At 64.9% G+C, this 224,823-nt stretch carries 214 protein-coding genes, 8 tRNA genes, 2 pseudogenes and 1 riboswitch (2 of these 225 only partly in view); of the genes and pseudogenes, 123 read left to right on the top strand and 101 right to left on the bottom strand.

Annotated features, from left to right (window positions below; translation table 11 throughout):
- The 7 genes from EPD81_RS02205 to EPD81_RS02175 all read right to left on the bottom strand — a co-directional run.
- Positions 1–816, bottom strand: partial view of a prenyltransferase gene (locus EPD81_RS02205; protein WP_142803786.1) — the 5' portion only. It extends 126 nt beyond the left edge of the window; the window shows 816 of its 942 coding nt (coding positions 1–816); its start codon is at positions 814–816; the stop codon falls past the left edge of the window.
- Positions 817–826: 10 nt separating this feature from the next.
- Complete coding sequence (gene rng / locus EPD81_RS02200; RefSeq protein ID WP_142803785.1) at positions 827–2,284, bottom strand: ribonuclease G; 1,458 nt, start codon at positions 2,282–2,284, stop codon at positions 827–829.
- Complete coding sequence (locus EPD81_RS02195) at positions 2,281–2,880, bottom strand: nucleoside triphosphate pyrophosphatase (RefSeq protein WP_185955322.1); 600 nt, start codon at positions 2,878–2,880, stop codon at positions 2,281–2,283. The genes rng and EPD81_RS02195 overlap by 4 nt, the downstream gene beginning before the upstream one ends.
- A gap of 2 nt (positions 2,881–2,882) precedes the next feature.
- Entirely contained in the window at positions 2,883–4,778 is a 1,896-nt protein-coding gene (locus tag EPD81_RS02190) for a gamma-glutamyltransferase family protein (RefSeq protein ID WP_370456495.1), read from the bottom strand.
- Positions 4,779–4,939: 161 nt separating this feature from the next.
- Complete coding sequence (locus EPD81_RS02185) at positions 4,940–6,061, bottom strand: ABC transporter permease (protein ID WP_142803783.1); 1,122 nt, start codon at positions 6,059–6,061, stop codon at positions 4,940–4,942.
- Between the two features lie 3 nt (positions 6,062–6,064).
- Positions 6,065–8,833, bottom strand: coding sequence for a ribosome-associated ATPase/putative transporter RbbA (gene rbbA / locus EPD81_RS02180; protein WP_142803782.1), 2,769 nt, complete (start codon positions 8,831–8,833; stop codon positions 6,065–6,067).
- Positions 8,833–9,903 carry an HlyD family secretion protein gene (locus EPD81_RS02175; protein ID WP_142803781.1) on the bottom strand — a complete coding sequence of 357 codons (1,071 nt, stop codon included), beginning with the start codon at positions 9,901–9,903 and terminating at the stop codon, positions 8,833–8,835. The genes rbbA and EPD81_RS02175 overlap by 1 nt, the downstream gene beginning before the upstream one ends.
- Positions 9,904–10,089: 186 nt before the next feature.
- Between EPD81_RS02175 and EPD81_RS02170 the strand changes: the two genes are divergently transcribed.
- The 46 genes from EPD81_RS02170 (at position 10,090) to rplQ (ending at position 41,957) form a co-directional block, all read left to right on the top strand.
- Positions 10,090–10,171 (top strand) — tRNA-Tyr (locus EPD81_RS02170).
- A 30-nt stretch (positions 10,172–10,201) separates the two neighbouring features.
- Positions 10,202–10,275 (top strand) — tRNA-Gly (locus EPD81_RS02165).
- A gap of 38 nt (positions 10,276–10,313) precedes the next feature.
- A tRNA-Thr gene (locus tag EPD81_RS02160) sits at positions 10,314–10,388 on the top strand.
- Positions 10,389–10,450: 62 nt separating this feature from the next.
- Complete coding sequence (gene tuf, locus EPD81_RS02155; protein ID WP_142803780.1) at positions 10,451–11,641, top strand: elongation factor Tu; 1,191 nt, start codon at positions 10,451–10,453, stop codon at positions 11,639–11,641.
- Between the two features lie 35 nt (positions 11,642–11,676).
- Positions 11,677–11,752: transfer RNA gene (locus tag EPD81_RS02150), tRNA-Trp, on the top strand.
- A gap of 26 nt (positions 11,753–11,778) precedes the next feature.
- Positions 11,779–12,126, top strand: a complete 348-nt coding sequence (gene secE / locus EPD81_RS02145) for a preprotein translocase subunit SecE (protein ID WP_142803779.1) — start codon at positions 11,779–11,781, stop codon at positions 12,124–12,126.
- Complete coding sequence (nusG, locus tag EPD81_RS02140; RefSeq protein WP_142803778.1) at positions 12,126–12,659, top strand: transcription termination/antitermination protein NusG; 534 nt, start codon at positions 12,126–12,128, stop codon at positions 12,657–12,659. The genes secE and nusG overlap by 1 nt, the downstream gene beginning before the upstream one ends.
- 77 nt (positions 12,660–12,736) lie before the next feature.
- Positions 12,737–13,168 (top strand): 50S ribosomal protein L11, encoded by a 432-nt coding sequence (gene rplK / locus EPD81_RS02135; RefSeq protein ID WP_142803777.1) that lies wholly within the window; start codon positions 12,737–12,739, stop codon positions 13,166–13,168.
- Position 13,169: 1 nt separating this feature from the next.
- Positions 13,170–13,868 carry a 50S ribosomal protein L1 gene (rplA, locus tag EPD81_RS02130; protein ID WP_142803776.1) on the top strand — a complete coding sequence of 233 codons (699 nt, stop codon included), beginning with the start codon at positions 13,170–13,172 and terminating at the stop codon, positions 13,866–13,868.
- Positions 13,869–14,075: 207 nt separating this feature from the next.
- Positions 14,076–14,600 (top strand): 50S ribosomal protein L10, encoded by a 525-nt coding sequence (rplJ, locus tag EPD81_RS02125; RefSeq protein WP_142803775.1) that lies wholly within the window; start codon positions 14,076–14,078, stop codon positions 14,598–14,600.
- 51 nt (positions 14,601–14,651) lie between these two features.
- On the top strand, positions 14,652–15,038 hold the full coding sequence (gene rplL, locus EPD81_RS02120; protein ID WP_142803774.1) for a 50S ribosomal protein L7/L12: 387 nt from the start codon (positions 14,652–14,654) through the stop codon (positions 15,036–15,038).
- Positions 15,039–15,180: 142 nt separating this feature from the next.
- Positions 15,181–19,320, top strand: a complete 4,140-nt coding sequence (gene rpoB, locus EPD81_RS02115; protein WP_142803773.1) for a DNA-directed RNA polymerase subunit beta — start codon at positions 15,181–15,183, stop codon at positions 19,318–19,320.
- 34 nt (positions 19,321–19,354) lie between these two features.
- Entirely contained in the window at positions 19,355–23,557 is a 4,203-nt protein-coding gene (rpoC, locus tag EPD81_RS02110) for a DNA-directed RNA polymerase subunit beta' (RefSeq protein WP_142803772.1), read from the top strand.
- 110 nt (positions 23,558–23,667) lie between these two features.
- Positions 23,668–24,045: a 30S ribosomal protein S12 gene (rpsL, locus tag EPD81_RS02105; protein WP_142803771.1), complete on the top strand. Its 378-nt coding sequence runs from the start codon at positions 23,668–23,670 to the stop codon at positions 24,043–24,045.
- A gap of 39 nt (positions 24,046–24,084) precedes the next feature.
- Positions 24,085–24,555 carry a 30S ribosomal protein S7 gene (gene rpsG, locus EPD81_RS02100; protein WP_142803770.1) on the top strand — a complete coding sequence of 157 codons (471 nt, stop codon included), beginning with the start codon at positions 24,085–24,087 and terminating at the stop codon, positions 24,553–24,555.
- A gap of 92 nt (positions 24,556–24,647) precedes the next feature.
- Positions 24,648–26,744 (top strand): elongation factor G, encoded by a 2,097-nt coding sequence (fusA, locus tag EPD81_RS02095; protein WP_142803769.1) that lies wholly within the window; start codon positions 24,648–24,650, stop codon positions 26,742–26,744.
- A 37-nt stretch (positions 26,745–26,781) separates the two neighbouring features.
- Complete coding sequence (gene tuf, locus EPD81_RS02090; protein WP_142803768.1) at positions 26,782–27,972, top strand: elongation factor Tu; 1,191 nt, start codon at positions 26,782–26,784, stop codon at positions 27,970–27,972.
- 72 nt (positions 27,973–28,044) lie between these two features.
- Positions 28,045–28,356 (top strand): 30S ribosomal protein S10, encoded by a 312-nt coding sequence (gene rpsJ, locus EPD81_RS02085; RefSeq protein WP_028874999.1) that lies wholly within the window; start codon positions 28,045–28,047, stop codon positions 28,354–28,356.
- A gap of 111 nt (positions 28,357–28,467) precedes the next feature.
- The gene (gene rplC, locus EPD81_RS02080; protein ID WP_142803767.1) at positions 28,468–29,106 is read left to right on the top strand and encodes a 50S ribosomal protein L3; all 639 of its coding nucleotides are present in this window, start codon (positions 28,468–28,470) and stop codon (positions 29,104–29,106) included.
- Positions 29,107–29,118: 12 nt separating this feature from the next.
- Positions 29,119–29,745 (top strand): 50S ribosomal protein L4, encoded by a 627-nt coding sequence (rplD, locus tag EPD81_RS02075; RefSeq protein ID WP_142803766.1) that lies wholly within the window; start codon positions 29,119–29,121, stop codon positions 29,743–29,745.
- A complete protein-coding gene (gene rplW, locus EPD81_RS02070) occupies positions 29,742–30,044 on the top strand; it encodes a 50S ribosomal protein L23 (RefSeq protein WP_142803765.1) in 303 nt (100 codons plus the stop codon). Before rplD ends, rplW begins: the two co-directional genes overlap by 4 nt.
- 6 nt (positions 30,045–30,050) lie before the next feature.
- Complete coding sequence (gene rplB / locus EPD81_RS02065; protein ID WP_142803764.1) at positions 30,051–30,878, top strand: 50S ribosomal protein L2; 828 nt, start codon at positions 30,051–30,053, stop codon at positions 30,876–30,878.
- Between the two features lie 10 nt (positions 30,879–30,888).
- Positions 30,889–31,164, top strand: a complete 276-nt coding sequence (rpsS, locus tag EPD81_RS02060; RefSeq protein ID WP_142803763.1) for a 30S ribosomal protein S19 — start codon at positions 30,889–30,891, stop codon at positions 31,162–31,164.
- An 18-nt stretch (positions 31,165–31,182) separates the two neighbouring features.
- Positions 31,183–31,512, top strand: a complete 330-nt coding sequence (rplV, locus tag EPD81_RS02055; protein WP_028874993.1) for a 50S ribosomal protein L22 — start codon at positions 31,183–31,185, stop codon at positions 31,510–31,512.
- A gap of 9 nt (positions 31,513–31,521) precedes the next feature.
- A complete protein-coding gene (gene rpsC / locus EPD81_RS02050; protein ID WP_142803762.1) occupies positions 31,522–32,307 on the top strand; it encodes a 30S ribosomal protein S3 in 786 nt (261 codons plus the stop codon).
- The gene (rplP, locus tag EPD81_RS02045) at positions 32,285–32,704 is read left to right on the top strand and encodes a 50S ribosomal protein L16 (protein ID WP_142803761.1); all 420 of its coding nucleotides are present in this window, start codon (positions 32,285–32,287) and stop codon (positions 32,702–32,704) included. Before rpsC ends, rplP begins: the two co-directional genes overlap by 23 nt.
- Positions 32,704–32,898 carry a 50S ribosomal protein L29 gene (gene rpmC, locus EPD81_RS02040; protein WP_142804237.1) on the top strand — a complete coding sequence of 65 codons (195 nt, stop codon included), beginning with the start codon at positions 32,704–32,706 and terminating at the stop codon, positions 32,896–32,898. The genes rplP and rpmC overlap by 1 nt, the downstream gene beginning before the upstream one ends.
- Positions 32,895–33,167: a 30S ribosomal protein S17 gene (gene rpsQ / locus EPD81_RS02035; protein ID WP_142803760.1), complete on the top strand. Its 273-nt coding sequence runs from the start codon at positions 32,895–32,897 to the stop codon at positions 33,165–33,167. The genes rpmC and rpsQ overlap by 4 nt, the downstream gene beginning before the upstream one ends.
- Positions 33,168–33,326: 159 nt before the next feature.
- Entirely contained in the window at positions 33,327–33,695 is a 369-nt protein-coding gene (gene rplN, locus EPD81_RS02030) for a 50S ribosomal protein L14 (protein WP_142803759.1), read from the top strand.
- A 9-nt stretch (positions 33,696–33,704) separates the two neighbouring features.
- The gene (gene rplX / locus EPD81_RS02025; protein WP_142803758.1) at positions 33,705–34,022 is read left to right on the top strand and encodes a 50S ribosomal protein L24; all 318 of its coding nucleotides are present in this window, start codon (positions 33,705–33,707) and stop codon (positions 34,020–34,022) included.
- Positions 34,023–34,031: 9 nt separating this feature from the next.
- On the top strand, positions 34,032–34,571 hold the full coding sequence (gene rplE, locus EPD81_RS02020; RefSeq protein ID WP_142803757.1) for a 50S ribosomal protein L5: 540 nt from the start codon (positions 34,032–34,034) through the stop codon (positions 34,569–34,571).
- A gap of 7 nt (positions 34,572–34,578) precedes the next feature.
- Complete coding sequence (gene rpsN, locus EPD81_RS02015; RefSeq protein WP_142803756.1) at positions 34,579–34,884, top strand: 30S ribosomal protein S14; 306 nt, start codon at positions 34,579–34,581, stop codon at positions 34,882–34,884.
- Positions 34,885–34,896: 12 nt separating this feature from the next.
- Positions 34,897–35,292 (top strand): 30S ribosomal protein S8, encoded by a 396-nt coding sequence (gene rpsH, locus EPD81_RS02010; RefSeq protein WP_142803755.1) that lies wholly within the window; start codon positions 34,897–34,899, stop codon positions 35,290–35,292.
- Between the two features lie 11 nt (positions 35,293–35,303).
- Positions 35,304–35,837 carry a 50S ribosomal protein L6 gene (gene rplF, locus EPD81_RS02005; RefSeq protein WP_142803754.1) on the top strand — a complete coding sequence of 178 codons (534 nt, stop codon included), beginning with the start codon at positions 35,304–35,306 and terminating at the stop codon, positions 35,835–35,837.
- A 12-nt stretch (positions 35,838–35,849) separates the two neighbouring features.
- The gene (rplR, locus tag EPD81_RS02000) at positions 35,850–36,203 is read left to right on the top strand and encodes a 50S ribosomal protein L18 (RefSeq protein ID WP_142803753.1); all 354 of its coding nucleotides are present in this window, start codon (positions 35,850–35,852) and stop codon (positions 36,201–36,203) included.
- A 13-nt stretch (positions 36,204–36,216) separates the two neighbouring features.
- On the top strand, positions 36,217–36,741 hold the full coding sequence (gene rpsE, locus EPD81_RS01995) for a 30S ribosomal protein S5 (RefSeq protein WP_142803752.1): 525 nt from the start codon (positions 36,217–36,219) through the stop codon (positions 36,739–36,741).
- 3 nt (positions 36,742–36,744) lie between these two features.
- Positions 36,745–36,927 (top strand): 50S ribosomal protein L30, encoded by a 183-nt coding sequence (rpmD, locus tag EPD81_RS01990; protein WP_142803751.1) that lies wholly within the window; start codon positions 36,745–36,747, stop codon positions 36,925–36,927.
- 3 nt (positions 36,928–36,930) lie between these two features.
- The gene (gene rplO, locus EPD81_RS01985; protein WP_142803750.1) at positions 36,931–37,368 is read left to right on the top strand and encodes a 50S ribosomal protein L15; all 438 of its coding nucleotides are present in this window, start codon (positions 36,931–36,933) and stop codon (positions 37,366–37,368) included.
- A 13-nt stretch (positions 37,369–37,381) separates the two neighbouring features.
- Positions 37,382–38,704, top strand: coding sequence for a preprotein translocase subunit SecY (gene secY, locus EPD81_RS01980; protein ID WP_142803749.1), 1,323 nt, complete (start codon positions 37,382–37,384; stop codon positions 38,702–38,704).
- Positions 38,705–38,707: 3 nt separating this feature from the next.
- On the top strand, positions 38,708–38,926 hold the full coding sequence (gene infA / locus EPD81_RS01975; protein ID WP_028874977.1) for a translation initiation factor IF-1: 219 nt from the start codon (positions 38,708–38,710) through the stop codon (positions 38,924–38,926).
- 19 nt (positions 38,927–38,945) lie between these two features.
- Positions 38,946–39,059, top strand: a complete 114-nt coding sequence (rpmJ, locus tag EPD81_RS01970; RefSeq protein WP_028874976.1) for a 50S ribosomal protein L36 — start codon at positions 38,946–38,948, stop codon at positions 39,057–39,059.
- A 54-nt stretch (positions 39,060–39,113) separates the two neighbouring features.
- Positions 39,114–39,479, top strand: coding sequence for a 30S ribosomal protein S13 (rpsM, locus tag EPD81_RS01965; RefSeq protein WP_142803748.1), 366 nt, complete (start codon positions 39,114–39,116; stop codon positions 39,477–39,479).
- Between the two features lie 12 nt (positions 39,480–39,491).
- Positions 39,492–39,881: a 30S ribosomal protein S11 gene (rpsK, locus tag EPD81_RS01960; protein WP_142803747.1), complete on the top strand. Its 390-nt coding sequence runs from the start codon at positions 39,492–39,494 to the stop codon at positions 39,879–39,881.
- Between the two features lie 12 nt (positions 39,882–39,893).
- Entirely contained in the window at positions 39,894–40,523 is a 630-nt protein-coding gene (gene rpsD / locus EPD81_RS01955; protein ID WP_142803746.1) for a 30S ribosomal protein S4, read from the top strand.
- 36 nt (positions 40,524–40,559) lie between these two features.
- Positions 40,560–41,537: a DNA-directed RNA polymerase subunit alpha gene (gene rpoA / locus EPD81_RS01950; protein ID WP_142803745.1), complete on the top strand. Its 978-nt coding sequence runs from the start codon at positions 40,560–40,562 to the stop codon at positions 41,535–41,537.
- 24 nt (positions 41,538–41,561) lie between these two features.
- On the top strand, positions 41,562–41,957 hold the full coding sequence (gene rplQ, locus EPD81_RS01945) for a 50S ribosomal protein L17 (RefSeq protein WP_142803744.1): 396 nt from the start codon (positions 41,562–41,564) through the stop codon (positions 41,955–41,957).
- A 64-nt stretch (positions 41,958–42,021) separates the two neighbouring features.
- Here the strand turns inward: rplQ and uvrA are convergent, their stop codons facing one another.
- The 10 genes from uvrA to EPD81_RS01895 all read right to left on the bottom strand — a co-directional run bounded on the left by uvrA (position 42,022) and on the right by EPD81_RS01895 (position 52,795).
- Positions 42,022–44,829: an excinuclease ABC subunit UvrA gene (gene uvrA, locus EPD81_RS01940; protein ID WP_142803743.1), complete on the bottom strand. Its 2,808-nt coding sequence runs from the start codon at positions 44,827–44,829 to the stop codon at positions 42,022–42,024.
- A 53-nt stretch (positions 44,830–44,882) separates the two neighbouring features.
- Positions 44,883–44,955 (bottom strand) — tRNA-Lys (locus tag EPD81_RS01935).
- Between the two features lie 188 nt (positions 44,956–45,143).
- Positions 45,144–46,568 carry an exonuclease domain-containing protein gene (locus EPD81_RS01930; RefSeq protein ID WP_142803742.1) on the bottom strand — a complete coding sequence of 475 codons (1,425 nt, stop codon included), beginning with the start codon at positions 46,566–46,568 and terminating at the stop codon, positions 45,144–45,146.
- A gap of 4 nt (positions 46,569–46,572) precedes the next feature.
- Entirely contained in the window at positions 46,573–46,767 is a 195-nt protein-coding gene (locus tag EPD81_RS01925) for a DUF3460 family protein (RefSeq protein WP_142803741.1), read from the bottom strand.
- A gap of 31 nt (positions 46,768–46,798) precedes the next feature.
- Positions 46,799–48,259 (bottom strand): cysteine--tRNA ligase, encoded by a 1,461-nt coding sequence (gene cysS, locus EPD81_RS01920; protein WP_142803740.1) that lies wholly within the window; start codon positions 48,257–48,259, stop codon positions 46,799–46,801.
- A 42-nt stretch (positions 48,260–48,301) separates the two neighbouring features.
- On the bottom strand, positions 48,302–48,754 hold the full coding sequence (gene dksA / locus EPD81_RS01915) for an RNA polymerase-binding protein DksA (RefSeq protein ID WP_142803739.1): 453 nt from the start codon (positions 48,752–48,754) through the stop codon (positions 48,302–48,304).
- A 107-nt stretch (positions 48,755–48,861) separates the two neighbouring features.
- Positions 48,862–51,090, bottom strand: a complete 2,229-nt coding sequence (locus EPD81_RS01910; protein ID WP_142803738.1) for a bifunctional (p)ppGpp synthetase/guanosine-3',5'-bis(diphosphate) 3'-pyrophosphohydrolase — start codon at positions 51,088–51,090, stop codon at positions 48,862–48,864.
- Between the two features lie 7 nt (positions 51,091–51,097).
- Complete coding sequence (rpoZ, locus tag EPD81_RS01905; RefSeq protein ID WP_055422427.1) at positions 51,098–51,316, bottom strand: DNA-directed RNA polymerase subunit omega; 219 nt, start codon at positions 51,314–51,316, stop codon at positions 51,098–51,100.
- A gap of 4 nt (positions 51,317–51,320) precedes the next feature.
- A complete protein-coding gene (gmk, locus tag EPD81_RS01900; protein ID WP_142803737.1) occupies positions 51,321–51,947 on the bottom strand; it encodes a guanylate kinase in 627 nt (208 codons plus the stop codon).
- Positions 51,944–52,795 carry a YicC/YloC family endoribonuclease gene (locus tag EPD81_RS01895; protein ID WP_221929165.1) on the bottom strand — a complete coding sequence of 284 codons (852 nt, stop codon included), beginning with the start codon at positions 52,793–52,795 and terminating at the stop codon, positions 51,944–51,946. Before EPD81_RS01895 ends, gmk begins: the two co-directional genes overlap by 4 nt.
- Positions 52,796–52,857: 62 nt before the next feature.
- Between EPD81_RS01895 and EPD81_RS01890 the strand changes: the two genes are divergently transcribed.
- The 6 genes from EPD81_RS01890 to metH all read left to right on the top strand — a co-directional run bounded on the left by EPD81_RS01890 (position 52,858) and on the right by metH (position 60,995).
- On the top strand, positions 52,858–53,796 hold the full coding sequence (locus EPD81_RS01890) for a serine/threonine-protein kinase (RefSeq protein ID WP_142803735.1): 939 nt from the start codon (positions 52,858–52,860) through the stop codon (positions 53,794–53,796).
- Complete coding sequence (locus tag EPD81_RS01885) at positions 53,796–54,716, top strand: PP2C family serine/threonine-protein phosphatase (RefSeq protein WP_221929164.1); 921 nt, start codon at positions 53,796–53,798, stop codon at positions 54,714–54,716. Before EPD81_RS01890 ends, EPD81_RS01885 begins: the two co-directional genes overlap by 1 nt.
- 3 nt (positions 54,717–54,719) lie before the next feature.
- A complete protein-coding gene (rph, locus tag EPD81_RS01880; protein WP_142803733.1) occupies positions 54,720–55,433 on the top strand; it encodes a ribonuclease PH in 714 nt (237 codons plus the stop codon).
- The gene (rdgB, locus tag EPD81_RS01875) at positions 55,430–56,041 is read left to right on the top strand and encodes an RdgB/HAM1 family non-canonical purine NTP pyrophosphatase (RefSeq protein WP_142803732.1); all 612 of its coding nucleotides are present in this window, start codon (positions 55,430–55,432) and stop codon (positions 56,039–56,041) included. Before rph ends, rdgB begins: the two co-directional genes overlap by 4 nt.
- Positions 56,038–57,183 carry a radical SAM family heme chaperone HemW gene (gene hemW, locus EPD81_RS01870; protein ID WP_221928832.1) on the top strand — a complete coding sequence of 382 codons (1,146 nt, stop codon included), beginning with the start codon at positions 56,038–56,040 and terminating at the stop codon, positions 57,181–57,183. Before rdgB ends, hemW begins: the two co-directional genes overlap by 4 nt.
- Positions 57,184–57,192: 9 nt before the next feature.
- Positions 57,193–57,259: riboswitch (S-adenosyl-L-homocysteine riboswitch) on the top strand.
- Positions 57,260–57,311: 52 nt separating this feature from the next.
- The gene (gene metH, locus EPD81_RS01865; RefSeq protein ID WP_142803730.1) at positions 57,312–60,995 is read left to right on the top strand and encodes a methionine synthase; all 3,684 of its coding nucleotides are present in this window, start codon (positions 57,312–57,314) and stop codon (positions 60,993–60,995) included.
- Positions 60,996–61,019: 24 nt separating this feature from the next.
- On the opposite strand, the gene EPD81_RS01860 is transcribed toward metH, so the two are convergent.
- The 5 genes from EPD81_RS01860 to EPD81_RS01840 form a co-directional block, all read right to left on the bottom strand.
- Positions 61,020–63,962 (bottom strand): EAL domain-containing protein, encoded by a 2,943-nt coding sequence (locus EPD81_RS01860; protein ID WP_142803729.1) that lies wholly within the window; start codon positions 63,960–63,962, stop codon positions 61,020–61,022.
- 245 nt (positions 63,963–64,207) lie between these two features.
- Positions 64,208–65,680, bottom strand: coding sequence for an efflux transporter outer membrane subunit (locus tag EPD81_RS01855; protein WP_142803728.1), 1,473 nt, complete (start codon positions 65,678–65,680; stop codon positions 64,208–64,210).
- Entirely contained in the window at positions 65,673–68,795 is a 3,123-nt protein-coding gene (locus EPD81_RS01850) for an efflux RND transporter permease subunit (protein WP_142803727.1), read from the bottom strand. Before EPD81_RS01850 ends, EPD81_RS01855 begins: the two co-directional genes overlap by 8 nt.
- A gap of 11 nt (positions 68,796–68,806) precedes the next feature.
- On the bottom strand, positions 68,807–69,934 hold the full coding sequence (locus EPD81_RS01845) for an efflux RND transporter periplasmic adaptor subunit (protein WP_142803726.1): 1,128 nt from the start codon (positions 69,932–69,934) through the stop codon (positions 68,807–68,809).
- Entirely contained in the window at positions 69,931–70,563 is a 633-nt protein-coding gene (locus EPD81_RS01840; protein WP_142803725.1) for a TetR/AcrR family transcriptional regulator, read from the bottom strand. Before EPD81_RS01840 ends, EPD81_RS01845 begins: the two co-directional genes overlap by 4 nt.
- Before the next feature lie 111 nt (positions 70,564–70,674).
- Between EPD81_RS01840 and EPD81_RS01835 the strand changes: the two genes are divergently transcribed.
- Positions 70,675–71,331, top strand: a complete 657-nt coding sequence (locus EPD81_RS01835) for a hypothetical protein (protein WP_142803724.1) — start codon at positions 70,675–70,677, stop codon at positions 71,329–71,331.
- Here EPD81_RS01835 and EPD81_RS01830 read toward each other — a convergent pair.
- From EPD81_RS01830 to EPD81_RS01815, 4 genes are all read right to left on the bottom strand, one after another.
- On the bottom strand, positions 71,322–73,784 hold the full coding sequence (locus tag EPD81_RS01830) for a bifunctional diguanylate cyclase/phosphodiesterase (protein ID WP_142803723.1): 2,463 nt from the start codon (positions 73,782–73,784) through the stop codon (positions 71,322–71,324). The genes EPD81_RS01835 and EPD81_RS01830 overlap by 10 nt on opposite strands.
- Before the next feature lie 15 nt (positions 73,785–73,799).
- On the bottom strand, positions 73,800–74,771 hold the full coding sequence (locus tag EPD81_RS01825; RefSeq protein WP_142803722.1) for an ABC transporter substrate-binding protein: 972 nt from the start codon (positions 74,769–74,771) through the stop codon (positions 73,800–73,802).
- Positions 74,768–76,828, bottom strand: coding sequence for a diguanylate cyclase (locus EPD81_RS01820; RefSeq protein ID WP_185955321.1), 2,061 nt, complete (start codon positions 76,826–76,828; stop codon positions 74,768–74,770). Before EPD81_RS01820 ends, EPD81_RS01825 begins: the two co-directional genes overlap by 4 nt.
- A gap of 72 nt (positions 76,829–76,900) precedes the next feature.
- Entirely contained in the window at positions 76,901–78,106 is a 1,206-nt protein-coding gene (locus EPD81_RS01815; protein WP_142803720.1) for an exo-beta-N-acetylmuramidase NamZ domain-containing protein, read from the bottom strand.
- A 50-nt stretch (positions 78,107–78,156) separates the two neighbouring features.
- On the opposite strand from EPD81_RS01815, the gene EPD81_RS01810 reads away from it, so the two are divergent.
- Entirely contained in the window at positions 78,157–79,761 is a 1,605-nt protein-coding gene (locus EPD81_RS01810; protein WP_142803719.1) for a peptide chain release factor 3, read from the top strand.
- A 40-nt stretch (positions 79,762–79,801) separates the two neighbouring features.
- Here the strand turns inward: EPD81_RS01810 and EPD81_RS01805 are convergent, their stop codons facing one another.
- The 5 genes from EPD81_RS01805 to EPD81_RS01785 form a co-directional block, all read right to left on the bottom strand.
- The gene (locus EPD81_RS01805; protein ID WP_142803718.1) at positions 79,802–81,004 is read right to left on the bottom strand and encodes an ABC transporter substrate-binding protein; all 1,203 of its coding nucleotides are present in this window, start codon (positions 81,002–81,004) and stop codon (positions 79,802–79,804) included.
- A gap of 115 nt (positions 81,005–81,119) precedes the next feature.
- Positions 81,120–82,079 (bottom strand): branched-chain amino acid ABC transporter permease, encoded by a 960-nt coding sequence (locus EPD81_RS01800; protein WP_142803717.1) that lies wholly within the window; start codon positions 82,077–82,079, stop codon positions 81,120–81,122.
- A gap of 11 nt (positions 82,080–82,090) precedes the next feature.
- Positions 82,091–82,957, bottom strand: a complete 867-nt coding sequence (locus tag EPD81_RS01795) for a branched-chain amino acid ABC transporter permease (protein WP_142803716.1) — start codon at positions 82,955–82,957, stop codon at positions 82,091–82,093.
- 10 nt (positions 82,958–82,967) lie between these two features.
- A complete protein-coding gene (locus tag EPD81_RS01790; RefSeq protein WP_142803715.1) occupies positions 82,968–83,702 on the bottom strand; it encodes an ABC transporter ATP-binding protein in 735 nt (244 codons plus the stop codon).
- On the bottom strand, positions 83,699–84,472 hold the full coding sequence (locus tag EPD81_RS01785; protein WP_142803714.1) for an ABC transporter ATP-binding protein: 774 nt from the start codon (positions 84,470–84,472) through the stop codon (positions 83,699–83,701). Before EPD81_RS01785 ends, EPD81_RS01790 begins: the two co-directional genes overlap by 4 nt.
- Before the next feature lie 257 nt (positions 84,473–84,729).
- Between EPD81_RS01785 and EPD81_RS01780 the strand changes: the two genes are divergently transcribed.
- The gene (locus tag EPD81_RS01780; RefSeq protein ID WP_142803713.1) at positions 84,730–85,215 is read left to right on the top strand and encodes a PACE efflux transporter; all 486 of its coding nucleotides are present in this window, start codon (positions 84,730–84,732) and stop codon (positions 85,213–85,215) included.
- Positions 85,200–86,246: a UDP-N-acetylmuramate dehydrogenase gene (murB, locus tag EPD81_RS01775; protein WP_142803712.1), complete on the top strand. Its 1,047-nt coding sequence runs from the start codon at positions 85,200–85,202 to the stop codon at positions 86,244–86,246. Before EPD81_RS01780 ends, murB begins: the two co-directional genes overlap by 16 nt.
- Positions 86,247–86,250: 4 nt before the next feature.
- On the opposite strand, the gene EPD81_RS01770 is transcribed toward murB, so the two are convergent.
- From EPD81_RS01770 to EPD81_RS01760, 3 genes are read right to left on the bottom strand one after another with little or no spacing between them, the layout of a single operon-like run.
- Positions 86,251–86,571 carry a DUF1840 domain-containing protein gene (locus tag EPD81_RS01770; protein WP_142803711.1) on the bottom strand — a complete coding sequence of 107 codons (321 nt, stop codon included), beginning with the start codon at positions 86,569–86,571 and terminating at the stop codon, positions 86,251–86,253.
- A 12-nt stretch (positions 86,572–86,583) separates the two neighbouring features.
- The gene (locus tag EPD81_RS01765) at positions 86,584–87,141 is read right to left on the bottom strand and encodes a hypoxanthine-guanine phosphoribosyltransferase (RefSeq protein WP_142803710.1); all 558 of its coding nucleotides are present in this window, start codon (positions 87,139–87,141) and stop codon (positions 86,584–86,586) included.
- Between the two features lie 27 nt (positions 87,142–87,168).
- On the bottom strand, positions 87,169–87,969 hold the full coding sequence (locus tag EPD81_RS01760) for an exodeoxyribonuclease III (RefSeq protein WP_142803709.1): 801 nt from the start codon (positions 87,967–87,969) through the stop codon (positions 87,169–87,171).
- Positions 87,970–88,053: 84 nt separating this feature from the next.
- Here EPD81_RS01760 and pyrE point away from each other — a divergent pair, with 84 nt between their 5' ends.
- On the top strand, positions 88,054–88,713 hold the full coding sequence (gene pyrE / locus EPD81_RS01755; RefSeq protein ID WP_142803708.1) for an orotate phosphoribosyltransferase: 660 nt from the start codon (positions 88,054–88,056) through the stop codon (positions 88,711–88,713).
- A 153-nt stretch (positions 88,714–88,866) separates the two neighbouring features.
- Positions 88,867–89,349 (top strand): hypothetical protein, encoded by a 483-nt coding sequence (locus EPD81_RS01750; RefSeq protein WP_142803707.1) that lies wholly within the window; start codon positions 88,867–88,869, stop codon positions 89,347–89,349.
- 40 nt (positions 89,350–89,389) lie between these two features.
- Here the strand turns inward: EPD81_RS01750 and EPD81_RS01745 are convergent, their stop codons facing one another.
- A complete protein-coding gene (locus EPD81_RS01745) occupies positions 89,390–93,286 on the bottom strand; it encodes an FAD/FMN-binding oxidoreductase (protein ID WP_142804236.1) in 3,897 nt (1,298 codons plus the stop codon).
- Between the two features lie 267 nt (positions 93,287–93,553).
- Here EPD81_RS01745 and ahpC point away from each other — a divergent pair, with 267 nt between their 5' ends.
- Together ahpC and ahpF are read left to right on the top strand one after the other, a co-directional pair.
- Positions 93,554–94,117 (top strand): alkyl hydroperoxide reductase subunit C, encoded by a 564-nt coding sequence (gene ahpC, locus EPD81_RS01740; protein ID WP_116491858.1) that lies wholly within the window; start codon positions 93,554–93,556, stop codon positions 94,115–94,117.
- Between the two features lie 157 nt (positions 94,118–94,274).
- Entirely contained in the window at positions 94,275–95,855 is a 1,581-nt protein-coding gene (gene ahpF / locus EPD81_RS01735) for an alkyl hydroperoxide reductase subunit F (protein WP_142804235.1), read from the top strand.
- A 58-nt stretch (positions 95,856–95,913) separates the two neighbouring features.
- On the opposite strand, the gene EPD81_RS01730 is transcribed toward ahpF, so the two are convergent.
- Positions 95,914–97,803, bottom strand: a complete 1,890-nt coding sequence (locus tag EPD81_RS01730; RefSeq protein WP_142803706.1) for a potassium transporter Kup — start codon at positions 97,801–97,803, stop codon at positions 95,914–95,916.
- Positions 97,804–98,091: 288 nt separating this feature from the next.
- Here EPD81_RS01730 and EPD81_RS01725 point away from each other — a divergent pair, with 288 nt between their 5' ends.
- Both EPD81_RS01725 and cfa read left to right on the top strand, forming a co-directional pair.
- A complete protein-coding gene (locus tag EPD81_RS01725) occupies positions 98,092–99,558 on the top strand; it encodes a catalase (RefSeq protein WP_142803705.1) in 1,467 nt (488 codons plus the stop codon).
- 54 nt (positions 99,559–99,612) lie between these two features.
- Positions 99,613–100,806, top strand: a complete 1,194-nt coding sequence (gene cfa, locus EPD81_RS01720) for a cyclopropane fatty acyl phospholipid synthase (RefSeq protein WP_142803704.1) — start codon at positions 99,613–99,615, stop codon at positions 100,804–100,806.
- Here cfa and EPD81_RS01715 read toward each other — a convergent pair.
- The 3 genes from EPD81_RS01715 to EPD81_RS01705 all read right to left on the bottom strand — a co-directional run bounded on the left by EPD81_RS01715 (position 100,799) and on the right by EPD81_RS01705 (position 102,442).
- Complete coding sequence (locus EPD81_RS01715) at positions 100,799–101,308, bottom strand: Crp/Fnr family transcriptional regulator (protein ID WP_142803703.1); 510 nt, start codon at positions 101,306–101,308, stop codon at positions 100,799–100,801. The genes cfa and EPD81_RS01715 overlap by 8 nt on opposite strands.
- Positions 101,298–101,780, bottom strand: coding sequence for a copper chaperone PCu(A)C (locus tag EPD81_RS01710; protein WP_255446468.1), 483 nt, complete (start codon positions 101,778–101,780; stop codon positions 101,298–101,300). The genes EPD81_RS01715 and EPD81_RS01710 overlap by 11 nt, the downstream gene beginning before the upstream one ends.
- Before the next feature lie 62 nt (positions 101,781–101,842).
- Positions 101,843–102,442, bottom strand: a complete 600-nt coding sequence (locus EPD81_RS01705) for an SCO family protein (protein ID WP_142803702.1) — start codon at positions 102,440–102,442, stop codon at positions 101,843–101,845.
- 374 nt (positions 102,443–102,816) lie between these two features.
- Here EPD81_RS01705 and EPD81_RS01700 point away from each other — a divergent pair, with 374 nt between their 5' ends.
- Entirely contained in the window at positions 102,817–105,123 is a 2,307-nt protein-coding gene (locus EPD81_RS01700) for a TonB-dependent receptor (protein WP_142803701.1), read from the top strand.
- Here the strand turns inward: EPD81_RS01700 and ttcA are convergent.
- From ttcA to EPD81_RS01635, 13 genes are all read right to left on the bottom strand, one after another.
- Positions 105,113–105,994 carry a tRNA 2-thiocytidine(32) synthetase TtcA gene (gene ttcA / locus EPD81_RS01695; RefSeq protein ID WP_142804233.1) on the bottom strand — a complete coding sequence of 294 codons (882 nt, stop codon included), beginning with the start codon at positions 105,992–105,994 and terminating at the stop codon, positions 105,113–105,115. The genes EPD81_RS01700 and ttcA overlap by 11 nt on opposite strands.
- Before the next feature lie 56 nt (positions 105,995–106,050).
- Positions 106,051–106,479 carry a pyrimidine dimer DNA glycosylase/endonuclease V gene (locus EPD81_RS01690; protein ID WP_142803700.1) on the bottom strand — a complete coding sequence of 143 codons (429 nt, stop codon included), beginning with the start codon at positions 106,477–106,479 and terminating at the stop codon, positions 106,051–106,053.
- Between the two features lie 117 nt (positions 106,480–106,596).
- A complete protein-coding gene (locus EPD81_RS01685) occupies positions 106,597–107,388 on the bottom strand; it encodes a slipin family protein (protein ID WP_142803699.1) in 792 nt (263 codons plus the stop codon).
- Between the two features lie 101 nt (positions 107,389–107,489).
- The gene (locus tag EPD81_RS01680) at positions 107,490–108,902 is read right to left on the bottom strand and encodes a nodulation protein NfeD (protein WP_142803698.1); all 1,413 of its coding nucleotides are present in this window, start codon (positions 108,900–108,902) and stop codon (positions 107,490–107,492) included.
- Between the two features lie 104 nt (positions 108,903–109,006).
- On the bottom strand, positions 109,007–109,384 hold the full coding sequence (locus EPD81_RS01675) for a MerR family transcriptional regulator (protein WP_142803697.1): 378 nt from the start codon (positions 109,382–109,384) through the stop codon (positions 109,007–109,009).
- Positions 109,365–109,676 carry an integration host factor subunit alpha gene (locus EPD81_RS01670; RefSeq protein WP_142803696.1) on the bottom strand — a complete coding sequence of 104 codons (312 nt, stop codon included), beginning with the start codon at positions 109,674–109,676 and terminating at the stop codon, positions 109,365–109,367. The genes EPD81_RS01675 and EPD81_RS01670 overlap by 20 nt, the downstream gene beginning before the upstream one ends.
- 18 nt (positions 109,677–109,694) lie before the next feature.
- Positions 109,695–112,079 (bottom strand): phenylalanine--tRNA ligase subunit beta, encoded by a 2,385-nt coding sequence (gene pheT / locus EPD81_RS01665; RefSeq protein WP_142803695.1) that lies wholly within the window; start codon positions 112,077–112,079, stop codon positions 109,695–109,697.
- Between the two features lie 11 nt (positions 112,080–112,090).
- Positions 112,091–113,122 (bottom strand): phenylalanine--tRNA ligase subunit alpha, encoded by a 1,032-nt coding sequence (gene pheS, locus EPD81_RS01660; RefSeq protein ID WP_142803694.1) that lies wholly within the window; start codon positions 113,120–113,122, stop codon positions 112,091–112,093.
- 67 nt (positions 113,123–113,189) lie between these two features.
- Positions 113,190–113,549 carry a 50S ribosomal protein L20 gene (gene rplT / locus EPD81_RS01655; protein WP_055424109.1) on the bottom strand — a complete coding sequence of 120 codons (360 nt, stop codon included), beginning with the start codon at positions 113,547–113,549 and terminating at the stop codon, positions 113,190–113,192.
- Between the two features lie 12 nt (positions 113,550–113,561).
- Entirely contained in the window at positions 113,562–113,759 is a 198-nt protein-coding gene (gene rpmI / locus EPD81_RS01650; RefSeq protein ID WP_142803693.1) for a 50S ribosomal protein L35, read from the bottom strand.
- Positions 113,760–113,921: 162 nt separating this feature from the next.
- The gene (gene infC, locus EPD81_RS01645) at positions 113,922–114,443 is read right to left on the bottom strand and encodes a translation initiation factor IF-3 (protein ID WP_142803692.1); all 522 of its coding nucleotides are present in this window, start codon (positions 114,441–114,443) and stop codon (positions 113,922–113,924) included.
- A gap of 12 nt (positions 114,444–114,455) precedes the next feature.
- Positions 114,456–116,390, bottom strand: a complete 1,935-nt coding sequence (thrS, locus tag EPD81_RS01640; RefSeq protein ID WP_142803691.1) for a threonine--tRNA ligase — start codon at positions 116,388–116,390, stop codon at positions 114,456–114,458.
- Between the two features lie 124 nt (positions 116,391–116,514).
- Positions 116,515–116,591, bottom strand: a tRNA-Val gene (locus EPD81_RS01635).
- Positions 116,592–116,711: 120 nt separating this feature from the next.
- Between EPD81_RS01635 and EPD81_RS01630 the strand changes: the two genes are divergently transcribed.
- From EPD81_RS01630 to coq7, 3 genes are all read left to right on the top strand, one after another.
- Positions 116,712–116,787, top strand: a tRNA-Asn gene (locus EPD81_RS01630).
- Between the two features lie 663 nt (positions 116,788–117,450).
- Positions 117,451–118,020: an RNA pyrophosphohydrolase gene (locus EPD81_RS01625; RefSeq protein ID WP_142803690.1), complete on the top strand. Its 570-nt coding sequence runs from the start codon at positions 117,451–117,453 to the stop codon at positions 118,018–118,020.
- The gene (gene coq7, locus EPD81_RS01620; RefSeq protein ID WP_142803689.1) at positions 118,010–118,651 is read left to right on the top strand and encodes a 2-polyprenyl-3-methyl-6-methoxy-1,4-benzoquinone monooxygenase; all 642 of its coding nucleotides are present in this window, start codon (positions 118,010–118,012) and stop codon (positions 118,649–118,651) included. The genes EPD81_RS01625 and coq7 overlap by 11 nt, the downstream gene beginning before the upstream one ends.
- A gap of 19 nt (positions 118,652–118,670) precedes the next feature.
- On the opposite strand, the gene EPD81_RS01615 is transcribed toward coq7, so the two are convergent.
- Positions 118,671–119,090 (bottom strand): OsmC family protein, encoded by a 420-nt coding sequence (locus tag EPD81_RS01615; protein ID WP_142803688.1) that lies wholly within the window; start codon positions 119,088–119,090, stop codon positions 118,671–118,673.
- Positions 119,091–119,421: 331 nt separating this feature from the next.
- Here EPD81_RS01615 and rplM point away from each other — a divergent pair, with 331 nt between their 5' ends.
- From rplM to EPD81_RS01545, 14 genes are all read left to right on the top strand, one after another.
- Positions 119,422–119,850: a 50S ribosomal protein L13 gene (gene rplM, locus EPD81_RS01610; protein ID WP_142803687.1), complete on the top strand. Its 429-nt coding sequence runs from the start codon at positions 119,422–119,424 to the stop codon at positions 119,848–119,850.
- 10 nt (positions 119,851–119,860) lie between these two features.
- Entirely contained in the window at positions 119,861–120,253 is a 393-nt protein-coding gene (gene rpsI / locus EPD81_RS01605; RefSeq protein WP_142803686.1) for a 30S ribosomal protein S9, read from the top strand.
- A 123-nt stretch (positions 120,254–120,376) separates the two neighbouring features.
- On the top strand, positions 120,377–121,411 hold the full coding sequence (gene argC / locus EPD81_RS01600) for an N-acetyl-gamma-glutamyl-phosphate reductase (protein ID WP_142803685.1): 1,035 nt from the start codon (positions 120,377–120,379) through the stop codon (positions 121,409–121,411).
- Positions 121,412–121,489: 78 nt separating this feature from the next.
- Positions 121,490–121,840, top strand: coding sequence for an iron-sulfur cluster insertion protein ErpA (gene erpA, locus EPD81_RS01595; RefSeq protein ID WP_142803684.1), 351 nt, complete (start codon positions 121,490–121,492; stop codon positions 121,838–121,840).
- Between the two features lie 39 nt (positions 121,841–121,879).
- Positions 121,880–122,647, top strand: a complete 768-nt coding sequence (locus tag EPD81_RS01590) for a 3-hydroxyacyl-CoA dehydrogenase (protein ID WP_142803683.1) — start codon at positions 121,880–121,882, stop codon at positions 122,645–122,647.
- A 28-nt stretch (positions 122,648–122,675) separates the two neighbouring features.
- Positions 122,676–125,141 carry a heavy metal translocating P-type ATPase gene (locus EPD81_RS01585; protein WP_142803682.1) on the top strand — a complete coding sequence of 822 codons (2,466 nt, stop codon included), beginning with the start codon at positions 122,676–122,678 and terminating at the stop codon, positions 125,139–125,141.
- Positions 125,142–125,152: 11 nt separating this feature from the next.
- Entirely contained in the window at positions 125,153–125,368 is a 216-nt protein-coding gene (ccoS, locus tag EPD81_RS01580; protein ID WP_142803681.1) for a cbb3-type cytochrome oxidase assembly protein CcoS, read from the top strand.
- Positions 125,369–125,659: 291 nt separating this feature from the next.
- Positions 125,660–127,102, top strand: a complete 1,443-nt coding sequence (gene ccoN, locus EPD81_RS01575) for a cytochrome-c oxidase, cbb3-type subunit I (RefSeq protein WP_142803680.1) — start codon at positions 125,660–125,662, stop codon at positions 127,100–127,102.
- Positions 127,103–127,115: 13 nt separating this feature from the next.
- Positions 127,116–127,757, top strand: a complete 642-nt coding sequence (ccoO, locus tag EPD81_RS01570) for a cytochrome-c oxidase, cbb3-type subunit II (RefSeq protein WP_142803679.1) — start codon at positions 127,116–127,118, stop codon at positions 127,755–127,757.
- A 16-nt stretch (positions 127,758–127,773) separates the two neighbouring features.
- Complete coding sequence (locus tag EPD81_RS01565) at positions 127,774–127,950, top strand: CcoQ/FixQ family Cbb3-type cytochrome c oxidase assembly chaperone (protein WP_142803678.1); 177 nt, start codon at positions 127,774–127,776, stop codon at positions 127,948–127,950.
- A 1-nt stretch (position 127,951) separates the two neighbouring features.
- A complete protein-coding gene (ccoP, locus tag EPD81_RS01560; protein ID WP_142803677.1) occupies positions 127,952–128,851 on the top strand; it encodes a cytochrome-c oxidase, cbb3-type subunit III in 900 nt (299 codons plus the stop codon).
- Between the two features lie 115 nt (positions 128,852–128,966).
- The gene (gene ccoG, locus EPD81_RS01555) at positions 128,967–130,406 is read left to right on the top strand and encodes a cytochrome c oxidase accessory protein CcoG (RefSeq protein WP_142803676.1); all 1,440 of its coding nucleotides are present in this window, start codon (positions 128,967–128,969) and stop codon (positions 130,404–130,406) included.
- A 6-nt stretch (positions 130,407–130,412) separates the two neighbouring features.
- The gene (locus EPD81_RS01550; protein WP_142803675.1) at positions 130,413–130,943 is read left to right on the top strand and encodes a FixH family protein; all 531 of its coding nucleotides are present in this window, start codon (positions 130,413–130,415) and stop codon (positions 130,941–130,943) included.
- A gap of 12 nt (positions 130,944–130,955) precedes the next feature.
- The gene (locus tag EPD81_RS01545; protein ID WP_142803674.1) at positions 130,956–131,135 is read left to right on the top strand and encodes a DUF3149 domain-containing protein; all 180 of its coding nucleotides are present in this window, start codon (positions 130,956–130,958) and stop codon (positions 131,133–131,135) included.
- Between the two features lie 94 nt (positions 131,136–131,229).
- Here EPD81_RS01545 and EPD81_RS01540 read toward each other — a convergent pair whose 3' ends face one another.
- Positions 131,230–131,673, bottom strand: coding sequence for a universal stress protein (locus EPD81_RS01540; RefSeq protein ID WP_142803673.1), 444 nt, complete (start codon positions 131,671–131,673; stop codon positions 131,230–131,232).
- Between the two features lie 187 nt (positions 131,674–131,860).
- Here EPD81_RS01540 and EPD81_RS01535 point away from each other — a divergent pair, with 187 nt between their 5' ends.
- Positions 131,861–133,261 carry an MBL fold metallo-hydrolase RNA specificity domain-containing protein gene (locus EPD81_RS01535; RefSeq protein ID WP_221929162.1) on the top strand — a complete coding sequence of 467 codons (1,401 nt, stop codon included), beginning with the start codon at positions 131,861–131,863 and terminating at the stop codon, positions 133,259–133,261.
- A gap of 115 nt (positions 133,262–133,376) precedes the next feature.
- A complete protein-coding gene (locus EPD81_RS01530) occupies positions 133,377–135,050 on the top strand; it encodes an alpha/beta hydrolase (RefSeq protein ID WP_221928946.1) in 1,674 nt (557 codons plus the stop codon).
- 18 nt (positions 135,051–135,068) lie between these two features.
- On the opposite strand, the gene EPD81_RS01525 is transcribed toward EPD81_RS01530, so the two are convergent.
- The gene (locus tag EPD81_RS01525) at positions 135,069–135,806 is read right to left on the bottom strand and encodes a helix-turn-helix domain-containing protein (protein ID WP_142803670.1); all 738 of its coding nucleotides are present in this window, start codon (positions 135,804–135,806) and stop codon (positions 135,069–135,071) included.
- Between the two features lie 115 nt (positions 135,807–135,921).
- On the opposite strand from EPD81_RS01525, the gene hemN reads away from it, so the two are divergent.
- The 5 genes from hemN to EPD81_RS01500 all read left to right on the top strand — a co-directional run bounded on the left by hemN (position 135,922) and on the right by EPD81_RS01500 (position 140,640).
- Entirely contained in the window at positions 135,922–137,325 is a 1,404-nt protein-coding gene (gene hemN, locus EPD81_RS01520; protein WP_221929161.1) for an oxygen-independent coproporphyrinogen III oxidase, read from the top strand.
- Between the two features lie 9 nt (positions 137,326–137,334).
- Positions 137,335–138,036: a sulfite exporter TauE/SafE family protein gene (locus EPD81_RS01515; RefSeq protein WP_142803668.1), complete on the top strand. Its 702-nt coding sequence runs from the start codon at positions 137,335–137,337 to the stop codon at positions 138,034–138,036.
- Positions 138,037–138,118: 82 nt separating this feature from the next.
- Positions 138,119–138,652 carry an inorganic diphosphatase gene (gene ppa / locus EPD81_RS01510; protein WP_142803667.1) on the top strand — a complete coding sequence of 178 codons (534 nt, stop codon included), beginning with the start codon at positions 138,119–138,121 and terminating at the stop codon, positions 138,650–138,652.
- A 15-nt stretch (positions 138,653–138,667) separates the two neighbouring features.
- On the top strand, positions 138,668–140,305 hold the full coding sequence (locus EPD81_RS01505; protein WP_142803666.1) for an NAD+ synthase: 1,638 nt from the start codon (positions 138,668–138,670) through the stop codon (positions 140,303–140,305).
- A complete protein-coding gene (locus tag EPD81_RS01500; protein ID WP_028874947.1) occupies positions 140,302–140,640 on the top strand; it encodes a P-II family nitrogen regulator in 339 nt (112 codons plus the stop codon). The genes EPD81_RS01505 and EPD81_RS01500 overlap by 4 nt, the downstream gene beginning before the upstream one ends.
- A gap of 6 nt (positions 140,641–140,646) precedes the next feature.
- Here the strand turns inward: EPD81_RS01500 and EPD81_RS01495 are convergent, their stop codons facing one another.
- The 3 genes from EPD81_RS01495 to EPD81_RS01485 all read right to left on the bottom strand — a co-directional run bounded on the left by EPD81_RS01495 (position 140,647) and on the right by EPD81_RS01485 (position 144,596).
- The gene (locus tag EPD81_RS01495) at positions 140,647–141,261 is read right to left on the bottom strand and encodes a Smr/MutS family protein (RefSeq protein ID WP_142803665.1); all 615 of its coding nucleotides are present in this window, start codon (positions 141,259–141,261) and stop codon (positions 140,647–140,649) included.
- 5 nt (positions 141,262–141,266) lie between these two features.
- Positions 141,267–142,220 (bottom strand): thioredoxin-disulfide reductase, encoded by a 954-nt coding sequence (trxB, locus tag EPD81_RS01490; protein WP_142803664.1) that lies wholly within the window; start codon positions 142,218–142,220, stop codon positions 141,267–141,269.
- Between the two features lie 270 nt (positions 142,221–142,490).
- Complete coding sequence (locus EPD81_RS01485) at positions 142,491–144,596, bottom strand: LTA synthase family protein (RefSeq protein WP_142803663.1); 2,106 nt, start codon at positions 144,594–144,596, stop codon at positions 142,491–142,493.
- Between the two features lie 274 nt (positions 144,597–144,870).
- Between EPD81_RS01485 and cysK the strand changes: the two genes are divergently transcribed.
- Entirely contained in the window at positions 144,871–145,851 is a 981-nt protein-coding gene (gene cysK / locus EPD81_RS01480; protein ID WP_142803662.1) for a cysteine synthase A, read from the top strand.
- 19 nt (positions 145,852–145,870) lie between these two features.
- Entirely contained in the window at positions 145,871–146,743 is an 873-nt protein-coding gene (locus tag EPD81_RS01475; RefSeq protein ID WP_142803661.1) for a 23S rRNA (adenine(2030)-N(6))-methyltransferase RlmJ, read from the top strand.
- A gap of 3 nt (positions 146,744–146,746) precedes the next feature.
- Here EPD81_RS01475 and EPD81_RS01470 read toward each other — a convergent pair whose 3' ends face one another.
- Positions 146,747–147,313 (bottom strand): hypothetical protein, encoded by a 567-nt coding sequence (locus EPD81_RS01470; protein ID WP_142803660.1) that lies wholly within the window; start codon positions 147,311–147,313, stop codon positions 146,747–146,749.
- 116 nt (positions 147,314–147,429) lie between these two features.
- On the opposite strand from EPD81_RS01470, the gene EPD81_RS01465 reads away from it, so the two are divergent.
- The gene (locus tag EPD81_RS01465; protein ID WP_185955320.1) at positions 147,430–148,314 is read left to right on the top strand and encodes an energy transducer TonB; all 885 of its coding nucleotides are present in this window, start codon (positions 147,430–147,432) and stop codon (positions 148,312–148,314) included.
- Here the strand turns inward: EPD81_RS01465 and ylqF are convergent.
- Positions 148,296–149,204, bottom strand: a complete 909-nt coding sequence (ylqF, locus tag EPD81_RS01460; protein WP_142803658.1) for a ribosome biogenesis GTPase YlqF — start codon at positions 149,202–149,204, stop codon at positions 148,296–148,298. The genes EPD81_RS01465 and ylqF overlap by 19 nt on opposite strands.
- A gap of 157 nt (positions 149,205–149,361) precedes the next feature.
- Entirely contained in the window at positions 149,362–149,991 is a 630-nt protein-coding gene (locus EPD81_RS01455; RefSeq protein WP_142803657.1) for a glutathione S-transferase family protein, read from the bottom strand.
- Between the two features lie 215 nt (positions 149,992–150,206).
- Here EPD81_RS01455 and EPD81_RS01450 point away from each other — a divergent pair, with 215 nt between their 5' ends.
- Entirely contained in the window at positions 150,207–150,668 is a 462-nt protein-coding gene (locus tag EPD81_RS01450; protein ID WP_142803656.1) for an NUDIX hydrolase, read from the top strand.
- Between the two features lie 9 nt (positions 150,669–150,677).
- On the top strand, positions 150,678–151,850 hold the full coding sequence (gene mnmA, locus EPD81_RS01445) for a tRNA 2-thiouridine(34) synthase MnmA (protein ID WP_142803655.1): 1,173 nt from the start codon (positions 150,678–150,680) through the stop codon (positions 151,848–151,850).
- Here the strand turns inward: mnmA and EPD81_RS01440 are convergent.
- The 5 genes from EPD81_RS01440 to glnE all read right to left on the bottom strand — a co-directional run bounded on the left by EPD81_RS01440 (position 151,810) and on the right by glnE (position 158,418).
- Positions 151,810–152,460: a DUF2238 domain-containing protein gene (locus EPD81_RS01440; RefSeq protein WP_142803654.1), complete on the bottom strand. Its 651-nt coding sequence runs from the start codon at positions 152,458–152,460 to the stop codon at positions 151,810–151,812. The two genes, mnmA and EPD81_RS01440, sit on opposite strands and share 41 nt — an antisense overlap.
- 167 nt (positions 152,461–152,627) lie before the next feature.
- Positions 152,628–153,566, bottom strand: a complete 939-nt coding sequence (locus tag EPD81_RS01435) for a hypothetical protein (RefSeq protein WP_142803653.1) — start codon at positions 153,564–153,566, stop codon at positions 152,628–152,630.
- A 205-nt stretch (positions 153,567–153,771) separates the two neighbouring features.
- Complete coding sequence (locus tag EPD81_RS01430; RefSeq protein ID WP_221929160.1) at positions 153,772–154,236, bottom strand: histidine phosphatase family protein; 465 nt, start codon at positions 154,234–154,236, stop codon at positions 153,772–153,774.
- Entirely contained in the window at positions 154,233–155,726 is a 1,494-nt protein-coding gene (locus EPD81_RS01425; protein WP_142803652.1) for a CHAD domain-containing protein, read from the bottom strand. The genes EPD81_RS01430 and EPD81_RS01425 overlap by 4 nt, the downstream gene beginning before the upstream one ends.
- A 16-nt stretch (positions 155,727–155,742) precedes the next feature.
- Entirely contained in the window at positions 155,743–158,418 is a 2,676-nt protein-coding gene (glnE, locus tag EPD81_RS01420) for a bifunctional [glutamate--ammonia ligase]-adenylyl-L-tyrosine phosphorylase/[glutamate--ammonia-ligase] adenylyltransferase (protein WP_142803651.1), read from the bottom strand.
- 79 nt (positions 158,419–158,497) lie between these two features.
- On the opposite strand from glnE, the gene EPD81_RS01415 reads away from it, so the two are divergent.
- The 3 genes from EPD81_RS01415 to tldD are packed head-to-tail and all read left to right on the top strand — an operon-like array spanning position 158,498 to position 164,111.
- Positions 158,498–161,800: a YhdP family protein gene (locus EPD81_RS01415; protein ID WP_142803650.1), complete on the top strand. Its 3,303-nt coding sequence runs from the start codon at positions 158,498–158,500 to the stop codon at positions 161,798–161,800.
- A complete protein-coding gene (locus EPD81_RS01410) occupies positions 161,797–162,645 on the top strand; it encodes a carbon-nitrogen hydrolase family protein (protein WP_221929159.1) in 849 nt (282 codons plus the stop codon). The genes EPD81_RS01415 and EPD81_RS01410 overlap by 4 nt, the downstream gene beginning before the upstream one ends.
- 5 nt (positions 162,646–162,650) lie before the next feature.
- Positions 162,651–164,111 carry a metalloprotease TldD gene (gene tldD, locus EPD81_RS01405; protein WP_142804230.1) on the top strand — a complete coding sequence of 487 codons (1,461 nt, stop codon included), beginning with the start codon at positions 162,651–162,653 and terminating at the stop codon, positions 164,109–164,111.
- Here tldD and EPD81_RS01400 read toward each other — a convergent pair.
- The 4 genes from EPD81_RS01400 to EPD81_RS01385 form a co-directional block, all read right to left on the bottom strand.
- The gene (locus tag EPD81_RS01400) at positions 164,086–164,745 is read right to left on the bottom strand and encodes a lytic transglycosylase domain-containing protein (RefSeq protein WP_221929157.1); all 660 of its coding nucleotides are present in this window, start codon (positions 164,743–164,745) and stop codon (positions 164,086–164,088) included. The genes tldD and EPD81_RS01400 overlap by 26 nt on opposite strands.
- Before the next feature lie 100 nt (positions 164,746–164,845).
- A complete protein-coding gene (locus tag EPD81_RS01395; RefSeq protein ID WP_142803649.1) occupies positions 164,846–166,573 on the bottom strand; it encodes a proline--tRNA ligase in 1,728 nt (575 codons plus the stop codon).
- The gene (locus EPD81_RS01390; RefSeq protein WP_142803648.1) at positions 166,570–167,829 is read right to left on the bottom strand and encodes an acetate/propionate family kinase; all 1,260 of its coding nucleotides are present in this window, start codon (positions 167,827–167,829) and stop codon (positions 166,570–166,572) included. The genes EPD81_RS01395 and EPD81_RS01390 overlap by 4 nt, the downstream gene beginning before the upstream one ends.
- A gap of 18 nt (positions 167,830–167,847) precedes the next feature.
- Positions 167,848–169,263, bottom strand: a complete 1,416-nt coding sequence (locus EPD81_RS01385; RefSeq protein ID WP_142803647.1) for a bifunctional enoyl-CoA hydratase/phosphate acetyltransferase — start codon at positions 169,261–169,263, stop codon at positions 167,848–167,850.
- Between the two features lie 148 nt (positions 169,264–169,411).
- Here EPD81_RS01385 and glmU point away from each other — a divergent pair, with 148 nt between their 5' ends.
- The 5 genes and pseudogenes from glmU to EPD81_RS01360 all read left to right on the top strand — a co-directional run bounded on the left by glmU (position 169,412) and on the right by EPD81_RS01360 (position 175,703).
- On the top strand, positions 169,412–170,779 hold the full coding sequence (gene glmU, locus EPD81_RS01380; protein WP_142803646.1) for a bifunctional UDP-N-acetylglucosamine diphosphorylase/glucosamine-1-phosphate N-acetyltransferase GlmU: 1,368 nt from the start codon (positions 169,412–169,414) through the stop codon (positions 170,777–170,779).
- Positions 170,780–170,783: 4 nt separating this feature from the next.
- Positions 170,784–172,616 carry a glutamine--fructose-6-phosphate transaminase (isomerizing) gene (glmS, locus tag EPD81_RS01375; RefSeq protein WP_142803645.1) on the top strand — a complete coding sequence of 611 codons (1,833 nt, stop codon included), beginning with the start codon at positions 170,784–170,786 and terminating at the stop codon, positions 172,614–172,616.
- 138 nt (positions 172,617–172,754) lie between these two features.
- Positions 172,755–173,727: pseudogene (locus tag EPD81_RS01370) on the top strand (IS5 family transposase).
- 271 nt (positions 173,728–173,998) lie between these two features.
- Positions 173,999–174,652 carry a cytochrome c gene (locus EPD81_RS01365; protein ID WP_142803644.1) on the top strand — a complete coding sequence of 218 codons (654 nt, stop codon included), beginning with the start codon at positions 173,999–174,001 and terminating at the stop codon, positions 174,650–174,652.
- 13 nt (positions 174,653–174,665) lie between these two features.
- Positions 174,666–175,703 (top strand): c-type cytochrome, encoded by a 1,038-nt coding sequence (locus tag EPD81_RS01360; RefSeq protein WP_142803643.1) that lies wholly within the window; start codon positions 174,666–174,668, stop codon positions 175,701–175,703.
- A 181-nt stretch (positions 175,704–175,884) separates the two neighbouring features.
- On the opposite strand, the gene EPD81_RS01355 is transcribed toward EPD81_RS01360, so the two are convergent.
- Positions 175,885–176,982 (bottom strand): NADH:flavin oxidoreductase/NADH oxidase, encoded by a 1,098-nt coding sequence (locus EPD81_RS01355; protein ID WP_142803642.1) that lies wholly within the window; start codon positions 176,980–176,982, stop codon positions 175,885–175,887.
- 238 nt (positions 176,983–177,220) lie between these two features.
- On the opposite strand from EPD81_RS01355, the pseudogene EPD81_RS01350 reads away from it, so the two are divergent.
- Positions 177,221–177,838: pseudogene (locus tag EPD81_RS01350) on the top strand (IS481 family transposase); the annotation flags it as partial.
- 311 nt (positions 177,839–178,149) lie between these two features.
- On the opposite strand, the gene EPD81_RS01345 reads toward EPD81_RS01350, so the two are convergent.
- Positions 178,150–178,225, bottom strand: a tRNA-Thr gene (locus tag EPD81_RS01345).
- Between the two features lie 77 nt (positions 178,226–178,302).
- The gene (locus EPD81_RS01340) at positions 178,303–179,832 is read right to left on the bottom strand and encodes a fumarate hydratase (protein ID WP_142803640.1); all 1,530 of its coding nucleotides are present in this window, start codon (positions 179,830–179,832) and stop codon (positions 178,303–178,305) included.
- Between the two features lie 178 nt (positions 179,833–180,010).
- Here EPD81_RS01340 and acs point away from each other — a divergent pair, with 178 nt between their 5' ends.
- Positions 180,011–181,963: an acetate--CoA ligase gene (gene acs / locus EPD81_RS01335; protein WP_142803639.1), complete on the top strand. Its 1,953-nt coding sequence runs from the start codon at positions 180,011–180,013 to the stop codon at positions 181,961–181,963.
- 165 nt (positions 181,964–182,128) lie between these two features.
- Here the strand turns inward: acs and rpmG are convergent, their stop codons facing one another.
- From rpmG to EPD81_RS01310, 5 genes are all read right to left on the bottom strand, one after another.
- A complete protein-coding gene (gene rpmG / locus EPD81_RS01330) occupies positions 182,129–182,296 on the bottom strand; it encodes a 50S ribosomal protein L33 (RefSeq protein WP_028874582.1) in 168 nt (55 codons plus the stop codon).
- 20 nt (positions 182,297–182,316) lie between these two features.
- A complete protein-coding gene (gene rpmB / locus EPD81_RS01325) occupies positions 182,317–182,553 on the bottom strand; it encodes a 50S ribosomal protein L28 (RefSeq protein ID WP_142803638.1) in 237 nt (78 codons plus the stop codon).
- A gap of 93 nt (positions 182,554–182,646) precedes the next feature.
- Positions 182,647–183,042 (bottom strand): GtrA family protein, encoded by a 396-nt coding sequence (locus EPD81_RS01320; RefSeq protein WP_221928750.1) that lies wholly within the window; start codon positions 183,040–183,042, stop codon positions 182,647–182,649.
- Positions 183,039–184,616 (bottom strand): glycosyltransferase family 39 protein, encoded by a 1,578-nt coding sequence (locus EPD81_RS01315; protein WP_142803637.1) that lies wholly within the window; start codon positions 184,614–184,616, stop codon positions 183,039–183,041. The genes EPD81_RS01320 and EPD81_RS01315 overlap by 4 nt, the downstream gene beginning before the upstream one ends.
- 56 nt (positions 184,617–184,672) lie before the next feature.
- Positions 184,673–185,662: a glycosyltransferase family 2 protein gene (locus EPD81_RS01310; RefSeq protein ID WP_206673364.1), complete on the bottom strand. Its 990-nt coding sequence runs from the start codon at positions 185,660–185,662 to the stop codon at positions 184,673–184,675.
- 54 nt (positions 185,663–185,716) lie between these two features.
- Between EPD81_RS01310 and EPD81_RS01305 the strand changes: the two genes are divergently transcribed.
- The 10 genes from EPD81_RS01305 to ccmI are packed head-to-tail and all read left to right on the top strand — an operon-like array spanning position 185,717 to position 193,554.
- Positions 185,717–186,709 (top strand): ChbG/HpnK family deacetylase, encoded by a 993-nt coding sequence (locus tag EPD81_RS01305; RefSeq protein WP_142803636.1) that lies wholly within the window; start codon positions 185,717–185,719, stop codon positions 186,707–186,709.
- Between the two features lie 60 nt (positions 186,710–186,769).
- Positions 186,770–187,411, top strand: a complete 642-nt coding sequence (gene ccmA / locus EPD81_RS01300) for a cytochrome c biogenesis heme-transporting ATPase CcmA (RefSeq protein ID WP_142803635.1) — start codon at positions 186,770–186,772, stop codon at positions 187,409–187,411.
- Positions 187,411–188,079 carry a heme exporter protein CcmB gene (gene ccmB / locus EPD81_RS01295; RefSeq protein ID WP_142803634.1) on the top strand — a complete coding sequence of 223 codons (669 nt, stop codon included), beginning with the start codon at positions 187,411–187,413 and terminating at the stop codon, positions 188,077–188,079. Before ccmA ends, ccmB begins: the two co-directional genes overlap by 1 nt.
- A gap of 17 nt (positions 188,080–188,096) precedes the next feature.
- A complete protein-coding gene (gene ccmC, locus EPD81_RS01290) occupies positions 188,097–188,912 on the top strand; it encodes a heme ABC transporter permease CcmC (RefSeq protein ID WP_178086761.1) in 816 nt (271 codons plus the stop codon).
- 4 nt (positions 188,913–188,916) lie between these two features.
- Positions 188,917–189,108, top strand: coding sequence for a heme exporter protein CcmD (gene ccmD / locus EPD81_RS01285; protein WP_142803633.1), 192 nt, complete (start codon positions 188,917–188,919; stop codon positions 189,106–189,108).
- Positions 189,105–189,551 (top strand): cytochrome c maturation protein CcmE, encoded by a 447-nt coding sequence (gene ccmE, locus EPD81_RS01280; RefSeq protein WP_142803632.1) that lies wholly within the window; start codon positions 189,105–189,107, stop codon positions 189,549–189,551. The genes ccmD and ccmE overlap by 4 nt, the downstream gene beginning before the upstream one ends.
- A 10-nt stretch (positions 189,552–189,561) precedes the next feature.
- Positions 189,562–191,559 (top strand): heme lyase CcmF/NrfE family subunit, encoded by a 1,998-nt coding sequence (locus EPD81_RS01275; RefSeq protein WP_142803631.1) that lies wholly within the window; start codon positions 189,562–189,564, stop codon positions 191,557–191,559.
- Positions 191,556–192,152: a DsbE family thiol:disulfide interchange protein gene (locus tag EPD81_RS01270; RefSeq protein WP_142803630.1), complete on the top strand. Its 597-nt coding sequence runs from the start codon at positions 191,556–191,558 to the stop codon at positions 192,150–192,152. The genes EPD81_RS01275 and EPD81_RS01270 overlap by 4 nt, the downstream gene beginning before the upstream one ends.
- A complete protein-coding gene (locus EPD81_RS01265) occupies positions 192,149–192,673 on the top strand; it encodes a cytochrome c-type biogenesis protein (RefSeq protein WP_142803629.1) in 525 nt (174 codons plus the stop codon). Before EPD81_RS01270 ends, EPD81_RS01265 begins: the two co-directional genes overlap by 4 nt.
- Positions 192,670–193,554: a c-type cytochrome biogenesis protein CcmI gene (ccmI, locus tag EPD81_RS01260; RefSeq protein WP_142803628.1), complete on the top strand. Its 885-nt coding sequence runs from the start codon at positions 192,670–192,672 to the stop codon at positions 193,552–193,554. The genes EPD81_RS01265 and ccmI overlap by 4 nt, the downstream gene beginning before the upstream one ends.
- A 19-nt stretch (positions 193,555–193,573) precedes the next feature.
- Here the strand turns inward: ccmI and EPD81_RS01255 are convergent, their stop codons facing one another.
- Positions 193,574–194,419, bottom strand: coding sequence for an HDOD domain-containing protein (locus EPD81_RS01255; protein WP_185955319.1), 846 nt, complete (start codon positions 194,417–194,419; stop codon positions 193,574–193,576).
- Positions 194,420–194,596: 177 nt separating this feature from the next.
- Between EPD81_RS01255 and EPD81_RS01250 the strand changes: the two genes are divergently transcribed.
- Complete coding sequence (locus EPD81_RS01250; RefSeq protein WP_142803626.1) at positions 194,597–196,618, top strand: methyl-accepting chemotaxis protein; 2,022 nt, start codon at positions 194,597–194,599, stop codon at positions 196,616–196,618.
- On the opposite strand, the gene alr is transcribed toward EPD81_RS01250, so the two are convergent.
- The 7 genes from alr to EPD81_RS01215 form a co-directional block, all read right to left on the bottom strand.
- Complete coding sequence (gene alr / locus EPD81_RS01245; RefSeq protein WP_142804225.1) at positions 196,608–197,699, bottom strand: alanine racemase; 1,092 nt, start codon at positions 197,697–197,699, stop codon at positions 196,608–196,610. The genes EPD81_RS01250 and alr overlap by 11 nt on opposite strands.
- 106 nt (positions 197,700–197,805) lie before the next feature.
- Entirely contained in the window at positions 197,806–198,831 is a 1,026-nt protein-coding gene (locus tag EPD81_RS01240; RefSeq protein WP_142803625.1) for a cytochrome-c peroxidase, read from the bottom strand.
- Positions 198,832–198,974: 143 nt separating this feature from the next.
- A complete protein-coding gene (locus EPD81_RS01235) occupies positions 198,975–199,403 on the bottom strand; it encodes an SCP2 domain-containing protein (protein WP_221929156.1) in 429 nt (142 codons plus the stop codon).
- Entirely contained in the window at positions 199,400–200,323 is a 924-nt protein-coding gene (locus EPD81_RS01230) for a U32 family peptidase (protein ID WP_142803624.1), read from the bottom strand. Before EPD81_RS01230 ends, EPD81_RS01235 begins: the two co-directional genes overlap by 4 nt.
- 5 nt (positions 200,324–200,328) lie before the next feature.
- Positions 200,329–201,360: a peptidase U32 family protein gene (locus tag EPD81_RS01225; RefSeq protein ID WP_142803623.1), complete on the bottom strand. Its 1,032-nt coding sequence runs from the start codon at positions 201,358–201,360 to the stop codon at positions 200,329–200,331.
- An 87-nt stretch (positions 201,361–201,447) separates the two neighbouring features.
- Positions 201,448–202,917, bottom strand: a complete 1,470-nt coding sequence (locus tag EPD81_RS01220) for a sodium:solute symporter family protein (protein WP_142803622.1) — start codon at positions 202,915–202,917, stop codon at positions 201,448–201,450.
- A gap of 93 nt (positions 202,918–203,010) precedes the next feature.
- A complete protein-coding gene (locus tag EPD81_RS01215; RefSeq protein ID WP_142803621.1) occupies positions 203,011–204,300 on the bottom strand; it encodes an NCS2 family permease in 1,290 nt (429 codons plus the stop codon).
- A gap of 105 nt (positions 204,301–204,405) precedes the next feature.
- Here EPD81_RS01215 and EPD81_RS01210 point away from each other — a divergent pair, with 105 nt between their 5' ends.
- Complete coding sequence (locus EPD81_RS01210) at positions 204,406–205,293, top strand: DNA/RNA non-specific endonuclease (protein WP_169116261.1); 888 nt, start codon at positions 204,406–204,408, stop codon at positions 205,291–205,293.
- A gap of 153 nt (positions 205,294–205,446) precedes the next feature.
- On the opposite strand, the gene EPD81_RS01205 is transcribed toward EPD81_RS01210, so the two are convergent.
- The 7 genes from EPD81_RS01205 to EPD81_RS10620 form a co-directional block, all read right to left on the bottom strand.
- On the bottom strand, positions 205,447–206,082 hold the full coding sequence (locus EPD81_RS01205; RefSeq protein ID WP_142803619.1) for an MBL fold metallo-hydrolase: 636 nt from the start codon (positions 206,080–206,082) through the stop codon (positions 205,447–205,449).
- Between the two features lie 50 nt (positions 206,083–206,132).
- Entirely contained in the window at positions 206,133–207,407 is a 1,275-nt protein-coding gene (locus tag EPD81_RS10885) for a nucleoside recognition domain-containing protein (RefSeq protein WP_142803618.1), read from the bottom strand.
- A gap of 15 nt (positions 207,408–207,422) precedes the next feature.
- Positions 207,423–208,538 (bottom strand): S1C family serine protease, encoded by a 1,116-nt coding sequence (locus EPD81_RS01195; RefSeq protein WP_142803617.1) that lies wholly within the window; start codon positions 208,536–208,538, stop codon positions 207,423–207,425.
- Between the two features lie 119 nt (positions 208,539–208,657).
- Complete coding sequence (locus tag EPD81_RS01190) at positions 208,658–209,164, bottom strand: Hsp20/alpha crystallin family protein (protein WP_055424354.1); 507 nt, start codon at positions 209,162–209,164, stop codon at positions 208,658–208,660.
- An 82-nt stretch (positions 209,165–209,246) separates the two neighbouring features.
- Positions 209,247–209,639 (bottom strand): Hsp20/alpha crystallin family protein, encoded by a 393-nt coding sequence (locus EPD81_RS01185; protein WP_142803616.1) that lies wholly within the window; start codon positions 209,637–209,639, stop codon positions 209,247–209,249.
- 20 nt (positions 209,640–209,659) lie between these two features.
- Positions 209,660–210,100, bottom strand: a complete 441-nt coding sequence (locus EPD81_RS01180; RefSeq protein WP_141055258.1) for an Hsp20/alpha crystallin family protein — start codon at positions 210,098–210,100, stop codon at positions 209,660–209,662.
- Positions 210,101–210,149: 49 nt separating this feature from the next.
- Positions 210,150–210,329: a hypothetical protein gene (locus EPD81_RS10620; protein WP_185955318.1), complete on the bottom strand. Its 180-nt coding sequence runs from the start codon at positions 210,327–210,329 to the stop codon at positions 210,150–210,152.
- Positions 210,330–210,352: 23 nt separating this feature from the next.
- Between EPD81_RS10620 and EPD81_RS01175 the strand changes: the two genes are divergently transcribed.
- The 4 genes from EPD81_RS01175 to EPD81_RS01160 are packed head-to-tail and all read left to right on the top strand — an operon-like array spanning position 210,353 to position 214,441.
- Positions 210,353–211,312, top strand: coding sequence for a DnaJ C-terminal domain-containing protein (locus EPD81_RS01175; RefSeq protein WP_142803615.1), 960 nt, complete (start codon positions 210,353–210,355; stop codon positions 211,310–211,312).
- A gap of 12 nt (positions 211,313–211,324) precedes the next feature.
- Positions 211,325–211,651, top strand: a complete 327-nt coding sequence (locus EPD81_RS01170; protein WP_142803614.1) for a chaperone modulator CbpM — start codon at positions 211,325–211,327, stop codon at positions 211,649–211,651.
- A gap of 11 nt (positions 211,652–211,662) precedes the next feature.
- Complete coding sequence (gene ftsH / locus EPD81_RS01165; RefSeq protein ID WP_142803613.1) at positions 211,663–213,627, top strand: ATP-dependent zinc metalloprotease FtsH; 1,965 nt, start codon at positions 211,663–211,665, stop codon at positions 213,625–213,627.
- Positions 213,620–214,441, top strand: coding sequence for a helical backbone metal receptor (locus tag EPD81_RS01160; RefSeq protein WP_142803612.1), 822 nt, complete (start codon positions 213,620–213,622; stop codon positions 214,439–214,441). The genes ftsH and EPD81_RS01160 overlap by 8 nt, the downstream gene beginning before the upstream one ends.
- Positions 214,442–214,699: 258 nt before the next feature.
- On the opposite strand, the gene EPD81_RS01155 is transcribed toward EPD81_RS01160, so the two are convergent.
- From EPD81_RS01155 to radC, 8 genes are all read right to left on the bottom strand, one after another.
- A complete protein-coding gene (locus EPD81_RS01155) occupies positions 214,700–215,194 on the bottom strand; it encodes a hypothetical protein (RefSeq protein WP_142803611.1) in 495 nt (164 codons plus the stop codon).
- A 307-nt stretch (positions 215,195–215,501) separates the two neighbouring features.
- Entirely contained in the window at positions 215,502–215,795 is a 294-nt protein-coding gene (locus EPD81_RS01150) for a multidrug effflux MFS transporter (protein WP_142803610.1), read from the bottom strand.
- Between the two features lie 162 nt (positions 215,796–215,957).
- On the bottom strand, positions 215,958–217,109 hold the full coding sequence (locus EPD81_RS01140) for a porin (RefSeq protein ID WP_142803609.1): 1,152 nt from the start codon (positions 217,107–217,109) through the stop codon (positions 215,958–215,960).
- Positions 217,110–217,193: 84 nt separating this feature from the next.
- Entirely contained in the window at positions 217,194–217,439 is a 246-nt protein-coding gene (locus EPD81_RS01135) for a FeoC-like transcriptional regulator (protein WP_142803608.1), read from the bottom strand.
- A complete protein-coding gene (gene feoB, locus EPD81_RS01130; protein WP_142803607.1) occupies positions 217,436–219,751 on the bottom strand; it encodes a Fe(2+) transporter permease subunit FeoB in 2,316 nt (771 codons plus the stop codon). The genes EPD81_RS01135 and feoB overlap by 4 nt, the downstream gene beginning before the upstream one ends.
- Positions 219,748–219,978 carry a FeoA family protein gene (locus EPD81_RS01125; protein WP_142804224.1) on the bottom strand — a complete coding sequence of 77 codons (231 nt, stop codon included), beginning with the start codon at positions 219,976–219,978 and terminating at the stop codon, positions 219,748–219,750. Before EPD81_RS01125 ends, feoB begins: the two co-directional genes overlap by 4 nt.
- Positions 219,965–220,243, bottom strand: coding sequence for a FeoA family protein (locus EPD81_RS01120; protein ID WP_142803606.1), 279 nt, complete (start codon positions 220,241–220,243; stop codon positions 219,965–219,967). Before EPD81_RS01120 ends, EPD81_RS01125 begins: the two co-directional genes overlap by 14 nt.
- Before the next feature lie 151 nt (positions 220,244–220,394).
- Positions 220,395–221,069: a DNA repair protein RadC gene (radC, locus tag EPD81_RS01115; protein WP_142803605.1), complete on the bottom strand. Its 675-nt coding sequence runs from the start codon at positions 221,067–221,069 to the stop codon at positions 220,395–220,397.
- Positions 221,070–221,148: 79 nt separating this feature from the next.
- Between radC and coaBC the strand changes: the two genes are divergently transcribed.
- The 5 genes in view from coaBC to glyS are tightly spaced (at most 47 nt apart) and all read left to right on the top strand, a layout consistent with a single transcriptional unit that may run on beyond the window.
- Positions 221,149–222,390, top strand: coding sequence for a bifunctional phosphopantothenoylcysteine decarboxylase/phosphopantothenate--cysteine ligase CoaBC (gene coaBC, locus EPD81_RS01110; RefSeq protein WP_142803604.1), 1,242 nt, complete (start codon positions 221,149–221,151; stop codon positions 222,388–222,390).
- Positions 222,387–222,863: a dUTP diphosphatase gene (gene dut, locus EPD81_RS01105; RefSeq protein WP_142803603.1), complete on the top strand. Its 477-nt coding sequence runs from the start codon at positions 222,387–222,389 to the stop codon at positions 222,861–222,863. The genes coaBC and dut overlap by 4 nt, the downstream gene beginning before the upstream one ends.
- Positions 222,864–222,868: 5 nt before the next feature.
- Positions 222,869–223,348 (top strand): NUDIX domain-containing protein, encoded by a 480-nt coding sequence (locus EPD81_RS01100; protein WP_142804223.1) that lies wholly within the window; start codon positions 222,869–222,871, stop codon positions 223,346–223,348.
- Positions 223,349–223,395: 47 nt separating this feature from the next.
- Positions 223,396–224,313 (top strand): glycine--tRNA ligase subunit alpha, encoded by a 918-nt coding sequence (gene glyQ / locus EPD81_RS01095; protein ID WP_142803602.1) that lies wholly within the window; start codon positions 223,396–223,398, stop codon positions 224,311–224,313.
- A gap of 3 nt (positions 224,314–224,316) precedes the next feature.
- Positions 224,317–224,823 carry the 5' portion of a glycine--tRNA ligase subunit beta gene (gene glyS / locus EPD81_RS01090; protein ID WP_142803601.1) on the top strand. Its footprint extends 1,608 nt past the window's final position, so 507 of the gene's 2,115 nt are visible here — the first part of the coding sequence; the start codon lies at positions 224,317–224,319; the stop codon falls past the right edge of the window.

The raw sequence follows: 224,823 nt of genomic DNA, 5'->3' as shown, positions 1-224,823 counted from the left end.
TGGCACGAGGGCGAGCAGCGGCAACAATGCGCCGAGCGCGAGGGGGGGCAATCCTCCGGCCCCGATGAGGCCGAGGTGCCAGCCGCCGGCGTACAGACCCAGCAGGGACAGGCCGCGGGAGGCACGCTCGGGACCGAGTCGCACGACCAGCGTGCGTTTGCCGGCAGCCGCATCCGCCTTGGCGTCGGGGAACTGATTGACGTAGAGGATGGCCGCGACCAGGATCGCATACGGCAGACCCACAAAGGCGGGCACGGCGGAAAGATGGCCGACCTGGACGTAGTGCGTGCCGACGATCACCAGCAGCCAGGCCGCGGTGATGACGACTTCTCCCAGCCCCCGGCCGGCAAGCCGCAAAGGGGGCGCGGAATAAGCCCAGCCGAGGAATAGCCCTGCAAGACCGATGGGGACGAGCAGCGGTCCGCTGGTGAGGGCGAGCGCGAGCCCTGCCGGCACCACCAGGGCGAGCGCTCCGTAACCGAGCCAGGCGGTTTCGCGCGCCGTGAGCACCTCGTTCTGGATGAAACGCGAGCCGCCGGTGAAGGGATAGAGCCGGTCGTGATTGAGTCCGTCGGTGTCGCGATCGTGATAATCGTTGATCACGTTGGCCCCGGCGTGGGCCATCAGGGCGAAGACGAGCGTGGCCAGTGCCGCCCAGGGTCGCAGCGCCGCGCCTTCGTAAGCTGTGAGCGCGAGCCCAAGCAGCACCGCGACGAGGGTGACCACCAGAAAGGCCGGGCGCGTGGCGAGCAGCCAGACGATGGGGCGAGCACGCAGACGGGCATCGGGTTCGAGAGAGAGGGAACGGATGGGCATGGACGACCCCTCACAAAAGCACGATGTCGTATTGCTCCTGCGTGTAGCAGGTGTCGCTGCGCAGCGAGATCTCCTTGCCGATGAAATCGGACAGCATCGCCAGCGCCTGCGACTGCTCTTCCAGGAAGAGGTCGACCACGGCGGGCGAGGCGAGGATGCGAAACTCCTTGGCATCGGCGAATTGTCTTGCCTCGCGCAGGATCTCGCGCAGGATGGCGAAACACACCGTCTCGGCACTCTTGACGAAACCGCGTCCCTCGCACATGGGGCAGGGCTCGCACAGTTGCTGCATGAGGGATTCGCGTGTGCGCTTGCGCGTCATCTCCACCAGACCGAGCTGGGTGAATCCGCTCACCGTGATCTTGGTGTGATCGAGCGAGAGGGCTTTCTTGAACTCTTCGAGCACGCGCTCGCGGTGCTCGGGGTTGGTCATGTCGATGAAATCGACGAGGATGATGCCGCCGAGATTGCGCAGCCGCAATTGGCGTGCGATTGCCTGTGCCGCCTCGAGATTGGTCTTGAGGATGGTCTCGTCGAAATTGCGTGCGCCCACGAACGCGCCGGTGTTGACGTCGATGGTGGTGAGCGCTTCGGTCTGGTCGAAGATGAGATAGCCCCCCGACTTCAGTTCGACCCGGCGCGACAGGGCTTTCTCTATTTCGTCATCAACGTTGTAGAGCTCGAAGAGCGGCCGGTCTCCGCGGTAATGCTCGATGAGGGGGGCGACCTGGGGGGTGTAAGTCTCGGCGAAGGCGAGGAGCCGCTGGGCGTTTTCGCGCGAATCGATGCGGATGAGGGCGGTGTCGCGATCGACGAAGTCGCGCAGCACGCGCAGCGCCAGATCGAGGTCTTCGTGAATCAGCGCGGGGGCGCGCCGGCGCAAGGCTTCGCCCTGGATGTCGGCCCAGAGCCGGCGTAGATAGGCGATGTCGGCGGCCAGTTGCTCGTCGGTGGCATTCTCGGCATTGGTACGCACGATGTAGCCGCCGTTCTCCTCAGGCGGCAATAGCGCCGTGAGCCGCCCGCGCAGGAGCTCGCGCTCGCTCTCGCCCTCGATCTTCTGCGAGATGCCGATGTGGTTCTCCTGCGGAAGATAGACGAGATAACGCCCCGCCAGACTGATCTGGGTGGTGAGCCGGGCGCCTTTGCTGCCGATCGGGTCTTTGAGGACCTGGACGGTGATCTCCTCGCCTTCGGCGAGCAGCCGCTCGATGCGGTGGGGCGACTCCGGGTGGCGCTCGGCCTGCCACAGGTCGGTGATGTGAAGAAAAGCGGTGCGCTCCAGACCCACGTCGACGAAGGCCGATTGCATCCCCGGCAAGACGCGGACGATGCGCCCGCGGTAGATGTTGCCGACCAACCCGCGGTGCGCCAGGCGTTCGACGTGCAGTTCCTGCACCACGCCCTGTTCGACCACGGCCACCCGGGTTTCCTGCGGCGTGCAGTTGACGAGGAATTCTTTGCTCATGGGAACGGAGGATAGCCGAAAACGGACAACAGACGCGCGGTCTCGAAGAGCGGCAGGCCGATGATACCCGAGGCGCTGCCGTCGATGCGTTCGATGAAGGCCGCTGCGCGCCCTTGGTACGCATAGGCACCGGCTTTGTCCCAAGGTTCCTCGGTGGCGAGATAACGTTCGACGTCCTCGTCTGCGAGCGCGGCGAACCAGACCCGGCTCGTCGAGCAGAGCGCGTGCGTGCGCGTGCCGTCGGTGAGCGCCACGCCCGTGTGCACCTCGTGCATGCGGCCCGAGAGGCGGCGCAGCATGTGCCGGGCCTCGTCGGCATCCCGCGGTTTGCCCAGAAGCGCTTCACCCAGCGCCACGGTGGTGTCGGCACCCAACACCAGGCCGGGCGGAAGCGCCATCGACTCGCGCCGCCGCCAGCCGGTTTCGGCCTTGGCTCGGGCGAGCCGCAGGACGTAGTCGGTCGGTGATTCATCCGGACGTGGGGTTTCGTCTACCCATTCGCCTTCCAACGGAAGGACCTGAGCTTCCCAGCCGAGCTGAGCGAGCAACGCACGTCGGCGGGGGCTTTGCGAAGCGAGATAGAGCGGCGCCAGCATGGTCAGAATCCCAGGGCACGCCCTTCGCGGCGCGGATCGGCGGCCCCTTCCAGTTTCCCGTCGGGAGTGCGGGAGATAGTGGCGATGCCGCTGGGCTGGGGACGACGCACGACATCGTGCCCTCGTGTCCGTAAACCTTCGACGAGCGCCGCCGCGGGAGTGGGGTGCCCGTCTTCGACCCAGGTTTCGGGGCGGTTGAAGGCCCCGACGCGGATCTGCGCCGCCGCCGCGTAGGGGTCGAGGCCCCAATCGAGCTGAGCTACCAGCGCTTGGGCTACGTAGGTGAGAATGGCCGAACCGCCTGGCGAGCCAGTCACAAGCAGCCATTCGCCCAGCCCGCCATCGGCCGCGCGACTGAAGACGAGCGTCGGCGCCATGGAGCTGCGCGGGCGCTTGCCTGGCTCCAGCCGGTTGGCTACGGGAACCCCCTCCGAGAAGGGTTCCCGAGCAAAGTCGGTGAGCTCGTTGTTGAGAAAAAACCCACCGACCATGTGGAACGAGCCGAAGGCCGATTCGATGGAGGCGGTGAAGGCGACCACGTTCCCCTCGGCGTCGACCACGCCGAGGTGGGTGGTGCCGTGCTCCTCGATTTCCGGGCCCGCAGCGTACTGCGACGCTGCGGCGAGCGGCGTTCCGGCCGGTGCCGTGCCGAGGCTTCGTTGGTCTTGGATGAGCCGGGATCGCCCGGCGAGATAGTCCGGATCAAGCAGGGCATCGGGCGAGCCGCCAGGCAAAGGCACGAAGGCGGGGTCGGCCACGTAGCGGTCTCGGTCGGCGAAGGCGAGCCGTTCAGCCTCGGTGAGCCAGTGCACTGCCTGGGCGTCTGGCAAACCACCCTCCGCACCGACCGTCGGGGGATGCTGCGCCAAGGGAAAACGTTCGAGGATGCCTAAGATTTGGCCCACGGCGATGCCGCCCGAAGAGGGAGGACCCATGCCGCACACCCACCAGGCGCGATAGGGGGCGCATACGGGAGGACGCTCGATCGCCCGATAGCGAGCCAGATCCTCGTCGGCGAGTTTCGACGGGGTGAGTGGTGTGCCGTCGGCGCCGTGCTCCGCGCGGGCCCGAGCCACCACCGCCTGCGCGAGCGGCCCCGTGTAGAAGGCATCCGGCCCGGCGCTCGCCAGTTCTTTCAGCGTGCGGGCGTAGGCTGGATTGGTGAGGATCGTGCCCACGGGTTTTACCTTGCCCTCGGGGGTGAGGAGCCAAGCACTGGCCTCGGCATCGAGCCGCAACCAGCGGGTGAGCGGTGTGGCTACTGCCGCCAGGCGTGGCGAAAGAGGAAAGCCTTGCTCGGCGAGGCGGATCGCCGGCGCGAAGAGTTCGGCCCAGGGGCGACGCCCGTGCTCGGCATGCGCGTGCTCGAGCAAGCGGACTAGGCCCGGCGTGCCGATCGAGCGGCCGCTCGCGCGCAGCGCGTCGAACCGTTCGTTGGCCGGAGTCTGGGGCGTGAGCGGCAGGGGTGGGGCGGGATCTTCGGGGGCGATGCGCAGCAGGTCGTAGGGGTCGGCGGCCAGTGGCGCCGTCTCGCGACCATCGTAGCTCGTCAGGCGCCGCGTTTTGGCGTCCCAAGCGAGCAGGAATCCGCCGCCGCCGAGTCCGGCCGATTGCGGTTCGACCAAGCCCAAGACCGCGATGGTCGCCACCGCCGCATCCACGGCACTGCCGCCGCGCCGCAGCACCTCGCAGCCGGCCGCCGCGGCCAGGGGATTGGCGGCCACCACCATGGCTCGAGACGCCCGCACGAGGGTCTTGGGTGTATAGCCGCTCGCAGCCTCGGGCGCGCCGGTCGCCTGGCGTGGTGATACGAGCGCAGACGTATCCGGCGGTGGTGGCGCGACACAGGGGAGCGCTGTGTCGGCGCGCGCCACCGCCGCCCCTGCGACGAGCAGCATGCTCGAGGCGATCAGGGACAAGAGCGTGCCGAGACGCACTGCCAAGCGGGGAGTGGCGTGCGTCCGGGCTGAGGACGAGACTGCCCTGTCCACGTGCCCTAGGCCGTTCGTGGCGCCTCTCATTGCGGGGCTTCGATCCGAGGGAAGTCGGGGATCGACCGTCACTGCTGCGTCTCCAGCATCTTGCGGAAGTAGATCAGAGAGGAGAGGAAAAGCACCGTGCCGATCACCGCGAGCGCCGCAAACTGCGGCCAGACCACGTCGAACCCCGCACCGCGGTAGAGGATGCCCTGGGCGAGCATCACGAAATGCGTGTTCGGTGCGAGCAGCATGATGTCCTGGACGAATTGAGGCATGCTCTCGCGTGGCGTCGTCGCTCCGGAGAGCATCTGCAAGGGGAGCAGGATGAGCATGAGCAGCAGGCCGAGCTGTGGCATGGAGCGTGCCATCGTGCCCAAGAATATGCCCATCGCCGTGGTGGCGTACAGATGGACAGCGGTTCCCGCCACGAAGAGTGGTACCGAACCCTGCAGCGGCGCGCCGATCCAGTAATGCACCACGAAGATGAGCGAAAGCGTCGCGGCGACCAGGACGACCAGCCCCATCGACCAGATTTTGCTCAACATGATCTCGAGTGCGGTGACCGGCATGACCAAGAGGTGCTCGATCGTGCCATGTTCGCGCTCGCGGATGAGCGCTGCGCCGGTGAGCACGATGGAGAGCATCGTCACTTCGTTGATGATGCCCATGATGCCGCCGAACCAGGATTTGTTCAATTCCTGGTTGAAGCGGATACGCAAGCTGAGCTCCACGGGCTGGCGTTCCTGCGCCTTGTGGCGAGCGACGTAGGCCGCGATCTCTTCATTGACGATGGTCTGCACGTAGCCGCTGCCGGTGAACGCCTGGCTCATCCGGGTGGCGTCGACGTTGAGCTGGATCGTCGGTTTCTTGCCGGCCATCACGTCGCGCTCGAAATCCGGCGGGATGTCGAGCGCGAACGTATCCAGCCCTCGGTCCATGCGCGCGTCCATCGTGGCGGTGTCGATGCGCTCCGGCGGCAGAAAATACGGCGGATAGAGGGCATGGAGGATGCGTTCGGAGAGCTGCGAACGATCCTCGTCCACCACGGCGATCGGCGCCTTGTTGAGCGTTTCGGGAATCGACGTGGCCTGCGAATGGATGGAGAAAGTGAAGACATAGAGGATCAGCACCAGCAGCACCGGGTCGCGTCCCAGACTGTAGAACTCTTTGATGCCGAGATGCCAGACGTGGGACCAGCGCACGGTTCAACGCTCCTGTTTGCGCAGCAGTGCCGCCGACAAGCCAAAGAGGATGGGCCAGGCGAGCGCGAGCGGTACGAAGGCGTCGGTGAGATCGCGGAAGTGCAGCGCTTTCGAGAACGTACCGCGGGAGATGACCACGAAGTGGGTGGTCGGATAGATTTCGCCGATCAGCCGACCTCCGCCCTCGAGCGAGGAGACCGGATCGATGAGGCCCGAGAATTGCGTCGCCGGCAGCAGTGTGAGCACCGCCGTGGCGAAGAGCGCCGCGATCTGGCTGCGCATGAAACTCGAGATCAATATACCCAAGGCGGTCGAGGCCATGACATACAAGATTGCACCCAGGAACAGCGCCAGGTAGCTTCCCTTGACGGGCACGCGAAAGACGAATTCGGCCAGCGCGAGCAGCAGCACGAAGCTGAGGAGGGAGAGAATCACGTAGGGGATTTGCTTGCCGAGGAGGAATTCCATCCTCGTCGTCGGGGTGACATAGAAGTTGGTGATCGACCCCAGTTCCTTTTCGCGTACGATCGCCAAGGCGGCGAGCATCGCCGGAATGAGCATCAGTAGCAGCGGGATGACTGCGGGTACTATCGAGACGATGCTCTTCACGTCCGGGTTGTAGCGGAAACGGATCTCGATCGTGGCCAGCGTCGGGTCGGGCAAGTGACGTTCGCGCGCTTGTGTCTGGAGCCACTGCGCGTGAATGCCCTGGACATAGGCACGGATCGTTTCCGCGCGCGAAGGCATCGCCCCGTCGATCCACGCTCCGACCTCCACCGGTTTGCCGTGCGCGAGGTCGCGTGCAAAGCCCGGCGGGATCTCGACCGCCAGACCCAGTTTGCCCGAGCGCATTCGCCGGTCCATTTCTTCGTAGTCGGCGATCGGAGGCTGCTCGCTGAAATAGCGCGAACCGGCCAGATTGAGGGCGTACGACTGGCTCAGCGTGGTCTGGTCGCGATCGAGGACGGCGAAGGTCAGATCCTCCACGTCCATGGTGATGCCAAAGCCCATCACCAGCATCAAGATGGCGTTGCCCACCAGCGCCAGCGACAGGCGGATCGGGTCGCGACGCAGTTCCAGAGCTTCGCGCACCAGGTAGCTCAGCATCCGGCGCAGGCTGAAAAAGGAGGTGGTGTGCGTCGTTCCCCGCACCGGCGTTTTTTCGGTCAGACCCGCCGTGCGTTTGCGTTCTTCGCCGCTCATGGCGGTCGGCTCTTGGGCGGCGTCGGCTTGCCGCCCTTCTTGCGAAGCCCGTTCCAGATGGTCGATGAAGGCCGCTTCGAGCGACTCGTGACCGCCCTCGCGCACGATCTCGGCCGGCGCTCCCGTGACGAGCACTTTCCCGGCATGCATCAGCGAGATGCGGTCGCAGCGCTCCGCCTCGTTCATGAAATGGGTGGAGATGAAGATCGTCACGCCGTCGCGGCGCGACAGCTCGAGCAAGAGGTTCCAGAACCCGTCGCGCGCCACCGGGTCGACCCCCGAGGTCGGCTCGTCGAGGATCAATATTTTCGGTCGATGGATGACGGCGGCCGCGAGCGACAGCCGCTGCCGATGTCCCAGGGGCAGTGAAGGGGGAAGGGCGTCGATGATTCGCGAGAGTCTGAAGCGCTGCACCACTTCCTGGACGTAATCGGCGATCTTCTCCTTGGGGATGCCGTAGAGCCGCGCGTGCAGCTCGAGGTTCTGCCGCACCGTGAGCTCGTCGTAGAGCGAAAAGGACTGCGACATGTAGCCCACTTGGCGGCGCGTATCGATGTCGCGCGGGTCGACTTCCTTGCCGAAGAGCCAGGCCTTGCCCTCGGAGGGCGTGAGTAGCCCGGCGAGCATCTTCATCGTCGTCGTCTTGCCGCAACCGTTCGAGCCAAGAAAGCCGAAGATCTCGCCACGGCGGATGCGAAAGCTGACGTGGTCGACGGCAACGAAATTGCCAAAACGCATCGTCAGATCTTTCGCCTCGATGGCGATCTCTTCGTCGCCCCGCTCGGGTAGCGATCCGATTTCGACGGGTCGATATCCCCGGCGCTTCTCTTCCGGTAGCAGCGCGATGAAGGCCTGTTCCAGGTTGTCGCTACCGGTCTGCTCGAGCAATTCCTGCGGCGAGCCGGTGGCGAGTACTTTTCCCTCGTCCATGGCCACGAGCCAGTCGAAACGCGCCGCTTCCTCCATGTAGGCGGTGGCCACGAGCACGCTCATGCCTTCGCGCGTGGCGCGAATCTCATCGATGAGGGCCCAGAACTGGCGCCGCGACAGGGGATCGACGCCGGTCGTGGGCTCGTCGAGGATCAAGAGCTCGGGATCGTGGATGAGGGCGCAGCACAGGCCGAGCTTCTGCTTCATGCCGCCCGAGAGCTTGCCGGCGGGACGGTCGAGAAAAGGGAAGAGTCCCGTGGCGCGGGTGAGCTGCTCGATGCGCCGTTTGCGCTCGGCCGCGTCGTGGCCGAAAAGGCGGCCGAAGAAGTCGATGTTCTCGGCCACGGAAAGCGTCGGATAGAGGTTCTTGCCCAGACCTTGGGGCATGTAGGCGATGTCGGGGCAGACCTGCAGCCGGTGGCGGGGGTCGGTCATGTCGCCCCCCAGCACCCACACCTTGCCTTGCTGGATGGCGCGTGCCCCGGAGATGAGCGAGAGAAGGCTGGATTTTCCCACCCCGTCGGGGCCGATGAATCCGACGCGGCAGCCGGAAGGGATGTCGAGGTCTACCCCGTCGAGGGCGCGAGTCTTGCCGTAGACCAGACTCACCCCCTGCAGCCGTGCGACCGGCTCACGCATCAGGGCACCTTCACTTGGAGGTGGGCGGGCCAGTCACGCTGGGGATCGAGCTTGAGATAGGCCATGCCCGGCAAGCCCGTCTTGACCTGAGGCAGGTGCTGGCGCAGCAGATCCGGGTCGATGCTCGCCTTGACCCGGAACATCAGTTTCTGCCGCTCTTCGGCCGTTTCCACCGTTTTGGGCGTGAATTGCGCCACGTCGGAGACGAAAGTCGCCGTAGCCGGGATCACGTACTGGGGGAAAGCATCGAGCACGAGGCGAACCTCCGAGCCGATCGCCACTTTGCCGGCGACTTGCGTCGGCAGGAAGAAGGTCATGTAGACGTCGGAGAGGTCGACCACATTGAGCACGGCACCGCCGGCGGCCACCACCTCGCCGGGCTGGGCGATGCGGTACTGGACGCGACCGTCACGGGGAGCGCGTAAAAGGCTGTCGTCGATATCGGCCTGGATGCGTTCGATGCTCGCGCTCGTTGCCGCCACTTGCGCTTCGGCGGCCGCGATGGCCGCTCGGGATTGGATGATCGCCGCCTCGGCGGCCCGCACCTGGGCCCGGGCGGCCACGACGGCGGCCTGCGTGGCATCGACCGCGGCCGAATCCTCGTCGAGTCTGGACTGGGTGGCCATGTCTTGCCTCGCCAACTCCCGAGTGCGGGCGAGCCGCTTGCGCAACATGTCGAGGTCGGCCAGACGTTGCACCACGAGCGCCTCGGTGGCGGCCTTGTCGGCCTCGCGCTGGGCAAGTAGGCTGCGAGCGGATTCGAGGTCCATCCGCGCCCGATCGTGCTGGGCCCGTGCTTCACGGAGCTGGGCTTCCAGCACGCTGGTGTCGAGTTTGGCCACCACCTGCCCTCTGGCGACGAGATCGCCCTCGTCGGCGAAGATATCCTCGATGCGCCCAGGCAGCTTGGCCGAGATGTTGACGTCGATCGCCTCGATGCGCCCGTTGCTCGATACGATGCCGTCGTCGCTACGCGATTGCTCGATACGCTGCCAAAGCCACAGGGCGCCGCCAGCGAGCAGGGCGACGAGGATGGCACGGGTCAACAGGGTATTGAGACGGGGGGGCATGGAGGATCCTGATGAGGTAAGAGGGCAAACATGCAGCCGGATCACGGGGCTTTCATGCCGCAGCGGCACGGGTACGCCATTCGTTTATATAGTGGAATGCGGGGTATCGTCAACCCCGCGTTTCGTGCGATCAGGCTTTGAGGCGTTGACTTTTCCTCGAGTGTCCTCCATAATGCCGATTCTCGCGGAGGGGTACCCAAGCGGTCAACGGGAGCAGACTGTAAATCTGCCGGCTCAGCCTTCGTAGGTTCGAATCCTACCCCCTCCAAACGAACATGGCAGCGGTTTTGGGTATCGAGCGGGTGTAGCTCAATGGTAGAGCAGAAGCCTTCCAAGCTTAAGACGAGGGTTCGATTCCCTTCACCCGCTCCAGTCGAGCCTTAGGTCGTACGTACGCTCTCGTTGCGCACGCCCATGTAGCTCAGTGGTAGAGCACTCCCTTGGTAAGGGAGAGGTCACGTGTTCGATCCACGTCATGGGCACCACGAAACGGTACGTAACCAGTCATTCTTCTTCAGAGCGGGTCTCGGAAAAATAGGGGTCTTTCATGGCAAAAGCGAAGTTCGAGCGCACCAAGCCGCACGTGAATGTGGGCACGATCGGTCACGTGGACCATGGGAAGACGACGCTGACGGCGGCGCTGACGACGGTGCTGTCGAAGTACTACGGCGGCGAGGCGAAGAAGTACGACGACATCGACGCGGCGCCGGAAGAAAAGGCCCGTGGGATCACGATCAACACCGCGCACGTCGAATACGAGACGGAGAAGCGCCACTACGCGCACGTCGACTGCCCGGGCCACGCCGACTACGTCAAGAACATGATCACCGGTGCGGCGCAGATGGACGGCGCCATTCTGGTGGTGTCGGCCGCCGACGGTCCGATGCCGCAGACGCGCGAGCACATCCTGCTGGCGCGCCAAGTGGGCGTGCCCTACATCGTCGTCTACATGAACAAGTGCGACATGGTCGACGACCCCGAGCTCCTCGAGCTCGTCGAGATGGAAGTGCGCGAGCTGCTCTCCAAGTACGACTTCCCCGGTGACGAAGTGCCGGTGATCAAGGGCTCCGCGCTCAAGGCGCTCGAAGGCGACCAGAGCGAGATCGGCGAACCCTCGATCCTCAAGCTCGCCGAAGCGCTCGACACCTACATTCCCACGCCCGAGCGCGCCATCGACAAGCCCTTCCTGCTGCCGATCGAAGACGTGTTCTCCATCTCCGGTCGTGGCACGGTGGTCACGGGCCGGGTCGAGCGCGGCATCGTCAAGGTGGGCGACGAAGTCGAGATCGTCGGTCTGCGTCCGACGCAGAAGACCACGGTCACGGGCGTGGAGATGTTCCGCAAGCTGCTCGATCAAGGGCAAGCGGGCGACAACGTCGGGGTGCTGCTGCGCGGCACCAAGCGCGAAGACGTCGAGCGCGGACAAGTGCTCGCCAAGCCCGGGACGATCACGCCGCACACGCACTTCGAGTGCGAAGTGTACGTGCTCTCCAAGGAAGAGGGCGGGCGTCACACGCCGTTTTTCAGCAACTACCGGCCGCAGTTCTACTTCCGCACCACCGACGTCACGGGCGCCATCAAGCTACCCGAAGGGGTGGAGATGGTGATGCCCGGTGACAACGTGAAGTTGGAGGTGAAGCTGATCGCCCCGATCGCGATGGAAGAAGGCTTGCGCTTCGCCATCCGTGAAGGCGGCCGTACCGTCGGCGCCGGCGTCGTCTCCAAGATCATCGAGTAAGCCGGTTTTTTGCCGGAGTCGTTTCCGGCAGTCGCAGGGGCATAGCTCAATTGGCAGAGCGTCGGTCTCCAAAACCGAAGGTTGGGGGTTCGATTCCCTCTGCCCCTGCCATTTCTCATTAGCGGACGGTCGTATCCATGGATCGCCTCAAATTTATCGCTGCACTGGTGCTGCTGGCTGCCGGCATCGCCGGTTTTTATGTTTTTGCCGATTTGCCGTCCGTGGCCAGGGGGGCACTGGTCGTGGTCGGCGTTCTCGCTGCGGGCGGGATCTCGTTGTTTGCCACCGAGGCGGGAGCGAAGTTTCGTGAGTTTGCGCGCGGGACCGTGGCCGAGGTGCGCAAAGTCGTTTGGCCCTCTCGCAAAGAGACGATCCAGTCGACGTTGATCGTCTTCGCCTTCGTGACCGCGATGGCGATTTTCTTGTGGTTGGTCGACAAGACCCTCGAGTGGGGTTTGTACGACCTGATCCTTGGGTGGAAGTGATGGCCAAGCGCTGGTATGTCGTACAGGCCCATTCGGGCTACGAGAAGCAGGTGCAAAAGGCGCTGCAGGAGCGCATCAAACGTGCCGGCATGGAAGACCTCTTCGGTCGCATTCTCGTGCCCGTGGAGAAAGTCATCGAAATGCGTGCGGGGCAGAAGACCGAGACCGAGCGCAAATTCTATCCCGGATACGTGCTCGTCGAGATGGAGATGAACGACGACACGTGGCATCTGGTCAAATCTTTGCCCAAGGTGTCCGGGTTCATCGGCGGCACGCCCACCAAGCCGGCCCCCATTCCCGAGCGCGACGTCGAGAAGATCCTGCAGCAGATGCAGGAAGGCGGCGAGAAGCCGCGTCCGCGCATCGTCTTCGAGCCGGGCGAGGTGGTTCGGATCAAGGAAGGGCCGTTCGCTGATTTCATGGGCACGGTGGAAGAGGTCGACTACGAGCGCAGCCGCCTCACCGTGGCCGTGACCATCTTCGGTCGCGCCACCCCGGTTCAACTGGAATTTTCCCAAGTCGAGAAGACCTGAGAAACCGCGGCACTGCCGCACCCCGAGGAGCCGCCCAAATGGGCGGCGTTTGCACTCACATTTAGGAGTCATCATTCATGGCGAAGAAAATCGTCGGCTATATCAAGTTGCAAGTGCCGGCGGGCAAGGCCAACCCCAGCCCCCCGATCGGCCCCGCGCTCGGCCAGCGCGGTCTCAACATCATGGAATTTTGTAAGGCTTTCAATGCCAAGACCCAGGGGATGGAGCCCGGCCTGCCGATCCCGGTGATCATCACCGCTTATTCGGACAAGTCGTTCACCTTCGTGATGAAGACGCCGCCGGCCACCATTCTCATCAAGAAGGCCATCGGCGTCCAGAAGGGCTCGTCCAAGCCGCACGTCGACAAGGTGGGCACCATCACACGAGCCCAGCTCGAGGAGATCGCCAAGACCAAGATGCCCGATCTCACTGCGGCGGACCTGGATGCGGCCGTGCGTACCATCGCTGGTTCGGCGCGCAGCATGGGCGTGACCGTGGAGGGGGTGTGACATGGCCAAACTCAGCAAACGCATGCGTGCCCTGAAGGAAAAGGTCGATCGCAACCGCGCTTATGCCTTGAGCGAGGCGCTCTCGCTCGCCAAGGAAACGGCGTTGGCCAAGTTCGACGAATCGATCGACATCGCCGTCAACCTGGGCGTCGATCCGCGCAAATCCGACCAGGTCGTGCGGGGCGCCGTGGTGCTGCCCGCCGGAACCGGCAAGTCGGTGCGTGTGGCCGTTTTCGCTCAAGGACCCAAGGCCGAAGAGGCCAAGGCTGCCGGAGCCGATCTGGTCGGCATGGATGACCTCGCCGAGCAGATCAAGGCGGGCAAGATCGATTTCGACGTCTGCATCGCCTCGCCCGACGCCATGCGCGTGGTCGGCCAGCTCGGTCAGATCCTCGGCCCCCGTGGCCTTATGCCGAACCCGAAAGTCGGCACGGTCACGCCCGACGTCGCCACCGCGGTGAAGAACGCCAAAGCGGGTCAGGTGCAGTTCCGTACCGATAAAAACGGCATCGTGCACGCCCCGATCGGCCGTGCCTCCTTCCCCGTGGAGGCGCTCGAGCAAAACGCCAAAGCGCTCATCGACGCGCTGATGAAAGCCAAGCCGGCAGCGGCGAAAGGCTCCTATCTGCGCAAGGTTGCGGTCTCGAGCACGATGGGCGTGGGCATCAAGGTCGATCCGGCCTCGGCCGTGCAGGCATAAAACAGAACTTTGGGCCGTCGCGATGGCATGCCGTCGCGGCGGGTTGTCAAAGACCGCTGGGGGTTCGCCTCAAACGCATCGTTGCGATGCGCCCAGCGTAGATGGCGTCACCCGAAGCAGGAACCTTCCGGTTCGCCGGAGCCGCTCCTGATGAAGGTCGCCGTGGCGCACCCCGGAAACGGGGTGCAGTAACCGTAGGAGTAGACCGTGGGACTCAATCTCGACGAGAAAAAGGCGATAGTCGCCGAAGTCGCGGCCCAGGTGGCCGGGGCGGGGGCGATCGTCGTTGCCGAGTACCGTGGTCTCGATGTCGCGCAAATCACCGAGCTGCGCAAGAGGGCCCGCCAATCGGGCGTCTATCTGCGCGTGCTGAAAAATACCCTGGTGCGTCGGGCGATTGCCGGGACTCCCTTCGAGTGCCTGGCCGATCGCCTCGTCGGCCCCCTGATCTACTGCATCGCTCCAGATCCGGTGGCCTGTGCCAAGGTGTTGCACGACTTTGCGAAGGATGCCGACAAGCTCGTGATCAAGGGCGGCGCCATGCCCAACTATCCGCTCGACGTGGCGGGAGTGAAAGCCCTGGCGTCCATGCCGAGCCGCGAAGAGCTGCTCGCGACCTTGGTTGGCACGCTGCAGGCGCCGATCGCGAAGTTCGTGCGCACGCTCAACGAGGTGCCCGGCAAGTTCGTGCGCACGCTCGCCGCGGTGCGCGACGCGAAAGAGACCGCTTGACCCTTCATTACCCCTTTTTGCCATTCAGGCCAAATCCATCAGGAGTGAATCATGGCTTTGACGAAAGAAGAAATCCTTGACGCGATCGCCAGCATGTCGGTGCTCGAACTCTCCGAGCTCATCAAGGCGATGGAAGAGAAATTCGGCGTCTCCGCCGCTGCGGCCGTGGCCGTGGCCGCAGCGCCTGCCGCTGGCGGGGCCGCTGCCGCGCCGGCTGCCGAAGAGAAGACCGAATTCGACGTGATCCTGCAAGAAGCCGGTGCGAAGAAAGTCGAAGTCATCAAGATCGTGCGTGCGGCCACGGGCCTCGGCCTCAAGGAAGCCAAGGACCTCGTCGACGGCGCGCCCAAGCCCGTCAAGGAAGGCGTTTCCAAGGACGAAGCCGAGAAACTCAAGAAAGAGCTCGAAGCCGCCGGTGCCAAGGTCGAGGTCAAGTAATCGCCCCGAAGCCGTGCTGGAGGCTGGCGCCCACAGGGCGTCAGCCTTTTCGCGCTTGTGTCGTGAGAAGGCAGCACCGAGCCCGTCTCCGGCGGGCTGAGTCCTGTTTCCTCCCCCACGTCTGACATTGCCTGGAGCACTCATGGCGTACTCTTACACCGAAAAGAAACGCATCCGCAAGAGCTTTGCCAAGCAAAAGCCCGTCTTGGATGTGCCGTTTTTGCTGTCCACCCAGGTCGATTCCTACGCCGAATTCCTCCAGCTCGGAGTGCCGCCCGAGCAGCGTGAGAACAAAGGACTGCAGGCAGCCTTCAACTCCATCTTCCCCATCGTCAGCGTCACCGGCAATGCCCGGCTCGAATTCGTGCAGTATTTTCTCGGTGAACCGGTGTTCGACGTCAAGGAATGCCAGCTGCGCGGGCTCACTTACTGTGCCGCCTTGCGCGCGCGCGTGCGCCTGGTGTTGCTCGACAAGGCCACCAACTACGAGACGGTCAAGGAAGTGAAGGAGCAGGAAGTGTTCATGGGCGAGATTCCGCTCATGACCGAGAACGGCTCCTTCATCATCAACGGAACCGAGCGTGTCATCGTTTCGCAGCTGCACCGCTCGCCCGGCGTCTTCTTCGAGCACGACAAGGGCAAGACCCACTCTTCCGGCAAGCTACTCTTCTCGGCGCGCATCATTCCCTATCGTGGCTCCTGGATCGACTTCGAGTTCGATCCCAAGGATTGCCTCTACTTCCGGATCGACCGTCGCCGCAAGATGCCGGTCACGGTGCTGCTGCGCGCCATCGGCATGACGACCGAGCAGATCCTCGAGACCTTCCACGATTTCGAAGACTTCCGGATCGAGAACGGGCGTTTCTACTACAAGATCGTGCCGGAGCGCCTGCGTGGTGAGATCGCCCGCTTCGAGATTCGCGACGCCGACGGCAACGTCATCATCGCCAAAGACAAGCGCATCAATGCCAAGAACGTGCGCGACCTCAAGCGTGCGGGCATCGAGGAAGTGCCGGTCGACGACGAATTCCTCCTGGGGCGCATCGTTGCCCGTGACCTGGTCGACCCCGAAACCGGCGAGATCATCGCGCGCGCCAACGACGAGATCACCGAAGAGGTGGTCGAGCGCCTGCGTCAATCCTCGCTCAAGGGATTCCAGACCCTGCTCGTCAACGACCTCGACCGCGGGCCCTATATCTCGCAGACCCTGAGGCTGGACGATACCACCGACGCCTGGTCGGCCAAGGTCGCGATCTACCGCATGATGCGTCCCGGCGAGCCGCCCACCGAGGAAGCGGTCGAAAACCTCTTCCAGGGTCTCTTCTATTCGCCCGATCGCTACGACCTCTCGGCGGTGGGGCGCATGAAGTTCAACAGCCGCGCCTATCCGCCGCTCGAGCAGCTCGACCCGAATTCGCCCGACTGGATCAAGCGTTTCTTCGAGCGCGTCGGCCCGAAAGGTGCCGAAGGCAAAGGGACGTTGGACGACGAAGACCTCATCGCCGTGATCGCGCTCCTCGTCGAGCTGCGCAATGGCCATGGTGAAGTCGACGACATCGACCACTTGGGCAACCGTCGCGTGCGCTGCGTCGGGGAACTCGCGGAGAACCAGTTCCGTACCGGGCTCGCCCGGGTCGAGCGGGCCGTCAAGGAGCGTCTGGTGCAGGCCGAGGCGGAAAACCTCATGCCGCACGACCTCATCAACGCCAAACCGATCTCGGCGGCGATCAAGGAGTTCTTCGGCTCGAGCCAGCTCTCCCAGTTCATGGACCAGACGAACCCGCTCTCCGAGATCACGCACAAGCGACGGGTCTCGGCGCTCGGCCCTGGTGGCTTGACGCGCGAGCGTGCCGGGTTCGAAGTGCGCGACGTGCACCCGACGCACTACGGACGCCTGTGCCCGATCGAGACCCCTGAAGGCCCCAACATCGGCCTCATCAACTCGTTGGCGGTCTATGCCCGCACCAACAAGTACGGCTTCATCGAGACGCCGTACCGCAAGGTGGTCGATGGCCGGGTCACCGACGAGGTGGTCTATATGTCGGCCATCGAGGAAGGTTCCTATGTCATCGCCCAGGCGAACTCGGAAGTCGATGCCGAAGGCCGGCTCACCGGCGCGCTCGTCTCCTGCCGGCAGAAGGGCGAATTCGTCATGGTGCCGCCGGAGCAGGTGCAGTTGATGGACGTGGCGCCGCAGCAGATCGTTTCGGTGGCCGCCTCCCTCATTCCCTTCCTCGAACACGACGACGCCAACCGTGCGCTCATGGGCGCGAACATGCAGCGTCAGGCCGTGCCCTGCCTGCGCCCCGAAAAACCGCTGGTGGGTACCGGCATGGAGCGCATCGCCGCAGCCGACTCCGGCACGGTCGTGCGCGCACGCCGCGGCGGGGTGGTCGACTACGTCGACGCCAAGCGCATCGTCGTGCGCGTGCACGACGACGAAACCTCTCCGGGCGAAGTCGGGGTCGATATCTACAACCTCACCAAGTTCACGCGCTCCAACCAGAACACCAACATCAGCCAGCGCCCCATCGTGCGCAAGGGTGATGTGATTACTGCCGGCGACATCATCGCCGACGGGGCCTCGACCGACCTCGGCGAGCTCGCTCTGGGGCAGAACGTGCTCGTGGCCTTCATGCCGTGGAACGGCTACAACTTCGAGGATTCCATCCTCATCTCCGAGCGCGTGGTGGCCGAGGATCGTTTCACCTCGATCCACATCGAGGAGCTCACGGTGGTGGCGCGCGACACCAAGCTCGGTCCCGAGGAGATCACGCGCGACATCGCCTCCTTGGGCGAAGCGCAGCTCACGCGTCTGGACGAATCCGGCATCATCCACATCGGCGCCGAAGTCAAGGCGGGCGACGTGTTGGTGGGTAAGGTCACGCCCAAGGGCGAAGCCCAGCTCACGCCGGAAGAAAAACTGCTGCGGGCGATCTTCGGCGAGAAAGCCTCCGACGTGAAAGACTCCTCGCTGCGCGTGCCCACCGGCATGAGCGGCACCGTCATCGACGTGCTCGTCTTCACCCGTGAGGGCATCGAGCGCGACAAGCGGGCGCAGTCCATCATCGACGACCAGCTACGGGCCTATCGCAAGGACCTCAACGACCAGATGCGCATCTTCGAGCGCGACGCTTTCCAGCGTGTGCGCCGTCTGCTCGTCGGCCAGAAGGCCAACGGCGGTCCCAAGCGTCTGGCCAAAGGCAGCGTGATCGACGAGGCCTATCTCGATTCCCTCGAACCGTATCAGTGGTTCGACATCCGCGTCGAGGACGAAACGCTCGCCGCGCAGCTCGAAGCCGTGCGCGACGGCCTCGAGAAGATGCGCAAGGCCTTCGACGAAGCGTTCGAGCACAAGCGCCGCAAGCTCACCCAAGGGGACGAATTGCCCCCGGGTGTGCTCAAGATGGTGAAGGTCTATCTCGCCGTCAAGCGGCGGCTGCAGCCCGGTGACAAGATGGCCGGCCGCCACGGTAACAAGGGGGTGGTCTCCAAGATCGTGCCGGTGGAGGACATGCCCTTCATGGCCGACGGCCGCCCGGTAGACATCGTCCTGAACCCCTTGGGCGTGCCCTCGCGCATGAACATCGGCCAGATCCTCGAGACCCACCTCGGCCGCGCAGCACGGGCGCTGGGCGAGCGCATCGGTGAGATGCTGCGTCGCCAGGCCACGGTGCAGGAAGTGCGCGAATTCCTCGAGCGGATCTACAACGAACGCGGTCACCGCGAGGCGCTCGGCGAGCTCAGCGACGAGGAACTCCTCGAGATGGCGCGCAACCTCGAAAAAGGCGTGCCTTTCGCTTCGCCCGTCTTCGAGGGGGCCACGGAAGAGGACATCGCCGCCATTTTCCGGCTCGCCGGCATCGAAGGGACCGAACAGGTCACGCTCTACGACGGTCAGACGGGCGAGCCCTTCGAGCGTCCGGTCACGGTGGGCTACAAGCACATGCTGAAGCTGCACCACCTGGTCGACGACAAGATGCACGCGCGCTCCACCGGTCCGTACTCGCTGGTGACGCAGCAGCCGCTCGGCGGCAAGGCGCAGTTCGGCGGCCAGCGCTTCGGCGAGATGGAAGTCTGGGCACTGGAAGCCTACGGCGCGGCCTACACCCTGCAAGAGATGCTCACCGTCAAGTCCGACGACGTGGTCGGCCGCACCAAGGTCTACGAGAGCATCGTCAAGGGAGAGCACCGCATCATCGCCGGCATGCCCGAGTCCTTCAACGTGCTGTTGAAGGAAATCCGCTCGCTTGCGCTCGACATCGATCTGGAACGCTATTGATCAGGCGGAATGATCCCGCCAGGAGAACTCATCCATGACTAGCACTAGCTTGCTCGCCGACCTGTTCAAACAGTCGCTGCCTCAGGAAAACGAGTTCGATGCGATCACCATCCGGCTCGCCTCGCCGGAGAAGATCCGCTCGTGGTCCTACGGCGAAGTCAAGAAGCCCGAGACCATCAACTACCGCACCTTCAAGCCCGAGCGCGACGGCCTTTTCTGCGCCAAGATCTTCGGCCCGATCAAGGACTACGAGTGCCTGTGCGGCAAGTACAAGCGGCTCAAGTACCGCGGCGTGATCTGCGAGAAGTGCGGCGTCGAAGTGACCGTGGCGCGCGTGCGCCGCGAGCGCATGGGCCACATCGAACTGGCCTCGCCCGTGTCGCACATTTGGTTCCTGAAGAGCCTGCCGAGCCGCCTCGGCCTGGTGCTCGACATGACGCTGCGCGACATCGAGCGCGTCCTCTACTTCGAAGCCTATGTCGTCATCGAGCCGGGACTCACGCCGCTCAACCGCGGCCAGCTCATGACCGAAGAGCAGTACCACGCCGCCTTCGAGGAATACGGCGACGATTTCGTCGCCATGATGGGGGCCGAGGCCATCCGCGAACTCCTGCGCACGCTCGACATCAAGCGCGAGATCGAGAAGCTGCGCGGCGAGCTCGAGACCACGGGGTCGGATGCCAAGATCAAGAAGCTCAGCAAACGGCTCAAGGTGTTGGAGGCCTTCAACAAGACCGGAATGCGCCCCGAATGGATGGTCCTCGAGGTGCTGCCGGTGCTGCCGCCCGACCTGCGCCCGCTCGTGCCGCTCGACGGCGGGCGCTTCGCCACCTCGGACCTCAACGACCTCTATCGCCGCGTCATCAACCGCAACAACCGCCTCAAGCGCCTGCTCGAGCTCAAGGCGCCCGACATCATCGTGTGCAACGAGAAGCGCATGCTGCAGGAGGCGGTCGATTCGCTGCTGGACAACGGCCGTCGCGGCAAGGTGATGACCGGGCCCAACAAACGGCCGCTCAAATCGCTCGCCGACATGATCAAGGGCAAGGGCGGGCGCTTCCGTCAGAACCTGCTCGGTAAGCGCGTCGACTACTCCGGCCGCTCGGTCATCGTCGTCGGTCCGCAGTTGAAGCTGCACCAGTGCGGTCTGCCCAAGCTCATGGCGCTCGAACTCTTCAAGCCCTTCATCTTCAACCGGCTGGAGAAACTCGGCTACGCCACCACCATCAAGCAGGCCAAGAAGATGGTGGAGAACCAGGAGCCGGTGGTCTGGGACATCCTCGAAGAGGTGATCTACGAGCACCCGGTGCTGCTCAACCGCGCCCCGACCCTGCACCGCCTGGGCATCCAGGCCTTCGAACCGGTGTTGATCGAGGGCAAGGCGATCCAGCTGCACCCGCTGGTGTGTACGGCGTTCAACGCTGACTTCGACGGCGACCAGATGGCCGTGCACGTGCCGTTGTCGCTCGAAGCCCAGCTCGAGGCGCGCACCCTGATGCTCGCCTCGAACAACGTCTTGTCGCCTGCCAACGGTGAACCCATCATCGTCCCCTCGCAGGACATCGTGCTGGGTCTTTACTATGCCACGCGCGAATCGGCCGTGGCCAAGGGCAGCGGCATGATGTTCGCCGACGTCGCCGAAGTCAAGCGTGCCTTCGAGACGGGGGTGGTATCGCTGCACGCTCGCATCACCGTGCGCATCAAGGAGTACGACCTCGGCCCCGACGGTGAGCCGATCGAGCGCACCACCCGGCGAGAGACGACCGTCGGCCGGGCGATCCTCTCCTCGATTCTTCCTCCCGGCTTGCCGTTCGAGCTCATCGACCAGCCGCTCAAGAAAAAGACCATCTCCAAGCTCATCAACCATGCGTACCGCAATTGCGGGCTCAAGGCCACGGTGATCTTCGCCGACAAGCTGATGACTACCGGCTATCAGCTCGCCACCCGCGGCGGCATTTCCATTGCCATCAAGGACATGCTCGTTCCGCCGCAGAAAGAGGAGATCATCCGCAAGGCCGAGGAAGAGGTCAAGGAAATCGCCCAACAATACGCTTCGGGTCTGGTGACGGCGGCCGAGCGCTACAACAAAGTGGTCGACATCTGGGGTACGGCGGTCGATCAAGTGGCCAAAGCGATGATGGAGCAACTGGCCAAGGAGAAGATCGTCACCGAAGATGGCAAGGAAATCGAGCAGGAATCCTTCAACTCCATCTACATGATGGCCGACTCCGGCGCGCGCGGCTCTGCTGCCCAGATCCGTCAGCTCGCCGGCATGCGCGGCCTCATGGCCAAGCCCGACGGCTCGATCATCGAAACCCCCATCACCACCAATTTCCGCGAGGGGCTCAACGTCCTGCAGTACTTCATCTCGACGCACGGCGCGCGTAAAGGTCTGGCCGACACGGCACTCAAAACCGCCAACTCCGGTTACCTCACGCGGCGCCTGGTCGACGTCACCCAGGATCTGGTCGTCACCGAAGAAGATTGCGGCACGCATGAAGGCTTCGCGATGAAGGCCCTCATCGAAGGGGGCGAGGTCATCGAGCCGCTGCGCGACCGTATCCTCGGGCGTGTGGCTGCCGACGACATCATCGATCCCGATACGCAGGCCACCCTCATCGAGGCGGGTACGCTGCTCGACGAGAAACTCGTGGCGCTCATCGACGAGAAAGGGATCGACGAGGTCAAGGTGCGTAGCCCGCTTTCCTGCGAGACCCACTTCGGCGTGTGCGCCAAGTGCTACGGGCGCGATCTGGGGCGTGGTGGTCTGGTCAACGTCGGAGAGGCGATCGGTGTCATCGCCGCACAGTCGATCGGCGAGCCGGGTACCCAGCTCACCATGCGGACCTTCCACGTCGGTGGTGCCGCCTCACGAGCGGCCGCGGTCTCGGGAGTGGAGGCCAAGTCCGGCGGGACGGTGCGTTTCTCCTCGAACATGCGCTACGTGGTCAACGAGCGCGGAGAAAAGATCGTCATCGCCCGCTCGGCCGAAGTGCTGATCCTGGACGATGCCGGCCGTGAGCGCGAGCGCCACAAGGTACCTTATGGCGCTACCTTGTACATCGATGATGGCCAGGTGGTCAAGGCGGGGGTCAAACTCGCCGCTTGGGATCCGCACACCCGGCCGATCATCAGCGAATACGCTGGCACGGTGCGGTTCGACAACGTCGAAGAAGGCATCACGGTCGCCAAGCAGGTCGACGAGGTCACCGGTTTGTCGACCCTGGTGGTCATCGATGCCAAGCAGCGCGGATCGAGCGCCAAGATCGGACGGCCGCAGATTCGCCTACAGGACGAGGCGGGCAACGATGTGCGCATTCCCGGGACCGATCATCCCTTCATGCTCACTTTCCCGGTGGGCGCCATCATCACGGTGCGTGAAGGGCAGTATGTCGGCGTGGGCGAGGTGCTCGCCCGTATTCCTCAAGAATCGGCCAAGACCCGGGACATCACCGGGGGTCTGCCGCGCGTGGCCGAGCTCTTCGAAGCCCGTTCGCCCAAGGATGCCGGCATGCTCGCCGAAGTCACCGGCACGGTCTCGTTCGGCAAAGAGACCAAGGGCAAACAGCGCCTCATCCTCACCGAGCCGGACGGCACCACCCACGAGTTTCTCATCCCGAAGGAAAAGCGTCTCTTGGTGCACGATGGCCAGGTCGTCAACCGGGGTGAGCTGATCGTCGATGGACCGGTCGATCCGCACGACATCCTGCGTCTGCAAGGCGTCGAGGCGCTCGCGCGCTACGTCATCGACGAGGTGCAGGACGTCTATCGCCTGCAGGGGGTGAAGATCAACGACAAGCACATCGAGGTGATCGTGCGGCAGATGCTGCGTCGCGTCGTCATCACCGATCCCGGTGACAGCCGTTTCCTGCGTGAGGAGCAGGTCGAGCGCTCGGACGTGCTGATCGAAAACGCTCGTCTGGAGAAAGAGGGCAAGATCCCGGCGCGATTCGAGAACGTGCTGCTCGGTATCACCAAGGCGTCTTTGTCCACCGACTCCTTCATCTCGGCGGCCTCCTTCCAGGAAACCACGCGGGTGCTCACCGAAGCCGCGATCATGGGCAAGCGCGACGAGCTGCGCGGGCTCAAAGAGAACGTCATCGTCGGGCGGCTCATTCCCGCGGGTACGGGCTTGGCGCATCACCGGGCGCGTCGTCAGCGCACCCAGGCGCAGTCGGCCGAGAGCGCCTGGGCGCAGATCACGACCGGGGCCGCCTCGAGTCAGGCCGAAGGATGAGAACGATGGGGTGTGCTTGACGCACACCCCTTTTCAAGATAACATCGCGCGTTTATCGAACCGGCCAATCGTAGTCGGGTCGCCGAATCGCCAACGAAGGAAAAGAAACTATGCCGACGATCAACCAGCTCGTGCGCAAACCGCGTACCCGCGTCCGGGAGAAGAGCGCCGCTCCGGCGCTGGAATCCTGCCCGCAGCGGCGTGGAGTGTGCACCCGCGTCTATACCACGACGCCGAAAAAACCCAACTCGGCCTTGCGTAAGGTCGCCAAGGTTCGACTCACCAACGGCTACGAGGTCATCGCCTACATTGGAGGTGAGGGGCATAACCTGCAAGAACACTCGGTGGTGCTGATCCGTGGCGGCCGGGTGAAAGACCTGCCGGGGGTGCGCTACCACATCGTCCGCGGCTCGCTCGATCTTCAAGGCGTCAAGGACCGCAAACAGGCCCGTTCGAAGTACGGTGCCAAGCGTCCCAAGAAAGCCTGATCGGTTCGAAACGTCATCTAGAAATCGCGAGAGGTCGAAATGCCCCGTCGTCGTGAAGTTCCCAAGCGTGAGATTCTGCCGGATCCGAAGTTCGGCAACCAGAACGTCTCAAAATTCATCAACGTGATCATGGTCTCGGGCAAGAAGTCCGTGGCCGAACGTATCGTCTACGGCGCCTTCGAGGCGATCGCCGCCAAGGGGGGGAAAGATCCTCTGCAGGTTTTCAGTGCGGCGATCGAAAACGTCAAGCCGGTGGTCGAAGTCAAGAGTCGTCGTGTCGGTGGTGCCAATTATCAAGTGCCGGTGGAAGTGCGGCCGTCGCGGCGCCTCGCCTTGTCGATGCGTTGGCTGCGTGATGCGGCGCGCAAGCGCTCCGAAAAATCCATGGCGCAGCGCTTGGCCAATGAACTGCTGGAGGCCGCCGAAGGGCGTGGTGCCGCCATGAAGAAGCGTGACGAGGTTCACCGCATGGCCGAGGCGAACAAGGCCTTTGCGCATTACCGTTATTGATCGCAAATCCATGGCGCGGCGGGCCCCATCGAGGCTGGCCCGCTTTTGCGTTTTCGACGAACGATATTTTGGAACTCTTGGCGGGAAACGACGTGGCACGCAAAACACCCATCGAACGCTACCGTAACATCGGTATCTCGGCGCACATCGACGCCGGTAAAACCACGACCACCGAACGCATCCTGTTCTACACCGGGGTCAACCACAAGATCGGGGAGGTGCACGAAGGCGCCGCCACCATGGACTGGATGGAACAGGAGCAGGAGCGGGGCATCACCATCACTTCCGCCGCCACCACCTGTTTCTGGCGCGGCATGGACATGCAGTTCCCCGAGCACCGGTTCAACATCATCGACACCCCGGGGCACGTCGACTTCACCATCGAAGTCGAACGCTCGATGCGCGTGCTCGACGGGGCCTGCATGGTCTACTGTGCCGTGGGCGGCGTGCAGCCCCAGTCCGAGACCGTGTGGCGTCAGGCCAACAAGTACAAGGTGCCGCGTCTGGCTTTCGTCAACAAGATGGACCGTCAGGGGGCCAATTTCTTCAAGGTCTACGAGCAGATGCGCGCCCGCCTCAAGGCGAACCCCGTGCCGATCGTCATCCCCATCGGCGCCGAGGATTCGTTCGCCGGCGTGGTCGACCTCATCAAGATGAAAGCGATCATCTGGGACGAGGCTTCCCAGGGCACCAAATTCGAATACCGCGACATTCCCGCCGAACTGAAGGATCAGGCGCAGGAGTGGCGTGAAAAGATGCTCGAGGCTGCCGCCGAGGCGAGCGAGGAGCTCATGAACGAGTACCTCGAAAACGGCGACCTGCCCGAGGCCAAGATCGTCCAGGGGCTGCGGCTGCGCACCATCGCCACCGAGATCCAGCCCATGCTGTGCGGCTCGGCCTTCAAGAACAAGGGCGTGCAGCGCATGCTCGACGCCGTGATCGAATTCCTGCCCTCTCCGGTCGACATCCCGCCGGTGCAGGGAACCGATTTCGACGGCAACGTCGTCGAGCGCCGTGCGGCCGACGACGAGAAATTCTGCGCCTTGGCGTTCAAGCTGATGACCGACCCCTTCGTCGGTCAGCTCACCTTCCTGCGCGTCTATTCCGGTACGCTCAACTCCGGTGACACCGTGCTCAACGCCAACAAGAACAAAAAAGAGCGCATTGGCCGCCTGCTGCAGATGCACGCCAACGAGCGCAACGAAATCAAAGAAGTGCTCGCAGGCGACATCGCTGCCGCCGTGGGCTTGAAGGAAGTCACCACGGGCGAGACCTTGTGCGATCCGGGCGCGCCGATCAAGCTCGAATCCATGGTCTTCCCCGAGCCGGTGATCCACGTCGCCGTGGAGCCCAAGACCAAGGGCGACCAGGAGAAGATGGGCATTGCGCTGCAGCGCCTGGCGATGGAAGATCCATCTTTCCGCGTGCGTACCGACGAGGAATCCGGTCAGACCATCATCTCCGGTATGGGCGAGCTGCATCTCGAGATCATCGTCGATCGTATGCGCCGCGAGTTCAACGTCGATTGTAACGTCGGTGCGCCGCAGGTGGCCTACCGCGAAACCATTCGCAAATCGGTCGAACAGGAAGGCAAGTTCGTCAAGCAAACCGGCGGCCGTGGTCAGTACGGTCACGTCTGGTTGCGCATCGAACCGAACGAAGCGGGCAAGGGTTATGAATTCATCGACGCCATCAAGGGCGGCGTCGTACCCCGTGAATACATCCCGGCGGTGGACAAGGGCGTGCAGGAAGCGCTGCAAAGCGGCGTGCTCGCTGGATTCCCGGTGGTCGATGTCAAGGTCACTCTCTTCGACGGTTCGTATCACGAAGTCGACTCCAACGAGAATGCCTTCAAGATGGCTGGTTCCATCGCCTTCAAGGAAGGGATGAAGAAGGCCAATCCGGTGTTGCTCGAACCCATCATGGCGGTGGAAGTCGAGACCCCCGAAGAGTTCATGGGCAACGTCATGGGCGATCTTTCCGGGCGCCGCGGCGTCATCCAGGGTATGGACGACCTTCCCGGTGGCATCAAGTCCATTCGTGCCGAGGTGCCGCTCGCCGAGATGTTCGGTTATGCCACCCAGCTGCGTTCGCTCACCCAGGGGCGTGCCACCTACTCGATGGAATTCAAGCACTACGCCGAAGCGCCCAAGTCCGTTGCCGAGGCGGTGATCAACAGCCGGAAGTGAGCGGTTTTTCTTTATCACGTTTGCAAGGGGAAATACGATGGCAAAAGCGAAGTTCGAGCGCACCAAGCCGCACGTGAATGTGGGCACGATCGGTCACGTGGACCATGGGAAGACGACGCTGACGGCGGCGCTGACGACGGTGCTGTCGAAGTACTACGGCGGCGAGGCGAAGAAGTACGACGACATCGACGCGGCGCCGGAAGAAAAGGCCCGTGGGATCACGATCAATACCGCGCACGTCGAATACGAGACGGAGAAGCGCCACTACGCGCACGTCGACTGCCCGGGCCACGCCGACTACGTCAAGAACATGATCACCGGGGCGGCGCAGATGGACGGTGCCATTTTGGTGGTGTCGGCCGCCGACGGTCCGATGCCGCAGACGCGCGAGCACATCCTGCTGGCGCGCCAAGTGGGCGTGCCCTACATCGTCGTCTACATGAACAAGTGCGACATGGTCGACGACCCCGAGCTGCTCGAGCTCGTCGAGATGGAAGTGCGCGAGCTGCTCTCCAAGTATGATTTCCCGGGCGATGACGTGCCGGTGATCAAGGGCTCGGCGCTCAAGGCGCTCGAAGGCGACCAGAGCGAGATCGGCGAACCCTCGATCCTCAAGCTCGCCGAAGCGCTCGACACCTACATTCCCACGCCCGAGCGCGCCATCGACAAGCCCTTCCTGCTGCCGATCGAAGACGTGTTCTCCATCTCCGGTCGTGGCACGGTGGTCACGGGCCGGGTCGAGCGCGGCATCGTCAAGGTGGGCGACGAAGTCGAGATCGTCGGTCTGCGCCCGACGCAGAAGACCACGGTCACGGGCGTGGAGATGTTCCGCAAACTCCTCGATCAAGGGCAAGCGGGCGACAACGTCGGGGTGCTGCTGCGCGGCACCAAGCGCGAAGACGTCGAACGCGGGCAAGTGCTCGCCAAGCCCGGGACGATCACGCCGCACACGCACTTCGAGTGTGAAGTGTACGTGCTCTCCAAGGAAGAAGGCGGGCGTCACACGCCGTTTTTCAGCAACTACCGGCCGCAGTTCTACTTCCGCACCACTGACGTCACCGGTGCCATCAAGCTGCCCGAAGGGGTGGAGATGGTGATGCCCGGTGACAACGTGAAGCTGGAAGTGAAGCTGATCGCCCCGATCGCGATGGAAGAAGGCTTGCGCTTCGCCATCCGTGAAGGCGGCCGTACCGTCGGCGCCGGCGTCGTCACCAAGATCATCGAGTAATCGTTTTGCTGCTCTGACCCGGCGGGACATTCCCCGCCGGGTTTTTCTACCTTTCGCTCTTTGGAATGAATCATGAACAATCAGAAGATCCGCATCCGCCTCAAGGCATTCGACTATCGGTTGATCGACCAGTCCGCGCACGAGATCGTCGAGGCGGCCAAGCGCACTGGGGCCGTCGTCCACGGCCCGATTCCTTTGCCGACCAAAATCGAACGCTATAACGTATTGCGCTCGCCGCACGTGAATAAAACCTCGCGTGACCAGTTCGAGATCCGTACCCATCGGCGGCTCATGGACATCGTCGAGCCCACGGACAAGACCGTCGATGCCTTGATGAAGCTCGACCTCCCTGCCGGGGTGGACGTCGACATCAAGCTGATGTAAGCCTTGCCTTGCATTAGAGATCGATCCGGCCTATAATTGCGCGTTTACCCACTTCGGCGGGTCTTATTTCGTACACGTCCGGTCAATCGTAACCGGTTCGAGGAGAACAACATGAGTCTAGGCCTTGTCGCTCGCAAGGTGGGCATGACTCGGATTTTCACCGACGATGGTCAGTCCATTCCGGTGACCGTGCTCGAAGCCTCCGCCAACCGCGTGACGCAACTCAAAACGCCAGAGACCGATGGCTATGCAGCCGTCCAGGTCGGTTTTGGCGCGCGAAAGCCTTCGCGCACCACCAAGCCGCTCGCCGGGCATTTCGCCAAGGCGGGCGTCACTGCGGCGCGTGTCTTGCGTGAATTCCGCGTCGCCCCCTCCGATCTCGCCTCGTTGCAGCTCGGCCAGGAGCTTTCCGTGACGATGTTCCAGCCGGGACAGAAAGTCGACGTCACCGGTCGCTCCATCGGTAAAGGGTTCGCCGGCGCGATCAAGCGCCACAACTTCAGCTCCAACCGTGCCTCGCACGGGAACTCGATCACTACGCGCGCGCCCGGCTCCATCGGTATGGCGCAGGATCCCGGTCGCGTCTTCCCCGGTAAGCGCATGGCGGGGCATTTGGGCGACGAGACCGTCACGGTGCAGAATCTCGAGATCGTGCGCGTCGATGCCGAGCGCAACCTCCTGCTCGTCAAGGGGGCGGTTCCTGGTGCCAAGGGCGGCGACGTGATCGTGCGCCCGGCGGTCAAAGGCTAAGGCGAGGTGGATATGGAACTCAAGCTATTGAATGCGCAGGGTCAGCCTGCCGGAACCACTCAGGTCTCCGACGCGCTCTTCGCCCGCCCTTACAACGAAGCGCTGGTGCATCAGGTCGTCGTCGCTTATCAGGCCAATGCCCGTCAAGGTACGCGCGCTCAGAAAGATCGTTCCCAGGTGCATCACTCCACCCGTAAGCCCTGGCGGCAGAAGGGGACGGGGCGTGCGCGCGCAGGGATGACTTCCAGCCCCCTGTGGCGGCATGGCGGAAAGATTTTCCCCAGTTCGCCGGACGAGAATTTCAAGCAGAAGGTCAACCGTAAGATGTACCGCGCGGCAATGGCCACCATCCTGTCGCAGCTCGCCCGCGAAGAGCGCCTGGCGGTGATCGACGATTTCCGCGTCGATGCGCCCAAGACCAAACTCGTGGCACAAAAGCTCAAGGAAATGGGGCTTGCGGGGACGCGCGTGCTGCTGATCACCGACGAGCTCGATGAGAATCTGCTGCTCGGCAGCCGCAACCTCAAAGATGCGCTGGTGCTGGCGGCGCACGAGACCGATCCGGTGGCTTTGGTGCACTTCCCGAAAGTGCTCCTCACCAAGGGCGCCGTGGCCAAATTCGAGGAGATGTGGCAATGACGATCAGCGAAGAACGCCTCTATCAGGTTCTGCTCGGCCCGCAGATTTCGGAAAAAGCCACGATGCTCGGGGAGCGTCTCAATCAAGTGGTATTCCGCGTCGCGCGCGATGCCACCAAGCCCGAAATCAAGGCCGCCGTCGAGAAGCTCTTCGATGTCGAAGTCGAGGGCGTGCGAGTGCTCAATGTCAAAGGCAAGGAAAAACGGACGGGGCGAATCACGGGCCGCCGTGCCGGTTGGAAGAAAGCCTTCGTCTCGCTCAAGCCGGGCCAAGAGCTCAGCTTCATGGCCGGGGAGTAAACCATCATGGCAGTGATCAAGATGAAACCGACTTCGCCCGGCCGTCGCGCCATGGTGCGGGTCGTCAACAAGGAACTCTACAAGGGTCGGCCGTATCCTTCACTCGTCGAAGCGATGACGCGTCTCGCGGGTCGCAACAACGCCGGACGCATCACTACCCGGCACAAGGGCGGCGGGCACAAGAAGCACTATCGCATCGTCGACTTTCGGCGTAACAAGGACAACATCCCGGCCAGGGTCGAGCGGATCGAGTACGATCCCAACCGCTCAGCGCACATCGCACTGTTGTGCTACGCCGACGGGGAGCGCCGTTACATCCTCGCGCCAAAAGGGCTGACGGTCGGCCAGACCATCATGAGCGGTCCGCAAGCGCCGATCAAGCCCGGCAATGCGCTGCCGATCCGTGCCATCCCGGTGGGAACGACGCTGCACAACGTCGAGCTCGTGCCGGGCAAGGGCGGGCAGCTCGCTCGCGCTGCAGGAACTTCGGTCCAGCTCGTCGCGCGTGAAGGTGCCTATGCCCAGGTGCGTCTGCGCTCGGGCGAAGTGCGCAAGGTGCACGTCGAATGTCGCGCCACTATCGGGGAAGTGGGCAATGGTGAGCATTCCCTGGAAAAACTCGGCAAGGCGGGGGCTTCCCGCTGGCGTGGCGTTCGTCCTACCGTACGCGGTGTGGCGATGAACCCGATCGACCACCCGCATGGTGGTGGTGAAGGGCGCACGGGCGAGGGCGGCGTGCCGCGCAGCCCATGGGGTCAGCCGACGAAAGGGTATCGCACTCGCCGCAACAAGCGCACGGACAACATGATCGTCCAGCGTCGGCACAAGCGTTAAGGGGTAAGTCATGGCACGTTCCGTCAAAAAAGGGCCGTTCGTCGATGCCCATCTGCTCAAGAAGGTCGAGCAAAGCCGCGCGACCAACGACAAGCGTCCGATCAAGACCTGGTCTCGCCGCTCCACGATCCTGCCCGAGTTCATCGGGTTGACGTTCGCGGTGCACAATGGCCGGCAGCACGTGCCGGTATTCGTTACCGAGGCCATGGTTGGACACAAACTCGGCGAATTCTCCTTCACCCGCACCTTCAAAGGGCACGCCGCGGGCAAGAAGTCTAAACGCTAAAGGTCGAGGAAACGAGATATGGAAACCAAGGCTATCGTGCGCGGCGTGCGCCTTTCTCCCCAGAAAGGTCGTCTCGTCGCCGATCTCATCCGCGGCAAACCGGTGGCGCAGGCGCTCGACATCCTCGCCTTCTGTCCGCAAAAAGGTGCGCATTTGATTCGTAAAGCGCTGCTTTCGGCCATCGCCAATGCGGAACACAACGACGGTGCCGACGTCGATGAGCTCAAGGTCAAACGCATCATGGTCGAGAAGGGCGTGGTGCTCAAGCGCTTCCGGGCGCGGGCCAAAGGGCGTGGGGCGAAGATCCTCAAGCCTACGTCGCACATCATCGTCGCGGTCGGAGAATAAGGAGCGAACATGGGACAGAAAATCCATCCGACCGGCTTTCGCCTCGTCGTCACGCGTGACTGGTCCTCGCGCTGGTTTGCTTCGAGCAAGGACTTCCCGCGCCTGCTGCAGCAGGACGCCCAGGTTCGTGGGTACTTGAAGAACAAGCTCAAGCATGCGGCCGTCAGTCGTATCGTGATCGAACGCCCGGCCAAGAGTGCAAAGATCACGATCCACTCGGGGCGTCCCGGTGTGGTCATCGGGAAGAAAGGTGAGGACATCGAGCTTCTCAGGGCGGATCTCAACCGTCGCATGGGCGTGCCGGTGCACCTCACGATCGAGGAAATCCGCAAACCCGAGCTCGATGCACAGCTCATCGCCGAATCGGTCGCGACTCAGCTCGAGAAACGCATCCAGTTCCGTCGCGCCATGAAACGTGCGATGCAAAACGCGATGCGGCTCGGGGCGAAAGGGATCAAGATCATGACCTCCGGCCGTCTGGGCGGGGCCGAGATCGCACGCTCCGAATGGTACCGTGAGGGTCGGGTTCCCCTGCAAACCCTGCGCGCCGACATCGATTATGGTTTTGCCGAGGCACAGACCACCTACGGGATCATCGGCGTCAAGGTCTGGCTCTACAAGGGCGACATCCTGGCGCGTAATCAGGCACCGCAGGAGCCTGTCGAGCGGGAAGCTCGGCGTCCCGCGCGGGGTCGTCGTGACGAAGGGGAAGGCGCGCGCCGTGGTCGTCGCACCCGCGCCGCCAAAGCGAACGTAACTTCGGGAGTGGGCGATGCTGCAGCCGAAACGAACTAAATTCCGCAAGGTCCAGAAGGGCCGCAACAAGGGACTGGCAACGCGCGGGACCTCCGTTTCCTTCGGCGAGTTCGGTCTCAAGGCGATCGGCCGCGGACGGCTTACGGCTCGCCAAATCGAAGCAGCGCGGCGCGCCATGACCCGTCACATCAAGCGCGGCGGGCGGATCTGGATCCGAGTGTTTCCCGATAAGCCCATCTCCCGGAAACCTGCCGAGGTCCGTATGGGAAGCGGGAAAGGAAACCCCGAATACTGGGTCGCCGAAATCCAGCCGGGCAAAGTCTTGTATGAAATGGACGGTGTGAGCGAAGCGCTGGCCCGTGAGGCGTTCGAACTCGCCGCTGCGAAGCTGCCGTTCAAGACCGTCTTCGTCACCCGCAAGTTGGGAGCGGCATGATGAAAGCAAAAGACATGCGTGAAAAGAGCGTCGACGAGCTCGAGAAAGAATTGCTCGAGTTGCGCAAGGCGCAATTCTCGCTTCGTATGCAACAAGCGACGCAGCAACTGACCAATACCGCGGCGATGCGTGCTACCCGGCGCGATATCGCGCGGATCAAAACCCTCCTGCGGGAAAAAGGGGTGCGTAAATGACCGAAGAAATGCAAAACAAGACCCGGCAGCGCATGGTTGGACGCGTCGTGAGTACCGCTCGGGCCAAGACGGTCGCGATATTGGTCGAACGTCGCGTGGCGCATCCCCTCTATGGGAAGATCGTCACCAAATCGCGCAAATTCCATGCGCACTGCGAAGATCCGGAAGTGGCGCTCAACGATGTCGTCGAGATCGAAGAGTGCCGTCCGATTTCCAAGACAAAAACCTGGAAGGTCGTCCGGCTCGTGTCCAAGGCACGTCTTGCCTGATTCGCCCTTGCAATTTTCTGCCGCATCGGTTATAGTGCTGGACTCTTGCCCCGTCGCAAGGCGGGGCACTTCGTTTTCCTTCGTCGCTTGAGCCGTGTGCGCGCCGAAGGTGTTTGAGTCCAAAACTGTCCGCTCTAGCGGTATAAGTTGGAGATTTTCATGATCCAGATGCAGACCCTCTTGCAGGTCGCCGACAATAGCGGCGCGCGCAAGGTCATGTGTATCAAAGTGCTTGGGGGCTCCAAGCGCCGCTATGCCAACGTCGGCGACATCATCAAGGTGTCGGTCAAGGAAGCGGCCCCGCGCGGGCGCGTCAAGAAAGGCGACGTCTATAACGCCGTCGTCGTTCGCACCGCCAAAGGGGTGCGCCGTCCCGACGGTTCGCTCATCAAGTTCGATGGCAACGCCGCCGTGCTGCTCAACAACAAGCTCGAGCCGATCGGTACGCGTATTTTTGGCCCTGTTACGCGTGAATTGCGTACCGAGCGATTCATGAAGATCGTCTCGCTCGCCCCCGAAGTCATCTGAGGTGTCGCAATGAAGAAGATCCGTAAGGGCGATCAGGTGATCGTGATCGCCGGCAAAGACAAAGGGCGCCGGGGGGTAGTGACGCGCCGCGTCAGCGACGAAAAAGTCATCGTCGAGGGGATCAATCGCGTCAAGAAACACGTGCGCCCCAATCCCTTGCGCGGAATCGCAGGTGGGATCATCGAAAAAGAGATGCCTATCCACATCTCCAACGTCGCGCTATTCAATCCGCAGACCCAGAAAGCCGACCGGGTCGGGATTCGGGTGCTCGAAGATGGCCGTAAAGTGCGCTTCTTCAAGAGCACCGGCGAAGTGGTGGACGTCTAAGGAGCGAACATGGCCCGGTTGCTACAACAGTACAAAGAAAAGGTCGTGCCCGAACTCGTCAGCAAGTTCGGCTACAAGTCGATCATGGAAGTGCCGCGCATCACCAAGATTACGCTCAACATGGGCGTAGGTGAGGCCGTGGCCGACAAGAAAGTCCTGGAGAATGCCGTCAAGGATCTGGCGGCGATTTCGGGGCAAAAGCCCGTGATCACCAAGGCGCGCAAATCGATCGCCGGTTTCAAGATCCGCGAGGGGTACCCGATCGGATGCAAGGTGACGCTGCGCGGCGCTCGGGCATACGAATTCCTCGATCGGCTCATTTCGATCGCTCTGCCCCGCGTGCGGGATTTCCGCGGCGTTGGCGGCAAGGGGTTCGATGGTCGTGGCAACTTCAACCTGGGTGTGCGTGAGCAGATCATCTTTCCGGAGATCGAGTACGACAAGGTCGATGCGCTGCGCGGCATGAACATCACCATCACGACCACGGCGAAAACCGACGAAGAGGCCAAGGCGCTGCTGGCCGCGTTCAAGTTTCCCTTCCGGAATTGAGGCTGACATGGCAAAGAAATCGATAATCAATCGCGAGGAAAAACGTCGCAAGCTGGTGGCCAAGTACGCGGCCAAGCGCGACGCTCTGCTCGCCAAAATACGGGACATGAGTCTGTCCGAAGAAGAGCGCATGCAGGCGCGCCTCGAGCTGCAGCAACTGCCGCGCAACGCCAGCCCTACTCGGTTGCGGAATCGTTGCGCGATCACTGGCCGTCCGCGCGGAACTTTCCGTAAATTCGGTCTGAGCCGAAACAAGTTGCGTGAAATGGCTTTCCGCGGCGAAGTCCCCGGCATGACCAAGGCGAGCTGGTAAGGGAGTCCGAAGATGAGCATGTCTGATCCGATCGCCGATATGTTGACGCGCATTCGCAATGCGCAAAAGGCGGAAAAGCCTACCGTCGAGGTTCCTGGCTCCAAGCTCAAGTCCGCGATCGCTCGCGTATTGCACGAAGAGGGCTACATCGATGGGTTCGAGGTGCGGCAGGATGGGCCGAAATCGACCCTGGTATTGAAGCTCAAGTACTACGCTGGTCGTCCCGTGATCGAGCGCATCGAGCGGGTGTCGCGTCCTGGTTTGCGCATCTACCGTTCCGTCGCCGACTTGCCCAAGGTCATGAACGGTCTGGGAGTGGCCATCGTGTCTACGCCCAAGGGGGTGATGACCGATCGTGCCGCTCGCAAGGCGCAAGTCGGTGGCGAAGTGCTCTGTTACGTCGCCTGAGGGAGATCGAGATGTCGAGAATCGCAAAACAACCGATCGAGGTTCCGGGTGGCGTCGACGTCACGATCGACGGCAGCCGTGTCGCGGTCAAAGGTCCGCTCGGCGCGCTCGAGTTCTCGTTCAATCCCGCCGTGCGCATCGTCCGGGATGGTAACGTGCTACGCTGCCAGGGCGACGAGAAGATTCCCGGCAGCGTTGCTCAAGCCGGTACTGCGCGGGCCATCCTCGCCAACATGGTGCATGGGGTCGCGAAAGGGTTCGAGCGGCGCCTTACTTTGGTCGGAGTGGGTTACCGCGCACAGCTGCAGGGTAACAAGCTGAATCTCTCGCTGGGCTACTCGCACCCGATCGAGCACGAGCTTCCTGCGAGTATCAAGGCCGAAGTACCCCAGCCGACCGAGATCGTGCTCAAAGGGGCCGACAAGCAACAACTCGGCCAGCAAGCCGCCAAGATCCGCGGTTACCGTCCGCCGGAGCCTTACAAGGGCAAGGGTGTACGCTATGCGGATGAAATCGTGGTCTTGAAAGAGACCAAGAAGAAATAAGGGCATTCGATCATGAACAAGAAACTTGCACGTCTGCGCCGTGCCCGCAAAACCCGGGCGAAGATCGCGCAGCTGAAAGTGCCGAGCCTCACGGTTTACCGTTCCAACTCGCACGTCTACGCGCAGATCATCTCCCCGTGCCGTTCACGCGTGCTCGCTGCCGCGTCTACGCTCGACAAGGAGCTGCGCGACAAGGTGAGCAACGGGGGTAACAAGGCCGCTGCGGCGCTCGTGGGTCGTGCCATCGCCGAGAAAGCCAAGGCGATCGGCATCGAGACGGTCGCGTTCGACCGCTCGGGATATCTCTATCATGGTCGCGTGCAAGCCTTGGCTGAGGCCGCGCGCGAAGCCGGGCTCAAATTCTGATACGGGAAAAGCGATGGCCAGGAATCAGCAAGACAAGCGCCGACCTGCGGAAGAGCGGCAGGACGAGCTCAATGAAAAGATGGTGTCGATCAACCGCGTCAGCAAGACCGTCAAGGGTGGGCGCATCCTGAGCTTTGCGGCGCTGACGGTCGTCGGCGACGGTGACGGTGGCATCGGCATGGGTAAGGGTAAGGCCCGTGAGGTACCGGTCGCGGTGCAAAAGGCCATGCAGTCGGCCCGTCGTGACATGGTCAAGGTGCCTTTGAAAAACGGCACCATCCAGCATACCGTGATCGCCAAGCACGGTGCTTCCACGGTGATGATGAAGTCGGCTCCTCCGGGTACCGGAATCATCGCCGGCGGTGCCATGCGCGCGGTGTTCGAGGTGATGGGCGTCAAGGACGTCATCTGCAAGATCATCGGCTCGACCAACCCGTACAACGTGGTGCGCGCCACGATCAAGGGATTGACGGCCACACGCCGTCCTTCCGAGCTTGCCGCCAAGCGCGGCAAGTCCATCGAAGAGATCACGGAGTGAGCCATGGCGAACGACAAAGTCAAGGTGACGCTGATCAAGTCTTTGATCGGCACGCGTAAGGATCATCGTGCCACCGTGCGCGGGCTCGGCTTGCGTCGGCTCAACCACACGGTCGAGCTCGCCGACACCCCTCAGGTGCGTGGCATGATCGCCAAGGTGTCTTATCTCCTGAAGGTCGAGGGCTGACAAATGCAACTCAACACCATCAAACCGGCCGATGGGGCCAAGAAAGCGAAGAAGCGGGTCGGCCGCGGCATCGGTTCCGGTCTGGGCAAGACCTGCGGCCGGGGGCACAAGGGCCAGAAATCTCGCTCCGGAGGTTTTCACAAAGTCGGTTTCGAAGGCGGTCAGATGCCGCTTCAACGCCGTCTGCCCAAGCGTGGATTCGTCTCGCCTACGGCCAATGACGTGGCCGAGGTGCGCCTCTCCGACCTGGAGCAGATCCCGGTCGAGGAGATCGATCTGCTCGTGCTCAAGCAAGCGGGGGTCGTTCCGCGAACCGCCAAAGCGGCAAAGGTCATCCTTGCGGGTACCCTTTCGCGCAAGCTCATCCTGCGGGGAATCGCGGCCACCAAGGGGGCCAAGAGCGCCATCGAGGCGGCCGGCGGCACCCTCGTCGAATCCTGAGTAGGGAAACGTCGTGGCCAAAGCGACCCAACACGCGACGGTAGGGAAATTTGCCGACCTGAAACGGCGTCTCTGGTTCTTGCTGGGGGCGCTCGTCGTTTATCGGATCGGGGCGCACATCCCTGTTCCGGGCATCGATCCGGCCAAACTTGCCCAGCTCTTCCAGACGCAAGGTGGCGGGATCCTGGGGGTGTTCAACCTCTTCTCCGGCGGGGCGTTGTCGCGCTTCACGATCTTCGCGCTCGGGATCATGCCGTACATCTCGGCATCGATCATCGTGCAGCTCATGTCCTACGCCTTCCCTGCGCTCGAGGCGCTGAAAAAAGAAGGCGAGGCGGGTCGGCGCAAGCTGACGCAGTACACGCGCTATGGTACCTTGGTGCTCGCGCTCGCGCAGGGCTTGGGAATCGCGGTCGCCCTCGAATCCCAACCCGGCTTGGTGCTCGAACCAGGATTGATGTTCCGCTTCGTCACCGTGGTGACGCTGGTGACCGGCACGATGTTCCTGATGTGGCTCGGTGAGCAGATCACCGAACGGGGTATTGGGAACGGCATTTCTCTCATCATCTTCGCCGGGATCGTCGCGGGGCTGCCCCAGGCGCTGGGCGGACTCTTCGAGCTCGTCTCGAGCGGGGCGATGCATCCTTTCTCCGCCCTCTTCGTCTGCATGCTGGTGTTGCTGGTGACGGCCTTCGTCGTCTTCGTCGAAAAAGGTCAGCGGAAAATCCTGGTCAATTACGCCAAGCGACAGGTGGGCAACAAGATCTATGGGGGTCAGAGTTCGCATCTGCCCTTGAAGCTCAACATGGCCGGTGTGATCCCGCCGATTTTCGCCTCGTCCATCATTCTTTTCCCCGCCACGCTGGCGCAGTGGTTCGGGTCGGGCGATCGCTTCATCTGGTTGAGAGACCTGGCTGGAGCGCTGTCGCCCGGGCAGCCGGTCTATATCCTGCTCTATGCCTTGGCGATCGTCTTTTTCTGTTTCTTCTACACCGCCCTCGTCTTCAATGCCAAGGAGACGGCGGAGAACCTGAAGAAGAGCGGTGCGTTCGTGCCGGGCATCCGGCCGGGCGAGCAGACGGCGAAGTATCTCGACCGCGTGTTGATGCGACTCACGCTCGCCGGGGCGATCTACATCACGCTCGTGTGCTTGATCCCCGAGTTTCTCATCCTCGAGTGGAACGTGCCCTTCTACTTCGGGGGGACGTCGCTCCTCATCATCGTGGTCGTGACGATGGATTTCATGACGCAACTGCAATCCTATGTGATGTCGCACCAATACGAGAGTTTGCTCAAGAAGGCGAATTTCACGTCTGGCGCGTTGCGGAGGAAGTAAGGAATGGCCAAGGAAGACGTCATCGAAATGCAGGGTGAGGTGATCGAGACGCTGCCCAACGCCACCTTCCGCGTGCGTCTGGAAAATGGTCACGTCATTCTCGGTTATATCTCGGGCAAGATGAGAATGCACTACATCCGCATCCTGCCCGGAGACAAGGTCACGGTGCAGCTCACTCCGTACGACCTGACGCGCGGGCGCATCGTATTCCGTTCCAAGTGAAGAATCCAGGGAGATCTCCATGAAAGTCCAAGCCTCAGTGAAGCGGATCTGCCGCAATTGCCGCATCGTGCGGCGCAAGGGCGTGGTGCGGGTCATTTGTAAAGAAGCGCGCCACAAGCAGCGTCAAGGTTGAACCTTGGGCGCGAATCTTTTATACTTGAGAATTTCGTTTTTGGGGTGATTGCAGATGGCCCGTATCGCAGGGGTGAATATCCCCAACCACAAACACACCGAGATCGCGCTCACGGCGATCTACGGCATCGGTCGTTCCCGTGCCCGCAAGATTTGCGAGGCCGCAGGCATCCAGCCATCGGCCAAGGTCAAAGATCTGACGGACGCCGAGCTCGAGCGCTTGCGCGAGGAAGTCGCCAAATACAAGGTCGAGGGCGACTTGCGGCGTGAGATCACCATGAACATCAAACGCTTGATGGACTTGGGTTGCTATCGCGGCATGCGCCATCGCCGGGGGTTGCCCGTGCGTGGACAGCGTACTCGCACGAACGCGCGTACCCGCAAGGGGCCGCCCAAGACCATCGCTGGCAAGAAGAAATGATGAGGTCACTCCATGGCTAAAACTACGACGAAGGCCCGACGTAAAGTCAAAAAGAATGTTGCGGAGGGCATCGCGCACATCCACGCGAGTTTCAACAACACGATCATCACGATCACCGATCGGCAAGGCAACGCGCTTTCCTGGGCCTCGTCCGGTTCGGCGGGTTTCAAGGGCTCGCGCAAGAGTACCCCGTTTGCCGCCCAGGTGGCGGCCGATGCGGCAGGCAAGGCAGCCCAGGAATGTGGCATCAAGAGCCTTGAAGTGCGTGTGCAAGGTCCTGGCCCAGGGCGTGAATCGTCGGTGCGGGCGCTTGCCGCGCTCGGCATCCGCATCGCCAGCATACAGGATGTAACGCCGATTCCGCACAACGGCTGCCGTCCGCCCAAGAAACGTCGGATCTAACAGGAGTCGAACGTGGCACGTAATCTCGATCCCAAGTGCCGGCAGTGCCGGCGGGAAGGCGAAAAGCTCTTCCTCAAAGGGGAAAAATGCTTCACGGACAAGTGCGCGATCGAGCGTCGCAGCTATGCACCCGGTCAGCACGGTCAAACCTCGGGGCAGCGCTTGTCCGAATACGGAAAACAGCTGCGTGAGAAGCAAAAGATCCGTCGGCTCTATGGCGTTTTGGAGATGCAGTTCCGTCGTGTCTACGCCGAAGCGGCTCGCCGTCGCGGCCAGACGGGTGAGAACCTTCTGCAACTCCTCGAAGGCAGGCTCGACAACGTCGCTTATCGCATGGGTTTCGGCGCCTCACGCGCCGAGGCGCGCCAAGTCGTGCGCCACAATGGCGTGATGGTCAACGGTCGCCGGGTCAACATTCCTTCTTACCTCGTTCGTCCGGGCGACGTGGTCGAGCTCACCGAAAAGGCCCGCGCCCAGCTCCGCGTGAAGGCTGCGTTGGAAGCGGCGGCGCAACGTGGTTTCCCCGAGTGGATCGAAGTCGACGTGCAGGCGGGCAAGGGGGTGTTCAAGGCCTATCCGCAGCGCGCCGAGCTTTCGCCCACGCTCAACGAAAACCTCGTGGTCGAACTCTACTCGCGATAAGCCCCTCGCAGCGGCGAGAAACAGAGGATAGCATCGATGTCTTTGGAAAGCCTGCTGAAACCGCGCAGCATCGACGTGGAAAATCTGTCGCCGGTGTTGGCGCGCGTCACGATGGAACCGTTCGAGCGCGGCTTCGGCCATACGTTGGGCAACGCGCTGCGGCGCGTGCTCCTGGCTGCGCTTCCCGGTAGCGCTCCTACCGAGGTGCGGATCACTGGCCTGTTGCACGAGTATTCGACGATCGAAGGGGTGCGCGAAGACGCCGTCGATTTGCTGCTCAATCTGAAAGGCGTCGTGTTTCGACTGCACGAACGTGAAGATGCGACCGTGCGCCTCGAAGCCGTGGGGCCGAAAGTGGTTCGCGCGGCCGACATCCAGTTGGGCCATGGCGTCGAAGTCATCAACGGGGATCACGTCATCGCCCACGTCGAAGAAGGCGGGCGCCTCGAGATGGAAATCCGTGTCCAACGAGGCCGAGGTTACGTTCCGGCCTCCGCGCGCAAAACCGAGGGCGATCGTGCGATCGGTCATATCCTGATGGACGCCTCCTTCAGCCCGGTGCGTCGGGTCGCCTATACCGTCGAGAGCGCCCGGGTCGAGCAGCGTACCGACCTCGATCGTCTGGTCCTCGAACTCGAGACGAACGGCTCGATCGATCCCGAAGAGGCGATTCGCTATGCCGCACGCGTGCTGGTGGACCAACTCGCCGTCTTTGCCGATCTCGAAGGACGCCAGCCCAGTGCACGCTCCGAGAGCGGCGCAGCGATCGATCCGCTGCTGTTGCGCCCCGTCGACGATCTCGAACTCACGGTCCGCTCGGCCAATTGCCTCAAGGCCGAGAACATCTACTACATCGGTGATCTGATCCAGCGCACCGAACAGGAACTCCTGAAAACCCCCAACCTCGGTCGCAAGTCGCTCAACGAGATCAAGGAAGTGCTCGCAGCGCACGGGCTGACGCTGGGGATGAAACTGGAAAACTGGCCTCCGCCCGGTTTGGAAAAACTCGGCTGACGGATAACGCACGAGGAAAGAAAAATGCGTCACGGAAACGGATATCGCAAGCTCAACCGCACGACGAGCCATCGTCAGGCGCTGATGCGCAATCTCGCCAACGCCCTGCTGCGCGAGGAAGTCATCAAGACGACTCTGCCCAAAGCCAAGGAACTGCGCCGCTTCGTCGAGCCGCTCATCACGCTGGCGAAGAAACCGACGCTGGCCAATCACCGGCTCGCCTTCGCTCGCCTGCGCGATCGTGAGATCGTGCTCAAACTCTTCAACGAGATCGGCCCGCGCGTGCAAAATCGTCCAGGTGGGTACACCCGCGTGCTGAAGTTCGGCTACCGCGATGGTGACAACGCGCCGATGGCGATCATCGAGCTCGTCGATCGGGCGGGTAGCGAAACGCAAGCCGCACCGCAAAACGCAGGCTGATCGCCCTTTCCTTTCAGGGAAGAACGATGGACGCCGCATCCATTCGAGGGTGCGGCGTCCGTTTTTATCCCGCCGAGCCGATCCGCTCGGCGAGGTAGCGTCCGGTCACGGAATCGGGATGGGCGGCGATCGCCGCGGGGGTGCCGCAAGCGACGATTCGGCCGCCTGCTTCGCCCGCTCCTGGTCCCAGGTCGATCACCCAGTCGGCATGGGCGATTACGTCGAGGTGATGTTCAATCACCACCAGGGTGTTTCCGCGATCGCGCAGCGCGAACAGCGCGGTGAGGAGCTGTTCGACGTCGACCCAGTGCAGCCCCGTGGTTGGCTCGTCGAGCACGTACAGCGTTCGTCCCGTGTCGCGGCGCATCAACTCCGCAGCCAATTTCAAGCGCTGCGCTTCTCCCCCCGAAAGCGTCGTGGCCGGTTGGTTCAAGGGTAAGTAGCCCAGCCCCAGCGACTGCAGAATCTCGAGCTTGCGCCGCAGCGTGGGGTGCGAGCCGAAGGGATGTAGCGCTTCCTCCACGGTAAGGGAGAGGGATTCGTGGATGTTCAGCCCGCGGTAGCGGATCTCCAGCGTCTCACGGTTGTACCGCTTTCCGCTGCAGGCTTCGCAGGGTAGATAGACGTCGGGCAGAAACTGCAAGTCGATGCGCCGATATCCTTCACCTTCGCATACCTCGCAGCGCCCCCCTCTCAGGTTGAAGGAAAAGCGGGCGGCGCGGTAGCCGCGCATGCGTGCTTCGGGTGTGGCGGCAAAGAGTTCGCGCAACCCATCCATGATGCCAGTATAGGTTGCCGGGTTCGAGCGCGGCGTACGGCCGATCGGCGATTGATCGACGACGATCAGCTTGTCGATCGCCTCTAGACCCGAGGCTCCCGTACACGGGGCGCGGCAGGGGCGCCCCGAGAGGTGATCGCGCAGGATGGGAACCAGCGTGTCCTCTACGAGCGAGGATTTTCCCGAACCGGAGACCCCGGTGACGACCACGAGGCATCCCAGGGGGATCTCGACGTCGATTCCCTGCAGATTGTGGGCGTGGCAGCCTTGCAGCCGTAGCGTGGGCCTGTCTTCTTCGCAAGGGAGAGAACGATGCGGCACGTGCAAGGGGCGTTGCAGATAAGGGGCGGTTCGCGAGCGCGGCGAAGCGAGCAGCGCTGACAGCGACCCGGAGACGAGAATCTCACCTCCCTCACGTCCAGCACCCGGGCCGACTTCCACTACGTGATCGGCACGGCGAATCGTCGCTTCGTCGTGTTCGACCACGACGACGGTGTTGCCCAGATCGCGCATCTCTTCGAGCGTACGCAGCAAATCGTCCTGATTGCGCGGATGTAGCCCGATGGAAGGTTCGTCGAGTACGTAGAGCACGCCGGTGAGTCCCGAGCCAACCTGACTGGCGAGCCGGATGCGCTGCGCCTCTCCGCCGGAGAGCGTGTGCGATGCGCGATCGAGACTCAGGTAGGAGAGCCCGACTTGCAGCAGGAAGCGGAGACGCGAGCGGATCGCCCCGATCGTCATCTCGGCCACGGGATGCGTTCCGCACACGGTGGCGATGCGTTCGATCGCACTCGCACAGTCCGACAAGGGAAGTGCCGTGAGCTCCGGCAGACTCATGCCCGCCACGCGTACCGCCCGGGCAAAAGGTTGCAAGCGGCTACCACCACAGGTGGGGCAGGGGCGTTCCTGCCAAGGGAGATCCAGAGCCTTCTCTCTGCGTCCCCTTTCCTCTTCGGGGTGGTGGCGCCGTTGCAGGTAGGAGACCCAGCCTTCGAAAGGATGAGACTTGAGCACCATGCGGCTGCGATCGAGCGGGTAGCGGAAAGGGATGGGTTCCTCGCCCGAACCGAAGAGTAAAACCCGTCGCACCGGTTCCGGCAGCCCGGACCACGGGGTGTCGAGGGAGAAACCATAATATGCCGCCAAATCCTCCAGAAGCCGGGCCGAGAAGGCGTTGCCGAGGTCGAGACCGGGCAATGCACCCTCGCGCAGGCTGCGCTCGGATGCTGGTAAGCGCTCCGCGTCCAGCTCCCATCGCCGCCCCGTCCCCTCGCACGTGGGGCAGGCGCCTGCCGGATGGTTGAAAGAGAAGAGCTGCGGCTCGAGCGCCGGGGCCGTGAAACCGCAGCGGGGGCACGAAGGGGTGACGACGAAAGTCAGTTCTTCCCCTTCGTCGAGATCGCGCACGAAGCAGCGTCCATGCCCCATCTTGAGCGCCAGTTCGAGCGAATCGGCGAGCCGCGCCCGCGCCTCTTCCCGTACCCTCAAGCGGTCGATCACCAGTCGAGGCGCGTCGGAGGGGGCATCTTGCAAACCATCGAGCTCGACGAATTCGCCACCGGTTTCGATGCGGGTGAACCCTTGTGCCTTCAGGGAGGCGAGCGCGGCCCGCGGTTCGGTATCGAGCACGAGGGGCGAGAGGAGGGCGATGCGTCGCTGCGGCAGAGTGTGCAATAAAGACTCGATGAAATCGCTCATCGAGCGGTGCGTCAGAGCCTCCTCGGGATGTTCGGGGCAATACGGCGTGCCCAGCCGAGCGAAGAGTACGCGCAGATAGTCGTGGATTTCGGTGAGCGTGCCCACCGTCGATCGTGGGCTGGGCGAAAGCGTCTTCTGCTCGATGGCGATCGCCGGCGAAAGCCCTTCGATCGCGTCGACTTCGGGCCTCGGCAGCTGATCGAGAAACTTGCGCGCCTGGGCGGAGAGCGATTCGACGTAGCGCCTTTGGCCTTCGGCGTAGAGCGTGTCGAAGGCGAGCGAAGATTTACCGGAGCCCGATACGCCCGTGATGACGATCAGTTTTCCTCGAGGCAGGTCGAGATCGACGTTTTTGAGGTTGTGGGTGCGCGCACCGCGAATGCGGATCAAAGCCATGGGTCGACGGCTGCGATGCGATGAAAGTGCGCACGGGAATCGCGCGTTGGAGATGGGTCGTGCAGGATTCGAACCTGCGACCAACGGATTAAAAGTCCGCTGCTCTACCGGCTGAGCTAACGACCCGTCGAAGAAGTAGCAATTATAGAAAATCTATGGGGCGGCTGTCAAGTTTTCCTCGTCACGTTCCTCTGAAGACGCAGATCGCCGTCCCTTTCGGGGAAATCGCGCTTGCCCTATACCGGGATGGCTCGAATAACCTACTGCGCGGTTGCATGGCGGTGTTGCGGTAGGGGTAGAGCCGAAAGGATCGCCTAGCTGAGCGGCTGCGGGGCCGTGGTGGCGAAGGCGTGCGCCAGGATGCGGTAGAGGTCGGGGTCGAACCGGCGGGGGCGTTCGAGCGCGGCGGTGAGTTCTTCGGGCGTGGGGTCATGGTCGAAGCGCGCGAGCAGGCACCAGCGGTCGGCGATGAGGGTCATGCGGCGCTCGCGCTCGGGGTCGTGTTCGGTGAGCCGTACCGGGCCGGCATAGGGCCAGGGGGCCGGCGGGAGGGGGGCGAGCGCGGCGCGCAGGCGCGCGTCGTGCACTTCGGGGGATTCCTTGCCGGCGCAGGCGCCGAGGCATTGCTTCATTTGGTGGGCGAGGCAGGGGCCACGGCGCAGGGGTTCCAGCCCCAGGCGCTGGGGGCAGAGGGCGTGGGCGCGGGCGATCTGGCGCAGGGCTTTTTCGGCCTGCTTGCGCTCGGGAAAAAGGCCGTGGGTATGGCCGAGCCAGTCGGCCGGATCGGTGCCAGCCAGGCTGCGATAGCCGACCACGGGGCCGCGCGGCTTGGGTTCGGGGAGCGGCTCGATCGCCCAGGCGCCGCGTTCGCGCAGTTGCCGGTTGTAGAGGGGTTTCAGCCGTTTGATGAGCTCGGCTTCGAGGAGTAGCGCTTCGAGCTCGCCGGCGGTCTCGAGCCAGTCGAGACGGCGGATCTGGCGGGCGATCTCGGCTTCCGTGCCGTGATGTTGCGCTTGGGAGAAGTGGTCGAGCACGCGGCTGCGCAGGCGTTTGCTCTTGCCGAGGTAGAGCGGCAGGTCGTTTTCCCCGTACATGAGGTAGACGCCGGGCACGTCCGGCAGGGATTCGAGCACGCCATCGGCGAGCCCCGGCGGGCGGCTGGGCCATTGCATGGCCTTGCGTTTGGCAAGCAGCAGGGTTTCCGGAGGAAACTCGCGCTGCACGAGGTCGAGGAATTGGGCGAGCACTTCGGCGTCGCCCATGGCGCGGTGGCGGGCGCTGCAGCTGAGGCCGTGGCGCTCGATCAGGCTGTCGAGACCGTGTTTGTGGTATTGGGGGTAGAGGGCGCGCGAGAGCTTGACGGTGCACAGCACCGGGGATTCGAAGGCGAACCCACAACGGCGGAAGGCTTGGCGCAGGAAGCCATAGTCGAAGCGGGCGTTGTGGGCGACGAGCACGGCGTCCGCGAGCCGCTGCAGGAGTTCGGGGGCGAGCGCCTCGAAGGGGGGGGCGTCGGCGACCATGGCGTTGGTGATGCCGACGAGCCGCTCGATGAGCGGGGGGATGGGGACGTCGGGGCGCACGAGGCTTTGCCAGCGCTCGACGAGGTGGCCGCCCTCGAAGCGCAGCAGCGCGATCTCGGTGATGCGGTCGCGCTCGGGGTGCGCGCCGGTGGTTTCCAGGTCGAGGAGGACGTAGCGCTCGGCAAGCGGGGCGGCGGTCGCGACGTCTTCGGGCATGAGTTCAGGCGTGATGGGCGGAGTCGGCGTCGTAGTAGTACGGGTACGTTGGAACCTCGGCGCGGCGGAATTGTTCCGTGAGCTCGGGATCCTGCGGTTTGTCCCACCACAGTGCCCGGCCTTTGCGGCGCTCTTCGATCTGTTCGGGGTGCTTGGCGAGCCAGTCGCGGATGAACTTGGTGTGTTCGGATTCGTACATGGGGGTGCTCCTCGTAGGGCGCTCTGTCTGTCTATGAAAGCGCACGGCGCCAGGTGGTGCCGCTCGCGGTGTCTTCGATCTGGATGCCGGCTCGCTTGAGCTCGTCGCGGATGGCGTCGGCCCGGGCGAAATCGCGGGCGCGGCGGGCGGCGGCGCGCTCGGCGATCAGCGCTTCGATGCGTTCTTCGCTGAGGGTTTCTTCCCCTTGGGCGGGCAGGCGCCGACGCCAGGATTGCGGCGTATCGGTGAGCAGCCCCAGGAGCTCGGCGGCGGCGAGGAATTCCCGCTTGCGCTCGGGGGTCGGGTCTTTGCGCAGCAGCGCGGCGGTTTCGTGCAGGAGCGCCAGCGCCTGGGGGGTGTTGAGGTCGTCGGCGAGGGCGGCGACGAACTCGGGCGCGGCGCCGAGCCCGTGCGGCAGCGCATCAGCAGTGAGCGCGGCACGTCGCTCGGGGGAGAGCTCCAGGCGTTCGGCCGCGGCCTGGGGGTCGAGCGGGGCGGCGGGAACGGATTCGGTGAGCGCGAGGGTGGTGTAGAGCCGGTCGAGCGCGTGCAGCGATTGTTCCAGTAGCTCGGGGGTGAAGTCGAGCGGTTTGCGGTAGTGGCCGGAGAGGAGCGCATAGCGCAAGACTTCGCCGGGGGTGTGTGCGAGGAGCTCGCGCACGGTGCGGAAGTTGCCCAGGGATTTGGACATCTTTTCGCCGTGAATGGTGAGGTAGCCGTTGTGCACCCAGTAGCGGGCGTAGATGTGCCCGCCGTGGGCGCAGGTGCCTTGGGCGATCTCGTTTTCGTGGTGGGGGAAGATGAGGTCCTGCCCACCGCCGTGGATGTCGATGGTCTCGCCCAGGTGGGTCTCGATCATGGCGGTGCATTCGATGTGCCAGCCGGGGCGGCCGCGCCCCCAGGGGCTGTCCCAGCCGGGAAGTTCGGGCGGGGAGGGTTTCCACAGCACGAAGTCGGCCGGGTCGCGTTTGTAGGGGGCGGGTTCGATGCGCGCGCCAGCGATGAGTTCCTCGCGCTTGCGTTTGGAGAGGATGCCGTAGTGGGGGTCGGACGGGACGTGGAAGAGCACGTGCCCTTCGGCGACGTAGGCGTGGCCCCGCGCGATGAGCCGCTCGATGAGGGCGATGATCTGGGGGATGTGGTCGGTGGCGTAGGGCTCGACCGTGGGCGGCAGCGCATTGAGCCGGGCGACGTCTTCGTGGAAGGCGCGCGCGTAGCGCTCGGCCAGTTCCCGGATGGGCACGCCTTCGGCTTGGGCCGCGGCGTTGATCTTGTCGTCGATGTCGGTGATGTTGCGGGCGTAGACGACGTTGGGGTAGAAGAGCCGCAGCAGGCGGAAGAGGGTGTCGAAGACGACCACCGGCCGGGCGTTGCCGATGTGGATGTAGTTATAGACCGTGGGGCCGCAGACGTACATCGTCACCCGAGCGGGGTCGAGCGGCTCGAAGCGGCGTTTGTCTTGCGTGAGCGTGTCGTGCAGGAATAGCGCCAACGGTCTCTCCGGCGGGGGTCGGGAACGAAAGGAGGCGGTGGCTCAGCCGCCTTGCAATTTTTCCATGCGCTCGTGCCGTTCCTGCGCTTCGAGGCAGAGGGTGGCGGTGGGGCGGGCGAGCAGTCGCCGAAGGCCGATCGGCTCGCCGGTTTCTTCGCACCAGCCGTAGGTGCCTTTCTCGATGCGCTCGAGCGCCTCGTCGATCTTCTTCATGAGCTTGCGTTCGCGGTCGCGCACGCGCAGCTCCAGCGCCTGTTCTTCCTCGATGGTGGCGCGGTCGGTCCAGTCGGGCGTGACTTCGTTCTCCTGCTGGAGCGCTTGCGTGGTTTCGGCGGCTTTTTCCAGCAGCTTGCGCTTTTCTTCGAGCAGGAGATGCTTGAAGAATTTGAGCTGGCGCGGCGACATGTATTCCTCTTCGGGCATGGCCAGCAGCTCCTCCACCGTGGGGATGTCGTCGTCTTCGAGGGTTTCTTGCGTCATGCTGGTCGTATTCATCGTTCCTCTCCGGTGTGCCTCGGGTGGTGTCGGGCGTGGGGATTGTAATGGGCTTGGCGCGGCTTGGGAAGAGTGGAGGGGCGTAAGCGTGATCGCTCGGCTTGGGTTCAGGTGCGCTGGAGTCCTTTCTGGGCGTCGAGGTCGCGCTGTAGGCGCACGACTTCGGGCACGCGGCGGATCGCGCGCATGATGCGGGCGAGGTGGATGCGGTCGGCGACTTGGAGGGTGAAGGAGATGGCGAGATATAGTCCCTGATGGGCTTCCATCTGTACGGCGAGGATGTGCCCGTGCTCGGCGGCGATTCCCGCGGTGATGCGCGCGAGCATGCCGACGGCGTCGCGGGCGAGCACGCGCAGGCCCACTTCGAAGCGGGTGGTTTCGGGGCGGTTGGGGTCCCAGTCGACGTCGATCCAGCGCCGCTCGCCACCCTGGCGGCGCAGGCGGGGGCAGTCGTGGCGATGGATCTCCAGCCCTTGCCCTTTGCTGAGGAGGCCGACGATGGGGTCGCCGGGCAGGGGATGGCAGCAGCGGGCGAAAACGACGGCTTGGCCCTCGTCGCCGCGGATGAGCACGGGGCCGGAGGCACGGGGTTTGAGGACGCCGGGACGGCCGGATTCGAGGTCTTGCGCGTGGGTGAGCTCTTCGGCGATCTGCGCCGGGTTGAGGTGCCCCAGGCCGATGTCTTCGAGGAGTTGTTTCTTGCTGCGGCCGGTGTGCTGGCGCAGGAGGCGGTCCCAGGCGAAGACGCTGATCTGCCCCAGCGTGAGGCCGCGCGGGCGCAGCGCCTGGTCGAGCAGGCGCTCGCCGAGCGAGACGGCCTGCTCGTTTTTCTGGTGGCGCAGGAAGTGGCGGATCTCGGCGCGGGCCTTGGCGGTGCGCACGTAGTTGAGCCAGGCGGGGTTGGGGCTGGGGTAGGAGGAGGTGATGATCTCGACTCGGTCGCCGTTGGCGAGCTCGGTGCGCAGCGGCATGAGTTCGCCGTTGATGCGGCAGGCGATGCAGCGGTGGCCGACGTCGGTGTGGATGGCGTAGGCGAAGTCGACGGGGGTGGCGCCGCGCGGCAGGGCGAAGATCTCGCCGCGGGGGGAGAAGACGAAGACTTCGTCCGGGTAGAGGTCGATCTTGAAGCTTTCCAGAAAGTCGCGCGCTTCGGGGTCGTTCGATTGCAGCTGTACGAGCGATTGCAGCCAGGCGTGGGTCTGGCGCTCGAAGGCGTCGACGCGCTCGCCGGCGTCTTTGTAGATCCAGTGGGCGGCCACGCCGTCTTCGGCGAGCCGGTGCTGGGTTTGGGTGCGTACCTGGATTTCGACGGGAATGCCCTGCGGGCCGATGACGGTGGTGTGCAGCGACTGGTAGCCGTTGGGCTTGGGCAGCGCGAGGTAGTCCTTGAACTTGCCGGGCACCGGCTTGAAGGCGGCGTGCAGCGCGCCGATGGCGAGGTAGCAGCTCTTTTCGTCGGGCACGACGACGCGAAAGCCGAAGAGGTCGAGAATCTGCTCGAAGCGCAGATGCTTGCTGCGCATTTTCTGATAGATGGAATAGAGGTGCTTGCGCCGGCTGCTGATCTGGGCTTCTACCCCCCAGACGACGAGCTGGCGTTCGATGAGCGCGCGGCTCTTGTCGAGGAGTTCGTCGCGCGTTCCGAGCGCGGCTTCGACGGAGTGGGCGAGCACGGCGTATCGCCAGGGATGGCGGTGCTGGAAGGCGAGATCTTGCAGTTCGCGATAGAGGGTGTTGAGCCCGAGCCGGTTGGCGATGGGGGCGTAGATCTCGAGCGTTTCCTGGGCGATGCGGCGGCGCTTGGCCGGGGCGACGGCGCCCAGCGTGCGCATGTTGTGGGTGCGGTCGGCCAGCTTGATGAGGATGACGCGCAGGTCGCGCGCCATGGCGAGCAGCATCTTGCGGAAGTTTTCCGCCTGGTTGTCCTCGAGGCTCTGGCTTTCGAGCCGCTCGATCTTGGTGAGGCCGTCGACGAGCTCGGCGGTGACCGGGCCGAAGCGGTGGGCAAGCTCGCTCTTGCGGATGTGCGCGTCTTCCATCACGTCGTGCAAGAGCGCGGCGGCAATGGCGGAAGCATCGAGCTTCCAGTCGGCCACCAGGGAGGCGACGGCGATGGGATGCGTGACGTAGGGTTCGCCGCTCGCACGCTTCTGGCCTTGGTGCGACCAGGCGGCGAAGCGGGCGGCGTCGTCGATGCGTTCGACTTCGGCGGAGGGGAGATAGCCGAGGAGCTTCTCGCGCAGGGCGCCGTAGGACGGCGGCAGCTCCACGGAAACGAAGGGTTCGCGCGCCGCGGAGCTCTCGTCGGGGGGGGAGAGGATCTCGGCGGCGGGCATGGCGGTCTCAGCTCTGGGCGCGGTCGAGGATGTCGCGGCCGACTCTGCCGGCGGCGATTTCGCGCAGCGCAATGACGGTGGGTTTGTCGCGTTCGCGCCCGCGATCGAGCGGCACGAGCGGTTCGGCGCCGATGGAGAGCTGGCGCGCGCGGGTGGCGGCGGCGAGCGTCATCTCGAAGCGGTTGGGGATGTGCTTGAGGCAGTCTTCGACGGTGATGCGGGCCATGGGGTCATTCCTGTAGGAGTTGGGCGAAGTAGGCGGCGTGGCGGCGCTTTTGCACCGGCAGCCGCAGGCGCGCGGCGCGCACGACGGCGGTGAGCTCGTCGATGGCGCGCTCGAGCCGGTCGTTGATTATAACGTAGTCGAATTCTTCCACGTGGCGCATCTCCTCGCGGGCGGCGGCCAGGCGCCGGGCGATGGTGGCTTCGCTGTCGGTGCCGCGATGGCGCAGCCGGGCTTCCAGCGTTGCGATCGAGGGCGGCAGGATGAATACGCTCACGGCTTGAGGGAATATCCGCCGCACCTGGCGTGCTCCCTGCCAGTCGATTTCCAGCAGAACGTCGCGGTCTTGCTGCAATTGGTCTTCGATCCAGGTACGGGAGGTGCCGTAGTAGTTTCCGTGGACTTCGGCCCATTCGAGAAGTTCGCCGCGATCGCGCAGGCGCAGGAATTCTTCTTTGCCGACGAAACGGTAGTCGCGCCCGTCGATTTCGCCCGGGCGGGGCGGTCGGGTGGTGTAGGAAATGGAGAGGGCGAGACCCGGTTCGCGCTCGAGCACGGCGTGTACGAGGGTGGTCTTGCCGGCGCCCGAGGGGGCGGTGACGATGTAGAGGGTGCCAAGCGGCTGCTCGTTCATTCGAGGTTCTGCACTTGTTCGCGGATCTGTTCGATGAGCACTTTCATCTCGAGTGCGAGGCGCGACAGCGCCAGGCTGCCGGCTTTGGCGGCGAGCGTGTTGGCTTCGCGGTTGAATTCCTGCAGCAGGAAGTCGAGCCGTTTGCCGACGGGGCCGCCGCGCGTGAGCGTGCGTTCGAGCTCTTGGAGGTGCGAGGCGAGGCGGTCGAGTTCTTCCATCACGTCGAGGCGCTGGGCGACGAGGGCGACTTCCTGTTCCACGCGCTGGGGATCGGGGGTCTGGCCCAGGGCGGCGAGGGCATCGAGGAGCTTTTGCCGCTGCGCTTCGACGGCTTCGGGTGCGAGCGCGCGGGCGCGTTCGACGAGTGAGGCGATGGCCGTGGCACGTTCGCGGATGGCGCTGGCGAGTGCCTCGCCCTCGCGGGCACGGTGCGCGAGGAGATCGGCGAGCGCCGCTTCGAGCAGCTCGAGCAGGCGCCGCTGCGTTTCCTCGGGATCGAGCTCGGGTTCGCGCACCACACCGGGCCAGCGCAGGATCTCGCCCACCGTGAGGGAGGCCGCTTCGGGGAGGAGGCGATGGATCTCGCTCTGGGTGAGGGCGAGCGCCTGGAGGGCGGTGGAGTCGAGCGTGAGCGCTGCTTGCACCGGGGCGCTTTGTACGTCGAGCCGGCATTCGACCTTGCCGCGACCGAGCGCCTTTTGCAGGCGTTCGCGCAGCAGCGGCTCGAAGGCGCGCCAGTCCTCGGGCAGGCGGAAATGGAGATCGAGAAATCGGCCGTTGACGCTGCGCAGTTCGAGGCGCAGGAGCCGAGAGCCGATTTGGGCTTGCGCGCTGGCAAACCCTGTCATACTGTGTATCATTGAGTCATTCCACGCTTCGTCCGAGGCGGTTTATCATACCCGGTCAGACCATGTCGACACAAGAAAACGCTCCGTTGCCCGTTGGGTGGCTCGTGGAGGGCTACCGCATCGTCGATCTGCTCGCCAAGGGGGGATTTTCCTTCGTCTATCGCGCTCGCGATCGCGAGGGGAAGACGGTGGCGATCAAAGAGTATTTGCCGCATACCTTGGCGCGGCGGGAAGAGGGTGAGATCGAGCCGGAGATCCTGCCCGATTGTGAGCGGGCTTTTCTCTTCGGGTTGAAGTGTTTCTTCGAGGAGGGGCGGTCGCTCGCGCGCATCAACCACCCCAACGTGATCCGGGTGCTCAACTTCTTTCGGGCAAACCAGACCGTCTACATGGTGATGCAGTACGAGGAGGGGCGCACCCTCTTGCAGTACGTCCGGCAGAAAAAAGGGGGGCTGCGCGAGAGCTTCATTCGGGCGATGGGTTTGCGGGTGCTCTCGGGGCTGCGCGAGGTGCATACGCACAAGCTGTTGCACCTCGACCTGAAGCCGGCCAACATCTATCTGCGCCGCAATGGCGACCCGGTATTGATCGACTTCGGTTCGGCGCGTCAGAGCTTGTCGTCCGACCAGGCATGGGTGCGCACGATGTTTACGCCCGGCTACGCGCCGCCCGAGCAGCTCAGCGGCAAGCGTGAGCTCATCGGACCATGGACCGATCTCTACAGTTTCGGCGCCACGCTCTATACCTGCGTCACCGGGCAGGCGCCGCCGCGCGCAGAGGCGCGGCAAGAGAAGGACGATTTGCCGCAGCGGCTCGCCCCGTACCGTGAGCGCTATACGCCGGAGTTGATCGATCTCATCGTCGACTTGATGCAGCTCGAGCCCGAGCAGCGGCCGCAGAGCGCTTATGCGGTGCAGAAGGTGCTCTCGGCTTACGTGCCCTTCCTCGTGGCCGCCACCGAGTATCGGTCGATGATGCCCTCGCTGCACGAAGGAGCCTAATGATGAAATTCTCCATCCATCAGGCCACGAGCGTGGGTGGAAGGCCGGTGAACGAGGACCGGGTGGGCTACGCCTATTCGCGCGAGGCGCTCATCATGGTGCTCTCCGACGGGATGGGAGGGCACGCGGCCGGCGAAGTGGCGGCCCAGATCGCGCTGCAGAGCCTCATCCAGGCGTTTCGGCTCCACGCCAAGCCCCGAATCGACGATCCTCTGAGCTTTTTGTCGCAGGCGATCATCAATGCGCACTATGCGATCCTGGAATATGCCCGGGTGAATCACATCGCCGGCAATCCTCGGGCCACGGTCGTCACCTGCCTCGTGCAGGAAGGGGGGTATGCCTGGTGGGCGCACGTGGGCGACTCGCGGCTCTATCACGTTCGCCGAGGTAAGGTGCTCGCCCGCACGATCGACCATTCGCACGCCCAACTTCTGATCGATCAGGGGGTGCTGAGCGAAGCCCAGTTGCGCACGCACGACAGCCGCAACCGCCTCTATTGTTCGCTCGGCGGGGAGACTTTGCCGCACATCGACTTCGGCCGGCGGACGGTGTTGCAGCCAGGGGACGTGATCGCGCTGTGTTCCGACGGCCTGTGGGGCGTGCTCGACGACGAGGAGATCGCCGAGCGTCTCACACGCGCTCCGCTCGTACGGGTGGTGCCCGAACTGGTGGAGCAGGCGGAGATGGAGGCGGGGCCCAACTCGGACAACGTTTCGCTCATTGCCATGCGTTGGGAGGAAGGCGTGCCTGCCGATCCGGGAGAGGATACGGTCTCGACCGAGACCCTGGCCCTCGATCAGGTAACCACGGCTTTCTCCGTGCCCCATCAGCCGACTTTTTCGGCCGAACCCATGGACGCCGAAGAGATCGAACGGGCGATCCGCGAGATCAACGAGACGATCCAGAAATTCAAGGGATGATGCATGAGGCATGATGGTAGGCGCGCCGACGAACTGCGTCCGGTGCGCATCGAACGGGGGTTTACGGAATATGCCGAAGGCTCGGTGCTGGTATCTTTCGGGCGCACGCGGGTGCTATGCACCGCGAGCGTGGAAGAATCCGTGCCGCCTTTCCTCAAGGGGACGGGGCAGGGCTGGGTGACGGCTGAATACGGCATGCTGCCGCGCGCTACGCACACGCGCACGCCGCGCGAGGCGGCCAAAGGGAAACAGGGCGGGCGCACGCTGGAGATCCAGCGCCTGATCGGGCGCTCGCTGCGCGCGGTGGTGGATCTGGCGGCGCTGGGGGAGCGGCAGGTCGTGCTCGATTGCGACGTGCTGCAGGCCGACGGCGGCACGCGCACGGCGGCGATCACGGGGGCCTGGGTGGCGCTCGCCGATGCGTGCGATGCGCTGGTGGCGCGTGGGGTGCTCGAGGCTTCGCCCGTGCGCGACCAGGTGGCGGCGGTGTCGGTGGGGCTCGTGGGGGGCGAGGTGTTGCTCGACCTCGATTACGCCGAGGATTCCACCTGCGACACCGACATGAACGTGGTGATGACCGGCGCGGGCGGTTTCGTCGAATTGCAGGGCACGGCCGAGCATGGGGCATTCGGTCGGGGTGCGCTCGAGGCGATGCTCGCGCTCGCCGAGAAAGGCATCGGCGAGCTGCTCGCCGCCCAGCGGGAGAGCCGGGCGTGAGTTCGGGCAAGCGGCGGGTGGTGCTCGCGAGCAACAACGCGAAGAAGGCGGCCGAGCTCGAGGCGCTGCTCGCGCCGCTCGGCTGGGAGGTGTTGGTGCAAGGGGCGCTGGGCATTACGGAGGCCGAGGAGCCGCATCCGACGTTCCTGGAAAATGCGCTCGCCAAGGCGCGACACGCGGCGGCCGCTGCGGGCCTGCCGGCGATCGCCGACGATTCGGGCCTGGCGGTGCCGGCGCTCGGCGGGGCGCCCGGGGTGCACTCGGCGCGCTTCGCGGGAGAGCCCCGGTCGGATGCGCGCAACAACGCGGCGCTGCTCGCGGCGATGCAGGACCTGGAAGGCGCGGCGCGGCGGGCGTTTTTCTATAGCTGCGTGGTCTTTCTGCGCACGGCGGACGATCCCCTGCCGCTCGTGGCCGAGGGACGTTGGTGGGGAGAGATCCTCACGGCGCCGCGCGGGGAGGGCGGATTCGGCTACGATCCGCTCTTCTATCTGCCCGAATGGGGCAAGACCGCGGCCGAGCTCGCCCCCGAGGAGAAGAATCGCCTGAGCCACCGCGGCCGGGCCTTGCGCCGGCTGCGGGCGCGGCTCGCGCGGGAGGGCGCTTGAGCGCGCTCGATCCGGCGCGGGTGCCGCTGTCGCTCTACGTGCACGTGCCCTGGTGCGTGCGCAAGTGCCCTTACTGCGACTTCAATTCGCATCCGCTCGCAGGCGAGGTGCCCGAGGCGGAATTCCTCGCGGCGCTGGAAGCCGACCTCGAGGCCGAGGCCGAGCGCGCCGGCGGGCGGCCGATCGACACGATCTTCTTTGGCGGCGGCACGCCGAGCCTGCTCTCGGGCGAGGCGCTCGCGCGGCTCATGGCGGCGATTCGACGGCGCTTGCCGCTCGCGCCAAACGCCGAGGTCACGCTGGAGGCGAATCCCGGCACCTTCGAAGCGGCGCGCTTCGCGGCCTACGCGCAGGCCGGGGTGAACCGGCTCTCGCTGGGGGTGCAGAGTTTCGACGATGCCGCCTTGCGCCGGTTGGGACGCATCCACGACGGCGCCCAGGCGCGCGCCGCGCTCGCGGCGGCGGTGCGTACCTTCGCGCGCGTCAACGTCGATCTGATGATCGACCTGCCCGGCCAGAGCCCGGCGGCGGCGCTCGCGGACGTGGAGACGGCGCTCGCCGGCGGGGCGACGCATCTTTCCTGCTATCAGCTCACGATCGAGCCGAACACGCCTTTTGCCGCATCGCCCCCGCCGCTTCCTGCCGACGAGGAGATGGCGGCGATCGAGGAGGCAGTGGAAAATCGCCTTACGCGTGCCGGCTTCGTCCATTACGAGGTCTCGGCCTGGGCCCTACCAGGCGAAGCCTGCCGGCACAACCTCAACTACTGGCGTTTCGGCGATTACTTGGGCGTGGGGCCGGGGGCGCACGGCAAGCTCAGCACGCCCGAGGGCATCGTGCGGCGTATGAAGCACAAGCATCCGCGCCGTTACCTCGCCGCGCGTGCGCCCTTCGTGCAGGAGGAATCGAGGGTGGCACCCGAGGCGCTGCCCTTCGAGTTCCTCATGAACGCGCTGCGGCTGCGCGCGGGGGTGCCGCGGGAGTGGTTCGCGGCGCGCACGGGGCTGTCTTTGGAGGCGCTCGCACCGCGCTGGACGCGGCTCGAAGCCCAAGGTCTGGTCGAGCCGCTTGCCTGGCGCATCGCTCCTACCGAACGCGGCTGGCGTTTGCTCAACACCCTGCTCGAGGAATTCTTGCCGTAAAATACGAGACTTTCCGAGGAGCGTTGCAGCGGCGCCCCGCCGCCAGGCTCGGACAGGACAACGACGCTCGTGAGGCCCCGCCGCCGGCTGGCTTCACGGGCGTTTCGCTTTTTGTGGAGGAAAGAGGCATGCAAGCGGACCGGACCGAGGAACTCGCGCGCCTGCTGCGCGAGCGCGTGCTGGTGCTCGACGGCGCCATGGGTACCATGATCCAGCAGTATCGGCTCACCGAGGACGATTTTCGCGGCGAGCGGCTGCAGGATCACCCGGTGGAGCTCAAGGGCGACAACGATCTCCTGGTGCTCACGCGCCCGGAGGTGATCGGCGAGATCCACCGCGCCTATCTGGAGGCCGGGGCGGACGTGATCGAGACCAACACCTTCAACGCCACGCGCGCCTCGCAGGCGGATTACGGTCTGGCGCATCTGGCCTACGAGATCAACCGGGAGGCGGCGCGGCTCGCTCGCGCGCTCGCCGACGAGTACAGCGCGCGCACGCCGGACAAGCCCCGGTTCGTGGCCGGCGTCATCGGCCCGACCTCGAAGACGCTGTCGCTGAGCCCCGACGTGAACGATCCCGGCTTTCGCGCCATCGACTTCGACACGCTCGCGGCCGACTATCTGGAGTCGGCGCGCGCTCTGGTGGAGGGCGGAGCGGACCTGCTGCTCATCGAGACGGTGTTCGACACCTTGAACGCCAAGGCGGCGGTGTTCGCCCTCGAGCGCCTCTTCGAGGAGCATGGCCGGCGCTGGCCGGTGATGATCTCCGGCACCATCACCGATGCGGCCGGGCGCACGCTCTCGGGGCAGACGCCGGAAGCCTTCTGGGCTTCGCTCGCGCACGCGCGCCCGCTCACTTTCGGGCTCAACTGTGCCCTGGGTGCGCGCGAGCTGCGTCCGCACGTGGAGACGCTCGCGCGCATCTGCACCACCTTCGTTTCGGCCCATCCCAACGCGGGGCTGCCCAATCCGCTCTCGCCCACCGGCTACGACGAGACGCCCGAGGCGCTCGCCGCGGAGATCGTCTCTTGGGTCGAGGCGGGTTGGGTGAATCTGGTAGGCGGCTGCTGCGGCACGACGCCGGCGCACATCGCGGCGATCGCGCAGGCCGTGGAAGGCCGCGCGCCGCGCCCGCTGCCCCAGGCGAAGCCCGTGATGCGGCTCGCGGGGCTCGATCTCTTCGAGATCGGGCCGGATTCGCTCTTCGTGAACGTGGGCGAGCGCACCAACGTGACCGGCTCGAAGAAGTTCGCCCGTCTCATCCTCGAAGAGAAGTACGATGAAGCGCTGTCGGTGGCGCGCCAGCAGGTCGAATCCGGTGCGCAGATGATCGACGTCAACATGGACGAGGCGATGCTCGATTCCGTCGCGGCGATGACGCGCTTTTTGCGCTTGGTGGCGGTGGAGCCGGACATCGCCCGCGTGCCGGTGATGGTCGATTCTTCCAAGTGGGAGGTGATCGAGGCGGGGCTCAAATGCCTGCAGGGCAAGGGCATCGTCAATTCGATCTCACTCAAGGAAGGGGAGGCGACCTTTCTCGCACAGGCGCGGCTCGCGCGGCGCCATGGCGCGGCGGTGCTGGTGATGTGCTTCGACGAGCGCGGCCAGGCCGACACCTTCGCGCGCAAGATCGAGATCGCCGAGCGCGCCTATCGGCTGCTGGTGGCCGACGGGTTTCCGCCCGAGGACATCGTGATCGACCCCAACGTGTTTGCCATCGCCACAGGGATTCCCGAACACGACAACTACGCCGTCGATTTCATCGAAGCCGTGCGCTGGATCCACGGGCATCTGCCGCACGCCAAGACGAGCGGCGGCATCTCCAACGTTTCCTTCTCCTTCCGCGGCAACGAAACGGTGCGTGCGGCCATCCACACCGTGTTTCTCTATCACGCCATCCGTGCCGGACTCACCATGGGCATCGTCAATGCCGGGCAGCTGGGCATCTACGACGAGCTGGAGCCGCGGCTGCGCACGCTCGTCGAGGACGTGGTGCTCAACCGTCGCCCCGGCGCAGCCGAGGAGCTGGTGGCCTACGCCCAGACCCTGCAGACGGGCGAGACCAAGGCGGAAGCAGTGCAGGAATGGCGTTCCTGGCCAGTGGAAAAGCGTCTGGAGCACGCGCTCGTCAAGGGCATCACCGAGCACGTGGTCGAGGATACCGAGGAGCTGCGGGCGCGCTTTGCCGCCGAAGGCAAGGGGCCGCTCGCGGTGATCGAGGGGCCGCTCATGGCCGGCATGAACGTGGTGGGGGATCTCTTCGGCGCGGGCAAGATGTTCCTGCCGCAGGTGGTGAAGTCCGCCCGGGTGATGAAACTGGCGGTGGCGCACCTGCTGCCCTACATCGAGGCGGAGAAGGCGAAGACGGGCGGGCATACCAAAGGGCGCCTCGTGCTCGCCACGGTGAAGGGGGACGTGCACGACATCGGCAAGAACATCGTGGGCGTGGTGCTCGCCTGCAACGGCTACGAGGTGCACGACCTGGGCGTGATGGTGCCGTGCGAGAAGATCCTCGCCGCGGCGCGTGAACTGAAGGCGGATGCGATCGGGCTCTCCGGCCTCATCACCCCTTCGCTCGAAGAGATGGCGCACGTGGCCGCCGAGATGCAGCGGCAGGGCTTTACGGTACCTCTGCTCATCGGGGGGGCGACGACGAGCCGCACCCACACGGCGGTGAAGATCGCGCCGCACTACGAGGGGCCGGTGGTGTATGTACCGGATGCTTCGCGGGCAGTGGGGGTGGTCTCGGCGCTGCTCTCGCCCGGCGAGCGCGAGACCTACTTCGCCCAGGTGCGGGAGGACTACGCGCGCATCCGCGAACGGCATGCTGCCAAGACCGGCTACACCTTGCTGTCGCTGGAGGCCGCACGCGCCAACGCGTTTCGCACCGACTGGACGGCCTACGCACCGCCGCGCCCGCGCCGGCTCGGCGTGTTCGCCGAGGAGGTTTCGCTCGAGCGACTCGTGCCCTACATCGACTGGGGGCCTTTTTTCCAGACCTGGGATCTGGCCGGGCGTTTCCCGCAGATTTTGGAAGACCCGGTGGTGGGCGAGACGGCGCGCCAGGTCTATGGCGAGGCGCGCGCCCTGCTGGAGGTGCTCGTGCGCGAAGGGTGGCTGAAGGCGCGCGCGGTGTGGGGGCTCTTCCCGGCGGCGAGCCTGGGCGACGACATCGAGATCTACACCGACGAATCGCGCCATGCGCTCGCCATGGTGTGGAACGGTCTGCGACAGCAGCACGAGCGCCCGCCAGGGCAGCCAAACCTGTGCCTGGCCGATTTCATCGCCCCGAAGGAGACGGGGGTGCCGGACTGGATCGGGGCGTTTGCCGTGACCGCGGGGCATGGCATCGAGGAGAAACTCGCCGAGTACGAGGCGGCGCACGACGACTACCACGCCATCCTGCTGAAGGCGCTCGCCGACCGGCTGGCGGAAGCCTGCGCCGAGTGGCTGCACGAGCGGGTGCGACGGGAAGACTGGGGCTACGCGCCCGAGGAGCGGCTCTCGCCCGATGATCTGGTGGCCGAGCGCTACCGCGGCATCCGTCCGGCGCCGGGTTATCCGGCCTGCCCCGACCACACGGTGAAGGGCGACTTGTTCGCGCTGCTCGATGCGCCCGCGCGCGCCGGCATGACGCTCACCGAGCACTACGCCATGCGCCCGGCCGCGAGCGTGGCCGGGTTCTACTTCAGCCATCCCGAGTCGCGCTACTTCGCCATTCCCAAGATCGGGGAAGATCAACTCGCTGACTGGGCGCGGCGGCGCGGCATGGCGCTCGAGGAGGCGCGGCGCTGGCTCGCGCCCATTGTGTAGAGGTCAGCCGAGGCACTGAGTAGTTTAGCCACGCCGGGGAATGGCGAGCGCGAGCGCTTGCAGGCGGGCAAGGAGTTCGCGGTGAAGGGCCGTGACTTCCTCTCGCAGCTCGGGGGGTGGGGCTCCGGTCTTCGCCGCCGCGACCAGTTTTTGCGCCGCACGGTGCATCGCCTCGTGTGTGTTCACGATGGCGGGGAATTCGGTCCGGGTGGCCAGGATTTCTCGCCCCTCGCCGTCGAGCCAATGACCGAAGTCGCAGCGATGCGGATCGAGCTGCGGGGGCGGTGTCGCGATGCCATCGCGCAGGTGGTATTCGAGGCGGGCGAACCAGTGACGGTGGCTCAGCTCGAATCGGGTCAGTCGTCGGCACAGGGGATTGCTCAGGGTGTCGCGCCAGCGTGCCCACTGGGGCGGGTGCTGCCAGCGCATTGCCCAGTTGGCAAAGTCGGCCTTCGGCATGGGATGCGCGATGCCATAGCCCTGGGCGACGTCGGCGCCGAGTCGCAAGAGGTATTCGCCGTGTTCCAGCGTCTCCACCCCTTCGGCGACGCAGTGCAGGTCGAAGGTGCGGGCGAGTTCCAGCACCGCTTCGACGATGCGATAGTCGTCGGTCTCGTCGAGCAAGTGGATGACGAAGGCCTGGTCGATCTTGATCGCGTGCGCCGGCACGCGCTTGAGGTAGGCGAGCGAAGAGTAGCCGCTGCCGAAATCGTCGATCGCGAGGCGCACGCCCAGCGCCCGGCACTGCGTCATCAGCTGTTCGATGCCCAGGCCGGCGTCGAGCGCGCTCGATTCGACGATCTCCAGCTCCAGCCGCTGCGGCGCGGCGTCGGGGTAGCGCGCGAGCCGTTCCTCGAGCTGGCGGGGAAAGGTGGGATCGAGCAGTTGGCGCGGCGCGACGTTGACCGAGACGAGCCAGTCCCGCCCCTGGCGCGTCCAGTCGGTGAGCAGGGCCAGCGCCCGTTCGAGCACCCAGTTGCCGAGCCGTACGATCGCCTCGTCGTTCTCGATTGCCGGGATGAAGGCTCCGGGGGCAAGCAATCCTCGCGTGGGATGCCGCCAGCGCACCAGGGCTTCCGCGCCTTCGATGCGTCCGCTCGCCAGCTCCACGCGCGGCTGCAGGTAGAGCCGCAATTCTTCCCGTTCGATGCCCTCGATCACCGCTTGGCTCAGGGAGCGACGCGCCTGCTGCTCGCGGTCGAGCTGGGCGTCGAAACGACAATAGCGGTTCTTGCCACTTTGCTTGGCTTGATAGAGCGCGAGGTCGGCGTGACGCAGGAGGACTTCGGGGTCGGCGTCGTCTTCGGGGTAGACGGTGACGCCGATGCTGGTGGTGAGCTGCAGGCTTTCATCACCGTACTTGATCGGCATTCGGGTGACGGTGAGCATGCGCTCGACGATCGGCACCCAGGCTTCGGCCGAAGGGAGATCGGTGATCACGGCGACGAACTCGTCGCCGCCGATGCGCGCGAGCGTGTCGGTTTCGCGCAGTGCTCCTTGTAGGCGCCGGGCGGTGAGCCGCAGCACCTCGTCGCCGACTTCATGGCCGCAGCGGTCGTTGACCGGTTTGAATCCATCGAGATCGAGATAGACCACGGCCACCGCGGTGTCGTGACGGCGGGCGGCGGCCAGTGCCTGCGCCAAGCGGTCGTTGAGGAGCACGCGGTTGGGTAGCCCCGTGAGTTCGTCGTGGTAGGCCAGACGCTCGAGCATCTGCTGCTGTGCCTTGAGCGCGGTGATGTCCTGCATCGCTGCGACGTAGCGGATCGGTCGGCGCCGCTCGTCGTACACGGTGGAGATGGTGAGCAGCGTCGGCAGCGGCTGCCCAGATTTGGTCTGATTCCACACTTCGCCGTGCCAGCTGCCACTCGCCCGCAGCGTGGCCCACATCGCATCGTAGAAGGCTTTGTCGTGCCGGTGCGAGCGCCACGGCGCGATGCGCACACCGATCACTTCCTCGCGCGAAAAACCGGTCATGCGCAGCAGGGCATCGTTGACTTCTAGGATCATGAGATCGGTATCGGTGACTACCACGCCCTCGGCGAGGGCGTGGAAGACGCTGGCGGCGATGCGCTGGGATTCTTCCAGCTGCACAGCATCGGTGACGTCGCGCACCAGCCCGGCGATGCGCCGGATCCGGGGGCTTCTCGCGTCGCCGTCGACGGCGCGGGCCCAGGTCTCGAGCCAGCGCCAGCCGCCGTCGGCGTGGCGGATGCGGTAGCGCAGATCCACGTTGGGGCGGTTGCGGTTGAGATGTTCGACGACTTCCTGATGCACCCGTTCCCGATCCTCGGGGTGGATCATCGCCACCCATTCTTCGAGCGGCACGTCGATCGGGCGCTCTCCCGGCAGACCGAGGATGCGCTGGCTCCGTGGGCAGAACGTGGCGACGCGCCGCTCCACGTCCCACAGGATGCGGCCGAGCCCCGCTCCTTCGAGGGCGAGTTCGAGCTCCTCGGCCAACTGCCGCGTCCGATGCTGGGCGCGCCGCAGCCGCAGATAGGCCGCCCCGAGCAGGAGCAGCAGCAGCCCCAGGCCGATCACTGCCCAGCCGAGAATCTCCCGGCGCGCCGCCTCGGTGCGCCGCAGCGCCTCCGTGCGCTCGGCAACGAGCTCCTCGAGCCGGTTCTGGTAGCGCTCCAGTTCAGACTGCAGAAGGCTTGCCCGCGTCTCGGGCAGGATCAGCGAGAGGAGGTAGGTGCGCCCGTCGATCTGCACCGGGCTCGAATAGACCTCGGTGGCCACGATTCGTCCCGAGGCGAGGCGGTGGGGAAAGACGAAGAAATTGCGCTGCTGCCGCCGCGCGTCTGCCATCTCGTGCTGCACTTCTTCGGGCGAGAGTTGGTTGATCTCACGGATCGTCATGCCGCCGCGCAGCCGCTCGGCGGGATAGCCGTAGAAGGCGATCGCAGCTTCGTTCGCATCGAGGATGCGTCCATCGTCGGGCGCGATGAGGAGGGCCGGCACGGCATGCTGTCGCAGAGGGTCTGGCAGCTGCTATGCCCAGATGGGGCGCAGTACGAAGAACAGCGCCGGCAGAATCGAGCATCGGACGACGCAGCGGCGCAGCCGCGAGCAAAGCGCATACCGGGATGGCCTCGGGCGGTGGCTGGTCATCGTCCCCTCTTTCTCATGCTTTTCCCCATTATAGGCGAGGACAAGCCGGGGCCGGCGTGCCCGAGCGCCCTTGCGCTCGGGACGCGGAGAGGGGGTTACTCGCCGGTTGCGCTCTGCTTCATTTCCTGGGCATCCGCAGCGTTCGCGGCGGCCACGATCGGTTCTCCCTCGAATTCCCTGCTGCCGCCTAGTGCCTTGTAGAGTTGGGCCGCGGCCGAGAGCAGCTGACGTCGGGTCGAGATCACCGCCTGCGAGGCGGAGAAGGCATCGCGTTGCGCGTCGAGTACTTCGAGGAAGCTCGTGATGCCTTCACGATAGCGCGCCTCGGTGAGCGTCAACCGTTGCAGTTGGGTGCGCTCGAGTGCCATCTGGGCCTCGAGCTGGCGGGCGATGCGCTCGCGCGCCGAGAGCAGATCGGCCACCTCGCGGAAGGCCTGCTGGATGGTGCTCTCGTACTGCGCCACGGCGATGTTCTGGCGCACCAGCGCGAGGTCGAGGTTCGCCTGGGTACGGCCGGCGTCGAAAATCGGCTGGGTGAGCATCGGCTGGAAAGTCCAGGCGGCGCTGCCTGCGTCGAACAGCCCGCTGAAGGCCGCGCTGGCGGTACCGAACATCCCCGTGAGGGTGATGCGCGGGAAAAAGGCGGCGCGCGCCGCGCCGATGTTGGCGTTGGCGGCGATGAGCTGCCGTTCGGCGGCGCGCACGTCGGGACGGCGCAGGAGCACTTCGGAGGGGACGTTGACGGCGAAATTGCCGATCAGATCCTGCTCGCGCAGGCTGCGTCCCTCGGGCCAGTCGTGGCGATCGGTACCGACGACCAGGCGCAGGTAGTTTTCCGCGGCCACGCGCTGCTGGTCGAGCTGCTCGGCGGCCACGCGCGCGGTTTCGTAGGAGGCGAGCGCTTGCAGGTAGTCGAGTTCGGAGGCGACGCCGACGTTGCGTCGCTCGCCGACCAGGGTCAGCATCTCGGCGCGGGTGCGCAAGGTTTCCTTGGCGAGCACCAGGCTCTCCTCGGCTTCCTTGAGCGAGAGGTAGGCATTGGCCACGTCCGAGATGAGCGAGAGACGGAAAGCGCGTTGGGCTTCGTCGGTGGCGAGGAATTGCTGGCGCGCGGCTTCGGTGAGGCTGGCGACCCGACCCCAGAAATCGAGTTCGAAGGAGAGCAGCCCCAGACCCACGTCGTAGCGGTGCGACGTCGTGGATCGCCCTCGGGCCGAGAGGTCTGCCGGCGTACGGGCAGCCTGCTCGGCGGCGTCGAGGGAGACGTTGGGCAGACGGTCGGCTCGTTGGATACGGTACATCGCCCGGGCTTCTTCGACGCGGGCCACGGCCACGCGCAGGTCGCGGTTGTTTTCCAGGGCGGCGGTAATCAGCGCTTGCATGCGCGGATCGGGAAAGTATTCCTGCCAGGGCATGTCGGCGATGTCGCGCTCGCCGCGCGGGTCGACCGAGGCCGGCCATTGCGCGGCAACCGGCGGTTCAGGACGGAAATAGTCCGGCATCATCGAGCAGCCCGTCGCGCTCAGCAGCAGGGCGAGCGCCAAGGGGGAAGAGCGCAGCTTACGCATGACGAGGCTCCTGGGCGTGGTGTTCGTCCTTGGGGGGAAAGATGCGGCGAACCACCACGAAAAAGACGGGGACGAGGAAGACGGCGAGCACGGTGGCCGCGAGCATGCCGCCGATCACCCCGGTGCCGATGGCGTGTCGGCTCTGGGCGCCGGCGCCGGTGGAGAGGGCGAGCGGCAATACGCCGACGATGAAGGCGATGGAGGTCATCAGAATGGGACGGAAGCGCATGCGGGCGGCTTCCAGCGTGGCCTCCATCAGGTTCTTGCCGCTTTCGTGCAGTTCGCGGGCGAACTCGATGATGAGGATGGCGTTCTTCGCCGAGAGCCCGATGATGGCCACCAGGCCGACTTTGAAGTACACGTCGTTGGGCAGCCCGCGCCAGGTGACGGCCAGCAGCGAACCGAACACGCCGAGCGGCACCACCAGCATCACCGAGAAGGGGATCGACCAGCTCTCGTAGAGCGCCGCCAGGCACAGGAACACGACGATGAGCGAGATGGCGAAGAGCATCGGCGCCTGCGAGCCGGAGAGGTTCTCCTCGAAGGAAGTGCCGGACCACTCGTAGCCGATGCCGGTGGGCAGTTCGGCGGCGATCGCGGCCATCGCCTGCATCGCCTCGCCGCTCGATACGCCCGGTGCGGGCGAGCCGGTGAGCTTGAGCGCCGGCACGCCGTTGTAACGATCGAGCCGGGGAGGGCCGACCATCCAGCGCGTCTTGACGATCTCGGAGAGCTTGACCATGTTGCCGTCGCGGTTGCGTACCGAAACCTGCAGCATGTTCTCGGGGCTCATGCGCACCGGGGCGTCGGCCTGCAGCTGCACGCGCAGGATGCGTCCTTGTCGCTCGAAGTCGTTGATGTAGGCCACGCCGAACATCGCTTGTAGCGTCTGGTTGAGCACGGCGGAGGATACGCCCAGGGTTTCGGCCTTGTCGCGGTCGATGTCGAGCATCAGTTGCGGTCCGGGGGGCATCCCTTCCAGGCGCACGTTGGTCAGGCGCGGTTCTTGAGCCGCGAGTTGGAGCGCCTGATCCTTGGCGGCGTTGAGCGCCTCGCGCCCGAGCCCGGCGCGATCCTGCAGCCGGAAGTCGAATCCGCCGATGGCCGCCATCTCGGGGATGGCCGGCGGGTTGATCGCGAAGATGATCGCTTCCTTGAGGGGAAAGAAATGTCGGTTGGCTTTCTGGATGAGGGCATGGGCCGAGGATTCCGGCGCCGTGCGCTCGCTCCAGTCTTTGAGTCGCACGAACAGGAGGCCGGCGTTTTGTCCGCGACCGAGGAAGGAGAACCCGACGATCCCGATCGTGTTCTGGACTTCCGGCTGAGAGAGGAAGTACTGTTCGGCCAGAGTGACGATCTCCTGCGTGCGTTCCTGGGTGGCGCCGGATGGCAGCTGAACCATCGTAATGAAGTAGCCCTGGTCTTCTTCCGGCAGGAAGCTGCCTGGCAGGCGCGCGAACAGCCATCCGGCACAGGCGATGATGAGCGCGTAGAGGATCATCCAGCGCCAAGGCCGGGTGATGACACGGCGTACGCCGGTGACGTAGCCGCGCGTGGTGGCTTGAAAGCCGCGGTTGAACCAGCCAAAGAATCCTTTTTCCCCATGGCCTTCTTTGTGCGGTTTGAGCATGCTGGCGCACAGCGCCGGGGTCAGGGTGAGCGCCATGAGCGCCGAGAATCCCATGGCGAGCACGAGCGTGATCGCGAACTGGCGGTAGATCACGCCGACCGAGCCGGGGAAGAACGCCATGGGGATGAAGACCGAGGTGAGCACCAGGGTGATGCCGATGATGGCGCCCACGATCTGCGACATCGCCTTGTGCGCTGCCTCGCGGGGCGGGAGCTTGTCCTCGGCCATCACGCGCTCGACGTTTTCCACCACCACGATGGCGTCGTCGACCACGATGCCGATCGCCAGCACCATGGCGAAGAGCGTGAGCACGTTGATCGAGTAACCCAGTACCCACAGCCCGACGGCAGCGCCCAGCAGCGACACCGGCACGACGATGGTGGGGATGATGGTGGCGCGCAGGTTGCCGAGGAAGAGGTACATCACGATGAAGACGAGGATCACCGCTTCGAACAGCGTCTTCACCACCTCGCGGATCGAGATCTCGATGAAGGGCGTGGTGTCGTAGGGGACGATCCAGTCGATGCCCGGCGGAAAATATTGGGCGAGATCCTCGAGTTGGGCGCGCACGCGCTGCGCCGTCTCCAGCGCGTTGTAGCCGGGGGCGAGCTTGATGCCGATGGCGGCGTTGGGCTGGCCGTTGAGGCGGGCAAAGACTTCATAGCCCTGCGCGCCGAGCTCGACCCGGCCGACGTCCTTCACCCGCACGATGGAGCCGTCCGGTTTGGCCCGCACGATGATATCGCCGAATTCCTCGGGTGTTTTCAGGCGCCCGCGCGTGACCACCGTGGCGGCGAATTCCATCCCGGGTACCGCCGGGGGCGCATTGACCTCGCCCACCGCCAGCAGCACGTTCTGCGCAGCCACCGCGTTGATGACGTCGCCGGGCGTTACCTGGTAGCTGTCGAGTTTTTCGGGGGCAACCCAGATGCGCATAGAATATTCGGCGCCGAAGAGCTCGGCATCGCCCACGCCGGGAACTCGCCGCAGCGGATCGAGGATGGTGGTGGAGGCGAAACTGGCGAGGTCGACGTTGTCGAGCGAATTGTCCGGCGAGAAGAGCGAGACGAACATCAGGTAGTTGCGCCGCATCTTCTTGACGGTGACGCCGAGCCGGCGCACTTCGTCGGGCAGGCGCGCTTCGACGCGTTTTATGCGGTTTTGCGCCTCGACCGAGGAGATGTCGAGGTTGGTGCCAGGCCAGAAGGTGAGGTTTATGGTCGCTTGCCCCAGTTCGGACTGGGAATCCATGTAGATGAGGTTCTCGATGCCGTTGAGCTCTTGCTCGATGAGGGCGACGACGGTCTGCTCGATCACTTCGGCCGAAGCGCCGGGGTAGTTCGCGGAGATCGCCAATGCCGGCGCCGCGACCTCGGGGTACTGGGCGACCGGCAAGGAACGCAGCGCCAGGGCGCCGGCGAGGAGGATGACGATGGCGATGACCCAAGAGAAGACTGGCCGGTCGATGAAGAAATTGACGGACATGGCTCAGACCCTCACTTGGCGCCGGCCGCGGTGGGCGCGTCTTTGGGCTGCCAGGGCACGGGTTTGACCGGCGCTCCCGCGCGAACCTTCAGCAAGCCTTCGACGATGATTTTTTCGCCTTCCTGCAGCCCTTCGAGCACGACCCAGTCGGTGCCGCTCATGCCGCCGACACGGATGGCGCGCGGGCTGACTACGTTGTTGGCGTCGACCACCAGCACGAAGTGCCCTTGAGGATTGAGCTGTACGGCGCGCTGGGGTACGGTGATCACCTTGTCCATCTGCATCTGCGGCAGGCGCACGCGCACGAACATGCCTGGCAGCAGCTCGTGTTCGGGATTCTTGGCGAGCGCCCGCATCAGCACCGCGCCGGTGGCAGGATCGACCGAGACGTCTTCGAAGAGGAGTGTGGCCGGAATGGGGTAGGTCTTGCCGTTGTCGAGCACGATCTCGACCTTGCTGCGGTCGGCTTCTTTCCATTGCCCGGAGCGCAGCGCCTCGCGCAGGGCGAGCAGCTCGGAGCTGGGTTGGGTGAAATTGACGTAGATGGGATCGATCTGCTCGATGGTGGCCAGGTGTGTGGGCTCGGATTTGCCCACCAGCGCGCCTTCGGTGACGAGCGAGCGGCCGATGCGCCCGGCGATGGGGGCAGGCACCCGGGTGTTTTCCAGATCGAGCGCGGCCTGCGCGAGCCGCGCTTCGGCCTGCTTCCAGGCGGCTTCGGCCGAGTCGAACTCCTGCTGGCTGATGGCGTTGATTTTCACCAGCGGGCGGTAGCGGTCGACCAGCAATTTCGTGGCGGCGACGTCGGCCTTGGCAGCTTCAAAGGCGCGCTGGTAGGTGCGCGGGTCGATGCGGTAGAGCAGCTGCCCTTCCTTTACGTCGCTGCCTTCTTCGAAAAAGCGCTTTTCCAGGATGCCTTCGACGCGGGCGCGCACCTGAGCCGTGCGGTAGGCTTCGAGCCGGCCGGGGAGTTCGCGGCGCAGCACGGCGCTGCCGTAGCGGGCTTCGATCACCGCGACTTCGGGTGGAGGAGGGGCGGCCTGATTCTTGGCCGCGTCGGCGTCGTCGCGGTTGCAGGCGGCGGTCAACAGGACGAGGGCGGCGGCCAAGGCGAGCCGCAGAGGGGTGTTTGATTTCATGGGGTCGTGCTCCTGGGGGGCGACGGTGAATCGGTCGATTTTATCGGTTCTTCGGCGCGATAGGCGTGCAAAAAGAGAGAAACGATGCGGTCGGCCGTTTCCGGCTGCATGTCGTCGGGGCGCTGCGCTTCGTAGAGCCGCCGCGTGCGCTCGGCGCTGGTGAGCATTCCCACCAGCAATTCGGCCGCGAAGAGCGGATCGTCATGGCGCAGCTGCCCTGCCTTCATCGCGCGCGCCAGAAGCGCGGCCAGATGCCGGATGGTCTCGCCCAAGCCGGCTTCGTAGATGGTGCGTGCCAGATCGGGAAAACGCGGCGCCTCGGCCACCAGCAAGCGATGCAGGGCGATGCACGGTTCGGCGAGTATCCGCTCGCGCAGCGCACAGGCGAAACGGCGCAGCGTGTCGGCAAGCGTCTCGGCTTCGTGCGGCGCCAGCGTGACGAGGATGCCCTCGCCCATCATTTCGGCGGCACGGGCGAAGAGTTTGTCCTTGCTCGGAAAGTAATGGTAAACCGTCTGCTTGGCCACGCCGGCGCGCCGGGCGATCTCGTCGAGCGAGGCGCGGTAGCCACGCTCGGCAAACACGTCTGCTGCCGTTTCGAGGATTTTTCGTCGGGTGTCGTCGCTCACGTGCTCGGGTTTGGGTTAGACTAGGCCGTCTAGTCTAATCCGATTCGGCGCCTCGGGCAAGCGAGGCGAGCGATCGGCGGCTATAGTGAAACAAAACGATAGGGGAAGACGATGCGAGTGACGTGGCGCTGGGCGGTGGCAGCGGTGTTCCTGTGGGTGGCGCTGGCCGGGCAGGGGGCCAGGGCACAGGAATATACGGGGTGCACCGACGCCAAGGGGCAGGCCGTGGCGGTACTCGAAGATTCCAAGGCCCGAAGGGTCTTCGAGACGCGCCTCGTCGGGGGTGTGCCGGTGATCGTGCACAATCCGCAGCTGCTGCCCGATCTGTGGCCCGCCGCACGGCTCTTTCTCTTCGCCCACGAATGCGCCCGCATCCAGGCGGGCTATCTGCCACCGGCGCCGCAGACGGTGGCGCAGGATCGTTCGCTCGATTGCCAGGCGGTGGAATGGCTGGTGCGCAACGGCCGGGTGCGGGCCGACGACATCGGCCTCATCGAGACGGCGCTCAACGGCCTGCGCCGCCGCGACTGGCGCTATGTGGCCGAGGGGCCGCGCCGGGTGGAGGTGGCGGCCTGCTATCGGCGCATCGTGGAGTCGCTTGCCAGGAACGCGGAAGGGACGAAGCGCGACTGGAGCCGCTGCGTGGAAGTGTGCGGCGAGCAGATGGTCGATTGCCGCGCCACCGGCGGCCGGGTGGGCGAGACCACGGTGGACTGCATGCAGGTTTATCTCATCTGTATCGATATCTGCAACCGCCGCTATCCCTGAGTCCTGGCGCCTAGGCGCAGGACAAAGGCGGCGGCCGGCTCGGGGCGGGCCAGATGCCAGCCCTGCAGCAGGAGCTCGGGCCAGGCGGCGAGCGCCCGTTCCTGGGCTTCGTTTTCCACGCCTTCGGCGACCACCCGGCAGGAAAAGGCGGTGGCAGCTTCGACCATGGCATTGATGAGATGCCGCGCGCGGGCTTCGCTCGGGGCGCGCTGCACGAACGAGGGGTCGATCTTGATCTCGGCCACGGGCAGATGGTCGAGATAGTGCAGGCCGCAGAAGCTCGTGCCGAAGTCGTCGAGCGACCAGCGGATGCCGGCGACGGCGAGGCGGCGCATGATGCGCTTGGTCTCTTCCAGGTGCTCGAACGTGCTGCTTTCGGTGACTTCGAACAGGAGGCGCTCGGCCGGATGACCGCTTGCCTGCAGGAGTTCGAGCACGCGTTCGGCGAAATGGGGGTCGCGCAGGCCGAAGGGGGAGATGTTGACCGACAGCGTCCCGTCCCAGCCCGTGGCGCGCCGCCAGGCCATGGCGTCGGTGAGCGCCGTGCCCAGGATCCACGAGCCGAGCAGAAAGATGAGCTCGCTGCGTTCGGCCACGGCAATGCATTCCAGCGGGGAGATGCGGCCCAGCGTGGCGTGGGTGAAGCGCAGCAGCGCCTCGGCCCCGCGCAGGCGATGCTGCCGATCGAACTGTCCCTGGTAATGCAGTTCGAGGACATGTTCGCCTTGGCCGGCGAGCGCTTCGCGTAGCCCCTGTTCGATGGCGCTGCGCCGCGCCAGCAGATCGGCGCTGAGGCTCTCGTAGACGCGCACGGCTCCGGGCTGGCGGCTGATGCGGGCCTGCTGCAAGGCCAGGGCCGCCGCGGCGAGAATTTCCTCGGCGTTTGCGAAATCGTTGGGGAAAGCGACGATGCCGGCAGCCACGCTGAGCCGTTCTATGGGGTGACCCTCGGCAAAACGCGCCCGGACTTCCTGTTCGATGAGATGGGAAATAGTGCGGGCGAGCTTCCAGCCGAAGTTTCCGGCTTCGGCCGCGCTGGGTTGAGCGTCGGTGAGTACGGCGAATTCGTCGGCTTCGATCCGGGCGATCGTGTCGCTGGCGGTGAGCGTGTGCTCCAGTGCGCGGCCGATCTCCTTGATGAGCTCGTCGCCGGCGCGGGTGCCGTAGCGTTGGTTGATGTCACTGAAACCGTCGAGGTCGAACAGAACGAGAGCGAAGTTTTGTCCGGCGCTCTTGCCTTGCGCGAGCCGTAGGTCGATGCGCTCGAGCAGCAGGGGGCGATTGGCCAGGCCTGTGAGGGGGTCGTGGGTGAGCAGGTGCGAGAGGCGTTCGGTGATGCGGCGCTGTTCGGTGATGTCGAACTTGACGGCGATGTAGTGGGTGATCTTGCCGGCTTCGTCGAGGACGGGGGCGATGGTGGCGAATTCGGCGTATTCGCTGCCGTCCTTGCGCCGGTTGATGAATTCGCCGCTCCAGCGGCGGCCGTTCTTCAGGTGGGTCCAGAGATCGAGATAGGTCTCGCGCGGGGTCCTGCCGGATTGGAGGATGCGCGGATTCTTGCCCAGCACTTCGTCGGGGCGGTAGCCGGTGACTTCGGTGAAGGCGCGATTGACGTAGAGGATGGCGGGCTGGGTGTCGGTGATGACGAGCTGGGCTGGGCTGGCGTCGATGGCGACGTCGAGCTGGCGCAGGCGTTCCTGCTGGCGCGCGAGTGCAGCCATGGTCTGCGCGATCGCCTCGCCCAGGGCGCGAACTTCGGGGATGGCGCCGTCGAGCTCGGGCGGACGGTAGCCCCCGGGTGAGGCGACCGCTCGCAGGGCGCGGGTGAGGGTTTCGAGAGGGCGGGCGCCGCGATAGTGGATGTAGAGCCCGAGCAACAGGATCATCCCCACCGGCAAGGCGGCCTGCCAGGCGAAGGCACGGTAGTGCTCGGCCAGGCGCTGGGCCAGGAGGGAGTGAAAATCGTACGAGAGGATCAACCAGCCGGGGCTGGCTCCCGGCGCCGTGCCCAGGTCCTCCGGAGGCGACCAGGGAATCGCCAGGCGCACCGCATCGCCCTGGATCTGCCAGCGCAGGGTGTCGAGGCGGGGAGGGGGAAGCGGCAATGCGAGATCGGGCAGGACGTCCGGCAGGCTTAGCCCCTCCCAGTCCTGCCGGTGGGCGGCGAGGATGCGGCCTTGCCCATCGGTGAGCAGGGTGGCGTGATGCCCCGGGGAAGCTGCCTGGAAGTCGATGTCGGCGCGCACTTCGTCGGGGCGGTCGGCCCAGCGGTGCTCGGCGGCGCGCACGAGGGCGGCGGCGAGCCCCAGCAGGTGCTCTTGCGCAGCGGCCAGCGTGCGTTCGCGGGCGTCGCGCCAGGCGAGCCAGCCTTCGGCACCCAGCAAGGCGAGGATCACGACGAGGAACAGCAAGGCCAGGCGCAGGGCGAGTGAGGGGCGAAACGGAGGGGGCATCGCAGGATTCCTACGTCACGGCGAGGGGGGAAGGAAGCGGGTCGAGGCGGGGACCCAAGGGGCTGCCGCCTCAGGAAGCAGGCCGGCGCGCTGCAGCAGTCCGGAAAGGGTGGTGAGGACCTCGGGGAACTTGTGTTCGAGCCAGTCTTTTTGCTCTTCGAGCGAGGGGAAGATGAGGCCGATGAAGGGGGTGAAAGCGTCTTCGAGCGGCAGGCCGAAGCGGCGGGCAATGCGGTAGCGGGCGTCGATCGCATGGTCGTGCATCCACTCGAGGCCGCGGAAGTGAGTGCGCATGAGGCGTTCGATCGCCTTCCCGTGGGTGCCGAGGATGGCGCTGCGCACGACCAGGACGTCGAGCACGATCGGTGGCGGCACGGCAGAATCGAAGCAGGAGACGGCTCCCAGGCGGCGCAGGCGTTCGACGTAGGGTTGGTAGGTCACGGCCAGGTCGAATTCGTGCTGCAGCCAGGTGTCGAGCTGGCGCGGCGGCGAATAGGGGATGAGCTTCAGCTGCTGGGGATCGAGCCCCAGGTGTTCGCACCAGGCTTGCAGCAGGAGCCGGCCGGGGCCGCGGCGCTCGACGGCGACGCGGGCGCCGCGCCAGCCGGCGGCATCGCGGCAGCGGTCGCGCGCCATGACGTGGTCGGCACCGGCCGAGACGTCGATGATGCCCACCACCGTCAGATCCAGGCCCTGCGCCCGGCCGAGGAGGACCTCGTCGAGCGTGATCAGGGCCGCTTCCACTTGCCGCAGGCGCAGGAGCTGCAGCTGCGCTTCGGCGTCCGCGACTTCAACGAGCTGCAGGCCGGCCGTTGCGCTGGGAGCAGCGTCGACATAGAGGCGCAGCGGCTCGTAGCCCGCCCAGAGATGGTAGGAGACGCGCAGGGGCGGTTCGGGGGTGCAGCTGGCGACACTGCTGGCCGCGAGCGCCCCCAGAGCGAGGGCGGCGAGCCAGCGGCGCCGGGCGAGGTCGCAGGCCGGGCTCATGAGCAGGCTCCGGCTTCGAGCCGTTTGCTTCCCGTCGGCGGCAGGGCAACCTGGTTTCTGCCTTCGCGCTTGGCGCGGTACATGGCCTCGTCGACCCGTGCCAGGCTCTCGTCCAAGGGAGCGTCGGGGTCGAGGGGGGCGACACCGATCGACACCGTGCCGCTGAGGACCTTTCCTGGATCGTCGAGCGGCAGCTGGGTGTGGGCCCAGGACTGCCGCACCCGTTCGGCCACTTTGACCGCCGTGTCGAGGGAGGTATCCGGCAGGATGGCGATGAATTCTTCGCCGCCATAGCGGGCGATGAAGTCGGTGGGGCGCAGGTTGTGGCGCAGCACGCGGGCGAAGGCCTGCAGCATGCGATCGCCCACGGCGTGCCCGTAGGTGTCGTTGACTTTCTTGAAGTAGTCCAGATCGAACATGAGAAGCGCCGCCGGCCGTTTGCTGCGCTGCACTGCCGATTGGGCTTCTTGCAGGCGCTGCTCGAGGTGGCCGCGGTTGGCCAGGCCCGTGAGCGGATCGTAGGCCGCGAGCCGGCGCAGTTCTTCGAGCAGGCGCACTTCCTCGGTGATGTCGTGGAAGGCGACGACGGCGCCCATCACGCGCCCGTTCTCGAGGCGGGGGCTGGCGGAGACGTGCACCGGTACCGGCAGAGCGTCGCGCCGCCAGAAGACGTCGTCCTGGCATACCTTCTGCGCGGTCTCGAGCGCGCGGTGCAAGGGGCAGTGCTCAGGCGGATAGGGCTGCCCGTCCGGTCGCCGCGCGTGGAAGAGTTCGTGCGGATCTTTGCCGAGCACCTCCTCGGGGGAAAAGCCAAGGAGCTCGGAGGCAGCGCGGTTGAAGAAGGTGCAGCGGCCCTGCGCGTCGGTGCCGTAGATGGCTTCGTCCACGGTCTCGAGGATGGTTTGGGTCTCGACGAGCGCCGAGGCGAGCCGTGCGCGTTGGTGCTCGAGTTGGCGCCGTGTATGCCACAGGCGCAGCGTGAGCAGAACGAGCAGAAAGGCGGAGCAGGCGAGTAGTACGAGGGGGATGGCGTACTGGTGCAGCACGTCGCGCAATTCCACCTCCACGTGTTCGAACGGCGGCACGCGCAGCCGCTGGGCGAGGCGCTCGACCCCGGAATAGTCGGCGGGGACGGTGAATCCGCCGATGCCCGCGGCGAGGAAACGGGGATCGGGCATGGCGTCGAGCCGGTCGGTGAGCGTGTACAGGGCGAGCGCGACTTTACGGGCGACTTCGGGTGAGACGTGGGGCAGGGCAACGAAGGCCCATTCGGGATAAAGCGAGGTGGTGACCTTGTAGGGGAAACCGGCGGGGTGCCATTCGCCCAGGACCATGAGGCGTTCTTGATCTTCTGCGGAGAGCCGTCCCTCGCGCGTGAGCGCTTCGAGCAGTCCCGTACGAACGAAGCCTGCTTCCCCTTTGCCTTCGAGCAGGGCCTGGACGACCGCGTCGTGATTGCCCTGGGGCAGGAGGGTGACGTCGTCGGGCACCCGTACGCCGCGCTCGAGCAACCAACCGGCCTGGGCGAGGTAGCCTCCCAACCCTTTGGCGCCCGGGATGAGGATACGCCTGCCTTTGAGGTCTTCGGGCCGGCGGATGGGGCCGTCGCGGCGCACGAGAATGACCCCGCCCAGCGCCGCGGTCTTGATACCGTGTTCGACCGTGATGAGCGTGGCGATGGGGCCGGAGAAGGCGTGGCGGTATTTCTCTTGGATATAGTGAACGGGGTTGGTGAAGAGAAAGTCGATGCGGCGGGCAGCGATCTCGCGATCGAGCGACTCGGGCGTCAGCACTTCGAGAATGACCGGCTCGCCGAGCGCTTGCGAGAGTTCGTCGGCAAGCGGCTGCCACTGGCGCTGGAGCACTTCTTGCGGGCGATGGCCGAAAACGCCCAGACGGTAGTCGGCGTGCGCCGAGGCGACGGTAGCGAGCGAGAGGATGAAAAAACTGACCAGGCGCCACGCCAGTCGTGAGGGATCGTTGGCGCGGCCTCGGAGTGGTCTGCGCCGCGGCGAGGCGCGTGCAATACGACGAAGGATCAGGGAAATAACGCGCATACGAATGGGCCGCTCGCCGGGGCGCGGGATGCGCCATTCCCTCATTATAGTGGAAGCATAGGGCGAATGGCGTCAGAGAAGGAACGGGGCACGGATCTCGGCCCAGGCGCGCTCCTGGGGCTGGATCGTTGCATCGAGGTCGGCCGGCGAGGCTTGCTCGTCTTCGACCCATTGGCGCAGGAACGGTCCGCCGTCGATGAGATCGATCGCCAGGCGTTCGTATTCATACTCGTAGGGGTTGGCATGCCAGAGCGGCCGGTCCGGTTCGAGCCGGCGCAGCGCTTTGAGCGCGAGCGCCACCAGGCGCCAGGGGCGGAAACGCCGGGGGTCGTAGTGCGCCGGATCCTCGACGTGGATCATGATTCCGCCGCAGCGCTCGCCTGCGTATTTGTGGAAAGTCGGCTCGAAGAAAAAGGGGCGCAGGCGGCAGCCCGCCAGCCACTGGGGGGCGAGCGATTCCATCGCTGCGAGCAAGCGCCAGGGGTCGATCCAGGGGGCGCCGAATCCTTCCAGGGGACGGGTGGTGCCGCGCCCTTCGGAGAGCGTCGTGCCTTCGATGAGCACGGTGCCGGGATAGCAGCGCGCCATCCAGGGGGTGGGGGCGTTGGGGCTGGGGTTGATCCAGGTGCGTTGCTCCAGCGGCCAGCCGTAGCCGGGGGCGGCGTCAGGCTCCCATCCACTGAGCGGCACCACGTGGTAATCCACGTCGAGCCCCAGGGTGGCGATGAACCAGCGCCCGGCCTCGCCCAGCGTCAGGCCGTGACGCATGGGGAGGCTGCCGGCGCCGACGAAACTCTCCCACCCCGGCTGCAGCAACCCTCCTTCGATGCCGCGCCCGAGCGGATTGGGCCGCTCGAGCACCCACACGCTCTTGCCGTGGGCGGCGGCTGCTTCCAGCACGTAGCGCAGGGTGGTGAGGTAGGTGTAGACGCGGCAGCCGAGGTCCTGCAGGTCGACGAGCAGCACGTCGAAAGTGTCCATCATCGCCGGGGTGGGGCGGCGAACCGCACCGTAGAGGCTGAACACGGGGATGCCCAGGCGCGCGTCGAACTCGTCGGGCGATTCGACCATGTTGTCCTGTTTGTCGCCGCGCGCGCCGTGCTGCGGGCCGAAGAGCGCGGCGAGCCGTACGTCGGGCAGCGCCGCGAGCGCGTCGGCCGCGTGTACCAGCTCGCGCGTGACGGAAGCCGGGTGCGCCAGGAGCGCCACGCGCCGGCCGGCGAGGGGGCGGCGCAGTTCGGGTTCTGCGAGGAGTCGGTCGAGACCGAAGCGGATCATGATGGACGGTCCTGCTGCTAAAATGAGCGATTTTCCCAGAAAAGACGGACATGGGCGAGGCATTGGCAGAACGGCTGGCACAGGAAGTGGCGCGGCGGCGCACCTTCGGCATCATCGCGCACCCGGACGCGGGCAAGACCACCCTCACCGAGAAGCTGCTCCTCTTTGGCGGAGCGATTCAACTGGCCGGTACCGTGAAGGCGCGCAAGTCCGCGCGGCACGCCACCTCCGACTGGATGGAAGTGGAGAAACAGCGCGGCATCTCGGTGACTTCCTCCGTGATGCAGTTCGAGTACGACGGGCATGTGATCAACCTGCTCGACACCCCGGGCCACCAGGATTTTTCCGAAGACACCTACCGCGTGCTCACCGCGGTCGACTGCGCCGTGATGGTGATCGACGCGGCCAAGGGGGTGGAGGCGCAGACGATCAAGCTGCTGGAAGTGTGCCGTTTGCGCGACACGCCCATCATCACGTTCATCAACAAGATGGACCGCGAGGTGCGCGAGCCCTTCGAGCTGCTCGACGAGATCGAATCGGTGCTCAAAATCGACTGCGCTCCCATCACCTGGCCCATCGGCAGCGGCAAGGCTTTTCGCGGGGTGTATCACCTGCTGCACGACCGCACGCTGGTGTTCAGCCCGGGCGAGGCGAAGCGCGTCGAGGCCGAGGTGATCGCGGGGCTCGCCAACCCGGAGCTCGATGCGCGTTTTCCGGCCGAAGTCGGGGCGATGCGCGAGGCCGTGGCGCTCGCGCGAGAGGCGCTCTCGCCGTTTGCCCTGGGCGAATTCCTCGCCGGGCGGCAGACGCCGGTCTTCTTCGGCTCGGCGATCAACAATTTCGGGGTGCAGGAGATCTTGCAGGCGCTCATCGACTGGGCCCCGCCGCCGCAGCCGCGCGACGCCGGCGTGCGGCTGGTCCTGCCCGCCGAGGAGAAGTTCTCCGGGTTCGTCTTCAAGATTCAGGCGAACATGGATCCGAAACACCGCGACCGCATCGCTTTTTTCCGCGTCTGCTCCGGCCGCTACAGCAACGGGATGAAGGCCTGGCACGTGCGCGCCGGGCGCGAGATGCGGCTCGCCAACGCCATCACTTTCATGGCCAACGAACGGGCGATCCAGGACGAGGCGTTTGCCGGCGACATCATCGGCATCCACAACCACGGTCAGCTGCAGATCGGCGATACCCTCACCGAGGGCGAAATGCTCGGTTTCACCGGCATTCCTTACTTCGCGCCGGAGCTCTTCCGTATGGCGCGGCTGCGCGATCCCCTCAAGGCCAAGCAGCTGCACAAGGGCTTGAAGGAACTGGGGGAAGAAGGGGCGATCCAGGTGTTCGAGCTCGAGGGCGGGCAGCTCCTGCTCGGCGCGGTCGGGGTGCTGCAGTTCGAGATCGTGGCCGAGCGGCTGCGCAGCGAGTACGGGGTTCAGGCGCTCTTCGAGCCGGCGGAGATCTATACCGCCCGCTGGCTGGTGTATCCGGACGAGGCCACGCGCGCGCGCTTCGAGCGGGAACAAGCCATGCGCCTGGCGCGCGACATCGACGGCAACCCGGTGTATCTCGCCTCGTCGCGCTACAACCTGGAGGTGACGATGGAAAAATACCCGACGGTGCAGTTCCGCGCCACGCGCGAGCACCGTCAGGTATTCGGTTGACCCGCCGCCGCGGGCGTATGCGCCACGGCGGTGCGGGTAATCATTTCATGCGTTCGATCTCGGCGAAGGTATTGCCGCTCACCTTGTAGAGGATATAGTCACCCGGCACGTCGCCGTTGGCGTCGAATTCGTGATCGCCGGCGGCTCCTTTGTAGTCGATGTCTTTGCCTTCGGCGATCAGTTGCTTCGCTTTGGTCCACTCACCGGGGAGGATGGGCTCGCCCGGGGCGGTGGCGACTTCACGCAGCGCCTGGGAAAGCTTGGCCTTGTCGCCGCCGGCCTTCTCGATCGCCAGCGCCATCAGGAAGGCTGCGTCGTAGCTCGTGGCGGCGAAGGTGCCGTTGGGGTCGCCGCCGGCTGCCTTGAACTCCTGGCTGAATTTCTCGAACCCCGCGCCCGTGGCCCCGGCAGGTGCGGAGACGAGGAAGGTTTTGAGGTTCTCCGCACCCAGGGTCTTGATCATGTTCTCGTCACGCATGCCGTCGGCGCCGACGAAGTTCTTGAAAAACCCGTTTTCCATCGCTTGGCGGACGATGGTGAGCCCCGAGGAATTGCCGTAGGCGAACACCACCAGGGTGTCGGCGCCGCCCTTGGCGAGCTCGGCCAGATCCGAACGGTAGGAGGCTTTCTTGTCCTCATGCGCCCGGCTGGCCGTGACCGTGCCGCCGAGTTTCTTGAATTCGTCGCTGAAGGCCTCGGCCAACCCCAGGCCGTAGTCGTTGTTGAGGTAGGTCACGGCTACCTTGTCGGTGCCTCGGGCCTTGAGCGTGCGCGCCAGCGCCCGTCCTTGGTAGTCGTCGGAGGCGACGGTACGGAAGACGAGGTCCTTGTCGTCCAGCGTGCTGATCTTGGGTGAAGTGCCCGACGAGGTGATGAGGAGCACTCCGGCCGGAACGGTGACGGAATTGGCCACGGCGATCACCGGTCCGGAGCATGACGGTCCGACCATGCCGATCACGCCGTTGACGTTGACCGCCTTGGTGGCCGCGTCGGTGGCGAGCTGCGGGTTGCAGCCGGAATCGTACACCTGCGGGTCGATCTTGCCGCCATTGCCGATGCCCCCCTGGGCATTGACCTGTTCGGCCGCGAACTTCATCGATTGCACCATGGTGGGCGCCATGCCGGCGATCGGTCCGGTGATGCCGACGAGATAGGCTACTTTCACGTTCTGAGCCCATGCCGGGGCGGTGGCGAGCGCTCCAGCAAGCGCGAGCGTGAGGATCGAAGCGCGGGTTTTGTTCATTTCGGGTCTCCTTCCGGGGTTGGTCAGCACAATCATTCTAGACGAGAGGGCGTTTCGAAGAACCCATCGCGCGTCGAGCCTTGGGATGTCCGCTCGTGCGGCTTGCTCGAAGCGCCTAGGATCGTGGCGGGGCAAGATGCGAAGTCCGCTGTACGCTCTCCTCGGGGAGCAATCCTTCCGGACGGAAGCGCAGGATGAGCTGCAGCATCAAACCGATGAGGAAGACGCGCACGTATTTCGCCTGAGTGGCGACGTCGGCGGGGAGCTGGTCGGTGATGAATTCCGACATCGACCAGATGAGCCAGATGATCACGGCCCCGAGAATGGCGCCGCGGTTGTTGCCCGAGCCGCCCAGGATCAGCATGATCCACACGAGAAAGGTGGCAATCATGGGGTCGATGGCCTCGGGCGTGATCGCGCGCATGAAGTGGACGTAGAGCGCCCCGGCCAGGCCCATGATCGCTGCGCCGAGCACGAAGGATTCCAGTCGGCGGCGTTCGACGTCCTTACCCATGGCGGCGGCTGCCTGCTCGTTGTCGCGGATCGCCTTCATCATCCTTCCCCAGGGGGCGGTGAGCTGCCGCTCCAGCGCCCAGTAGACCATGAGGAGTACGGCGATCACCAAGGCGAAATAGGCGAATTGCGACAGCGAGTATTCGAGGCCGCCGAAGGGACGAGGAACGCCGGTGATGCCGCGGGCGCCGCCGGAGAGCGTTTCCTCGGTGCGCAGCACCAGGCGGATCACCTCGGCCACGCCGATGGTGGCGATCGCCAGGTAATCCGAGCGGAAACGCAGGCAGACGCGTCCGATCGGCCAGGCGATGAGGGCGGCGCCGGCCATGGCGCCGAGCCAGCCGACGAGCACGGGGAGCTCCCAGCCCATGATGCGCTCGGGCGAGGGCGGGGCGGTGAGGAGCGCCGAGAGGTAGGCACCCACGGCGAAGAATCCGGCGATGCCCGCATTGAAGAGCCCGGTCACGCCCCATTGCACGTTCAGGCCCAGGGCGAGGATGCCGTAAATGCCGATCATGGTGCCCATGAAGGTGGCGTAGTTGATGAGGCCGATCGAGGCCATGATGTCGCTCCTTACAGCACTTTGCCCTTGAAGATGCCCTGCGGCCGCAGCAGCAGGATGGCGAGCAGGATGACGAAGGCGGTGGCCGATTTGTAGGGGCTGGGTACGAGGAGCACCGAGAGCTCTTCGGCGAGCCCGATCACCAGGCCGCCCACCACCGCGCCTTCGACGCGCCCCACGCCGCCGAGCACCGCCGCGGCGAACATCGACAGCATCGCCGACCAGCCCATCATGGTGGTGAGTTCGGTGTTGATGCCCAGGCAGAAACCAGAAGCGGCCGCGAGCGCGCCGACGATGAACCAAGTGAGCCGCGTGACCTGGTCGTTATCGACGCCGCACAGGCGCGCGAGGTCGGGGTTGTCCGACATCGCGCGCATCGCTTTGCCCCATTTGCTGTAGCGCAGGAAAGCGAGCAGTGTCGCCACCAGGGCGAGCGTGAGGGCGAGGGTGGCGATCTCGCGGGGGCGTAGCATCAGGCCCGCGAAGGATTGGGCCCGGGCGATGCCGCTACCGTAGGCGAGTGGATCCACGCCCCAAGCCACCTGTACGACCGAGCGTAGCATCATGCCGATGCCGAGCGAGGCCATCACCGTGAGGATCTTGGGCCGGGCTTCGAGATGACGATAGAAGAGGCGGTGGATGCCGTAGGCGAGCAGCGCCGTGAGGATCATCGCCACCGGCAGCGAGAGCCAGGGGGTGAGCCCGATGAGGGTCGTCACGCCCAGCGCGAGATAGGCCCCGCTGGTGGCGAGGTCGCCATGGGCGAAATGGCCAAAGCGCAGGATGCCGAAAATGAGCGTGATGCCGATGGCGCCCAGCGCATAGATCGCGCCGATCACGATCCCGGGAATGATGTAGAAATTGATGAATTCGAGCATGAGGAACCCTTCATCCTCCGAGGAACATCTGGGCGATCTCGGGATCTTCGAGGATCGCGCGGCCCGAGCCTTCGAAACGATTGGCTCCGGTGGCGAGCACGTAGCCGCGATCGCAGAAGGCGAGCGCCTGCTTGGCGTGCTGTTCCACGAGCAGGATCGAGACGCCCGAGTCGCGTACGTCACGGCAGATCTGGAAGATCTGCTCCATGTACTTTGGGGAGAGCCCGGCAGTGGGTTCGTCGAGCAGCAGGAGCTTGGGGTCGAGCATGAGCGCGCGGCCCATGGCCACCATCTGGCGCTGTCCGCCGGAGAGGTCGCCGGCGAGCGCGTGGCGTTTGGTTTTCAGGTCGGGGAAAAGGGCATAGATGCGATCGTAGGCCGCGCTCAGATCCCCTTTGGCGAGAAAAGCCCCCATTTCCAGGTTCTCATGCACCGTCATTTCGCGAAAGACGTTGTCGACCTGGGGTACGTAGGAGATGCCGCGGCGCACGATGCGATCCGGGCTCCAGCCGGTGATGTCTTCGCCTTCGAAGACGATGGCCCCGCTGCGGATGCGCACCAGCCCGAACACCGCTTTCATCGCCGTCGATTTGCCCGCGCCGTTGGGCCCGACGATGACGACGATCTCTTGCGGCATCACCGTGAGCGAGACGCCCTGCAGGATATCGGCATCGCCATAGCCGCCGCGCACCTGGTGCATGATGAGGATGGGCTGAGGACGATCCAGGGAGGGAGTGTGGGTCATGCGGGCTCCTCCGTCACCGTCTCGCCCAGGTAGGCTTCGAGCACGCGCGGATCGTTGCGCACGTCGAGGAATTCGCCTTGCGTAAGCACCTTGCCCTCGGCCATGCAGACGACGGGGTGGCAGAGTTTGGCGATCATCTCCATGTCGTGTTCGATGAGGATGAAGGTGTAGCCCCACTCCCGGTTGAGGATCTGGATCTTCTCCTCGAGCTTGCGCAGTAGCGTGCGGTTGACTCCGGCGGCCGGTTCGTCGAGCAGCACCAGCTTGGCGCCGGTCATCATGGTACGCCCGAGCTCCAGCAGTTTCTTCTGCCCACCGGAGAGGTGGCCAGCGCGCTCGTTGGCCACGTGGGTGAGTTCGAGAAAGGCGAGGACCTCGATCGCTTTCTGCCGCACTTCTTCTTCCACGCGGCGCACCCGGCGCCAGTCGAACCAGTTGGCGAAGAGGTTCTCGCCGGGCTGGCGAGGCGGCACCACCATGAGGTTTTCCAGCACGCTCAAGCGATGGAATTCGTGTGGAATCTGGAAAGTGCGCACCAACCCCTTGTGGAAGCGCTCGTCGGTGCGCAGCCGCGTGATGTCCTCGCCCAGGAAGCGGATGGTGCCGGCCGTGGGCGTGTAGGCTCCGGCGATCACGTTGAAGAGCGTCGTCTTGCCCGCGCCGTTGGGACCGATGAGCCCGAGCACCTGCCCTTCCTCGACGCCGAGCGTGACGCCGTCAACGGCGCGAAAGCCGCCAAAGGCCATCACGATGCCTTCCAGTTCGAGCATCGCCACCCTCGTCCCTCCCAGGATCCCGATCTTGGCGGGGCAGGATAGCGGAAAAACCGCCCCCTGCAAACTAGGGTTTACCTGGGGGCGGTACAATATGGGTGCTGCGCGCACTTGCCGGGCAAGGTGCCCGGAGCACGGGATGCGGGATTCGACCGCGCCGATGGGCGAGCACCCGAGGGCTGCGTCACGCCGCGAGGAAGCTACGCAGCAATGCATTCGAAAGAGACTCCCCCTCAAGATTCCCGTGGGAAGAGATGGAACGAACGGTTAGGACCGAGCACGAACGCGTTCCCTTGCGCACCTGGCGTGATCGGGTGCGCCAGGTGTTGGCGTTCGAGGCGGGTGGCCTCTTGCTGATCACGCCGCCATTTGCCTGGGCGAGCGGTGAGCCGGTGCTCGACTCCTTGGGCTTGCTCGCGCTGCTTGCGCTCATCGCTGCGCTGTGGAATGCGGGCTACAACACGATGTTCGACCGCTTGGAGGCGCGCTTCTTGCGGCGTCGTGCCGACCAGCGTCCGCCTCTGTGGCGCCTCGTGCAGGCGCTCGGGTTCGAGGGCGGGCTCTTGTTCCTCACCCTGCCGGTGATCGTCGCTTGGACCGACATGGGGTGGCTCGAGGCGCTCGTCGCCGACCTGGGGTTGGCGCTCGCCTATACCGTCTACGCTTACGTCTTCAACTGGTGTTACGACCGGCTCTTCCCAATCGCGCCGGATCAGGAGCGGAGATGCAGCGCTTCGTAGAGGTCGATCTCTCTTCCTGGACTACCCTCGGGGTACCCGCCAGGACGCAGGAGCTGCTCGTGCTGGAAGACGAAGCGGATATCGCCCGCTGGCTGGAACGACGCGAAACCGCGCCGATGCCGGAGCTCGTGCTCGGCGGGGGCAGTAACGTCGTCTTCCTCGAAGATTTCGCTGGCCGAGTGGTGCGCTTGGCCACCCGCGGGTACGAACTCCTGGGCGAAGAGGGTGGGTCACGGCTCGTGCGCGCCGCCGGCGGGGAGCCGTGGGACGGCTTCGTGCGCTGGTGCGTCGTGCAAGGCTGGGGCGGTTTGGAGAACCTCGCGGCCATTCCTGGCAGCGTGGGGGCCGTGCCGGTGCAAAACGTCGGTGCCTACGGGCTGGAGGTGGGCGAGCGCATCGCCTGGGTCGAGGGGGTGGATCGCGACACGGGGCTGGCGTGGACGCTTTCTGCCGACGAGTGCGGCTTCGGCTACCGCACGAGCCGCTTCAAGGCGGCGGAGGAATCCTCACGGGTGATCACGGCCGTGGTTTTTCGCCTGCCGCGGGACGAGCCGCCGCGGCTCGACTATCCCGACCTGCAGCGGTGGTTCAGAGGGCGAGCGCAACGCGTCTCGCCAGCGGACGTCTATGCGGCGGTGCGCGAGATCCGGGCGCGCAAGCTCCCCGATCCTCGCGTGCAGGGTAACGTCGGCAGTTTCTTCAAGAACCCGCTGGTCTCGCCCGCAGTAGCCGAACGCCTGGCGGCGCTCCATCCCGATCTGCCGCGCCATCCCCAGCCGGATGGGCGCGTGAAGCTCGCCGCGGGCTGGATGATCGAGCGCTGCGGCCTCAAGGGGGTACGCGAAGGCGGGGCGATGGTGCATGAGCGCCAGGCGCTGGTGCTGTGTAACGCAGGCGGGGCGACGGGCGCGGATTTTCTCGCGCTCGCGCGGCGCGTGCGCGAGGCGGTGGCCGAGCGCTTCGGCGTGGAGTTGGAGGTGGAACCGGTGCTGGTCGGGCGGGAAGGGGTGCGTTCGCTCGAGCGAGCGTGAACGCTCACACGCCCCAGACGACGGGCTTTTTCTCGGCGAGTGCGCGCTTCATCATCTGCAGCAGCGGCCAAGCGCGGCGGTGGAATTCCACCGGCGGCTCCTTGCCTTCTTCCTTGGCCTTTTCTTCCTCGGTCTCGTCCAGGCCAGGGTGCGCCTGGCGGTCGGCCTCGATCGCGGCTTCGAGCTGGGCGATGGCTCGTGGTAACTCTTCGGGCGTGAGGATGCCGCGTTCGACGTCCTTGCCGAGCATCTGCAGGATGGGCTCGGCGTGCTTGCGGTACATGACGATGTCGGCGTCGGCTTCCGATTTGAAGGTGACGAGCATGGCGAGTTTTCCTTACGATTCCCGTACGGCGTAGATGCCGTCGGCGTTGCGCCAGTACCCTTTATAGTCCATGCCGTAGCCGAAGACGTAGCGATCGGGGATTTCCAGACCGGTGAAGTGGGCCCGCATGCCGGGATAGGCTTTGCGTTCGTGCAGTTTGTGGCAGAGCACCGCGAGATAGACGTCCTCGGCGCCTTCGTCGCGCAGCCGCTGCATCACCGCCGCGAGCGTATAGCCTTCGTCGAGGATGTCGTCGAGCACGAGCACGGGGCGTCCCTCGATGGGGGCGGTGGGTTCCACCCGCCACTCCAGCCGGCTGCCGGCGGTGGTGTCATGGTAGCGCGTGGCGTGCAGATAGGCGACTTCCAGCGGAAAGCGCAGCCGCGGCAGGATCTGGCCGGCGAAGACGACGGCGCCTTTCATGACCACATAGACGAGCGGGTCGCGCTCGGCGAGCACTTCCGTGATCTCGGCGGCGACGCGATCGATGGCGCGCTGCACTTGGCTGGAATCGGCGATGCACTCGGCCTCGGCGAGCACGCGGCGCATGGCTTCGACTTTGGGGTTCATCGAGGGTCCCGTGAGAAAAAAGGGGAATTATCGCGGATTTTGCGCGAGTGCGAAGTCGTAGTCGACGATGAGCGGGGCGTGATCGGAGAAGCGCTCGTCCTTGTAGACCCGGGCGGCGCGGGCGGTGGCGGCGATGCCGGGGGTGGCGATCTGGTAGTCGATGCGCCAGCCGACGTTCTTTTCCCACGCGCGCCCGCGGTTGGACCACCAGGTGTAGCCTTCTTCGGTGGCCTCGGGGTAGAGGTGACGGTAGACGTCGATCCAGCCCAGCTCGTCGAACACGCGGCTGAGCCAGGCCCGTTCTTCGGGGAGAAACCCGGAGTGTTTCTGGTTGCTGCGCCAGTTTTTGAGGTCTTTCTCGGTGTGGGCGATGTTCCAGTCGCCGCAGATCACGACTTCGCGGCCGCAGTGGCGTAGTTCGCGCAGCTTGGGAAAGAAGGCGTCCATGAAACGGAACTTGGACGCCTGCCGTTCCGGGCCGGCCGAGCCGGAGGGCAGATAGAGCGAGACCACCGAGAGGCCGGGATAGATGGCTTCGAGATAGCGCCCTTCGGCGTCGAACTCCGGCTCGCCGATGCCGGCGACGAGCTCGAGCGGGGGGTGGCGCAGGTAGAGGCCGACACCGGCGTAGCCTTTCTTCCCGGCGAAATGGAAGTGCCCGGTGTAGCCGTCGGGAGCGCGCATCTCCTCGGAGAGGTCTTTTTCCTGCGCCTTGAGCTCCTGCACGGCGGCGACGTCGGCGTCTTGGGTGGGCAGCCAGCGGAAGAAGCCTTTGTCGGCGGCGGAACGGATGCCGTTGAGGTTCAGCGTAAGGATGCGCAGCGTCATGTCGTCTCCGGAATGGCTTGCGGCGAGGCGGGGCGGCGCGTACCATTGCCGCCCGTCACCGCTCTGGGAAAAAGGGGAAGATTCATGGATTTTAGCCGGGAATTCCTGCGCCTGGCCTGCGAGAAGGGGGTGCTGCGCTTCGGCGAATTCGTCACCAAGGCGGGGCGCCATTCGCCCTACTTCTTCAATTCGGGGCTCTTCGATGACGGCGCCTCGTTTCGCGCATTGTGCGGCTTCTACGTCGAAGCGATCCTTGCGAGCGGCATCGCCTTCGATGGTCTCTTCGGGCCGGCCTACAAGGGCATCCCCTTGGTGACGGGGGTGGCGATCCGGCTCGCCGAAGGGGGGCTCGACAAGCCTTTCTCCTTCGACCGCAAGGAAGCGAAAGCGCACGGCGAGGGAGGGCGGCTCATCGGTGCGCCGCTGCGCGGCCGTATCCTCATCGTCGATGACGTGATCTCGGCGGGGACCTCGGTGCGCGCCTCGATCGAACTCATCCGGGCCCACGGCGCGGAGCCGGCGGGCGTCGTGATCGCGCTCGATCGCATGGAGCGCGGCGAGGGCGAGGAGTCGGCAGCCCAGGAAGTGAGCCGGCGCTTCGGTATTCCCGTGATCGCCGTGGCCACGCTCGAAGATCTGCTCGCGCTGCTCGCCGACGATCCACGGCTGCGCGAGCACTTGCCGGCGGTGCGGGCGTATCGTGAGCGCTACGGCGTGCAGGGCTCGGCGGCGCGTCGCGCCTGAGCGAGCGTGGATCCGAGAGAAATGCGCCGGCGTGATCGTTCAGGCATGGCATGGATCGGCTGTTTCGCATATCATGCCTGGATGGGGCCATGAGGGCTGAGAGCGATGGGGCGGCGAATCTGGCGCGGGGTGTTGGCTGGGGGATTGTTGGGCATGCTTGTCGTCGGGACGGCAAGTGCGCGGGAGGGAGTGGCGTGCTGTGACGACGTCAACGGACGGAGAGTGTGTGGGAATCCTCTGCCCGCCGAGTGTTATGGACGCAAATACTGGCTGATCGATGCCAGCGGCGTGGTGCGCAAAGTAGTCGATCCGGATGCCGAGCGGGCGCGCCATCGGATGTCGGACGATTCGGAGGATCTCTCGGCGCAGGAACGGATGCTGCGGCGTAAGCACGAGCGCCTGCTGCAGGCGTTCCCCACCCTAGAGGCGTTCGATGCCTGGCGCGATGCGCAGCTGGCTGGCTACGATCGGCAGATTGACCAGATACGCGAGATGCCGGCGGAAAAGGCGGACCCGGAAGCGGTGGAAACGGCGGTGCGGCGCCTGCAAGAAGAGCGCGAGGCAGCGGCGAAACGCCTCGCTGCCGAGCGCCGCGAGCTCGAAGAGGCCCTGAAAGCGCGCCAGCCGAGGCGATGATCCCCTCGCAGCCCGTCCGGGTGGGACGGGCTGCCGAGGCTCACAGGAGCACGCGCTCGATTCCGCCGCGGTTGGCGGCCTCCACGTAGCGCTCGAGCCAATCGGGGCCGAGCAGGTGCTTCGCGAGTTCCACCACCACGTAGTCGGCATCGAGCCCCCCGGCGTCGTTGCCGAAGCGGTGCAATCCCTGCAGGCAGCTGGGGCAGGAAGTGAGCACCTTCACCGGGGTGCCGGGCGCGGCGTCGGCGCGAAGCCGTGCGGCGTCCTTCTCCAGCTCTTCCTGTTTGCGGAAACGCACTTGCGTCGACACGTCCGGCCGCGTGACGGCGAGCGTTCCCGATTCGCCGCAGCAACGGTCGTTTAGGGCGACCTCCGTGCCCAGCAGCTTCTTCGTCACCTCGATGCCCGCGTATTGCTTCATCGGCGTGTGGCAGGGCTCATGGTACATGTAGCGCACGCCGGGGATGCCGTCGAGCCGGATGCCTTTCTCCATCAGGTATTCGTGGATGTCGAGCAGCCGGCAGCCGGGGAAGATCTGCTCGAAGTGGTAGCCGAGCAGCTGGTCCATGCAGGTGCCGCAGGAGACGACTACCGTCTTGATGTCGAGGTAGTTGAGCGTGTTGGCCACCCGGTGGAAGAGCACGCGGTTCTCGGTGGTGATGCGCTGCCCCTTGTCGTCGTTGCCGGCGGCGGTCTGCGGGTAGCCGCAGCAGAGGTAGCCCGGCGGCAGCACCGTGGTGGCGCCGACGTGATAGAGCATGGCCTGGGTGGCCAGCCCCACCTGGCTGAAGAGCCGCTCGGAGCCGCAACCGGGGAAGTAGAAAACGGCGTCCGAGTCGCTCGCCGGCACCTGCGGGTTGCGGATCACGGGGATCACCGTCTGATCCTCGATGTCGAGGAGTTGCCGCGCCGTGCGCTTGGGAAGATTACCCGGCATCGGTTTGTTCACGAAGTGGATCACCTGCTCGCGGATCGGCGGCTTGCCCACCGTGAGCGGCGGGCGGCGCGTCTGCTCCTGGATGAGCCCGAGGCGCTTGGCCCACTGGTGTGCCAGGCGCTGCGCCTTGTAGCCCCACTCGACCATGGTCTTGCGCACGAGCTTGACCGTGGTCGGATCCTTGACCGTGAGCAGCAGCATCGCCGCCTTCGTGCCCGGGTTGAAGGAGTTTTTCCCCTGCTTGCGCAGGAGGTTCCGCATCTTGATGGAGACGTCGCCGAAGTCGATGTCGACCGGGCAGGGTTTCTCGCACTTGTGGCAGACGGTGCAGTGATCGCCGATGTCCTCGAACTCGGCCCAGTGGGCCAGCGACACGCCGCGGCGCGTCTGCTCCTCGTAGAGCAGCGCCTCGATCAGCTGCGAGGTGGAGAGGATCTTGTCGCGCGGGCTGTAGAGGAGATTGGCGCGCGGCACGTGCGTCGAGCACACGGGCTTGCATTTGCCGCAGCGCAGGCAGGATTTGATGTCGTCGGCGATCGCCCCGATCTCGGTCTGCTCCATGATGAGCGATTCGTGACCGAGCAGGTTGAAAGAAGGCGTATAAGCGCGGGCCAGGTTGCCGCCGGGCATGAGCTTGCCGCGGTTGAACGCGCCTTTGGGATCGATGCGGCGTTTGTAGTCCCAGAAGGGGCGAAGCTGCTCCTCGTCGAGATAGTCGATCTTGGTGATGCCGATGCCATGCTCGCCGGAGATGACCCCGCCGAGCGACTTCGCCACCGCCATGATGCGGTCGACTACGCGGTTGGCGGTCTGCAGCATTTCATAATCGTCGGAATTGACCGGGATGTTGGTGTGCACGTTGCCGTCGCCGGCGTGCATGTGCAGCGCCACGAAGAGCCGTCCGCGTTTGACCTGCTGGTGGAGCTCGAGGATGCGCTCGCGAGTGGGGCGGAAGACGTCGCCGTCGAAAAGGCGCATGAGCCCCGGGCGCAGCTCGCGCTTCCAGGATATGCGTATGGAATAATCCTGCAGGCGGTGGAAGAGCGTGAGCGCTTCGGCGCGGTTGGTGAGTTCGCCCGCCTCGATGCCGTATTCGGCGAAGTGCCGTTCGGCCTCGGCGAGTGGCAGGTCGAGGTTGTCCCGCAGCCAGCGCCAGCGCCGGCGCACCGCGTCGACGAGCTCGAGCGCGAGCTCGCGCTTCTCGCCGATGAGCGTCTCCGGCGGCACATCGGCATCGCCGGGATCGAGCGGCAGTTTGGGTTCACGCAGAAAGGCTTCGAGCCGGTCGCACAGGGCGAGCTTGTTGTCCAGCGACAGCTCGATGTTGATGCGCTCGACGGCGTCGCAGTACTCGCCCATCTTGGGCAGAGGGATGACGACGTCTTCGTTGATCTTGAAGGCGTTGGTATGCCGGGAAATGGCCGCGGTGCGGGAACGCTCGAGCCAGAAGCGCTTGCGCTGCTCCGGGGTCACCGCGATGAACCCTTCGGCGTCGCGCTTGTTGCACATCCGCACCACTTCGGAGGCGGCGCGCATCACCGCTTCTTCGTCGTGACCGACGATGTCGCCCACCAGCACCATCTTCGGGCGGCCGCGGCGCTTGGCCTTGGTGGTGTAGCCCACGGCTTTGACGTAGCGCTCGTCGAGGTGCTCGAGCCCGGCCAGTTGCACCCCGGCCGCGTGCCCTCCGCCGCCGGGTTTGAAATAGTCGGTGATCTCGACGATGGCTGGCACCGCGTCGCGCACCTGACCGAAGAATTCGAGGCAGACGGTGCGCGTGACCGGCGGCATCTTGTGCAGCACCCAGCGGGCGGCCACGATGAGGCCGTCGGTGCCTTCCTTCTGGATGCCGGGGATGCCGTGCAGGTATTTGTCGGTGACGTCCTTGCCCAGGCCCGGTTTGCGCATCGTCGCGCCCGGCGCGCTGATGATCTCTTCGCCCAAGGGCGCATAGGTGAGCCCGTCGAAGCGGCGCAGGCGGAAGTAGACCGTCTCCTGTTCGTGGATTTTCCCGAGGTTGTGCTCGAGCCGCTCGACTTCGAGCCAGTTGCCGTCGGGCGTGACCATTTTCCACCACAGGAGGTTGTCGAGCGCCGTGCCCCACAGCACTGCCTTCTTGCCGCCGGCGTTCATGGCGATGTTGCCGCCGATGCAGCAGGCTTCGGCCGAGGTGGGATCGACGGCGAAGACGCGCCCGGCGGCGGTCGCGGCATCGGCCACGCGCTGTGTGACGACGCCGGCGCCGGTGCGGATGGTGGGATAGCGCTGGGGCAGCGGCCCTTCGCGTCCAGGCAATTCGACTTCTTCGACCGGGCCGAGCGAGGTGAGCTTCTCCGTGTTGATGACGGCCGAGCGCGCATCGAGCGGCACGGCGCCGCCCGTGTAGCCGGTACCGCCGCCACGCGGGATGATGGTGAGCCCCAGTTCGATGCAGCCGCGCACCAAGGGGGCGATTTCCTCTTCGGTGTCCGGCGTGAGCACCACGAAGGGCAGTTCGACCCGCCAGTCGGTGGCGTCGGTGACGTGCGAGACGCGTGCGTGCCCGTCGAAGCGGATGTTGTCGCGCCGGGTGTGGCGCGACAGCACCCGCAGCACGTCCTTGCGCAGCCGCTCGGTTTCAGGGAAGGAGCGCTCGAAGACGTCGATCGCGGCGGCGGTGAGTTCGACCAGACGCGCCACGCGCGCGGCGCGCTCGGCATCGGCGGCGGCGTTGGCAATGCGCCGTTTCTCCACTTCGTCCAGCCGATGGCGCAGAGCCTCGATCAGCGCCTGGCGACGCTTGCGGTTGGCGAGCAGATCGTCGAGCAGGAAGGGATTGCGCTGCACCACCCAGATGTCGCCGAGGATCTCGAAGAGCATACGCGCCGAGCGCCCGGTGACGCGCTCGCCGCGCAGGGCCTCCAGGATCGCCCAGGCTTCCTCGCCCAACAACCGGATCACGATCTCACGGTCGGACAAGGAGGTGTAGTTGTAAGGAATTTCGCGCAGACGCGGGTCCATCATCCTCTCCGGGCACGGTTCGAGGGACAATTCTAGCGCATGTGTCCACGGTCGTCGCCCACGACGGGAGTGTGGGCCATTGACACGATTTTGAATTGACCGTGCTTATTGATAGCTTTCATCTATGATGACGTTTGCCAGGAACGATTGGATTTTGCCCGGGGGCTGACCTAGAATGATTCGCGTGGTGACCGGCACGCCGTGCCGGACCGCCGCCGGTCACAAGGCCGGTGCGTGAGATGTTCGACCCTGACAGGAGGAAGCGCTATGAGCTTGATCAACACCCAAGTCGTTCCGTTCAAAGTCCAGGCTTACAAGGAAGGTAAATTCATCGAAGTCACCGACGCCGATCTGCGCGGTCATTGGTCGGTGTTCGTGTTCTACCCGGCCGACTTCACTTTCGTGTGCCCGACCGAGCTCGAGGATCTCGCCGATCTGTACGATGAATTCAAGAAGATCAATTGCGAGATCTACTCGGTGTCGACCGACACCCACTTCACGCACAAGGCGTGGGCCGAGGCTTCTCCCGCCATCAAGAAAGTGCGCTATCCCATGCTCGGCGACCCGGCGCAGAAACTGGCGCGCGCCTTCGACGTGCTCATCGAAGAAGAAGGCCTGGCGCTGCGCGGCACCTTCATCATCGACCCCAACGGTGTCATCAAGGGGATGGAGGTCAACGACAACAGCATCGGCCGCAATGCCGCCGAGCTGCTGCGCAAAGTGAAAGCTGCCAAGTACGTGGCCGAGCATCCGGGTGAAGTCTGCCCGGCCAAGTGGAACGAAGGCGCCGAGACGCTCAAGCCTTCCATCGATCTGGTCGGCAAGATCTGATTTTTCGCGCGAAGACCGGTCGGGGTGTGTTCCGGCCGGCAGGTATTCCGGCGCCGCCTCGCGCGGCGCTCCTTTCCCCGAGCACGAGACGTCGGTCGAAAGAGGCCGTGGGGCTTTTTTCGTCCAAAGTTTCGACGAAGGAGGGTGTGTCATGGCATTGTTGGATCAAGAAACGAAGGGCGCTTTGGCGCAATACCTCGAACGTTTGGCCGGGCCGATCGAGCTCGTCACGGCGTTCGACGACAGCGAGCGCGCCCGGCAATTGGCCGAGCTGGTGCAGGAGATCGTCGCCGCTGGCGGCGGCAAGGTGACGGTGCGCGAAGCGGTGGGCGAAGAAGTCGCCGGTGGGCGTCGCCCGGCGTTCGCGGTGGCACGCCCCGGTGAGGCGCCGCGGGTGCATTTCGCCGGCTTGCCCCTGGGGCACGAGTTCGGCTCGCTCATCCTGGCGCTGCTGCAGGTGAGCGGTTATCCGCCCAAGGTCGAGCCGGACGTGATCGAGCAGATCAAGAGCCTGGATTCGCCGCTGCGCTTCGAGGTGTACGTGTCGCTGTCGTGCCACAACTGCCCCGAAGTGGTGCAGTCGGTCAACACCATGGCCGCCCTGAACCCCAGGGTGCAGGCGGTGATGATCGACGGGGCGAGCTTCCCCGCCGAGGTCGAGGCCAAGCAGATCATGGCCGTACCCACCGTCTATCTCAACGGCGAGCTCTTCGGCCAGGGGCGCATGGAGCTGCCGGAGATCCTCGCCAAGGTCGACACGCACGCCGAGGAACGCGAACGGGCGCGGCTCGCGCAAAAGGGCGAATTCGACATCCTCATCGTCGGCGGCGGGCCGGCCGGAGCGGCGGCGGCGATCTATGCCGCGCGCAAGGGATTGCGCACCGGCATCGTGGCCGAGCGCTTCGGCGGCCAGGTGATGGACACGCTCGCCATCGAGAACTTCATCTCGGTGAAGGAGACCGAGGGGCCCAAGCTCGTGGCCGGGCTGGAAGAGCACGTCAAGGTCTATGATGTGGACATCATGAACCATCAGCGCGCGGTGCGCCTCGACGTTCCCGCCGCGCCGGGCCAGGCGGCGAAGGTGGCGCTCGCCAACGGCGCCGAGCTCGGCGCCAAGGCGGTGATCCTCGCCACCGGCGCGCGCTGGCGCGAGCTGGGCGTTCCCGGCGAGAAGGAATACCGCGGCCGGGGCGTGGCCTACTGCCCGCACTGCGACGGGCCGCTCTTCAAAGGCAAGAAAGTGGCGGTGATCGGCGGGGGCAACTCGGGGGTGGAGGCGGCGATCGATCTGGCCGGCATCGTCGATCATGTCACGCTCATCGAGTTCGCTGAAGCCCTGCGCGCCGATGCCGTGCTGCAGCGCAAGCTCAAGAGCCTGCCCAACGTGACCATCGTCACCAATGCCCAGACGCTGGAAATCCTCGGCGACGGGCAGAAGGTCAACGCCCTGCGCTACCGCGACCGCGCCAGCGGCGAGGAGCAGACGGTGGAACTGGCTGGCGTGTTCGTGCAGATCGGGCTCGTGCCCAACACCGACTGGCTCGAAGGGGTGGTGGCGCGCAACCGCTTCGGCGAGATCGAGATCGACGCGCGCTGCGGCACGTCCGCCCCAGGGGTGTTCGCCGCGGGCGACTGCACCACCGTGCCCTACAAGCAGATCATCATCGCCATGGGCGAGGGGGCGAAGGCGGCGCTGTCGGCGTTCGACTACCTCATCCGGCTCGCGCCGGCGCAGTAAGGCAACCCCGGCGGTGCGGCGTACCTCCCGTCCTTGCCGACGGGAGGTTTTTTTTCGTCTACAGCAGCACCTGGGTGCCGAGCTCGACGACGCGGTTGGGCGGAATCTTGAAGAAGGCGGTGACGCTGCCGGCATTGCGGTGCAGGGCGACGAAGAGCCGTTTGCGCCACAGCCGCATCTCGGGACTGGGGCGGGGAATGACCGTTTCGCGTCCCAGGAACCACGAAGTGGCCAGCGGCGCGCACTCCAGCCCCATGGGCGCGGCGCCGGCGAGCGCGGCCGGCAGATCGGGTTCGTCCATGAAGCCATAGCGCACGATCACCTGCCAGAAGTTCTCCGGCAGCTCCCGGATTTCCAGCCGTTCCGTCGGCGGCACGTAGGGAACGTCCTCGAAGCGCACGCTGACCACGACCACGTGCTCGTGCAGGATCTTGTTGTGCATCAGATTATGCAGCAGGGCGTGCGGCACTCGTTCGGGATTGGCGTTGAGAAAGACTGCCGTTCCCGGTACCCGCAGCGGCATGCCGCCGCGCAGGGATTCGATGAAACGCACCAAAGGCATCCGCCCGCCTTCGAGCCGCTCCAAGAGCAGCACTCGTCCCTGCTGCCACGTGAGCATGACCATGAAGACGACGACGCCAGCGAGCAGCGGGAACCAGCCGCCATCGGGGATTTTCAGGACGTTGGCAGCGAGGAAGGTCGATTCCACCACGAGGAAACAGGCAAAGAGCGCCACGGCACGCGCCCATCCCCAACCCCAGACGCGGGCGGCCACCACGGTGGCCAGAAGCGAGGTGATCACCATGTCGCCCGTCACCGCCAGCCCGTAGGCCGCCGCGAGGTTGTTCGAGGAACGAAAGCCGAGCACCAGCAACATCACCGCCGCCATCAAGGCCCAATTGAGCGCAGGCACGTAGATTTGCCCTTGCTCGCGCTCGGAGGTATGACGCACTTCGAGACGGGGCAGAAAGCCGAGCTTCATGGCTTGTCGCGTGATGGAGAAAGCGCCCGAGATCACCGCCTGGGACGCGATGACGGTGGCCATCGTCGCCAGTGCCAGCATGGGGTAGAGAGCCCACTCCGGGGCCATGAGGTAGAACGGGTTTTGCATCGCGGCAGGATCGCGCAGCAGCAGCGCGCCTTGCCCGAAATAGTTGAGCACCAGCGCGGGCAGCACGAACAGGAACCAGCTGCGTCGGATGGGTTCTTTGCCGAAGTGCCCCATGTCGGCGTAGAGCGCCTCCGCCCCGGTGATCGCCAGCACGACGTTGCCCATCGCCACCAGGGCCATCGCGTGATGGTGCACGAGAAAGGAGATTGCGTACGCCGGGCTGAGGGCGGCGAGCACTTCCGGCGCATCGAGGATCTGGTTGAGGCCAAGGAGCGCCAGCACCACGAACCAGACCAACATCACCGGCCCGAAGGCATGCCCGACGAGCGTCGTGCCGTGGTGCTGCAGGTAGAACAGGATGAGGAGCACCGTCAGCGACACCGGCAGCACCACGTGATGCAGCGCCGGTGCGGCGATCTGCAGCCCTTCCACGGCCGAGAGCACGGAGATGGCCGGAGTGACCATGCCATCGCCGTAGAACATGGCCGCCCCGAGGATGCCGAGCACGAGCACGATGCGATGGGTGCGGGTGCCGGGGGCGGCATCGCGCAGCGCCAGGGCGATGAGCGCCATGATGCCGCCCTCGCCGCGGTTGTCGGCGCGCATGATGAAAATAACGTATTTTACGGCGACGATGATGATGAGCGCCCAGAAGAAGAGCGAGAGGCTGCCGAGCACGTTGGCCCGCTCCAGGGCGATGGGATGGTTGCCGGCGAAGACTTCCTTCATCGCATAGAGCGGGCTCGTGCCGATGTCGCCGTAGACGACCCCCAGCGCTCCCAGGCACAAGAGCGCCAGTTCCTTGCCGCGGGCTTCACTCGACGGTCGATGTTCCATGGCTTTTCCTCGTTTTTTTGCGGCGCAGCCCCTGGCGCGCCGGGAGATCTTTGCCAATCTTAGGTCATCGGCGGGGGTTTGGGAACGACATAGGGCGATTCTGGAATTTTCCCTGATTCCGTCGATAGGCAGGAACGATTGGCCGCGGGGCAGTCCTCTTCTATAATGAAGTCGATGGCGCGGCGCGAAGGCGCTGCACCTTCATGAGTTCCGCAGCCCGTGGTGTGCCTGTTTTCAAACCGTCAGACCGCGTGGTTCGGCCATTCGACCCTGCAAGGAGAACGCGCCATGAGCGAGCAGAAGTGCCCCTATCATCTCACCACCACGGCCGGTGCGCCGGTGGCCGACAACCAGAATTCGCTCACCGTCGGGCCACGCGGCCCCACGCTGCTGCAAGACTACGTCCTGCTCGAAAAGCTCGCACATCAGAACCGCGAGCGCATCCCCGAGCGCGTGGTGCACGCCAAGGGCTGGGGGGCATTCGGCACGCTCACCATCACCGGCGATATCCGCAAGTATTCCCGTGCCAAGGTATTCTCCCAGATCGGGGCGAAGATCCCCATGCTCGCGCGCTTCTCGACGGTGGCCGGCGAAATGGGCGCGGCCGATGCCGAGCGCGACGTGCGCGGATTCGCCCTCAAGTTCTATACCGACGAAGGCAACTGGGATCTCGTGGGCAACAACACGCCGGTTTTCTTCATCCGCGACGCCTACAAATTCCCCGACTTCATCCACACGCAAAAACGCCATCCGCGCACCAATTTGCGTTCGCCCACGGCCATGTGGGACTTCTGGTCGCTTTCGCCCGAGAGCCTGCACCAGCTCACCATCCTCTTCTCCGACCGGGGCATCCCGCGCTCGCCCATGCACATGAACGGCTATGGTAGCCACACCTACAGTTTCTGGAACGAGGCCGGCGAGCGTTTCTGGGTGAAGTTCCACTTCAAGACGCAGCAGGGGCACGAGACGCTCACCGACGAAGAGGCCGAAGCCATCATCGGCAAGACGCGCGAGAGCTACCAGGAGGCGCTTTTCGGCGCGATCGAGCGCGGTGAATACCCTCGCTGGACGATGTACGTGCAGGTGATGAGCGAGAAAGAGGCCGACGCCTGGAGCGAGCGTACCGGCTGGAACCCCTTCGATCTCACCAAGGTCTGGCCGCACCGCGACGCTCCGCTCATCGAAGTGGGTGTGATGGAACTCGATCGCAATCCGGACAACTATTTTACCGAGATCGAGCTGGCGGCCTTCTCGCCCTCCAACGTGGTGCCGGGCATCGGGTTTTCGCCCGACAAGATGCTGCAGGCGCGCATCTTCTCCTACGCGGACGCCCACCGCTACCGCCTGGGGACGCACTACGAGGCGCTGCCGGTCAATCGTCCGCGCTGTCCGGTGCACCATTACCACAAGGACGGGTCGATGCGCTTCTTCGACAATTTCCATCAAAACCCGGACGCCTACTATGAGCCCAACTCCTTCGGCGGCCCGGTCGAGCGCCCCGAAGTCAAGGAGCCGCCTCTGTCGGCCATCGGCATGATCGACCGCTATAGTCATCGCGACGGCAACGACGACTTCTCGCAGCCGCGCGCGCTATGGGCGCTCTTCGACGAGGCGCACAAGGAGCGGCTCTACGGCAACCTCGCGCGTTCGATGAAAGGCGTACCGGATTTCATCGTCGAGCGCCAGCTCGCGCTCTTTGCCCAGATCGACCCGGCCTACGCCGCGGGCGTACGACGCGCGCTCGATCGTCTATGATGAAATGAGGCGGGGCCACAATGCTCCGCCTTTCGTTCCATCCTGGAGGGGCGTATGGCGACAGTACAACAGCAAGGCTTCGTCGAAGAACGATCAAAGCCGACGAGGGGGCAGTTGCGTAATGCCGACCGTTTGCGGGCCCTGGTGCAGTCCTGGTTCGAGGAGGCCGATGTCACGCTCGATGGCGATCGGCCGTGGGATTTCCAGATCAAACACCCCAAAGTGCTCGAACGGGCGATCGCCGAAGGCAGCCTCGGCCTGGGCGAAGCCTACATGGACGGCTGGTGGGAATGCGAGCGGCTCGACGAATTCTTCGCGCGGGTGCTGCGCGCGCGGCTCGACGAGCGGGTGAGGAATCCCTCGCTCGTGTGGCGCGCGTTGAAGGCGCGGCTCATCAACCTGCAATCCGTGCGCCGCGCCTGGCACGTGGGCGAGGTGCACTACGATCTGGGCAGCGACTTCTTCGAGGCGATGCTCGATCCGTACATGGCCTATTCCTGCGGCTATTGGGCCAACGCCAAGACGCTGGAAGAGGCGCAGGTCGCCAAGCTCGACCTCATCTGCCGCAAGTTGGGATTGGAGCCGGGCATGCGGCTGCTCGACATCGGTTGCGGCTGGGGTAGCCTCATGCGCTATGCCGCCGAGCACTATGGCGTCGAATGCGTGGGGCTGACCATTTCCAAAGAACAGGCCGCCTGGGGGCAGAAGCGCTGCGCGGGACTACCGGTGCGTTTCATCCTGGCGGATTACCGCACGTTCAACGTCGACGGCAAGGAACGGTTCGATCGCATCGCCTCGGTGGGGATGTTCGAGCACGTGGGAGTGCGCAACTACAAAGCCTATTTCGCCATGGCGCGCCGCAGCCTGCGCGACGACGGGCTCTTCCTCCTGCACACCATCGGCAAGAACCGCCGCGGTGGGGGCACCGACCCCTGGATCGAAAAATACATCTTCCCCAACGGGGAATTGCCTTCGATCGGCGAGGTGGCGGATGCAAGCGAGCACTGGTTCGTGATGGAGGACCTGCACAACTTCGGCGCCGACTACGACAAGACCCTGATGGCCTGGTACGAGCGCTTCGAAGCCGCCTGGCCGCGCTTTCGCGAACGCTACGGCGAGCGCTTCTATCGCATGTGGCGCTATTACCTGCTCGCCTGCGCCGGCACCTTCCGCGCCCGTACCAACCAGCTGTGGCAGTTCGTTTTCTCGCCGAACGGCGTGCCCGGCGGCTACCGGCGCCTCAGCTGAGGCTGCCGGCCTCCATGGCTTTGAGGGTGCGCGACACGGTCTCGATGCGCAAGCCGGTGATGGCGGCGATGTCGCGCAGGCGCAGGTGCGGTGGCTCGGCTCCGGCTGCCTGCGCGAGCGCGAAGAGCCGCTCGATGCGCTCGGGCGCCTTGCCTACACGCAGGCGCAGCACTTCCCCCATACGGTGCTCGAAGCGGGCATAGAGCAGGGCCGTGGGCTCCTTGGCCGCCGTTTGGCTCCAGCCTTCGAGCACGACGGGGGTGACGGCCGTGGCGGTGTACGCATAGCGGCCGAACATGAGTGCTTCAGCTCCGATCAGGTCACCCCCGTAGGCGATGCCGACGAAATGTTCCTCGTCGGGCTCTTCGCCGAAGGCAACGGGTAGATCGAGCCGCACGATTCCCTCGACGACGCGCCAGGCTGGGCCGCTCTCTCCGGCACCGAGCAGGCACTGACCGCGCCTGCCCGTGCGCCGTTCGGTGAGGAGGGTCTCACATTTCATGGCCGGATTTCTTGCCGTGATCGCGTTTGAGTGGACGCACCGGCGCCTCGACCTCGACCGTGAATTCCTTGCCCTCGGTGTCGGTGAAGATGAGGGTGAGCGGCACTCTCTGCCCGACCTCTACCGCTTTGGGCAGATCGATGAGCATCACGTGGTAACCACCGGGTTTGAGCTCCATCGTCTTGCCGGCCTCCAGCGGTAACCCGCCGTCGATGGCCCGCATCTTCATGACGTCGCCTTCCATCACCATTTCGTGGATTTCCACCACGGGGGCGACCGGCGTCTTGCCGCCGGTGAGTTTGACCGGCGCATCGGCGGTGAGCTTCATGAACGCGGCCGTGGCTTTTTGCCCGGCCACCGTGGCTTGGACCCAAGGGTCTTCGACCTTGACCGTCTGCGCCCAGGCGGGCAGCGTGAACGCACCGAACATCAGCGCGAGACCGAGAGAACGGCGGGTTTTTGTGGTCAGCATCGTCGACTCCTTCTTTTGTGGTGAAGACACAGATTCCCTCAAGGCAAAGACGGCATGGCCGTTCATTCGGCGAGCAGGCGCCGCACGTCCGCGGCGAAATCTTCTGCCGACAGGGCATGGGGCACGGCTAGCCGAAGTTTGCCATCGGCATTATAGACGAAAGTGGTGGCGGTGTGGTCCATCGTGTACGAACTCCCTGTGGGCACCTTGCGGTAATAGACGCGGAATTCCTTGGCAGTACGGGCCACTTCCTCCGGGCTACCCACCAGGCCGACAAAGGAGGGGTCGAAGGCATCGAGATAGGCCCGCACGACTTCGGGCGTGTCTCGTTCGGGATCCACCGTGATGAAGACCACGCGAAAGCGCTTGCCGTCTTCGCCCAGTAACTGCTTCACTGCCACCGCACGCGACAGCGCCGTCGGACATACGTCGGGACATTGCAGAAAGCCGAAATAGACCGCCACGACTTCACCGCGGAAGTCGGCGAGCGTGCGCAGACGTCCCTCCGTGTCGGGCAATTGCAGCTCGCGGCCGAACGAGGCGTCGCGAATCTCGGTCGCGTGAAAAGATGCAGTCGTGGTGGCTTGCTCGCAGGCCGCCAGCAGCATGAGGGGCAGCAGTGCGAGCAAGAAGCATCGGCGTAGGCCAGGGCGTATCGTCATCGTGTCTTGGACCTCTCCTCGTGGGCGTCTCGCATGACCTACGGCGTGGCGGCATGCCGTTGCGCTCCGCTGCCCGGATGCCCGTCGCTGCTCGTGCGTCGTCCCGCATGTCCCGTGTGTGTGGGACTTCGCCCTGCACGCACCACGTCCCCGGGTCTTGCCCGACGCAAGGTCGTGTCGATGAGCGCATGTTAGGGGGAATCCACGGTATTGACAATGCGTGCGCGCAGGGAGTTTGAGCGAAGTCAAACCGATGACGGCGAAAGTTGACGATTCTCAATTGAGCCGCGGGAAACGAAACGTTACGATGGCGCCGCCCGTCGCTGCTTTGCCGGCGACCCCGTTTGTTGCCGCATCGAAAGGAGCCTCGTTTCATGACCGCCTCTCCCGTCTCTTCGTATCCGCCGCGGCGCAGACCCCTGTCGCTCGCCCTGGCGCTCGTCTTCGCCGGTCTGCCTTCGGCCTGGGCCCAGAGTGAGGCGACGTCGCCGGAAAGCAAGGTACTCGCGCCGGTGATCGTCTCCGACACCCGGGAACAGGCCGCTCCGCCGACGACGACGCTCGGCCCGCAGGAGCTCGCCCCGCTGCGCGCCGCCACCGCCGACACGGCGAGCCTGTTGCGCAAGGTGCCGGGCGTGACGCTCTATGGCGCAGGGGGCGCTTCCAGCCTGCCGGCGATCCGTGGGCTGGCCGACGAACGGCTGCGGCTGCAGGTCGATGGCATGGACCTGCTCTCGGCCTGCCCCAACCACATGAACCCGGCCTTCTCCTATCTCGCTCCGAGCCAAGTCGAGACCATCCAGGTGTGGACCGGGGTCACGCCGGTGAGCGTGGGGGGCGACGCGATCGGCGGGGCGATCGTCGTTGAGACGCCCAAACCGCGCTTTGCCGCGCCTGGCCAGGGCACGCTCGTCACCGGCGAGGCTGGTACCTATTACCGCAGCAACGGCGATGGTTTCGGGGTCCATGGCGCGGCCACCATTGCCGGCGAGCAGGTGAGCGTGCGCTATCTCGGGGCCTATGCCAAAGCCAACAATTACTCTGCGGGCGGCAATTTCAAGAACTTCACTGCCACCGGTCGCCTCGGTCACACGCTCGCGCGCGACGAAGTCGGCTCCACCAGCTATGAGCTGAGCAATCACCTCGTGGGTTTCGCGCTGAAGAACGGCGCGCACCTCGTCGATGCCTCGGTCGCCATCCAGAACGTCGCCGATCAGCTCTATCCCAACCAACGCATGGACATGCTGGACAACGATTCCACCCTCTTCAACTTGCGCTATCTCGGGCAGTTCGACTGGGGCTCGCTCGATGGCCGGGTCTATCACCAAAGCGTTGACCACTTCATGGATTTCGGCAAGGACAAGCGCTATTGGTACAGCCAACGCTCCATGATCCCGAACAATGCCACCGATGGACGACCGTGTTCGCCGATCGATGGCACCTGCGCCGCCGGCATGCCGATGAATACCGAGAGCAGGACCACCGGGGCGAAACTCACCGCCAACATCGCCCTGGGCGAGCGTGACGTGCTGCGGGTGGGGGGCGAGTACCAGCACTACACGCTGGATGACTGGTGGCCGCCTTCCGGCGGCGGCATGTGGCCCGGCACCTTCTGGAACATCAAGAACGGCGAGCGCGACCGCGCCGGCCTCTTCGGCGAGTGGGAGACGAAACTCAACGACCGCTGGATGGCGCTCGCCGGCGTGCGCTACGAACACGTCACCACCGACGCCGATCCCGTGCATGGCTACGGCAACATGATGGGCAACCAGATGCGCGATGCGGCCGCTTTCAACGCACGTGACCGCAAGCGCACCGACGACAACCTCGACTTCACCGCGCTCACGCGCTATACCCTGGACGAGACGCGCGAGTTCGAGCTCGGTTTCGCGCGCAAGGTCCGCTCGCCCAGCCTCTACGAGCGCTATCCGTGGTCGACCTGGGCCATGGCGGCGGTGATGAACAACTTCGTCGGCGACGGCAACGGTTACGTCGGCAATCCCGACCTCGAACCGGAGAAAGCCTACACTCTCTCGGGCACGATCGACTGGCACTCTGCCGACCGTCAGTGGGGACTGCGCTTCAGCCCGTATCTGAGCTACGTCGACGACTACATCGACGCCGTGCAGTGGGACGCGACCAAGAACGCCCCGGCGACCTCGCTTGCCCGCAACCAGTTCGTCGTGCTGCGCTACGAGAACCAGTCGGCGCGCCTCTACGGGTTCGATCTCTCGGGCAAGATGCCACTCGCGCGCACCGGCTTGGGTGCCTTCGGCTTCGAGGGGGTGCTGAGCTACACCAACGGCGAGAACCGCGACACGGGCGACGATCTCTACAACATCGTGCCCTGGCGCGCCACGCTCACCCTCACGCACCAGCTCGCCGGCTGGAGCAACGCGCTCGACTGGGAACTCGTCTCGAGCAAGGACGACGTGTCGGACGCGCGCAACGAGATCAAGACGCCGGGCTATGGTCTGGTGCACCTGCGCGCGAGCCATGCCTGGAAAGACGTGCGGGTCGACCTGGGCGTGGAGAACCTCTTCGACAAGCTCTATTACCTGCCCACCGGCGGGGCCTACGTCGGTCAGGGGCGTACCATGAGCATCAACGGAGTGCCCTGGGGCATCGCCGTGCCGGGCATGGGGCGCTCGATCTACGCCGCGATCAACGTCAAGTTCTGATCGCCGGGGTAGCAAAGAAATGCACGGGCGCGGCGCCGACGGCTTCGTCGGGCGCCGCTCCCGTGTTTTCGGCTTCCGTGTCGAGGGCGGAGAAATCGAAGAGCGCGCGATCGAGCAGGTGTGAAGGCACCACGTGGCCGAGCGCGGTGAAGATCGAGGCCACGCGGCGCGGGTCTTCCCGCTCCCAGGCACGCAACATGGCCTTTACCTGCCGGCGCTGGGCGTTTTCCTGGGTGCCGCACAGCGAGCAGGGAATGATGGGGAAATTCATCCCGCGGGCGTAGCGCGCGAGATCCTCTTCCGCGCAATAGGCGAGCGGCCGGATCACGACCAGGTCGCCGTCGTCGTTGCGCAGTTTGGGCGGCATCGCCTTCAGGCGTCCGCCAAAGAAGAGGTTGAGGAAAAAAGTCTCGAGGATGTCGTCGCGGTGGTGCCCCAGCGCCACCTTGTTCGCCCCCACCTCGCGTGCCGTGCGGTAGATGAGGCCGCGGCGCAGTCGCGAGCACAGCGAGCAGGTGGTCTTCCCCTCGGGGATCTTCTCCTTGACGATGGAGTAGGTGTCCTCGCGCACGATGCGGTATTCCACGCCGACCTGCGCAAAATGGCGCGGCAGCACGTCCTCGGGGAATCCCGGCTGGCGCTGGTCGAGGTTCATGGCGATGAGGCGAAAGCGCACCGGCGCGCGCGCCTGGAGCTTTTGCAGCAGCGCGAGCAGTCCGAGCGAATCCTTGCCGCCGGAGACGCACACTAGCACCGTGTCTCCTTCGTCGAGCATGCCAAAGTCGGCGATCGCCTGGCCCACCTGGCGCAGCAGGCGTTTTTCCAGCTTGAGCAGTTTTTGCGAGGGCGTGTCGGAGTGCTCGGGGATCATCGGCAAGAGGGAGGAAACGATGGGGCTTGCGAGGATAGCACGGGTAGGGCACTGCTTCAGCGCACGACCTCCCATTCGGCCACCGGGCCGGGCACCACGCGCATCAGCGGATGCGGCAACGGCGCAGTGCCGTGGAGCCGGGCCGCGCGCTCCGGGTCGCGCTGTTCGAGTTTGCGCAATAGATGGGCGAACTCATGGGCGAGCTGCCCCTCGCTGACTGCGATCGAGGCGACGTCTTCGCGGCGCGGCAGCTTCGTGCGATCGAAACGGTAGCCGCGGCGCTCGGCTTCGTCGACCACCGCGTGCAGGTAGGCCGCGATCGCCGCGAGCGGCATGGGATGGGTTCGAAAGCGCACGAGCTGCGGATGGTGGCGATAGCCGCGCGTGGCGCCGGAGAGCACCGCCTGCGCGAGCAGCCCTTCGCGCCACAGGGCGACGAGCCCTTTGGCGTCGAGCAGGGAGGGGTGTAGGGACCACAGGCGCATGCTCGGATTATATCCGGGGCAACGCGAATGACCTACGGCGCAGCGGCGTTTGCCGGTGCCTGGATGCTCTTCCCTTTACTCGATGTGGACCCTGCCAGGCGCCCCCACGCGATGCGCCTATCGACGAGCTGGACTTTCAGGCGATTCCGGCTGGGTGATCTTGTGTCCCAGGAGGTTCATGAGCTCGACCGGCACCGGGAAAACCACGGTCGCAGTTCGGTCGCCGGCGATCTGCGTGAGGGTCTGCAAGTAGCGCAACTGCATCGCCATGGGTTGTTTGGCCAGCATTTCGGCGGCGGCCAACAAGGTCTCGGCAGCCTGTTTTTCCCCTTCGGCGTGGATGATCTTGGCGCGCCGTTCGCGCTCGGCTTCCGCTTGGCGGGCGATGGCGCGAATCATGTTCTCGTTGAGATCGATGTGCTTGATTTCGACGTTGGTGACCTTGACCCCCCAGGCGTCGGTTTGGGCATCGAGGATTTGCTGGATGTCGAGGTTGAGCTTTTCCCGCTCCGCCAGCATTTCATCGAGCTCGTGCTTGCCTAATACGGCGCGCAAGGTCGTTTGCGCGAGCTGACTCGTGGCGTCGAAGTAGTTTTCTACCTGGATGATGGCGCGTTCCGGATTGATGACGCGGAAGTAGAGCACCGCATTGACCTTGACCGAGACGTTGTCGCGCGAGATCACGTCCTGGCTGGGGACGTCCATGGTCACGACGCGCAGGTCTACCCGGACCATTTGCTGGATGCCTGGGATGACGATGATGAGGCCCGGGCCTTTGACTTTCCAGAATCGACCGAGCATGAAAATCACGCCGCGCTCGTACTCGCGCAGGATGCGCAGCGAACCGCCGAGCAGTGCTAGGAACAAAACGACGAGGCTACTGAAGATGAAATCGAGATTTGGGATCATGTCGCGCTCCTGGATGTCGTCGGGGGGATTCGTGAGGAAAATGGCAGGCATGTCGCGGGATGCCAAGCCTGCCGCTCGTGGCGTTTTGGAGGCCGTTGGCGCTATGCGGGTTCCACTTCGAGCACGAGGCCGTTCACGCGGGTTACCCTGACGCGTCGTCCGGGTTGCAGGGCGACCGGACTCTCGACGCGCCAGAGTTCCCCGTGCAAGCGCGCATACGTACCGTCTTGCCCCGTGCTGATTACCACCCCTTCGGCCCCGACGAGCTCCTCGGGGCCGCTTTTCACCCGTTGCTTACGCACGCGCACGGCGAAATAGCCGATCGCGATCAGGATCGAGGCGCTGAACAGGGCCAGTGCGACGAGAAAAGCGATCGGGATGTCGAAGCCCGGAACGCCGCTATCCATCAGGAACAGACCGCCGACGATGAACGCGATCATCCCGCCGATGCCAAACGCGCCGAAACTGGGGACGAAGGCTTCTGCGATCATCAGGATGGTGCCCAGCGCAATGAGTGCGACCCCAGCCCAATTCACCGGCAAGAGATGAAAAGCATAGAGCGCGATCAGGATACAGATCAGTCCCGCCACGCCGGGAACGGCGAAACCAGGGCTGGTGAGCTCGAAAAAGAGGCCGTAGATGCCGATCATCATGAGGACCAGCGCGACCTGAGGATTGGAGATGAGCGACAGAATCTGATTCTTCCAGTCTGGGGTGATGCGTTCGATCTGGGCTTGGGCAGTGGCGAGCGTGACGATGTTGCCGGAATCGAGCCGAATCTCCCGGCCATGGATTTGAGCGAGCAGTTCGGGGAGGTCGACGGCGATGAGGTCGATCACTCCTGCTTCCAAGGCTTCGTTGGCCGAGAGGCTCGCTGCTTCGCGCACCGCCCGCTCGGCGAAATCCGCGTTGCGTCCGCGCAACTGCGCCAGGCTGCGTAGGTAGGCCGCGGCGTCGCTCGTTGCTTTCTCCATCAAGACGTTGGCGCGCGCAGGCGCTTTGTTTCCTCTGGGGTTTTGCGCCGTTCCTTCCTCGTCGTCTGCGGGAGAGCCAGGCGCTTTCGCTCTGTCGCTCGAGCCTGGTTCGATGGGATCGGAGGCCGCGGGAGGTGCGCCGATCGCCACCGGTGAGGCAGCGCCCAAATTGGTTGCCGGAGCCATGGCGGCGATGTGGCTGGCATAGAGGATGAAGGTGCCCGCGCTCGCCGCTCGCGCGCCCTCGGGACTGACATAGGTCGCGACCGGGATCGGAGAGGCGAGGATTTGCTTGATGATCGCGCGCATGGAGGTGTCCAGCCCTCCGGGCGTGTCCATTTCGATCACGATCAACCCCGCCTGGCGTTCGACAGCGAGCGCGAATCCCCGGGTGATGAAATCGGCCGTTGCCGGGCCGATGGGGCCATCGATGCGCAGGCTCACGACGGTGGCCGTCGTTGGCGAGTGCGCCAACGACAGGCCGAGCAAGATCACCCCTGAGAAGAAGAGGATCGCCGTTGAGAGCAGCCGTCTGACCATGAGTGCCGCCGTCGAAAGCCCGAAACTTTGTCATCATAGTGCAGGCGCGCGGGCTTTGCCAGCAACCATGCTCGTGTTGCGCCGAACTTCTGGTGCGGAGGTCGTCAGCTGCGAAGTTGCGTCAACAGCGATTCGAGATCGGCGCGCACTTCTTGCACACGAGCGCGCAATCGGTCGTATTCGTTTTTTACCGCGGATTCCAGGAGGCGTTCTTCACCGAGGCGCTGGCGCGCTCCGGCGATGGTGTAGCCCTCGTCGTAGAGCAAGTGCCGGATACGCCGTACGAGCAGGACTTCGTGGTGTTGGTAGTAGCGTCGGTTGCCGGCGCGCTTGCTAGGTCGAAGTTGGGTAAATTCCTGCTCCCAGTAGCGCAGCACGTGGGGCTTGACGTCGCACAGCTGCGCCACTTCGCCGATCGTGAAGTAGCGCTTCGAGGGAATCGGCGGTAACGAGGTGCTGCCTTCAGCGGACTTCTTCTCCATGCGTGAGTTGCTCCACGGCGTGTTTGAGCTTTTGGCTGGCGTGGAAAGTTACCACCCGTCGCGGCGGAATGGGAACTTCTTCGCCGGTCTTGGGGTTGCGTCCGGGGCGCTGCGGTTTGTCGCGCAGCTCGAAGTTTCCGAATCCCGAGAGTTTAACCGTTTCGCCGCGTTCCAGCGCGGCTTCGATTTCGACGAAGAAGGCATCGACGAGCTCTTTTGCTTCCCGCTTGGAAAAACCGATGCGCTCGAAGAGGATGTCGGCAAGTTCAGCTTTGGTGAGTTGGGCGGTCATCTTTTTTCCCTTGCGTCGTCATTGGCGCAATCGCGCCCCGAAAGAGGCTTCTAGCCGGGCACAGAAGCGCTGCAGCAAGGCTTCGATCTCGTCGTCCGTGAGTGTGTGCTCGTCGTGCTGCAAGGTGAAGCGAAAGGCGAGGCTGCGCTTGCCCGGCTCGACCCCTTGCCCCTGATAGACGTCGAACAGCGTGATCTGACGCACCCAGGCAGGGGATTCGTCATGCAGCGCATCCAGCAGAGCCTGCGCCGGCACGTTCGCGTCGACCACGAAGGCGAGGTCACGCTGCACGACGGGTTGACGCGACACGGGAAGGTAGCGCGGCACGGGGCGCTGGCGGATTGCCTCGAGCGCGAGTTCGAAGAGCTGGGGCGCAGTGCCGAGCTCTAGCCGCTGTACCCATTCGGGGTGCAATTCGCCGATCCAGCCGATGGCTTGCCCTTCGATGAGCACGCGAGCGCTGCGGCCGGGATGCAACGCCGGGTGAGGAGCGGGCTCGAAACGGGGGGTGAGCGGCGCGAGGAGCGCTTCGAGGTCGCCCTTGAGATCGTAGAAGTCGACCGGGCGAGGAGAAGCCCCCCATTGCTCGGCCACGGCAGGGCCGGCAGCGAGCGCGGCGAGCCGCAGCGGTTGCGCGAAACCGGCGACGGTGGCACCGGCGGATTCGTCGCGCAGGAAGCATCGGCCGAGTTCGAAGAGGCGCACGCGCGCCTGCTGGCGCTTGCGGTTCGTCTGCAGTGCCTGCAGCAAGCCCGGCCAGAGGGAGCTGCGCATGGCGTTCATGTTGCTGGCGATCGGATTGGCGAGCAGGATCGGATCGTCGTTGGCCAGGAGCTCGCGCTCGAGCGCCTCGTCGATGAAGGCGTAGGTGATGACCTCATGATAATCGCGCAATACCAGGCGCGCGCGCACTTCCGCATTCGTCCGCTCGGCCTCGGGCGCGGGCAACGGCGCCATGGGTGCGAGCGGGGTGAGCGCCGGGATTTCGTCGTAGCCATGCAGGCGGGCGACTTCCTCGATCAGGTCCTCTTCGAGGGCGAGATCGAAACGCCAGCTCGGGGCCTGGGCGACGATCGCGCCTCCTTCTTCCCGTACGTCGAGGAAATCGCGGCGCAGCAGGGAGACGACACGCTGCGGCGCCACGGGAATGCCCAGTACGGCAGGGACTTTCTCGGGTCGCAACCGGATGGGGTCGCGGCGCGGCAGGTGTTCGGGGGCGACGGCCTCGTCGATGGGGCCGGCCGAGCCGCCAGCCAATTCGAGCACGAGGGCGGTGGCGCGCTCGAGGGCGCGGCGCGGCAGTTCGGGATCGACGCCGCGCTCGAATCGATGCGAGGCTTCCGAGACGAACCCATAACGACGCGCCCGACCGGCGATGGCGGCAGGGGCAAAGAAGGCGCTCTCGAGGAAGACGTCGGTGGTGTCGAGCGTGATACCGCTGCCCTCGCCGCCCATGATGCCGGCCATCGCCAAGGGACCGCCCTCGTCGGCGATGACGAGCACGTCGGGCGCGAGCGTGATGCGCTGCTCGTTCAAAAGCGCCAGCGTCTCATCCGACCGAGCCCAGCGCACGGTGATGCCGCCCTGCAATTTCGCCTCGTCGAAGGCGTGCAGCGGCTGGCCGAGCTCGAGCATCACGTAATTGGTGATGTCGACGAGCAAATGGATGGCGCGTACGCCGCTGCGTTCGAGCCGGCGGCGCATCCATTCGGGGGTCGGGCGCTTGGCATCGACCCCCCGGATCACCCGACCGAGATAGCGCGGGCAGGCTTCGGGAGCGGCGAGCCGGATGGAACGGACGGCGTCCAGCGTTGCGGCGACCGGATCGATGCGCGGCGGATGCAGGGGCGCCTCGGTGAGCGCCGAAACCTCGCGCGCGATCCCCAGGATGCTGAGGCAGTCGGCACGGTTCGGTGTGAGCGAGACATCGAAGACGGCCTCGTCGAGTTCGAGCACCTGGCGGACATCGGCGCCGACGGGCAGGGCAGGATCGAGTTCGAGCAGGCCCGAGTGGTCTTCGCTCAAACCCAGCTCGCGCGCCGAGCACAGCATGCCTTGCGATTCGACGCCGCGCAGCTTGGCGCGTTTGATCGCCAGCCCGCCCGGCAATTGCGCACCGACGAGGGCGCAGGGCACGACGATGCCAGCGCGGGCGTTGGGCGCGCCGCAGACGATCTGCAGAGGGGATTCGCCCCCCGCATCGACTTGGCACACGCGCAGCTTGTCGGCGTTGGGATGCGGTTCGGCACTCAGAATCCGGGCCGTGACGACCCCGATGAAAGGCGGCGCGGCGGGCTCGAGCGATTCGAGTTCGAGCCCGGCCATGGTGAGCCGCTCGCCGAGTTCCTCCGCCGAGAGAGGGGGGTCACAGAATTCGCGCAGCCAGCGTTCGGGAAACTTCATGATGGGCCTCTTTAGCGGAATTGCGCGAGGAAGCGCAGGTCGCTCTCGAAGAAGAGCCGCAGATCGTTGATGCCGTAGCGCAGCATGGTGAGGCGATCGAGCCCCATGCCGAAGGCAAAGCCGCGCACCGCCTCGGGATCGAAACCGCCGTTACGCAGCACTTGGGGATGCACCATGCCGCAGCCGGCGATCTCGAGCCAACGGCCCTCGAGCGCGCCGCTCGTGAAGCGCACGTCGATCTCGGCGCTGGGTTCGGTGAAGGGGAAGAAAGAAGGGCGAAAGCGCACGGCGAGCGCATCGGTCTCGAAGAAGGCGCGCAGAAAAGAGGCAATGATCCCCTTGAGGTGGGCGAACGCGACGTCCCGACCGACCCACAGCCCCTCGAGCTGGTGGAACATGGGGGAATGGGTGGCGTCGGAGTCGACGCGATAGACCCGCCCGGGGACGATGACGCGCAGATCGGGCATCGACGCCGCCTCGCGGTGGCGTGCGGTGTGCTCGAGCATGGCGCGGATCTGCACGGGACTGGTGTGCGTGCGCAGCACGACGTCGTCGCGCCCTTGCAGATAGAAGGTATCGTGCATGGAACGCGCCGGGTGATCCGCCGGCGTGTTGAGGGCGGTGAAGTTGTGCCAGTCGGTCTCGATCTCGGGGCCATCGACGGAAGAAAAGCCCATCGAACGAAAGAGCGCCTCGACGCGCTCCAGGGTGCGCGTGACCGGGTGCAGACCGCCGATACTCCCATTGCGCCCCGGCAAGGTCACGTCGAGCGCCTGGGCGGCGAGCTGGGCTTCGAGCCGACGCCGGGCGAGCGCCTCACGCGCCTCCTCCAGCAGGGTCTCGATTTGCGCCTTGGCCCGGTTGATCGCCGCCCCGGCGCGCTTGCGCTCGTCCAGAGGGAGATTTGCCAGGCTCTTGAGCGCCTCGGTGACGACGCCCGCCTTGCCGAGGAAACGCGCCTTGACGCGCTCCAACTCGGCCGGATCGGTCGCGGCGGCAAATGCCTGCCGCGCCGCTTCCACCAAGCCATCCGGATCGATCATCGCTTGCTCCTGCTGCAAAAGTAAAAAAGGAGGCAAGCGCCTCCTTTTTGCTGCCGTCTTCGTGGGCTCAGGCGGAGAGCTGGGCGCGCGCCCGTTCGACCAGGGCGGCAAAGGCCGGTTTGTCGAACACGGCCAGGTCGGCGAGCACCTTGCGGTCGACCTCGACGCTGGCTTTCTTGAGCCCGTTCATGAAGGCGCTGTAGGTGAGGCCGCATTCGCGCGCGGCGGCGTTGATGCGGGCGATCCACAGGGCGCGGAACTGACGCTTGCGCTGGCGCCGGTCGCGATAGGCATATTGGCCGGCCTTCATCACCGCCTCTTTGGCGATGCGGTAGACGTTCTTGCGGCGGCCGCGATAACCTTTGGCGAGCGCTAGGACTTTCTTGTGGCGGGCACGGGCGGTGACACCACGTTTGACGCGAGGCATATCGTTCTCCTATCAGGCGTAAGGCATCATCTTCTTGACGAGAGGCAGGTCGCTCGGATGCACCTCGACCATGCCTCGCAGCTGACGCTTGCGCTTGGGGCTTTTCTTCGTCAGGATGTGGCGTTTGAACGCCTGGGAACGCTTGATACTGCCGCTCGAGCGCACTTTGAAACGCTTGGCGGCCCCGCTCTTGGTTTTCATCTTGGGCATGAAGGCTCTCCTATGACATGACGCCAGGCAGCCCCCGGCGGAGGCATTTGTGGGCCCGACTTCACTTGTCGCGTACCGCGGCCGAACCGCCGCGGCGCTTTTCCCCGCCGCAGCGGCGAGAAAGTTTCTATTTTACCGCGAATCGCCGCGCAAGACCATCATCTATTTGCTTTTCTTCGGTGCGATGATCATCACCATCTGCCGCCCCTCGAGCCGGGGCATCTGCTCGACGACGCCGACGTCGGCCAGATCTTCGCGAACGCGCTCGAGCTGGCGCATGCCCAGTTCCTGGTGCGACAGCTCCCGGCCACGGAAGCGCAAGGTCACTTTGGCCTTGTCCCCTTCTTCGAGAAAACGGCGCAAATTGCGCAGCTTGATCTGGTAGTCGTTCTCGTCGGTTCCCGGTCGCAGCTTGATTTCCTTGACCTGGATCTGTTTCTGCTTGAGCCGGGCTTCGTGCGCTTTTTTCTGTTCCTGGTAACGGTACTTGCCGTAGTCCATCACCTTGCACACGGGCGGATTGGCCATGGGGGCGATCTCGACGAGATCGAGCCCCGCTTCCTCGGCCACCGCCAGCGCTTTGGCAAGCGACACGATACCCAACTGCTCTCCGTCCTCTCCGATCAATCGAACTTGCGGCGCGTCGATTTCCTCATTGACGCGCACTTTCTTTTCCTGTGCGATGGTCTTGCTCTCCTATGTCTGGCTGGACGCGGGGGCCGGCAATTTGCGCTCGATCTCCTCGCGCAGGCGCGCGACGAAATCATCCAATGGCATCGCACCGAGATTGATGCCACCGCGGGCGCGGACTGCCACCCCACCCGATTCCCGCTCCTGATCGCCGACGACGAGCAGGTAAGGGATCTTGTGCACACTGTGCTCGCGGATTTTATAGTTTATCTTTTCGTTGCGCAAATCGGTCTCGACGCGAAAGCCCTGACGGCGCAGAGCATCGGCCACTTGTCGCGCATAGTCGGCGTGACGCTCGGCGATACTCAGCACTACGGCCTGCACCGGGGCGAGCCAGGCGGGCAGCGCTCCGGCGTAGTGCTCGATGAGGATGCCCGTGAAGCGCTCGAGCGAGCCGAAGAGCGCCCGATGCAGCATCACGGGTCGTTTACGGGTATTGTCCTCGGCCACGTAGCTGAGATCGAAACGCTCGGGCAGGTTCATGTCGACTTGCAAGGTGCCGCACTGCCAGTCGCGCCCGATGGCATCGCGCAGCACGAATTCGAGCTTGGGCCCGTAGAAAGCGCCCTCACCGGGGAAGAGCTCATAGCTCATGCCCATGGATTCGAGCGCCTGCGCGAGCGCCCCTTCGAGCCGATCCCAGATCTCGTCGCTGCCGATGCGGTGCTCGGGACGGGTGGAGAGCTTGACCCGCACCTGCTCGAAGCCGAAGTCCTTGTAGATGTCCATGATGAGGCGCACGACGGTGCGGCACTCTTCTTCCATCTGCTCGGGGGTGCAGAAGATGTGCGCATCGTCTTGCGTGAAGTGGCGCACCCGCAGCAGCCCATGCAGGGCACCGGAGGGTTCGTAGCGATGCACTTTGCCGAACTCGGCCATGCGCAAGGGCAGATCGCGGTAGCTGTGCAGCCCATGCTTGAACATGGTCACCGCCCCGGGACAGTTCATGGGCTTCAAGGCGAAGACGCGACCATCCTCGGTCTGGGTGGTGAACATGTGGTCGCGATAGTTCTGCCAATGCCCGGAGAGCTCCCACAGCGAGCGGTCCATGACGTCGGGGGTGTTCACCTCGACATAGCCGGCCGCCTCCTGACGCGCGCGCATGTACTGGATGAGGGTTTGGAAGATGCGCCACCCCTTGGGATGCCAGAAGACGGCACCCGGGGCGGCCTCTTCGAAATGGAAGAGATCGAGCTGCTGGCCGAGCCGGCGATGATCGCGTTTCTCGGCCTCCTCGAGCATGGTCAGATAGGCTTGGAGTGATTTTTCGTCGGGCCAGGCAGTGCCGTAGATGCGCTGCAGTTGTTCGTTGCGCGCATCGCCCCGCCAATAAGCGCCAGCGACCTTGGTGAGCTTGAAAGCCCGGAGTTTGTCGGTGGAGGGGACGTGCGGACCGCGACACAAGTCGATGAAGTCACCCTGCCGATAGAGGGAGATGGTCTCTCCTTCGGGGATGGAGGCGATGATCTCGGCCTTGTAGTGCTCCCCGAGGGATTTGAAGAATTCGATCGCCTTGTCCCGCGGCCACTCCTCGCGCACGACGGGGATGGCCTGCGCCGCGAGCTCGCGCATGCGCGCTTCGATGCGCTGCAGATCTTCGGGGGTGAAGGGGCGATCGTAGGCAAAATCATAATAGAAGCCATTTTCGATCACCGGCCCGATCGTCACCTGAGCCTCGGGGAAGAGCTCCTTGACGGCATGCGCGAGCAAATGTGCCGTCGAGTGGCGCAGGATCTCCAAACCTTCGGGACTGCGATCGGTGATGATCTCGACACGGGCATCCCGTTCGATACGGTGCGACAGATCGACCAGGCGCCCGTCGACCTTGCCGGCAAGCGCAGCCTTGGCCAGGCCCGGGCCGATCGATTCGGCCACTTCGCGTACCGTTACCGGCGAAGGGAATTCTTTGACGGAGCCATCGGGCAGAGTGATTCGAATCATGTCAGGTCTCGCAGGCAAAAAAAATGCGGCCACCGGGCCGCATTTCTGGACAGGAGCTTCTTCCCCGGTGAGGCGGTCAGGAAGAGCGCGGGGTAGTTCGACTCATGGAAGACTCCTGGATATCTGGTAGGCGCGATTGGACTCGAACCAACGACCCCCACCATGTCAAGGTGGTGCTCTAACCAACTGAGCTACGCGCCTGCAGAACGTGAATTATAGCTTTGGAAACGCACCTGTCAAGGGGGCTCGTAAGGGATGCATCCGTAAGATGTGCGATTTGCTTGACACTGGCAGACTGTTCGCTATAATTCGAAGCTCTTTTCCCCGATAGCTCAGTCGGTAGAGCAACGGACTGTTAATCCGTGGGTCGCAGGTTCGAGCCCTGCTCGGGGAGCCAACGGATTCCATCATGACCTTTGCTGGGTGAAATAGGCCGGCATGTTTTGGATGGCCTGGATCGCTCCAATGGTCGTTGCGCGCGGAAATCGTAGCCTCTTAGCGAAGATCGTGCGGCTTTCATGCTTTCGCACGCCTTCTTTGGCCGGCTGCTTCGGGCAACGGATACGCGGGTCTGCGAGTCGAGCTTCAGAAGAGATCGTTTTGATGATCGGTATCGTGTCGGGGTGGGTCTCCGTCGATGGCAAGGCGGTCTGTGGCTCGAAGGATGGCCGTCATACTCGCCTCCAAGGCGGTGGCCGATGCTCAGGGTATCGCCATGCGGTCGCTGGGGGCGAGAATCGCTTGCATTGAATCCCGGATGTCACGTTGTTTCGCGAGGATGACCGTCGTGTTTGCAAGGGTCGTGCCTCACAGAATCCGTCGGCCGTGCGAAAACCGGCTCTCGCCCTCCTGCGCACCGATCCGGCCTGTACCCCAAACGCAGCCTGTGCTCCCGGCGAAAAACCTCTGAACGGATTCCCGCGTACCGTACTTCATTGCGCAAACTCCCCCTTGGGTAAAAGCGATTGCCTTGTTGCGAGGGGAAGGGTGGTGCGGTGTCCCTTTTCTTGATGGCCTCGTTATGGAACAATAGCAGCAACGAAGAATCGAGGAAACGACCATGCTCGACCGGGAAGGGTATCGCCCGAACGTCGGCATCGTGCTCGTCAACGCGCGCAATGAGGTGTTCTGGGGCAAACGTATACGCGAACATTCCTGGCAGTTTCCACAAGGCGGGATCAAAAAAGGGGAAACGCCGGAAGAGGCGATGTACCGCGAGCTGCACGAAGAGGTTGGTCTGCTGCCGCAGCACGTCCGCATCCTTGGACGCACGCGCGATTGGCTGCGCTATGATGTACCACGGCGCTGGGTGAAGCGCCAGTGGCGTAACGTCTATCGCGGGCAGAAGCAGATCTGGTTCCTGCTGCGTCTCGTGGGGCGGGATTCCGACGTCTGTCTGCGCGCAACCGCGCACCCCGAGTTCGACGCCTGGCGCTGGGCGCAGTACTGGGTGCCGCTCGATGCGGTGATCGCTTTCAAACGCCGCGTCTACCAGCTTGCCCTCATCGAATTGTCGCGCTATCTCGACGTGCCGCCGCCGCACACTCAGCCGCAGTACCGTGAATTGATCGAGGAGATCCCCCCCGATTTTCCCGTGGTTTCAGCGCTGGAGGAACGACATGGACGCTGAGCGGCTCGATGCGCTCGACCGGGCGATCGTCGAATTCGATCGCGCCCTGCGCACCGTTTTTGCCCCGGCAAGGGGTGCGCGGCCGATGCCCGGGGCCGACCTGCCGGGTGGTCCGCTCGACGAGGCACAGCGCCGGCACGTGGAAGGCCTGCTGCGAGTGGATCACACCGGCGAGATCTGCGCCCAAGCACTCTACCAGGGGCAGGCGCTCACCAGTCGCGACCCGTCGATCCGCGAGGCGTTGCGCCGCGCTTCCGACGAGGAGGTCGACCACCTCGCCTGGACCGAGGCGCGTCTGCACGAGCTCGGCGGGCGAACCAGCCTGCTCGATCCCTTGTGGTATCTGGGTTCCCTGGCGATCGGCGTGGCGGCGGGGGCGGCGGGGGACGACTGGAATCTCGGCTTTCTCGCCGAGACCGAGCGCCAGGTCGAGCGTCATCTCGAAGGGCATCTGCAGGCGCTGCCGGCAGAGGATCGGCGCAGTCGCGCCATTCTCGAACAGATGAAGGAAGATGAGACGGGGCATGCTCGACTCGCCGAGTCATTGGGTGCGCGACCGCTGCCGGCGCCGGTGCGAGGGGCCATGCGGCTCGCTTCCAAAGTGATGACGACGCTCGCCTACCGCCTCTGACCTGCCGTCTCGGGGTGGTTCACCCCTCCTCGACGATTTCCCAAGTGTGCTCGAGTTCGGCGGTCTTGCCGAGCATGATCGAGGCCGAGCAGTATTTTTCCGCCGACAGCCGGACTGCTCGTGCCACACGCGCCTCGTCCAGTCCGCGGCCGCGCACGACGTAATGGAAACGGATGCGGGTGAATACCTTGGGGTCGGTGGGAGCGCGTTCGGCCTCGAGCCGTACTTCGCAGCCTTTCACGGCCTGCCGTCCTTTCTCCAGGATCATCACGATGTCGAAGGCGGTGCAGCCGCCAGCGCCGGCGAGCAGCAGCTCCATGGGGCGTGGCGCGAGATTGCGGCCGCCTGCCTCCGGGGCTCCGTCCATCGCCACCAAATGTCCCGATCCTGTTTCTGCCAGAAACGTGCGGCCCTCGATCCAGCGAACCGTGCATTCCATGTTGATCTTCCCTCGTGGTTGGCGCAATGCAGAATTGTAGGGGATTTGCGGATAAACGAGTTTGATTTTGCGATCTAAAAGTTTATTGTGCAGTGCGCCATTTTTTTCTTGCTTTTTTTGCCGGGTGTCACTAGTATACGCAGCAACGGATCACGACTCGTGTGGTTCGACCGGTGTCTCCTCCACCCTCCTCCTTTGGTGTGGATTGAACGCCGCCTCTTCGAGGCGGCGTTTTTTTTCGGCTCGAGATTGACAAAGGCGCTGCTTTTACGCTAACATCCCCTGCTTTCCAGAAGGGCCGGACTCGGGCCTGAGATGATCGAGGATACGCATGAAAACGTTCTCCGCCAAGCCACACGAAGTCAAGCGTGACTGGTTCGTCGTCGATGCGTCGGGTAAGGTACTGGGTCGGCTCGCGGCCGAGATCGCCCGCCGTTTGCGCGGCAAGCACAAGGCGATCTATACGCCCCACGTCGATACCGGTGATTACATCGTCGTCGTCAACGTCGATAAGATTCGTGTCACGGGCAACAAAGCTGCCGACAAGAAATACTACCGCCATTCCGGCTATCCGGGCGGTATCTACGAGACCACGTTCGAGAAACTGCTGCAGCGCCATCCCGAGCGTGTGCTCGAGAAGGCGGTCAAGGGTATGCTGCCCAAAGGGCCACTCGGCTATGCGATGCTGAAAAAGCTCAAGTGCTACGCCGGCGCCGAGCATCCCCATGCCGCGCAGCAGCCCAAAGTGCTGGAAATCTGAGGAGTCAGTGATGGCGGTGTCGTACAATTACGGAACGGGGCGGCGCAAGGAAGCGGTTGCTCGTGTGTTCATCAAGCCGGGCTCCGGCAACATCGTGGTCAATGGTAAGCCGCTCGACGAATTTTTTTCTCGCGAGACGGGGCGCATGATCGTACGGCAGCCGCTGCGCCTGCTCGAAGTCGAGAATCGCTTCGACATCATGGTCAACGTCGACGGCGGCGGTGAATCCGGTCAGGCCGGCGCGGTGCGCCATGGCATCACCCGGGCGCTCATCGACTACAATCCCGAGTGGAAGGCGCAGCTGCGGGCGGCCGGTTTTGTCACTCGCGACGCGCGTGAGGTCGAACGGAAGAAAGTCGGTCTGCGCAAAGCCCGTCGCGCCAAGCAGTTCTCCAAACGCTGATCGTTTTCGTCCGGGCAGCATTCTGCAAAGCCACCCTCGAGGTGGCTTTTGCCGTTTCATCGCGCTCGATTTTCGGCGTTCTCGGGCGATAATTGCACGCTGTGATCTCAAGGAGGCGAAACGATGATCAAGGTTGGCGTGGTCGGTGGCACAGGTTATACGGGGGTGGAGTTGTTGCGTCTGCTCAGCCGCCATCCCGAGGTGTCGCTCGAGGCGATCACCTCGCGCACCGAGGCCGGCATGCCGGTGTCCGAGATGTTTCCCAGCCTGCGGGGTCACGTGAATTTGCGTTTCTCGACGCCGGACGAGGCAAGACTCGATCGTTGCGACCTCGTCTTCTTTGCCACCCCGAATGGCGTGGCCATGAAAGAGGCACGGCGGCTGTTGGACGCCGGGGTGCGCCTCATCGACCTCTCGGCCGATTTTCGCCTGGCCGATGCCGACCAATGGGAGCGCTGGTATGGCATGACGCACGCTGCGCCCGAACTCCTCGAGGAAGCCGTCTACGGTTTGCCGGAAGTTGAGCGCGAGGCGATCGCCCGGGCGCGTCTGGTGGCCAACCCCGGTTGCTATCCCACGGCGGTGCAACTCGGCTTTCTGCCGCTGCTCGAGGTGAATGCCGTGGCCCGTGACTGGCTGGTGGCCGATTGCAAGTCTGGCGTCTCCGGCGCCGGGCGCAAGGCCGAAGTCCATACGCTCTTTGCCGAAGCGGCGGACAACTTCAAGGCCTATGGGGTGGCCGGGCATCGCCATCTGCCCGAGATTCGGCAGGGGCTGCAGCGCATCGCCCGCGGCCTGCCGGTGGAATTGACCTTCGTGCCGCACCTCACGCCCATGATCCGCGGCATCCATGCCACTCTCTATGCGCGGCTCACCAATCCATCGCTCGACGTGCAATCGCTCTTCGCCGAGCGTTATGCCGGAGAGCCCTTCGTGGACGTGCTGCCGGCGGGTTCGCATCCGGAGACGCGTTCGGTGCGTGCGAGCAACGTGTGCCGCATCGCCGTCCATCGGCCTCAGGGGGGCGAGATCGTCGTCGTTCTTTCCGTGATCGACAATCTCGTGAAAGGTGCGGCGGGGCAGGCGGTGCAGAACATGAACCTGATGTTCGGTTTTCCGGAGACCACGGGGCTGGACCTCGTGCCGGTGAGCCCTTGAACTCACGGGAACGGCGAGCGCCCTTTCCGGTCCATAACCACGTCGCCTCTGCGACGACCCTGACGAGGAGCCCATATCATGACGACCGAAACCCAGACCGACGACGTACTCGTTTTTACCGACAGTGCCGCCGCCAAGGTCCGCGAGCTGATCGAAGAAGAGGGTAATCCGGCGCTCAAGCTGCGCGTGTTCGTGACCGGCGGTGGCTGTTCCGGATTTCAGTACGGTTTCACCTTCGACGAGGAAGTGGCCGAAGACGATGCCGTGATCGAAAAGGGCGGAGTGACGCTGCTCATCGATTCCATGAGTTACCAATATCTGGTCGGCGCCGAGATCGACTACGTGGAAGGGATCGAGGGGGCCCAGTTCGTGATCCGCAACCCCAATGCGACCACCACCTGCGGCTGCGGGCAGTCTTTCTCTGTGTAAGGCACGAGGCAAGAATCGACGAACGATGAAGGGGGAGCGATGCAGATCGAAGGAGGAGTGTTTCTCATCACCGGCGGCGCCTCCGGGCTGGGGGCGGCCACGGCTCGCATGGTCGTGACTGGCGGCGGCAGGGCCGTACTTGCTGATCAAGACGAGGCGAAGGGTGCGGCGCTGGCTGCCGAGCTGGGCAGTAACGCGCATTTCGTGCGCACCGACGTCACCGACGAAGCGAGTGCGCAAGCGGCCGTGGCTGCCGCAGTGGAACGATTCGGCCGGCTCGACGTGCTGGTCAATTGCGCCGGCGTCGCTCCGGCCGAGAAGATCGTCGGCAAGGAAGGGCCACACCGGCTGGATTCGTTCGCCCGAACGATCCAGATCAACCTCATCGGCACCTTCAACCTGATGCGCTTGGCCGCTGCCCGCATGAGTGCCAACGAACCCAACGCCGAGGGAGAGCGCGGCGTCATCGTCAACACGGCCTCCGTGGCCGCTTTCGACGGTCAGATCGGACAGGCGGCCTATGCCGCCTCGAAGGGAGGGGTGGTATCGCTCACCTTGCCTGCGGCGCGTGAATTGGCCCGCTGGGGGATTCGGGTGATGGCCATCGCGCCGGGAATCATGGAAACGCCCATGTTGCTAGGGATGCCAGCCGAAGTGCAGGAGTCCTTGGGCAAGATGGTGCCCTTCCCGCCGCGCATGGGGCGTCCGGCCGAATATGCTGCTTTGGTGCGGCACATCGTCGAGAACGTCTATCTCAATGGAGAAGTGATCCGCCTCGACGGCGCCATTCGCATGGGGGCAAAGTGAGCCGCGGCGGAGACGAACGAAGGTGGGGATGAACGAGAGCACCTGGGAGCAAGCCGGGAGCGCGGCGGTCGTCGCAGAAGAAGGCTGCTATCACTGCGGCCTGCCGATTCCGCCGCAGACGCATTTTTCCGTGGTGATCGACGGGCGGGCGCGGCGCATGTGTTGCGCCGGCTGCGTGGCCGTGGCGCAGGCCATCGTCGACAACGGCCTGGGCGACTATTACCGCCACCGCGATGCCATGCCCGAGCCGGTGCGCGAAGCCTTGCCCGAGGTGGTGCGAGAACTCGAATCCTTCGATCTGCCCGAACTCACCGAGCAGGTCTCACGGGCGGTGGGCGAGCACGAGCGCGAGGTCACCCTCATCCTCGAGGGCATCACCTGCGCAGCCTGCGTCTGGCTCAACGAGCAGCACCTGCGCCGCCAGCCCGGCGTCACCCACGTCGAGATCAATTACGCCACCCGCCGCGCGCTGGTGCGCTGGGATCCTGAGCGTACGAGCCTGTCGCGTATCCTCAAGGCAATCGCCGAAATCGGCTATCGCGCCTACCCTTTCGATCCGAAGAAAGCCGAAGAGGTTGCGCAGCGCGAGCGGCGATCCATGCTCTGGCGCGTGTTCGTGGCCGGCTTTGCCTCGATGCAGGTCATGATGTACGCCATCCCCACCTACTTGGCGGGCGAGGGCGAGATGCCGGCCGACATCGAGCGCTTGTTGCGCTGGGCGAGCCTCGTGCTGACCCTGCCCGTGGTGTTCTACTCCTGCGGCCCTTTTTTTGCCAATGCCTGGCGCGATCTGCGACTGCGGCGTGTCGGGATGGATGTGCCGGTGGCCTTGGGCATCGGCGTGGCTTTTTTGGCCAGTCTATGGTTTACCCTCACCGACGGGGCGGAGGTTTATTTCGACTCGGTGGCGATGTTCGCCTTTTTTCTGCTGGGTGGGAGATTCCTCGAAATGCTCGCCCGTCAGCGGGCGGTGCGCGGGCTGGAGGAGGTCGCCCGCGTCATTCCTGCCGTGGCCGAACGTCTGGAAGCAGGGATTTGGCAGCGTGTGCCGGTGGCACGGCTCGCGCCGGGCGATCGTATCCGCGTACGTCCTGGACAGACCATCCCGGTCGACGGGCGGATCCTGTCGGGGTGCGGCGAAGTGAGCGAAGCCATCCTTACGGGAGAGAGTCGCCCCATTCCCAAGAGCGAAGGGGATAGGGTACTCGGCGGCAGTCTAAACGGAGGTGGGGTGCTCGAAATCGCCGTGGAGCGGGTCGGCGAAGAAACCAGGCTCGCGACCATCCGTCGCACCATGGAGCGGGCTCAAAGCGAAAAGCCCGCAATCTCCACGCTCGCCGAGCGCTACGCCGGCCTCTTCATCGTGGCCGTGCTGGCATTGGCGTTGCTCACCGCCGTGCTTTGGAGCTGGCTCGATCCGGCTCGCATCGTTCCCATCGTCGTCTCGGTACTCGTCGTCGCTTGTCCCTGCGCCCTGTCCTTGGCCACTCCCGTGGCCTTGACCGCGGCCACCGATGCCTTGATGCGCTCGGGGGTACTGGTAACGCGCGGACATGCCATCGAGACTTTGGCTCGGCTCACCGACATTGCGTTCGACAAGACCGGTACACTCACGCGGGGGCAGCTGGCTGTGGCCAAGGTGCTCCCGCTCTCCGGACATGACGCGCAGCAATCGCTGGCGCTGGCTGCGGCGCTGGAGGCGGCGAGCGAACATCCGATCGCCCGCGCTTTCGCCGACGTGACGCCCATGGACGTTTCGCTCGAAGCGCTGGAAGTGGTCACCGGCCAAGGTTTGAGCGCCAGCATCGGCGGACGTCGGGTGCGGATCGGCCGCCCCGAATGGGTCGCCGAACGGTTTTCCTTGCCTCCCCTGGCGCAAGCAGGGAGCGACATCGATCCGACGCTTACCTGGGTGGCGCTGGCCGACGAAACGGGCTGGATGGCGCTTTTCGGTTTGACCGACGTCGTGCGCGACGAAGCTCCGGCCCTGGTGCAGGAGCTTCATGCGCTCGGCGTGCGTACGCATCTCTTGTCCGGAGACGCGCCCGAGATCGTCTTCCATGTTGCACGAGCCCTCGGCATCGACTCGGCACGCGCCGCGCTCACTCCCGAGGGCAAGATCGAGGCCTTGCGGGAAGTGATGGCACGGCCAGGGAGCGTGGTCGCCATGGTCGGCGACGGGGTCAACGACGCTCCGGTGCTGGCGGGGGCACACGTGTCGGTGGCCATGGGCGAAGGGGCGGATCTTGCCCGACTCAACGCCGATGTCGTGCTGCTTGGCAGCGATCTCTCGGGCGTCGCACGCGCCGTACGCCATGCACGCCGCACGCTCGTGGTCGTGGCGCAGAACCATCGCTGGGCGTTCACTTACAACCTTCTCGCCATTCCCTTTGCCATGGCCGGCTGGGTGACGCCGTGGATGGCGGGTCTGGGAATGGCGGCGAGCTCCTTGGGTGTCGTGCTCAACGCACTGCGCCTGCAACGCGCTCCATAGGCTCTGAGACGATGGAAAGCCTCTATATCCTGATCCCCTTGTCGGTCGTGCTCGTGTTCGTCATCGGACTCGTCTTCTGGTGGTCGGTCAGGAGTGGACAGTTCGACGATCTCCAGGGGCCGGCCTACCGCGTGCTCTTCGAGGACCGCGACGAGGCGACTGAAAAAGCGACGGCTGCCTCGGACCATGATATCGGCAAGTCGGGTGGAAATGTCGATGAACGATGAGTTTCTTTGACGTGCATCAAAAACCTCTGGATTGATAAGGGATAGAATCGACTCCGGTTTGGGTGCGAGTCCAAGCCTTTTTGGGTTCCCTGTCTCTCTGTTGGGGTTGGGGCACGCAGGCGCGTGCCCTTTTTTTCTTTCTCCGGCCACGTTTCGTCGAGTTTGTTACGTCATCGACTAAAATGTTGACCGAAGTCAACACGGCTTTGCTCGCGCGGCGTATCCTACCGCTTGTCGCAGTCGGCGGACGCGCCGGGGTGATTTCGGTAAGTTCTCATTGGAGAGGTGACCATGCAAACGGAAGCGACTTATAACTACAAAGTCGTACGCCAGTTCGCCATCATGGCAGTGGTGTGGGGCATCGTAGGGATGCTGGTCGGGGTGTTGATCGCCGCCCAGCTGGTCTGGCCGCAGCTCAATTTCCCGCAGCTCGGCGAGTGGTTCCATTTCGGGCGGTTGCGTCCGCTGCACACGAATGCGGTGATTTTCGCCTTCGGCGGCTCGGCGCTCTTCGCTACGTCCTACTACGTGGTGCAACGCACCTGCCATACCCGGCTCTTCGCGCCGGGCCTGGCGGCTTTCACCTTCTGGGGTTGGCAGCTCGTGATCGTGCTCGCGGCGCTGTCCTTGCCGCTGGGCTTCACCACCGGTAAGGAATACGCCGAGCTCGAGTGGCCGATCGACATCCTCATCACCCTCGTATGGGTGGCGTACGCCGTGGTGTTCTTCGGCACCATCGCTCAGCGCAAGGTGAGCCACATCTACGTCGCCAACTGGTTCTATGGCGCCTTCATCATCGCCGTGGCGCTGCTGCACGTGGTCAATAGCATGGCCATGCCCGTGTTCGAAGCGGGTATCCTCACGCCGAAATCCTATTCGGCCTACGCCGGGGCGCAGGATGCCATGGTGCAGTGGTGGTATGGTCACAACGCCGTGGGCTTCTTCCTCACTGCCGGGTTCCTGGGCATGATGTACTACTTCGTTCCCAAGCAGGCCGGCCGTCCGGTGTATTCCTATCGGCTCTCCGTGGTGCACTTCTGGGCCCTCATCTTCACCTACATGTGGGCCGGTCCGCACCACCTGCACTACACGGCGCTGCCCGACTGGACCCAATCGCTCGGCATGATCTTTTCGCTGATCCTGCTCGCGCCTTCCTGGGGCGGGATGATCAACGGCATCATGACGCTCTCCGGTGCCTGGCACAAGCTGCGTGACGACCCGATCCTGAAGTTCCTCATCGTGTCGCTCTCCTTCTACGGTATGTCCACCTTCGAAGGGCCGATGATGTCGGTGAAGACGGTCAACGCCTTGTCGCACTACACCGACTGGACGGTGGGCCACGTGCACTCCGGTGCGCTCGGCTGGGTGGCGATGGTTTCCATCGGCTCGCTCTACTATCTGGTCCCGCGGCTCTACGGCAAAGTCGAGATGTATTCGCGTGATCTGGTCACGGCGCACTTCTGGATCGCGACGATTGGCATCGTGCTCTACATCGCCTCGATGTGGATCTCCGGGGTGATGCAGGGTCTGATGTGGCGCGCCACCAACGTGGACGGCACGCTCACCTATGCCTTCGTCGAATCGGTGAAAGCCTCCTATCCGTTCTGGACCATCCGGGTGCTCGGTGGGCTGCTCTTCCTGGTCGGAATGCTGCTGATGGCCTACAACGTATTCAAGACCGTCGCGGGCGCCAAACCCGTCGATGCGCCGGTGCTGGCTCCGGCTCATGCCTGAGGGAGAATGAATCATGGCGAATTCCAAGCACGAGCTCATTGAACGCAGCGTGACGCTGCTCATCGTGGCGACCTTGTTGGTGGTGAGTGTCGGAGGATTGGTGGAGATCGTGCCACTCTTCTTCCAGCATTCGACCACCAAGCCGATCGACCGGCAGGGCAACCCGCTCGACGTGAAACCCTACGATGCGCTGCGCCTCACCGGCCGCGACATCTATATCCGCGAGGGCTGTTACAACTGCCATTCGCAGATGATTCGTCCCTTCCGTGCCGAGACCGAGCGCTATGGTCACTACTCGGTGGCGGGCGAGTACATCTACGATCGTCCCTTCCAGTGGGGTTCCAAGCGCACGGGTCCCGACCTGCACCGTGTCGGGGGGCGTTATTCGGACACCTGGCATATCGCGCACCTACGCAATCCGCGTGACGTGGTGCCCGAGTCCAACATGCCTGCTTTCCCGTGGCTCGATCGGCCCATCAGCCAGCGCGACATCAATGCCATTCAGGGCAAGATGAAAGCGCTCCGTACCTTGGGACATCCCTATACCGACGAGGAGATCGCGCAGGCCCCGGCCATGCTCGAAGGCAAGACGGAGATGGAAGCACTGGTGGCCTATCTGCAGGGTCTCGGTCGGGCGTTGTCCAATTTCCAATGAGTGAAAGGAGGGCGTGATGGACATCAACGACCTGCGTAGTGCGGTAACGGTGGCAGCCTTCCTCTGTTTCCTCGGAATCTGCGTGTGGGCCTATAGCCGTGCTGCCAAACCGGGGTTCGAAGAGGCCTCGCGCCTGCCGTTCCTCGAGGACGACGAACCGATGCTCGCCAACGATCACACGGAAGGGAAATAAAATGGCTGACTTCGTGAGTGGATTCTGGAACATGTACGTGATGGTGTTGGTCGCCGTCAGTTTCGTGTTCTGCATCGTCATCATCATGCTGAACATGCGCGTCAGCGGCAAGGTCGGAGAGCTACAGCCGCACAAGTGGGACGAGACGCTGCAGGAATGGAACAACCCCTTGCCGCGTTGGTGGATGTATCTGTATTGGATCACCATTTTCTTCGGCATCGCCTATCTCATCATCTACCCTGGTTTTGGCGCCTTTCCGGGGATCGCCAAGTGGACTTCGGTCGGTCAGTGGGAGCAGGAGATGAAACGGGCCGACGAGCAGTACGGTCCGAAGTTTGCCAAGTATCGCAACATGGACGTCAAGGCGGTGGCGGCCGACCCCGAAGCGATGGCCATGGGCAAGCGGCTGTTTCAAACCTACTGCATGCAGTGCCACGGCGCGGACGCACGAGGCGCCAAGGGCTTCCCCAATCTCACCGACAACGACTGGCTCGGTGGGGATGGTTCGCCCGAGTACATCAAGACGACCATCGCTCAAGGGCGTATCGGGGTGATGACGCCGTTCAAGGACATCCTCTCCGAGGAGCAGATCCGCGACGTCGCCCACTACGTGCGCTCGCTCTCGGGGCTGTCGCATGATGCGCCACGGGCCGAGCGTGGGGCAACGGTGTTCGCCGAGAACTGTGCCGTGTGCCATGGACCGGACGCCAAGGGCAATCCGCTGCTGGGAGCGCCCAACCTCACCGACGACATCTGGCTGTGGGGTTCGTCCGAAGCCCAGATCATCGCCATCGTGACCAACGGCATCCAGAACCGTATGCCGGCGTTCGGGGAATTCCTGGGTGAAGACAAGGTCCATATCCTTACCGCCTACGTGTGGGGGTTGAGCAACAAGCAGTGATGCTGTAGGGTAGTACCGTGGGATCGCGGCGGGCGCCATGCGCCTCGCCGCGTCTTGCCGCACGAGCAACGATCGCTTTCGCCGTGCGGATTCACAACGACGAGCCCATCTCTACATGAACGAGCCACTGAAAACTTCCGCGATGTCCGCCAAGGAGAGATCCAACGGCGCCGACGAGGTGCCGTCCTCTCTCTACGCCAAACGCAAGAAGCTCTACGTGCGATCCACCACGGGCCCTTTCCAGCGGCTGCGGTGGTTTTTCGTCTTCCTCACGCAGGCGATCTTCTACGGTTTTCCGTGGCTCACCTGGAACGACCGTCAGGCGGTGCTCTTTCACCTGGTAGAGCGCAAGTTCTACTTGTTCGGGTGGGTGTTCTGGCCCCAGGACGTCTTCTATCTCTCGCTCATCCTGATTCTCTCGGCCTATGCGCTCTTTTTCTTCAGTGCCGTGGCGGGGCGGGTGTGGTGTGGCTATACCTGTCCGCAAACCGTCTATACCGAGATCTTCATGTGGTTCGAAGAGAAGATCGAGGGTGATCACGTCAAACGGCGCAAACTCGACGCCTCGCCCTGGACGGTGGAGAAGATTGTCAAGCGCAGCACCAAATACGCCATATGGATCGTCTTCTCGCTCTTCACCGGCTTTACGCTGGTGAGCTACTTCACGCCGCAAAAAGAATTGTGGCAGTCTTTGCAGACGTTCAGCTTCGGCCCCTGGGAAACCTTCTGGATCTTTTTCTACGCTGGATTCACTTTTCTGCTCGCAGGGGTGCTGCGCGAGCAAGTCTGCAAATACATGTGCCCCTACGCGCGTTTCCAGGGCGTGATGTTCGATCCGGACACCCTCATCATCACCTACGATGCCGAGCGCGGCGAACCGCGTGGGCCGCGTAAGAAAGGGGTCGATCCCCGTTCTTTGGGCTTGGGGGATTGCATCGATTGCGGCATCTGTGTGCAGGTCTGCCCTACGGGCATCGACATCCGCAATGGCCTGCAGTACGAATGTATCGCCTGTGCCGCCTGCATCGATGCCTGCAACCAAGTGATGGACAAGATGGGCTATCCCCGCGGTCTCATCCGTTACACCACCGAGAACGCGATGAAGAATCACTGGGATCGGGCACGGACCTTCCGGCGCGCTCTGCGGCCGCGAGTGCTCATCTACGGCGTCATTCTCATCGTCGTGGCTTCGGTGCTTTTCTGGAAAATCGCCACACGCCCCGACGTGCGCGTAGACGTCATACGGGATCGCGCCTCGCTCGCACGGGAGGTTCGCGGTGGTTGGATCGAGAACGTCTATACGCTCAACATCATGAACATGGTGGAGCGGCCTCGCCGTTTCACGCTCTCTGTAGGGGGGCTGCCCAATATCGTCATGGAAGGGCCCAAGGAATTCGACGTGCCCGCGGTGAGCATTTTCCCGCTGACGGTTCAAGTTCGCGTCCCGGCCGGGGCGGTGGATGCAGGAACACACAAAATCTATTTCGAAATCAAGGTGGTGGATGAGCCCGAGAACGTGACGCGGGAACTGGCCACTTTCATCATGCCGGAGTGAGAAACGATGGAAGCACGGATTTCTTCACGGAACAGTTCTCAGACGCTACCTTGGTATCGTCAAAAGTGGCCTTGGTTGCTCATGTTGCCGCCGGCCGTGGCGGTCGTGGCGGGGTTCGCCACTTTGTGGATCGCGATCGCGACCTGGGACGGTTTGGTTACCGACGACTATTACAAAGAGGGGTTGGCGATTCGCCAAACCTTGGACCGCTCGCTCAAAGCGGGTGAGCTCGGCCTCGTCGCTTATGTGGGCATGGACGCGGAGCGGCTATGGCTGCGCTTCGACGAGGAGCGCGCCAAGGCCAAGCCTCCCTTCCTCGTGGTGACCCTGACCCACCCCACCCGTTCCGGAATGGACCAGGTAGTGCGCCTGGTCCGCGACCAGGGGCGCTATGTCGCTCCGATCCAACCCATCAATGCCGGTCGTTGGCTGGTACAGATCGAAGATGAGTCCCGAGAGTGGCGCCTGAACGGGACCGTGTATGTGCCCACAGAGAGCGAGGTGAGAATCGAACCGTTCGTGCCTGCAGCAGACTAAGGAGGACGTGTCATGTCCGACGCATTACGAGAATTGCTTTCTTCGGGAATCGGCTGGTTGAGCCTTTTTACCATCGCCTTCATCATCGTGATGGCGGTCTACATCTACCGCTACGTCACGCGGCAGATCCAGGAGGAGGAAAAAAATGCTGCCTCCTCTGCGGGGCAGCAACGGCGGCAACATTCTTCCTAGATCGAATCGAAGGCCGCGACAGCGGCCTTTTTTCTTTGGGCACCGCGGACGGCGCCGTCGCTTGGCGGTTCCTTGCGCGCCCGTGTGCCTGGTTTCAGCGAAAGACGAGCACCGGCAACTTGCTGTGGGTGAGCACTTTTTGCGTTTCGCTGCCCAGCAGCAATCCTGCCAGGCCGCGCCGTCCGTGCGAGGCCATGAAGATGAGGTCGCAGCCGTGTCGCTGAGCGCAATCGATGATCGCCTCCCAGGGGGTGTCACTGACGATGGTGTCGGTTTCGCAGGGAACATTCTCTTTGTCCGCCAACGCTTTGGCCTCCGCAAGGATGCGATCTGCTTCTTCCTTGGCTGCGCGGCGGAATTGATCCGGGGTGGTCGGATCGATCAGGGCGCCTTCACCATAGACTGGTAGGGGAAAGTCGGGCTGGGCATAGAAAAAAGTGATCTTTGCGCCGATGCTCTTGGCAAAGGCGACGGCGCGCTCGCAGGCGCTACGCGACAGATCCGAACCGTCCGTCGGCACTAGGATGTGCTTGAACATCGTCGCTCCTTCCTTGGGTGAGGTAACATTGTTTCATTATAACCACAGGCAGGTGGGGTGCAAGATGGTTCGAACGGGGCGCGCGCAGGGGAAGTGGCCAAAGCACGAGGGGAAAGATGCAGTTCGCGGCCCGAGCCCGCACCGCCCGTCCCGGTTCGAAGATCGACTTGCTCCTGCGGCGCCCGAAGTGCGTTTTTTGGGCGGGGTGCAGGAAGTTACCGGTTCATGCTTCCACGTGAGCGCACCCGAGGGGAATTTTCTCGTCGAGTGCGGTATGTTCCAGGGTGGGCGTGAAGCCAAGCGTAAGAACCTCGAGGCGTTTCCTTTCGATCCCTGGGCATTGCAGGCCGTGATCCTTTCTCATGCGCATCTCGATCACTCCGGCCTGCTACCGCGACTGGTAGCCCTCGGCGCACGGGCACCGGTGCACGTCACCGAAGCCACGGCCGACCTGCTGGAAGTGATGCTGCTCGACAGCGCCTACATCCAGGAAAAGGAGTGGGAATGGCTATCCAAGCAGTCGCATCGCACTCGACGTCGTTTGCTGCTAACCGATGCGCCGCTCTACACGGTGGTCCAGGCGAAGGAGAGCCTGCGCTGGTTGAGACGGCACGATTATGGTCGCTGGTTTCCCGTGATGCAGGGCGTACGGGCGCGATTTCATGATGCTGGTCACATCCTGGGTTCGGCCATCGTCGAGCTGGAGCTCGAGCGGGTCGATGGTGTGCGCCGGCGTTGGGTCTTCAGTGGAGATCTGGGCATGCCGGGACGCCCTTTGGTGCGCGACCCAACGCTGATTCCTGACGCCGACGTCGTCTGGGTGGAGTCGACGTATGGCGATCGGGAGCATCGCCCTTGGGACGACTCGGTCGCCGAGCTGGAGACGGTATTACGGGAGACTTTGCCTCGGGGCAACGTCGTGATTCCATCGTTTGCCGTTGGCCGTACCCAGGAGATGATCCTCGTATTGGCCGATCTGGTTCGGCGAGGTCGTTTGGGTTCGCTCAACGTGGTGGTCGACTCGCCCATGGCGACCGAGGCGAGCAAGATCTCGGCGCGGCACCTCGATTTGTGGGATGAGCCCAGCCGCAAACTCTTCGCCTGGATGCAACGGCACCGCGACCGTTTTCACGTGCGTTTCACGGCGAGCGTGGAGGAATCGATGGCGCTCAACAACGTGCGCTCGGGCTTGGTCATCATTTCGGCCAGTGGCATGTGCGAGGCCGGTCGCATCAAATATCACCTAAAATACAATCTACCCCGTCCAGAATGCGCCATCGTCATTGCCGGCTTCCAGGCGATGGGTACCCTGGGGCGGCGTCTCGTCGATGGAGCGCAGCAGGTGACGATTTTCGGGGAACGAATCCCGGTTCGTGCTGGTCTGCATACGATAGGAAGCATGTCGGCGCATGCCGACCGCCTAGGGCTGCTTGCCTGGCTGCGGGGATTCCGCCGCCCCCCTCAGCAGTGTTTCGTCACCCATGGTGAAGTGAACCAGTCACAGGCGTTCGCGCAGACGGTACGCGATACGCTCGGCTGGACCCACGTCGAGGTAGCGGTTCGCGGTCAAAGGTGGCAGGATTCTTGACAACGAGGAGGTCTTCATGGCCAGGAGCAAGGCAAGGGCACGAAATTCGCGTCAGGACTCGAATTGGGAGGTCGCGCATCGTATCGAGGAGACTCCCGAACAGGTGGCCGAAATCATGCATCGGGCAATGGAGGGAACTTTCGATCCGTTGGGCAACGTCGCCCCCATTCTGCATGCTCAGGTGCTGTGGGCATTACATCCGGTGGCGCTGTGGTCGAAGGAGATCGAGCTGGGCAAGCGCAACGTAGCGCTGGTGCGCTACATCGCGCAGCGGCTCTCGGGTCAGGAAGTCGAGCCCCCCTTCGTGCCCGAACCTTATGACATCCGTTGGGATCACCCCGCATGGACCGAATCGGTTTGGTGGTCGGGGCTACAGCAGAGCTACCTCGGCTGGGGGCAGTCCTTGGTCGAGATGGTGCGCCAGACTCCGGGACTGGACGAGCGGGAGCGGCGGCGCGCCGTTTTTTGGACCGGCGAGTTCGTCAATGCGCTTGCCCCCACCAATTTCTTCTGGACCAACCCCAAGGCGCGCCAGCTCGCCGTGGAAACCAGTGGTCTGAGTCTGCTCGAAGGCTACAAAAATTTTCTCTCTGACATGGCCGCCGGCATGGTACGGATGACCCGGCCCGATGATTTCCACGTCGGGGTGAATCTGGCCACCACACCCGGGGACGTGGTGCATCGCAATTGGCTGGTGGAGATCATCCGTTATACACCGACCCAGCCTCAGGTGCGTCGGCGCCCCATCGTGATCGTTCCTCCGTGGATCAACAAGTTCTACGTGCTCGATCTCACGCCCGACAAGAGCATGGTGAAGTATCTCTGCGACCAAGGGTTCGAGGTCTTCATCATCAGCTGGAAGAACCCCACGCGCGAGATGGCCGATACGACGTTCGACGACTATCTCACCCATGGCATCGACGTGCTGGTGGAGACGGCACGTTCGATCACCGGTGCCGACAAGGTCAATGCCGTGGGCTATTGCATCGGTGGCACCGCGCTGGCGTCCTATCTCTCGGTGATCAACCGCAGGGTGGGCGTCGAGGCTTCGCCCGTGGCAAACGCGACGTTTCTCACCACGCTCGTCGATTTTTCGGCTCCGGGCGACATCGAAGTCTTCATCGATCCAGCCACCGTCGATTTTCTCTGCCGCAAGATGCAGATCGATGGCTACTTGCGCGGTGAAGACATGGCCGAGGCGTTTCGCTTGTTGCGCTCCAACAGCCTCATCTGGCGTTACATCGTGCATGGCTGGCTCTATGGCGAGGAGCCGGCGCCGTTCGACGTGCTCTACTGGAACATGGATCCGACGCGCATGCCGGCGAAGATGCACTGCTGGTATCTGCGCGAGCTCTATCTCAACAATCGCCTCATCCAGCCCGATGCGCTGACCCTGGCGGGCGTTCCCGTGGATCTGCGCCAGATCGTGCAGCCGGTCTATGCCGTGGGCACCGAAGACGATCACATTGCCCCCTGGCAGCAGACTTTCAAGCTACTGCGGCACGTGCGCGGGCCGCGGCGCTATGTGCTGTCGAGCTCGGGTCACATCCTGGGTATCGTCAACCCGCCGAAAGATCCACCAAAGCGCAAGTACTGGGTGAGCGACGTCGGCGATCCGGTGCCGCGAGCCGATTCCTGGCTCAAGTCGGCACCCGAGCATCCCAACAGCTGGTGGGACGATTGGGTCGCCTGGCTCAGACCGCAGGCGGGCGAACTGGTGGCGCCGAAGGACCCGGCGAGCGTGCCTTCACTCGGAAAGGCGCCGGGAAGCTACGTCCTCGAGCGCTGACGGCGCGCCGGTTCGTGTTTAGTGAGACAGGGGCGCCTGGATGAGACCACGCAGGCGCTCCCGATCGCGCAGCCGGATGTTCTTGTGCTGCACCTCGATGAGCCCTTCTTCTTGAAAGTGGGATAGGGTGCGGGAGACCGTCTCGAGTTTGAGCCCGAGGTAGGAGCCGATTTCTTCGCGCGTCATCCGCAGCCGAAATTCCGTGCCCGAGAAACCGCGGGCGGCGAAGCGCTGCGCCAGGTTGAGCAGGAATGCGGCCAGGCGCTCTTCGGCGCGCATGGTGCCGAGCAGCATCATGACGCTTTGTTCGCGTACGATCTCGCGCGAGAGTACCTTGTGAAACTGCGCCTGTAGCCCCTGGATCTCGCGTGCGAGCGCTTCGAGGCGGGCGTATTCGATCACACAGGCTTCGCTGTCTTCGAGTGCGATGGCGCTGACGACGTGCTGCCCCGTGCTGATGCCGTCCAAGCCCAGCAGCTCACCGGTCATCTGGAACCCGGTGACCTGCTCTCGGCCATCCTCGAGCACGATGGTGGTCTTGAACGAACCGGCGCGGATGGCATAGAGCGCCTGAAACGGCATGCGCGCCTCGTAGAGGGACTGATGGCGCCGCAGCTTGCGGCGCGTGCCAACGAGCTCTTCGATGCGGGCCACGTCTTCTTCGCTCAGCCCGACCGGCAGGCACAGTTCCATCAGGTTGCACTGGGAGCAGGCCACGCGCAATTGGCGCAAGGTGGGCGGAAGTTGGAGGTCCATTGTGCTTCTCTGGGGGGAAAGGAAACGTTTTCGTTGATGACGGTCAACCTGTCGTCGGCCGTTTCGTGCCATATTATGAGAATCTAACGCAGGAAAACCAGGTGGGCGTCCGTCCATGAGTGCTACGATGCAAGAAACCCATCGCCTCGTCGTCGATCCGGAGCTGATCCGGCGCTTCGACATCAGCGGGCCGCGCTATACCTCCTATCCGACGGCGGATCGCTTCGTCGAAGCCTTCGGGCCGGCCCAGTATGCCCGCTGGCTCGGGAGCCGCGAAGTCGGAGGCTTGAACCGGCCGCTGTCATTATACGTGCACATCCCCTTCTGTAATACGATTTGTTACTATTGCGCCTGCAACAAGATCATCACCAAGGATCATTCCCGCAGCGCGCGCTATCTCGATTTCCTCGAGCGCGAGATCGACCTCGTCGATCGGCATCTGGCCGGTGGCCGTGAGGTCACTCAGTTGCATTTGGGCGGCGGTACGCCCACTTTCCTTGCCGAAGACGAGATGCGCCGGTTGATGGAGGTGATCCGGGCGCGCTTCCTGCTCGCCGAGCACGGTGAATTTTCCATCGAAGTCGATCCGCGCAAGGTGGAGGCGGCGCAGGTGGCCTTGCTCGCCGAGCTCGGTTTCAACCGCATGAGCATCGGGGTACAGGACTTCGACCCGCTGGTGCAGGCGGCGGTCAATCGCATCCAGAGTTTCGACGAAACGGCGGCGGTGCTGGAGGCGGCGCGCGAAAACGGCTTCAAGTCGGTGAGCATGGATCTCATCTATGGTTTGCCGCACCAGACGGTGGAGCGCTTTGCCGCCACGCTCGAACGGATGATCGAACTCTCGCCCGATCGCCTCTCGCTCTACAGCTATGCCCACCTGCCGCGGCTCTTCAAGCCGCAGCGGCGCATCGAGGAGGCGGCCCTGCCCACGGCGGCCGACAAGCTCGGCATCATGAAGTACGCTATCGAGCGCCTGGTCGATGCCGGTTACGTCTATATCGGGATGGATCACTTCGCCAAGCCCGACGACGAACTGACGATCGCCCAGCGGCAGGGGCGGTTGCACCGCAATTTCCAGGGGTATTCGACCCAGGCCGAGTGCGACATGATCGCCTTCGGCATTTCCTCCATCAGCAAACTGGGGGCGATCTACGCGCAGAATCACAAGACGGAGGAAGACTACTACGACGCGCTCGAGCGCGGTGAGCTGCCGGTGCTGCGCGGCGTGGAGCTGACCGCCGACGACGTGCTGCGCCGCTCCATCATCCAGGCGTTGATGTGCCATTTCGAGCTGTCGATCGAGTCGATCGAGATCGCGCACCTCATCGATTTTCGCCGCTATTTCGCCCCGGAGTTACACGACTTGGCGCGCATGGCCGAGGCAGGGCTGGTGGAGATCGGGGATCGCTGGATCACGGTGTTGCCACCGGGGCGGCTGCTGGTGCGGGCGATCGCCATGGTGTTCGACCGCTATCTGCGCCACGATCGCGAGCGGGCGCGCTATTCGCGCGTGATCTGAGGCAGCGGCGTGGCTTGGAACGGTTTTCTCGCGGTCTTCCTCATCGGCCTCCTGGGCGGAGTACATTGCCTCGGCATGTGCGGTGGTATCGTCGGCGCCTTGTCGCTGCAGACGGCGCAGGGGGCGAAGTGGCCGCTGCATCTGGCCTACAACCTCGGCCGTATCACCACCTACACGCTGCTCGGCGCAGTGCTGGGCTGGCTGGGGGCCATCGGCGGAATGCTCGAAGGAGTGCTGCCGGTTCAGCTCACGTTCTACGTGCTCGCCAATCTCATGCTCGTGGCCATGGGGCTCTATTTTCTCGGCCAGACGCGCTGGCTCGCCCCGCTCGAGCGCGCCGGGCATCGCCTGTGGCGGTGGGTGCAGCCGGCCACACGCCGTTTCCTGCCGGTGCGTTCGGTGGCGCAGGCGTTTCCGCTCGGTCTGCTGTGGGGGTTTTTGCCCTGTGGGCTCGTCTATAGCGTGCTCGCGACGGCGCTGCTTGCGGGTGACGGGTTGCGTGGCGCCGGGGTGATGCTCGCGTTCGGTTTGGGTACGTTGCCGAATCTGCTCGCTGCGGGGCTGCTGTTGCGGCGCTTTCGCAACGTGGCAGGACACCCCTGGGTGCGCCGCGCCGCGGGCCTCCTGGTGGTCGCCTTCGGGCTGCTGGGGCTGTGGCGCGCGCCGCAGCTGGGCGGGATGATCTGGCAGGGCGTGGTTTGCCACCCCTGAAGCCGCAAAAGGGCGTTATATAATCTCCTCCAGTCGAGCCGGTTCTTCCGGCCGGGGTTTTTTGTACGAGTGAGGAGTTTCCATGGCTTTCGAATGCGTTTCCGCTGGCAAGGACGTGCCCAACGACATCAACGTCATCATCGAGATCCCGGCGCAGTCCGATCCGATCAAATTCGAGGTGGACAAGGAGAGTGGCGCCATTTTCGTCGACCGTTTCATGGGTACGACGATGCGCTATCCGCTCAATTATGGCTACGTGCCGCACACGGTGGCGGGGGATGGCGATCCGGTCGACGTGCTCGTCGTCACGCCGTTTCCCCTGCAGCCGGGGGTGGTGATCCGTTGCCGCCCGGTGGGTTTGCTGAAGATGGAAGACGAATCGGGCGTCGATGCCAAGGTGGTGGCGGTGCCGGTGTCCAAGCTCACCCCGCTCTATGACAAAGTGCAGTCACTCGAGGATCTGCCGGAGCTCCTGCTGAAACAGACCGTGCATTTCTTCGAGCACTACAAGGATCTGGAACCGGGCAAGTGGGTCAAGGTGCTCGGCTGGGCGGGCGTCGAAGAGGCCAAGCAGGAGATCCTCGCCGGCGTGAAGAACGCCTCGTCGGCCCAGTAAAACGGCCCCGACGGGATGAGCGCACTGCGCCTGGGCGTGGCCCAGATCGACCCGGTGGTGGGCGATTTCGCCCACAATGAAGCCCTCATCGCCGGGGCACTCTCGCGGCTCGCCGCCCAGGGCGCCGAGCTCGTGCTCACCCCGGAACTCGCCCTGAGCGGCTATCCGCCCGAAGATCTGCTGTTGCGCCCCGACTTCTACCGTGCGGCGCGCCACCATCTGGAATCCTTGGCGGCGCGTACGGCTGCGGGGCCGGCGCTGCTCGTCGGCGTGCCCTGGGCCGACGAGGGCGGGCGCTTCAACGCGGCGGCGCTGCTGCGCGATGGCCGCATCGACGGGCTCTATCGCAAGCGCCGGTTGCCGAACTACGCCGTCTTCGACGAGAAACGCTACTTCTGCGCTGGCAATGAGCCCTTCGTCTTCACCCACCAGGGCGTGCGGGTGGGCGTGGTGATCTGCGAGGATGCCTGGTCGGCCGGGCCGGTGGAAGAGTCCGTGGCGCAGGGCGCGGAGCTCGTCGTGGCGCTCAACGCCTCGCCCTATCACCAGCAGAAGTGGCGTGAGCGGCAGGCCGTGATCGCCGAGCGGGTCCGGGCCTCCGGCCGGGCGTTGCTCTACCTCAACATGGTGGGGGGGCAGGACGAGCTCGTGTTCGACGGCGCCTCCTTCGCGCTCGACGCGCAAGGCGCCGTGGCCTGGCAGGGGCCGTTCTTCGCCGAGAAAGAGACGGTGATCGAGTGGCACGAGGGCCGTTGGCAGCCGCATGCGCCTTCCTTCGATCCCTTGCCGCCGGAAGAGGAGCTTTATCGGGCGTTGGTGTTGGGGGTGCGCGATTATCTCGGCAAGAACGGTTTTCCCGGCGCGATCATCGGTCTATCGGGGGGGATCGATTCGGCGCTCACGCTGTGCCTCGCCGTCGACGCCTTGGGGTCGGAGCGGGTGCGTGCCGTGATGCTGCCTTCGCCCTATACGGCGGCGATGAGCCTGGAAGACGCCGCGACGCTCGCCGCCCGGCTCGGGGTGCGCTACGACGTCATCCCCATCGAGCCGGCGATGAACACGTTCGCGGCGATGCTGGAGCCTTTCTTCGCCGGGCTGCCGCCGGATACCACCGAAGAGAACCTGCAGTCGCGCATCCGCGGAGTGCTCCTGATGGCGCTTTCCAACAAGACCGGGGCGCTGGTGCTCACCACCGGCAACAAGAGTGAGATGGCCACCGGCTATGCCACGCTCTATGGTGACATGGCAGGCGGCTTTGCCGTGCTCAAGGACGTCTATAAGACCCAGGTCTATCGGCTCGCGCGTTGGTGCAATCGCAATGGTGAGGTGATCCCCGAGCGTATCATCACGCGCCCGCCTTCGGCCGAGCTCAAGCCCGATCAATGCGACCAGGATTCCTTGCCGCCCTATGAGGTGCTCGATCAGATCATCGAGCGCTACATGGAGTGGGAATGTTCGCCCCGTGAGATCATCGCCGCCGGGTTCGACGCTGCGGCGGTGCGGCGCGCCGTGACGCTTTTGAAACGTAGCGAGTACAAACGGCGCCAGGCGCCGATCGGCGTACGGGTGAGCCGGCGCGCCTTTGGTCGTGATTGGCGCTATCCCATCACGGCGCGCTATGCCGACGAATACGACGAGGAAGGCGGATCATGAAAAAGATCGAAGCGATCATCAAGCCGTTCAAGCTCGACGAGGTGCGCGAGGCGCTCTCTGAGATCGGGGTGAGTGGTCTGACCGTCACTGAGGTCAAGGGATTCGGTCGCCAGAAAGGGCATACGGAACTCTACCGTGGCGCCGAATATGTGGTCGATTTCCTGCCGAAGATCAAGGTGGAGGTGGTCGTCACCGACGATCGCGTCGCCCAGGTGGTCGACGTCATCATGGAGACGGCGCGCACCGGCAAGATCGGCGACGGCAAGATCTTCGTGCTGCCGGTGGAGCAGGTGATCCGCATCCGCACCGGTGAGACCGACGGCAACGCGATTTGAGGCGGCTCACTCGCGCGGGGCGCGCAGCAGGACGATGAGGGCGCCGCTGCCGCCGCGCGTGGGCGGGGCTTCGCAGAACGCGAGGATCTCGTCGCGCTGCGCGAGCCAGCGCCGCGACAAGTGGCGCAGCACGGAGAAACCACCCGGCGAGCGCAACCCCTTGCCGTGGATGACGCGAATGCAGCGCAAGCCTCGGTGTCGGGCGCGGGCGAGGTAGGCCGAGAGCGCCTCGCGCGCCTCGATCCGTGTCAAACCGTGCAAGTCGATCTCGCCTTGCAGCGCCCAGCGGCTGCGCCGCAGGTCGATGAGCACTCGCCGCGGCACGCCGGGGCGCAGGAAGTGGGTGCTCTCGTCAGCTTCCAGCCAGTCTTCGAGTTCCAGCGGAGCGAGCAGCTCCTCGGCGAGGATGGCGCGTTCGTCGGCGAGCTTTTGCCGCGGCACCGGCGCCGGGCGCGGGCGTTCAGGCTCCACGCGCGGGGTGAAAGAGAGCGGGCGAACGCCCTCGCGCCAATCCGCTTCTTCAGAGATCGACTTCGAGGGCGCAGCGCCGACCCGGGTCGAGCCTTGCTTTTTGAGCTCGACCAAAGGTGCCGCCCAGGCCGGAGGACGCGGGCGGGCCATCGGGCTCAGCTTCCCACGCCGTCGAGGTAGCGCTCGGCATCGAGCGCCGCCATGCAGCCCGTACCGGCGCTGGTCACGGCCTGGCGATAGACTTGATCTTGCACGTCGCCGGCGGCGAAAACCCCTTCGATCGAGGTGGCCGTGGCGTTGCCGTGGCGACCGCCGCGCGTGACGATGTAACCGTTCTCCATGTCGAGCTGGCCGACGAAGAGCTCCGTGTTGGGCTTGTGTCCGATGGCGACGAATACGCCCTTGACGGGAATCTCGCGCGTGCTGCCGTCGACCACGTGCTTCACCCGGATGCCGGTCACGCCCGAATCGTCGCCCAGGATTTCATCCACCACGCTGTCGAGTACCAATTCGATCTTGCCGCTGGCGACTTTCTCCATGAGCTTGTCGACCATGATCTTCTCGGCGCGGAATTGCTGGCGGCGGTGTACCAGGGTGACTTTGCGCGCGATGTTGGCGAGATAGAGCGCTTCTTCGACGGCAGTGTTGCCGCCGCCGATCACGGCGACGTCCTCATTCTTGTAGAAGAATCCATCGCAGGTGGCGCAGGCCGACACGCCCCGTCCCATGAACTTTTCCTCGGACGGCAAGCCGAGGTACTTGGCGGTGGCGCCGGTGGCGATGATGAGTGCATCACAGGTATAGGTGCCGGCATCGCCCTCGAGGCGAAACGGGCGTTGCGAGAGATCGGCCGTGTGGATGTGGTCGAACACGATCTCGGTACCGAAGCGGCGGGCGTGTTTCTCGAAGCGTTCCATGAGCTCCGGCCCCTGAACGCCTTCGGGTTCGGCGGGCCAGTTGTCGACTTCGGTCGTGGTCATGAGCTGACCGCCCTGGGCGAGCCCCGTGATGAGGACGGGTTCGAGGTTGGCGCGGGCGGCGTAGATGGCGGCGGTGTAGCCGGCGGGGCCGGAACCGAGGATGAGAAGGCGGCAGTGACGGGTGCTCATGCAGGGACTCCGTGAGAATGAAGGATCGGGTGTCAGGCGCGGGGACGAGCACGATCCCGCAGGATGCCTCGAATGCCCCTCCATATGGCTGTATGGCGGCGCCATGCGATGCCCGGATGCTCGTCGAGCCATCCTATATGTTCCCTGGACCGCAGCCCCGGGCACTTGGCTTGGCCTGAGCTCGTGACGGTTGCTCGAGGCACCCGACAATTATAGTGCGGCTCGTCGATAAGTCGGGTGGCCGTGGCCTTCTGGGGCGCCTCGTTGGGCCTACTGCGCGGCTGTAAGGGGGCGTGCTCCGGTCCCTTGGGGCTCGCCCATCCATTCGAGAGGTCTCGTTTCTCGAGCTTCGGGCGCCTTGCTTTGCACCCGTCCGTGACGGTTCGTCGAGGCGCTCGAGGTCGGTGTCGCTTGCCCGCTCGGTGTTTCAGCCAGTTCGTGCTCCTGCGTTCGCCATGCGAGCAGGCCGTTGCGGAAAGCGTGGCTCGCGTCTTCGTAGTAGGCGATGGCGCGGCGCACCAGGGGGTCTTCCGACATTGCCGGGCGTTCGTGCTCTGCATCCGCTGCGGCATGCTCGCGCAGGCGGATCTTCTTGCGCGGGCTGAGGATCGCCAGATCCTTGCCGTCGAAAAGCCCCAGATGCTGGTAGTTGCCGATGAGGGCGCGCCCCGGGCGGGTCTCGTCGCGCAGCACGTCGCGCCCGTAGAAGGTGGAGACGTAGTCCATGTGCAGCAGGCCGAGCAGGGTGGGCGCGAGGTCGATCTGGCTCGCCAACGCCGAGACCTCGCGCGGGGTGATGAAGCCCGGCGCGTAGATGAAGAGCGGGATGTGGTAGTTCGCCACCGGCAGGTCTTCATGGCCGGCGCTGCCGGCGGTGTGATCGGCGAGGAAGACGAAGATCGTGTCCTTGAACCAGGGTTTGTCGCGCGCCTCGCGCAGGAACTTGCCGATGGCGTAGTCGGTGTATTTCACCGCCCCGTCGCGCCCCTTGCCCGAAGGGATGTCGATGCGCCCGTCGGGATAGGTATAGGGGCGATGGTTCGAGGTGGTCATGAGGTGTAGGAAGAAGGGTTTGCCGGCGGCGTGATCCTGGTCGGCCACTTTCATCGCCTGGGCGTAGAGATCCTCGTCGGCCATGCCCCAGGCGTTCTTGAAGTGGATCTCGGACTCGGGAACGCTGCTCTGGTCGACGATGCGGTAGCCGTTGCCGCTGAAAAAAGCGTTCATGTTGTCGAAGTAGCCGCGCCCGCCATAGACGAAGACGGCGTCGTACCCCTTGGCCACGAGCTGCTGGCCGAGGCTGGCATAGCCGCTCTCGCGCCCGATGCGCTTGACGATGGAACGGCCCGGCGTGGGCGGCACCGACAGGGTGACTGCCTCCAGGCCACGGTCGGTGCGGGTGCCGGTGGCGTAGAAGTTGTTGAAATAGAGGCTTTCGCGGCGCAGGGCGTCGAGGTTGGGAGTGAGTCCGCGCGGATCGCCGTTGCTGCCGAGGAACTTGGCGCTGAGGCTCTCCACCGTCACGAGGATGATGTTTCGCCGCAGCTCCGGGCCGCCGTTGACGATACGCCGGCGCGGATCGAGGGGATCCTGGCTGAGGAAGGTCGCGTTGGGCTCGGCAAGCTCCTGGCGCAAGACCGGCCCCGTGTCGGCTTCGGGCAGGGTGGCGTAGAAACGGCGATAGTCGATCTCGTTGTTGCGAAACGCCGCGAAGAATTGATAGGGTCCGTTGCCGGAGAGCTCGCGCCGATAGGTGTTCTGCTCCTGCCCCATGGGGAAATCCTGGTCGACGAAGGCTGCATCGAGCGCGGCGAGCGCAATCAACCCGGCGAAGGCGGCAAGCCCCGGTTTGAGCGGCAGGGGCGGGGCATCCAGCGCACCGGCGATCACCCGGCGCAGGGCGAAGGTCAGCGCGAGCGCGAGCACGGCAAGCCCCGTGATCAACGCCCCCACGGGGTAGGATTCGCGGATGTTGTCGATCACCTCCGTGGTGTAGATGAGGTAATCCACGGCGATGAAGTTGAACCGTGCGCCGAACTCGTCCCAGAAGAAGTATTCGGCAGTGGCCACGAAGAGCATGGCGAAGAGGCTCAGGGCCGTGAGCGCGTAGAGAAAGGCGCGGTGCGCCCGCGTGCGCCACAGCCGGTTGGGACACAGTACGAACAGGTAGAAGGCGAGCGGCAGGGCCGCGTAGACGAGGAAGGCGAAGTCGTAAGCCAGGCCGATGCCGTAGAGGCGCACGAGGTCGAGCGGCGCATGCACCGCCTCGTTCGGGTGCACCAGGAGCAAGCCCGTGCGGGTGAGGAAAAAGACGAGCAGCCAGGCGAGGAGGATCAGCGACAGGAATCGGGCTTGAGCGTGACGGAGCAGCGGCATGATGCAACGGAACCGGATGAGGGCGAAGTTCTCAAGTGTAGGAATTCGGCCGTCACCGTGGTGTCACGCGCAGGTGACGAAAACGTGAACGGGGCAGGAGCAGAGTGTCTGAAACACGGATGCGAGGAGCACGTCAGAAATTTTGTTCGCGTATCGAAAAATGCTCGCCTGCGGTGTTATTCCCGAGCCGCCATGAGCTTCGAGCGGTGGGTTGTAGGGCGACGGTACGGCGCGCGGTATCATGGGGGTACCGCATGTCGAAGGAGACGGAGTGATGGCCAACTGGTTTGCCGACAATCCCGCATCTATTGGGCGCACGCCGCTCGTGCGCTTGAACCGCCTCACCGCCGGGGCCAAGGCGACGGTGCTCGCCAAGATCGAGGCGCGCAATCCCGCGTTTTCCGTGAAGTGCCGCATCGGCGCGTCCATGGTGGCCGATGCCGAGCGACGGGGGGTGCTCGGTCCGGGCAAGGAGCTCATCGAGCCCACGAGTGGCAACACGGGGATCGCGCTCGCGTTCGTGGCCGCGGCCAAGGGGATTCCCCTCACGCTCACCATGCCCGAGACGATGAGTCTGGAGCGCCGGAAACTACTCGCCGTCTTTGGCGCCAAGCTGGTGCTCACCGAAGGGGCCAAGGGCATGAAGGGCGCGATCGAGCGTGCCGAGGCGATCGCCGCTTCCGACCCCCAGCGCTACGTGATGCTGCAGCAGTTCCGCAATCCGGCCAACCCGGCCATCCATGAGCAGACCACGGGACCCGAGATTTGGAACGACACCGACGGGCAGGTGGATGTCTTCGTCGCCGGCGTGGGCACCGGTGGCACCATCACCGGCGTGAGCCGTTACCTGAAGAAGACTCGGGGCAAACCCATCGTGTCGGTGGCGGTGGAGCCGGCGGGTAGCCCCGTGCTCACGCAGGCGCGTGAAGGCTTGCCGATCAAGCCAGGGCCGCACAAGATCCAGGGCATCGGTGCGGGGTTCGTGCCGGAGGTGCTGGACCTGTCACTCATCGACTTGATCGAGCGGGTGGGCGACGAAGAGGCCATGGAGACTGCCCGGCGACTCGCCCGCGAGGAAGGAATCCTCGCCGGCATCTCGAGCGGCGCGGCGGTGGTAGCGGCGCTGCGGCTGGCCAAACGGGACGAATACGCCGGAAAGACCATCGTCGTCGTCCTGCCCGATTCGGGCGAGCGTTACCTGAGCTCGGCGCTTTTCGAGGGAATGTTCGATGCCTCGGGTTTGCCGATTCGATGACGAGTGAAAGGACGGGACGGTGCTGAGCTATCGCCACGGTTTTCACGCGGGCAATCACGCCGATGTGCTCAAGCACTGGGTACTGGCTGAAGTATTGACCTACTTCAACGCCAAGCCCGCGCCCTGGACCTACGTCGACACCCACGCCGGCGCTGGCCTCTATCGGCTGGGCGTTGGGGTGGGGGGTACGCAGGCGAGCCATGAATTCCGCGAAGGGATCGCGCGCCTGTGGGCGGCGCGCGCCGAGGCACCGGCAGTGTTCTCCGCGTATCTGGAGGCCGTGGCAGCGTTCAACCCCACCGGGCGACTGGAGCTCTACCCCGGCTCACCGGCGATCGCGCGGCAGTTCGCCCGCGCCGGTGCCCGTGGCAAGGGGGGCGATCGTCTGGTGTGTTTCGAGCGCCATCCGCGCGATTTCGCCGCGCTCGAGCGGCTCTTCGCCGGGGATGCGCAGGTGCGTTGCCTGGCGACCGACGGTTTTGCCGGGGTGCTGCAGGTGCTGCCGCCGCCCTCGCGTCGGGGAGTGATCCTCGTCGATCCTCCCTATGAAGTGCGCGGCGACTACGTGCGGCTCATCCCCGCCGTGCGGGCGATGTTGGCGAAATTTCCGCAGGCGACGGTGCTCGTATGGTATCCGCGCCTGCGGCGGGTGGAGGCGGAGGAGCTGCGCCGGCGTCTGGCGAACCTGGCGCCGGAAGATCATCTGCGGGTGGAACTGCAGGTGGCGCCGCCACCCGTGGGCGGCCGCGGCATGACGGTGAGCGGCCTCGTGGTGCTGCATCCGCCGTATGTGTTGCCACAACGCCTGCAAGAGGGGCTGCCCTGGCTCAGCGGCCGGCTGGAGGCGGCGCCAGGGCAGGGGCGGTGGACGCTCGAGGCAAAAATTACGTGAGCGTCAATCTTTGCCGGGGCGGATGGGGTCGGAGAAAACGAGCGTACCGTCCTTGCGCATCATGAGGTTGTCGCGGCTGAGGAGGTCGGGAATCACGCGGTAGGTCTCGGCGAATCGCGCCAGCGCTTCGACAGCCTGTTTCATGCCGGCGTCGAACGGCGGGGGTTTGAGCTCGGTGAGCTGCTGCAAGGCGATGCGGCCCATTATCTGGCCGAGCTGCTGCCACTGCTGGCATAGGTCCCACCAGGCGTGGACCAGGCGCCGGGCGGTGTCGGCGGCGGGGCTCGTCTCGGGGATGGGGTAGAGTTTCTCCACCTCGAAGAGGTGCATGGGAAAGCCGTTGCTGGCGCGTCCGATGATGCCGTGATAGGTGTAGACGATGGGGAAGTGCGGCCCTTGAGGGCGGTCGTCGGCGGCGTAGAGCAGGTATTCGTCCGGATGGGTGATGATTTTATAGACGCGCTCGCCGTCCCCCTTGTCGAGCACGATGCTGTAGCGCCCCCGCGCGATCTCGGGTTTCCCCTCGAGCAGCGGGTGTTGGGGCACTGGATCGGGGATTTTGTCGGTCATGGTCTCGCTCCCTCTGGGGTATGTTCAATGATAGCGTAAATCCAGGACGCCGATGGAGCGCCTGTGCGTACCTTGCGGATGCGATAATTCCCGTTTGGCTTTCTTTGAAACGCATCATGCGAGAAGATTCGTTCGGCGGAAAGCGTCGACGCGCGGCGGGGCAGTGGCGATTCGTGTTGGCGGCCTGGGTGGCGACGTTCGCGCTTCACGTGCTCGCCTACGGACTGCTGGCGCTGGGGTTTTCATCCGCTTGGCCTCCTCGGGAGCCGCCGCCGTTTGCCGTGTCCTTGATCGGGCCGTTTACGGAGGAGCCGACGGCGGTCGCGGGGGGCGAACCGGTGAGCGGGGAGCAGGGGCGTGAGACAGCTGCCACGGAATCGCCGGTCCAGGAGCCACGACGACCGCCGCCTGCTGAACCCATGGCGGCAGTACGTTCCGTCGAAGCCCCACGCGCGCGCGCCACGGCAGCGAGGCCGGAGCAGGTGCCATCGCCCAGGATTCACGCTCCCCGACCAGAAAAGGAAAAGCAACCTGCGGCGGCGCTTGCTGGCGAGGAAGGCGAGGTGTCGGTGCAGGATCCCTTGGAGGGCGATGGGGCGGGGGGCGGCGGTGAGATTGCGGGTGCGAAGGGGGAGGGCGCGCCAACGCCACTGGCAGGGGCGATGAGCGGCTCGTCGGTCGGCAGTGGCAGGAAAGGGAAGGGCGACGGTGAAGCCGGAGGAGGGGCGCCTTGGGCCGAGCGGCTGCGCGCCTGGCTCGAAGCCCATAAGGTCTATCCGCCCAAGGCGCGCCGTCTGGGTGTGGAGGGCACCGTGTGGGTGCGGCTTTCTTGCAGCGGGGGCAGAGCGCTCGTGCGGCTCGAGCGTTCGTCGGGTTCGCCCTGGCTCGACGATGCGGCGCTCGCGCTCGTGCGGGAGGGACTCGCGGCGCTAGAGGGGGACGCAGCCATGTGCGCCCACGGTGAACTCACGGTGCCGATCGGCTATCGCCTGGTCGGCTGATCGTCCGCTTCGGCGAGCAGGGCCGTCTCGTGCGCGGCGATCATGGCGGCGCGTGAGGCGGGCGTCTCCAGGGTGAGGGGGCCGAGCTTGCCCTCGCGAAAATCCTGCAGGAGGATATTGGCCGCCTTTTCCCGGTCGAGTTCGCCGCCCTTGCGTCGGCAGCCGCGCCGCTCGCCGATGGCTGCGACGATCTCATCGCCGTTCATTCCCCTGGGGTCGAGACGATAGCGTGCGGTGAGCCGATCGGCGTAGCCTTGGACGATCAGGGTCTCGGCGAGAAAGGCCGCGACTTCCTCTTCGGCCACGGCGTTGCGCCCGATGGCGTGGCAAGCGGCGAGCAGGTAACCGTCGGCGTCGAATTCGATTTTGGGCCACATCAGGCCGGGGGTATCGGTGATGCTGCGCAGCCCCGGAAGATCGTAGCGTTGCACACTTTTCGTCACCGCCGGCTCGTCCCCGACCTTGGCGGCCTTGCGCCCGAGGAGGGCGTTGAGCAGCGTGGATTTGCCGACGTTGGGGATGCCGGCGATCATCAAGCGCAGCGGTTTGGTCGGTTCGCTGCGGTGCGGCGCGAGCCGCTCGCAGGCGGGCAGGATGCGACGTACGTCGGCCGGATTCTTGGCGCAGACGGCGAGCGCACGCACGCCTTCTTCGCGCTCGAAGGCGGCGATCCATTCGGCTGTACGGGCCGGATCGGCGAGGTCGGCCTTGTTGAGCAGTTTCAGGCAGGGGCGCTGCCGGCTGCGGCGCAGCGTCTCGAGCAGAGGGTTGCGGCTCGCTGCGGGAATGCGCGCGTCGAGCACTTCGATGAGCACGTCGACGTCGGCAAGCGTCTCTTCGAGCTTGCGCCGCGCCGCGTGCATGTGGCCGGGAAACCATTGGATGGGCATGGGACCGATCATACTACGGAGCGTCGCGAATGACCTACTGCGCGGCCGCAGAATGTCATGGCGTGGATAGTGGATGCGGGAAAGCCGGTACTTCGCGATCGCCCCGTTCAGGGCGGTGCGTCATCGCAGGAGGCAGAGGTTTGACCTACCGAGTCCTTTAGGCAGAGGCGCTCGGCCGTGCCCGTACCGTCTCGTACCAGCGTCGAGCGTTGATGTGCGTTTCTGGCAGGGTGAGCTTGATCCAGCCGGCGAAGTCCACCGTGACGAACGCGGTGATGTCGGCCACTGAAAAGAAATCGCCCGCCAGAAAAGTCGAGTGTGCGAGACGCTCTTCCAGTACATCGAAAAAGCGTTTCGTGCGGCGCTGTCCGCGTTCGACGAGGGCCGGAATCTGCTCGAAGTCATCGGCGCCTGGGAGTGCGCGGTTCTTGAAAGCCGGTGCGGAATTGCGCAAGGCATCGGCAACGGCAAGTAGTCCCTCGAACTCGGCGCGCCGACTCCACATTTCCACCAGGGCTTGTTCGAGCGGGGTTTGGCCGAAGAGCGGCGGATCGGGTTGCAGCGCTTCGAAGTAGCGGCAGATGGCGATCGATTCGCTGATGCCGGTGCCGTCGTCGAGCACGAGGTAGGGGACCACGCACTGCGGGTTGATTCGGCGGAACGTTTCGCTGAGTTGCGCACCCTGGCGTAGATCCACGGCTTCGGTCGGCACTTCGATGCCTTTCTCCGCGAGAAAGATGCGAACGCGTCGGGGGTTCGGCGCAGGCGGATAGTCATAGAGTTTCATCGTCGTCTCCTCACGTGTTGGAGTAGAAAATGATCGCACACTTCCGAGTCTCGCGAAAAACCACTATGAGCGGGATCGGTTGCGAAGCCCTCCGATCCGGGGGCGTTCGAGCACCGCACGACGCCGTCCTGTAGCCGTGTCGGCGGTCGTTCGGGCGCCCATAGGCTGCTTCGCCGGTCTTATAATGCTCGTTTCGGTAAAGTCTGAGGCGCGCGATGGGCGAAGTGTGGCGGCCGCACGTGACGGTGGCGGCGGTGATCGAGCGCGAGGGGCGCTTTTTGTTCGTCGAGGAAGAGACGGAGTTCGGCGTGCGCCTGAACCAGCCGGCGGGACATCTGGAGCCGGGGGAGTCGCTCGTCGACGCCGTGGCGCGTGAAACACTGGAAGAGACTCGTCTGCGGTTCGTGCCCAACGCCGTGGTGGGGGTGTATCACTGGACCCGACCGGACGGAGCGCTCACCTATCTGCGCTTCGCCTTTTCCGGCAAGGTGACGGGCGAGGAGCCCGAACGCGCGCTGGATGAAGGAATTCTGCGCACATTGTGGCTGTCGCCGGAAGAAGTGGAGGCGGCGGGGCGCGAAGGGCGTCTGCGCAGCCCCATGGTGCTTTCCTGCGTGCGCGATTGGCGCGAGGGGCGGCGCTACAGCCTGGATTTGATCCGCCATTTGGCGGGCTGAGGAGTCGTGATGGAGCAACTCGATTGGGATGCGATCGGCGTCGAGCCGGGCGAAGGGCGCCACGTGGTGGTGGGGCTCTCGGGCGGGGTGGATTCGTCGGTGGCGGCCTGGATTCTGAAGGAGCGCGGCTGGCGTGTGACGGGCGTGTTCATGAAGAATTGGGAAGACGATGACGACGAGGAATATTGCTCCACGCGCCAGGATCTGATCGACGTGGTGAGCGTGTGCGACCTGCTGGGCGTCGAGCTGGAAGTCGTCAATTTCGCCAAGGAGTACAAGGAGCGGGTCTTCTCGGAATTCCTCGCCGAATACGCGGCGGGGCGCACGCCCAATCCGGACGTGCTGTGCAACGCCGAGATCAAGTTCGCCTGTTTCCTCGATCATGCCATGGCGCTGGGGGCCGAGCGCATCGCCACGGGGCACTACGCGCAGGTGCGGCGCTGGGAGGACGAGGAGGGGGCGACGTATCAACTCCTCAAGGCGGAGGACGGCACGAAGGATCAGAGCTATTTCCTCTACCGGCTCGACCAGGCGCAGCTTTCGCGCTCGATGTTTCCGTTGGGGCGCCTCTACAAGCGTGAAGTGCGCAGAATCGCCCGGGCGCTGGAGCTGCCGGTGGCGGAGAAGAAGGATTCGACGGGGATCTGTTTCATCGGCGAGCGGCCGTTTCGGGAGTTCTTGCAGCGCTACCTGCCGGCGCGCCCCGGCGAGATCCGCTCGCTTGACGATGGGCGCGTGTTGGGGACGCACCAGGGGGTGATGTACTACACACTGGGGCAACGCAAGGGCTTGGGCATCGGCGGGGTAAAGGGGGGGGCGAATCCCGACGAGCACGAGGCGTGGTACGTGGCGGCCAAGGACGTGGCGGCCAACGTGCTCTACGTGGTGCAGGGGCGCGAGCACCCGGCGCTGTGGCACGATCGGCTCACGGCGGTGCGCTGCCACTGGATCGCGGGCCGGGCGCCGCACACGCATTGGGTGTATACGGCCAAACCGCGCTACCGCTCGAGCGATGCCCCCTGCGAGATCGAGCGGGTGGAGGAGGATTGCGCCGAGATCGTATTCGCGCAGCCGCAGTGGGCGCTCACGCCGGGGCAGAGCGTGGTGGTGTATGAGTCCCGCGTGTGTCTGGGCGGGGGGATCATCGAGACGGTGGGGCGGCAGGATCCGACTGAACGGTGAGGGTGGATATCTGCCGACGGTGCAGCCTATCACTGAGCGGGAGGATCGAGATGGCGGCGATCAGCGCGGTAGCCATGTCCCATTGGGTATCCCAGATGTCACCCTGCATGGCGAGGAAGTGTTCGGCTTCGGCGCCATAGGCCACCGCGGCGCCCCATTCGAGCAGTTCGTAGAAGGCGCTGAAGGCGAGTGCGACGGCAATGGCGAGGAATTGCTGCCAGCCTCTGCCGCGCACGATCGCCAGGCGTACGAAGAGTTCGCGGGCGAGCAGGGCCGGCGTGACACCCTGTAGGAAATGGCCGAGGCGATCGTAAGGGTTGCGCTCCAGCGCGAGGAGATCCTTGAGCCAGAATCCGACAGGGGTCTGGGCATAGGTGTAGTGTGCGCCCACGAGTAGGAAGACCATGTGGATCGTGATGACCCCATACAGCAGCGGCGTGAGGGGGAAGCGCCGGCCGGTGGCTAGCAGCAGCGGCAGCGCGAGCACGACCGGCATGGCTTCGAGCCACCAGGTGAGGCGATCGGCAGGTTCGTGCCATGACCATGCGAGCACCGGCAGGACGATGAGCAGGAGCGCGATGAGGGGCTTGGGAAGAATCGAAGTGCTCATTTCCGGGTGTTCCCTGTAGGCGGCTCGAATAAGCTGCTGCGCGGTTGTATGGTGGCGTTCTCCGGGGTTCGGACGCTCGTCTCGCTGTGTGATCGACGTCATCTTCCGTGCACCGGATGCCTTGCCCTGCAGCCGCAGGCAACGGCTTTTCGTGGTGCCCGGTTGTTTCAGGCGACCAGCCGGTGCCGGGTGATGGCAAGCGCCCCCGTGGCGAAATGTTCGCAGCGGGCGATGTAGTTTTGCGTACTTTTGGGCATGGGCGTTCGGGCGCGGGTGATGTGGCCGATGAGTTCCTTGCCATCGAGTATGAGGCGCTCTCCATCGGTGATGAGTAGCAGCTCTTCACGCGTGGGAGGGGCGGGTAGCTTGGGCTTGTAATTGGTGAGATTTTCGCCAGCGACGACGAAGTCGGCCCAGACGTCGAAAATTTCTTTGTCGGTGCGCAGTGTTTCGGTCTTGATTTTGGCGGCGCGTGCGTAGGCTTCGACGTAGGGCGTGACGCCCTGGAAGAAAGGGTGGTGTCCGATGGTGGCGGACATCACTTGAGCGATCCGGTCGATGTCGCGCATCGACCAGGCGATTTTGAGGTAGCGGCTTTCGTAGAAATCTTCGATGGGGATGGAAAAGGCGCGGAAGGGTTCGCCCCAGAGTTCGTCGATGCCCTCTTCGCCGCTACGGTGGAGCACGAGCCGCCCCAAGGAGAGCGCTTCTTGCAGGCAGCGGCCGCATTCACGCATCAGTTCGTTGTCGGGCTTGATCTTGACGCCGAGCTCTTCGAGCTCCGTGAGCTTGGTGAAGATGTCGGTGGCGCGATTGAAGAGCGCCCCGGCGAGCATCGCGCCTTTGACGCGTTTCTTCTGTGGATTGGTTTCGGCTTCATAGGCGGCACGGGCCTCGTCGAGCCGTTTGCCGGGCACGTTCAGGCCGTGTTCGACGTGATTGAAGAGCCGCCGGGTGAGGGCCGCGATGAGGGTGCGTTTGGCCTGGACGGTGTCTTTGGGGATGGGATAGGTCTTGACCCAGTAACCGTCGTAATAGACCCGCTCGACGCCATCGATGACGCGCCGCGTACCGTTGGGTGGTGAGGTTACGGTATCTTGAGCCATTGTTGCAACTTGTTGCGAAAAGAAATGAGTGTAATCCCATGCTTGATGCACTGCAATAGGGGATGAGGGGGACGGTTTTTCGGTCTCGGGTTACGGGCTCCTTGATCTGCAACCGTGCGAGGCCGGTTTACGCGTTGCGCGGCAAGAGGGTACGGCCCGCAAGGCAAGAAAGAGCCGGTCGGTACCGCTCGCCTCGAATGGCGTCTTAGTCGAGCAGTTCCGGATCGAGCACGACGCGCAGCACCGTCTCGGCGTGGCCGTGACGCTGGCGGCGTTTGAACCACCACAGGGCGCCGCGCCGGATCGACCACGTGCTTTGCTGCCCGGCAAGGACGAGGGAGGCGATACCGCCGAGGGTGGGTTGATGGCCGACGATGAGTGTGGGGCGCTCGAGGTCGGGCCAGCCGATGGCGGCGAGCACGGCCAGCGGGGCGGCCCCGGGGGCGGCGTCGGGGAGGAGTTCGTAGGACCGGGTCCAGGCTTCGAGCGTTTCACGGGCGCGGCGCGCGGGGCTACAGCAGCGGCGCAGATTCTCGGGAGCATGCCGCTCCAGCCAGCGGGCGATGCGTTTGGCCTGGCGGTGTCCGTGTTCGGTGAGGGGGCGGGCGAGATCGTCGTGCCCGTCGTGGGCTTCGGCGTGGCGCCACAACAGCAGGTCCATGTCGGTCATCCAGTGAGGTCGTCTTCGAGCCAGTCTTCGAGGTTGCCGAGGATCTCGGCAGAGTTACGGGCGATGCGCTCGTGGTGCCAGGCGAGCAGTACGGCGGCGGCGAGCCGCTCGTCGGGATGGCGTTTTTGCCGCTGGGTGAGCATGTCTTGCGCCGCGTGCCAATCTTGGGCGTGGCCGAGCACGTCGAGGGCACGTTTGAGCCGGACGAGCGCTCGGGCGGTGGTTTTGCCTCGCCACAGGGATTGAAAAAATTCTAGTCCATAGCGCAGCTTTTTGAGGGCGATGCGCAGCCGATGTTTTGTTTCGGGCAAAGGCTCGGCGAGGTGGGCGGCGAACCGCCGGCGGGCTTTCTTGCGTAGCGCTGCGACCCGGTCGCGGGCGAAGTGACGCAGGTCGCTGGCGCGGATGAGGGCGTTGCCGGGCAGCGCCTCGAGCGCGGCGAGGAAGTCGAGGAGTACCCGTCCGTGGCGGCCAGGGTCGAGCCGTCCGCTGCGGCGGCGCAGTTTGTCGCGCTCGCCGGAGAGCCGCGCCGCGAGTTCGGCGAGCGCTTCGCGTTCGACGGGGCAGCGTTCGAGGGCGGGGGCGAGCAGCTCGTCGAGGAGCACGTCGAGGTCGCGTACCTGCCCCAGCTCGGTGGCGAGCTCGCCGAGTCGGGTTCGCCACTCGTCGGCGAATTCAGGGCCGGTGACCGGCTCGAAGATCTGCAGCAGCGCCCTTAGCCGGCGCAGCGCGACGCGGATCTGGTGCAGGTATTCGGGGTCGTGGCGGTAGGGCAGCAGCGCCAGGTTGCCGCTCCAGTGGGCGAGCACTTCGTCGGCGAGCGTGCGCAGCGCCGCGAGGGGGTCGTCCTTGGGATCGAGCTCGACTTCCGTGGCTTTGACGGGGGCGGCCCAGGTGCCGGCGGCGAGCTGGCGTGCGCGTTCGGCTTTACTGAGGTTTTCGGGCCATAGCGAGAGGTCTTGGGCCAATGCGCGGGCGAGTGCGAGGAGTTCGATGGCGGGGACGTCGTAGGCCTCGAGTTCGAGCTCGTGGAGGGGAAGATGAGCCGTTCCGGCTTCCAGCCGGCCGAGGTCGAGCGCGATCTCGATGTGTCCCTCGCCGTAGGGGAGTTCCCAGAGTTCGCGGCGAAACCGGGTGCGAAAGCGCGGTTCGAGGCGTTCCCTCGCTTTTTCCAGGCGCTCGCGCACGGCGTCGTCTTCGACGAAGGCGAAGTCGAACGCGCCCGGCCAGGGAACTTCCCATTCATTGCGCGAGGAGAGACCACCGCGGCTGGGGGCGGCGGTCTTGACCGTGAGTAGGGTGCGTCTGGCCATTCGGCGCAGGCGCAGGGCGATGCCGTGGCGCGCGAGGGTCTCGTCTTCGGTGTCGTAATAGGTGCTGTCGACGCGCACCGGGGGATGGTGGCGCGCCGTCGCGAGCAGGGGGTGGGCGCGCAGCTTCGGCAGATCGCCGCGGCGGATTCCGAGCTTGAGTTCGGTTTCGACGGCCATGTCTGCTCCTCGTGCATCAGGTGAAAATTTGCCGCCATAGGGCGATGATGGGCTCGCGCAGGGCCGCGGCTTCGCCTTCGGGGACGACGGCCGGCAGTTCGTCGAGGCGTTGGCGGTGCTGCAGCCGGCGCAGTTCGCGATAGGCGTCGGCGACCTGCCGGGCGAGCGTGGCGTCGATGAGACCCAAGTCTGCCACACAGCGTAGCAGAGCGATGTTACCAGTGTTCGCGGTGAGTTCGGGGTGTTCGTGGGCGTGCGCGAGCACGAGGTATTGCACGAGGAATTCGACGTCGATGAGTCCGCCCGGGTCGTGTTTGAGGTGAAAGAGGCCGGGATGGGAGGGGTGGGCGTCGCGCATCTTTTGCCGCATGGCGAGCACTTCTTCCCTGAGCTTGGCAGGATCGCGCGGCAGGCAGAGGATTTCGCGGCGGATGGCTTCGAAGCGCGCGCCGAGTTCGGGGTCGCCGGAGCAGAAGCGGGCGCGGGTGAGCGCTTGGTGTTCCCAGGTCCAGGCTTTCTCGCGTTGATAGCGATGGAAGCCTTCGAGCGGCGTGACGGGGAGTCCGGCCTCGCCGTCGGGGCGCAGGCGCAGGTCGACTTCGTAGAGGATGCCCGCGGCGGTGCGGGTGGAGAGCCAGGTGTTGATGCGCTGGGCGTAGCGGGTGTAGGTTTCGAGTGCGTCGGGGTGGGGGTCGTCGAAGAGGTAGACGAGGTCGAGATCGGAGACGTAACCCAGCTCCTTGCTGCCGAGTTTGCCATAGGCGATCACGGCGAAACGCGGGGTGTCGGTGTGGCGGCGGCGCAGCTTGCGCCAGACGTAGCGCAGGGTGAGGTCGAGCAGCGTGTCGGCGAGCGCCGAGAGGTGGTCCGAGAGGCGCTCCACGGTGAGTCGCCCGGCGAGGTCGCGCATGAGCAGGCGAAAGGCTTGGGCATGGTGGTGTTCGCGCATCAGGTCCATTTGGCGTTCGGCATCGGGTTCGAGGGCATCGAGCAGGCGCTCGAGCTCGTGCGCGAAGGTGGGCCAGTCGGGTTCTTCGTCGAGGTGGCGCTCGTCGAGGATTTCGTCGAGCAGAATGGGGTGGCGCGTGAGGTAGGTGGCGGCCTGGCGCGCCGCGCCGACGAGCTCGGCCACGCGCCGCAGTGCCTGCGGGTATTCCTGCAGTAGCGAGAGGTAGGCGCTGCGCCGGCCGATGGCCTCGAAGAGTTCGAGGAGGCGCTCGAGCACCTCGTCGCGTTTGGGGTGCGTGGCGGCGATGTCGATGGCGCGTGGCAGCAGGGCGTCGAGCCGGTTGCGGTCGGCGGCGGTGAGCGCCCGGGTGCGCGGCGAAGTGCGGAAGGCGTCGATGCGTCGGGCGAGCTCCTGGGGCCGAGCGAAGCCGCGTTCTTGCAGACAGTGTTCGAGTTCGTCGACGGCGGCACTGAGTACCGGTACGGCTACGGTGGTGCTTCGCGCTTCTTGCCCGAATACGTGCGTGGATTCGGCGGCGACGCGCTCACGGTGGCGCCGTAATTCGCGCTCGAAGCTGGGCCAGTCGGGGTGGCCCATGGCTTGGGCGAGCAGCAGGCGCTGGGTGTCGTCGCGCGGCAGGCGATGGGTCTGTGCGTCTTCCCAGTATTGCAGGCGGTGTTCGACGCGACGCAGGAAGACGTAAGCTTCGTCGAGGGCCGCGGCGGTCTCGGCGGGCAGGATGTCGCGTTCGGCGAGCCGACGCAGGACCTGGCGCGTGGGGCGGATCTGGAGTGCGGGGTCGCGGCCGCCGCGGATGAGCTGATGCACCTGGGCGATGAACTCGATCTCGCGGATGCCGCCGGGGCCGAGCTTGACGTCGTCGAGCCGATCCTGCCGCATCACTTCGTGGCGGATCTGGGCGTGCAGCGCCCGCATGGCTTCGATCGCGCCGTAGTCGAGATATTTGCGAAAGACGAAAGGGCGCACGAGGGATTCGAGTTCCTGCCAGCGCTCGCCGCGCAGCACCCGCCCCTTGATCCAGGCATAGCGTTCCCATTCCCGCCCCTGGGTGAGGAGGTAGTCTTCGAGCATGTCGAAGGAACACACGAGCGGTCCGGAGTCGCCGTGCGGACGCAGGCGCATGTCGACGCGAAAGACGAATCCGTCGGCGGTGGGGGCGCCGAGGAGGTGGATGATGCGCCGGCCGAGCCGCTCGAAGAACTCGAAATTGCTGAGGATTTTCGGGCCGGCGGTGTCGCCGTCTTCGGGGTAGAGGAAGACGAGGTCGATGTCGGAGGAGACGTTGAGTTCGCGCCCGCCGAGCTTGCCCATGCCGACGACGAGGAGTTCCTGTTCCCAGCCGGAGGGGGAGAGGGGGCGGCCGTGGCGTTCGATGAGACGCTCGAAGGCATGGTCGTGGGCGGTCTCCAGGGCGACTTCGGCCAGCGTGGTCATGGTGCCGGTGACTTCGTCGAGGTCGGCGCGGCCAGCGAGATCGCGCAGGGCGACGTGCGCCAGAACTCGGGTGCGTAGCCGGCGCAGGGCGGATTCCAGCCGTTCGTCGGGGTCAAACGGCAGCGGACCGGGCAGATCGGCAAGGAACGTCTGCATCGCCTCGCGGTCGATGGGGAGGTCGAGCGTGGCGGCGAGCCGTTCCGTGAGCCAGGGACGGGATTCGAGCAGACGCGCGAGGAAGGGGCTGTAACGGAGGGTTTCGGCGTAAGGAGCGGGCAGGGTCGGCATGACAGGCTCGGGGTGGGCGTCCGTTACAATGCGGGCTCGTCCATTGTAATGTAATGCGTCGTGGAGGGTTCGGGGGTTGATGAGCGCAACGGTGGGGCGCAGGCTGGGGATCGCGGCGGCGATGATCCTAGGCGTTGCGGCGGTGCTGATGGTGATGCTGCTCGCGGCGTTGCGGTTCTGGCTGTGGCCGGAGCTCGACCTGTGGCGCGAGGCGCTGGTGCGCGAACTCTCGGCGCGCAGCGGGATGGAGGTCTCGATCGGCCGCCTGGAAGGGCAGTGGGACGGCTGGTGGCCGGTGGCGGTGGCGAGCGACGTGCAAGTGCGTACCGGCGAAGCCGAGGCGTCGCTGCCGCTCGTGCGGGTGACCCTGGGCGGGGGATGGGCGGCCTGGCGCGCCGGCAAAGGGGTGGTTCAGGTGCTCGTACCCGCGGCTCGGGTGCGGGTGGACGATGCGGCGGCACTGGAGCAGCGGCTGCGTTCCGGCGGTTCCACGCCCTCGGCCGGTTTGCCGACCGGGGTGAGCATTGAAGTGGGCAAGGCGCTGCTCACCTGGCGGCGCGATGGCAATGAGGCGCAGGCTCGAGGGGCGCTCACCCTGGCGATGGGGGTGTGGGGCTGGCAGGCGGGGTTCGAGGGTGAAGCGCCGGGCGCGGTGCGGCATGCGGTGGTGCTGCTCTCCGGTTCGCGCCTGGGGCGGGTGGAGGCGCATTTCGACCTGAAGGAGATCGGCGGTGAGTCGCTCGCGCTGTGGTGGCCGCAGGCGGCGAGTCTGCGGCCGCAGGGGTCGGTCTCCGGCGTGGTGGTCTCGAGTGGCAAGAGCCTGCATTCGCTCGATCTCACCTTGGACGAGGTGGGCTGGGCGGCAGTGGGCGATTCCTTCGGCGTGCGTGGGATGAGCGGGCACATCGCCGGGGATCGTTCGGGCGGCGAGTTCGCGGTGTCGATCGCGCAGGGGGCGATGAGCTGGCCGGCGGTGTGGCCACAGCTCACGACGGTGGCGGTGCCCGAGGGCGTGCTCCGGGGGCGTTGGGCGTACGATGGCAACGGCTACGATCTGACGTTCGAAGAAGGGCGGCTGCGGACCGAGGATTTCACGGCGCAGTTGTCTGGCCACTATCGGCTGGCGCGCACCGGCGACGTGGCCGATTTGCAAGGCTCGCTCGACGAGGTGGCGCTCGACCGGCTGGTGCGCTATTTACCCGGGAGGGCGGTAGGGCCGCACGTGCAGGAGTGGCTACACGATGCCCTGGTGGCCGGCAAGCTCTCTGCCGTGGAGTTCCGCTTGCGCGGGCCGCTCGCCGACTTCCCGTTTCGCGATAACGGCGGGGAGTTCTGGCTGCGCCTGCCGCTCGACGGGGTGACGCTGCGTTTCGCGTCGCAGTGGCCGGAATTCGAGCAAGTGCAGGGGGTGGTGACGTTCGATCGCGGGGTGGTGGCGATCGAGGTGAGCCAGGCGCGGGCGCAGGGTGTGCAGTTCGGTCCGGTTCGCGCACGCATCCCGCTATTCGATGCGGAGATCCCGGTATTGACGGTGGAAGGTGAGGCCGAGGGGCCGTGGCCGGCTTTCCTGCGCTATGCTGCAGCCAGTCCTTTGCGCGAAGAACTGCCACTCATGGCCCTGGAAACGGTGCAGCTGGAGGCGAAGGCGGCGCTGCGCTTGGCGCTGACCTTGCCGCTCGCCGGCGATCTGTTGTACGGGGTGAGCGGGACGTTGACATTTTCCGAGGGGCGGATCCCGGCGCAAGTAACCGGCTGGCCGATCGAGCAGATCCGCGGCGAAGTGGTGTTCGACGGGCATGGCGTGCGTTCGGCCCAGGCCGCGGGCAAGTGGTGGGACGCGCCGGTGACGGCAAAATGGCTCGGAGGCGATCCGCCGAAACTCAGCGTGCAAGGGTCGTTTTCGGCGGCTCAGCTCTCGGCCGTGTTCGGCAAACTGCCGCTGTCGGGGTCGACGGCGGTGAGCGGAACGATGACTTTTGCCAAGGATGGGCCGGAGCTGGTGCTCACTTCCGATCTCTCGGGTATGGGGTCGGAGCTGCCACCGCCGCTGGACAAGGCCGCGGGGGCGCGTTGGCCGAGCCGGGCGGAATTCGCGTTCTTGCCCTCGGGCATGGAGGCCAAGGTGCAGCTGGGAGAGCGCCTGCGTTTCGTGCGTGCCCGCGACGGCGCCTGGGCTGCAGTGGTGGGCACGGTGGATGCGCCGCCCGCTCCACGCAAGGGAGGACGCCTGCGGTTTGCTGCCCCCGAGCTCGATCTGGATCGCTGGCTGGCGGTGGTCGAGGGCATCGGCGATGGGGCTGAGGGAACGGCGTTCGTCGCGCTAGAGGTGGATACGGCACGGGCGCGTTTCCTTGCGCGGAATTGGCATCGGGTGCGTGTGCAGGGCGAGAACAAAGGACCGGTCTGGTCGCTGGCGGTGGCTGCGGACGAAGCACAGGGCAACGTGCGTGTGACCTTGGGTAAGGGGGGAGCGGAACGCCTCGAAGGGCGGTTTGCGAAGTTGATGATGCCGGAGGCGACCGAGGGACAGAGCCTGCCACAGGAAGGGCATTTGCCGGCGTTCGACCTCACCGTCGATCGATTCGGGGTGGGCGACCGTTGGTTGGGGGCACTGACCTTGCAGGCGAGCCTCGCGCCGGGCAGGTGGTCGCTCGATGCGCTCACGCTCGCCGTGCCCTCGGTATTTCGCATCGAGGCGAGTGGGATGTGGCGCGACGGTGCCCGATCCCTGACCGAGCTGAAGACCACGATGATCATCGACGATGCGGGCAAGACGGTGCGGCATTGGTTCGATACGGGGGGGCTCGTTGGCGGCAAAGGTCGGGTGACGGCGCAGTGGCGTTGGCCGGGGTTGCCCCTCGAATTCGATCTGTATCGACTCGGGGGCAGTGGAACGATCGAGATCACGAATGGCCGCTTCGAGGAGATCGAACCGGGCGTGGGGCGCCTGCTCGGCATCCTTAGCCTGCAGAGTTTGCCACGGCGCTTGTTGCTCGATTTTGGTGACGTCTTCGTGGAAGGCATGGCGTTCGACCGGCTCTTCGGTACTTTTGCCATGAACGAAGGGTACTTGACCACGGGAGATCTGCGTATTTCCGCGCCCAGTGCCACGGTGGAGATCGTCGGTCTGGTGGACTTGCGCCAGCAGACCCAAGAGCTGGAAGTCACGGTTCGCCCGCGTTTGTCGGATAGCGCGGCGGTGGCCGTGGGGATCGCCAACCCGATTGCCGGAGCGCTGGCTTTCATCGGCCAGAAAATCCTGGGGGATCCCTTCGGGCGGATCCTGGGGCGGCGCTTCCACGTGAGTGGGCCATGGACCGCGCCCGAAGTGAAACCGCTGGAGCCGCCGGTCTCCGTGAATGGAGAGGAGAGAACACCATGAAGATGGGCCGAAGCGATGCGTGTTTGATGGTGGCTGCCGTGCAGATGGTCTCGACGCCGCGCGTGGTGGACAATTTGGCGATGGCCGAGCGGCTGCTGGAACTGGCCGTCGACAGCGGGGCGAGGCTGGTGGTGTTGCCGGAGTATTTCGCGCTCATCTCGGCCGATGCGCGGGAGAAAGTGCGCCTGCGCGAGCGTTTCGGCGCCGGGCCGCTGCAGGAGTGGCTGGCGCGGCAGGCGGCGCGTCTGGGGATATGGCTGGTGGGCGGCACGGTGCCGCTGGAAGCGGACGTGCCCGACAAGGTGCGCAACGCCTGCCTCGTGTATGCGCCAGATGGGCGGTGCGTGGCGCGCTACGACAAGATCCACCTTTTTGGCCTGCGCCACGGCGAGGAAGTCTACGATGAGGGAGAGACGATCGAGCCGGGCGAGGCGGTGGTCACCGTCGACATCGAAGGCTGGACGGTGGGGTTGTCCATCTGCTACGACTTGCGTTTCCCTGAACTCTACCGCGCCATGGGGCTCGTGGATCTCATCGTGCTGCCGGCGGCTTTCACCTGGACGACTGGGCGGGCGCACTGGGAAGTGTTGTTGCGCGCCCGGGCGATCGAGAATCAGTGCTACGTGCTCGCGGCGGCCCAAGGCGGACGGCACGAGGCGGGACGGCGCACGTGGGGGGATTCGCTGCTTGCCGACCCCTGGGGGGAAGTGCGCGTGCGGTTGGCCGAAGGCGAGGGGGTGGTGCGGGGAACGCTGCAGCGTGCGCGCATCGACGAGATCCGCGCCAGGCTGCCGGCGTGGCGGCATCGACGTGAAAAGGAATTCATCAGGAGCGTATTCGCATGAAGGCGATGGCAGAGAGGAAGGAAGAAAAGGTGGATGCACTGGCGCTGGCCGAAGAGCGGCTGCTCGCGGCCAACGGCTTGACGCTGGAGGACGTGTCTTCGACCTTGTCGCAGGTGCAGTCTCATGCAGTCGACGAGGCGGACGTGTATTTCCAGCTGCGCCACGTGGAGGGCTGGTCCCTCGAAGAGGGGATCGTGAAGGCGGGGTCTTTTTCCATCGAGCAGGGCGTGGGCGTGCGGGCGATCGCCGGGGAAAAACAGGCGCTCGCTTATACCGACGACCTGCGACCGGCGTCGCTCCTGGAGGCGGCGCGCACCGTGCGCGCGGTCGCCACGCTCGGGCAGGAGCGGCGGGTGGACCTATGCCGCGGCGCACTGCCGCCGGCGCGCTATCCGGCCGTCGATCCGGTGGGAACCTTGCCGGCGCCGGAAAAGGTGCGGCTGTTGGAGCGGCTGGAAGCGAAGGCGCGGGCCCTGGATCCCCGCGTCGAACAGGTAATGGCGGGGTTGGCGGCCTCGTGGGAGACGGTGCTCATCGCCCGCAGCGACGGAACGCTCGCCGCCGACTTGCGCCCGCTCGTGCGTTTGTCGCTCACCGTCATCATGTCGCAGGACGGTCGGCGCGAGAGCGGCTCGAGCGGCATGGGGGGGCGTTATGGCCTTACCGCGTTCGACGAGGCGGCGCTCGAGCGTCTTGCCCGCGAAGCGGTGCATCAGGCGAGGGTCAATCTGGAGGCGAGACCGGCCCCGGCCGGCGTCTTCACCGTGGTGCTCGGGCCCGGCTGGCCGGGGGTGTTGCTGCACGAGGCGGTCGGTCATGGCCTGGAGGGGGATTTCAACCGCAAGGGGACTTCGGCCTACAGCGGGCGCATCGGCGAGCGGGTGGCCGCGGCGGGCGTGACGGTGGTCGACGACGGGACTTTGCCCTTGCGCCGGGGCTCGCTCACCCTCGACGACGAGGGTACGCCCACCCAGCCGACCGTGCTCATCGAGGATGGTATCCTCGTCGGGTACATGCAGGACCGGCTCAATGCCCGCTTGATGGGCATGAAACCCACCGGCAACGGGCGGCGCGAGTCCTACGCCTACGGACCGATGCCAAGGATGACGAACACGTATATGCTCGCCGGGTCGCACGACCCCGAAGAGATCCTCGCCTCGGTCGAGCGCGGCATCTATGCGGTCAATTTCGGCGGGGGGCAGGTCGACATCACTTCCGGCAAATTCGTCTTCTCCATGTCGGAGGCTTACTGGGTCGAGGATGGGAAGGTGTGCTACCCCATCAAGGGGGCGACCTTGATCGGCAGTGGTCCCGAGGTGATGCAGCGTGTGTCGATGATCGGCACCGATCTCGCGTTGGATCCGGGAATCGGCACCTGCGGCAAGGATGGGCAGAGCGTGCCGGTGGGCGTGGGGCAACCGACGCTGCGCGTCGACGGCATCACCGTCGGAGGGACGCAGGGCTGAGCTCGGACTGGCGGTACTTGCGCCAGTTCGCCAGTACCGCGTTGGGGTACTCGGGTCGTCCCAGGCTGCCGTTATAGCGCCCCAGCGCGCGGTAGAGGTCGCCTTTTTCGAGATCGAGATAGTGGCGCAAGATGGTGCAGCCGTAGCGCAGGTTGGTGCGCAGGTGAAAGAGGTTGTGCTGCGGCGTGCCGATGAGCCCGACCCAGAAAGGCATCACCTGCATGTAGCCGCGCGCTCCGGCGGTGGAGACGGCGTATTTGCGAAAACCGCTCTCGACCTCGATGAGGCCGAGTACCAGCTCCGGGTCGAGGCCGGCGCGGGCGGATTCATAGTAGATCGTGGCGAGCAGCTCTTCGCGTTCGGCCGGGTCGGGGACGCGGCGGGTGAGCCGCTCGCTCTGCGCGTCGATCCAGCGGGCCGCGAGCGGATCGCGGCGGATGCGCTCGGGGGCGACGGGTGCATCGGCGACGATGGCCGAGAGCGCCTCGCGCACGCTGTCGGCGAGCGGTTCGTAGATCTGCGCTCCGGCGCGCGCCGGAGCGGGGGCGAGCGCGGCGAGCAGGAGCGCCCCCGCAAGCAGGAATCGGGCGGCGGACCGAGGTAAAAAGCGCGGGCGGTACGACGTCTGCATCATGTATATCGGATTCTTGCCAAATACGTCCACCCAAGGGTGGGCAAGGGCGAGGACAGGGGCTTGACGTGGCCCGTTCGGCGCGGTCGGAGCTGCCCCGAACTCACCCCAGCGGTTTTTTCTCGGCGTTGATCGAGGCCGCGAGTTCGGTCACGACCTCGCCGATGGGGAGCGTGCGTGCCTCGCGTTCGCGGCGGTGCTGCACTTCGTAGCGACCCGCGGCGAGCCCCCGCTCGCTCACCACCACCCGCCAGGGCACGCCGACGAGTTCCCAGTCGGCGAACATGGCGCCGGGACGCTCGTTGCGATCGTCGAGCACGACGTCGAGGCCGGCGGCGAGACAGTCGCGGTAGATCGCTTCGGCCGCTTCCGCCACCATGGGGGATTTGGCCGCCCCGATCGGACAGATGACGACTTCGAAGGGGGCGATGGCCGCCGGCCAGAGGATGCCGCGCTCGTCGTGGTTCTGTTCGATTGCCGCGCCCAGGATGCGGGAGACGCCGATGCCGTAGCAGCCCATCTCCATCGGGCGCTCACGCCCCTCGGCGTCGAGGAAAGTACAGTGCATCGCCTCGGAGTACTTCGTGCGTAGCTGGAAGATGTGCCCCACTTCGATGCCGCGGCAGATCTCGAGCGTGCCTTTGCCGTCGGGCGAAGGGTCGCCGGCGACGACGTTGCGCAGGTCGGCCACTTCCGGTTCGGGGAAGTCGCGGCCGAGGTTGGCGCCGGTGTAGTGGTGCTCGTCCTCGTTGGCCCCGATCACGAAGTCGGCCATCTTGGCCACGGTACGGTCGGCGATGATGCGGCCAGGGAACCCGATGGGCCCCAGCGAACCAGGTCCGGCGCCGAAGGTGGCGCGGATGGCGGCCTCGTCGGCGAAGGTGAGCGGGTTCTTGATGCCGGGGAGTTTCTGCGCCTTGATCTCGTTGAGTTCGTGATCGCCGCGCAAAAGCAGCAGCACCGGTGCACCGTCTTCGCCCTCGATGACGATCGCCTTGACGGTGCGCTCGATGGGGATGTGGAGAAAGTCGACCAGATCGGCGATGGTCTTCACCCCGGGGGTGCGCACCTTGGCGAGCGGCTCGCGCGGCTCGGGGCGCGGGCCGGGCGGGGGCAGTGCTTCGGCGAGTTCCACGTTGGCCGCGTAGCTCGAGGCGGGGCAATAGGCGATGTCGTCTTCGCCGGTGTCGGCGATGACGTGGAATTCGTGCGAGCCGGTGCCGCCGATCGAACCCGTGTCGGCCGCCACGGCACGGAACTTCAGCCCGAGCCGGGTGAAGATTCGCGTGTAGGTGTCGTACATGTTGCGGTATTCGCGCTCGAGATCGGCGAAATCGGCATGAAACGAGTAGCCGTCTTTCATGATGAACTCGCGCGCGCGCATCACGCCGAAGCGCGGGCGGATCTCGTCGCGGAACTTGGTCTGGATCTGGTAGAAATGCCGGGGCAGCTGGCGGTAACTCTTGATGTCGCGGCGCACGAGGTCGGTGATGACTTCTTCGTGCGTGGGACCGAGCACGAAGTCACGCTCGTGCCGGTCCTTGAATCGCAGCAATTCCGGGCCATAGTGTTCCCAACGCCCGGATTCTTGCCACAGCTCGGCCGGTTGCACCACCGGCAGGAGCACCTCGACGGCGCCGGCGCGGTTCATCTCTTCGCGCACGATGGCTTCGACCTTGCGCAGACTGCGCAAGCCCAAAGGAAGCCAAGAATAGATGCCGGCGGCGATGCGCCGGATCATGCCGGCGCGGATCATGAGTTTCTGGCTGACGATCTCGGCGTCGGCCGGGGCTTCCTTGAGCGTGACGAGGTGGGCGTGGCTGGCTTTCATCGGTTCGCATCGGCGGCTGGAGGATTGGCGGCGATTGTAGCAGAGCCTTCCCGCCGCAGAACTTCCAGGGTATAGCGCGCGATCATCGCTTCTTCGTTGGTGGGTACCACGGCAAGGGCCACGCGGCTATCCGGCGCGTCGATGCGCCCGGCGATGCCGGCGATACGCTCGTTCGCCTGGGGATCGAGCACGGCGCCGAGCCAGTCGAGCCGTTCGATCACGCGCGCGCGCACCGGCGCGGCATGCTCGCCGATGCCGGCAGTGAAGACGAGCGCGTCGAGCCCGCCGAGGGCGGCCGCGAGCGACCCGATCTCGCGTACCAGGCGGTAGCAGAAGAGCTCGACCGCTTCCCTGGCGTGCGGATCGTCGCTCGCGAGCAGCTCCCGCATGTCCTGGCTGATGCCGGATACGCCCAGCAGCCCCGATTCCTTGTAGAGCATGTGATCGACCTGGGTGACGCTCATGCCGCCGTATTCGATGAGGTGCAGCACGAGGCCGGGATCGATGCTGCCGCTGCGCGTGCCCATCATCAGCCCGTCGATGGTGGTGAACCCCATGGTGGTGGCCACGCTCTTGCCTTCGCGCAGGGCGCACAGCGAGGCGCCGTTGCCCAGGTGGGCGATGATCACCCGTCCCTTGGCACGCTCGGCCCCCAGGACTTCGGGCAGGCGACGGCTGACGTAATCGTACGAGAGGCCGTGAAAGCCGTAGCGCCGTATGCCCTCGTCGAAGAGCTTGCGCGGCAGGGGAAACATCTGGGCGAACCAGGGTTGGGTGGTGTGGAAGGCCGTGTCGAAACAGCCGACCTGGACCCAATCGGCGCGTCGTTCGAGCATGCGTTTGATCGGGCGCAGGTTGTGCGGCTGGTGCAGGGGAGCGAGCGGCACGAATTGCTCCAGCTCCGTGACCATTTCGGGCGTGAGCCGCACGGGTTCGTGGAAGCGCGCTCCGCCGTGGACGATGCGATGCCCCGTGGCGAGGATCTTCACGTCGTCGACGTGGGTGCTTAGCCAGTCGACGAGGTGGGTGAACGCGTCTTCATGTTGCCGGTCGAGCGAGCCTGTCAGGGAAAGCGCGACCGTTTCGCTGGGGTTTTTGCCGCGGCGCACCCGCCAGCGGGGATGGGCCGTGCCGATGCCGTCGATCTGACCCCAGGCATGGGGCGTCTCGACGATGGCGTCATCCTCGACGAGAAAGAGGGAGAATTTGACACTGCTCGAGCCGGCGTTGAGCGTGAGAAGGGCGGGGCGTCGCATGGGATACCTCGGAGTCGGTCAGGAGGGAAGGCCGGTGGTGCGCTTGGCGTGCGCGAGCACCTGGGCCACCGCGCAGGAAGCGGCGCGCGTCTCGGGCGTGTCGGCGCGGCTGGTGAGCACGATGGGGACCTTGGCTCCCAGCACGATGCCAGCCATCAGGGCATTGGCGAGGTATTCGAGCTGCTTGGCCACCATGTTGCCGGCTTCCAGATCGGGGACGACGAGGATGTCTGCATTGCCCGCCACCGCCGAGCGGATGCCTTTGATGCGGGCGGCGACCTGCGAGATGGCGTTGTCGAACGCGAGCGGCCCGTCGAGCAGCCCTCCCTTGATCTGCCCACGGTCGGCCATCTTGCACAGGGCGGCGGCGTCGATCGTCGAGCGGATCTTCGAGGTGACGGTCTCCACCGCCGAGAGGATGGCGACTTTCGGCTCGGCGATACCCAGCGCATGGGCGAGGTCGATGGCGTTCTGCACGATGTCGACTTTTTCTTCCAGCGTGGGCTCGATGTTGACGGCGGCGTCGGTGATCATCAGCGGTCGGGGATAGGTGGGAACGTCGGCGAGGAAGACATGGCTGATGCGCCGCGCGGTACGCAGCCCCGTGTCACGCTGCACCACCGCCGCCATGAGCTCGTCGGTGTGCAGCGACCCTTTCATGAGGGCCTCCGCCTTGCCCTCGCGGCACAGCTGCACGGCGACCTCGGCCGAGGCATGCGAATGCGGCGTGTCGATGATCTGTAGTTCCGAGAGATCCGCCCCGAGCGCTTGCGCGGCAGCGAGAATCTTCGCTTTGGGGCCGACGAGGATGGGTCGGATGATGCCGGCCTGCATCGCTTCGAGCGCACCCCCCAGCGAGGGTTCGTCGCATGGATGCGCCACGGCCACGGTGATGGGCTCGAGCCCCTTCACCCGCGCCATGATCTGGCGATAACGCAATTCCTTGTCGGTGACCGAGATCTCGGGCAGATGGAGTTTGGGGCAGCGGATCTTCTCCGTGGGGGCGATGACCTCGGCGATGCCATCGATCACTTTGAGCCCATCTTGGTTGACCGCCAGACACTCGAAGACGACGTGGTGATTCTCCGGATGTTTCTCCTTGACGGTGACGCTGGCGGTGAGCGTGTCGCCCACGGCGATGGGGCGATGGAAACGCAGATCCTGGCGCACGTAGACGGTGCCGGGGCCGGGGAGCTGGTTGCCCAGAAGGGCCGAGAAGAGCGCCCCGCCCCACATGGAATGGCCGACGACTTCGTGCGTGGGCCCTTTTTTGGCGAACTCGGGGTCGAGGTGGGTGGGGTTGATGTCACCGGAGATGGCCGCGAACAGGGGGATGTCCTGGGGGCGCAGCGTGCGCGTCATCTGCGCCGTCTGGCCGATCTGGATTTCGTCGAAAGGGTGATTCTCGATGTATTCGGTGGCAAGAGAGGTCATACCAAGGGCTCCGTTTTTTTGCTCTGCACCATTATAGGTCGTATAAGTAGAATGAACAGGCCGGTGCGTAACGTTCGTAAACGTTCATCCCGTCCGCTCGCAGCAGGGTCTACGCGATAATTCCCTTTTCCCTCGCGGAAGGAAGACGATGGACGTGGTGATCCTGGCCGCCGGCAAAGGCACGCGCATGCGCTCGCGGCTGCCCAAGGTGTTGCAGCCACTCGCCGGCCGTCCCTTGCTCGCGCACGTGCTCGACACTGCTCGGCGCTTGAATCCGCGACGGCTGCTCGTCGTCGTCGGGCACGAGGCGGAACGGGTGCGCGAGGCGTTTGCGTCGCAATCGGATCTCGTGTGGGTGGAACAGCGCCCCCAGCTGGGTACGGGGCATGCGCTGCGCGTGGCGTTGCCCTCTCTCGGTCGGGAAGACGTGGTGCTCGTGCTCTACGGCGACGTGCCGCTGCTGCGGCCGGAGACGCTCGGCCGCCTGCTGGAGGCGGCCGAGGGGGGCAAGGCGCTGGCGATCCTCACCGCGCGGCTACCCGATCCTCGCGGCTACGGGCGCATCGTGCGCGACGCGGGCGGGCGCATCCGCGCCATCGTCGAGGAAAAGGATGCCGATGCGAACGTGCGCGCGATCACCGAGATCAATACCGGCGTGATGGCGCTGCCGGCCGCGCGTCTTCCCGCCTGGCTCGAGGCGCTCACCAACGCCAACGCCCAGGGCGAATACTATCTCACCGACGTCGTCGCCGCCGCGGTGCGCGACGGCGTGCCGGTGATCGGCGTGGAAGCGGAGGATGCGACGGAAGTGACCGGCGTAAACGATAAGGCGCAACTGGCTGCGCTCGAGCGCCTCTACCAGCGGCGCGAGGCAGAGCGCCTGCTGCGCGCCGGGGTAACCCTGCTCGATCCGGCGCGACTCGAGGTGCGCGGCACGCTCGAATGCGGCCTGGACGTGACGATCGACGTCGGCTGCGTCTTCTCCGGCCGCGTGGTGCTCGCCGACGGGGTGCGGGTGGGCCCTTACTGCGTGCTTTCCGACTGCACGGTGGGCGATGGGGCCGAGATCCGAGCTTTTTCCCACCTAGAAGGCGCTGAAATCGGCCCGCAGGCGGTGGTCGGCCCCTACGCGCGCCTGCGCCCCGGTACCCGGCTGGCGCAGGGCGTGCATGTAGGGAATTTCGTCGAAGTGAAGAATTCCTCCCTCGGGCCGGAGACGAAGGCGAATCATCTGGCCTATCTGGGGGATGCCGAGATCGGAGCGCGCGTCAACATCGGCGCGGGCACCATCACCTGCAACTACGACGGGGCGAACAAGCACCGCACGGTGATTGAGGACGACGCCTTCATCGGCAGCGACACCCAACTCGTCGCCCCCGTGCGGGTGGGGCGCGGCGCGACGCTCGGCGCGGGCACGACGCTCACGCGCGATGCGCCGCCCGAGGCGCTCACCGTCTCCCGGGCGCCGCAGCGCACCCTTTCCGGCTGGCAACGGCCGACCAAGAAAAAGGAGTAGCACGATGTGTGGAATCGTCGCGGCCATCGGCCGCGCTTCGGTGGTGGACATCCTGCTCGACGGGCTGGCGCACCTGGAGTATCGGGGCTACGACTCGGCGGGACTGGCGCTGATCGACGGTGAAGGCCGAATCGCCCGCGCCCGGGTGCAAGGGCGGGTAGCGCAGCTGCGCCGGCTGGTGGCCGAAGAAGGGCTGGACGGGCAGGTAGGCATCGCCCATACCCGCTGGGCCACGCACGGGGCGCCTTCCGAGCGCAACGCGCACCCCCACGTCTCGGGGACGGTGGCGGTGGTGCACAACGGCATCATCGAGAATTTCGCCGCCCTGCGCGCGCGCCTCGAAGCCGAAGGCTACGTCTTCACTTCCGAGACCGACACCGAGGTGATCGCGCACCTCGTGGCGAGCAAGCGCCGGGCCGGCGCGCCGCTCTTTGCCGCGGTACAGGCGGCGATGCGCGAGCTCGAAGGGGCGTTTGCCATCGCCGTGATCGACGAGACCTCACCGGGCGAAGTGGTTGCGGCCCGGCGCGGTTCCCCCCTCGTGCTGGGCTTGGGCGAAGAGGGCGTCTATGCCGCTTCCGACGTCTCGGCCTTGGTGGCGCAGACGCGCCGCGTGGTCTATCTGGAAGAGGGCGACTGCGCCCGGCTCACCTTGGAGGGCGTGCAGATCGTCGACGAATCGGGCGAAACGGTGGAGCGGCCGGTGCGGCTCACCCACGTCACGGCCGATGCGGTGCAGCTCGCCGGCTACCGGCACTACATGCAGAAAGAGATCTTCGAGCAGCCCGAAGCGGTGGCCGACACCCTGGAAGCCGTGGCCGGCGGCGCGCGGCTCACCCCGGCGCTCTTCGGCCCCGACGCCGAGGAGACGTTCGCCGCCATCGACCGGGTGCTGATCCTCGGCTGCGGCACGAGCTTCCACGCCGGCATGGTCGGGCGCTACTGGCTGGAAGAGTATGCGGGCCTGCCCTCCACGGTGGAGATCGCCAGCGAATATCGCTATCGCGTTTCGGTGCCGGAGGCGAAGACGCTGGTGGTGGCGATCTCGCAATCCGGCGAGACCGCCGACACGCTCGCCGCCCTGCGCCACGCCCAGGGCCAGGGAATGACGCAGACGCTGGCGATCTGCAACGTTCCCGAATCGGCCATCGTGCGCACGGCCAAGCTCGCTTTTCTCACCCGCGCCGGCCCCGAGATCGGCGTGGCCTCGACCAAGGCTTTTACCACCCAGCTCACGGCGCTCGCGCTCCTTGCGCTCACGCTCGCCAAGCAACGCGGACGGCTGCCCGAGGCGGTGGAAGCGAACCGGTTGGATGCGCTGCGGCGCCTGCCGGCGGCGCTCGGGCGCGTGCTGCAACTCGAACCCCAGATCGAGCAATGGGCGCAGCGCTTCGCCGAACGCCAGCACGCGCTCTTCCTCGGGCGCGGCACGCACTGGCCCATCGCCCTCGAAGGCGCGCTCAAGCTCAAGGAGATCAGCTATATCCACGCCGAGGGCTACCCGGCCGGCGAGCTCAAGCACGGGCCGCTCGCGCTCGTAGACCGCGAGATGCCCGTGGTGGCGGTGGCTCCGCGCGACGACCTGCTGGAGAAGCTCAAGTCCAACCTGCAGGAAGTGCGCGCCCGCGGCGCCGAACTCTTCGTCTTCGCCGAAGACGGCAGCGGTGTGGGCGGAGAAGAGGGCGTGCACGCCATCGTCGTGCCCTCGCACGACGCCATGCTCGCCCCCATCCTCCACGTGGTGCCGCTGCAGCTGCTGGCCTACCACGTGGCGCTCGTCAAAGGGACCGACGTGGACAAGCCGCGCAATCTCGCCAAGAGCGTGACGGTGGAGTGAGGGAAAAAGGCGGCTCTGGCCCTGCCATGTCGCTCCATGAAATGCACGAAAATAAGGGAAACGCTGATTTATTCCCCCTTCCCGGCGTTGACCTGAGCTGGAATAATGGCGGAGACGATCCACCCGCAGGGGCCTGCCATGCAGTCGAGCTTTTCCGAACTCGAGTACGCCGCGAAGAAGAAACAGACGCGCCGGGACCGTTTTCTGGCGCAACTCGAGGCGCTGACCCCTTGGGGCGCCTTGGTGGCGGTGATTGCCCCGTACTACCCGCAAGGGCAGGGAAAGGGGCGGCCAGCCATTGGGCTGGAGCGGATGCTGCGGATGTACGTGGTGCAGAATTGTTTCGGATTCTCCGACGAGGGAAGCGAGGATGCGATCTACGACAGCCAGGCGATTCGCCGGTTTGTGGGCATTGACCTGAGCCGGGAAGCGGCGCCGGATGCTACGACTCTGCTCAAGTTTCGAGACGCATCAGCTCACCGAGGTGATTTTCAGCACCCTCAACGCGCATTTGGCCGAGCAAGGGCTGTTTCTGCGTCAGGGCACGATCGTAGACGCCACGATCCTTGCCGCGCCGTCCTCGACCAAGAACGACTCGGGCAAACGCGACCCCGAGATGCACCAGACGAAGAAGGGCAATCAATGGCATTTCGGGATGAAAGCGCACATCGGCGTGGATGCCACTTCGGGCCTCACCCACACGCTGATCGGCACCGCCGCCAACGTCAGCGACGTCACGCAAGCCCAGGCGCTCCTGCACGGGGACGAGACGGACGTCTTTGGCGATGCGGGCTACCAGGGGGTGGAGAAACGGGCGGAGAATCTGGAGCTTCCCGTACGCTGGCACATTGCCCTGAGGCGCGGCCAGCGCAAGGCACTGGCCAAGGGCGCCGAAGGTGAGCAGATGGAGCGGCTGGAACAGGCCAAGGCGAGCGTCCGCGCCAAGGTGGAGCACCCTTTCCACGTGGTGAAGAACCTCTTTGGTCATCGCAAGACCCGCTATCGGGGCTTGGCCAAGAACATGGCTCAGCTCTTCACCCTCTTTACTCTGGCCAATCTGGTGCTCGCGCGCCGGTGGTTGTTGACACCGGACACCCGGATTTCGTCCTGAATCTGGGCGCAAGGGGGTTATTCGACCCCCGAGGCGCCCCGAGGGGCAGGGTATACCCTCGTATCGGACCATCTTTGCCCCGTTTTGCCCCGAAAACGGGGTACTCCTCGGCGAGAGGAGATCAGGGGTTTACTTGTTCAGCGGTTCCTAAGATAATTTTTGGAGAAGAATACCGGAAACTCTTGCGTCATCTGCCGCGAGAGCCGGTGGCGAGCGCGCAGCAGGCTATTCGATGCGTCTTCGAGGCCCACGACACAGGAGGAACATCTCTATGACCAACAAGAAGATCGCAAATGGGCTCGGCCTGCTGCTGGGCATCTTCCTGGTTTCCGGCCAAGCCCTGGCATTCGAAGGGGATGCCAAGCGCGGTCGGGCGGTGGCAGCCACGTGCACGGCCTGCCACCAAGCCGATGGGAGCGGCATGAACATACCGGGCGGGGAGTCTTGGCCCCGCCTGGCAGGGCTCGATGCCGACTACCTCGCCAAGCAGCTGCACGACTTCAAGGCGGGGCGTCGCCAGAACGCCACCATGGCTCCCTTCGCCAAGATGCTCGATGACCAGCAGATCGCCGATGTGGCGGCCTACTACAGCCAGATGCCCGTAACCCCGGCTCAGGGCGGCGACGTCGATGCCGAGCTGCTCGCCCGCGGTGAGCAGCTCGCTCTGCACGGCGACTGGGACAAATACATCGTCCCCTGCAAGAGCTGCCATGGTCCTGGCAACCAGGGCGCGGGGAGTACTTTTCCGGGCATCGCCAGCCAGCACGCCGGCTATATCGAGAACCAGCTGCGCGCCTGGCAGGCCGATAAGCGTAGCAACGACCCGCAGAACCTCATGGGCGCCATCGCCAAGCGCATGAGCGACGAGGACATCCGCGCCGTTTCCGCCTGGCTGGCCAGCCAGACCGTGACGTCCAAGAAATGAGGGGGAGCAGAGCATGAAACGCAACAAGAAAACCCTGGCCGTGGCCGGCGCCGCCTTGGCTGCAGGTGTCAGCCTGGCTGCATTCGCCGATCCACTGCCTCCGGCGATCGACACTCTGGTGAAGATGGGCTTTCCGGCACCCAAGGAGGGGGAGCTGGTCCATGTGCCGCCGACCATGGCCGACCTCGAAGCCGCCAACATTCATCCCAAACTGAAGGCCGTCATCCGTCGTGGCCACGACCTCTTTACTAACACCCAGCAGTTGCGCGGCAAAAACGTCTTCAACGACATGAACTGCTCCAGTTGTCACTTGGGCGAGGGGCGTATGCCCTTCAGTGGTCCGGTATGGCCGGCGGCGGTCACCCTGCCCAACTATCGCGGCAAGAACGGCCACGTCAACAACCTCGAGGAACGCATCGCCGGCTGCTTTGCCTACTCCATGAACGGCACCCCGCCGGAGTACGGCAGCGACGATATGCTGGCGCTGTCGGCCTACCACCAGTGGTTGGCCAAGGGGGTGCCCATGTACCCCGACCAGCCGATCTACGGCCGCGGATTCCCGGCGCCGCAGCGTCCAGCGAGCTTGAGCTATGCCAACGGCGAGGCGCTCTACATGGAGAAATGTGCGATCTGCCATGGCAAAGACGGCTCCGGCCTTTACCAGGGCGGAAAATACGTCTTTCCACCCCCCTGGGGCGACGGCTCCAACAACTGGGGAGCGGGCATCGTGCGCACCCACACCATGGCCGGGTTCATCAAAAACAACATGCCGCTGGGCCAGCCGCTATCACTCTCCGATCAGGAGGCGTGGGACATCGCCTACTACATAACCCAACAGGAGCGTCCTCAAGATCCGCGCTACAAGGGCAGCGTAGACGAGGTATTGGAGAAGTTCGGTCCTACTTTTCACAAGTTCAGCAGCTACGGCAAGGTGCGTGAGGTGGATGGCCATCGACTGGGCGATCACGCGAACTGGGGCGAGAAGGGGGAGAAGATCAAGCCCTGGAATGTCGGCAGACCGCGCTTCAAGGATCTCGAAGTCGAACAGTGAGGGCGGCTTCGTACCGAGCCTTCGGCGCCGAAACAGCCCTCGCCTGGCACGGTTTGGCTGAGGGCTGAGGCTTTCCCGAGGAAGACACCCCAAACACCCCACCAGAAGGGACACCCATTTTTCTCTGAAAGCTGGACATGGCTGAGCGATAAGTGGGTGTTCCTTCGTTTGTTCGTACGACTCACGCTCTGCCGTAACGCTCCAGCCAATGGGCGTAGGGCGCCGGCAGGACCCAGGACGGCCGTTCCTCGCCCAGCTCCAGCGCCGCCTTGTAGGGCCAATGCGGATTGGCGAGGTGAGCGCGCGCCACCATGACGAGGTCGAGCCGTTGGTGCGCCACCGCCTCGTTGGCCGTGGCCGGCACGTCGATGCCCCAGGAAGACGCCACCGGCAGCCCCGTGGCCTCGCGCACCCGCGCCGCGATCGGCACCATGAAGGCCGGCGCCCAGGGAATCTTCGCCGTCGGCGTCGAGAAGCCGATGCTCACGTCGAGCAGGTCGAGCCCGAGCTGACGGAATGCGCGCGCCAGTTCGATGGATTCGGCAAGCGTCTCCTCGTCGCGGCCGTCGAACTCGATCACGCCGAAACGCGCCGTGAGCGGTAGCCGCTCGGGCCAGACTTCGCGCACCGCCGCCAGCGTCTCACGCAGGAAACGGCCGCGCCGTTCGGCGTCTCCGCCGTAGGCATCGGTGCGCTGGTTGGCATGCACCGAGAAAAAGCTCTGCGCCAGATACCCGTGGGCGAAGTGCAGCTCCAGCCATTCGAACCCGGCTTCCAGCGCACGCCGGGCCGCTGCCACGAAGTCGCCCTGTACCCGGGTGATGTCTTCCAGCGTCATCTCGCGGGGCACGCGCGGCAGGTTCGCGCCGAAGGGAATGGCCGAAGGCGAGATCGGCGTCCAGGCGCGGGGATCGTCCTCCGGAAGATGGTCGTCCCCCTCCCAGGGGCGATTGGCGCTCGCCTTGCGGCCGGCGTGGCCGATCTGGATGCCGGGCACCGCGCCGGCTTTCTTGATGCCGGCGGCCACCTGCGCGAGCGCTTCGGCCTGGGCGTCGTTCCACAGTCCCAGGCAATAGGGCGTGATGCGCCCTTCGGGCGACACCGCCGTCGCTTCGACCACCACCAGACCGGCCCCGCCTCGGGCAAGGCTCGCGTAATGCACCGTGTGCCAGTCATTGGCTACGCCCTCTTCGGCACTGTACTGGCACATCGGTGAGACGGCGATGCGGTTGCGAAGTCGCGCATCCTTGAGTGTGAAAGGGGAAAACAAGGCAGACATGGGGGAAGGCTCCTTTTGGCAAAGGATGGTGATGGAACCGGACGGGATCAGTGTAGGTTAGGGGAGGAGGATTTGGCAAACGGGGGAAAGTGAATGCTTATGTCATTGTTGACTAGAATGAAAACCAAATGGCTTTATGTCCTGTCCCGGACGATTGCATCGACCTGCGACGTCGTGCATTATTCTTGGGTCGTGAGACGATGCGCGAGTTGATCGAGGAGCTACGGGGGCAAAAGTCATGATGGTCCGCCTGCACAAGAACGCCACCACGACCCCTGCGACCCGACGCTACATCCAAAGCTCGAACCTGCCGGTGCGCCGCCTTGCCCGGGAACTGGGGGTGTCGGAAGACACCATTCGACGCTGATCGAGGCGCACCGACGTCGAAGATCGTCCGCACACGGCGCACCGCCTGCAGACGAACCTGACCCCGTTTCAGGAGGCCGTCGTGGTGGAGCTGCGCAAGACCCTGCGCTTGCCTCTGGACGATTTGCTGGCCGTGGTGCGCGAATTCATCACGCCGAACGTCTCTCGATCTGGCCTGGATCGCTGCCTGCGCCGCCGCGGACTCGGTTCGCTCGAGGCAATGCAGCCCAAAGCCGAAAAGCTCGGGCACAAACCCTTCAAGTCCTACGAGCCGGGGTTCGTGCATCTGGACGTGAAGTACCTGCCGCAGATGCCCGACGAGGACAGGCGCCGCTACCTCTTCGTGGCGATCGACCGGGCTACGCGCTGGGGGCTCAACGCCATCTACCCGGAGAAGACGGCCGCCAACGCCCGGCGCTTCCTGCGTTCGCTCCTCGAGGCCGCCCCCTTTCGCCTGCGTACGATCCTCACCGACAACGGCAAGGAATTCGATTGTGCAACCACCCGAACTGCAGGTTGTCGCGTAGGTCCGCTGCGGCGCCCGCCGGGGGGTGGGGAGGCGCTCCGGGCTACGCCCTTCACGCCTCCCCACCCCGGCTCGGAAAAGCGGACAGTTTATGTGCTACGAAACCGGACAGCTCTATTTGTTGACAACAGCACGGGTGACACTGCTGCTGCATAGACACCCATTATCCAAGCGTCCTGTCACCCTGCTGTCACCCGCGCGGGTGACAACGAGTGAAATCGTGTGTGCCCTAAGTAATCGAATGCAAGGAAAATCTTTGAAAATCAAGGATTTTTTGGTGCCGGCAGCCCGATTCGAACGGGCGACCTACCGCTTACAAGGCGGGTGCTCTACCAGCTGAGCTATGCCGGCGCTGGGGCGGTCCGCCCTGGCACGTAGGCAGGGCGGACGTGAAGGATTATACCGTTCCCCGTCGGAGGGAAGAGGTTTCAGGCGGTGACGGGGATCTTGCCGATCTTGACGCGCCACTCGCGCGGGCCGGTTTCATGCACGTTGTTGCCTTGGCTATCGACGGCCACGGTCACCGGCATGTCGCGCACCTCGAATTCGTAGATCGCTTCCATGCCGAGATCCTCGAACGCGACGACGCGTGCCGCCTTGATCGCCTTGGCGACCAGATAGGCGGCGCCGCCCACGGCCATGAGGTAGGCGGCGCGGTTGTCGCGGATCGCCGCCACGGCCTCGGGGCCGCGCTCGGCCTTGCCGACCATGGCGATGAGGCCCGTCTTCTCGAGCATGAGGCGGGTGAATTTGTCCATGCGCGTGGCGGTGGTGGGGCCGGCGGGGCCGACGACTTCGTCGCGCACCGGATCGACCGGGCCGACGTAATAGATGACCCGGTTGGTGAAATCGACCGGCAAGGGCTCGCCGCGGGCGATCATGTCGGCGATGCGCTTGTGCGCGGCGTCACGCCCGGTGAGGAGCTTGCCGTTCAAGAGCAGGATGTCACCGGCCTTCCAGGAGGCGACTTCCTCGCGTGTGAGGGTGTCGAGATCCACGCGCTTGGCTTTCTTGGTGTCGGGCGTCCAGGTGATCTGGGGCCAATCTTCCAGCCGCGGGGGGTCGAGCTGGGCCGGGCCGCTGCCGTCGAGCGTGAAGTGCACGTGGCGGGTGGCGGCGCAGTTGGGGATCATGGCCACCGGCAGGCTCGCGGCGTGGGTGGGGTAGTCGAGTACCTTGACGTCGACCACCGTGGTGAGCCCACCCAGCCCCTGCGCACCGATACCGAGCGCATTGACCTTGTCGTAGAGTTCGAGCCGCAGGCGTTCGGCGGTGGTGAGCTCCTCGCCGCGCTCGGCGCGTGCTTGCAACTCGTGGATGTCGACGGGGGCCATGAGGGATTTCTTGGCGAGCAGCATGGCTTTTTCCGGCGTGCCGCCGATACCGATACCGAGGATGCCCGGAGGGCACCAGCCCGCGCCCATGGTGGGCACGGTCTTGAGCACCCAGTCGACGAGGGAATCCGAGGGGTTGAGCATGGCGAGCTTGGCTTTGTTCTCCGAGCCGCCGCCCTTGGCCGCGCAGATCACTTCTACTTTATCACCCGGTACGAGCTCGACGTGGACCACGGCCGGGGTGTTGTCGCGCGTGTTCTGCCGCTTGCCGGCGGGGTCGCGCAGCACCGAGGCGCGCAAGGGATTGTCCGGATTGGTGTAGGCGCGGCGTACCCCTTCGTCGATGAGTTCCTGCAGGCTGCGGCGCGTGTCGAAACGCACGTCTTGACCGATTTCGAGAAAGACCGTGGCGATGCCCGTGTCTTGACAGATCGGGCGGTGACCCTCGGCGGCCATACGGGAGTTGGTGAGGATCTGGGCGATGGCATCTTTCGCCGCGGGGCTTTGCTCGCGCTCGTACGCTTCGGCGAGCGCCTTGATGTAATCGACGGGATGATAGTAGCTGATGTATTGGAATGCGTCGGCGATCGATTCGATCAGGTCTTCTTCGCGGATAGTGGTCATCACAGGCTCCCTCGCAGAGTGCGCTATTCTAAAACAGGGTGGGCGCCGACGGAATGACCTTTGCCCTCTTGCCCAGTAAGTCTGATGTAAGATAAAGCCGTTTCAATCAAAGGGTGCCCGGATGGACCGGAGTCTGCGCGGTCCGTTCGAACGAACCATTGAAGAGGGAGATCGACCCATGGCTCAGAAAATGTATTATCCGCCGGAAGAACTCGTCAAAAATGCCGCCGTCTCGGGGATGGAACACTACAAACGGCTCGTGGCCGAGGCGGAAAAGGATTACGAGGGCTATTGGGCCAATCACGCTCGCACGCTCCTCGACTGGAAGAAACCCTTCACCCAGGTGCTCGACGAGTCCAACGCTCCGTTTTACCGCTGGTTCGCCGACGGGATGCTCAATGCCTCCTACAATTGCCTCGACCGGCACGTGGCCGCGGGGCTGGGCGACAAGGTGGCCATCATCTTCGAGGCCGACGACGGCAAGGTCACCAAGGTCACTTATCGCGAGCTGCTCGCGCGGGTGAGCCAGTTCGCCAACGCGCTCAAGTCGCTCGGCGTGAAGAAGGGCGATCGAGTCCTCATCTATCTACCGATGGGCATCGAGGGTGTGGTGGCCATGCAGGCGTGCGCGCGCATCGGCGCGACCCACTCCGTGGTCTTCGGCGGCTTTTCCGCGCTGGCGCTGCGCGATCGCATCCAGGATGCCGGAGCCACTGTGGTGGTCACGTCAGATGGTCAGTTCCGCGGCGGCAAGGCTCTGCCGCTCAAGGCCATCGTCGAAGAGGCGTTTGCCATGGGCGGGTGCGAATCGGTGCGCCACGTGATCGTCAATAAGCGCACCGGAATGGACATCGAATGGCATCCGGAGCGCGACCTGTGGTGGAGCGAGGTCATCGCCGGCCAGAGCGAGGTGTGCGAGCCCGAGTGGGTCGAGGCCGAACATCCGCTCTTCCTCCTCTACACCTCGGGCTCCACGGGCAAACCCAAAGGCGTGCAGCACTCGACCGGCGGCTATCTCACGCAGGTCGCGCTGACGATGAAGTGGACCTTCGACATCAAGCCGAACGACGTTTTCTGGTGTACGGCCGACATCGGCTGGATCACCGGGCACAGCTACGTCGCCTATGGACCGTTGGCGGTGGGGGCGACGCAGGTGGTGTTCGAGGGCGTGCCGACCTACCCTGACGCGAGCCGTTTCTGGCGTATGATCGAGGCGCACAAGGTCAGCATCTTCTATACCGCGCCCACGGCGATCCGCGCCCTCATCAAGGCGAGCGACGCCACTCCCGAAGTGCATCCGCGCAATTTCGACCTCTCCAGCCTGCGCATCCTCGGCTCGGTGGGCGAGCCCATCAACCCGGCGGCCTGGGAGTGGTATTACAACGAGGTGGGTCACGGACGCTGCCCCATCGTCGATACCTGGTGGCAGACCGAGACCGGGGCCCACATGATCACCCCGCTGCCCGGCGCCACGCCGCTCGTGCCCGGTTCCTGCACGCTGCCTTTCCCCGGCATCATGGCGGCGGTGGTCGACGAGACCGGTACCGAGCTTCCTTGGGGGCATGGCGGGTTCCTCGTCATCAAGAAACCCTGGCCGTCGATGATCCGCACGATCTGGGGCGATCCGGAGCGGTTCAAGAAATCCTACTTCCCCGAAGATTTCAAAGGGAAGTTGTATCTGGCCGGCGACGGGGCGATTCGCGATCCCGAGACGGGCTACTTCACCATCACCGGGCGCATCGACGACGTGCTCAACGTGTCGGGCCACCGTCTGGGCACGATGGAGATCGAATCCGCGCTGGTGGCGCACGAGCTGGTGGCGGAAGCGGCCGTGGTCGGCCGTCCCGACGACATTACCGGCGAGGCGATCGTGGCCTTCGTCGTGCTCAAGCGTCCGCGGCCCCAGGGCGAGGAAGCCAAGCGCCTCGTCAAGGAACTGCAGGATTGGGTGGCCAAGGAGATCGGCCCCATCGCCAAGCCCAAGGAGATCCGCTTCGGCGAGAACCTGCCCAAGACCCGCTCGGGCAAGATCATGCGCCGGCTGCTGCGTCAGCTCGCCAAGGGCGAGGAGATCACGCAGGATACGTCCACGCTGGAAAACCCGGCGATCCTGGAGCAGCTCAAGGGATAATCGAGGAGAAGAAGGACGGGCGGCCTCGAGACCGCCCGCCTCATGGGAGGAGACGAATTACGGCGCCCGCAAGAGGCGCTTTTTTCTTTGGGGAAGAAATGGGAGAGGGAAAAGAAAAAAGCCATCCGCCAGGGGATGGCTTTTGCGGATTCCTTGTGATGCGGCTTACTTGAGCTTGGTTTCTTTGTAGAGCACGTGTTTGCGCGCTTTGGGGTCGTACTTCATCAGCTCGAGTTTTTCCGGGGTGGTGCGCTTGTTTTTCGAGGTGGTGTAGAAATGCCCGGTTCCAGCGGTGGACTCGAGCTTGATCTTCTCGCGGGCGGCCTTGGCCATGATGCACTCCTATCCAGGATTCAGATTTTCTCGCCGCGGGCGCGCAGCTCGGCGAGCACGGCATCGATGCCTTTCTTGTCGATGGTGCGCAGCGCCGCGTTGGAGACGCGCAGTTTCACCCAACGCTCTTCGGCCTCGCTCCAGAAACGGCGATAGTGCAGGTTGGGCAGGAAACGGCGCTTGGTTTTGTTGTTGGCGTGCGAGACGTGGTTGCCGGTCATCGGACGCTTGCCGGTCACTTGACAGACGCGGGCCATGATGGCTCTCCTGGGAATTCTTCAAAGCGCGAAACGATAGCATGAAAACGCATCCGCGGCAAGGTGTCGATGCCAAACGTACGGAGCACGACCTCAGCCGCGTCGGGCGAAGGTCCAGAGGCGGTTTGCGCCGTAATGCCAGAAGAACAGCAGCCCCGTGACGAGGATTTGGGCGAGCAGATAGGGAAGCTGCAACCAGTCGAGGGCGAGCGCCATGCCGGCGACGTTGCCGGTAAAGCCGGTGGCGGCAACGGCGAGGAACTTGGGCAGGGCGACGACGTGGCGCGCGTCGCTGGCGAAGACCCAGCGTCGCGAACCGAGGTAGTTCGTTATGGCGCCGGCCAGGAAACCCAGCGCCGAAGAAGGGAGCGGCCCGAGCGTGTCCGTTTCGACCAGGGCGATCAGCACGGCATAGTGTACCAGGGTGCCGGAGACGCTCACGAGGGCGAAGCGCGACATGCGTACGAGTTCGGCCAGCGGGTTCATCATGGGTCCGCGGCCTCGTGGTCGATGAGCTCAAGGACCGCCAGCGGTGTGCCCAGGCGCTCGATGTGGGCGATTTCCTTGCCGAGCATCGCCTGGTCGCAGTCATCATGGGTGGTGGCGAGGAAGAGTTCGGCGTCGTCCCACGCTTCGGTGATATGGACGTTGGGTGGCAGCCAGGGTTCGATCTGGAAACCTTCTGCGCAATAGGCGAGCGCCCAGTCTTTGCCGGGAGGTTGTTTGGCGACCCAATCGGCGAGTACGGGCAACAAGGCTCGGGTGGCGTCGCTCCAGTAATCCATTTCCCAACGGTGCTTGGCGCCGGCTAGTCCCCGGGCGAGGTGGTTGTAGTAGAGGTGCTGATAGGGGTGCAGCCGTGCTAGGGTGACGAGATCGTCGGCGGCCGAGAGGACGAGCAGGGCGGCAAGGAGCAATGCGCCATGGCGGCGGCGCAGGGAGATCTCGGTCAGGGGGCGATGGAGTGCCGCGAGCGTGCTTTGCCAGCCCCAGCACGCGAGCAGGGCGAACCACGGGACGAGGAAGAGGAAGTGGCGCAGGCCGTTGTAGAGCGGCGGTCTGCCGATGATGACATAGGCGAGCACGAAGGCGAGCGCGAACAGCAGCGGCCACAGACGAGGGGATTCCTTGATGCGCCGCCCGTGGGCGAGCGCGAGCACGGTGCCTAGAAGCACGAATTCCGGCAGTCGCACGAGGAGGTACTTGGGTAAATAGAGACGCGAGACTTTGGCGTTTTCCACGCGCTCGCCGTCTTCCCAGGTATAGAGGTCGAAGGCGAAGTGCGAGAACTTGGTGAGCGCTTGCCAGACGTGATCCCAGCTCATTACCGACCAGGGCCAGAAAAAAGCCATGAGCGCGAGCGCGAGTGCGATGCCTGGCACGAGGCGCACGAGGAGCGCCGTGAAGAGCCGCGGCCAGGAGGGCAGTAAGCGGCGGCGCGGCCACCATGCGAGCAGGAGGGCCGCACCGAGAAAACCGAAGGCGAGCACGCCGCCCACCCGCAATCCGATCGCGGCTCCGGTGGCGAGCCCCCACAAAAGCACGTGGCGCCAACGCGGTACGGGAATCTCGTCGGCGATGCGGCTCGTGTAGTAGAGCGACCACAGCATGGCCGCGGCAAAAGGGACGTCCTTGGTGTGGGTGAAGATCGCGCCGGAGAAGACCCCGCTGCCCATCGTGGCGGCGAGCGCCGCCGTCCCCAGCCAGGCTCCTCCCAGGAAACGCCCGAAACGTGCCGCGCCCAGAAATGCCAGGGCGCCGAAAGCGGCGGTGAGGAGATGCCGTAATGGCCACCAGTCGATGCCGAAGGCCATGGTGATCCAAGCCGCGGGCAGATCGAAGAGACCTCCGTACAGATAGAGATTACTGAAGTCGAGGAAGGTCTTGTCGGCAAGTCCGCTCCTGTAGTAGGCCACGAGCAGTTCGCCGTAGATGTGCTGTACCCATTCGTCGTTGCTCGGTGCGTGGCGGTCGTAACCGTCGAAGACGTACCAGGCGAAAACGAGCCACAGGAGGAGTGAGAGGCTGCGCGGGGTGAGCAAGCGCTGCAAGAGGAGGCGCATCGGGGATGAACTCGGCACGGAATCGTGCAATCGGATGGGGTGAAGTGGCGAAAGGTTCAACGCGGCGGCGAAGGGGGTTCGGCGAGTTCGTCGGGCAGGTTGACGGTGCGCCCGATGAGGTAGAGCGGCCGGCGTTTGACTTCCTCGAAGACCCGGCCGAGATATTCGCCGAGTACGCCCAGGCTGACGAGCTGCACCCCCGAGAGAAAGAGCGTGGCGACCATGAGCGAGGCGTAGCCGGGCACGTCGCGCCCGAAAAGGAGCGTGCGCACCACCAGCCACAGACCATAGACCACCGAGGCGAGCGCCAGGAGCGCGCCGATCGAGGACCAGACGTACAAGGGGACCGTGGTAAAGGAGACCATGCCGTCGATGGCATAGCGCCAGAGTTTGCGCAGCGACCAGCGGGAGGTGCCGGCGTGGCGCTCGGCGGGCCGGTAGGGAATGGTGACCTGCTCGAACCCCACCCAGTTCGCCAGCCCTTTGAGGAAACGCTTGCGTTCGGGCAGGAGATTCAGGGCTGCCACCACGCGTCGGTCGAAGAGGCGAAAATCGCCCCCGCCCGGTGTGAGGGCGATTTCGGAGATACCGCGATAGAAACGGTAGAAGGCGAGCGAGAGCCAGCGGCGCAAGGGGGAGTCGGTGTCCCGGTCGGTGCGCACGGCCGTGACGATGGCCGCTCCGGCGCGCCAGCGCTCGAGCATCTGGGGAATGAGTTCGGGCGGATGTTGCAAGTCGGCGTCCATGATGACGGCGGCCCGTCCGGCGACGCGATGCAGCCCCGCGGCCATGGCGGCTTCCTTGCCGAAGTTGCGCGCAAACCGCACGCCCTTGACGCGGGCATCGGCTTCGCCGAGCCGCTCGATGACCGCGAAGCTCTCATCGCGGCTACCGTCGTCGACGAGGATCAATTCCCAGGAGAGCGCGAGTGCATCGAGCACGTCCTTGAGCCGTTCGTACAAAACCGGTAACGATGCCGCTTCGTTATACACGGGTACAATCACGCTCAGTTCGACCGGGGTCGGCGGTGCGGAGGCGGGAATCACGGCTATCGGCTCCTGTCGTCAGCGAATCGTAACGGGATGCAAGGCAAGGATCGCATGGACGTCCATTTCGAAAAATCCGGCGTTTTGGCGCTGACGCCGCCTCCTGGACTGGGGGTGCCTCCGGCCGATGTCCCCTTGGAAACGGTTGCACCGGTAGAGCGAACTTTCGTCTTGTGCGCCGACGATTATGGTATCGCACGGGGCGTGGATCGTGCCATCGAGCATCTGATCGAATCGGGGCGGGTGACGGCCACCGGGGCGATGGTGACCATGCCTTGCTGGAAGCGCGATGCGCCTGGCTTGGCGGCTTTGGCGCGCGTAACGGGTGCCCAGGTGGGCTTGCACCTGACGCTCACCGAGCAGCGTTCGGCGAGCCCGGCGCGTGGTTTGGCGCAAGAGGGACGCCTGCCCTCTCTGCGAACGCTACTCTTGAGTGCATTGGCGAGGCGTCTGCCGGCGGCGGCAGTGGCCGAGGAGATTCGGGCGCAGTTCGATGCCTTCGAAGACGTTTGGGGGGCACCACCGGCTTTCGTCGATGGGCATCAGCACGTGCATCTCCTGCCGACGGTGCGCGAGGCGCTCGTTGCCGAGATCCTGAACCGGTATGCGCCGGGTACGCTGTGGGTGCGCGATTGCCGCGAAACCGTGCGGCGCATTCGGATACGGGGTGTGGGGGAGCGCAAGGCGCTCTTTCTGCGTCGCTTGGGACGTGGGCTCAAGGCAGCACTGCTCGCGCACGGTATCGCGCACAACCAGGGATTCTCCGGTCTGCACGATTTCAAGGAAACGCCGCCTTTTCGCGAGAAGATGGGCCGTTTCCTCGCGGCGTTGGGGCCGAGAGCTTTGGTGCACGTGCATCCGGGCCGGGTCGATGCGGCGCTCTTGGCGGTCGACACGCTCACGACCCCGCGCGAATGGGAGTACGAATATCTGGCGAGCGACGCCTTCGTTGCAGATTGTGCGCGGCTGGGTGTGCGGCCAACTACGCCTTCCTGGAGCAATCAACCCCACCGGAGCGAGGAAAATACGCCTTCCCGCGTTGCCTGAAGTCCGCTCCGCGGCCGGCTCTGCTAGACTTACGGTCTCGATCCCTCATTTATCGATGTCATGCTCGAAGCTTCGGCGCTCACCTGCATCAAAGGCGACCGCATCCTTTTCCGCGACCTGACGCACGTCTTTCGCCCCGGCGTGCTCGCCCGCGTAGCCGGCCCCAACGGCGTGGGCAAGACGAGCCTGTTGCGCCTGCTCTGCGGCTTGGCGCAGCCTGATGAGGGGGAAGTGCGCTGGCAAGGGGTGCCGGTGAGGGCGCAAACGGATGCCTGGCACCGCGCGGTATTTTTCCACGGCCATCTGCCGGCGGTGCATGAGCTCCTGAGCCCGAGGGAGAACCTGCGCAGCCTCGCCGCGGTGCAGGGGCTGCCGCACGACGCAGCGGCGATCGACGCCGCCCTCGCGGAGCTTGGCCTCGCGCGGCAACGCGACCTGCCCGTGCGGGTGCTCTCGGCAGGGCAGCGGCGGCGGGTCGCGCTCGCGCGCCTCATTCTGGCGCAGGAGCGTCCCGTGTGGATTTTGGACGAACCCTTCACGGCGCTCGACGTCGCGGCGGTGGCCGCGCTCGCGCGCCGCATCGAAGCGCGGGTGCGCGATGGAGCCACCGTGGTGCTCACGACGCACCAGGACGTGGAATTTTCCTGTGCTTGCGAAACCCTGGAGCCGGGGCGCTTCGCGCCGCGGCGCAAGGTGGCGTGATGGGGGCGGTATTCGCGGCCATGCTGCGGCGCGAGATGGCACTTGCCTGGCGCGGCCGCACCGACGTGCTGCTCGCGCTCTCCTTTTTCGTCGTCGTGGTGTGCCTCTTCCCCTTTGGCATCGGGCCGGAGGCGAATCAGTTGCGTGCGATCGCCCCGGGCGTGGTCTGGGTGACGGCGCTGCTCGCCTCGCTCCTGGCGTTGCCGAGGCTCTTCGAGCACGATCTGAGGGACGGCACGCTGGAGCAGCTGCTGCTCTCACCCGAGCCGGCGGTGGTGTGGGTGCTGGCGAAAGTGACCGTCCATTGGCTCGTGACTGGCGTGCCGGTGGCGCTCTTCGCGCCGCTGCTCGCCGGGCTCTACGATCTGCAGCCGGAGGTCCTGCCCTTGCTGGCGGGAACGCTCTTGCTGGGCACACCGACGCTCACGCTCATCGGGGCGATCGGGGCGGCGCTCACGCTGGGGGTGCGTTCCGGGGCGGTGCTGCTGGCGCTACTGGTGCTGCCGCTGGCGGTGCCGGTGCTCATTTTCGGGGCAGGAGCGGTGGAAGCGGCCCTGGGTGGGGTATCCTACACCGCGCACCTGGCCCTGCTGGGGGCCGGGGGGCTCGCGTCGGTGGCACTCGCGCCCTGGGCGTGCGTGGCGGCCTTGCGTTTGGCGGTGCAATGAGGGGGAAGAATCGAGGGATGGACGCGACACCAGGAAGACGGCAGCGTTGGCAGCAGGGAATCGAGGCGCGACAGCGCGCGCCGCGTAGCCTTTGGCGGTTTGCTGCGCCGCAGCAGTTCTATCCGCTCGCCGGGCGGCTCGCGCCGTGGTTCGCCGCGCTCGCCGCCGTGCTCACCGTGGTGGGGCTGTACCTGGCGTTTTTCGTCGCGCCGACCGACGCGCAGCAAGGGGAGGTCTATCGCATCATTTTCCTCCACGTGCCGGCGGCGTGGATGTCGATGTTCCTCTATCTCGTGATGGCCTTCTGGGGGATCGTCGGCTGGGTGCTCAATACGCGGCTCTCTTTCATGATGGCCCATGCGCTCGCGCCTACCGGGGCGATCTGGTGTTTCATCGCCTTGTGGACCGGCGCCCTGTGGGGGCGCCCTACGTGGGGGACTTACTGGGTGTGGGATGCGCGGCTCACCTCGCAGCTGCTCCTCATGTTCCTCTATTTGGGCTACCTGGCACTGACGCGGGCCATCGAGGATCCTCGCCGCGCCGATCGCGCGGGGGCCTTGCTCGCCATCGTCGGTTCGATCAACGTGCCCATCATCTATTTTTCGGTGCAGTGGTGGAACACGCTGCATCAGGGCGCTTCGGTGAGCCTCACGCGCGCGCCTTCCATGGCCACAGTCATGCTGGTGACCATGCTGATCATGGCGTTCGCCGCCTGGTTCTATTCGATCGCCGTGGCGTTGTGGCGGGTCCGTACGATCATCCTCGAGCGCGAGCGGCACACCGACTGGGTGGCCGCCGAGCTCGATCGCCTGGCGGCCAGGGAACGGGGGTGAATGAATGCACTGGGAATCGTGGTCGGCATTCTGGGACATGGGCGGGCGCGGCTTCTACGTCTGGGGGAGCTACGGCGTGAGCTTCGCCCTCATCGCCCTGGAACTTTATTTCCTCCATCGCACTCGTAAGGCCGTGATCCGCCGTCTGCTGCGCTGGCGGGCGGTACGGTTCGAAGACACGGGAGAAGACGCATGACGGCACGCGGCAAGCGTTTGACTTTGATCCTGGCGGCGCTCGCCCTGCTCGGCGGCGCCACGGCGCTGGTGCTCTCGGCGATGCGCGAGAATCTGGTGTTCTTCCACACGCCTTCCGAGGTGGCCGAGGGCAAGGCGCCTGTGGGAAGGACTTTTCGTATCGGCGGCATGGTGGCCGAAGGCTCGCTCGAACGCTTGCCCGACGGGGTGACGGTGCGTTTTGCCGTCACCGATACGGCCAAGACCATTCCCGTCGTCTATCGCGGCGCGCTGCCCGATCTCTTCAGCGAGGGCAAGGGGGCGGTGGCCCAGGGTCAGCTGGGACCGGACGGGGTGTTCGTCGCCAGCGAAGTGCTCGCCAAGCACGACGAGAACTACATGCCGGTGGAAGCGCAGCACGCCGTGGATCAGGCGCAGCGCGCGGCGGCCACCCTCGAGCCATGAGGAGCGCACGATGATCCCCGAGATGGGACAGTTCGCGCTGGCGCTCGCCTGGGCGCTGGCGCTGGTGCAGGCGGTGCTGGGTCTTGCCGGAGCGGCACGCGGTTCGGCCGGGGCGATGGCGGCAGCGCGGCGCGCGGCGCTCGTACAGTTCGCGGCGCTCGTTCTCGCCTATGCTTGTCTGACGGCTTCCTTCCTGCGCATCGATTTTTCCGTGCTGTTGGTGGCGGAACACTCGTCGACGCGCACACCGTGGGTCTATCGTCTCACCGGCGTGTGGGGCAATCACGAGGGGTCGATGCTCTTGTGGTCACTGGCGCTGGCGGGTTGGCAGGCAGCGGTGGCGGCTTTCTCGCGCACGCTCACCGCGGCCTTTCGCGCGCGCGTGCTCGGGGTGCTGGGCGTGGTGAGCGTGGGGTTCCTCGCCTTTCTCATCCTGACTTCCAACCCCTTCGAGCGGCTGGTGCCGGTGCCAGTGGAGGGGCGTGATCTCAACCCCTTGCTGCAGGATCCAGGCATGATCATCCATCCGCCGCTCCTGTACATGGGTTACGTGGGCATGGCGGTGGCGTTTGCGTTCGCGATCGCGGCATTGCTTTCGGGGCGAATGGACGCGGCCTGGGCACGCTGGTCGCGGCCCTGGACCCTGGTCGCCTGGGTGTTCCTCACGCTGGGTATCCTGGTGGGATCGGCCTGGGCCTATTACGAGTTGGGCTGGGGGGGGTGGTGGTTCTGGGACCCAGTGGAGAACGCCTCGCTCATGCCTTGGCTGGTCGGAACCGCTTTGTTGCATTCGCTCATCGTCACTGAGAAACGGGGGGCGTTTCGCAGTTGGACGGTGCTGCTGGCGATCGGGGCGTTCTCGCTCTCGCTGCTGGGAACGTTCCTCGTGCGCTCGGGCGTGATCACTTCGGTGCACGCCTTTGCCACGGATCCCACCCGTGGGGTGTTCATCCTGGGCTTGCTCGCGCTCACCGTGGGGGTGTCGCTGCTGCTCTTCGCCTGGCGCGCGCCGCGGCTCTCGGGAGGGGGGGCGTTCGCGCCGGTTTCGCGCGAGGGTTCGCTCCTGGTCAATAACGTGCTGATGGCGGCGGCTGCCGGGGCGGTGTTGCTCGGTACGGTCTATCCCTTGATCATCGATGCGCTGCAGGGAGCCAAACTCTCGGTCGGGCCGCCGTACTTCGAAAAGGTGTTCGTGCCGCTGATGATTCCGGCGGTGGTGCTGATGGCGCTGGCGCCTTTCCTTCGTTGGAAGCGGGACGTGCTCTCGCGGGTGCTGCGCCGGGTGTGGCCGGAAACGATCGGGGCGCTGATCATCGCAGCGCTGGGCGTGTGGGCAATGGATCACGTCACCGTCGGTGCCTTCCTGGGGATCGCGTTGACGGCCTGGGTCGTTCTGGCCTCGTTGCGCCTGCTCGTCGATCGGCTACGCCAGGGGGCAGCTTCGGGGATGACGGCGCGGCTGCGCGGCATTCCCGGCTCTTGGTGGGGGATGTGGTTGTCTCACCTGGGAGTGGGGGTGTTCATTCTCGGCGTGACGCTCGTGGGGGCGTTGGAGCAGCGGCTCGACGTGAAGATGATGCCCGGGCAGGAAGCGGAGCTCGCCGGCTATCGTTTCGTGCTGCGTGGCGTGAGCGAGGTGCCGGGACCCAACTATACCGCCCAGCGCGGCGCGGTGGAGGTGTGGCGCGAAGGGCGGATGCTCACCGTGCTCGCGCCGGAGAAACGCGCCTACTTCCGTTCGGCCATGCCGATGACCGAGTCGGCGATCGATTGGGGAGTATTCCGCGACGTCTATGTGTCGCTGGGAGATCCCACCGGCGATGGTGGCTGGGTCGTTTTGCTCTTCTATAAACCCTTCATTTCCTGGATCTGGTTTGGTGCGGTACTGATCGCGCTCGGTGGTGTGGCTGCCGCGCTCGATCGGCGCTACCGGCGGCTCGCACGACGCACGGCTGCGGTCTCTGCGTCGGAGCGGCCCCACGAACCGGTGGCGGAGGCGGTGCGATGAAGCTGAAGCATCTGATTCCTTTTTTCATCTTCGTTGCGTTGCTCGGGCTCTTTGCCTATGCCTTTCGCCTCGATCCGCGGGAGGTGCCTTCCCCGCTCGTGGGCAAGCCGGCACCGACTTTCGCCTTGCCGCGGGTGGATGCGCCCGAGACGATCGTCGGCCCGGACGATTTGCGCGGTCGACCGTGGATGCTCAACGTCTGGGCCACGTGGTGCGTCGCCTGTCGTGAGGAGCACGCCATGTTGATGCGGCTCGCCCGTGAGGAGGGGGTGACGCTGCTGGGGCTGAATTACAAGGAGATCCGCGGCGATGCATCCTTGGATACGAGCCGGATTTCTCCACGGGAAGAGCGCGAGGCGGCGCTGTTGCGGGCGCGGGACTGGCTCGCCCGCCACGGGGATCCGTATCGGTTCTCCGTACTCGATCTCGAGGGGCGCGTGGCGATCGACTATGGTGTCTACGGCGTGCCGGAGACTTTCCTCATCGACGCCGAGGGCATCATCCGCTACAAGCACATCGGGCCCATCGACGAGCGGGTCTGGCGAGAGGTTTTGCAACCAAAATGGGCGGCGCTAGAGGGGGCTACGCGATGAGGAGTCATCGGCGTGCCGAGCGGGTGAGTGCCTGGCGTGGCGTGGCGTTCGCCGCCATGATTTTCCTGCTCGCAGGGGGGGGCGGCTTCGTCCGGGCGGTGGAGGATGCGCCCAAGGCGCAGCCGGTGGGCGATCCGGCGCTCGAGGCGCGTGCCCTGAAGCTCGGGCACGAGCTGCGCTGTCTCGTGTGCCAGAACCAGTCGATCGCCGAATCCAATGCCGAGCTCGCTCACGACCTGATGAATCAGGTGCGCGAGCAGCTCGCCGCCGGCAAGAGCGAGGAAGAGGTCCGCGCTTACCTGGTGGCGCGCTATGGCGATTTCGTGCTCTATCAGCCGCCTTTGAAAGCGAGTACGGTGGCGCTGTGGGTGGGGCCGTTCGTGCTGGCGTTTACCGGGGTGTTCGCTCTGTGGCGGGCGTTGCGGCGCCGTGCGCGTGAAGAAGTGCCGACGCTCTCGGCCGAAGAGGCGGCGCGCGCCGAAGCCTTGTTGCGCGACACGGACGAAAGGGGGCAATCGTGACGGGATTTTTGATGGTGGCGGTGTGCATCGCTTTGGCGGCGACGGCTTGGGTCGTGTGGCCGCTCGCGCGGCGCCACGGAGGGGCTACCGACGAGGAAGCCCAGGCTCGGGTGGCGCTGACGGTATTGCGCGAGGAATTCGCCGCCTTGGAACGCGCGCGCGCAGCGGGCGAACTGGAGGATTCGGCCTATGAGCAAGCCCGGCGCGAGCTGGAAGCGCGGGCCTTGGCCGAGGCGCAGGCGCGCGACCGCCACCCTCGGCACCAGGAGGCTTCGCCCCTGGCGGTTGCGCTCGTCGGCCTAGGGCTGCCACTACTTGCCGCGGCGGCTTATCTGGTGGTGGGTTCTCCGCGCTGGGCGAGCGAGGAAGCCGTGCTCGCGGCCACGCGCGAAGCCGCAGCGGCTCAGGCGGCGGGAGCCGCCGGCGTTTCGCTCGATCAGATCAAGTCGATGGTGGCGCGGCTCGAAGAGCGTCTGGCCAGCGGCGAGGGCGACGCTCAAGCCTGGGTGATGCTCGCCCGTTCTTATCGCGTACTGGGAGATCCGGCGCTCGTGGCTGCCGGCTGGGATAGGCTGGAGGCGAAGATCCCTCAGGAACCCACGGTGCTGGTCGAGTGGGCGGAATTGCTGGTCGTCGCTCGCGACGGGTTCGATGCCGACTCGATAGCCTTGCTGGAACGGGCGCTCGCGCTCGCTCCGGACGAACCCAAGGCGCTCGCCATGGGCGGAGCGGCAGCCGCCGCGGCCGGAGAGCACGCCAAGGCGGTGGAGCGCTGGGAGCGCTTGCTCGCGCTCGCCCCGAACGAGGGGGAATTCACCCAGACACTGCGCGCAGCGATCGCAGCGGAGCGGGAGAAGGCAGGGCTGGCTCCGGGAAATTGAGCCCTCACGGGGCTCATGCTCAGCGCACGTTCGTTGCGGTGCGCTGCTGGGCGATTTCCGCATCGATCATGTCGTCGAGCTCGTCTTCGGTCGTGCCAAGGAATTCGGCCACCGGACCGCGCGCCTTGTGCCATTCCTTGTCGCGTCCGATACCGACCGTCTCGGCCGCCACGACGTCGGCCATGGCGATGAGGCTCACCAGGTGCGGTACCTGGGGCGGCAGTGTCGTCTCCTCGAACACGGCGACATAGTCGTGGTGATGGTTGATCGCCAAGGCCACAGGTTCGGCCAATCCCCAGCGTCGGGCGAGGAAGAAACCGACCACGGCGTGATGCGTCTCGTAGCGTACGAACTCGTGCTCTGTAAATGGGCGCTCCGGATCGATCCGGGCGATCGACAGCGTTTCGTGATAGTCGGGATGTGTGCGCGCGAGCAGGAAGAAACCCGTATCGTGCAAGAGTGCCGCCGTGTGGGCCATGGAGGGCGGCACGGTGCGCATCAGGCGGGCGAAATCCGCGGCGGCTTCAGCCGAGACGCGCAGTTCGTCCCAGATGGAAGGCCGCAGATTTTTGGGCAGGCCAAAAGTGGAGTGCAGCAGGGCGTGCAGCACGATCTGGTGGGTGCGCTCGAGGCCGATCACCTGCAGCGCCTGGGCCACCGATTCGATTTTACGCATACGCATGACGCCGTTGGCCGCGCGCAGCACGGCGGCCGCGAGCGCCGGATCCTGCTGGATCATCTTGGCGAGTTTGGCCAGGTTCGGGTTTTCCGCCTCGGCCTCCCGGGCGATGGCGGTCAGGACATCGGGGGCGGGCGGGATGTCGAGTCGCGAAGGTTCGGCAAGGGATGTCGGGGCGGTGTTCATGGGGTGGTTCCTCGAAGCGGTGGCTGGATCACGCCAAGGATGTATCGATTTCATGATAGCGCAGTACAGGTCGAGTGAGGGCAACGGTGTGACAAGGAAGGAGACACCGTGTCGAATGTCGCTAAAGTTTGACGGAGAAGTGCCGATAAAATTATTACCTGCCGAGGGAGGAGCATCATGAGAGGACAGAGTCTGACGCGTCGCATCGCCGTAGGGGTGGCGATCGCCACGGTATTTTTCATCCTGTTGAGCACCGCTCTGATCGGTGGGCTGGAGTGGCAGAAACTGCAGCGCCGCATCGACGAGGCAATGAGCGCTCAGACGCGCAGTGTGCTTTCGGGTTTGCAGATGCTGCACGAGGCCGTCACCGTGTCGATGCACTCCCAACTCAAGATGCTCAAGAGCTTCTTCCCCTATGGTACCCGGGTCGAGATCGACGCGAAGGAGACCACGGAGATGGGGCCGACCAAGATGAAAGTCCCTATCTTTCGGCTCGGCGGAATCGAGATGAACGAGCGGTTCATCGAGGTCGATCTCCTCACGGAGCAGACGGGTTCGGTGGCGACGATCTTCGAGCGCATCGGCGACGATTTCCTGCGTATCTCGACCTCCCTGCGCAAAGAAGATGGTTCGCGTGCTTTCCTGACCAATCTCGATCGTAATCACCCGGCCTACAAACGCTTGCTTGCAGGGCAGGAGTACATCGGACCAGCGGTCCTTTTCGGCAAAGACTACATGACCATCTACGAGCCGATCAAATCGGAGGATGGTAAAGTGGTCGGAGCCTGGTTCATCGGCTATCCGATGGGGAACCTGTTGGCCAAGTTTCGCAGTTCGGTCATGGAAATGAAAATCGGGCAGACGGGGTACGTCTATGTGATGGACAAAAACGGCTACATGCGCATCCATCCCTCGCTCGAAGGCAAGAACGTGCGCGAGATGCGCGATGCCACCGGGTACGACTTCGTCGGCGAGATGCTGGAGAAGAAAAACGGGGTCGTCCGCTACCAATGGATCGATCCGGGCAAGGACAAGCCGCGGGAGAAAGTGGCTGCCTATGCCTATTTTCCCGAATGGGATTGGTTGGTCGTCTCCTCGACTTATGTCGATGAGCTGACGGAGGAATTGACGGGCGACATTTTTCGCAATTCCCTGGCAGCCATCGGAGAGGCGGCGCTGCTCGCTCTGGTGATGATCTGGCTGGTGCGCCGTGCCTTGCGTCCGCTCGATACCTTCGTTCAGGTGACCGAGCGCATGGCGTCGGGAGATTTGAGCCAGACCCTGCACTATGAGCGCAGCGACGAGTTGGGGCGCTTGGCCACCGCGATCAACCACATGCGTTCCGAGCTCGCGGGCCTCATCGGCGCTTTGCAGCGCGAAGCGAGCGATGTGGCGGTTCGGGCCCAAACGATCGAACGGCAGGCCGAGGAGGTGCAGCAGCGCATCGCCGTTCAGGCCGACGATACCCAGGCCGTGGCTGGCGCGATGGAGGAATTCAGCGTAGCTCTCAATCAGCTCGCGCAGCACATGCGCGAGACGGCCCGGCGCGCCCAGGCATCCATGGAAAAATCAGAGGAAGGAGCGGCGACGATCGCTGCCGCGATCGAAGGGATGAACCAGATCGCGCAGATCGTGGAAACGGCGGCCGAGCGCATTCGCACTTTGGAAGGTTTCTCCCAGCAGATCTCGACCATCGTGGCCACGATCCGTGAGATCGCAGATCAAACGAATCTTCTCGCCTTGAACGCCGCCATCGAAGCGGCGCGGGCCGGTGAGCAGGGACGCGGCTTTGCCGTGGTGGCCGATGAAGTGCGCAAGCTCGCCGAGCGCACGGGTAACGCCACGCAAGAGATCGGGGATATGATCGCCAAGATCCAGCATGCCACGTCCGAAGCGGTCGCCGGAATGGATGAAGGAGTGGACGAAGTGCGGCGGGGGGTGGAACACGCGCGGCAGGCGCGTAGCGCGATCGACGAAATTCGGCAGGAGTCGCTCGAGACGGCGCGTGCAGTACAGGAAGTGGATCAGGCGCTGGACCAGCAGACCGAGGCGGTACACACGATCGCTCAGCGAGTGGAGCGCATCGCCGGTAGCGCCGAGGCGTCGGCTGCGGCGGCCAAAGACAGCGAGGCACAGGCCAAGGCACTGCAGGAGGCGGCCTCGAGCCTGCGCCAGCGGGCCGATCACTTCAAGGTGTGATCATGACCCCGCGATGGATGCGTTGGACGCGCTTGACGTGGCACAGCAACTCGTAGGAGATGGTGCCGGCGGCGCGGGCCACCTCGTCGACCGACACGGTCTTGCCCCATAGCTCCACGATCGCGCCTTGGCCGACGTCTTCAGGGAGGGGGGAGAGATCGACGGTGAGCATGTCCATCGAGATGCGACCGATGAGTCGTGTGCGCCAGCCTTCTACCGCCACGGGCGTACCGGTGGGGGCATGCCGCGGATAACCGTCGGCGTAGCCGATGGCGACCAGGCCGACGCGGGTTGGCCGTTCGGCGACGAAGGTGGCGCCATAGCCCAAGGCTTCGCCAGGGGAGAGCCAACGGGTGGCGATCACACGGCTACTGAGGGTCATTACGGGTCGCAAGCTGCGGGCCGGGTCGGGGTCGGCATGGGGAAGCAGTGGATTGCCGCCATAGAGCAAGATTCCCGGTCGTGCCCAGTCGCCGCGCGCCTGCGGCCAGGCGAGCAGCGCCGCGGAGTTTGCCAGGCTCGTCTCGCCCGGCAAGGTGGCCACCCCTCTGTGGAAACGCTGAATTTGCTCCAAGGTCATGCTCGATCGGGGGTCGTCGGCGCAGGCGAAATGTGTCATCCATACCGGAGCTTCGAGTCCGGGAATGGCTTGCAGGCGTTGCCACACGGCCGAGGCCTCTCGTGGGGCGAACCCGGCGCGATTCATGCCGCTATTGATCTTGATCCAGATACGACGGGGGCGGTGTGACGCGAGCTCGAGCATGCGCAGTTGCGCTTCGTGGTGCACGACCGGCCATAAATCGAGTTCGGCGGCGGCTGTGAGCTCGCCGGGGTCGAACACCCCTTCGAGCAACACGATCGGCCGGCTGATGCCGGACGCACGCAGCGGTAGCGCTTCCTCGAGGAGGGCGACGGCAAAGCCATCGGCGATTGGCTCGAGGGCTTTGGCGCAGGCGATCGCCCCGTGACCGTAGGCGTCTGCCTTGACGACGGCTAGAGTCCGACCGCCGGCCAGGCGTTTGGCCAGGAGATAATTTGCGCGTAGCGCGTCGAGATCGATGGTGGCACAGGAGGGGCGCATCACGGGAAAAAAGAGTGAGTCCGGTGCGCCATGATAGCCCATCCGGACTCGGAGAAGTGTTTCCGCCCGTGTCACGGCGCCCGTTGCGGGCACCGCCGGGTGAGCGTCACTTGAAGGGGTCGGGGCGCGGCGTCTCGGGCCCGGAAGGCGGCAGCAACGGCAAGGGCATTTGCGGCCGCTCGCCGGTGAGCGTGTGGAGGAAAGCGACGACTTTTTTCAGTTCGTCGTCGGTGAACGTGCGGCCGAGTTGCAGGCGCCCCATCAGCGTGACGGCGTCTTCCAGGGTGGCGGCTTCGCCGTCGTGGAAGTAAGGATAGGTGAGCTCGACGTTGCGTAGCGTGGGCACCTTGAAGTACCAGCGGTCTTCGTCCTTCTTGGTCACCGCCGCGCGGCCTTCGGCAGGCGAAGTCGACTTGTACGGCTCGACCACGCCGATTTTCTGGAAGGAATTGCCGCCGAGGTTGGGGCCGTTGTGGCAGGCGATGCAGCCGCTCTCATAGAAGATCTTGAAGCCCTCGAGCTCGGTGGCGGTGAGCGCTTTGTCGTCGCCCTTGAGCCATTGGTCGAAGCGCGCGTTCGGCGTGACCAGGGTTTTCTCGAACTCGGCGATGGCGTCGGTGATGTGATCGAGGGTGACGACGTCGGTACCATAGATGGTTTTGACCGTTTCGACGTAGCCAGGGATGGACTGGATCACGGCCACGGCGAGCGTGTGGGGCATGGCCATCTCGACCTGTGCCTGGATCGGACCGGCGGCTTGTTCCTGCAGGTCGGCGGCGCGCCCATCCCAGAACTGGGCGATGTTGAGCGAGGAGTTGAAGACGGTGGGGGCATTGACCGGGCCCGGCTGCCATTTATGACCGATGGAGGTCTTCAGGTTGTCGACCCCGCCCAGCGAGAGGTTGTGGCAGGTGTTGCAGGAGATGATGCCGGACATCGACAGGCGCGGCTCGAAGAAGAGCTGGCGGCCGAGGTCGACCTTGGCCGGATGCTCGATCTTCGCCGGTTCGATCGGCTGGATGAGGGCCTTGGCTTTTTCGCGCAGCTCGGCCGAAAGATTGGGCTGGGCCGCTTGGACGGCAGAGGCGGCAAAGACGGCCGCGATTGCGGCGAACAAGGGCTTGCGGATCATGAAGGACCTCCGGTGGAAGAAAAACCTGTAAGACGAATTTAGCCGCCTCCGCTGTTTCCATGGGAGAAAAAGCGCCAAAGTTTGCTCTGGATCAAAGTTGCCACCAAGAGGTGTTGCCGATCTGCGACAGTGCCCCCGCTACCTCACCGAGGGCGCGGTAGAAAAGGAACTTTGAGCTCGATCGCATCCAGCGTGTTCTTCACCAGCAGCCCCAATTCGGTGTCGCCGGAGAGCGCCAGGCGCCGCTGGAAGAAGAGGGTGTCGGCGTCTTCTTCCCGACGTAGCAGGGCGAGGTAGTCGCGAGCGGTGGCACGCAGCGTCAGGCGCGGTGCGACGTACAGCGGCAAGGGGCGGAAGCCTTGCCGGGTGAGCGTGAGGGCGAGCCGCAATCCGAGGTCGCTCACCTCGATGCGCAGCGGCTGCTCCAGGAGCGCTTCGAGGTCCGCGAGCGGCAGGCGGGGAAAGAGCAGTCGGTCGAGGGTGAAGGCGAGCACGGCCGCCGGCGGGGTCTGAGGCAAGCGGGAGACGATCCGGGCGAGCGCGGGCGGAAAGGCGAAGCGGGATTCTTTCATTGGGCGCGGGGGGCAGTGGGGGAAGAAGAGGGGTCACGATACACGAAGCCGCTCTCACCGTACCAGAAGCCGTTGCACGATTCCAGCTCGGAAGCGGGCATTTCACCGAAACGTCGGGCACGGTCGAGGGCGGCGATCCGCTCGGGCGTGCCTTCGGGGGCGGGCACGAGGCGCAGGGCCTGTGCGAGCGAAGTGGCTTCTTCGAGGCGGTCCATCAAGGACCACGGACGGGCGGAGAGGACTTGCACGCCGTTGAGCACGAGGAAGTCGGTTCCGTCGCGTGTGGCGAGCGGCAGCCCTGCCGGATGCTGCAGACAGCGGAATTCACAGGCGTCTTTTTGCAGCTGATAATGGCGGGCAGTGAAACAGCGCGCCGAATGCGCCAGGGGAAGGTGTCCCCATACCGGTAGTTCGGTCTCGATCGTTCCTCTTCCCAAGGCGGAAAAGCCTTCGAGCAGCCGCGCGAGCGCTGCGCGTGAAAGCTCCGGCGGCGGCAGCCAGCGGCGCGCCCCGGCCTCGGAGAGCTGGGCGAGGGACTGGGGATTGTAGACGTTGAGTGAGGCTCCAGCGACCCAGTCGCGCCGCCCGGCGGCTGCGAGCAGGCGCACCGTGCCCATCTCGTTGGCCTCGACGGCGAATTCGTCCTGTTCCACCAGGCGGCGTACCCACTTGAGATGCGATTCGGATTCGATGAGGGCGTAGCCGGCGAGAACGACCCGTTTGCCCGCGGCCCTGAGGTCGCGTCCGAGGGCGATCCAGTCGGGCAGGCGCAATTCGGCGCGACGGGCGCAGACGGTCTCACCCAAGACGACGGTGTCGACGGGCGTCTCGGCGATCGCCTCGTAGAAGGCGAGGACGCGTTCGCGCGGCCAGAAGTAAGGGATGGGGGCGAGCACCAGTTCGAACGAAAGCGGGTTCATGGGGGTCATTTCCACGGCCGGGAATAGGCACCGAGGGTGTGGCTCGCGCCTTCGCTGACGCGGTCGAGCGCGGCGAGCCACTGAGGCTTCGGGGAAAAATCCTGAGGAGCGGCGAGCGCGGCGTCGATCGCTTCGCGCCACACGCGCGTGACCTGCGCCACGTAGGCGGCGCTGCGCTGGCGTCCCTCGATCTTGATGGCGGCGACCCCGATCTCGATGAGGCGCGGCAGCAGCTCCAGCGTGTTGAGGCTAGTGGGCTCCTCGATGGCGTAATAGGTGTGTCCGCCGACGGCAAAACGGCCCTTGCACAGGGTGGGGTAGCCGGCCGGTTCATCCGGGGCATAGCGGTCGATGAGAAAGCCGTTGAGCCGCGCCTCCAGCCCTTGCGGCGTTTCGTTCCAGCGCACGAACTTGGCCGGAGAGCAGGCGCCGTGGCAGTTGGGCGACTGGCCGGTGGCATAGGCCGAGAGGGTACAGCGCCCTTCGACCATCACGCACAGGCCGCCGAATCCGAAGACTTCGACCGCCACGGGGCTATGCCGAACCACCTGCGCCACTTGTTCGAGCGAGAGCACGCGCGGCAGCACGGCGCGCTCGATGCCGTAGCGTTCGTGGTAGAAGGTGAGCGCCTCGTAGTTCGTGGCCGAGCCTTGCACCGACAAGTGCAGGCGTAGCTCGGGATGGCGCTCGCGCGCATGGGCGAGGAGACCGAGATCGGCGAGGATGAGGGCATCGACGCCGAGCGAGGCGGCCCGATCGACCGCCGCCATCCAGTGGGTCCAACCCTCGGCTTGGGGGTAGGTGTTGAGAGCGAGGAATACGCGGCAGCCTCGCGCATGCGCAGTGTCGATCGCCCGGGCGATACCGTCTTCGTCGAAATTGAGCCCATTGAAGTTGCGCGCGTTCGTCGCGTTTTTGAATCCCAGATAGACGGCGTCCGCTCCCTGTTCGACGGCCGCTTCGAGCATGGCCCGATTCCCGACCGGACAGACGAGTTCGGGGCGGCGCCCGGTCACGGGCGAAGTGGAAGATGGCATCCTGCACCTCTTCGGACGAAGAGGTGCAGGATAGCCGAAATGCTGCGCACGCACCTTGACCCTGGTCAAGGTGCGTGAGGAAAGGATTCAGCGGCGCGAGGCGACGTGATGGGTGGCCGAGGCGGCGTTATGCTGGCGGGTGCGTTTCGGCAGATGAGGATCTTTGGGGCCGAGGAGGGTGCCAGTGACCATTCCTACGATCGAGGCCAGGAAACCATAGATCTGCGGCTCGATCTCGGATTCGGGCAACACCAGCTCGCCGAATAGCCAGGTACCGATACCCAGGATCACTGAGAAAGTGGCTCCGAGCGAATTCGCCCTCTTCCAGAAGATCCCCGCGACGAGCGGTACGAAGGCGCCGGCGAGGGTTACCCGATAGGCTTTTTCGACCATGCCGTGAATGGAGTCGTTCGACCAGAGTGCGTAGACGAGCACGATGAGCGTGAACGCCACCACCGTCAGCCGCGTCGCTAACAGCAGCTGCCGGTCGGTCAGCGTCGGCCAGGTGCTCTTGAGGATGTTCTCCGTGAAGGTTACCGAAGGGGCGAGCAGAGTGCCGCTGGCGGTACTCATGATGACCGAGAGCAAGGCGCCGAAGAACACGATCTGCAGCCAGAGCGGCATGTGGGTCGTGACGAAGAGCGGTAGGATCAGTTGGGAATCCTGATCGAGGAAAGTTTGCACCAGCTGCGGATCGATCACCGTGGCGCTATACGCGATGAATAGCGGCACGGCGGCGAAGAGGAAATAGCAGATGCCGCCCAGGGTCGTGGCCCAGACGGCGACGAATTCGTTTTTCGAAGAGTTGACGCGCTGGAATACATCCTGCTGCGGGATCGAACCGAGGGCCATCGTGATCAGGGCCGAAATCCAGGTGAAGATCGAGAGCCAGTTGCGCTCCGGCAGCCATTCCAGCTTTCCCTCGGCAGCGGCTTTGTCGACCACGGGAGCAAGGCCGCCCGCCAGGTCCCCGGCGTAGAGGGCGACCAAGAAGAGGCCGATGACGATCACGATCATCTGGACGAAGGTGGTCCAGGCTACGGACCACATGCCACCGAAAATCGTATAGACGAGAACGACGAGGGCGCCGATGAGGGTTCCTTGGGTGTTCGAGATCGCCCCGTTCGTGAGCGCATTGAAGACCACGCCCAGCGCCGTCATCTGCGCGCCCACCCAGCCGAGATAGGAAATGACGATGCATATCGACAAGACCATTTCTATCGTGGGGTTGTAGCGGCGGCGGAAGAAGTCGCCCAGGGTGAGCAGGTTCATGCGATAGAGCGGCCGGGCGAAGATGAGCCCGAACAGCACCAGACACAGCGAAGCGCCTAGCGGATCGGAGATCAGTCCGTGGAAGCCTTCCTCGAGGAAGGTGGCGGAGATTCCGAGCACGGTCTCTGCACCGAACCAGGTAGCGAACACCATGGCCAGGACGACGGCGAAAGGCAGGTTGCGGCCGGCGACGATGTAATCACGGGCGTTGTGCACGCGGGTGGCTGCGTACAAGCCGATGGCGATGGAGAGGGCGAGATACGCGATCACGAACCACAGCAGCATGGCGGCAGCCTCCGGTGACCGGTTAGAGGGTGAAGAAGGGCGAAGTTTACCCTCGTTTTTTTATGATGGGAGTATTTTTTCGTTCTGGCGTGATCACAGCCAGAGGAATTTCACGAGGAAGACGGTCGCGATCACGGCCACGGCGAGCGGCAACTCACGCACGCGCCCCGTGAGGAGCTTGAGGGCGGCGTAGGTGATGAAGCCGAAGGCCAAGCCGTTGGCCACCGAGAAGGTGAAGGGGATGGTGATGGCGGTGACCGCGGCCGGTGCTGCTTCGGTGAGGTCGTCCCACTGTACTTCCGCCAGCCCGCGCGCCATGAGGATGGCCACGTAGAGCAGTGCCGGCGCCGTGGCGTAGGCCGGCACCATGGCCGCGAGCGGCGAGAACACGAGCATGGCCAGGAAAAGGATCGCCACCACCACGGCGGTGAGTCCCGTTCGGCCTCCCACGGCGACACCCGAGGCGGATTCGAGGTAGGCGGTGGTCGAGGACGTTCCCAGCGAGGCGCCGAGCACGATGGCGGTGGAGTCGGCCATGAGCGCTCGACCCAGGCGCGGTAGACGCCCTCGGGCATCGAGCAGTTTCGCGCGCTGGGCCACCGCGATCAGCGTGCCGGAGGCATCGAACAGTTCCACCAGAAAGAAAGTGAGCACGATGGAGAGAATACCCATGTCGATCGCCCCTTTCAGATCCATCTGCAGGAAAGTGGGGGCGAGCGATGGCGGAGGGGCGAACAAGCCCTGGAAGGGTACGAGACCCAGGGCTACGGCAGCGAGCGTCACGCCGAGGATGGCGAGCAGCACCGCACCGGTGACGCGGCGCGCTTCCATCACCAGGATGGCGAGGAATCCGAGCACGGCAAGGAGCACCGGGAGGTGGTGCAGGTCGCCGAGGGTGACGAAGGTGACGGGGTGCGCCGTTACCAGCCCCGCGTTCTTCAGACCGATGAGGGCGAGGAAAAAGCCCACGCCGGCCGTGATGGCGGATTTGAGGCTCGCGGGAATGGCGTCGATGATCCACTCGCGTATGCGCAGTATCGAGACGACGAGAAAGAGGCAGCCAGAGATGAAAACGGCTCCCAGCGCCGTCTGCCAGGAATGGCCGAGGGTGCCGACCACGACGAAAGCGAAGTAGGCATTGAGCCCCATTCCCGGCGCGAGTGCGACGGGATAGTTGGCGTACAGCCCCATGATGGCCGAGCCGATGGCGGCTGCGAGACAGGTGGCCGTGAAGACGGCCTCGCGCGGCATGCCGGCCGAGCCGAGGATCTCGGGATTGACGAAGGCGATGTAGGCCATCGTCAGGAACGTGGTGAGCCCCGCGAGCACTTCGGTGCGCACGTCGGTGCCGTGGGCCTTGAGCTGGAAGAGGCGTTCGAGCATGGGTGGGGGTGTCCGCAGCAGAGGCTGAATTGTAGAAAAGCCGGGCGGGGAAGGCAATCTGGGGTGCCTATAATCATGAGTTTTTTGGCAACGAAGGAGGTGGACGTGAAGCGACGCAGGTCGGCGGTGGGCCGCAGGATACGCTCCTCGATTTCGGTGCTGGTGCTCGTGGCGTTGGTGGTTTTCTTCTGGGCTTGGTCGTCCGGCAGCGCACTGCCGCAGGATTCGCCCGGGGGCTGGCCGCGCATGCGCGGATTCGTCGATCGGCTGTCGGTGACGGAGCTCGTCAATCCGGGGTTCGTGGTGGGCTATTCGGAATGGCACGGGGTGCCGCGCTGGGTGGCTTATCGCGCCGATCCGCCACCGAATCATCGCCTGCAGCGGCGCCCTGCGCGTTTCGAGCCCGATATGCGTACCTGGCGTTGCCGCCTGGGTTGGTGGTGTGTACGCCACGAGTCCTATCGCAATTCGGGGTTCGATAGGGGCCACATGGCACCGAATTTCCTCATCGGGACACGCTATGGTCCCGAGGCGCAGCGTGCCACTTTTTTGCTATCGAACGTCGCGCCACAGCGCCCGTCGCTCAATCAGGGAAGCTGGCAGCGGCTCGAAGCGGTGGAGGCCGACCGTTTCGCGCCGAACGCGCGCGTGCTGTGGGTGGTGACGGGGCCGGTGTTCGACGAGCATCCGCCGAGGTTCTCGCCAGAATGGATCGCGGTGCCCAAGGCGTTCTTTCGCATCTTCTGGGCGGAGGACGAAGAAGGGCGCCTGCGGGTGCTCGCTTTTCTCATGCCGCAGGAGACGCCACCGCAGGCCGATCTGCGGGCCTATCTCACCACGGTGCGTGCGATCGAAGAGGCCACGGGCATCGACTTTTTTCCCGATTTGCCTCAGCGTGAGCAGGATCGCCTGGAGACGGCCGTTCCGGATCCCGACGCGTGGGGACTCACCGAGGAATGGGCACGGGCGCCGGGTCGCTACCGGGCCGAATGAGCGATGCCAAGGAAACGCTGAAGAAATGAGCGAGCGGGATGAAGCGCAAGGCGCACGGAGCGCAGCGACCGAGACATATCGAGTGGATAGGCGAGGGAGCGAGCACCGCGCAACGCAGCGATTCGCCCGCGCAGCCAATTATTCAGCGTTTCCCTAGACGAGGAAGGGATTGTGCGCGCGCTCTTCGCCGAACGTCGACATGGGCCCGTGTCCGGGGACGAAGCGCACGTCGTCGCCCAAGGGCAGCAGCTTGGTGAGGATGCCGGTGATGAGCTGGCGGTGGTTGCCGCGGGGAAAATCGGTGCGCCCGATCGAGCCGGCAAAGAGCACGTCGCCGACGAAGGCGAGGCGCTCGTCGGGCGCGAAGTAGACCACATGCCCCGGCGTGTGGCCGGGTACGTGGAGGACTTCCAGTGTGTGCTCTCCCACTCGTACCGTGTCGCCCTCCTCGAGCCAGCGATCGGGCAGGAACGCTTCGGCTTTGCCAAAGCCGAAGGTGCGGGCCTGCTCCGGCAGGGCCTGGAGCCAGAAGCCTTCTTCTTCCTGGGGACCGATGATGGGGATCCCGCCCAGACGACGGGAGAGCTCCGGGGCGCCGGCGGCGTGGTCGATGTGGCCGTGCGTGAGCAGGATCTGGCGCATGTTCAGGTTGCGGGTACGGATCGCCTCCTCGATGCGCTCGAGGTCTCCGCCCGGATCGATGACGGCGGCTTCACCGGTGCGGTCGCACCACAGTAGCGAGCAGTTCTGCGCGAACGGCGTGACGGGGATGACGAGGACGTGGAGCATGGCAAAGATCCGCGACGGGAGATGCCACTATTGTAGCGTGGCGCGAGCGCTCACGCAGCGCCCGGGTAGAGCCAGGAACAGATGAAAACGGCGGCGATGACGCCAGCCAGATCCGCCGCCAGCCCCGCGGCGATGGCGTGGCGCATCTTCTTGATGCCGACGGCGCCGAAATAGACCGCGAGCACGTAGAAAGTGGTCTCGGTCGAGCCCTGAATCGTGGAAGCGAGCCAACCGGCATAGCTGTCGGGGCCGACGTTCGGGTCTTTGAGCAGATCGGCGAGAAGCGCAAAGGCGCCGGAGCCCGATAGCGGCCGCAGGATGGCCATGGGCAGCACTTCGGCGGGCAGCCCCAGCGGCCCGGTGATGGGCGCGAGCAGCGAGACGAAGAAGGGAAGGGCGCCGCTTGCGCGCAAAAGCGCCGTGGCCGCGAGGATGGCGACCAGATAGGGGATGATGCGCAGCGCCACCTGAAAACCTTCTTTGGCGCCATCGACGAAACTCTCATAGACCGCCACCCCGCGTGCGAGGCCATAGACGATGAATCCAACGACGAGGGTGGGTACGATCCAGGCCGAGACGATCTGCCCATGGCGCACGCTCGCGGCGATGAGCGCCACGAAAGCGAGCGCTACCGTCCATCCTACCCAGCGGGGCAGCGGTGCGAGCGGCGGCGTCTCTTCGCACACGTGCGCGTCGCTGGAATACGTGACCACCGGAGGGGTTGGGCGAGGTGCGGGGTAGAAACGCGCCAGCAGCGGCGTGAGGAAGATTGCCACCAGGGTGGCACAGGTGGTGGCAAAGAGGGTGGTAGGGAGGATGGCGGCCGGCTCGATGCTGCCGGCGGCCGCGCGCAGCGCGATCACGCCCGTGGGCAGCAGCGCCAGACCCGAGGTGTTGATCGCGAGGAGGCGCACCATGGCGTCGGTGGCGACACCCGGGTGGGGGTTGAGCCGGTCGAGCTCCTGCATGGCGCGGATGCCGAAGGGCGTGGCCGCATTGCCCAACCCCAGCAGGTTCGCCGAAAAGTTCATGATCATGGCGCCCATGGCCGGGTGCTGCGGCGGCACTTCGGGAAAGAGCCTGCGCATGAGCGGAGCGATGAGGCGGGCCGTGGCGGTGAGCAATCCGCCTTGCTCGGCGATCTTCATCAATCCGAGGAAGAACGCCATCACGCCCACCAGCCCCAGGGCGAGCTCGACGGCGGCGCGCGAAGCGTCGATGACCGCCTGACTCATGGCTGTCATCACGCCCGTCGTGCCACTGAGCTCGCGGCCGGCGCCAGTGGCGAAGGCGATCAAGATGAAGGCGGCGAAGATAAGGTTCATGGTGAAAAAGAAGAATCAGGAGGCAGCGGCATCCAGCGTGACGGCAACTCGGCGCCGTTCGGTACCGCGCAGCACTTCGAGTGTTACGGTGTCGCCGGGCCGGTAGCGCTCGAGCACGTCGAGGAGCGTGTCGGCATCGGGCGTGGGAATGCCGTCGATGGCCACGATCAGGTCGCCGACGACGACGCTGCCTTCCGTGACCGGCACGAAGGGTTTGAGGCCGGCGCGCGCCGCCGGCCCGTCGGGGTCAACGCGCAGGATGGCCACTCCGGGAGGCAAGCCCAGCGCCTTGTTGAAGGCGGGGGAGGCGGCGGCGATGCCGAGCACGGGGCGGCGGATGCGCCCCTCGCGGATGAGCCGCGGCACGATGCGGTTGACCTCGTCGACGGGGATGGCGAAACCGATGCCGGCAAATGCGCCGCTGGGGCTGTAGATGGCGGTATTGACGCCGATGAGCCGGCCGGCGCTATCGAGGAGCGGCCCGCCGGAGTTGCCGGGGTTGATGGCTGCGTCGGTCTGGATCACACCGCGGATGGTACGGCCGGTGACGGATTGGATCTCCCGGTTGAGCGCGCTTACCACGCCGGTGGTGAGGCTTTGATCCAGCCCGAAGGGGTTGCCGATCGCCAGCACTTTCTGCCCCACTTTGAGCCCCTTGCTCTCGCCGATGGGGATGGGGCGCAGGCGTTCGGGCGGGGCGTCGATGCGCAGCACCGCGAGGTCGCGGTCGGGATAGACACCGACGAGCTTGGCGCGCCAGGTGCTCTGGTCGGCCAGGGTGACGCGGGCCGCGTCCGCTCCCTGGATGACGTGGAAATTGGTGACGACATGCCCGGCTTCGTCCCAGACGAAGCCGCTGCCGGTCCCCTGGGGGATTTCGAGCACGTTGAGGGTGAAGAGGTTGAGCGCTTGGCGGGCGGTGGTGATATGGACCACCGAGGGCGAGGTGAGGGCGAAGATCTCGACGGTATTGCGCTCGTCGGCGGTGAGCTCGCCGCGCGGGGCGATGGCGCGCGGCTGGGCCGGGGTCGTTCCGGCGGTCTTCGCGAGCAGCGTGCCCAGCGAGGCGGCGAGCACGATGAAAAGGATGAAAAGGAGCGAGAGCAGCGTGAAGCGATGGGCGGAGCGCATGCGGCGGATTCCAGACGGTGCGAAGCGCTCATTGTACGGGAAAGGGCGAAGGCAGGGGGGATGGGGCGGGCAAAAACGGCGGCCACGCAGGCCGCCGTCGGACAGGGATGAAGAGAAGGTCAACCTTGAACGGCGATGCGCCGGGTTTTTGCGGTCTCGGCCTTGGGCAGCGTGATTTTGAGCACGCCGTCGCGATATTCCGCCTTGGCCTCTTCGGCCTTGACCGGCACGGGGAGCGCGATGGCGCGCTGGAAGCGGCCGTAGGCGCATTGCATGAGACGGTATTGCCCCTGTTTTTCCTCGCGCTCGAGGCGTTTCTCACCGCGAATCACGAGCTGGCCGTCGAGCACCTCGACTTCGAGATCCTCTCGGTCGAGCCCGGGGATCTCGACGCGGACTTCGAGCGCCTCGTCGGTCTCGTAGATGTCGGCGCCGAGCACCGCCCAGCGCACGCCTCCAGCCGGCGCCGGCAGATTGGGCGAAGCGCTTTTTTCGTCGTTGCGTTCGCGGGGCTGGAAGCGGGTGAGCGCGCCGGCGGCCCGTTCCCACAGCTGTCGCCAGCCCTCCATCAGATGCTCCCAGCTCTGGCCGAGGCCGGATTTCCATTGCTCCAGTACCGAACTCATACTTCGTCCTCCTCTGCGTCAGACGAAGGCCGCCCGGCGATGGGCGGCCAAAAAGGTCATTTCCGTACCGGAAATGAAGGAATCAGCCAGCCTGCACCGTGATGCGCTTAGGTTGAGCTTGCTGATGTTTCGGAATGCGCAGCTCGAGCACGCCCTGGTTGAGCTTGGCCTGGATGCCGGCGGTGTCGAGGTCGCGCGACAGGGTGAAGCTGCGGGCATAGCGCGGGGCGCGGATCTCGGCGTAGATCGGCTCCATGCCTTCGCTCACGGGAAGCGACACGTTGCCTTCGATGGTAAGGGTGTCGCCCTCCACCTTGATCTCCAGCGAATCGCGGCTCACACCGGGCAGGTCGGCCCACAGGGTGATGCTGGTCTGATCCTCGATGATGTCGACGCGCGGCACCGCAGTCGGGACGCGCTGGGCTTGAGCGGTGACTTCGCTGCCGGGGCGGGTGGTGACGTTGGTTTCAGCCATGGCCGTTCCTCCTTTTGTGATCATTTGATTTCGATGCGGCGCGGCTGCAGATGGGCCTTGCGCGCGATGCGAAGCCGCAGCACACCGTCGCGGTAGGTCGCCTCGACCTTGTCGGGGTCGAGATCCTCGGACAGGCTGATGGTGCGGCGGAACTTGCCGGCGAAGCGCTCGTTGGCATAGACCGTGACCTGGTCGTTCTCCGGAATCGGCGAGGAGCGCTCGCCGGCGATGGTGAGCACGCCTTGCTCGAGTGTGACTTCGAGCTTGGCCGGATCCACGCCAGGTACGAAGGCATACACTTCCACCGCCTCGGGTGTGCGGCCGATGTTGATGGCCGGATAGACGGTGTCGAGCGCTACTTCACGAATGGCCGCAGGCCAGCCGCTCCACAGGCGGTCGAGTTCGCGCTGCAGCCGGTCGAACTCCTCGAACAGGTTGGTGGGAAAGAGGGTCGTAACCATCGTGCTGCCTCCTTGAATATCGGCCGGACGAGAAGGTCCGGCACCGGGATCACCAATAAACGCGTGTGTTGCGTTTATTGGTATAGGTTGTCTCGGTGGGAATTTCAAGGGTTGCATCACGTGTGCGGTACTGGTACTTCATCGCGCCGCGCTTGTAATTTTCCTCTCTGTCTCCAATAATGGAGAGACCCGGGCGGCTAGAAACCGTCGCCGCCCGGAGCGCACTCATCGGCTGTTCGGAGGCGGTACGGAATGAAGTTTCGCGACTACTACGAGATTCTCGGCGTGCCGCGCACGGCTACGGCGGAGGAAATCAAGAAGGCGTGGCGTAAGCTCGCGCGCAAGTACCATCCGGACGTGAGCAAGGAGCCCGACGCGGCCGAGCGCATGAAAGAGATCAACGAGGCCTACGAAGTGCTCTCCGATCCGGAGAAGCGCGCCGCGTACGATCGGCTGGGAGAGCATTGGCGTCAGGGCGAGGACTTCTCGCCGCCGCCGGGCTGGGATGCCGGCTTCGAATTCCGCGGGGCGCCGGGCGGTGGGCCTTTCGAAGGGGCGGATTTCTCCGAGTTTTTCGAGTCGCTCTTCGGGCGCATGCACCGTGGCACGGGCGGGGCGCGCCAGCGTCGTACCGGCGGTTTTGCCTTGCGCGGCGAAGACCACCACGCCAAGATCCTCATCGATCTCGAAGACAGCCTGCAGGGTGCCACGCGTTCCGTGACCCTGCGTGTGCCCGAGCTCGATGCGTCCGGCCACGTGGTGCTGCGTGAGCGCACCCTCAACGTGCGCATTCCCAAGGGCATCCGGGCGGGGCAGAAAATCCGGCTCGCCGGGCAGGGCGGTCCTGGAATGAACGGCGGTCCGCCGGGCGATCTCTACCTGGAAGTGGAATTCCGCCCTCATCCGCTCTATCGTGTCGAGGACAAGGATCTCTACCTGACGGTGCCGGTGGCGCCGTGGGAAGCGGTGCTCGGTGCCAAAATCCAGGTTCCCACGCCGGAAGGACCGGTGACGCTCACCATTCCGCCGGATTCGCAGCACGGCCGCAAGCTGCGGCTGCGGGGCAAGGGGCTGCCGAGCGACCCTCCGGGCGATCTCTACGCGGTGCTCGAAGTGGTGTTGCCGCCTTCGAGCGATCCAAAGGTGCGGGAACATTTCACGGCGATGGCGCGCGAGGTGCGGTTCGATCCGCGCGCGCGTTGGGGCCGGTGAGGAGGAGCAGGGATGAACGCGGCGATCGTGGTGTCGTGCGAATGGTTGGGCGGCGAGCGCTGGCTCACGCTCGAGGAGCTCGCGGTGGCGGCAGGGGCCTCCCCTTCCTTCGTGCGCGCGCTGTGGGAAGAAGGCTTGATCGAGGCCGGTCTGATCGAAGCGGGGGCGCCACGATTCGAAGGAATGGCCCTGGAGCGGGTGCGCCGCATGCGCCGTCTGATGCGTGATTTCGAGGCCAGTTTCACCGCGGCGGCGATGATGATGGAGCTCATCGACGAAATCGCCCGCTTGCGGCGCATGCTCGATCGCGCCGGCATCTCCTGGCGCGATGAACCCTGAAGGGGAATGCCATGAACGAAGAGCAATTGCGCAAATGGAATGTGGGCTATTGGTTGATCGCCATCGCCCTGCTGCTCTTTCTGCAGAGCCAGTGGCAGGCAGCCAACGTCGTGGAGACGGTGTCTTACACCGAATTCGAGCAGGCGCTCGCGGAAGGTCGCGTGTCCGAGGTGATCATCGGCGATCGGGTGATCACCGGCCGCCTCAAATCGCCCGAAGGCCGGAAAGTGGCCATCGCCACGGCGAGGGTCGAGCCGGATCTGGCCGAGCGCCTGGATCGCTACGAAGTTCCCTATACTAGAGTCATAGAAAACACGTTTTTCCGTGATCTCCTCTCTTGGGTGGTCCCGGTACTCGTCTTCTTCGCCCTGTGGTACTACGTGTTTCGCCGGGTGATCGAGAAACAGGGCATGGGCGGATTCATGTCGATCGGCAAGAGTCGCGCCAAGGTCTTCGTCGAGCAGGACACCGGCGTCACTTTCGATGACGTGGCGGGCGTCGATGAAGCCAAAGCCGAGCTCAAGGAGGTGGTGGAGTTCCTCAAAGATCCGGCACGCTACGGCCGGCTCGGGGCGCGCATGCCCAAAGGCGTGCTGCTCGTGGGGCCGCCGGGAACCGGCAAGACGTTGCTCGCCAAGGCGGTGGCCGGCGAAGCGAAAGTGCCTTTTTTCTCCATCACCGGCTCGGAATTCGTCGAGATGTTCGTCGGCGTGGGCGCGGCGCGCGTGCGAGACTTGTTCGAACAAGCGCGCAAACATGCTCCTTGCATCATATTTATCGATGAGATCGACGCCCTCGGCCGCGCGCGTGGGGCCTTCCCGGGTTTCGGCGGGCATGACGAGAAGGAGCAGACCCTCAACCAGCTGCTCGCCGAGATGGACGGTTTCGATTCCTCTTCGGGCATCGTGGTGCTGGCGGCCACCAACCGACCGGAGATCCTCGATCCGGCGCTGCTGCGGCCCGGGCGGTTCGACCGGCAGGTGTTGGTCGATCGGCCCGACAAGAACGGGCGCTTGCAGATCCTCGAGGTGCACGTCAAGAAAATCCGCCTCGCGCCCGAGGTCGACCTCGAGCAAATCGCTGCCATGACGACCGGTTTCAGCGGGGCGGATCTGGCCAACCTCGTCAATGAAGCGGCCATCGTGGCCACGCGTCGGGGCGCCGATGCCGTGACCCTGGCCGATTTCACCGCCGCTTTCGAACGCATCGTCGCCGGCCTGGAGAAGAAAAACCGGGTGCTGAGCGAGCGTGAGCGTCGGGTGGTGGCCTATCACGAGATCGGACATGCCTTGGTGGCGCGGGCGTTGCCGGGCACCGACCCGGTGCACAAAATCTCCATCGTGCCGCGCGGCATCGGTGCGCTCGGCTACACCCTGCAGCGTCCCTCCGAGGACCGCTACCTCATGACCCGCGAGGAGTTGCGCCACAAGATCATGGTGCTGCTCGGCGGGCGCGCCGCCGAGGTGCTCGTCTTCGGCCATCTGTCCACCGGCGCGGCGGACGATCTCATGCGGGCGACCCAGATCGCGCGCGACATGGTGACGCGCTACGGCATGGACGACGAACTGGGTTTCGTGGTGTTCGAGCAGAGCCGTCCGCGTTTCCTCGATACGCAGGCCCCCGCGCCGGGCGAAACCTTGGGGGTATCCGAAGCGCTTCACGAGCGCATCGATGCGGCAGTGCGGCGCATCGTGATGGAAGCCTTCGAATGCACGCTCGCCGTGCTCCGGGAGAACCGCGACCAGCTCGAGGCGGCGGCCCGGGAGCTGCTCGCCAAGGAAACCCTGGAGGAAGAGGACGTCGCGCGCTTGCTCTCCAACTTGCGCCGTCCCCCCTGCGTCGGGGAGATCGATGGGGATGAACCCGCTGTGGCAGCGGCATACTCCGCGCCCGGGACCGCGGCGGCAGGTGAGCCTCCGGCGGAGCAGGGATCCGCTGCCGGTACACCCTCGGCGGGAGCTCCGCGAGATGGCTGAGACGCTGTGGTACGACGCGCTGGGCGTGCCGCACCGCCGGGCCCGGGGTACGCCGCGCATCGTCTCGCTGGTGCCTTCGCTCACCGAGACGCTCTTTGCTTTCAGCCTGGGCGAAGCGGTGGTGGGGCGCACCGGTTTTTGCATCCATCCCGCCGAGGTGCGGGACCTGCCCAAAGTGGGAGGAACCAAGGACGTGCGCCTCGAGCGCCTCTTCGCGCTCGAGCCGACGCACGTCATCGTCAACGTCGATGAGAACCGACGAGAACAGGTCGAGGCGATCGCCGCGGCCGGCATCGAGGTGATCGTCACCCATCCCTGCCGGCTCGAAGACAACGTCGCGCTCTTTCGTCTGCTCGGCGGGGTGTTCGACCGCGAGGAGGCGGCGGACTATGCCGTGCAAGCCTTCGAATCCGTGCTGGAACTCGCGCGCACGATCGCTGCCTCCTTGCCGCAGGAGCGCGTGCTCTATCCCATCTGGCGCGAGCCGTGGATGACGGTGGCCCGCAGCACCTGGATCTCCGCCATGCTGGGGGCCGTGGGTTGGCAGACCTGGCCCGCGATCGAGGAACCCCGTTATCCCGTGATCGACGAAACCGCCGTTCGCCAGGCGGGCATCGCGCGCGTGCTGCTGCCTTCCGAACCCTATCGCTTCACCCGGGACCACGCCGAAGAGATTCCCCGCTTGCTCGGAGCGGAGGTGCCGGTGACGCTCGTCGATGGCGAAATGGTGTCGTGGTACGGCACCCGCGCCATCTCGGGTCTGTGCTATCTCGCTGCCCTGTGCCAGGATTTGGCCGAACCCCTTTCTGTTTGATCTCTTCGCTGTCGGCACCCTGCCGCGGAGCTCGTCCCGCGGCGGGATCCTTTTCGCGGTCGTTCTTTGTTTAAATGAAATCGAGAATGACTTACAATATCGTTTTCTATGTGTTGTCGTCGCCGCTACTTCGTCGCACACGGGATGGCGACGATGCTCGTTCCTTTTCTCATCATGCTGCGAGAGGGGATGGAAACCGCCCTCATCGTCGGTATCGTGCCTGAGGGCGTACGTGCGATTTTCAACGGCCTGCTAGGCTCAATCTTCCCTTGGTCTGGTGCTTGCAGTCAACGCTGTGGATGTGCTCGGTTCGATGCCTAGAGTTGGTTGCCCTTCTTTCTCGGCGGAGCGATCAAAGACAAGTGTTTTTCCAAATACAAGTTGAACCCATGTCGGATATGTGTATGCGGTACCTTTGTTGTGATCAATAATGGCTCCAATACCACCACCGAAAACGATGTTCCCCCACATGCCACCATTAGCGCGCGAGATAGCTCGAGCCTTAGCTTCTGGGTTTTTTGAATCTTTGCACGTAATGTCTAAATCTTTACTAGAGCGGCGAACTTGGGTTGTATCCCCTGATTTGACAGTCATTGTTCCATAGTCGTTTGATAGTTTGCATTCTGCGCCTGTAACAAGTTCTCCCTCAGGCGTTTTGGTTTCAACTTTTATCGGCTGGGTTGTGTCATTCACTACTGAAGCGCAACCAGTACAGGCCAAAAGGATTGCGATCATGGAAAAATTTTTTGTCATGAGTCCATCCCTCGCTAAGCTAAAAGAAAAAATGTAACATATAGGATTGCACAGGAGAATTTATTTATAAATTGTTTTGATTTTAAAAGTTCCTTTCCTTATATGTCAAGTCCCGGGCGATTCCGTGGTCCTTTTATGAAGAGTTCTGGTTTTCCCTCGTACCATTTTTTCATGGCTTCGATGGGTGTGACATGGCATGAGCCAAGGCTTACTGAATGAAGCAATTATACAGCCAGACGTGTCGCTGAATCGTCGCTTCGAGCACTTCGTGACTGTCGAAGCAGTGGGTGGCGCGCGGCTCGCTCAACTACCTACGCTCATTGAGGCTTTTGGCCATACTGTTCGTTTGCGGATGGCGAGGCTTGGTCGCGACGGCACCCAGACCGATGAGGGGCACGGCACCAAGGCGATGCAGCAGCCGGCTGTTGAGGTAGTTGCCCAGGAGGATTCCCGTCGCGTTGCTCGAGAAGACCAGTGCATGGGCGGTCGAGGAGAAACCGTAATGCTCGATGAGCACATGAGGGCTGACCGTGATGTAAACGAACATGGCGGAGAAGGACAAGAGCATCCCTAGCGAGAAACCGGCGAGGAATGCCGTCACCGACTATTGTACCTTTGCCGCCGAGGCACCGAGATCGTGGCCGATCGCCGGCAGGGCAGGCAGATAGAGGTCGATGGCCAGGGGGCCGATGGCGGCAAGGCTTGCAAGGCAAGGAACCAAGGGCGTTGGGAGAGGTTCGCTGGAGTCATGGTCACGTCGGGTTCAGAATCGGTGGTTCAGCCCGAGATAGAAGAGGTTGGTATCGCCCACCTTGCTGTCGTCGGCATGGCCGTTGTCGTCCTGGCCGAGGGCGGTCGCCTGATCCCAGCGCAGATCGTCGTGATCAACCCAGGTATAGGCGGCATAGACGGTGGTTCGCTTGGAGAGCGGATGCAGATAGGCCACTCCCAGCGATTTGGGTTTGACGCTGCCGCCATCGCCCATGATGGCGTTGCCGCCGTCGAGCTTGGCCTGGCCATAGGCGAGGTTGAGCGTGTCTTCGCCCACCACGGGGATGATGAGGCCGACCTGCCAGAGGTGGACATCGAAGCCGCTGGCGCCGAGCACGTCACGGCCCTGCTGCCAGGAGCCCGCAAGGGTGGCAAAGCCGAAGTCGTAGGCTGCCCCGAGCATCCAGTCTTTCTGCGTCTCGTTTTCGCGGGCGGGAGCCTTGCCCCAGCCGCCGTCGTATTGTGCCTTGTATTTGACGGCCTGGTAGATGGCGCCGACTTTCAAGGGACCGTTCTCGTAGCGCAGGCCGAGGCCGTACTTGTCGTCGTCGGTGCGCGAGATGCCGTGCGCCTGGTTCGTCTCGAGATTGCCGGCCGAGTAGATGGCGCTCACCCCGATGGTCTCGAATTCGCCGCTGTAACCGACGGAGTTGTTCCAGCGCGCCGGATCGTTGGGGGTGATCGTGAGGTTGGCGAGCTGTGAGAGCCAGTTCTGCGGGCTCGGGGTCATGCCTTGCAAGGCGTCGTAGGGGTCGGTGAAATACCCGGGGGCATACTGGCGCCCCAGGGCGAGCTGGCCGAAGGCGCCTTTGAGGCCGACGTAGGCTTGCTGGGTGAAGGCTTCGCTGCCGCCGTTGGCTTCGCTATCGGTCGAGCTCATGCAGCAGGATTTGCCGCTGTCGATGCTGAACCCTTCTTCGAGGACGAAGACGGCTTTGAGGCCGGCGCCGAGATCTTCTTCGCCGCGAAGGCCGAAGAAGCTGTTGCCGATGCCGCCGTCGTCGATCCCGACCGTTTTGTCGCCCATCACTTTGCCGTATTTGAAAAAGGCATCGGCCGAACCATAGAGCTGTATCCCGGACTGGGCGAGCGCGGGCAGGCAGAAGAGACTGGCGAGCGAGAGGGCGAGCGTTTTTTTGAACATCGTTTTTTTCTCCAGAGAAAATGATCCCTGCCGGGGTACGACGGCATGTCATCATGATTCGCGGAACGTTTGCCGCAGCGTTGCCTAAGCCGTATGACGCACGTCGGGCGCATCGACCCACTCATAGATCTGCAAGCGCTTCGGGTCGCAGGCGCAGCAGCTCTTGCCGCAGGACGAGCCGGCGGGAAGACGGCGTATGCGGCCCTTGCGCTCGAGCGTGGCGAGCATGGCCTCGACCGCTTCGGGCGCGGCCTGCAGGGCCGTGGCCAGATCGTCGAGGCTGGCACGGCGGTGCAGGCGCAGGGTCTCAGTGAGGCGGGAGAGGATCATGCGGAACCCTCCTGACGGACGGTCTTGGCGCCTCCGGCTGCCGCCGGCGAGAGGAATGCGCCGCCGCGGCGCATGAGGAGATAGACGAGGACGAAGAACGCGGCGATGCCCGCGATCCACGCGGCGGAGGTGAGCGGGGAGAGGGGCAGGCGGGCCAACTGATAAAAAATCGTTGCCGCGGCCCAGGCGATACCGGTCGTCCAGGCGACGACGAAGAGCGTCCAGCGTCGGCCGGATTCGTGGTAGATGGCGGCGGTGGCGGCGGTACAAGGAGTGTAGAGCAGGATGAAGAGCAGGTAGGCAAACGCTCCGACCGCGCCGTCGAATCGTTCGGCCATGGCACCGAAGGCGGCCTGCGAGACTTCCTCGCGTTCTTCCTCGGCCTTGTGCAGTCCCAGGGGGTCGGCCCAGGAGCCGAGCGCCTCGGCGAGGTTCTGCGGAATGGTGGCAAACGCCGCCGCGATCGCCTCGCGTAGCGAGAAGGGGGTTTCTTCTTCCGTGTCAGTGTTCTCGGTGGCAAGTGCCGTATAGGTGGCGTTCAGGGTACCGATCACGGCTTCCTTGGCGAGCACGCCGGTGAAGATGCCCACCGTGGCGGGCCAGTTGTCTTCGGTCAGCCCCATGGGGGCGAACACGGGGGAGAGGGTGCGGCCGACGGCGGCGAGCACGGATTTGTCGCTGTGCTCGTTGCCGTAGCTGCCGTCGGTGCCGATCGCGTTGAGGAAGTTGATGACCACGACCATGGGAACGATGAGCCGTCCAGCACGGACGATGAACCCTTTGAGACGGTCCCAGGTGTGCAGCAGCACCCCGCGGGCGGTGGGGAGGTGGTAGGGGGGCAATTCCATGATGAAGGGCGTGGCCTCACCCTTGAGCAGGGTGTTTTTGAGCATGAGCCCGGTGAGCACGGCCACGGCGATGCCGATGAGGTAGAGGGCGAAGATGACGTTCTCGCCGCCCGTGGGAAAGAATGCGGCGGCGAAGAGCGCATAGACGGGCAACCGTGCGCCGCAGGACATGAGGGGAGCCATGGCGATCGTCATGAGGCGGTCGCGGCGATGCTCCAGCGTGCGCGTGGCCATGATGGCCGGCACGTTGCAGCCGAAACCGACGATGAGCGGCACGAAACTCTTGCCCGGCAGCCCCACCCAGCGCATGAATCGATCCATGACGAAGGCGGCGCGCGCCATATAACCGGAATCTTCGAGCACGGAGAGGAAAAGGTAGAGAAAACCGATCACGGGGATGAAAGTGGCTACCGTTTGTATGCCGGCGCCCACTCCATGGGCGAGCAGTCCGGTGAGCCATTCGGGAGCGCCGATCGCCGTGAGGACTTCGTCGAAGGCATCGACGAAGATCGCCTCGGCAAATTTATCGAAGAAGTCGATGAAAGCCCCGCCCACGCGGATCGTGAAGAGGAACATCAGGTACATCGCCACAAGGAAGATGGGGATTCCCAGGGCGCGGTTGAGCACGACGCGGTCGATCCGCTCGGTGAGGTCGGCCGGGGCTTGGCCGGCAACGTGCACGGTGTGATGCACGATGTCGTTGGCGAGGCTATAGCGGGCGTCTGCCACGAGGATGTCGAGTTCGCCGCCGAAACGCTCGGCAAGGGCTTGGGCGCGCCGGGCGAGGGGTTCGTCTACGCTCGCGCGCGCGAGCGCGTCGCCCTCGAGCAGCCGCACGGCGAGCCAGCGCGGGGACCAGCCTTTCTGCGCGGCGATCGGTTCGAGCTCGGGCACGAGTTCGGCGAGCGCCGTTTCCACTTCCTCCCCATAGGGCACGACGCGCGGTTGCGGCGGGGCGGCTACCGCATGGTCGATCGCCTGTTTGAGCGCGTCGAGGCCGCGTTTCTCGCTGGCGACGATCGGCACCACCGGGCAGCCGAGCCGCTCGGCGAGCGCCGCCACGTCGATCTTCATGCCTTTTTTCTCGGCAACGTCGATCATGTTGAGCGCGACGAGCAGCGGCACCTGCATTTCCGCCAGTTGCAGCGTGAGGTAGAGGTTGCGCTCGAGGTTGGCGGCGTCGACCACGTTCACCACGAGGTCGGCCTGGCGGGAGAGGACGTAGTCGCGGGCGATGCGTTCGTCGAGCGAGACGTCTTCGCCCACGACGTCGAGCGAATAGGTACCGGGCAGGTCGACGACTTCGACCCTCGCCCGATCGAAACGGTACTCGCCGGTCTTCTTCTCCACGGTAACGCCGGGCCAGTTGCCCACGCGCTGCTTGGCGCCGGTGAGCGCATTGAAGAGCGTGGTCTTGCCGCAGTTGGGGTTGCCGACGAGCGCGATGGTGTAGGCGTCGTTCATGGGAGCTTTTCTACCTCGACCGCGGCGGCCTCGCTCTTGCGCAGCGACAGGGAAAATCCACGGGTGCGAATCTCGAGCGGGTCGCCCAGGGGGGCGATGCGGGTGACGACGAGCTCGGCGCCGGGCGTGAGACCCATCGCCAGGAGCTTGCGCCGATAGGATTCGCCGCCGGGCGCATAGCCGGTGACGCGGGCGCGCTCGCCCACGGCGAGGTCACGCAGCAGCATGGGCATCGCGCGCTACCTCGGAATATTCCTGGACCAGGATCTTGTGTGCCATGCCGCCGCCGAGCGCGAAGCGCGTCTCGCCGCGTTTGACGACGAATTTTCCTCCTTCGCGTTGCTGCAGCACGATTTCGCAGCCGACGTTCAAACCGAGCTCGGTCAGACGGCGCGTGAGTTCGGTGCCGCCGTGGAGTGCGGCGATCCGCAAGCGGCTGCCAAGCGGGGCCACGGGCAAGGGGAAGGCTTTGGGAGCGGATTCGGGAACCATGGCAAGACTCCGGATGGCGATGGGCGAAGGCAATCGGTTGGATAGAATTGATTGATTATAGTTCTCATTTACTGGCAGGACAAGGGCTTTTCAAAGATTTTGCATGGGATTTTTCTTTTTGGCGCGGTGGACTCGTCGCTTCGCCCCGGGTTCAGAGCATGCCGAGTTGCGCGAGCGAGACGACGTTTCCCGCCGTGACGATGAAATGGTCGAGCAGGCGCACGTCGACCAACGCCAGGGCGTCGCGCAGCGTGCGGGTGATCGCGGCGTCGGCGCGGCTCGGTTCGGCAGCGCCGCTGGGGTGGTTGTGCGCGACGATGACGGCGCTCGCATTGGCGCCGAGAGCGAGCTTGACGAGTTCGCGCGGGTGCACGGCCGTCTGGTCGACGGTGCCGCGAAAGAGTTCGTGGGCGGCGAGCAGACGGTGGCGGTTGTCGAGCAGCAGGGCGTAGAAGACCTCGTGCTCGAGCCCGGCGAGCCTCAGGCGCAGCCAGTCCTTGACGCTCTCGGGATCGGAGAGGAGATCGGCCTCGCGGGCGGTTTCGGCCAGCGCCCGGCGAGCGAGTTCGAAGGCGGCCTGGAGCTGCGCGTATTTGGCCAGCCCCACGCCAGGTACGGCGGCGAAGGCTCCGGGCCGGGCGGAGACGAGCGCACGCACACCGCCGAAGTGCGTGAGCAGATCGCGCGCGAGATCGACGGCGCTCTTGCCTCGTACGCCGACCCGGAGGAAAATCGCCAAAAGCTCGGCGTCCGAGAGGGCCGCGGCGCCGCGCGCGAGCAGTTTCTCGCGAGGGCGTTCCTGTTCTGGCCAGTCGGTGATGGGCATGGGGCGCCTGCGCAGCGAACGAGACGAGATGCATTTTCCATGAAGTGCGCCCCGGGCGCAACGGGGAAGAGGAGAGAAGATGGAGCGCAATGAAAGCGGGGCGCCGCCCTTTCTGTTCGGTCGGCGGATCGTGCTGGGCGTGACGGGGGGGGTGGCGGCCTACAAGGCGGCCGAACTCGTGCGCCGGCTCGTCAAGGCCGGAGCGCAGGTCGACGTGGTGCTCACGCCGGGCGGGGCGCATTTCGTCACGCCCACCACCTTCCAGGCGCTCTCGGGGCGGCCGGTGTGGTGCGACCCTTGGGACGAGCGACGCGCCAACGCCATGGCGCACATCGATCTCACGCGCGGGGCGGACCTGCTGCTGGTGGCGCCCTGCACGGCCGATGCCATGGCGCGCTTCGCCCAGGGGCAGGCCGACGATCTGCTGGCGACGCTCGCGCTGGCGCGCGCCTGCCCGATGGCCGTGGCGCCGGCGATGAACCGTCAGATGTGGCTGCATCCGGCCACGCAGCGCAACCGGGCACGGCTCGTCGCCGACGGCGTGCTCGTCTGGGGGCCGGACGAGGGCGAACAGGCCTGCGGCGAGACCGGCCCGGGGCGCATGATCGAGCCCGACGAGATCGTGGCGCGGCTGGAGGCGTTTTTCGCGCCGAAGTGGTTCTCCGGTCATGCGGTGCTGCTCACGGCCGGCCCCACGCACGAGCCGCTCGATCCGGTACGCGTGCTCACCAATCTCAGTTCCGGCAAGATGGGCTATGCGCTGGCGCAGGCGTTCGCGCAGGCCGGCGCCGCGGTGACGCTCGTCTCCGGCCCCGTGAGCCTGCCCACGCCCTTGGGCGTGACGCGGGTGGACGTGACCACCGCCGAGCAGATGCGCGCGGCGGTGCTGGAGCGCGTGAGCGGGCACCGTATCTTCGCGTCGGTGGCGGCGGTGGCCGACTATCGACCGGCGCGCGTCTCGCCGCAGAAGATCAAGAAGGGGGCGGAACGGCTCACGCTGGAGCTGGTACGTAACCCAGACATCCTCGCCGAGGTGGCGGCGCTGCCCGAGCCGCCTTGGTGCATCGGGTTTGCCGCCGAGAGCGAGAATCTGGACGAATACGCCGAGCGCAAGCGCCGGGAGAAAGGGCTGCAGCTGGTGGTCGGCAACCTGGTGCAGGAGGCGATGGGGCGCGACGAGAACACCGTCGTGCTCTACGACGAGAACGGCCGCATCCCCTTGCCGACCGCGGACAAGGCCCAGGTTGCCTGGGGCATCGTGCGGCACGTGGCGCAGCGCCTCGGCCTGATCGATACAGTGGTTGAGCGGGGGGATCTATGAGCGGCCAGACGCAGGGAAAGGACGAAGTCACAGTGCAGGTGCGCTTCCTCGACGAGCGCATCAAGGCCCGTCCGCCGCAGTACGCAACGCCGGGTGCTGCCGGGATGGACCTGCGCGCGGCGATCGCCGCCCCGTTCGAGCTCGAGCCTGGGGCGACGGCGCTCGTGCCCACGGGCATCGCACTCCATCTGGCCGATCCGGGCCTCGCGGCCCTGATCCTGCCGCGCTCGGGGCTGGGGCACAAGCACGGCATCGTGCTGGGCAACCTCGTCGGGCTCATCGATTCGGACTATCAGGGCGAGATCCTCGTGTCGCTGTGGAATCGCGGCGAAGAGGCGTTCGTGGTCGAGCCGCTCGCGCGCATCGCCCAGCTGGTGATCGTGCCGGTGGTCCATGCCCGCCTCGTCGCGGTGGAGTCGTTCGACCCGAGCGATCGCGGGGCGGGCGGATTCGGCAGTACGGGGCACGCTTGAGCGCGATGCCGGCGCGCTTCGCCATCCCCACCGCGGTGCAGGTGCGCCTCTTCGACGAGCAGGGTCGGGTGCTCTTCCTGCGCCGCGCCGGCACGGGGTTTTTCGACGGATTCTGGAGCCTGCCGGGCGGGCACGTCGAGAACGGCGAGAGCCTGCGCCAGGCCGCGGTGCGTGAGCTCACCGAGGAACTCGGCATCGAAGTGGTCGCGCAGGCGCTCACGCCGGTGGCGGTGGTGCATCGCGCATCCGATACCAACCGCATCGAGTTCCTCTTCGATGCATTCCAGTGGCAGGGAGAGGTGCGCATCGCCGAGCCGCACCGCTGCGACGGATTGCGCTGGGACGCTCCGACCCGGCCGCCGGAGCCTTTCGCGCCCTACCTCGCGGCGATCTGGCCCCGCTTGGGGCGGCAATGGTTGTTCGAGGTCGGGTGGGGCGAGGAATCCGCCGATGCGATGGCGCGTGCTGGCGCCGCGCCGCGTTAGCCCGTAAAATGGCGCCTTTGCGCCGCCATCGAGCCTCCGGACGGACCATGAGCGAAGAAAAACCCACGTTTCAGGACATCATCCTGCGCCTGCAGCGCTACTGGGCCGAGCTGGGCTGCGTGCTGCTGCAGCCCTACGACCTCGAAGTGGGCGCGGGGACCTCACACACCGCCACTTTCCTGCGCGCCATCGGCCCCGAGCCGTGGAACGCCGCCTACGTGCAGCCCTCGCGCCGCCCCAAGGACGGCCGCTACGGCGAGAATCCCAACCGCTTGCAGCACTACTACCAGTTCCAGGTGGTGTTGAAACCCTCGCCAATCGACATCCAGGACCGCTACCTCGCCAGCCTCGTGGCGCTGGGGATCGACCCTCGCGAGCACGACGTGCGTTTCGTCGAGGACGACTGGGAGAACCCCACGCTCGGCGCCTGGGGGCTGGGCTGGGAGGTGTGGCTCGACGGTATGGAGGTGACGCAATTCACCTACTTCCAGCAGGTCGGCGGCTTGGACTGCCGGCCGGTGCTCGGCGAGATCACCTACGGGCTCGAGCGCCTGGCGATGTACCTGCAGGGGGTGGAGAACGTCTATGACCTGGTGTGGACGCGCACGAGCGACGGCCGGGTGGTCACCTACGGCGACGTCTTCCACCAGAACGAGGTGGAGCAATCGAAGTACAACTTCGAATATTCCAACGTGCCCCTGCTCTTCGAACTTTTCGGGCATTTCGAGCTTGAAGCCAAGCGCCTGATCGAGGCGGCGCTGGTGTTGCCCGCCTACGAGATGGTGCTCAAGGCCGCGCACACCTTCAACCTGCTCGATGCACGCGGGGCGATCTCGGTGACCGAGCGTGCCGCCTACATCGGGCGTATCCGGGCGCTCGCCCGCGCGGTGGCCCAAGCCTATCTCGCCAGCCGTGAGGCGCTGGGCTTCCCCATGCTCGCCGCGACCGCCAAGAAAGGAGCCTGAGTCATGAGCGAACGGGAAACCCTGCTGGTCGAACTCGTCACCGAGGAGCTGCCGCCCAAGGCGCTGCCGCGGCTGGGCGAATCCTTCGGGCGCGGCGTGCTCGAGCGTTTGCAGGCGCGGGGCCTGGCCGATGCCGACGCACCCTGGCGCTGGTTCGCCAGCCCTCGGCGGCTGGCGGTGCAAGTGGGCGGCGTGCGCGAGCGTGCCCCCGATCGGGCCAGAGAAGAACGCCTGATGCCCGTGGCGGTGGCGTACGATGCCGCCGGCAAGCCTACGGCCGCGCTGGAAAAGCGCCTCGCCGCCAAGGGGCTCACGCCGCAGACCGCCAAGCTCGAACGGCGGCTCGAGGGCAAGCAGGAAATGCTCTACCTGCACACGGTGGAGGCCGGCGTCCTGCTCGACGAGGCGCTTGCCCCCCTCGTCGCCGAGGCGATCCGCGCGCTGCCCATTCCCAAGCTCATGCGCTGGGGCGCGGGCGAGGCGCAATTCGTGCGGCCGGTGCATCGCCTG

Origin of the sequence: Tepidiphilus sp. J10 (genome assembly GCF_006980785.1) — a bacterium.
Lineage (GTDB): Bacteria > Pseudomonadota > Gammaproteobacteria > Burkholderiales > Rhodocyclaceae > Tepidiphilus > Tepidiphilus olei.
Note: the sequence above shows the minus strand (reverse complement) of the source record. Positions and strands in the feature narration are given on the sequence as shown.

Coding starts and splice junctions, on each gene's coding strand:
- rng (WP_142803785.1), bottom strand. CDS start 2,284: ATGAGCAAAGAATTCCTCGTCAACTGCACGCCGCAGGAAACCCGGGTG.
- EPD81_RS02195 (WP_185955322.1), bottom strand. CDS start 2,880: ATGCTGGCGCCGCTCTATCTCGCTTCGCAAAGCCCCCGCCGACGTGCG.
- EPD81_RS02190 (WP_370456495.1), bottom strand. CDS start 4,778: ATGCTGCTCGTCGCAGGGGCGGCGGTGGCGCGCGCCGACACAGCGCTC.
- rbbA (WP_142803782.1), bottom strand. CDS start 8,833: ATGCGTGAGCCGGTCGCACGGCTGCAGGGGGTGAGTCTGGTCTACGGC.
- EPD81_RS02175 (WP_142803781.1), bottom strand. CDS start 9,903: ATGCCCCCCCGTCTCAATACCCTGTTGACCCGTGCCATCCTCGTCGCC.
- tuf (WP_142803780.1), top strand. CDS start 10,451: ATGGCAAAAGCGAAGTTCGAGCGCACCAAGCCGCACGTGAATGTGGGC.
- secE (WP_142803779.1), top strand. CDS start 11,779: ATGGATCGCCTCAAATTTATCGCTGCACTGGTGCTGCTGGCTGCCGGC.
- nusG (WP_142803778.1), top strand. CDS start 12,126: ATGGCCAAGCGCTGGTATGTCGTACAGGCCCATTCGGGCTACGAGAAG.
- rplK (WP_142803777.1), top strand. CDS start 12,737: ATGGCGAAGAAAATCGTCGGCTATATCAAGTTGCAAGTGCCGGCGGGC.
- rplA (WP_142803776.1), top strand. CDS start 13,170: ATGGCCAAACTCAGCAAACGCATGCGTGCCCTGAAGGAAAAGGTCGAT.
- rplL (WP_142803774.1), top strand. CDS start 14,652: ATGGCTTTGACGAAAGAAGAAATCCTTGACGCGATCGCCAGCATGTCG.
- rpoB (WP_142803773.1), top strand. CDS start 15,181: ATGGCGTACTCTTACACCGAAAAGAAACGCATCCGCAAGAGCTTTGCC.
- rpoC (WP_142803772.1), top strand. CDS start 19,355: ATGACTAGCACTAGCTTGCTCGCCGACCTGTTCAAACAGTCGCTGCCT.
- rpsL (WP_142803771.1), top strand. CDS start 23,668: ATGCCGACGATCAACCAGCTCGTGCGCAAACCGCGTACCCGCGTCCGG.
- rpsG (WP_142803770.1), top strand. CDS start 24,085: ATGCCCCGTCGTCGTGAAGTTCCCAAGCGTGAGATTCTGCCGGATCCG.
- tuf (WP_142803768.1), top strand. CDS start 26,782: ATGGCAAAAGCGAAGTTCGAGCGCACCAAGCCGCACGTGAATGTGGGC.
- rpsJ (WP_028874999.1), top strand. CDS start 28,045: ATGAACAATCAGAAGATCCGCATCCGCCTCAAGGCATTCGACTATCGG.
- rplC (WP_142803767.1), top strand. CDS start 28,468: ATGAGTCTAGGCCTTGTCGCTCGCAAGGTGGGCATGACTCGGATTTTC.
- rplD (WP_142803766.1), top strand. CDS start 29,119: ATGGAACTCAAGCTATTGAATGCGCAGGGTCAGCCTGCCGGAACCACT.
- rplW (WP_142803765.1), top strand. CDS start 29,742: ATGACGATCAGCGAAGAACGCCTCTATCAGGTTCTGCTCGGCCCGCAG.
- rplB (WP_142803764.1), top strand. CDS start 30,051: ATGGCAGTGATCAAGATGAAACCGACTTCGCCCGGCCGTCGCGCCATG.
- rpsS (WP_142803763.1), top strand. CDS start 30,889: ATGGCACGTTCCGTCAAAAAAGGGCCGTTCGTCGATGCCCATCTGCTC.
- rplV (WP_028874993.1), top strand. CDS start 31,183: ATGGAAACCAAGGCTATCGTGCGCGGCGTGCGCCTTTCTCCCCAGAAA.
- rpsC (WP_142803762.1), top strand. CDS start 31,522: ATGGGACAGAAAATCCATCCGACCGGCTTTCGCCTCGTCGTCACGCGT.
- rplP (WP_142803761.1), top strand. CDS start 32,285: ATGCTGCAGCCGAAACGAACTAAATTCCGCAAGGTCCAGAAGGGCCGC.
- rpmC (WP_142804237.1), top strand. CDS start 32,704: ATGAAAGCAAAAGACATGCGTGAAAAGAGCGTCGACGAGCTCGAGAAA.
- rpsQ (WP_142803760.1), top strand. CDS start 32,895: ATGACCGAAGAAATGCAAAACAAGACCCGGCAGCGCATGGTTGGACGC.
- rplN (WP_142803759.1), top strand. CDS start 33,327: ATGATCCAGATGCAGACCCTCTTGCAGGTCGCCGACAATAGCGGCGCG.
- rplX (WP_142803758.1), top strand. CDS start 33,705: ATGAAGAAGATCCGTAAGGGCGATCAGGTGATCGTGATCGCCGGCAAA.
- rplE (WP_142803757.1), top strand. CDS start 34,032: ATGGCCCGGTTGCTACAACAGTACAAAGAAAAGGTCGTGCCCGAACTC.
- rpsN (WP_142803756.1), top strand. CDS start 34,579: ATGGCAAAGAAATCGATAATCAATCGCGAGGAAAAACGTCGCAAGCTG.
- rpsH (WP_142803755.1), top strand. CDS start 34,897: ATGAGCATGTCTGATCCGATCGCCGATATGTTGACGCGCATTCGCAAT.
- rplF (WP_142803754.1), top strand. CDS start 35,304: ATGTCGAGAATCGCAAAACAACCGATCGAGGTTCCGGGTGGCGTCGAC.
- rplR (WP_142803753.1), top strand. CDS start 35,850: ATGAACAAGAAACTTGCACGTCTGCGCCGTGCCCGCAAAACCCGGGCG.
- rpsE (WP_142803752.1), top strand. CDS start 36,217: ATGGCCAGGAATCAGCAAGACAAGCGCCGACCTGCGGAAGAGCGGCAG.
- rpmD (WP_142803751.1), top strand. CDS start 36,745: ATGGCGAACGACAAAGTCAAGGTGACGCTGATCAAGTCTTTGATCGGC.
- rplO (WP_142803750.1), top strand. CDS start 36,931: ATGCAACTCAACACCATCAAACCGGCCGATGGGGCCAAGAAAGCGAAG.
- infA (WP_028874977.1), top strand. CDS start 38,708: ATGGCCAAGGAAGACGTCATCGAAATGCAGGGTGAGGTGATCGAGACG.
- rpmJ (WP_028874976.1), top strand. CDS start 38,946: ATGAAAGTCCAAGCCTCAGTGAAGCGGATCTGCCGCAATTGCCGCATC.
- rpsM (WP_142803748.1), top strand. CDS start 39,114: ATGGCCCGTATCGCAGGGGTGAATATCCCCAACCACAAACACACCGAG.
- rpsK (WP_142803747.1), top strand. CDS start 39,492: ATGGCTAAAACTACGACGAAGGCCCGACGTAAAGTCAAAAAGAATGTT.
- rpoA (WP_142803745.1), top strand. CDS start 40,560: ATGTCTTTGGAAAGCCTGCTGAAACCGCGCAGCATCGACGTGGAAAAT.
- rplQ (WP_142803744.1), top strand. CDS start 41,562: ATGCGTCACGGAAACGGATATCGCAAGCTCAACCGCACGACGAGCCAT.
- uvrA (WP_142803743.1), bottom strand. CDS start 44,829: ATGGCTTTGATCCGCATTCGCGGTGCGCGCACCCACAACCTCAAAAAC.
- EPD81_RS01930 (WP_142803742.1), bottom strand. CDS start 46,568: ATGCCCGAAGACGTCGCGACCGCCGCCCCGCTTGCCGAGCGCTACGTC.
- EPD81_RS01925 (WP_142803741.1), bottom strand. CDS start 46,767: ATGTACGAATCCGAACACACCAAGTTCATCCGCGACTGGCTCGCCAAG.
- dksA (WP_142803739.1), bottom strand. CDS start 48,754: ATGAATACGACCAGCATGACGCAAGAAACCCTCGAAGACGACGACATC.
- EPD81_RS01910 (WP_142803738.1), bottom strand. CDS start 51,090: ATGCCCGCCGCCGAGATCCTCTCCCCCCCCGACGAGAGCTCCGCGGCG.
- rpoZ (WP_055422427.1), bottom strand. CDS start 51,316: ATGGCCCGCATCACCGTCGAAGACTGCCTCAAGCACATCCCCAACCGC.
- gmk (WP_142803737.1), bottom strand. CDS start 51,947: ATGAACGAGCAGCCGCTTGGCACCCTCTACATCGTCACCGCCCCCTCG.
- EPD81_RS01895 (WP_221929165.1), bottom strand. CDS start 52,795: ATGACAGGGTTTGCCAGCGCGCAAGCCCAAATCGGCTCTCGGCTCCTG.
- EPD81_RS01890 (WP_142803735.1), top strand. CDS start 52,858: ATGTCGACACAAGAAAACGCTCCGTTGCCCGTTGGGTGGCTCGTGGAG.
- EPD81_RS01885 (WP_221929164.1), top strand. CDS start 53,796: ATGATGAAATTCTCCATCCATCAGGCCACGAGCGTGGGTGGAAGGCCG.
- rph (WP_142803733.1), top strand. CDS start 54,720: ATGAGGCATGATGGTAGGCGCGCCGACGAACTGCGTCCGGTGCGCATC.
- metH (WP_142803730.1), top strand. CDS start 57,312: ATGCAAGCGGACCGGACCGAGGAACTCGCGCGCCTGCTGCGCGAGCGC.
- EPD81_RS01855 (WP_142803728.1), bottom strand. CDS start 65,680: ATGCGTAAGCTGCGCTCTTCCCCCTTGGCGCTCGCCCTGCTGCTGAGC.
- EPD81_RS01850 (WP_142803727.1), bottom strand. CDS start 68,795: ATGTCCGTCAATTTCTTCATCGACCGGCCAGTCTTCTCTTGGGTCATC.
- EPD81_RS01845 (WP_142803726.1), bottom strand. CDS start 69,934: ATGAAATCAAACACCCCTCTGCGGCTCGCCTTGGCCGCCGCCCTCGTC.
- EPD81_RS01835 (WP_142803724.1), top strand. CDS start 70,675: ATGCGAGTGACGTGGCGCTGGGCGGTGGCAGCGGTGTTCCTGTGGGTG.
- EPD81_RS01830 (WP_142803723.1), bottom strand. CDS start 73,784: ATGCCCCCTCCGTTTCGCCCCTCACTCGCCCTGCGCCTGGCCTTGCTG.
- EPD81_RS01825 (WP_142803722.1), bottom strand. CDS start 74,771: ATGAGCCCGGCCTGCGACCTCGCCCGGCGCCGCTGGCTCGCCGCCCTC.
- EPD81_RS01820 (WP_185955321.1), bottom strand. CDS start 76,828: ATGCGCGTTATTTCCCTGATCCTTCGTCGTATTGCACGCGCCTCGCCG.
- EPD81_RS01815 (WP_142803720.1), bottom strand. CDS start 78,106: ATGATCCGCTTCGGTCTCGACCGACTCCTCGCAGAACCCGAACTGCGC.
- EPD81_RS01810 (WP_142803719.1), top strand. CDS start 78,157: ATGGGCGAGGCATTGGCAGAACGGCTGGCACAGGAAGTGGCGCGGCGG.
- EPD81_RS01805 (WP_142803718.1), bottom strand. CDS start 81,004: ATGAACAAAACCCGCGCTTCGATCCTCACGCTCGCGCTTGCTGGAGCG.
- EPD81_RS01800 (WP_142803717.1), bottom strand. CDS start 82,079: ATGGCCTCGATCGGCCTCATCAACTACGCCACCTTCATGGGCACCATG.
- EPD81_RS01795 (WP_142803716.1), bottom strand. CDS start 82,957: ATGCTCGAATTCATCAATTTCTACATCATTCCCGGGATCGTGATCGGC.
- EPD81_RS01790 (WP_142803715.1), bottom strand. CDS start 83,702: ATGACCCACACTCCCTCCCTGGATCGTCCTCAGCCCATCCTCATCATG.
- EPD81_RS01785 (WP_142803714.1), bottom strand. CDS start 84,472: ATGCTCGAACTGGAAGGCATCGTGATGGCCTTTGGCGGCTTTCGCGCC.
- EPD81_RS01780 (WP_142803713.1), top strand. CDS start 84,730: ATGGAACGAACGGTTAGGACCGAGCACGAACGCGTTCCCTTGCGCACC.
- murB (WP_142803712.1), top strand. CDS start 85,200: ATGCAGCGCTTCGTAGAGGTCGATCTCTCTTCCTGGACTACCCTCGGG.
- EPD81_RS01770 (WP_142803711.1), bottom strand. CDS start 86,571: ATGCTCGTCACCTTCAAATCGGAAGCCGACGCCGACATCGTCATGTAC.
- EPD81_RS01765 (WP_142803710.1), bottom strand. CDS start 87,141: ATGAACCCCAAAGTCGAAGCCATGCGCCGCGTGCTCGCCGAGGCCGAG.
- EPD81_RS01760 (WP_142803709.1), bottom strand. CDS start 87,969: ATGACGCTGCGCATCCTTACGCTGAACCTCAACGGCATCCGTTCCGCC.
- pyrE (WP_142803708.1), top strand. CDS start 88,054: ATGGATTTTAGCCGGGAATTCCTGCGCCTGGCCTGCGAGAAGGGGGTG.
- EPD81_RS01750 (WP_142803707.1), top strand. CDS start 88,867: ATGCTTGTCGTCGGGACGGCAAGTGCGCGGGAGGGAGTGGCGTGCTGT.
- EPD81_RS01745 (WP_142804236.1), bottom strand. CDS start 93,286: ATGGACCCGCGTCTGCGCGAAATTCCTTACAACTACACCTCCTTGTCC.
- ahpC (WP_116491858.1), top strand. CDS start 93,554: ATGAGCTTGATCAACACCCAAGTCGTTCCGTTCAAAGTCCAGGCTTAC.
- EPD81_RS01730 (WP_142803706.1), bottom strand. CDS start 97,803: ATGGAACATCGACCGTCGAGTGAAGCCCGCGGCAAGGAACTGGCGCTC.
- EPD81_RS01725 (WP_142803705.1), top strand. CDS start 98,092: ATGAGCGAGCAGAAGTGCCCCTATCATCTCACCACCACGGCCGGTGCG.
- cfa (WP_142803704.1), top strand. CDS start 99,613: ATGGCGACAGTACAACAGCAAGGCTTCGTCGAAGAACGATCAAAGCCG.
- EPD81_RS01715 (WP_142803703.1), bottom strand. CDS start 101,308: ATGAAATGTGAGACCCTCCTCACCGAACGGCGCACGGGCAGGCGCGGT.
- EPD81_RS01710 (WP_255446468.1), bottom strand. CDS start 101,780: ATGCTGACCACAAAAACCCGCCGTTCTCTCGGTCTCGCGCTGATGTTC.
- EPD81_RS01705 (WP_142803702.1), bottom strand. CDS start 102,442: ATGACGATACGCCCTGGCCTACGCCGATGCTTCTTGCTCGCACTGCTG.
- EPD81_RS01700 (WP_142803701.1), top strand. CDS start 102,817: ATGACCGCCTCTCCCGTCTCTTCGTATCCGCCGCGGCGCAGACCCCTG.
- ttcA (WP_142804233.1), bottom strand. CDS start 105,994: ATGATCCCCGAGCACTCCGACACGCCCTCGCAAAAACTGCTCAAGCTG.
- EPD81_RS01690 (WP_142803700.1), bottom strand. CDS start 106,479: ATGCGCCTGTGGTCCCTACACCCCTCCCTGCTCGACGCCAAAGGGCTC.
- EPD81_RS01685 (WP_142803699.1), bottom strand. CDS start 107,388: ATGATCCCAAATCTCGATTTCATCTTCAGTAGCCTCGTCGTTTTGTTC.
- EPD81_RS01680 (WP_142803698.1), bottom strand. CDS start 108,902: ATGGTCAGACGGCTGCTCTCAACGGCGATCCTCTTCTTCTCAGGGGTG.
- EPD81_RS01675 (WP_142803697.1), bottom strand. CDS start 109,384: ATGGAGAAGAAGTCCGCTGAAGGCAGCACCTCGTTACCGCCGATTCCC.
- EPD81_RS01670 (WP_142803696.1), bottom strand. CDS start 109,676: ATGACCGCCCAACTCACCAAAGCTGAACTTGCCGACATCCTCTTCGAG.
- pheT (WP_142803695.1), bottom strand. CDS start 112,079: ATGAAGTTTCCCGAACGCTGGCTGCGCGAATTCTGTGACCCCCCTCTC.
- pheS (WP_142803694.1), bottom strand. CDS start 113,122: ATGATCGATCCGGATGGCTTGGTGGAAGCGGCGCGGCAGGCATTTGCC.
- rplT (WP_055424109.1), bottom strand. CDS start 113,549: ATGCCTCGCGTCAAACGTGGTGTCACCGCCCGTGCCCGCCACAAGAAA.
- rpmI (WP_142803693.1), bottom strand. CDS start 113,759: ATGCCCAAGATGAAAACCAAGAGCGGGGCCGCCAAGCGTTTCAAAGTG.
- thrS (WP_142803691.1), bottom strand. CDS start 116,390: ATGATTCGAATCACTCTGCCCGATGGCTCCGTCAAAGAATTCCCTTCG.
- EPD81_RS01625 (WP_142803690.1), top strand. CDS start 117,451: ATGCTCGACCGGGAAGGGTATCGCCCGAACGTCGGCATCGTGCTCGTC.
- coq7 (WP_142803689.1), top strand. CDS start 118,010: ATGGACGCTGAGCGGCTCGATGCGCTCGACCGGGCGATCGTCGAATTC.
- EPD81_RS01615 (WP_142803688.1), bottom strand. CDS start 119,090: ATGGAATGCACGGTTCGCTGGATCGAGGGCCGCACGTTTCTGGCAGAA.
- rplM (WP_142803687.1), top strand. CDS start 119,422: ATGAAAACGTTCTCCGCCAAGCCACACGAAGTCAAGCGTGACTGGTTC.
- rpsI (WP_142803686.1), top strand. CDS start 119,861: ATGGCGGTGTCGTACAATTACGGAACGGGGCGGCGCAAGGAAGCGGTT.
- argC (WP_142803685.1), top strand. CDS start 120,377: ATGATCAAGGTTGGCGTGGTCGGTGGCACAGGTTATACGGGGGTGGAG.
- erpA (WP_142803684.1), top strand. CDS start 121,490: ATGACGACCGAAACCCAGACCGACGACGTACTCGTTTTTACCGACAGT.
- EPD81_RS01590 (WP_142803683.1), top strand. CDS start 121,880: ATGCAGATCGAAGGAGGAGTGTTTCTCATCACCGGCGGCGCCTCCGGG.
- EPD81_RS01585 (WP_142803682.1), top strand. CDS start 122,676: ATGAACGAGAGCACCTGGGAGCAAGCCGGGAGCGCGGCGGTCGTCGCA.
- ccoS (WP_142803681.1), top strand. CDS start 125,153: ATGGAAAGCCTCTATATCCTGATCCCCTTGTCGGTCGTGCTCGTGTTC.
- ccoN (WP_142803680.1), top strand. CDS start 125,660: ATGCAAACGGAAGCGACTTATAACTACAAAGTCGTACGCCAGTTCGCC.
- ccoO (WP_142803679.1), top strand. CDS start 127,116: ATGGCGAATTCCAAGCACGAGCTCATTGAACGCAGCGTGACGCTGCTC.
- EPD81_RS01565 (WP_142803678.1), top strand. CDS start 127,774: ATGGACATCAACGACCTGCGTAGTGCGGTAACGGTGGCAGCCTTCCTC.
- ccoP (WP_142803677.1), top strand. CDS start 127,952: ATGGCTGACTTCGTGAGTGGATTCTGGAACATGTACGTGATGGTGTTG.
- ccoG (WP_142803676.1), top strand. CDS start 128,967: ATGAACGAGCCACTGAAAACTTCCGCGATGTCCGCCAAGGAGAGATCC.
- EPD81_RS01550 (WP_142803675.1), top strand. CDS start 130,413: ATGGAAGCACGGATTTCTTCACGGAACAGTTCTCAGACGCTACCTTGG.
- EPD81_RS01545 (WP_142803674.1), top strand. CDS start 130,956: ATGTCCGACGCATTACGAGAATTGCTTTCTTCGGGAATCGGCTGGTTG.
- EPD81_RS01540 (WP_142803673.1), bottom strand. CDS start 131,673: ATGTTCAAGCACATCCTAGTGCCGACGGACGGTTCGGATCTGTCGCGT.
- EPD81_RS01530 (WP_221928946.1), top strand. CDS start 133,377: ATGCATCGGGCAATGGAGGGAACTTTCGATCCGTTGGGCAACGTCGCC.
- EPD81_RS01525 (WP_142803670.1), bottom strand. CDS start 135,806: ATGGACCTCCAACTTCCGCCCACCTTGCGCCAATTGCGCGTGGCCTGC.
- hemN (WP_221929161.1), top strand. CDS start 135,922: ATGAGTGCTACGATGCAAGAAACCCATCGCCTCGTCGTCGATCCGGAG.
- ppa (WP_142803667.1), top strand. CDS start 138,119: ATGGCTTTCGAATGCGTTTCCGCTGGCAAGGACGTGCCCAACGACATC.
- EPD81_RS01505 (WP_142803666.1), top strand. CDS start 138,668: ATGAGCGCACTGCGCCTGGGCGTGGCCCAGATCGACCCGGTGGTGGGC.
- EPD81_RS01500 (WP_028874947.1), top strand. CDS start 140,302: ATGAAAAAGATCGAAGCGATCATCAAGCCGTTCAAGCTCGACGAGGTG.
- EPD81_RS01495 (WP_142803665.1), bottom strand. CDS start 141,261: ATGGCCCGCCCGCGTCCTCCGGCCTGGGCGGCACCTTTGGTCGAGCTC.
- trxB (WP_142803664.1), bottom strand. CDS start 142,220: ATGAGCACCCGTCACTGCCGCCTTCTCATCCTCGGTTCCGGCCCCGCC.
- EPD81_RS01485 (WP_142803663.1), bottom strand. CDS start 144,596: ATGCCGCTGCTCCGTCACGCTCAAGCCCGATTCCTGTCGCTGATCCTC.
- cysK (WP_142803662.1), top strand. CDS start 144,871: ATGGCCAACTGGTTTGCCGACAATCCCGCATCTATTGGGCGCACGCCG.
- EPD81_RS01470 (WP_142803660.1), bottom strand. CDS start 147,313: ATGACCGACAAAATCCCCGATCCAGTGCCCCAACACCCGCTGCTCGAG.
- EPD81_RS01465 (WP_185955320.1), top strand. CDS start 147,430: ATGCGAGAAGATTCGTTCGGCGGAAAGCGTCGACGCGCGGCGGGGCAG.
- ylqF (WP_142803658.1), bottom strand. CDS start 149,204: ATGCCCATCCAATGGTTTCCCGGCCACATGCACGCGGCGCGGCGCAAG.
- EPD81_RS01455 (WP_142803657.1), bottom strand. CDS start 149,991: ATGAAACTCTATGACTATCCGCCTGCGCCGAACCCCCGACGCGTTCGC.
- EPD81_RS01450 (WP_142803656.1), top strand. CDS start 150,207: ATGGGCGAAGTGTGGCGGCCGCACGTGACGGTGGCGGCGGTGATCGAG.
- mnmA (WP_142803655.1), top strand. CDS start 150,678: ATGGAGCAACTCGATTGGGATGCGATCGGCGTCGAGCCGGGCGAAGGG.
- EPD81_RS01440 (WP_142803654.1), bottom strand. CDS start 152,460: ATGAGCACTTCGATTCTTCCCAAGCCCCTCATCGCGCTCCTGCTCATC.
- EPD81_RS01435 (WP_142803653.1), bottom strand. CDS start 153,566: ATGGCTCAAGATACCGTAACCTCACCACCCAACGGTACGCGGCGCGTC.
- EPD81_RS01430 (WP_221929160.1), bottom strand. CDS start 154,236: ATGACCGACATGGACCTGCTGTTGTGGCGCCACGCCGAAGCCCACGAC.
- EPD81_RS01425 (WP_142803652.1), bottom strand. CDS start 155,726: ATGGCCGTCGAAACCGAACTCAAGCTCGGAATCCGCCGCGGCGATCTG.
- glnE (WP_142803651.1), bottom strand. CDS start 158,418: ATGCCGACCCTGCCCGCTCCTTACGCCGAAACCCTCCGTTACAGCCCC.
- EPD81_RS01415 (WP_142803650.1), top strand. CDS start 158,498: ATGAGCGCAACGGTGGGGCGCAGGCTGGGGATCGCGGCGGCGATGATC.
- EPD81_RS01410 (WP_221929159.1), top strand. CDS start 161,797: ATGAAGATGGGCCGAAGCGATGCGTGTTTGATGGTGGCTGCCGTGCAG.
- tldD (WP_142804230.1), top strand. CDS start 162,651: ATGGCAGAGAGGAAGGAAGAAAAGGTGGATGCACTGGCGCTGGCCGAA.
- EPD81_RS01400 (WP_221929157.1), bottom strand. CDS start 164,745: ATGATGCAGACGTCGTACCGCCCGCGCTTTTTACCTCGGTCCGCCGCC.
- EPD81_RS01395 (WP_142803649.1), bottom strand. CDS start 166,573: ATGAAAGCCAGCCACGCCCACCTCGTCACGCTCAAGGAAGCCCCGGCC.
- EPD81_RS01390 (WP_142803648.1), bottom strand. CDS start 167,829: ATGCGACGCCCCGCCCTTCTCACGCTCAACGCCGGCTCGAGCAGTGTC.
- EPD81_RS01385 (WP_142803647.1), bottom strand. CDS start 169,263: ATGACCTCTCTTGCCACCGAATACATCGAGAATCACCCTTTCGACGAA.
- glmU (WP_142803646.1), top strand. CDS start 169,412: ATGGACGTGGTGATCCTGGCCGCCGGCAAAGGCACGCGCATGCGCTCG.
- glmS (WP_142803645.1), top strand. CDS start 170,784: ATGTGTGGAATCGTCGCGGCCATCGGCCGCGCTTCGGTGGTGGACATC.
- EPD81_RS01365 (WP_142803644.1), top strand. CDS start 173,999: ATGACCAACAAGAAGATCGCAAATGGGCTCGGCCTGCTGCTGGGCATC.
- EPD81_RS01360 (WP_142803643.1), top strand. CDS start 174,666: ATGAAACGCAACAAGAAAACCCTGGCCGTGGCCGGCGCCGCCTTGGCT.
- EPD81_RS01355 (WP_142803642.1), bottom strand. CDS start 176,982: ATGTCTGCCTTGTTTTCCCCTTTCACACTCAAGGATGCGCGACTTCGC.
- EPD81_RS01340 (WP_142803640.1), bottom strand. CDS start 179,832: ATGACCACTATCCGCGAAGAAGACCTGATCGAATCGATCGCCGACGCA.
- acs (WP_142803639.1), top strand. CDS start 180,011: ATGGCTCAGAAAATGTATTATCCGCCGGAAGAACTCGTCAAAAATGCC.
- rpmG (WP_028874582.1), bottom strand. CDS start 182,296: ATGGCCAAGGCCGCCCGCGAGAAGATCAAGCTCGAGTCCACCGCTGGA.
- rpmB (WP_142803638.1), bottom strand. CDS start 182,553: ATGGCCCGCGTCTGTCAAGTGACCGGCAAGCGTCCGATGACCGGCAAC.
- EPD81_RS01320 (WP_221928750.1), bottom strand. CDS start 183,042: ATGATGAACCCGCTGGCCGAACTCGTACGCATGTCGCGCTTCGCCCTC.
- EPD81_RS01315 (WP_142803637.1), bottom strand. CDS start 184,616: ATGCGCCTCCTCTTGCAGCGCTTGCTCACCCCGCGCAGCCTCTCACTC.
- EPD81_RS01305 (WP_142803636.1), top strand. CDS start 185,717: ATGGACGTCCATTTCGAAAAATCCGGCGTTTTGGCGCTGACGCCGCCT.
- ccmA (WP_142803635.1), top strand. CDS start 186,770: ATGCTCGAAGCTTCGGCGCTCACCTGCATCAAAGGCGACCGCATCCTT.
- ccmB (WP_142803634.1), top strand. CDS start 187,411: ATGGGGGCGGTATTCGCGGCCATGCTGCGGCGCGAGATGGCACTTGCC.
- ccmC (WP_178086761.1), top strand. CDS start 188,097: ATGGACGCGACACCAGGAAGACGGCAGCGTTGGCAGCAGGGAATCGAG.
- ccmD (WP_142803633.1), top strand. CDS start 188,917: ATGCACTGGGAATCGTGGTCGGCATTCTGGGACATGGGCGGGCGCGGC.
- ccmE (WP_142803632.1), top strand. CDS start 189,105: ATGACGGCACGCGGCAAGCGTTTGACTTTGATCCTGGCGGCGCTCGCC.
- EPD81_RS01275 (WP_142803631.1), top strand. CDS start 189,562: ATGATCCCCGAGATGGGACAGTTCGCGCTGGCGCTCGCCTGGGCGCTG.
- EPD81_RS01270 (WP_142803630.1), top strand. CDS start 191,556: ATGAAGCTGAAGCATCTGATTCCTTTTTTCATCTTCGTTGCGTTGCTC.
- EPD81_RS01265 (WP_142803629.1), top strand. CDS start 192,149: ATGAGGAGTCATCGGCGTGCCGAGCGGGTGAGTGCCTGGCGTGGCGTG.
- EPD81_RS01255 (WP_185955319.1), bottom strand. CDS start 194,419: ATGAACACCGCCCCGACATCCCTTGCCGAACCTTCGCGACTCGACATC.
- EPD81_RS01250 (WP_142803626.1), top strand. CDS start 194,597: ATGAGAGGACAGAGTCTGACGCGTCGCATCGCCGTAGGGGTGGCGATC.
- alr (WP_142804225.1), bottom strand. CDS start 197,699: ATGCGCCCCTCCTGTGCCACCATCGATCTCGACGCGCTACGCGCAAAT.
- EPD81_RS01240 (WP_142803625.1), bottom strand. CDS start 198,831: ATGATCCGCAAGCCCTTGTTCGCCGCAATCGCGGCCGTCTTTGCCGCC.
- EPD81_RS01235 (WP_221929156.1), bottom strand. CDS start 199,403: ATGAAAGAATCCCGCTTCGCCTTTCCGCCCGCGCTCGCCCGGATCGTC.
- EPD81_RS01230 (WP_142803624.1), bottom strand. CDS start 200,323: ATGAACCCGCTTTCGTTCGAACTGGTGCTCGCCCCCATCCCTTACTTC.
- EPD81_RS01225 (WP_142803623.1), bottom strand. CDS start 201,360: ATGCCATCTTCCACTTCGCCCGTGACCGGGCGCCGCCCCGAACTCGTC.
- EPD81_RS01220 (WP_142803622.1), bottom strand. CDS start 202,917: ATGCTGCTGTGGTTCGTGATCGCGTATCTCGCCCTCTCCATCGCCATC.
- EPD81_RS01215 (WP_142803621.1), bottom strand. CDS start 204,300: ATGCTCGAACGCCTCTTCCAGCTCAAGGCCCACGGCACCGACGTGCGC.
- EPD81_RS01205 (WP_142803619.1), bottom strand. CDS start 206,082: ATGCTCCACGTCCTCGTCATCCCCGTCACGCCGTTCGCGCAGAACTGC.
- EPD81_RS10885 (WP_142803618.1), bottom strand. CDS start 207,407: ATGAACCTTATCTTCGCCGCCTTCATCTTGATCGCCTTCGCCACTGGC.
- EPD81_RS01195 (WP_142803617.1), bottom strand. CDS start 208,538: ATGCGCTCCGCCCATCGCTTCACGCTGCTCTCGCTCCTTTTCATCCTT.
- EPD81_RS01190 (WP_055424354.1), bottom strand. CDS start 209,164: ATGAGTTCGGTACTGGAGCAATGGAAATCCGGCCTCGGCCAGAGCTGG.
- EPD81_RS01185 (WP_142803616.1), bottom strand. CDS start 209,639: ATGGCTGAAACCAACGTCACCACCCGCCCCGGCAGCGAAGTCACCGCT.
- EPD81_RS01180 (WP_141055258.1), bottom strand. CDS start 210,100: ATGGTTACGACCCTCTTTCCCACCAACCTGTTCGAGGAGTTCGACCGG.
- EPD81_RS10620 (WP_185955318.1), bottom strand. CDS start 210,329: ATGAGTGCGCTCCGGGCGGCGACGGTTTCTAGCCGCCCGGGTCTCTCC.
- EPD81_RS01175 (WP_142803615.1), top strand. CDS start 210,353: ATGAAGTTTCGCGACTACTACGAGATTCTCGGCGTGCCGCGCACGGCT.
- EPD81_RS01170 (WP_142803614.1), top strand. CDS start 211,325: ATGAACGCGGCGATCGTGGTGTCGTGCGAATGGTTGGGCGGCGAGCGC.
- ftsH (WP_142803613.1), top strand. CDS start 211,663: ATGAACGAAGAGCAATTGCGCAAATGGAATGTGGGCTATTGGTTGATC.
- EPD81_RS01160 (WP_142803612.1), top strand. CDS start 213,620: ATGGCTGAGACGCTGTGGTACGACGCGCTGGGCGTGCCGCACCGCCGG.
- EPD81_RS01155 (WP_142803611.1), bottom strand. CDS start 215,194: ATGACAAAAAATTTTTCCATGATCGCAATCCTTTTGGCCTGTACTGGT.
- EPD81_RS01140 (WP_142803609.1), bottom strand. CDS start 217,109: ATGTTCAAAAAAACGCTCGCCCTCTCGCTCGCCAGTCTCTTCTGCCTG.
- EPD81_RS01135 (WP_142803608.1), bottom strand. CDS start 217,439: ATGATCCTCTCCCGCCTCACTGAGACCCTGCGCCTGCACCGCCGTGCC.
- feoB (WP_142803607.1), bottom strand. CDS start 219,751: ATGAACGACGCCTACACCATCGCGCTCGTCGGCAACCCCAACTGCGGC.
- EPD81_RS01125 (WP_142804224.1), bottom strand. CDS start 219,978: ATGCTGCTGCGTGACCTCGCCGTGGGCGAGCGCGCCCGCGTCACCGGC.
- EPD81_RS01120 (WP_142803606.1), bottom strand. CDS start 220,243: ATGGTTCCCGAATCCGCTCCCAAAGCCTTCCCCTTGCCCGTGGCCCCG.
- radC (WP_142803605.1), bottom strand. CDS start 221,069: ATGCCCATCACCGACTGGCCAGAACAGGAACGCCCTCGCGAGAAACTG.
- coaBC (WP_142803604.1), top strand. CDS start 221,149: ATGGAGCGCAATGAAAGCGGGGCGCCGCCCTTTCTGTTCGGTCGGCGG.
- dut (WP_142803603.1), top strand. CDS start 222,387: ATGAGCGGCCAGACGCAGGGAAAGGACGAAGTCACAGTGCAGGTGCGC.
- EPD81_RS01100 (WP_142804223.1), top strand. CDS start 222,869: ATGCCGGCGCGCTTCGCCATCCCCACCGCGGTGCAGGTGCGCCTCTTC.
- glyQ (WP_142803602.1), top strand. CDS start 223,396: ATGAGCGAAGAAAAACCCACGTTTCAGGACATCATCCTGCGCCTGCAG.